Raw genomic sequence first — 230,686 nt, forward strand, 5'->3', positions numbered from 1 at the left:
GGGCTCGTCGCGTTTTTCCATTTCCTGATAAAACCAGGCAATATGGCGCCAGGCGTTCATCATGATGCCAAACTTCCGGGGTCCTTTCAGCTGCAGGCGATTGTAGGAGTAGTTCTGCCTGCCGGTCACCGGGTCTTTGCTAATCATTATTCCCGCGGTCACGTAAGGCCCGGCATCCCTCTCGTTATGCCAGGGAATCGGCAGTTGCTCTTCCAGGTTGATCTCCTCGCCCATGAAGACGTGCTGTTGCCAGGGTGGATTGTCCACCACCACCGGGTCAATGAGGTTAGCCAGGGCCTGCTCCAGTTTCCGGCTGATCCCGGCCGGTTCCGTATCCAGAGCCAGGGCTATACGTTCCACATTCCCCAGCAGGCCGCCCACAATGGGAATTCCCGAGGGGTGGGCAACGTTCTTGAACAAACCTACGGGCCGGTTTTGCTGCAGCATGGTGTCCAGGATACTGGCCAGCTCGAAGTTGAGCTGGACCTCTCTGTCAACGGCGACCAGTTGACCGGCAGCCTGTAGCTTTTGCAGGTACTCCCTGAACTCCAATATTTCTCCTCCTCCTCAAAATGCTTTTGGTGGGGATATGTCCCTGTATCCAGGGACTAAACGCCGGCCGCTACTTTACCGGCCTGCAGGAGCAGGGCCACTTCGGCCACCCGGCGCGCCAGGCCGCGGACGGTTTCCATGCCAATGGCATCCTCGCCGACCCCTTCTATCCTGTCCCGGGACCAGACCTTGCCGCCGGCATAACCGCCAATTTCCCCGCCCACCACTACCAGCCCCCGGGTCAAGAGATAATTGATAATTATATTCACCGTAACCTCCTGGCCACCGTTGCGGGTACCCCCCACGGCAATGGCACCGCCGGCCTTATTGCGCAGTGCCCCGGGGAAGACGTGATGAATGGGGCGCAGGCGACTGAAAAAGGCGGCCAGCTGGGGCGTGGGCCCCATAACGTAAACCGGTGAAGCCACCAGGAAGGCATCGGCGGCTATAAAGGTATCAAATAGCTCCTGCATATCGTCCTTGACGTGGCAGCGGGTCTTATGGCTTTTGCAGTAATTACAGCCGGTACAGGGCTGGATCCTCTTGCCCCGCAGGGTTATAAGTTCACTTTCTATTCCCGGTAAAGTCGCCGCTTCCCGCAACGCCTCCTGCAGGACATACTCCGTCGCCCCTTTGCGCGGGCTGCCGCAGAGACCCAGAAGTTTAAGGACCAAAGCTATCGCCTCCAGTTTTCCTCTCTCTTTGACCAGGCTACTTTTATTTATTTACCTTTTTTTCTTTTACCGCCATTATTTAAAGGAAAACAATCGTTATCAATAATTTCTTCGGTGATCTTTAAAGGTTGATGGACACGGGGCAGTCCTAGTTTAATCATTAGCAAGAACAGGCTGTCGATAATACAGAGCTGGGACACCCTGAACTCCATGGTCCCGGTAAACTCGGATAAATAGCTGGCTGCCCCATAAAGGCTCAAATCACTCATCCTGGCTATAGGTGAACTGGAGTTATTGGTCAGGGAAATAATCGTCGCGCCGGTTGCCCTGGCAATTTTTAAGGCCTCGACGATGCTTTTACTGGCCCCGCTAAAGGAAAAGGCCCAGGCCACATCCCCCGGCTGGCATAAAGCGACGCGGAATTTTTGTTCCCGCTGGTCCTGGGGCAGGTGGCAGTTCAGGCCCAAGCGCAGTAATTTATGATAGGCATCCAAGGCAGGCACTAGGGCCCCCCCACTGGCCAGGAGGGTAACCTGCCTGGACTGGAACAGCGTTTCGGCCACCTGGACCAGCGTGGGGATATCCATTCCCGCCAGGGTAGTCTGGATGGCGTTTATCTCCTTATCTTGTACTTTTCTAATGATACTTTGGGGATCATCTGTTTCAGTAATACCGTAGCTCTGGCCAGGTGGTATGGTAAGGGCTTCCCGGGCGAGATTCAGGCGCAGGTCGCGATAACTTTTTAAATTTAACCGCTGGCAGAGACGGATCACCGTTGTTTTACTGGTCTGGGCTTTGGAGGCCAGTTCAGCAATGGTCATACGGGCGCAGGCAGCCGGGTCGTGGAGAATAACATCCCCTACTGCCCTTTCGGAAGGCGGTAGTTGTTCCAGAATTAACTGTAAGCCGGCAATAACCGCCAAGATAAAATCACCTGCGTAACTTTGTTACTTATATTGTCGTTTTACTTCGTAACTAATTTACTATTATTCGCCATTAAATTTGTTTCTCCTTCTTCGTTTTGTTAACTTGATTAAATTTTCCGGGATTAATAGCAAAAACCTTCCCGGCTCCTTAATAAGAACCGGGAAGGTTTTGTTAGTCAAGCTTACCTTATTAGTATTTCCCCCTTGACGTGTAGTGGGTATGGAGGAGGTGATGGGATTTTTCGCTTAAAGGTTTGCCCAGGAACTCGCGGTAGAGGGCCTGGACGGACGGGTTCTCATGGGACTTGCGCAGGGGCATCTCGACGTCGGCCTGGTAGATGCCCTTGATGCGCTGCTCCCTGATAGCGGTATTGGTCGGGATGGGCTGCCCGCCGCCGCCGATGCAGCCGCCGGGGCAGCACATGATTTCAATAAAGTGGTACTGCTCCCCGGCCTTGACCCGCTCTAAAAGCTGCCGGGCATGGCCCAGGCTGTGGGCCACCGCCACCCGGACTTTGGTGCCCTCGATATCCACGGTGGCTTCCTTGATGCCGGTCAGGCCCCGGACATCGTGGAAGTCCAGGGCGGGCAGCGCTTTGCCGGTAATCAGCTCATAAGCGGTGCGCAGGGCCGCCTCCATGACGCCGCCGGTGGCGCCGAAGATGACCGCCGCGCCTGTGGATTCGCCTAAAGGATCGTCGTACTGCTCTTCCGGGAGGCTATTGAAGTCAATGCCGGCCTCCCTGATCATGCGGGCCAGTTCGCGGGTAGTGAGGACATAGTCTACATCCCGGTAACCGCTATCAGTCATCTCCGGCCGCTGGCACTCGAACTTCTTGGCCGTGCAGGGCATGATGGAGACGACCACCATCCTGGCTGGATCTATACCCGCCTTCTGGGCATAGTAGGTCTTGGCCACGGCGCCGAACATCTGCTGGGGCGATTTACAGGTCGATACGTTAGGAATAAATTCGGGGTAGAAGTGTTCCATGAACTTGATCCAGCCCGGGCTGCAGGAGGTGATCAACGGCAGGGGGCCACCCTTGGTAAAGCGCTCAATAAACTCGGAGCCCTCTTCCATAATGGTCAGGTCGGCGGTAAAGTCGGTATCGAAGACCCGGTCAAAGCCCAGGCGCCTTAAAGCCGCCACCATCTGGCCGGTGTTGATGCTCCCCGGTGGCAGGCCGAATTCCTGGCCGATGGACACTCGCGTGGCCGGCGCCGTCTGGACGACGACGAATTTTTCCGGGTCGGCCAGGGCCGCCCAGACCTCACTGGTATAATCTTTTTCGTATAATGCCCCAACAGGGCAGACCAGGGTACACTGGCCGCACTCGACGCAGGCGATGTTCAGGAGTTTATCCTGGAAGGCCGGGGCAATGATGGTATCAAAGCCGCGGCCCATGGGGGCAATGGCCCTGACACCCTGGACCTTTTCGCACACGGCCACGCAACGGCGGCAGAGGATGCACTTGTCAGGTTCGCGAATCAGGGCCGGTGTGGAATCGTCTATGGGGTACTCGCTTTTTCTGCCCTCAAAGCGGACCTGCCGGATCCCCAATTCCTGGGCCAGGGACTGCAGTTCGCAGTTCAGGTTGCGAATGCAGGTGGGGCATTCCATCTTATGGTTGGAAAGGAGTAGTTCTACATTAAGGCGCCGGGCCATCCTTACCCGCGGGCTGCTGGTCTTTACCACCATGCCGTCGGCTACCGGGGCTACACAGGAGGCCATCAGGTTCCTGGCCCCTTCCACTTCCACCACGCAGACCCGGCAGGCGCCGATCTCGTTGATGCCCTCCAGGTAACAGAGGGTGGGAATGTGGATGCCGGCCTTCTCGGCGGCTTTCAAAATCGTCGTACCGGCCTCGACTTCCACCGGGATATTGTCAATGGTTAGTTTCACAGTACTCACTTTCTTCGCCTCCTATCTTCCGCTTATTCCCGCACGTCGCAGCGCAGGCAGCGGGACGCCTCGGCCACAGCCGCATCCAGGTCATAGCCCAGCTCTACCTCGGCAAAGCCCGCCAGGCGTTCTGCCAGGTCGAGGCTTGCCGCCACTTCCCGGGCCGTCTTTTCTTCGATAACCGGCGCCGTCCGCTGGCGTTTAATTTCCATCTCAGGCACAATCACGCCGTCGCCGCCGAGATACCGGTCAATGGCGGCCGCCGCCCGCTTACCGGCAGCAATGGCGCCGATGACGGTATCCGGGCCAGCCACACAGTCACCGCCGGCAAAGACACCGGGCAACCGGGTGGCACCGGTCTTCTCGTCAGCCACCACCGTACCGGTACGGCTTACTTCTACCCCGGCCGGGATACTCGCAGGATCCACCGTCTGGCCGATGGCCGCAATGACAACGTCCACCGGCAGGGTGAAGTCGGCTCCTTCGATGGGTACCGGCCGCCGCCGGCCGCTGCGGTCGAATTCACCCATGCGCATGCGGGCGCAACGTATGGCCGTAACCCTGCCGTTTTCGCCCAGGATGGCCACCGGGCTGGCCTGGCAGTTGATCTTGACGCCTTCTTTTTCCGCCTCGTGGATCTCCTCGCGCAGGGCCGGCATATCGTCCTTCTGGCGCCGGTAGATGATGTGCACCTCTTTGGCCCCCAGGCGCAGGGCCGAGCGGGCGGCGTCCATGGCCACGTTACCGCCGCCGATGACGGCAATCACTTTATCCTTTAACTCCGGCGCCTGGCCTAAGTTAAGCTGCCGTAAGAAGGTAGCCCCGGCATAAACACCCTCCAGCTCTTCGCCCGGTACCCCCAGCTTCTGGTCCTTATGGGCACCGACGGCCACAAAGACGGCTGCATACCCCCGGGCTTTAAGGTCGTCCAGGCTGAAGTCACGGCCCAGGGCCTTACCGGTCTGCAGGTCCACACCCAGTTCCAGAATAGTATCAATCTCCGCCTGGAGGGTTTTCTTCGGCAGGCGGTATTCGGGAATGCCCACGGCCATCATGCCGCCGGCCACCGGCAGGGCTTCAAAGACGGTCACGCTGTAGCCCTTCAGGGCCAGGTAGTAGGCTGCCGTCAGGCCCGCCGGGCCGGAGCCGATCACGGCGACCTTTTTGCCGTTGGGCGGCTTAATTTCCGGCCGTGGCCGCTGGCCGTTGAGCTTCATAGCATAATCGGCAGCAAAGCGCTTCAACTCGCGAATGGCCAGGGGCTGGTCGATCTTGGCCCGGTTGCACTTGCCCTCGCAGGGATGGTTGCAGACCCGCCCACACACTACGGGGAAGGGATTCTCCCGCCGGATAACTTCGTAGGCCTCGGCAAAGCGCCGCTGGCGGATGAGGTCGATGTAAATGGGCACATCCACGTTGGCCGGGCAGGTATTCTGGCACGGCGAGTTAAAGAGGGCCGCGCAGACGCTGGCCGGGCAGCGGTGCTCGCGGATGTGGGCCAGGTATTCATCCCGGAAGTATTTAATGGTACTCAGGACCGGGTTGGGCGCTGTCTGGCCCAGGCCACAGAGGGCCGTGTCCTTAATCTGCTGGCCCAGCTCCACCAGCAGGTCGATATCTTCTTCTTTACCCTGGCCTTTGGAAATACGGTCCAGGATTTCCAGCATGCGGGTGGTACCGATGCGGCAGGGGGTACACTTGCCGCAGGACTCGTCTTTGACAAAGTCCAGGAAGAACTTCGCCAGGTCCACCATGCAGGTGTCTTCGTCCATGATAATCAACCCGCCGGAACCCATAATGGTCCCCAGGGCTGTCAGGGATTCATAGTCAATAGGGGTGTTCAAGTATTCCGCCGGGATGCAGCCGCCGGAAGGCCCGCCCGTCTGGGCCGCCTTGAACTTCTTGCCGTCGGGAATGCCGCCGCCGATGTCGTAGATGACCTCGCCCAGGGAGGTGCCCATAGGAATCTCCACCAGGCCGTTGTTGTTAATCTTCCCGGCCAGGGCGAAGACCTTGGTCCCCTTGCTCTTTTCGGTACCGATGCTGGCAAACCATTCCCAGCCCTCGCGGATAATGGTCGGTATATTGGCCAGGGTCTCCACGTTGTTGATGACGGTGGGCTTGCCCCAGAGGCCGGATACGGCCGGGAAAGGCGGCCGCGGCCGCGGTTCACCCCGGCGCCCCTCGATGGAGGCCAGTAATGCCGTTTCTTCGCCGCAGACAAAGGCGCCGGCGCCCAGGCGGATATCGATGTCAAAGTCAAAGCCCGAGTTAAAGAGGTTCTTGCCCAGGAGGCCCTTCTCCCGCGCCTGCTCGATGGCTATCTTCAACCGGTTCACGGCAATCGGGTATTCTGCGCGTACGTAGATATAACCCTGGCTGGCACCGATGGCGTAACCGCCGATGGCCAGTCCCTCCAGGACGGCATGGGGATCACCCTCCAGGATACTGCGGTCCATAAAGGCCCCCGGGTCGCCCTCGTCGGCATTGCAGACGATATATTTAACCGGTCCCGGTGAGCGGTGAGCAAACTCCCATTTGAGGCCGGTGGGGAAACCGCCGCCGCCCCGGCCGCGCAGGCCGGACTTTTTGATGACCTCGATAACCTCACCGGGGGTCATGGTAGTCAGGACTTTACCCAGGGCCTGGTAACCGTCCCGCGCGATATATTCATCAATGGATTCCGGATTTATAAGGCCGCAGTTGCGCAGGGCAATGCGCACCTGGTGTTTGAAGAAAGGAATTTCTTCAAAGGCCTGGACGGCTGCTTCCGTCTCCGGCTGCTTGTAGAGCTTGCGCTCCAGCACCCGGCCCTTGATAAAGTGCTCTTCCACCAGTTCCGGGACATCCTCCGGGTGCACCTGGGTGTAGAAAACCCCTTCCGGGTAAACCATCATATTGGGCCCAAAGCGGCAGAAACCGAAACAACCGGTGTCGACGACCTGGATTTCCTTATCCAGGCCGCGGGCCTTGAGCTCCCGGATAAGGGCCTCTTTAGTTGCCGGGCTTTCCGAAGCCGTACATCCGGTGCCGGCGCAGACCAGGACGTGGGCACGATAAAATTCCATTTACTCTTCCCCCCTGTTAACAACCCATTCGCTGATCACAATCCCGTTAACTACATGCTGGGCGACAATCTGCCGCGCCTTATTGGCATCCACTTTGCCGTAGGTCACCCGCGGCTTCCCCGGCAGGATGACGTCCACCAGGGGTTCCTGGGCGCAGAGGCCGATGCATCCCGTCTGGGTTACGTCCACATTGGTGAGGCGGCGCTTGCCCAGCTCATCAAGGATAGCGCTCATAACCTCCCGCGCGCCCGCGGCAATGCCGCAGGTGCCCATACCGACGACAATTTTAGCCTTTTGACCCGCCTCCCGCAGGCGGATGGCTTCCAGCTGGGTTTCTTTAATCTTTTGCAGTTCTTCCAGGGACTTGATCACTTGCCTTCACCTCCGTACAATTCTGCCACTCCTTTATTGATATAGCGCTGGATCCAGTCCAGGACCGGCCCGCAGTTTAAAGGTACCTCGCCCAGGTGCAGCTGCAACCAGGCGGAAGAAAACTTGAATTCCTTTTGCCCCCGGCGGTGGTGGTAAACAAGTTCTACCGGTTCTTCCCGGCTCAAAGCAGCGGCGATGGTCGCTCCCATATCACCCAAGGGCGGCAGGTCCGGGTGGCTCAGTTTCATGGTAGCCACCACCCGGGTCCCCTGGCCCGGCCGGGATTCCAGCGTAACGTTTCCCCCACACTGGGCCGCCGTAGCCTGGAAGAGGGGCAACCCCAGGCCTACCTTCCGGGTAGTCCGTGTGGTGTAAAAGGGGTCCAGGGCCTTTTGCAAGGTTTCGGCCCCCATACCGCGGCCGTCATCCCGGACCTCAATGGTCAACAGGTCCCGGTCCTCATCCTCTTCAATGGTAATGAGGATCTGTCGCGCCCCGGCGGCCAGGGCATTTTCCAGGAGATCCAGAATATGCAGGGCCAGTTCTTCCATGGCTTTACTGGTACTGCTTTAATACGGCTACCGCCGTATCCGGCTTCAACAGCCCGTGGGCGCGCTTGTTGACGGTCATCACCGGACCCAGGCCGCAGGCCCCGAGACACCGGACAACTTCCAGGGAAAACTTGCCGTCGTCGGTGCTGTCCCCGGCTTTGATGCCCAGTTCCTTCTCTAGGCGCTCCAGGATCTCCGGGGAGCCCTTGACGTAGCAGGCCGTACCCTTGCAGACGGAAACCTGGTATTTGCCCTTGGGCTTGACGGTAAAATGGTGGTAGAAGGAAATGACGCTGTAGACTTCCGTCAGGGACACTCCCAGACCTTCGGCTATAGCCACCTGGACCTGGCGGGGCAGGTAGCCGATGAGATCCTGGGCCTGGTGGAGAACCTCGATCAAATCGGATGGCCGGCCGCGGTGGGCGGCGATAATCTTATCGAGCTCCTCCCATTTGGCTTCGCATTGACAGGCTTCCATAACACAATACCTCCTTGAAAGAATGGTTTTTACAGAATACCGAACTCAAAATGTTATTTATCTGAAATTATCCCTTTGGCCTACCACCACCTTAAATTGCTGTCGTCTTAAGGATTGATGAAGTGACTTCAGATTGATTTCCTCCACGAAATCAAATATGGTAACCCGGCGGCCGATATCTTTTAAGTAATGGGCATCAGAAGCGACCGTCAGGGGCCAACCGGCCAGGGTCGGAAATTGCTTTAAGGCCTCATCGGGATATAGCAGGCCCAGCTCCATGGCCGCAAACGGCAGTCCTTCTGGTATCAACCCGAGGTGGCCCAACAGGCCGTATGATGGCCGGTCCACATGGGCCGGTATACAAACGCCGCCACGCCCGCTTACCTCCCTGACCACCTCTTCCAACCCCATGTCGACACTTGTCAGGAGAAGCCTTTTTTCCCGTCCTATCTCCCTCCCGGCAGCATCCAAAAGCAACTGGCAACCGAAATACTCTTCCCGGTTTTCTTCGGCAGGTAGACGTTGGTATACTATTGATTGCCATTCCAGGGCCTCTGCCGCACTATTGAAGAGGCAAACCAGATGCACGTCTTCCCTTGTCTGAACTTCCAAACCCGCGAGAACTATAAGCCCCGTCCCCCGGGCGGCTTCCTGGACGGCCGCTATATTCCCGGCGCTGTTGTGATCGGTAACGGCTATAAGCTGCAGTCCCGCCATAATGGCGGCGGCCACAATCCGGGGCGGCGTCATCTCTTCCCCGGCGCAGGGCGACAGGGCGGTATGGATGTGGAGATCGGCACGGTAGAAGGTCATATGCTCACTTCTCATTAAGGAGCTGATAAAGCCGGCCGGCCATTTCAAAAGTAGAATGGGGGGTTTGCAGAAGGGGAAGGCCTTCTGCCTCGGCCTTGCGGCAAACCTCCGGCGGAATGCCCCTGCCGCCGGTGAATACCACCCCCGCTGCTCCGGTCAGAAGGGCAACGGCCACTACGTTCATATGGGTCTGCAGGGTTAGCCAGAGACATCCGGGCGTACCGTTGGCCATAAAATCGCTGATCAGGTCGGAACAGTAACCGCCGATAACTTCCCTGTCCAGGGCCTTTTCCCCTGCTAATACTTGTAAATGCAGGCGTTCAACGATTTCCCGAAGGCGCATCTTCATCTCCCCTTTCCGGCCGGGCCATGGACGGCGGCAATTTCCGCGCCAGCTCCACCACCTCTTCCGCCAGGACCCGTACCCGCTCGCGCAGTACGAAAACGCAGTCCGTATCCTGGGCCTCACCCTGGACGATATCTTCGGCAAGGGCGCGACAGCTGGGCGAGCCGCAGGAACCGCAGTCCAGTCCCGGAAGCATGGCCTGTGTGGCTTCCAGGCGCCGCATCTTTTCAATAGCGGTGGCCAAATCGTCGTCCAATTGCAGGGCTGGCCGGGGATAAACCGGCTCCGCCCTCAGGTCTTTTTCCGTCACCGGGAGATCCATAGATCTTGACGGTAGGTCGCGGACCAGCTGCCGCAACTCCAGCTTTGCCAGGTAGGGATTTTGTACCATCAGGGCTCCACCGACACATCCACCCGGACAGGCCTGGGCCTCGATGTATTCAATATCCTGGAAGTCGCCCGCTTCTATACGGGTCAAGACTTCAATAACGTGATGAATGCCATCGACCTCCAGGAGGCGCCGACCGCCAATGCTGGCGTTTTCGCCGCCGCTGTGCCCCCAGCCGTAACCGGTTGCCCCGGCGCGGGAGGGATATGGAAGGGCGGAAGAAAGGCCCTTGAGTATGTCGCCATAAACGGTCGCCAGGGGAATAACTCCATCGGGACCTACCCTTTTTCCCTGGGGCTGGCGCGCCGCCGTAATCTTAGCCGGACAGGGGGAAATAAAGAAGGTGCCGACGGCTTCTAACGGTAGGCCGGTGGCTTTCATCCCCTCCAGCCGGGCCAAGCGGGCTGCCAAATCAACGGGGGTGACCAGGGGCAAAATCTGCTCCACCAGGGAAGGAAAACGGACTTGTATTAGGCCTACTACTGCCGGGCAGGCCGGGGAAATAAGCGGCCTTTTCCCGCCGTAATTATCCAGGTAGCGTCTGGTTGCCCTGGCCACCATTTCCGCCGCCAGGGCCACTTCGTAAATGGCATCAAATCCTAAAGCCTTTAGGGCTCCCAAAATATGCTCAAGTTTAGCCTGACCGGCAAACTGGGAAACCACGGCCGGGGCGGGCAGGGCAATGCGATACCTGTAAGCGGCCAGGGCCGTCAAGTCATCGCCTACGGCGATCTTGGCATGGTTGGGACAAATGCGGATACACTCGCCGCAGTCGATGCAGCGTTCCTGAATAATCCGCGCCTTGCCTTCCCGCACCCTTATGGCTTCTGTCGGGCAGTGCTTTATGCAGTTGGTACAACCCTTACATTTATCCTCTTCCAGGCGAACGGAATGGAAATAACCCACCGCGCCACCGCCTTCAGCGATTATAAATAATTATGTTAACAGTTGTCCCCTGCCCCGCTCCCGACTTTATCTCCAGTTCGTCGGCACAGCGGCGTATATTGGGAAGGCCCATACCGGCACCGAAGCCCATCTCCTGGATCTCCCGCGGTGCGGTAGAATAGCCCTCCTGCATGGCCAGTTCGATGTCAGGTATTCCCGGACCGTCATCAACGGCGGTAATGGTAATTGCCCCAGGAGTAATATGGGCCTTTAATTCACCACCGTAGGAGTGGATGATGATATTCATTTCAGCTTCATAGGCTGCAATGGCGGCCCTGCGTATAATCTCCGGAGGAAAACCGACCTGCTGCAGTACCTGCCGGATATGTGCCGCCCCGTTGCCACCGGCGAGAAAGTCACGCGCCCGCACGGGAAATGACAGCTTGAGGGACGGCATCTTATCCTCCAAGGAAATCTCCTCCGGTCGTTCCAGGCATTCTATCGGTCATCCCCGGAACATCCCTTTAGGCCGGCCTGGAAGAGGCGGCCACAGCTGTCATACATTAAAAACCTGGTCCCCAGAAGGGGCAAACCTACTTCCCTGGCAGCCTGAATAAGGCTTTTATCCGGCCTTTTGCCACGAACAAAAACGATGGCCGCGGCGTCGATCATGGTAGCCGTATGAATAACATGGGGATTGGTCAGTCCCGTCAACAACAGTATTCGGCAGCTGGCAAAGGCCAGAACGTCACTCATTAGATCCGAGGCAAAACCGGCCTCCACTTCTAACTCCAGCTTATCCATACCGGTAAAGACCTCGGCATTCAGGATGGCCTGTACTTCTTTAAGTTTCAGCGGCCCGACCTCCCCCAATGGTGAATTACTTCACAATAGCTGGCAAAAGAAACAGGCCTCGCCAGACCTTTGGTAATCGCTTACTTTTCACTTTCACTTTATCTTATGCTTGTGATAGTTCTTATGTGGATTTTATTCGCCATGAATTTTGATTTTCCTGCTAGGTCTTATAAAATTCTTATTTGCCGTTCAACATTTTGAACATTATTATCCGTCATTTTGACATCTTGTTTTTTGAATAATAACCACCTATTTGTCCCCCAAGCGCTCTGTAATAGCCTTAAACAAATCCATGGGTACGGGGAAGACAAGGATGTTGCTTTTATCGGAGGCGATCTCCGTTAGGGTCTGCAAATATCGCAGCTGTAAAGAAGCCGGCTGGGTAGAAATGATCCGTGCCGCCTCGGCCAGCTTTTCAGCGGCCTGGAACTCCCCGTCGGCGTGGATAATCTTAGCCCTACGTTCCCTTTCCGCCTCAGCCTGGGCGGCCATAGCCCGCTGCATACTCTGGGGTAACTCTACATCGCGTATTTCTACAAGGCTCACCTTAACTCCCCATGGCTCCGTGCCCTCATCAATGATCTGCTGCAGGCGCTGGTTTATCTGCTCCCGGTGGGCCAGGAGCTCGTCCAGGTCTGACTGTCCCAGAACGCTCCGCAGGGTGGTCTGGGCCAGCTGGGAAGTAGCGCGGACATGGTCCAGGACTTTGATAACGGCGTTAGCCGGCTCAATAACCCGGAAATACACCACTGCATTTACCTTTACGGTAACGTTATCCTTGGTTATAGCCTCCTGGGCCGGTACGTCCATGGTCACCGTCCGTAAATCCACCTTCTGCATGCGTTCAATGAGGGGTATTAAAAAGAAGAGTCCCGGACCCCGCACGCCGACATAGCGGCCCAGGCGAAAAATTACTCCCCTTTCGTATTCTTGAACGATGCGGACAGAAGAAGAAACTATGCTGGCTACAATAACAAAAAGGGCAATGAGGGAAATAAAATTTTCCACGGCTACTCCTTCCTTTCCTTAGCCTTCATCGGCTTTTTTTACTTTAACCTTCAAACCTTCTACCTCTAATATAACCACCCTTTGGCCTGCTGTAACGGGTTCCAAGCTTTCTGCGTGCCACCTCTCGCCTTCTGCCAAAATTATTCCTTCCGGACGGAGATCGGTTAGGGCTTTACCAATAGTCCCCACAAGGCTTTCCCGACCTGTTACCACAGGTCGCCCTCGTGCTTTTATTACGGCTCCCAGGAGGAAGGCAATAAAGGCCGCCATGCATACGGCCGTCACTGCTATCAGGCCGATATTTAGCCGCAGGTCCGGCGACCCGCCGCCAAAAAGCATTAGCGACCCCAGAATAAAAGAAACCATACCGCCTCCCGCCAGCAGTCCATGGCTTACGACAAAAGCTTCCGCAGCCAGCAATCCTAACCCAAGGACGATCAGCAATACACCGCCGAACTGAGCGTCAAGGCTGCCCAGGGCGTAAAGACCAAGCAACAAACCTATCCCACCGACAATTCCCGGAAAAACAGCCCCGGGATGATATAATTCCATGATTAAACCAAGGCCGCCGGCTGTAAGGAATCGAGTAGGAGGGGGCGGCTAGCCCCCGTCCTCTCACACCACCGGACATGCGGGTCCGCATCCGGCGGTTCACCAAGCTTGACGAAGATAAGAATAGCGCTCGGTTAAGCTCATCAGGCCCTGGGATTGCCAGTAGGCATTGCCCAGGGCTCTATTCATTGGCCCATGGGCCATCCGCCACAGCCCTTTGCGGGCATTGGCGAATTCATGCACTACCCATTCCGGCAATCCCAATGCGCGTAGTTCGCGGTACCTGGTCCGTACTCGCTTCCACTGCTTCCAGAGACACATGCGCAGCCTCCGCCGCGTCCAGCTTTCTAAGTTCTTAAAGATGCTGGGCGTGTCGGCCAGGGCGAAGTACCCTATCCAGCCGCCCAGGTAGGCGTTCAGGCGCTCTATGCGCTCGGCCATCTTTAAGGGTTTATTCCGGGCGGTTATCTCCCGGATTTTCGTTTTCACCCGGTCGATGGTCTGCGGCGCCAGGCGGATAAGGATTACTCCTGCCTTGTGTTTGTACATGCTGAACCCCAGAAATTTCAGCTTCCACGGCCGGTCTACCGCGCTCTTCTGCTCGTTGATCTTGAGCTTCAACCGCTCCTGCAGGAAGTTGCGGATACTGGCCATGACCCTTTCTCCTGCCCGTTTGCTTTTGACGTAGATGTTGCAGTCATCGGCGTAACGGACGAACTTGTGGCCCCTCTTTTCCAGTTCTTTGTCCAGGTCGTCCAGGAGTATGTTGGCCAATAACGGGCTTAAGGGTCCGCCCTGGGGCGTTCCTTCTGCCGTCTCCATGACCACTCCGTTTACCATGACGCCTGCCTGGAGATAGCGGCGGATAAGGGTAAGTACCCTCTTATCTGCCACTTTCCGGGCCACCCGGGCCATGAGGATGTCGTGGTTTACCCGGTCGAAGTATTTCTCGATGTCCAGGTCCACGGCCCATTCGTATCCTTCTTCTACGTATTGCCGCGCCTTCTTTACCGCATCATGGGCTTTCCTTCCGGGACGGAACCCGTAGCTGGCCTCTGAGAACTGCGGTTCGAAGATGGGCGTCAATACTTGCAGGAGGGCCTGCTGGATTAGGCGGTCCATTACGGTGGGTATCCCTAACATCCGTTTGCCTCCCCCGGGTTTCGGGATTTCGACCCGGCGCACGGGCTTCGGTCTGTAGGTTCCCGCGAGCAGTTCTTCCCGGATGCGCGGCCACTCGGCGCGTATTTGGTCCCGCAACCGTTCGGTCGGGATGCCGTCCACACCGGGCGCGCCTCCGTTCCGCTCTACCCGTTTCAGCGCGGCCAGCATGTTCTCCCTGGCCACCACCTGCTCCATCAGGCCGCTACCTTGGCCTCCGCGAGGTGACGTCCCGCTTTGTGCCGGAGAAGAACTCGGCCCTCCCGCGCTCCCCCGTGGCTTCACCACTTCTTCCCGCGGGCAGGCCCCTTGCGGGGTTTTCTGCTGTCTCTGTCCTTCTCGCGAACGCACCGGTTTCACCTCTGACTTGATGTTCGGGCCTTCCCCTGGAGTTCATGACCCCCAGGGTACTATGCCCTCTGCTGACTCCTGCCGGTTCAGCCGTACCTTCCGATACGGTTTACCAGCTCTCCCTGGCTTATCCGGCAGGCCTCCCCGGGTAAGAGCGTTAACCTTCGCCCCGTGCCCGCCCCATATACTCTACCGTCCCTTGGCAGCCTGGGATTTCGCTGTGTTCCGCCAGCTTATCCGAACGGTCTAGCCTCGTATGGGGTTCTTGTTCATCGGGCCGTGGCTTTGCCTCCGGCTTCCTTCGGATCCCACCTCGCGATGGACACCCTTGCCTTTGGCTAGCAGACTGGTGCTGCCTCGCCTGCAGTGGACTTTCACCACTAAGTTAACGCCCATGCCGGGCGCACGGATATATGCGATGTTGGGTTCGCTGATTTTAAAAAGCAGGCGTTGAACCGGGCTCATAACCAGGGAGTTAAGCGGGGCATCATCTAGCTTTAGCTCCACCTCCTTCCCGTCTATTAACGTAACCGTCCGCCCGTGAAGCTGTTTAAATAGCTCTTCCCTGCTGGCAGCCACCAGGTCAATCAGGTTAGCCTTTAATGCCTCGCCGTCACTAAAAGACTTGCTCTCCAGTACTGCCATTTCCGCCTGGGAAGGATCGCGACCCCGCATCTGGGCAATGCTCCGCACCCAGGCCGCCGCATCCTGGGTTATCTTTTCCTTCTGCACATCGGTCATTTCTCCCTCCCCACCAACGGAAACCGGATGGGCGGCCCCTATCCTGCTGCCCGGAGCCATGGCCGCCACATGAGCCGAAAGGGTAATGAAGGTCCCCGCCGAACCGGCCCACGCCCCGGCCGGTGAAACATAGACGATAACCGGCACCCGGGAATTCATAATGCATTCTACTATCTCCTGGGTAGTCCCGTACAGGCCTCCGGGAGTGTTTATTTCCAGGAGAACACAACCAGCTCCAGCCTCTTCGGCCGCCCGGATCCCTTTCCTTACATAATCCGCCACTACCGGCACGATAGCCCCTTCCACCCGCAGCAAGTATACCTCCTGGCCGGTTGCAGAAAATCCAGCCGGAATCCCGGCAAACAGCACCAAGGAAAATGTCAGGAAAAAAATAATTGTCAATCTCATTTTAACTAACTTGGTCATGTGGAATCATCCCCTGCAGTTATTGTACCATATTTCTTATCTTTAACGTCTTACTATTTCATTAGGTCGATTAAGGCGGCAGCTTTCTGATAGGCCCTGAAAAATACAAAAAACGGGTAATCAGGATTGAAGCCCTGTCTACCCGGAAAATAGATACTTTTTTAATTTACCTTTGCGCTATGCCGCTTTTCCGGTTTCTTTTTTTTCATTATTATCCAACGTTAATTCATGACTTCCACCAGTGTAGAAGCTAAATAAACCGAACAGCACGCCGACGGCAGCTATCTTTATGGCGTAATCTAGCAACTTTTTCCCCATAATGGCCATCTGGGTGGCCGTCTGGCCGCCGGCGATAAAACTCACCACAAATATGAAAGCCACTACCGCGCCGATGAGGACGGCAATGAAAACAAAGATGGCAAAAAGGTTGTCAAACAGATATATTAAGGCTTTTTTCATTTATTCAGCCACCTCCGGAGAGTTAATTAATAAATATCGGTAAGATGCCGATAAGGAGTAAGAAGGTGATTACAAATTGACCAACTACCCAGACATAAGAAAGTTTGGTTGTCTCCCAAAACTTAGATTTTGCAATCCCCATAGCCGTATACATGGCCAGGGCCAGGGGCGGGGTCATACCCTCCATTACGCCGGTTATGGCCGGCATAACTACAGCCACTAGGAAAGGATCAACGCCTACGGCTGCACCCGTAGAAATAAAGGCTGAACCCAGGATAGCTACCTGCGAAGAACCTGGTAAAACCATGCCTAGGAAGGTGGTAAAGGTAACTATCAATAAGGCCCAGCCTACTTTACTCAGGCCGAAACTCAAGAACCATGTCTGAATTGCTTCGCTCATTTCTACTTTCTGGAACACCAGGGCAATGGCGTAGGCCAGGTAAATAGTAGCCGAAACCGGCACTACTCCTTTCAAGCTATCCCGGAACATGGCTAAAACGCTATGCAGGTTAAAGCCACCGGGTATCTCCTTGCGCCCAACGATAATGGTATAAAACGTACAAAACCCTGCCGCCATCAGCAACACCGAAGCCGAAAAAGCCTTGGCGCCGTCAGGACCATATCGAGCTATAAGGGTATTCTTAAAGACGGAATCAATAATAATAGGCCCCAGGATGAAAACCGGAATTAAAAGAGCGCTCCAGCCTTCTTTGATGGCCCTAGCCAGATCTGGCCGCTCCTCTTTAGGTACAGGCTTAACCTTGTAATATTTGCAAAAAGCCAGCAGGGTGAGCCAACGATGTAGAATGAGCCAACCGAAAACAATATATAGCCCCAGCCAGAAAGTAGATAGGGAATACTTGTCTGGGTATAAAGTTGATAGTATGGCAAAGGCGACTAAATTTAGACCCGGGCCGACCTGGTTACCCAACATGCTGGCCGCCATTTCCACTGTTGCTGCCAGGTGGCGGGGAAAGCCGCTCCGGATCATGGCCGGGATGGTAAAAACACCGGTAGCCGCCACGTTGCCTGGCCCGGTACCGGTCATGGCAGCCAGGGCGCAGCTGCCAAAAAGCGCCACATAACCGGCGCCACCTGGAACACCACCAATAATTGCTAAAATAATGTTAATTAATTTTTCCACCACCCTGGTTTGACCTAAAATATGGGCAAAGACCAGAAAGCCTACGATAATATAAAAGAGGCCGCTTGTGGTAGGTCCCAAAAGGCCCGACCAGAAGAGATCGTAGCGTCCCGTCATGACAATAGTGAAGGCAAAAGCAATGGCCATGGCCTCATAAATAGGTCGTTTAAAAGCTATAAAGACCAGGGCTATAACTATAAGCAGCTCAATTAACCAGAAGACCTGGATGGGGAAAGGTCCGACCATTTGGACTGGCATATATTAAACCTCCCTATTATAAATTCCATTTCCCCTATTTACCTGTCTTTCCCGTTTACCTGTACCTTGCGCTTGCATTTACCAGCCCTTTAAACAGCTCTAACCAAAACGGCTCCTGCAAAACCTCCGGATGGAATTGCACCCCCAAAACAAAATCGTGTTTTAGGCTCGCTATCGCTTCGATTATACCATCCGGCGCCCGGGCGACGACTGTAAACCCCGGGGGTGGTTCCTTGACCGCCTGGCGATGGAAGCTATTTACCATCGCTTCTTTTTTCCCGGTAAGCCTTGCCAGGATACCATCCATTTCTATCCTGTGAATAGTTTCTCCCGGCGGCCTGCTCCCCTGCTGATGCACAACGCCGCTATTCTCCGGCCGCTGGTGAATATCATCCAGGTACATGGTACCGCCGCAAAGGACACTTAAAACCTGGTGCCCGCGGCAAATGCCCAGGATAGGTATATTCCTTTCCAGGGCACCCAGCAGGTAATCCCTTTCATTGGCAAAGCGCAGAGGGTTCTGGCTTTCTAAATCTTTAGCCCGATTGCCTTCTAAAACATTGCGTTTAACACTTAGAACCTCGCCCGCGGCAATGAGGGCGTCAATGTTTTCTAAAATCTTCTGGCGAATTTCTGGATCATTGACTACCGGTAGCAATAAAGGAATACCACCGGCCCTCTCTACCGCATCTACACAAGCTTTGACTGTGTAGACGAGGGACCAGCCCGGGACAACATTGCCCTGCTCCCAGCCGGTAGTTATACCAACACGCACGGCACCCATTACAGCACCTCATTTCCTATCTCAATAATTTGCTTATAAGAAATTGCCCCGAATGAGTTCTACTACTCCCCCGGGGCTCGTCGGCGATTCCAGGCATTTTATCTTAAATAATCATCGCCCTTTCATGTTGCCTTCATGTTTAAATCTATTAAATCCATCCGTATAACCAAGTCCAGTACGGAATGCTAACAAACATTAGCGCCAGATACGTGTATGACCAGACGGTTTCGGCTTTCCAGAATTTCTTATGATCGGGGAAATATCCGCTCAACATGTATCCTACCCCATGACCAGCACCATATGGAGTCATCGCTCCAAAGCCTTCTTTAGTATGAATTAACATTATCCCAAACAACTGTACCGGAAATCCTGGGATGCCTTTTGCCACAGCTAACCAAAGAGGCATTAAAGTAGTTACATGAGCTGTTACACTCACATATAAATAGTGTATTAAATAATCAATCGTAACTAAAATTATCAATATAAGAATCGGTGAAAGACCCAGTCCCGATACCCAGGCCGTCGAAGCTTTAGCGAGCCAATCTAAGAAACCCACATCTTTTAACCCATTGGCCAAGGTTATGAGTGTTCCTAGTACTATTAATATATTCCAGGCCGATTTTTCTTCCAGGACCTGTTCCCATTTAATAACACCTGTGACGATCATCAATACTACTGCGATTATAGCGACCATTGCCGGCGGTATTATTTCATGGGCAAAAATCCAGGCAATCAATGCACATATAAAAATTATTAATGTGCTTATTTCTTTAAAAGAAAGTTTTCCCATTTTCTCTAGTTCTCCGCTAGCCCACACAGGTGCTTCGGGAAACTTCTTTATTTCCGGCGGGAAGAATTTATAAGCAATCAGGGGAGTTATTATTATCAATATTACTGCCTGGGGAATGAAACCATAGAGGTAACTTATCCACGATATAGGGGGCAAACCTGTTGCTTTAGAAATATATTCTGTGGCTAGGACACTCATTGCAGCAGCCGTTAGGAACGTAGAACTCGAAATGAACGTCGCTAAAAATGATGTAAACAGAAGAAATGAGCCTATCTTAGACGCCGTTTCACCCGGGTGGGACCCCAGAGCTTCAGCTGTAGACCTTGCGATTGGGTACATGGTACCAAAACTACGAGCTGTGTTGGATGGCATGAATGGTCCTAAGGCTAAATCGGCCAGGGTTATAGCATAGCCAAGGCCCAGCGAGTTTTTACCTAACTTTTTTATAAGCCATAAAGCTATTCGCCGCCCTATTCCTGTGTCTTTAAGCGCCACTGCAAATATCATTGCCGCAAACACAAGCCACACTACGCTGTTCGAAAAACCCGATAGTGCCCACGCTAAAGTATCCTTGGGAGCCTTGTTAACGAGGTTCAGGCCCCCTATGATGGCTACACCGGTTAATCCTACGGCTCCCATAGGCATGACTTCCAAAGCAACACCAATAATTACAGCCACAAACAGAGCAAAATAATACCATGCATAAGGTGCCAGACCCGCAGGTCGAGGGATAAGCGCAATAACTATTCCGACAACAATAGGTATTAGTGCTTGCAGGATTTTAGATTTTTCTTCTGTTCGTGATGTCATGACCCTTCCTCCTTGTATGATATGACCAACGGTTAAATTTCCAGTTGGTCATTTATTTTGTCGTAAAAAATGTTTGACCCTTGAGGTATCCTCTGGGACAATCACGGTAGAACCGATGGCGGGGCAGTTCAGTTCCTCCTGCACTTCCTAAAGTGCTTGGTAAGACTGCTCCCCGGGCCTGGCGGCAACCGCTTACGCGCGGGTCGCACGCCCTTTAGAGGTTCTCCCTTCAGCAAGGAGCTGCGCACCAGTCTCTTAAGGGTCGGTGCTCATCAGCAAGGTTGCTGTTACGTCAGGTTCCTAGGGATACCCCAATTTTGGTTTGCTAAATCCCCGGGAAAGGAGGTGTTTTGCTATGGGAAAAACCCTTTTTGTCGGTATCGATATAGGGTCCGACACCAATGTGGTGCGCATCCTTGATGATACCGGCGAAGATGTCTGCGGTTTTAGCGTTTCTAACGACCTCCCCGGGGCTGAAAGGCTTGTGGAAAGGATTGTTGCTGAAGCTGAGTTACTTGATGCTGATAAGATTGAGATTGGCATGGAGGCCACTAACCTCTATTGGTGGCACCTTTCCCAGGCCCTGCATGAGGCTCCTGAACTCTCGGCATTTGCTGCGGAAATAGCGGTGATTAACCCCAAGGTGATTGACGGCTTTAAGCTTATCTACCCGGATATGGCTAAGACCGGCGCCTTGGATGCCCGGGTTATTGCTGATTGCTTGCGGTTTGGACGGGTACGTCCAACACCCCCTCCTGATATGACCTATGCTCCTTTGCAACGGCTTACCCGGTTTCGCTATCACCTGGTCAGTAACCTCACTCGTGAGAAGAATAGGGCCCTCAATCTGATATTCCTTAAGTTTTCTACCTACCAGAAGGAGTGTCCCTTCTCCAATTTGTTCGGGCAGGCCTCCCGGGCTGTCGTTGGCAACCTCACCCCTGATGAAATTGCTAATATGCCGGTGGAAGAACTGGTCGATATGATGCTTGAGCACGGTAATAACCGCTTGAAGGATGTCCCGGAGATGGCCAGAGTTATTAAACAGGCGGCCCGCAATTCCTACCGTTTAAACCCTAAAATGCGGGATGCTGTTGATGTTACCCTGGCCATGTCCCTGGAAACCATCCGCTTCTTTGAAACCCAGCAGAAGAAAATCGACCAGATCATTGCTAAAGAACTAAAAGCCATTCCCCAAACGTTAGATACTGTTCCTGGTATCGGGCCGGTTTACTCTGCCGGCATAATAGCCGAAATTGGTGACATCTCCAGGTTTAAGAACCACAATGCCCTTGCTAAATTCGCGGGCCTGACCTGGCGGCAGCACTAGCAAGTTCACTGCCGAGGATATCCCCTTAACCATGTCCGGTAATTATTACTTACGGTACTACCTCATTGAGGCGGCTAATTCCGTCCGGGTGCGGGAGCCGGAATATGCCGCGTTCTACCGCAAGCTTGTGCGCATGGTCTTCACGCTGCTGAGTGAGGGCCAAATCTACCGCCACAGGAGGTTGGGTTAAACATTTCTTTAAAGTTTACTTTTAGTGTTTGTGCTGGCAATTATTGTCTCGGTTTGCGGCTTGATTTCTTATTGCCTTTTTACATTTTAAGACATTAAAATTTCCAATTCAGCGTCTTGACATTTTACCGCGGGTCTTATTATGAGTAATAATCAAGCAACATACAAACCTATCTGTAAACAAATTAAATAGTAAATAAACATAGTAGCCAGTTTTTTATTATTATATACAGTTAATGGTTTTCTCACTTCCTCTCTTCCACTTCTGTCGGGAAAGTAACACCAATTGCCATAAACGTAAGGAAGCGCGTCAATTTAGCCTTATAACCCCCCCCTGTCGTTGTAATTACTTGTTATAATATGTTGCTTATTCTATTCTACATGCCCGGCGTTTTTCCTGCCGGCTATAGAATTTTTTTTATAAAAAAATTAAAGCCCCGGCCAAAATTCCAGCTTACCAGGGCTTTAATTAATTCAGGCTACATTATGCCATTTGCCAGGTATTTGTCATTACTAGTTATATTGTTTTTCCCCGGTTAACCGGCCGGGTTATATAGAAACTGTATTTATCCCCGCGGTAGGCCGCCCGTTTATATTCTACCGGCCGCCCCTCCGCTGTATAGACCAAGGAGGTTACCAGGAGCAAGGGTTCGCCTGGCTTAATATCCAGGACACGCGCCTGTTCTTTACGCGCAGCAACGGCCTCAAAAGACTGGGTCACCATAGCCGGAGCCGGCAAACCAGCTTTTTCATAGAGGTCGTACGTGGAAAAAGCTATTTTTTGCCGACATAACTCCCGAGCCAGGGCTGCCAATTGTTGTCCCAGTTCTCCTTCAAAGTAGGAAATGTAATAGACCATAGGTTCATTATTACCCAGGCCCAGGAGCTCCAACCGGATTACGCTGGTGGCAACGGGAAGAGCCAGTACAGTGGCCAGGTGATAATCCGCCGCTACCAGGCTGGCGTCCAGGTACCGAGTGGACGGTTCCAGGCCTTTACTCCGTAAGGTCTCTTCAAAAGGGGTTACCCTTACTAGTTCCTGCTGGATGCGGGGGCGAGCGACAAAGGTGCCTTTACCATGACTGCGGTAAATTAGACCTTCCCTGGCAAGTTCCCCCAGAGCCTGGCGCACCGTAATCCGGCTGACATTATACATGGCACAAAGCTCTTTTTCGGACGGCAGGCGCTCACCGGTCTTCAATATACCGTTTTTGATCTGTGCCGCCAGGGCATCTTTCAATTGTTGATAGAGAGGTATCGATTTTTCTGGTGATATCTCCCCATGCCCGATAATGGGAAGCACTTTTTCTGTCATAGCCAATCCTCCACAACCGATAACATTATTGTAATAACAAGCTTAACATAACACAAACGGTAAATCAATATTGGGAAAAACTTTAAGCCAGGGATGCCATAAATAATATCCCAATTTTTTTATTCAGCCAGCAGGAAAAATGCCAGGTATGTAGAATAGAATAACAAACACGTTATAACACGTGATTACATCATGGAGGGATGAATTATGACAAAAAAACCTTTGCGCTTTCTCTGTCCCAACGGCCACCTGGGCTTTGCTCCCATCAAGACCGGTAGCTTTTACCGGGGCGTTGAGACCAAGCCCGATTTTATCCTTGCCGACTCCGGCAGTGACGACATCGGTCCCGGACCTTTAGGTTCCGACACCTCTACCAGCCCTTTGGAATGGCAGAAACACGACCTGGAACATATGCTGCTGGCCGCCCGTAAACTGGGTGTCCCCATGATCATCGGTTCCGCCGGCGACACCGGAACCAATAGCCGTGTCGACCTCTACGTCAACATTATTAAGGAACTGGCCGAGAAACACGACTTACCTAAATTTAAAATCGGTTACTTCTATTCAGAAGTAAGCAAGGACTACCTGGCCCAAAAAATGAAAAAAGGACAGGTTATCAAAGGCCTGGACGGCCGCCCTGACCTAACCCCGGAAGAGCTGGATAAGACCGACCGCATTGTTGCCGTGGCCGGGGTCCATCCCTATATTAAACTTCTGGACATGGGCGCCGACGTTATTATCGGCGGCCGCTCCAGCGATTGTGTTATTTTTGCTGCCCCGGCCATCCGCGCCGGTTTTCCGGAGGACCTGGCCTACTACCTGGGTAAGGTTCTGGAGTGCGCATCCTTCTGCGCCGAACCTTATGGTGGAAAGGAGACGGTTATCGGCACCATTACCGAAAAGGAAGTCCTGGTTACGGCCATGCATCCAGAGCAGCGCTGCACAGTGGCTTCGGTAGCCGGCCATGCCATGTACGAAAGATCCAACCCCTACTACGAGTATGTCCTGGGCGGCATGCTGGATATGAGCAACTGCCGTTATGAGCAATATGACGAAAAGACCTGCCGTATTACCGGGCCGAAATTTATTCCCTCGGACGAATGGCGGGTGAAACTGGAGGGTTCCGGCAAGGTAGGCGAGCGCTACATCGGTATTGCCGGCATCCGTGATCCTTACACTATCCAGAACATCGACAAGGTTATCGAGTGGGCGAGGGCCCAGGCCCGGGAACGTTTCGGCGATACAGGTTATGAGCTCCACTACCATGTTTTTGGCAGGAACGGAGTAATGGGCGACCTGGAACCGGTTAAAGAGATCCGCTCCCATGAACTCTGCATCGTCGTCGAGGGTATCGCTCCCACCAAAGCCATGGCTGAAGAGGTCGCCATGATTGGTACCCGCCAGATGTTCTATGCTCGCCTGCCGGAGGTTAAAGGCACTGCCGGTGGTGCCGCTTTTGTCGTCGACGAAGTGTTGCCGGCTTCACCAGCCTATATATGGACAATGAACCATACAGTTGCCCTGGATGATCCTATGGAACTCTTCCCCACCTTTCTGACAGAAGCGGGAAAATAAGGAGGTAATATCAATGGCTACTGAAAAACTGATCAACCTTGCCAAGACCATCCGCAGTAAAAATGCCGGTACAGATAAAATTACCTTTGACATTATTTTCCGGGAAAAGGAAAACTACGAGCTGGTTAAAAAAAGCGGCGTCCTGACCCCGGAAACTATATGCAAGCTTTATGGTATTAGTCAGGAAAGAATTGTCGATTTTGTTGAATTCGATCCTGCTTATGCTATTAAATTTACCATTTACCGGCAGCGCCCCAGCGGCAGCCCGGGGGAATCCGATGTCTTTGGCTGCCAGCAGTACGCCCCCTTGCTGGATCTCGAAATACCGTTAGAATAAACACCCGTGTTCCGAACTATCCCGGACATTTAAGGTCCGGGATTTTTTTCTGGTTAAATTGTAATTCTAACTTAAAAATATAAATCCCTTTCGCCCGCAGCAATGCGCTCCAGGCGGCGTTCGGTTTCGGCCCGGATAGCCGCATTTGGTATCTGAGCCAGGTGCTCCCTGATGGCCGCTTCCCCTGCCTTCCGGGTGGCCGGCCCGGCGTAGTCCAACAGGTATTCTTTAAAGGTCAGGATGGCGTTGGGCTGGCACACATGCTGGATCTTGCTGGTTTTGGCCAGGGCCATGAAGCGGTCGCCGATTTCAAACTGGGGCACTCGCTCAAATATGGTTTGTATCTTTTACTTATTCCCCGCCTACCAGGCGGTAGCCGACTCCGGGTTCGGTGATGATATAGCGGGGCCGGGTGGGGTCGGTTTCAATTTTACGCCTGAGCTGCCCGATGTAGACGCGCAGGTAATGGGTTTCTTCCTGATACCCCGGTCCCCAGATGGTGCGTAAAAGCTGGCGGTGAGTCATTACCCGGCCGGCATTAAGGGCCAGGTTTTTCAGGAGTTCGTACTCAGTAGGCGTAAGCTTGATTTCCCGGCCGTCAACCGTAACCAGGCGGCGGGCCAAATCGACGGTCAAGCCCCCAACGGTAAGTACCGGTTCATCACCGTTCTGGGCCGCATGTCTTAGGGCCGCCCGCATCCGGGCCAGGAGCTCCCCCATACCAAAGGGCTTGGTGACATAGTCATCGGCACCGGCATCCAGGGCCTTAATTTTATCATCCTCCTGCTCCCGTACGGACAGGATGATGATGGGCACCCGGGACCATTCCCGCAGGCGTTTAACTACCTCCAGACCGTCCAGGTCGGGCAAACCCAGATCAAGAATAACCAGATCCGGGTGCAGCAAGGCGGCTTGCTGCACTCCCTGTAGTCCCGAAACCGCCTCGGCCACTTCGTAACCGTGGGCCTTCAGGGCAACCTTTAACAGGCGGCGGATAGGGGTTTCATCATCAATAATAAGGACGCGAGCACCCTTAGCGGTCACCCTGGCCACCTCCCCCTTCTGAAGGAACCGCACCCGGCGGCTGTTCGGCCAGGGGAAGAGAAAAATAAAAGACGCTCCCGCCCCCCGGGCGGGCCTCTACCCAAATTTTACCACCGTGGGCCTCAATAATCCCCTTACAGATGGAGAGGCCCAGACCCGTGCCGCTCACATGCCGGGGTGACTGCAAGCGGTAAAACTTATCGAATACCCTTTCCCGATCGCTTTCCGGAATGCCGGCACCCCGGTCGGCGACGGCCACCTGCAACTCCTTTCCCTCCCGGCGCACTGCAATGTCAATTTTACTCCCGGGAGGAGAATATTTAACGGCATTCTCCAGCAGGTTGACCAGAACCTGTTCAATAAGGGTGAAATCCACCTTGACCAGGGGCAATCCCGGAGAAATGCTAACCTCCAGGGGCCGGTCCTGCAAGGTTTCCCGGAGCTGCCCCAGGGCAACACCGATAATATCTTCCAAATCGCACCATTCCTGTTTTAACTGCAGCATACCGCTCTCCAGGCGAGCCATGTCCAGCAGGTTGCCAACCAGCCTGTTCAGGCGTCGCGCGCCCTCTTTTATAGTTTGAAGGAGAGCCTGCCGCGCCTCCGGATGATAGACCTCATCCCCTTCCAGGAGGCCGGTAACCGCGGCCGTAATAGAAGCCAGAGGTGTCCGCAGCTCATGGGAAATAGAGTTGAATAAAGCAGTACGCAGTTTCTCCGAGGCTGCCAGGCAGCGGGCCTGCTGGGCCTCTGCCGCCAACTGCAGGCGTAAGATAGCCAGGGCTGCAAGGCTGGCAAAAGCCTCTAGCAACAGGCGCTGCTCCGGCGCTAGGTGGCGCTCCGGATGGGCAAGCTTTACTCCCAGGACACCCAGGTTACTTTCTTCTGCTTTCAGGGGCAGGTACAACCCATCTGCCCCCGCCAGGGTATCGGTTCCCCTGCCGGCAAGCTGTTCATGGGTAAAAACCCACCCGGCTACAGCGTATTCATTGCTGTCCAGCCATTTTTCGGGCGATGACGGCGCAGTAGCCCGCACTTCCAGCTTGCCTTGAGCGTCGGGGATGAAAATAACGGCCTCGCCATCAATAGTTTCTGCCACAGTTTTAACTATGGTCTTTAATAGCCCATCAATATCAGTCTCCACCGCCATTTTCCTGCTCAGGGCGTAGAGGGCGGCCGTCCTTGTTTCCCGGCGCCGGGCGTTTTCAGCTTGAGCTTTTAGCCGGGCAGCCATGGTACCGGTGATAACGGCAACTACCAGAAAGACCCCGAAGCTGAGCAGGTGGCGGAGATCAGAGACGGAAAAGCTTAAGACTGGGGGCACAAAGAAAAAATCAAAGGCCAGCACACCCAGCACGGACGCCAGGATCGAAGGCCCCCGGCCCCAGCGGGCGGCACAGAACAGCACCGGTAATAAATAAAGTAAAGCAATATTAGTTAAATCAAAGACTGGCTGTAATATTTTATTGAGGACGGTAACCAGCATGACGGCCACCAGGACACCGGCATAGGGCCAGGAAGAGGCCCGTACACGGTAGCGCCATCCTGGTGCCCGGTGGCCTTCCCTAGACCCGATTTTTCCCGGTATGATATGCACGCTGATACCCTGGCTGCCGCGAATAATTCTGTCCACCAGCGAACCCCGCCACAGTTCCTGCCAGCGGGGGTGTAAAGGTTTACCGATGACAATCTGGGTGACGTTCTTGCGACGGGCCACAGCAAGCAATTCTTCGGCGGCATCGTTGCCCGTTAAAGTAATTACTTCCGCTCCCAGTTCTTCAGCCAGGTGTAAGTTCCGCGCCAACTGGTCCCGCCTGTTTTCATCGGCAGGAAGGCGTTCTGGCGTTTCCACATAGACGGCCAGCCATTCCGCCTTAAGCCCGGTAGCCATCCGTTTGGCCGTGCGGATCACCTGGGCGGAAAAGGGGCTGGGGCTTACACAGGCCATAACCCGCTCACCGGCCGGCCAGGGGCCGGTAATGCCGTGCAGGCGCATATAGTGATCCAATTGCCCTTCTACCCGCCGGGCTGTGTACCGCAACGCCAGTTCCCGCAAAGCGTTGATATTTCCCGGCCGAAAAAATTTTTGCAGAGCCCGTTCGGCCTGGTGCGGTACGTAGACCTTACCTTCTTTGAGACGCTCGATTAATTCTTCCGGCGGGATGTCGATGAGCTGGATCTGGTCGGCTTCCTCCAAGAGGCGGTCGGGAACGGTTTCCTGCACCCGGATGCCAGTAATCTGGGCGACAATATCATTGAGGCTCTCCACATGCTGGATATTTAAAGTTGTATAAACGTTGATGCCCGCAGCCAGAAGTTCCTCGACATCCTGGTAGCGGTAAGTGTGCCGGGAGCCGGGGATATTGGTGTGGGCCAGTTCGTCTACCAGGGCCAGTTGGGGACGGCGCTGCAAAAGGGCATCCAGGTCCATTTCCCGGAAAACCTTGCCCCGGTAAACCAGCTCCCGGGGCGGTATGATGGATAATCCCCTGACCAGGGCTTCGGTCTCCGGGCGCCCGTGGGTTTCCACCCAGCCGATGACTACATCAACGCCGTCGGCCTGGCGCTCGTGGGCTGTTTCCAGCATGGCATAGGTCTTGCCGACACCGGCCGCAGCCCCCAGGAAAATAGTCAGCCGTCCCCGGTTCTCGGCCTCTACCTGGGCCAGCAGGTCCTCAGGATCAGGCCGCCGGATATCTTCCTCCCTGTCCATTCACCTCACCCTTTCCCGTTCATGAAAGGTTCAGGGGATCAGCCCCCCCAAACAGCATGTGTGCACCAGAATTACATGGGGGGTCCCTTACCCTCTTAATTTATCGTGAAAGTTTATCCAGCTCCAGGTTTAATATTAGCACATTTACCCGTGGCTCACCCAGGATGCCCAATTGCCGCCCGGTAATATTTCTGTCGACCAGGGAGCGCACCTTGTCTTCCGGAAGATTCCTGGCCCGCGCCACCCGTGCTACCTGTAAATAAGCAGCCTCCGGGCTGATGTCCGGGTCCAGGCCGCTGGCCGAAGCGGTTACCAGGTCGGCCGGCACCGGTGCTCCGGCCGGCAGGCCGTTTACAGTACGAACTGCTGCCAGGCGCTTGGCTACAGTCGCCACCAATTCTTTACTGGTCGGCCCCAGGTTGGACCCGGCCGAGGCAGCAGCGTCATAGCCTTCCTTGCCCGCCGCTGAAGGCCGGCCGTGGAAATAACCCGGGCCGGTGAACTTCTGGCCGATAAGGGCCGAGCCCACCGGCTGCCCGTCACGCTCGATAAGGGAACCACCGGCCTGGCGGGGAAAAAATACCTGTGCCAGGCCGGTGACTGCCAGGGGGTAAATGACGCCGAGCAGGACCGTCATTACCACCAGCATCCGGGCGGTTGTTAGAAGTTTTCTAGTCAAGGCTCCTCTTCCTTTCATTAGCTTGCAACGGCCACAGCCCCTTTAGGCCAGCCTCAAAGCCACCAGGAGCATGTCAATGAGTTTGATGCCGATAAAGGGTGCCACCAGGCCTCCCAGGCCGTAGATGACCAGGTTGCGGCGCAGGATGGCGTTGGCCCCCAGGGGCCGGTAGGCAACCCCCTTAAGGGCCAGGGGCACCAGGGCGATGATGATCAGGGCGTTGAAGATCACGGCCGCAAGGATGGCGCTCTGGGGTGTAGCCAACCTCATGATATTTAAGGCTCCCAGTTCCGGGTAAGTGACGGTGAAGAGAGCCGGGATAATGGCAAAGTACTTGGCCACGTCGTTGGCAATGCTGAAGGTTGTCAGGGAACCGCGGGTCATGAGCAACTGCTTGCCGATCTCCACCACCTCGATGAGCTTGGTGGGGTTGTTGTCCAGGTCAACCATGTTACCTGCTTCTTTAGCCGCATGGGTACCGCTGTTCATGGCCAAGCCCACATCCGCCTGGGCCAGGGCCGGGGCGTCATTGCTGCCGTCGCCGGTCATGGCCACCAGGTGTCCTTTCGTCTGGTAGTCGCGGATCAGTTTTAACTTGGTCTCCGGGGTGGCCTCGGCGAGGAAATCGTCCACCCCGGCTTCCGCCGCTATGGCAGCCGCCGTCAAAGGGTTATCCCCGGTAATCATCACCGTTTTGATTCCCATGCGGCGCAGCTCGGCAAAACGTTCTTTGATACCGCCTTTAATCACGTCCTTCAGGTAAACGACCCCCAGGACCCGGGCCCCTTCAGCCACCACCAGGGGGGTGCCGCCCTCTTTGGCCACCCTGGCAACTGTATCTCTAACCTCCGCCGGCAGGGAACCACCCTGTTCCCGGACGAAAGCTTCAATGGCATCAGCGGCACCCTTGCGAATCTGCCGTCCCTCCAGGTCGACGCCGCTCATGCGGGTGTGGGCGCTGAAGGGGACAAAGGAGGCTTTCAGGCTGCCCAGATCCCGCTCCCGGAGTTGAAATTTATTTTTGGCCAGGACTACGATGCTGCGCCCTTCCGGCGTCTCGTCGGCCAGGGAGGCGAGCTGGGCGGCATCGGCCAGTTGCTCTTCGGTTATCCCCGGGGCCGGGATAAAGGCCGTGGCCATGCGGTTTCCCAGGGTGATAGTCCCGGTTTTATCCAGGAGGAGGACATCGACGTCGCCGGCCGCTTCCACGGCCCGGCCGGACATGGCCAGCACGTTACGCTTGAGGAGCCGGTCCATGCCGGCGATGCCGATGGCGCTCAAAAGACCGCCGATGGTGGTGGGGATCAGGCAGACCAGCAGGGCGATCAGGACAGGTACCGGGGCCGGGGCGCCGGAGTAGAGGGCAAAGGGTTCCAGAGTGGCCACTGCCAGCAGGAAGACGATGGTCAGGCCTATGAGCAGGATGGTCAAGGCGATCTCGTTGGGCGTCTTCTGCCGCCGCGCCCCTTCCACCAGGTTGATCATGCGGTCGAGGAAGGTTTCCCCGGGATTGGCCGTTATCCGTACCTTGATCCAGTCGGACAGGACGCGGGTACCGCCGGTGACGGCGCTGCGATCACCCCCCGATTCCCTGATCACCGGCGCCGATTCACCGGTCACCGCGCTCTCATCTACCGAAGCAATGCCTTCGATTACCTCGCCATCGCCGGGGATAATATCCCCCGCTTCTACCAGGACAATGTCCCCCTTGCGAAGTTGCGATGCCGGTATCTGTTGCACCCTGCCGTCGCAGAGTTTTTTGGCCGTAGTTTCGCTGCGGGTGCGGCGTAAGGTCTCGGCCTGGGCCTTGCCCCGGCCTTCGGCCAGGGCTTCGGCAAAATTGGCGAAGAGGACGGTTATCCACAGCCAAAGGGCGAGCTGGATATTTAAAGCAATAATGGCGCGCCCGCCGGCAGCTAAATCCCGCAAAGTAAAAATGGTCGTTAGCAGGGCGCCGATTTCCACGACAAACATTACCGGGTTGCGCCACTGCACCCGGGGATCGAGCTTAGCAAAAGCGTCTTTAATGGCCGGGACGAGCAGGGCCCGGTTGAAGCTACCCCTGGATCCGGCCAGCCTGTTGGAAATATTGGCTTCCCGTGGCATAAAACTTTCCCCCTTGCCTTAAAAAGCCTTACCCGCCAGCATCAGCAGCTGTTCCACCACCGGCCCCAGGGCCAGGGCCGGGAAAAAGGTCAGAGCGCCGACGATGAGTACCACCGCTGCCAGTAAACCGGTGAACAGCAGGCTGGTAGTCTGGAAAGTTCCTGGTCCCGGCGGCACGGCTTTTTTCGCCGCCATACTGCCGGCGATGGCCAGGACCGGCAGGATGACGCCGAAACGGCCGATAAGCATGGCCAGGCCAAGAGCGATGTTATAAAAGGGTGTATTGGCGTTTAAACCGGCAAAGGCGCTGCCGTTATTGCCCGCCCCCGAGGCAAAGGCGTAAAGGATTTCATTCAGGCCATGGGGGCCGGGATTTAAGATGGAAGCCGTGCCGGCCCTGGTTGCGGCCGCCAGGCCGCTGCCCAGCAATATGGTCGCCGCCGGGATGAGCACTGCCAGGGTGGCCATCTTCATCTCCCGTGTTTCGATCTTCTTACCCAGGTATTCCGGCGTCCGGCCCACCATCAGGCCGACGATAAACACCGTGAGGATGACAAAGACCAGCATCCCGTACAGGCCGGAGCCAACCCCGCCAAAGACCACTTCCCCCACCATCATCTGCAGCATGGGGATAAGCCCTCCCAGGGGTGTCAGGCTGTCGTGCATGGCGTTGACGGCGCCGCAGGAAGCGGCGGTAGTTACAGTTGCAAAAAGAGTAGAGTTGGCGATGCCAAAGCGGACCTCCTTCCCTTCCATGGCCGTGGGGCCGCTCACGCCCAGGGCGCGGAGGGTGGGATTACCATAGTGTTCGCTGCCGTAAACTACCCCCAGAGCCAGGACAAAAAGGAGTAGCATGGCGGCCAGGATGGCCAGGCCCTGGCGGCGGTTACCTACCATGTGGCCGAAGGTCACGGTCAACGCCACCGGGATGACCAGGATGGCCAGTATCTCCAGCAAATTGGTCAAAGGTGTGGGGTTCTCGAAGGGGTGGGCGGAGTTGGCGTTAAAGAAACCGCCGCCGTTGGTGCCCAATAGTTTAATGGCTTCCTGGGAAGCCACGGGACCCATGGCCAGGGTCTGGCGGCCCCCTTCCAGGGTGGTTACCGTCAGGTAGGGGCTCAGATTCTGGATAACCCCCTGGGACACCAGGACCAGGGCAAAGAGCAGGGAAAGGGGTAATAGCACCCAGAGGATGCCCCGGGTGAGATCCACCCAGAAGTTGCCGATGGTCTTAGCCGACCGCCGGGCCAGGCCGCGGGTCAGGGCAACGACAACAGCGATGCCGGTGGCGGCGGAAAGGAAGTTCTGCACCGTCAGGGCGGCCATCTGGGTAAAGTAGCTCATGGTCCTCTCGCCGCCGTAGGCCTGCCAGTTGGTATTGGTCATATAACTGGCGGCAGTATTGAAGGCCAGGTCCGGGGGTACGGCGCTGAAATGCTGGGGGTTGAAGGGCAGTACACCCTGGAGGCGCTGGATCAGGTAAACAGCAACTATGCCCAGGAAATTAAACACCAGGAGGGTGGCAGCGTACTCGCGCCAGTTCATCTCGCGGCCGGTATTCACTCCCGCCAGGCGGTAGATCAGCCCCTCCAGGGGTTTAAATACCGGGTCGAAAAGGGTCCTTTCCCCGCTAAAAACCCGGGCCATGTACCTCCCCAAGGGTACAGCCAGGAGCAACAACAGCAACAGGTACAGGATTATTTGCAGGATATCCGTATTTATTGCCGCCATCTGTCACCCCACCCTAGAGCTCCTCGGCCCGCATCAAGGCATAGACCAGATATACCAGCAATGCCATGGCAACTAAACCACCGAGAATAAAATCAAACATAAACCATCCTCCCCTGCCGCTTTATTTTACCCCGGGGTGAAATTCCCGCTTACATTTTCCCGCTTCTCCTGAACCTTTATCCTTCACTGTTGCTTTTCTCTCCCTCCCCTGCCTGCTATCTCCGGACATTCCCAAAACCTGGGTCGGGAGTGGGTAAAGCAGGCGGCCATTGCCCCAGGCGTTCCAGGTTCACTTTTTCTTAGCCCGGTTTCATGGTGCGCGGTGGTGGCGCCGACCTCCGTGCAGGCTTATTTTATCTCCGCTGGTGATCAATTAGGTGTCAAGAAACAATGGCGGGGAGTAAAAAAAATATAAAGACGAAGGCAAAAGAAAAAGCCGCTTAACGCGGCCTGAAATGATAAAAACCCCCTGCCGTCAGAGGGCAGGGGGGTAAAGCGCCGGTTGGGGGTAGCGTTACTAGAAATATAAATCCCTTTCGCCGGCGGCGATGCGCTCCAGGCGGCGTTCGGTTTCGGCCCGGATAGCCGCATTTGGTATCTGAGCCAGGTGCTCCCTGATGGCCGCTTCCCCTGCTTCCCGGGTGGCCGGCCCGGCGTAGTCCAGCAGGTATTCTTTAAAGGTCAGGATGGCGTTGGGCTGGCATACATGCTGGATCTCGCCGGTTTTGGCCAGGGCCATGAAGCGGTCGCCGGTGCGGCCGCGGCGGTAGCAGGCCGTGCAGTAGCTGGGGAGATAGCCCCGCCGGCAGAGGTCACCTATCACCTCATCCGGGTGGCGGTGGTCGCCGATTTCAAACTGGGGCACATCGTCGCCGTTCTCAGTATAGTGGCGGCCGTAGCCGCCGACGCCGGTGCAGGAACCGGCGCTGAGCTGGGAAATGCCTAAAGCCAGCAGTTCCGTCCGCAGCTCCGGCGTCTCCCGGGTGGAAATGATCATGCCGGTATAGGGCACGGCCAGGCGAATAATGGCTACTATCTTCTTAAAGTCCTCATCGTTAACCAGATAAGGGAAATTATCCAGGCTAATACCGTAAGCCGGCCGCAGGCGGGGAACGGAGATGGTATGCGGCCCGACGCCGAAGGTTTGCTCCAGGTGCCGGGCATGGTAGAGCAGGCCCATAACCTCAAATTTATAATCGTAGAGGCCGAAGAGGACCCCCAGGCCCACGTCGTCAATGCCCCCCTCCATGGCGCGGTCCATGGCCGTAGTGTGCCAGTCGTAGTCCGCTTTAGGGCCGCCTGGGTGCATGTAGGCGTAAGACGGCCGGTGGTAGGTTTCCTGGAAAAGGATGTAAGTGCCGATGCCGGCGGCCTTCAACTGGCGATAGGCGTCCACGGTGGTCGCTGCGATATTGATATTGACCCGGCGGATGTTGCCGCTGGCCTCGGTGATGTGGTAGACGCGGTCGATGACCTCCAGGACGTAATCCAGGGGGCAGTGCACCGGGTCTTCTCCCGCCTCCAGGGCCAGGCGCTTGTGCCCCAGGGACTCCAGGATGCGTACCTCCCGCTCCAGCTCCGCCGGTTCCAGGCGGCGGCGTTCAAATTTGTTGTCCCGCCGGTAGCCGCAGTAGCGGCAGTTGTTAACGCAGTAGTCGCTGAAGTAGAGGGGGGCAAAAAGAACCATGCGCCGGCCGTAGATCTTTTCCTTTATTTCCCGGGCGGCGGCAAACATCTGCCGGCGCACACCTGCATCATCACTCTGGAGCAGAACGGCCACCTCGTAGGGCTCCAGGCCTTGGGCTTCCCGGGCCTTGGCGACAATGCGGGCAGCCTCATCTATCGTTGCCCGTTTGGCTTCTTCCAGGTAACCTTCTATCTCTTCATGATCGATAAAGCCGGCATGATAACCGCTTTGCATGGAAATTGCCTCCATCCAGTTTAATAATACTTAAGCCTATATCCGGGTTCTCCCCGCTTTCTCTCCGCTTTCACTCCGTTTTATGAACTTTTGTTAAATAAAGTGATACTTAAAATTAAGACTCCCGGCTGCCGCCGGTCACCGGGCCGGCAAGGGCTTCAAGGTGTGTCCCGGTCCCCGCCCCAGCCGCCTCCCTAAGGCGCGCACCATGCCTTCCAGGCAGTGGCGGCAGTCTTCCGGGCCTTCGTTGACGCAAATCTTATTGGGGTAGATCTGGTAATCAGCCCGGTAGCGGGTCGGGGTCAGGTTAGGCATGATGACGTTCGCCCCCCGCTGCAGGGCCAGCTGGCGCCCGTTGGGAGCCAGGGTGCCCACCGCGGTGGTAGCCGGCAGGTGGGCATAGGGGATAACTAGCCTGGCAGTGGCAATCACCCGGTAGGTCAGATCTAGGCTGCCGGCCGGTTCTCCCGCCAGGGGCGTTGCCGGGTGGGGGATAAAAGGACCCAGGCCTGCCATTTCCACGTCCAGCCGCCGCAGGAGGATTAAATCATCGGCCAGGTCGGCCAGGGTCTGGCCCGGCAGGCCGATGATGTTCCCCGAGCCTACCTGGTATCCCAGTTCCCGCAGCCACAGGAGGCACTGGCGGCGTTCCTGCCAGCTCATACCGGGGTGGAGGCAGGCGTAGAGAGCGGCATTGGCCGTCTCATGCTTCAAAAGGTAGCGGTCGGCCCCGGCCTCCCGCCACAGGGCGTATTCATCCCGCCTCCTCTCCCCGACGCATAAGGTTACGGCTACCCCCAGCTTTTTTATTTCCCTGATTATCCCGGCCAGGACCGGGCCTGTATACCAGGGGTCTTCCCCCGACTGGAGGACGATGGTCCCGTAACCCAGTTCCGCCCCGCGCCTGGCGACAGCGACAATATCTTCCGGCATTAAGCGGTATCGCTGTAACTTCGCGTTATCAGCGCGGAGGCCGCAGTAACAACAGTGGCGGCGACAGTAATTTGAAAACTCGATGACGCCGCGCAGGTGGACCTCGTCCCCGGCCACCCGGGCCCGGACGCCGTCCGCCAGCCGGTAGAGGGCCTCTTCTTCGGCGCCGGGGGCCGCGGCCAGCAGGTTTATAATGTCTTCCCTGGTGAGTTCTTCCCCAGCAGCCGCTCTTTCTAAACTGGCAGTAAATTCCGTTCGCACAGCCTACCTCTCCTCCACCGTCATCGATACGGAACCCATTCTCAAAGCCGCAGGTCCATTACTTCTCTTTCCCCGTCAGGGCCGCCCGTACTTTAACCCCTGGAAGGCTGCCCAGCTTTCCCGTCAGGGCGCCGATGGTATCGGTGGTCCCGTCCACAATCAAGGCGATGACGGCCACGCCCCGCTCCCGGTAGGGAATGCCCATGCGGCCTACGATGCAGTGGCCGTAATCGCTAAGGATGGCATTAACCCTGGCGGCAGTATGTTCGCGATCTTCGATTACTATGCCCACAACTCCCAGGCGGTTTTCCATCCATACCCTCCTTACCAGCCTTACCCATCATCGCCCGGTCGTGCCCTTTGATTCTGATAGCTGCCAGGCGACATTAACCAACCAAAAAACGCCTCCCAGCCTGAATAATCTGCTGGCAAGCGTTAGAAATAACCCCTCATGATAATCCCTCCTCCCCTGAGGCTCAGGTTGCCCCTTACCGCAGGATTAGTTTTTGCCGCCCTCCCGCACCGGTCTTTTAAACCCGTACGGTCAGGTTTGTTCTAGATCTATTTTGTACGATCATCAACAAAAATGCAACAAAATCTTTTGCAGGTTTTTTTGGGTCAATGTAGAAATAGATAATCAATAGGCATGCGATTGGTATGCATAATCATATTCAGATTAATGAAAGGAAGATTATCATGGAAGAAATGCTAAAACAAATCCTCGCCGGCCAGCAAGAGATTCTTGCCACTTTACAGCAGCACAGTGAAATTTTAAACCAGCACAGTGAAATTTTAAACCAGCACAGTGAAATTTTAAACCAGCACAGTGAAATTTTAAACCAGCACAGTGAAATTTTAAACCAGCACAGTGAAATTTTGCATCAACATAGCCAGCAACTGGAGGACTTGCAAAAAAGGCAGTTAAAAATCGAAAACCGCCTTGATAACGAGATCGTACCAAAAATTAATGCCCTTTTTGATGCTTTTGAACTTAGAGGAGACCAGATCGAGAAGCTCCAAAAACATTTCGATGAACGCCTTGATGTTATTACCATGGATGTGAATTTTTTAATGGGTAAGACCGCCCGCATGGATACGGCCCTTGTGGAAATGAGGCGGGCAAAATAGGAGTGCCCCCACACCCGGCGCGCAGAAGCCCTTTTAAATCTCCTTTTTAAGCCCTTTCTAGGGCGGCGGGGTCTGGACCATTAGGTTATCATTCTCCGAAGCTGATCCCTATCGCCCGCGCCGTGGTCAGGAGCTGGTGGTCCAGAGGGATGGTCCGGGGCTTGCCGACGGCTTCCTCTAGGGATACGTGGGTGATGGCGTTGCCCTGCAGGCAGACCATAACGCCGTGGAAGCCCTGGACGGCCAGCTCTGCTGCCGCCACGCCGAAGCGGGTGGCCAAGACCCGGTCGTAGGACGATGGCGAGCCGCCCCGCTGGATATGGCCCAGGACGGTCACCCGGGTTTCAATGCCGCTCTTTTCTTCGATTAGCTTCCCTACCAGCTGGCCGATGCCGCCCAGGCGCACCCTCTCCACGCTTCCTTCCACCTGGCGCTGGACCACCAGTTCGCCTTCCGGCGATTTAGCCCCCTCGGCGACAACGACGATGCTGAAAGGTTTACCTTCCGCCCGGCGGGCTTCTATTTTTTTCAGCACCCCTTCAATCCGCCAGGGGATTTCCGGTATCAGGATCACATCGGCCCCGCCGGCCAGGCCGCTGTAGAGGGCAATCCAGCCGGTATAGCGGCCCATGAGTTCCAGGACCATGACCCGGTGATGGGATTCGGCTGTGGTATGTAGCTTATCCAGGGCCTCGGTGGCCGTCCTCACCGCCGTGTCGAAGCCGAAGGTCTGGTCGGTGGCCGCCAGGTCGTTGTCGATGGTTTTGGGGATACCGATTACCCGCGCCCCCTTAGCCTTGAAATCCCTGGCCCCGGCCAGGGTACCGTCGCCGCCCACTACCAGCAGCACTTCGATGCCCATTTGCTCCAGGCGCGCCACGGCCTTATCCGACATATCACGGTAAGTAACCTCACCGTTTTCTTTAATGGGAAAATAAAAGGGATTGCTGCGGTTGTTGGTCCCCAGGATGGTGCCGCCCCGGTGCAGGAGGCCGGAGATGGCCGGCGGGTCCAGTTTGATATAACGCCCTTCCACCACCCCGGTATAACCGTCGAGAAAACCGATCATTTCGTAACCATGGCTATTGGCCGTTTTTGTTGCCGCCCGGATGACGGCATTGAGGCCGGGGCAGTCACCGCCGCCGGTAAGGATACCCAAGCGTTTGGGCAAGGTTATTGCTCCTTTCGTTTTTTATCATGTTAGCAATTTGACAGCCTGGATGCAAGGGGTTAGTAAATTCATGTCATGCCTGCCGGCAAAACATTCCCCCGTTTATGATCTGAAGTTTGTTTACCTGCTCTGCCAACTGGCCAGGATGACCTCGATTTGTACCGGTGTCAACCGGGCATAACGGCTGTTGTCCACGCTCGTATCCCTATTTTCCACAATAAGCATCTTTGTTACCCGCTCGGTAAGCACCCAGTGCCAGACGCCCTGCCTGACATTATATACCTTGCCCGGCTCCATCCAGGTACAGTAAACTTTCCCCGGCGCATCATCACCATCGGCCACGATAAGTAACCCTTTCCCGCCCACGAGCACAAAGACTTCATCGGTAAGCAGGTGTTTCTCGATCTTCCCCAACGCCTCCGGGCGAAACTCCGGCGCGTCGTTGAGCAAGGCCACCCGCCAGGCGCCGAAATATATTACCGGCCTATAACCTTCGCCTGCATGGCTTGCTACCTGGAGCATTTCTTCCAGTACAGTCACGTTATGTTCCCCCCTATGCGCTTTACCTTTCTGCTGTCTATCTTTCCGGTTAGCTGGCTATAATTTGCTCCCGCGTTATTTCTTTCGGTACCCGGCATAAGGCCAGCAAATTCTCAGGCGGGGTGGCCGCAGGCACTTCGCAGCCCGGGCTGAGGATAAAGGGATGGCCGGCGTCCTGGATACACTGGTAGGCGGCCCGGCGAATTTCTTCCGGCCTGCCCTGGAGCAGGACCGCCACCGGGTCCACGTTGCCGCAGATGCAGATCTTATCGCCAAAATGTTCCCGGGCCAATTTTAGATCTACCATCCAGTCCAGGTCAATAATGTCGGCACCGGTTTGTGCCATAAATGGCAATAGGTTGGTGGTATTGCCGCAAATATGAAGCTTTACTTTCGCCCCGGCGGCGTGAATGCCCTCAATTAGACGCTGTTCATAGGGTAAAACTACTTCCTCGTACATGAGGGGAGAAACCAGAGAAGCGGCCGCATCGCCGATACCGATCAGGTCGGCTCCCGCTCTGACCTGCTCGCGGGCAAAATTGAGGCCCGCCCTTAAGGTTATCTCCAGCAACTCCTTAACCATTTCCGGGGCATCCATAAGATCCAGCATTAATTCCTGGACACCCCGCAGGTCGGCCGCCTCGGCGAAGGGCCCTTCCACCCAGCCGACAATCGGCACCTCGCTGCCTATTTCCCGGCGGAAATACTCTATAGCTTGCAGGCGGTCCCGCATTCGCCGGGCCGTGCGCGGGTCGGGCTCTTTTAGATTGACCATTTCCTCCAATTTTTTTAACAGGTGCTCCCTCATTACCGGGACACCCTCTTCCGGGTATTCAAATTGAGTACCAAAGCCCTCCGTTTCCCGGAATGGATCGGAAATGACCATAACCATATCAAAGTCAAAATCTCGCCAGCTACGCAGATAACTTTCCACCAGCACCCGGTAATCAAGGTAATAATCGCGATAAGTTTTTCCATAGTAATGGGCCGCGAAGGCCATCAAGATTGGCGCTACCGGTAACCGGTCAATCTCTTTACCGTCCAGTAAACCCATGACTCTTTGATAGGCGTTCAACTAAAAGTCCCCTCCACTTTTTTATCAGCTGGTAATGCTTTTCTGTTTGGTACTTGTATCAAGCCATACTGCCAGGATAAGAATTAACCCCTTTAACATTTGCTGATAAAATACCTCTACGTTCATAAGACTCATACCGTTGTCCAGGCTGGCCATAACCAGAGCACCGACAATGGCCCGCGGGACGGAACCAATTCCACCGGAAAGGCTGGTACCGCCTATAACTGCAGCCGCGACGGCGTCTAATTCGGCCCCCAGCCCCGCCGAGGTAGTAGCTGCGTTCAACCGTGCCGTAAGGATAATGCTTGCTATAGAAGCAAAAAGTCCGGATACAACAAAAAGGATAAAGGTAATTTTTTCAGTATTAATACCTGACAACCTGGCAGCCTCCTGGTTGCCACCCATAGCGTAAACATAACGACCAAACTGGGTTTTGGTGGTGATAAATGTTAGTAGAATGGCCAAACCCAATACAACCAGCACCGGGATGGGCACACCCTCATACTGGTTCATGATTAGGACAAAGGTGAATATCAGGCCGCAATAGAGTATCAATTTTAAGAGAAATGCCGGTGGTGTCTCAACCTTAAAACCGTAGCGTATTCTCTGGCGGCGACCATTAACTAACAAAAAGATAACAGCAATTATACATATAACCGCCAGGGTGAGACTTATAGAAGGGGACAGGTACCCCTGGCCTATTACCTTAAATTCTTTACTTAAAGGAGCAATAGTGTTGCCGTGGGTTATACCTAACAAAGCACCACGAAAGATCATCATACCGCCCAAGGTAACAATAAATGCCGGTACTTTCTTGATAGCTACCCAGAAACCCTGCCAGACACCAATGATAATTCCGGTGGCCAGGGCAACTACAATTGACGCCAGCGGGTCCCAGCCAAAATTTACATGGAGAATGGCTGCTATGGCCCCTGTAAAGCCCATTACTGAACCGACTGAGAGATCTAAATGTCCACCGATGATCAACATCAGGACACCCATAGTTAAAATTGAAACCACCGCCATCTGCCTGAATAATAATGCAAGATTTCGCGGTGTTAAGTAAGTCCCCTCCGTTAGCAAATAAAAGATAACCCAGATGGCCACCAGGGCCGCAATCATGGTATAGGCCTGAATGTCAATGAGCCGGCTCTCTCCGATGCCTGTTCGCTTTAAAATTTTCGCCATTACCAATAACCTCCAGTGGCGCAAGCCATTATCTTTTCTTGAGTCGCTTCATCCCTCATAAATTCACCCACAAGGCGCCCCTTTTGCATGACCAGGATCCTATCGCACATGCCCATTATCTCCGGAAGTTCCGAAGATACCATGACGATGCCTACACCCTTACGCACCAGTTCATTCATAATATTGTATATCTCGTACTTAGCACCAACATCGATACCGCGGGTAGGTTCGTCTAAAAATAGCACTCTGGGATTGGTTAGTAACCAGCGCGCGAGAATAATTTTTTGCTGATTGCCGCCGCTGAGATTATTCACGCGGGTTTCCAGGGAAGGCGTTTTTATTCTCAATTCACGTACTTTTTCATTGCAAGCCTTAAACTCTTCATTAGAATTTATAATCCCATATCTGGCTATCCTGTTCAATCCGGCCAAGCTTATATTTTTCTGTACGCTTTGCTGCAATATCAGACCAAAACGTTTACGATCCTCAGAGACCAGCCCCAGGCCTAGCCTAATAGCATCGGCCGGAGAATTTATTCTGACCCTGCGCCCTTCCAGGTAAATCTCACCATGTTTGGTGCCCTTGATGGCCCCGAAGATACTCATAATAAGCTCTGTCCTGCCGGCGCCCATGAGACCAGCGATCCCCAAGATTTCGCCCCGGCGCACCCGAAAACTAACATTATCGACAACCGGCTTGTTTTTTTCCCAATCAAACACCGAGAGGTTTTTAACTTCAAAAACTGTTTCCCCGGTGTTAAATTTCTCTTTAGGGAAACGCTCAGTTAACTCTCTGCCAACCATCATTTTGATAATCTTATCCTCGGTTAAATCCTTTGTATCTTGGGTGGCGATGGTCTTACCATCCCGCAAAACCGTTATTCTATCGGTTATTCTCTTTACCTCAGACAGTTTATGGGAGATATAAATACAGGATACACCTTTTTGTTTCAGATTCCGCAGGATAGTCATTAGTTGCTCTATCTCTTTCTCTGTTAGCGCGGCAGTGGGCTCATCAAGAATAAGGATCCTGGCATTTTTTAAAAGGGCTTTGGCGATTTCGACTAACTGTTGCTGGGCTATGCCCAGGTCTTTAATTTTACTGTGAACATTGAGGTCAACGTGAAATTCGGCCAATAACTTCTGGGCACGGTGGTAGAGCTCATTATAGTTAATAACCCCTTTTTTATTCGGTTCGCCGCCTAAAAAGATATTCTCGCCAACATCCATTTCTTTGATTAATGTTAGTTCCTGATAGATGATGGCTATGCCGGCCTTCTCCGAATCTTTGACGCTGTGGAATTGTTGTACCTCTCCTTCAATAAGGATTTCTCCTTCGTAGCTCCCGTAGGGATAGACACCACTCAATATTTTCATTAACGTAGATTTACCTGCTCCGTTTTCCCCACATAGGCCGTGGATCTCGCCCCGCTTTACCAGCAAGTTAACGTCCTGGAGAGCCCTCACGCCTGGGAAACTCTTACTGATATTACGCATTTCGATTATATATTCTCCCATCTTTCCCCCTCCGGCTGTAGCATAATGGGAGCAGCGGCCGGCATCCATATGCAGATACCGGCCGTCGGCCCAGGCAACGCCTTTATTCTTTCGGCCACTGATCCTTGGGAACGTTTTTATAGACCTCATCCAGTTTATGGTAACCATCTTTAATTACCGTCTGGACCATATTCTCCTTGGTAACCTTAATGGGGTCAAGTAACAGGGATGGAACATCAATCTTACCGTTGTTGACTTTACTATTGGTCTGGATTGGCTCGCCTTTGGCTAAAGCTACCGCTAGCTCGGCCGCCTTTGTCGCTATATTTTTTATAGGCTTATATACAGTAACTGTCTGCTTTCCTTCAACTATCCGCTGGCAGCCGTCCAGGTCGGCATCCTGGCCTGATACCGCTACTTTGCCATCGAGCTTTTGTTCGCTTAAGGCCTGGATAGCGGCTCCGGCCAAGCTGTCGTTAGAAGCTACTACTCCTTGAATGTTATTATTGTTCTTAGTTAAAGCATCTTCCATAATTTTAAGTGCATTCTCGGGTTTCCAGTCAATGGCCCATTGATCGGCTACTACCTTAATATCCCCCTTGTCGATAAGGGGTTTGAGAACCTTCATCTGTCCCTCTCTAAACAACTTGGCGTTGTTATCCGTAGGGGCTCCGCCGATTAAAACATAATTTCCTTTTGGTGCTTTGGCAACTACACCCTCGGCTTGCATCTCACCAACTCTAACATTATCGAAAGAAATATAAAGATCGACGTCAGCATTTTTAATAAGCCGGTCATAGGATAGAACCTTTATTCCCGCCTTATGAGCCATCTCCACGGCTGTAGCCGCGGATTCGGCGTTGTAGGGCACAATTACCAGGACATCTATGCCCTGAGTAAGCATGTTTTCTACCTGGCTGTTCTGGACAGCAGCATCGCTATTCGCAGTTTGCACAATGACATCTGCGCCTAATTCTTTAGCCTTTTGGACAAATAGATCCCGGTCTTTTTGCCAGCGCTCCACCATAAGGGTATCCATAGAGAGGCCTATTCTTATTTTTTTACCGCTCTTGGCCTGCTGGTTGGTAGTACTAGCGGCACCAGATTTATTGTCTCCGGTAGATTGCTTAGAAGAACAACCAGCCACAAGAGATACAATTATAAGCAAGATCAGTGAAATACCTAAAAATTTTAGTCGCTTCATAATGAACCTCCTTTTCACTCTTATTCCCTTCTAGCAGTTACTCCTTTTTTGCTTGCAGTCCTGCATCAATCTTCTCTTCTAACCACCTCCCTGTCTTCGCCCACGGTAACAATAATAATCACCCCCTCGCCAGCTAAAGTCATCTCAATTTGGTAATAGCCAATCCTTCTTCGAGCATCTCGGCAAGAATTACTTCCGGTCGGGTAAAGATAGAGCCAAATTCTGGCTGCAAACCATTAACCACATAATCAAAAATGAGGCGTACCGGTTCATAACCTTGTTGAAATGTATTCTGACAAATGCAAGCGGAAACAACGCCCTTTTTCAAGAGGGCAGCTATTTCTTCGGTAACGTCAAATCCTATCAACTTAACATCTCCGGCCCTACCTTCGTCAATAATGGCCGTACCTATGCCGGCTGCGCAGGCATTGGTTACAAAAATGCCCTGCAAGTCCGGAAAATCTCTAATTATTTGCCTGGTGAGCTGGTAGGCACGCCGATCATCATCCATATTTTCCCATGTACCGATAATAGTTATTTTATTTTCTCCTTTTTCGGTTACTACCTCCAGGAACCCCTGTCTCCTTACCTCTGTGTCCTGGGTAGTTAAAAAACCGGTAAGTATAGCTATTTCTCCCTGGCCGTTAAGAAACTTGCGCATCAATTCCCCCGCTACCCGGCCGGCGCGGTAGCTGTCCAGCCCGACATAACAAAGACGCTGGCTATCGGGAATATCGGTATTAAAGGTGACAACAGGAACACCTTTTTCGCAGGCCTGATTGATTATCTCCCGAATCAGAAGGGGATCGGTAGGGGTCAAGGCTATCCCGTTAACACCATCAGATAAAGCTTGCTCTAATAGTGCTCGTTCACGAAAAGGGTCGCGCATACCCACTGTATAAAACGTTACTTTTACACCAAAGTCGGCTACTTCTCTGGCCGCCGCTTCTGCCCCCTCCCGTACCTGGCGCCAGAAGCTGTCAGGGATAGTAGGTATAATAAAACCTATGGTGTAAGAGACTTGTTTGACCAGTGCCCTGGCAATCTTATTGGGTTGATAATTCATTTCCCGCACCTTGGCCCATACCAGGGCTTCCGTTTCTGGATTGACGCCTCCCCGGCCGTGTAAAACCCGATCAACTGTGCCCCGGGAAATATTAAGTGCTTCAGCAATATCCTTAATTGTTACCCGTTTCATGACTTCTCCTATTGTGCTCGTGCACGTTATTAGTAATTATATATTCGCTATGCAGTATAAAAATCCTGCCGTCGTTTAAAAAAATTTTCTTTATTACATTCATTGTTTTATGCAGTTGCCCCGGTTCCGCTTCAGCCTGGCCAGCAACCGTTCCAGTTCCCAGGTGTTGACCACATTCTCCGGTTCCAGCCAGCCGCGCCGGGCGGTAAGCACGCCGTATTCCATGTCGGCCAGGCGGTTAGGGTCATGGGCGTCGGTATTTATAGCTATGGGCACACCGTATTCTTTAGCCAGGCGGGCCGCCGTATCATTTAAATCCAGCCGGTCGGGGCTGGCATTGATCTCCAGGATGGTACCCGTCTCCGCTGCCAGCTTAATAATCCTGGTTACATCTACTGCGTAGGGCCGGCGCCGGCCCAGCATGCGGCCGGTAGGGTGCCCCAGGATATCCACATAAGGATGGCGCAGGGCCGCCTCCAGCCGGGTCATCACCTGCTCCTCTTCCTGGCGGAAGCCGGAATGGATCGAGGCGATGACCAGGTCGAATTCCTTTAAAACGTCGTCTTCATAATCCAGGCGGCCGTCGGCCAGGATGTCGACTTCAATGCCGGCCAGGATGGTAATACCTGCCAGTTCTTCCTTCAGCCGGACAATCTCCTCGCGCTGGGCCTTTAACTGCTCGACGCTCAGGCCCCTGGCCACCACCAGGGAGCGGGAGTGATCGGTAATGGCGATATACTGGTACCCCCTGGCCTGCGCCGCCGCAGCCATGGCGGCAATGGTTGCCACCCCGTCGCTGTAGCGGCTGTGCATATGGAGGTCGCCGCGGATATCCGCCAGGGTAATTAAGCGGGGTAGCTCACCCCTCAGGGCGGCTTCTATTTCCCCGCGGTCCTCGCGCAACTCCGGCACAATGTAAGGCAAACCCAGGCGCTGGTAAAAAAAGGGTTCTGCAGGCTGGTCCTCCCTGGCAGGCCGGCCCACCATGGCAGGAGGAGCTTCCTGCCCGACCGCGCCTATTTGCAGCCCCCCCGTCTCTCCCGCAGCATCTTCCCCCTCTCCGGCAGTACCCTCCTGGCCTGCGGCCAGGACAGCCTTCTCTTCGGCCAGCCAGCGCGGGGTAGCAAGGCCCAGATCAGCCACACCCAGGCCGCGGCTGGCGGCCAGGCTTATTAGCCGCCGGCGGTGGGCCTTTGAACCCGTGGCATAAAACAGGGTAGCCGCAAAGTCCTCCGGTGGAACCAGGATGATTTCAATCTTCACGCCCAGGGTTGTCCGCAAGGAAAGGCGGTCCGGCTCGCTGGCCAGCACTTCCTTCACCTGGGGGTACCGGGGCATGACGTCTGCTACCTGGTTACCGGGCTGCACGGCTACCACCAGGTCAACATCGCCCACCATCTCGCAACCGCGCCGGACGCTGCCGGCTATGGCCACCCTCTCAACCCCTGGTATAGCCAGGATCTGGTCCCGCAAGAGCAAAGCCAGGGGCCGGGCTACCCCCACGGGCACCTGCTCCCTTACTTCCTTTAACATTTCCACGCCCCGTAGGATGGCCAGTTCCGTCTTGCTGCCCATGCCGGGCAGGGTCCTGATGCGCTTCTCCTGGGCCGCCGTCTCCAGCTCTTCCAGGGTCGTAATGCCCAGGCCCTGGTAAATCTGGCGTATGGAACGACTGCCCAGGCCGGGGATGGCCAGCATTTCCCTCAAGCCCGGCGGTACTTCCCGGCGTAAATTCTCAAGGAAGGCAGACCGGCCCGTAGTTAACAGCTCGGCGATTTTTTTGGCCAGGTTCTTGCCCACCCCGGGAATCTCTTCCAGGGCATCCCGGGCATAAAGGGCGGCCGCCTCTTCTTCCAGGTTTTCCAGGGCCCGGGCGGCGCGGTGATAGGCGCGCACTTTAAAGGGTTCTTCCCCCTTTAATTCCAGCAAGTCGCCCATTTCCGTCAAGGCCCAGGCAAGCTCCAGGTTGGTCAACCCCGTTTTTCCTCCTGTATCAATTTTACCAGGGTATCGTAATCCTGCTGGACTTTATAGAGTTCATCGGCAATATTCAGGGCCGCGAGCACGGCCACCTTTACCGGGGGATAATGGGGGAACTTCTGGCTGACCTGGCGCATCTTTTTGTCTACATAGGATGCCAGCATCTGGATATATTCCGGCGCTTCCCCCTTGACAATATAATCCTGCCCATTGATGTTGACAGTGGTCCGGTCCTGTACCGGGATCTGCCGCTCGGCCTGGGGCAAGATAAATCCCTCCCTTTTAGCGTAGTAGACCCTTATGCCATGCTTATGACACCAGCAGAAGATGAAAACAGCTGCGCCTGTAACGGGACTCAGCCCGGCATAAGCAGAAGGGTGAAAATGGTATCTTTTTACCATTTTCGCTTCCGGGAGGGTAAAATCCTTCTGGCAACCACAAACAATACCGCGGAATTTTTCCGGCACCCCGGCAGTAGGGCACCACAGGGGGAGGGTACCACACCTGCAATCCCTATATGCTGGATCGCCCACGCACACGGTGGGATGTAGGGATATACATTCCAATCACTTGTGTTACCGTAGCGGAGAAGGAAAATGGTAGTCGGACAGGCTTTCATCCGGAACTGGCTTAGCCAGTTCCTACAAGTCTCCAACATCCGACTTCCTGCCTCCGACCTCTTATGCTCGCAGGGTGGCGCCCAGGCGTTCCTCCAGGGCTTTTTGTATCCTTCCCTGGGCGGCATTGACCTCAGCATCCGTCAGGGTCCGGTCCGGCAGCTGGTAAACCAGGGTATAGGCCAGGCTTTTGTAACCTTCAGGGATGGGAGCCCCCTGGTAGACATCAAAGAGGGTACAGCTTTTGAGCAGGTCGCCGCCTGCCTCCTTGATAACTTCTTCTACCGCTGCCGCCGGGAGATTATCCCCTACCACCACCGCCAGGTCCCTTTCCACGGCCGGGAAACGGGGTAAAGGCTCGTAACCTAATTGCCTCTGGTTCAGGGTACCTGCCTGGTCCCAGTCCAGCTCGAAGACACAGGCCCTTGATGGTAAATCAAAAGCCGCCAGGACGTCCGGGTGCAGTTCGCCTAAGAATCCCAGGCTTAACTCCCCGGCCTTGATAGTTGCCGCCCGGCCGGGATGGAGGAAGGGATAAGCAGTTGCAGCTTCCCAGGTGATGCCTTTGATTTTTACCCTGGCCAGGATATTTTCCACTATGCCTTTAAGATAAAAGAAATCCATCTCCACCGCCGGCCAGTTCCAGCCGTGGTCGATAGTCCCCATGACCAGCCCGCCCAGGCGTAAGGGCTCGGCCGGTAACTGCCGGCCCGCGGGAATAAATACCCGGCCCAGTTCATAAATGGCCACCGGCAGCACCCGGCGGCTGGCATTACGCCCGGCCACCTCCAGCAAACCGGGTAGGAGGGAAGGCCGCATGATACCCTGCTCATCCCTCAGGGGATTCTGGATTTTTACCGCCTGCCGCCAGGGGTGACCGGGGGGTAGCAGCAGCTGGTCCAGGACGCGGGGACCGATAAAGCTGTAGGTAACGACTTCCGCCAGGCCGGCCGTTGCCGCCGCCTCCCGGCCGGCTTCCTCCCAGCGCTGGGCCGGGGTCTGCTTTTCCCGGGCGGTGATATTCCCCGGCAGGGTCACCGGGATGTTATCATAGCCGTACAGCCGGGCAATTTCTTCCACCAGGTCGATTTCCCGGGTCAGGTCGCCCCGGTAGGCCGGGACAGTTACCTGGAAAGGCCCTTCCCCGCTGACTTCCAGGTGGAGGCGCTCCAGGAGTTCCTTCATGGCCGCCGGCGTAAGGGTAGTCCCCAGGAGGTAGTTTACCCGTTGCGGTCTTAAAAGTATTGTTACCGGCCGGCGCTTCCTTACATAGCAGTCCAGCCGGCCCCGGGCCACGCTGCCGCCGGCCAGTTCTGCCATGAGCCGGGCCGCCCGGTCGGCGGCTGCGGCTGCCCCTTCCAGGTTGACACCCCGCTCAAAACGGGTCGAGGCTTCCGAGCGCAGGCCCAGCTTGCGGGAGGTGCGGCGAATGGAAGCGCCGTCAAAATGGGCGGATTCGATCAGGATGTTGGCCGTCTCCGGGGTAACCTCCGTCTCCAGCCCGCCCATGACACCGGCCACGGCCACCGGCCGGGCAGCGTCGGCAATGACCAGCATTTCCGGGTCCAGTTCCCGCTCCACATCATCCAGGGTCTTTATTTTCTCCTCTGCTGCGGCCCGGCGGACGATAATGCGGTGCTGCTGCAGGAGGTCGTAATCAAAGGCATGTAAAGGCTGGCCCATTTCCAGCATGACAAAGTTGGTTATATCCACCACGTTATTAATCGGCCGCATGCCGGCGGCGCGCAAGCAGGCCTGGAGCCACCCGGGAGAGGGGCCGATGCGCACCCCGCTCACCAGGCGGGCCACATAACGGGCGCACAGGTCGGGAGCTTCGATTTCCACGGCCGCGAGATCCTCGATGCGCCGCTCGTCTTCCCGGACGGCAATTTCCGGCAGGCGTAAAGGTACACCGGTAAGGGCCGCCACTTCCCGCGCGACGCCCAAAATGCTCAGGCAGTCGGCCCTGTTGGGAGTAAGTTCCAGCACCAGGACGACATCATTAAGCCCCAGGACCTCAGCTGCATCAGCACCCGGGGGAGCATCCGGCGGCAGGGTAAGGATCCCTTCCCGGTCGGCCGGGGAGATGAGGCTGGCATCCAGCCCCAGTTCCTGGGCCGAGCAGAGCATGCCTTCGGAGGCCACGCCGCGGAAGGTAGCCCGGCGTATCTCCTTCCCTGCCGGTAACCGCGCTCCCTCCAGGGCTACGGCCACCGTCTGGCCGGCGTACACATTGGGCGCCCCTGTTACCAGCTGGAGTTCCCGGCCTGTATCAACCCGGCAGATGACCAGGTGTTCGGCATTGGGATGAGGGGTGATAGCTTCGATTCTCCCAGCAACCACTCCTTGAAAATCCGGGGCCAGGTTTTCTATGTTTTCCACCGCCAGGCCGGCCATGGTCAGTTTTTCCGCCAGCTCTTCCGGCGGCAAGTCGACGGCGACGTATTGTTGCAGCCATTTATAGGGAACACGCAATTGGAGTCACTCCTTTAGAACTGCCGTAAGAAGCGCAGGTCGTTTTCATAGAAAAGGCGCAGGTCGTCAACGCCGTACTTCAGCATGGCCACCCGGTCTACCCCCAGACCAAAGGCAAAGCCGCTCACCTCTTCCGGGTCGTAGCCGGACATGCTTAAAACCCGGGGGTGGACCATGCCGCAGCCCAGGATTTCCAGCCAGCCGCTGTGGCCACATACCCGGCAGCCGCTGCCGCCGCACATAACGCAGGACATATCGACCTCGGCGCTGGGCTCGGTGAAGGGAAAATAACTGGGCCGGAAACGCACCCGGACCTGATCACCAAACATCTGCTTGATAAAGGCCATCAGGGTCCCCTTCAGTTCACCAAAGGTTACCCGCTTATCCACCAGCAGGCCTTCCACCTGGAAGAACATGGGCGAGTGGGTGGCGTCATCGTCGCGCCGGTAAACCTTGCCCGGTGCGATAATGCGGATGGGCACCTGGGGACGCCGGGCCTCCATGACCCGCGCCTGGACGGGGGAGGTATGGGTGCGGAGCAGGACGTCCTCAGTGATATAAAAGGAATCCTGCATGTCGCGGGCCGGGTGTTCTTTAGGAAGATTCAAGGCTTCAAAGTTGTAATAGTCGCTTTCTACTTCCGGGCCTTCGGCCACGTCAAAGCCCAGGCCCATAAAAATGGCCTTGATTTCATTCAAAGTCTGGTACAGGGGGTGGCGGTAACCCCGGGAAACCGGCCGCCCCGGCAGGGTCACGTCGATGGCCTCCGCCCGCAGGCGTTCAGCCTGTTCCCGCCGGGAAAGGTCTTCTTTCGCCTCCTGGAGGGCCCTTTCCAGTTCCTCCCGGACCTGGTTGGCCATCTGCCCCACCCGGGGCCGCTCTTCAGGGGGGAGCTTTCCCATGCCCCTTAAAACCCCGGTCAATTCTCCCTTCTTGCCCAGGTACTGGACCCTGATGGCCTCCAGCTCTTCGCTGCTGGTGGCAGCCGCCACCCGGGCCAGGGCTACTTCCCTGATGGCAGCAATAGTTGCCAGCATCTCCATCACCTCAACCACGGCAAAATAAAAAGCCTTCGCCCCTTCGGGACGAAAGCTGAAAAATATCTTCTTACCACCCCAAGTCCACCGGCACCATCATGCCGTTCCCCTCTAACGGTGGGAGCACCGGCGCGGCCTACTTTTTCTTTTCAGCCTGCTGCTCCTGGGCGAACTTCACACGGCCTTTCCCCGGCAGCGCTTCCAGTCAGCGACGCCGCCTCCCTGTGGGTTCCGTACCGGCTACTTTGCCCATTCATAGCATTTGAACGACAATCATTTTTTTACCTACTGGGTAACCAGCCTGCGGTAAATGATGTAGGCAGCGATAGAACCAGTTTTTTCGAAAAGCCTCCAAAAGAACTCCGCCGACAGGACCAACCTATCACGACCTTTCCTGGAGCTTTTGGGGGTAACCTCAGACTTAATTATAGCATAGCCCCCCCGGCCGTGACAAGGCGTAGTTTAACCCCGCGCCCGGCGCCTGGCAAGAAGCCTGGCTTTGAGGGCGGCCAGAAGATCCAGCTGGGTCTCCAGGGAGTGGACATTTACCGCCAGGATTTCCCCGATTTTTTGTAAGCGGTAGCGGAGAGTGTTGGGATGGAGGTAAAAGTGGCGGGCAATAGCCTGGAAGTCACCGTTAAACTGAAAGTATTTCTCCAGAACTTCCAGGTAGTTCGTCCCGTTCTCCTGGTCAAAGGCCTCCAGCCGGCCCAAGGTTTGCTGGTAGTAATCTTCCAGCTGGTATGGTGTTAACTGGTAAAGGAGCTTTTCTACTCCCAGTTCGGCAAAAAAGACTAGCCCCGTCTCCCGGCGCAGTTTGCCTATCTCCAGGGCTATTTTAGCCTCCTGGAAACTTAAATACAGGTCGGTAGTGGAAGGGTAAAAAAGGCCTACCCCGCCGCCCAGGTGCATGCCGGGGGCGTAACGGGACAGTTTTTGCTGCAGGGTGCTGAAAATTTTCTTTAACCTTTGGCCGGTGGCTCCCTTATCCTCCAGGGCGGGGATAATGATTACCAGTTGCCGTTCCCGGGGCAGCAGGATGGCTTCCGGGTAATCCTCCCGGACTATGACGCCTGCCAGTTCTTGAAACTGTTCCTCCGGGCCGGCCAGGAGCTCCACGACCATTAAGGCATGGGGCCGGGTTAAATCCCAGCCCCACAACTGCCCCCTGGCTACCAGGACTTCCTTGGATTCAAAGTTATTGTACAGGAGATCATAAACGAAATCGGCGCGGTGGCACCTTTCGGCAGCAATGACCGCCTGATCCCTGGCCAGTGCCAGCAGGAGCAACCTGCTGGCCTGGTCGATATTGGCCACTACCGGTTGGGGAAGACCCTTTTCCCCCAGGGCCAGAAGGTAACCGTAATTAGTGGCACCGCTTTTTAAAGCCACGGCCAGATAGGTCCACCGGCCAAAGGCGGCTTCTTCCCGGCCAGGAGATAAACTGAAGGGCAGGTAACTGCCGGCAGGGAACTCCACCGCATCGCTGGTTGCTAAAACCTTCCCCCAGGGATTGCTGATGATAAAGACGGTCCTGAACTGCCGCCCCAGGTAGTGAACGAGGCTTTCCAGGGTACTACCTTTAATAATAAGATCTATCAAACCTGTTAAAATATCCATTTGCACTCTCTCCCGCTGTTTTTGCGCCCCATTTCCTGCCTGCCACTCCCTGGCCGCCTTTATTCTTTAAACTTTTTTGTATTATTTTCAAATTATTGGCCGCTATTTTGTAATAATTACAAACACCCTACCGCTGGACCTGCTGCCAGAAATGCCGGCCTTCTCCAGAGCGGTTTATTTGCAGGGAAGGCAGGGTTAAGGCCGGGTCAGGCAAAAAAGCTAGCCACTGGGAATAGGGGGCCGCGCCGGGGTCGCCTTCCCAGGTTATCATATTCAGGGCGCCGGTGGGGCAGGCGGCCACGCAGGCCGGCAGCAACCCCTGGTCCAGGCGGGCCAGGCAGAAATTACATTTTTCTGCCTTGCGCGTTTCCGGGTTATAGCGGGGTGCTTGGTAGGGACAGGCCTGGACGCAAGCCTGGCAACCCTGGCAGCGGCGGGGCAGGTGCAGGACCAGGCCGTCGCGGCGCTTCCAGTAGGCCTTTTCCGGGCAAACCCGGAGGCACTCCGGGTTGCGGCAATGGTTGCAGGCCAGGGAAACATAGTAACGGCGGCCGTCCTCTTCTCCTTCCCTCACCTGGCGCCAATTGATGGGGCCGGCTGTCTGGTGCTCGTTCTTGCAGGCTAGCTGGCAGTTACGGCAGCCCACACAGCGCTCCAGGCGCAGGACAAAGGCTCTTTGCTTCACAAGCGGCAGACCTCCACAAAGCAGTCGTAAAAGGCACAACCTGGAAAGCCGGTGGTAAGAATACCCATATCGGTTGCCAGGGGAGACGTTAAAAAATTGACATTATAATCCCCCGGCGCAAATAACCTTTTCCCCTGATATTTATCTTTCCCGTACCAGCCTTCATAGGCCACCACTACTGCCTCCGGTACACCCGGTTCTATCTTCGCCCTGGCAATTATTTCTCCCTGCCCGTTAAAAACCCGCACCAGGTCCCCCTCCGCCAGGGAACGTTCCCGGGCCACGACGGGGTTAAGGAGTACCGCTGGTTCAGGATTAATTGCCTGCAGCCAATCCAGGTTTTGAAACTGGGAGTTGAGCCCGTACTGCTGGTGGGGGGTCAAGAGCTGCAGGGGGTATTCCGGCGGCGGCGAGGGCGGGGGTATATAGACGGGCAGGTTGGGTAGGCCCAGTTCCCCGGCCCTGGCCGCATCCAGTTCTATCCTCTCCGGCAGATCAGGCGGCCGGGCCTTACGCGGCCCGCCCAAAAGTTCCCGCCAGGAACTAATGCCAAAGAGTTCCTGCATGCGCCGGTCAAAGAGTTCATCCAGCCAGTCGATTGCTTTTTTATGGCTGGGAAAGGTACTGCTGCCGGGGGATAATTCGTTCAGCTTGGCCGCCAGGGCGGCAACTATCTCCAGGTCACTCCGGCTTTCATACCAGGGTGCCAGGGCGGGCTCGTTAACGGCCACCCAGCGGTGCCAGTAGCTGGAAACAAGATCCCAGGTTTCAAACAAAGAAGCCGCGGGCAGGACGATATCGGCCAGCCGGGCCGTGGGTGTCAGAAAGTGATCGACGACCACGATCATTTCTAAAGTATTTAAGGCCTGATGGAGCCGCCGGGCACCGGCCTCCTGGGTGAGGGGATTGCGGCCGGCCACCCATAAAAATTTAACAGGAGGTTCCTGGCAGTGCAAAAGTTCGGCGGCAAAATTGTTCATATTCAGGTAACGGTTGCCAGCCTGTCCTCCTGCCCCTGGCCCGTTACCAACCAGCGGCCACGTATCCAGGTGGGCATAATATACTCCCCCGCCCCTGGTTCCCAGGTGACCGGTCAGGGCCGCCAGGGCATTGATGGCCCGGACGTTCTGGCCGCCGTTGGTGTGGCGCTGCAGGCCGTAACCGATCCAGATGGCCGCCGGCTGGCTGGCAGCATACATTTCAGCCAGGGCGGTAATAGCTGCAGCCTCCAGGCCGGTTTCCCGGGCGGCCCAGTCCACGGATAGCCCGGCCAGGTAGCTGCGCAAGGCCGGCCATCCTGCCGCATAGTGGCTCAGGGCATCTTCATCAAGACGCCCTTGCTGCCAGAGGTAGGCCACGACACCCAGGGCCAGGGCTCCGTCAGTACCAGGTTTAATTTGCAAATAGTAATCAGCCCACCTTGCTGTCGCTGTAAAGACGGGGTCGATGACCACCACCTTGCCCCCCTGGTCCCGGGCCTGTTGCAGGAAGGGCAGGGAATGAACCGCCGTCCAGGCAGGATTGGTCCCCCAGAGGAGAATACATTTACTCCTGGCCAGGTCCACGGGGTCTGGGCTGGCCACCCTGCCGAAGTCAAGGTAAAAAGCGTCAAGGCCGGCTGACCAGCAGGGTGAACCCCCGGCCCGGGTGGTGGGGCCCAGGCTATCAAAAAATACTTCTATCGTATTCTGCAGCCAGCCAAAATTTCCCGAGTATTTATTTAAAGCAACGGGAAGGGTACTGCCATACCTGGCTTTAAGATCCAGGATGCTGGTGGCAATAAGCTCCAGCGCTTCCTCCCAGGAAAGGCGCTGCCAGTTGCCGGAACCGCGGGGATACTGGCGCAATGGGTGGCGCAGCCGCTCCGGGCTATGCACCCGGCGGCTGTAGGCGTAACCCTTGGCGCAGAGGCGACCCCGGGTATAGCCGTGCCGGGGGTCGCCTTCCACTTTAACTACCCGGCCGTCTTCCACATAGGTCAGCATGGCGCAGGCGTCGTAGCAGTTACAGGGACAGGCAGAACGGTAAACAGGCACACCCATCACCCCCTCTCCCATCCCTCTCTCCAGCACTATTTTACTTTATTTTAATTGCTTCTGTCCACAGGTACCTGATTATTTAAAAAACCCCTCGCAGGGGAGGGGGTTACCGGCAACCGCCGGTAAGGAATAGAGGCTTCCGTTAACCGTTTACGAACTAACCAATGGCCAGGGGTACTGCCGTACCGTAGAAAAGGGCCCGGCCGATCAATTCTCCCACCAGGAGAAGGACCAGGAGGGCCAGGGAGAGGGATAGAGAGCCCCCTTCCTGCCGGCGTAACTGATAACTGACGGCCAAAGGTGCCAGCCACCCGGCCAGGACCCGCAACCACCACCAGGGGCTGGCCAGGAGAGTAGTAAGGGTCAGGCGGGCTTCCGGCCCGGCGGCGGCCAGGAAGGTAAGGTAAGATAGCGAGCTAATGATACTCAGGAGCAAAAGCAGGGCCAGGGCCCGGCCGGCGACGCGGCCTTCCTGCCACGGCGTGAGGCCGGGGAGCACCTGCTCAAAGCACATCCCCAGGGCCGGGCCCAGTAAAAAGGCGGTCAGGAAAAAGGCCAGGACGGTATGAAAGTTATACCAGGCCGGGCGGGCCGGCAGGACATAGATGAGGGCGCTGGCCAGCACCCCCAGGAGACCGCTGGCCAGGGCCAGGACGGCGGCCAGCCGCTCCTGGGCCTGATTTCCTCCCTTTGCGGCCAGGAAAGCTACCAGGAGCAGGAGAAAACACAGGCTGAAAAGCAGGACTTCCCGGCTCAGCCAGGAGGAAGCCAGGTGGGTCAAGGCCCGGTAGGCGTTTTCCGGGTGACCGAGATGGCCCAGGGAGATAACCATAGCTGTCGCCAAAAGCCCGGCCGGCAGGAGATAGGTCCATTTGGGATTAGCTTTACCGGCTGCACCTGGAACCACCATGACCAGGTAGCCGACGGCCATCTGCGCGAGGATGGTGAAAAATACCAGGGGCCATTCCCAGTTGGTCATTCAAACATCCCTCCTCATCTGGACTCCGGCTCGCGGGGGTACGAAGCGGATGGATGGCCGGGTGATGGTTATATCGGGAAATCCCGGCAGTTCTTTTACAGTGCTCGGCTCGGGGAAGGAATTGAGATCCCTGATGAGCTGCAGCGCCCCTACCGGGCAGGCGGCCACGCAGGCCGGCTCCTCATTGCGGTCTATCTTCTGGTAGCAGAGGTTGCACTTTTCCACCCGGCGTTCTTTTTCGTTGTACTGGGGGGCCCCATAGGGGCAGGCCATGGTGCACAAGCGGCAGCCGATGCAGCGGGCATGGTCATGGAGGACGATGCCGTCCTCGCGCTTGCTGTAGGCCCCCACCGGGCAGACCTTAAGGCAGGCCGGGTCGGCGCAGTGGTGGCAGGCCAGGGATATAAAGTTGCGCTCCGGATAAGGGAGACTGGCCTCCCGCAGCTGGTAGACCCGCCGCCAGCGGGGCTTGACCTCCGTCTGGTATTCGTTCTTACAGGCCATCTCACAGCTAAAGCAGCCTATGCATTTTTCCGTATCCACCAGAAAACCTAGTTGCTTGGCCACGGCCCTCACCTCACTTTCTCGATATTAACGAAGTTATCGTGGAAAGCCAGGCCGCGGTTGCCGGTCGCCTTTTTGCCCATATCGCTGGGTACCGCTTTAACGGTGTAATTGAGGTTGTAATTGAGATCTTTATACCAGGCCTCGTAGGCCACCAGGATTTCCGGTGCCGTGGTGGCGGTAATCCTGGCCTTCAGGGTGACGTAACCGATTTCGTTATACACTTTAACCCAGTCCCCGTCCTTGATCCCCTTGGCGGCCGCCGTAGCCGGGTGGATTTCCACATAGGGTTCGGGGTTGACATTCTGCATCCAGTCAATATTCTGGAACTGGGAATGGATGCCGTAGGGCGAGTGAGGAGTTAAGAAACGATATGGGTATTCCGGCGACGCCTGCTTTTCCGGGACATAGACCGGCAGGGCCGGCAGCCCGTATTTGGGGGCCTCGGATGACTTAATTTCGATTTTCCCGGAAGGCGTGCGGAATTTACCGTCCGACCAGGCCGCCGTCAGAAGCTTCGCCTTGCGCGGCCCCTTTTTCAGCTCGCTGTAATCGCTGATACCCAGGAGATCAAGTATCTTGGGGTTGAACTCCTTGCCCACCCATTCTTCCAGGTTGCCGCTGGTGGGATAAGTGCAGGAGCCGGGCTCCAGGGCGTTAAGTTTGGCCGCAAGCAACATGGCGATCTGCACGTCGTTTTTAGCTTCAAAATAGGGTTCAATGGCCTGCTCGTTAATCCCTATCCAGTAGTGCCAGTAGCTGGCGTTCACGCCGTGCTCTTCAAATTGGGTGGTGGCCGGCAGGACGATATCCGACCAGGCGGCGGTGCGGGTTAAGAAGTGGTCCACCGTCACCACCAGGTCCATGTTTTCAAAGGCTTTCTGGACCACCTGGGGCTCCGGGTCCTGGGATAAAGGATTGCGGCAGGCGATCCAGAGCATCTTAATAGGTGGGTCGGTAGTGTTGAGCAGGTCAGCGCCAAAATTGTTGATGTTGATATAGCGGTCGCTCATGGTGCCGTCGGGTTTCTTTACCCCGACCGCTCCGGGCGGTTTGGGCATGGTCATGGCCGCGTAATTAAAACCCCAGGTTTCCAGGTGGCCGTAGAGAGCGCCGCCCCCGCTCTTACCCACGTTGCCGGTAATAGCCGCCAGGGCGTCGATGGCCCGGACGTTCTGGCCGCCGTTGGTGTGGCGCTGCATACCGTAACCAATCCAGATGGCCGCCGGTTTGGTGGTGGCGTACTCCCGGGCCAGGTCAGCAATCACCCGGGCCGGGATGCCGGTGATCCGGCTCGCCCAGTCCAGGGTCACTTCCCGGCGCAGGTAGGCAAAGAATTCCTCCCAACCGACGGCATTGGCCTTGAGGTATTCCCCATCCACCCACCCGTTGTCCAGGATGTGGCGAGCCATGCCCAGCGCCAGGGCACCGTCGGTGCTCGGTTTAATCTGCAAATAGAGGTCCGCCTTGGAGGCCGTCGCGGTGACAATGGGATCGATGACGACGATCTTCGCCCCCTGCTCCCGGGCGGCGTAAATAAAGCGCATGGAATGGATAGAAGTCCAGGCCGGATTTACTCCCCAGAGGATAATGTATCGAGAATTGACCAGGTCTTCCGGATCGTTATTCCAGAGGGTGCCGAAATCGTAGGTCTGGGCGTCGATACCAGCCGGCCAGCAAGGCGTTCCCAGGGCCCTGGTAGTATAACCGATACTGCTCATCATGCCTTCAATGCCGTAATGAAGAATATCAAAGTTGCCGGAATACTTATTCAGGCAGATGGGCAGGGTACTACCGTACTCTTTTTTGATAGCCAGGATCTTCCGGGCGATTATTTCAAGGGCTTCATCCCAGGAAATGCGCTGCCACTTGCCTGAACCCCGTGGTTCCTGCTTCATGGGGTACTTGAGCCGGTCCGGGCTGTAGACCCGGCGGGTATAGGTATATCCCTTGACGCACAGGCGGCCGTTGGTAAAGGTATTGACCGGATCGCCGCTAACTTTGCGTAAGACGCCGTCCTTGACGTAACTCAGCATGCTGCAGGTATCATAACAGTTGCGGGGGCAAACATTGCGGAAGACTTTCGCCCCGGCTCCTGCTTCCGGGTAACCGGCCTCCACCGCGGCGGCGGGAGTGGCCATTTTCAGGCCGCCATAAGCGGTCAGGGCCGAAAGGGCACTCCCGGCGGCCAGGCCCTTCAAGAAAGACCGGCGGGTAAGCTGGTAGGGCATGCTTTCACCTCCGGGAAAATGTAAATTGTGCTCGGTGAGCAAAGCAGCTAAAGGTTAGCTGTGCCCGGGCTATTTTGTCGTGTTTAGATGTTTGGTTTGCCACTCTCCGGCCCCTGCAGGCCTTCCTGGTAGATTACGCCCCGGTAATTAGGGTCCGTAGGGCCGCTCTGCACCGAAATAGTTTTTTTGCTGCCGCAGCCGGCCAGGACGGCCAGGAAAAGGCTGAAGGCCAGCAGGATAAGCAAGTATTTTAATCCCTTTTTCACCTTTACCTCCCTCCCTACTTGTTCTTGCTGTTACGTGAACATATTCGGGAAAATAAAAAATCCCCCTTTAGAAGAAATCTAAACTTTCTAGAGGGGGATTTGCAATTTATCCAAAGGCTAGGGCGCTACTTGAAGGTTCAAAAAACAACCTGGCCTCGTATATTACTAATTGATTTTTTCCTCCGGCGGTTCCCCTTCCTCAGCTTTCTTTTGCGCCGTCATGCTCCCTTGAGCCAGGGCGCTGGCACAATCAACCAGCGAGGTGGGCATCAAGATTAAAGAACCTTTTTCCTTGACGCTCTCGTAAATCAGGTTCATAGCCCGCAGTTGTATGGCCAGGGGGTCACCCTTGTAAGTTTGGGCCGCCTGGAGAAACAAATCAGAAATCTCCTTTTCCGCCCCGCTTAAAATAATGCGGGCGCGCCGCTCCCTTTCCGCCTGGGCTTCCCGGGACATGGCATCCTGGAGTTCCTGGGGGATAATCACATCCCGGATTTCCACTGAAACTACCGATACCCCCCAGGGTTCGGTCTTGCGGTCGATTATTCCCCGGAGATCTTCATCCAGCTTTTCCCTCTCGGCCAGCATGGTTGCCAGGGTAGTCCTGCCAATGACGTCCCGCAGGGCCGTCTGGGCGGCCCAGGATACAGCCTCAGCATAATTCTCTACTTCCATGGCTGCTTTGCGGGGGTCCCAGACCATCCAGAAAAGGACGGCATCAACATTGACCGGCACGGCGTCCATGGTTAAAGTCTGCTCCGCCATAAAGGGCGTGGCCATCATCCGCTGGTCAATGCGGACGGCCAGGGAATCGATTATGGGTATGGTAAAGCACAAACCCGGCCCGGCAACACGATGGAACTTCCCCCACCGCAGGATTACCGCCCTCTCCCATTCTAAAACTACATGCACCGATGAGGTGACAAGCCAGGCAACGACCAAGCCTGCAGCCAGCTGGCCCAGGGAAGGGTGGGGATAAGTCAGGAGAATAGTTATAAGCATAACTGCAACAAAGAACAATGCCGGAATAATCAGCGTAGCACTGCGGGAAGGCTCGGGTTGCCATGGCTCCTGGTTCTGGATAGCAGCCACACCTATCACCCTCTTAAATTTTGGTTTTTATTTTCTTCAGACGCTTCTGCAACAGGTCGATAATGGCATCCGGGCTTACACCGGCGGCAATTATTTTTTCCAGGAAGGCATCGATAATTTCCTCGACAATATTCAACTCCGTTTGTTTGTTGACCGTACCCAGTTCGGCGACAAAAGTACCCTTGCCCTTCCGGCTGACTATGAAGCCTTCTCGTTCCAGCTCCATGTAGGCCCGGTTGACAGTATTATAGTTAATGGATAGCTCTACCGCCAGTTGCCTTACTGTAGGCAACTGGTCGCCGGGTTTGTAGACACCGGCCAGAATTTGCCGCAACAAACCCTGTTTGACCTGTAACCACAGGGGGATACCGCTATCCCAATCAATTGCGATGGCCATTATTGCAATATCTCCTGCTGATTTGCCTGGTCCAATTGTATCTTTTGTTAAACGTAAACGTCAATAGGCCCACTACCTTTTTCTGCCCGGGAGCAGGAGGTGTGGGCCTGTGTTTATGCGGGCGCCGCCGTGCGGCATGGATGTCTAAGCTGCATCAGTGACTAAAGTACTATACCCCCGGACGCTGGTACCATTTTGCGTGGTGGCTGGCAGCAAAACCGGCCGATACTTTACCGGTCAGCATACCTTTAATACTTTCCCTGGAATGAGGGTGGAGCAGGCCGAGGTAAGCGTGGCCCAAAATCACCCCGCCCAGGACCAGGGCGCCACCGGAATGGAGGGCGTGAGCCCAGGCCAGGGTAGCCAGGGTAAATCTATCCGGTAAGAGCATCATCCAGCCGGTGACGATCATTAGAAGGCTACCGGCAATGCACAGGAGGGAGTTGACTTTCTGGCCGGCGTTATACTTGCCCTGTGGCGGCAGTTTTACCGGCAGGAGGAAAAACTCCCGCGGGAAGGCCTGGATAAAGGCAAAATCCTCCCGGCTCCAGCGCAAACATTCCTTTAACCACTGGATTACCGGCCCCGGTGCGCCGGCAATCAAAATCAAGACCGTTAGAAAGGTGAAGGGGTAAGCCATGATATGATGAATGGTACGGAATAAACGCAGTCCTTCGGGTCCCAGCAAACGGGAAAAGCTGTAAAAGGCCAGGCCGGAACCGGTGAACAAAAGCAGGACAAAGGATACGGCATGACTCCAGTGACCCAGGCGCTCGGCCAGGGTAAAACGTGCAATTAAAGAGCCATTCACTGGGGCATGCTGATTATCACCTTTACCTATGCTCATTATCTTTTCCCCCTTCCTTTTTTATTGCGCCCATAGCCAGACTGGCGGCCACCGCTGCCGCTGCCGCTCCGAAGACGATTTTACCTCCCGGACGGATAATGTTCAGCCACCAGTGCATGGCCGCCGGTTCCTGGAATTCCCCCGGTAATAATTCTCCGGCTCTACCATCAGGGGGAATATAGAATAGGGATGTCCCCGGCACTGGCATCGCGCCACTCTTTTTAATACGCTGGGAAATGTTGCTGTTGGGATCGTTGATATCACCGAAATCCAGGGCATCATACATACATATACGCACACAGGCCGGCTCCAGCCCCTGTTGCAAACGTTCCAGACAGGCCCGGCATTTACCCACCCGGCCCGTCTCTTCATTAAATTGGGGAGCACCGTATGGGCAGGCCATGACACAGTACCGGCAGCCAATACATTTTTCAGCATCGTGTATAACCAGGCCGTCCGGTCGTTTGGTGTACGCTCCGGCAGGACAAACCCGCATACAGGCAGGATCCTCGCAATGGTTACAGGATATGGAGGCGTTAACCACCTTTAAATCAGGAAACTTACCTGTCTCCCTGGAACGTAACCTGCGCCAGCGCGGCCCCATAGGGAGTTTATTCTCATTCTTGCAGGCAATTTCGCAGGCCCGGCAACCGGTACAGCGTGAGGAATCCACTAAAAAGGCATATTTAACAGCCATATCTTTCACCCCCGTTTCTAAGGCTAAGCTTTATAAACCTTGCAGAGAAAACCGGCGTACATAGACTGGCCGCTTACATCAATAAATCTGGAGGGGGTTCCGTAAGGCCCAACAGTATTATAGCCAGCTCCTTCAAAGAGGGACCACCTGGGCGGCGTGATGACGTTCTGGATGTTGCCCCAGTGATAAGGGGTTACGACCAGCTCGGGCGGAATGCGTTCACTGAAGATTACCCTGGCTTTGATCTTCCCATAACGTGATTCTACCCACGCCAGGTCACCTTCTTTAAGGCCCAGTTCCCTGGCTTTGGCAGGATTGAGTTCAAGCGTTGGTTCCTTGGCGGTAGGGAAAGCCTCACGAATAAAGGGCGAAGCATAACCCCCATCAGAAATCAAGTTGTATTGCAGAAAACCCCAATGGCGGTGGACCCGACTGTGACCGATTAATGGGTACTCTTTGAAAACATCGGGGGTACTAAACGGACTTTCAAAGGGCTCCTCATGTACAGGCAGGGCCGGTAAACCCCATTTATCCTCCAGTTGCTGGGCCTTGAGTTCGATTTTACCGGAAGGAGTCGGGAATACCAGAGGCTTATTGGGATCACCGTCCTGGCGGAACCATACATAACCCTCCTGGTTATACGGCCTGGCCCCGCGGATGCCTTCGGGATGCTTGATGACGTACTGGTAATTAAGAGCCGGATAGCCGCCCATGGGTAGGTCTTTGGAGGCCAGCAGGGCATTGATGAGATCCTCGTCTTTCCTCCAGGGGAAATATGTTTCCGGCGGCTGGGATATTCTAAGTTTTTGACATAATTTATCGCTTAACTCGGCGTAGATAAGGAACGAGGGTTTAGATTCAAACATGGGCTTAATGGCCGGCGGGGTACACACCAGGTGTGAGTATTCGGCATACAATATAGCCTGTTCCACCCAGGTGGAAGTAGGTAAGAGAATGTCGGCAATATTACCGGTAGTATTGATGAACCTGTCCTCCACCACGATAAAGGGAATTTGCATCATGGCCTCTTTAAGAACGTTAGTCGCCGGGGATTTGGCCAGGATATTGGTGCCAAATACCAGAAGCACCTCGTAACCATAAGGCTTGCGGTAATACAGGCGTTCAATGGCCCGCGCAGCGCTGCCGGCAGCGTATTTGACACCTTTGGTGCGGGGGACAAGTGTAGGCGCACCTTTAGTTAAGGAAGCAAAGGGGAAATCGATGAAACCCGAATTTGATGGTGTGGTCAGGGAGGCTTCCACGCTGTAACCGGCCCCCCTTACTCCTACCTGTCCAGTAAGACCAATAAGACAAGTTATCCCCCGGGGACCCAGCCAGCCGGAATTATCGGCAGTATAATTAACCCCTCGGCCTACCTCCAGCACCGCGGGTTTAATAGTGGCATACATTCGCGCCAGTTCCCGAATTTTATCAGCCGGTGCCCAGGTAATCTTTTCTACCTCTTCTGGTGGATATTTCTGGGCCAGTTCTTTATATTCTTCAAAGCCTACCGTATACTTTTCCACAAACTCGCGGTCATACAGACCTTCATTAATAATAACGTTAGCCAAACCCAAAGCCAGGGCAGCATCCGTACCCGGGCGGATGGGAATATACATATCCGCCTTTTCTGCCGTTTCGGTAAAGCGGGGATCAATTACTACAATTTTGGCGCCAAATTCCTGTTTAGCCCGGTACATCCCGTCCCGCCATTCGGTAGGCATAGCTATAGCAGGATTATGCCCCCAGATGACAATCAATTTTGAGTAATGAAAGTCCTCCTCTTTCAAATGGTTATAATCACCCAGGGTAGCCCAGGCGCCAAAACGCAAGTTATTCCAGCAGGGATGCGGCCCCTCGAAGGAATCAAAACCATATATGGCGGCGAGCCTGGCCCGGACTGCCCCGGTGGTGCTGGTCATGTTATGCCCCTGGCATACAGCTACGGTGTGGGGGCCGGGTCCTTTAATGGCTGCCACAATCTTGTCGCTTATAATATCAAGGGCTTCTTCCCAGGATATACGCTCCCATTTGCCTGATCCCCGTTCACCTACTCGCTTCATAGGATATTTCAAGCGGTCAGGCGAATAGATTATTTGCAGGCCCGAGGCCCCGCGAGGACAGAGGCCTCCTTTGTTCCATCCTTCCTTAGCCCCTCCATACCAGACAATTTGCTGGTCTTTAACATACACATCTGCAATATGATGGACACCACACACATCCCCGCAACCGCAGCGGCACTTGACAATCCTGTCCGCCCCATAAGGGAGGGTTCCCGTGGCAACCTGCTCTTTAGTTTCCGTTACCCCGGCCAACGCGCTGGTGGGAATAGTTAGCTTTTCCAACCCCGAGGTTACGCCCAAGGTAGCACCCAGAGTGGTGCTCCATTTGAGAAACGTCCTTCTAGATAAGCGGTAATTTCCCATCTGCTCTCCCTCCTCCGGGTAATACTGATAACTATAGAAATTTTTCCATAAAGTTTTATTGCCTGCTTTTTACCTCCTTTCGTGATTTTAATCACGTTCTCTAACATAATTATCATAATGTCTTATGATTATAGTAGCACCTTGTTACTTTGCTGTCAATATCCATACCATAAAAAGACATATAGTTAAAGTGGAAGTTTGCACTATTATTATATCGAATGATAACGGGAATTCGGATAGCATAGCTATAAAATAAAAAAGGGACGAACTATCGTCCCCGTTAAAAGCCCAGATATTGTTTTAGTAAAAATTTTACTTATACAGCAAAGACGCTATCGTCCCGATAAACCCGAGGGCAATGGTAATGACGGCGCTGATGGCCCAGAATCTGAGGTTACCAAGCTTATCATCCAATTTATCAATACGATTGTTTAATTTATCGTCGATAGCATCGATGCGCTGGCTCAGCTTTTGCTCTACTGCTTCAATGCGCTGGTTCAGCTTCTGTTCCACAGCGTCGATGCGCCGGGTCAGTCTCTGCTCCACCGCATTAATGCGTTCTTCAGACTTTTGGTCCCCATCCCGGATTTCTTTCGTCAATTTTTCGTCGAGCCGGTCTATACGCTGTAAAAGAAAGAAAAACTCCGGTGAAGCCAGGGTACGTGGCGGCTCATTAGCTGCTGCTATTTCCCGCAAGCTCTCTTCCGGCATGGCGCTCACCTGCCTTCATCTCCATTCTAACCCAAAGTTTTCCTTAGATCAACGGCAAAAATTCTGCCGCTGGCGCAGGGCTTCGTAGAGGAGGAGGGCCGCCGCTACCGCGGCGTTCAAGGACTCCACCGCTCCCACCAGGGGGATGCCCACGCGGGCGGTAGCTGCCGCACGCAGTTCCGGCCCCGGCCCCTGGTTCTCGCTGCCCACAGCCAGGGCCAGGGGGCCGCGCAGATCCGCCTGCCAGAAAACTAACGGGGCGCCGACGTCGGCCACCACCAGCTTTAACCCGGCCGCCCTGAGCTCCCGGGCCAGAACGGCCGGCTCCACGCCGCTAACCACCGGCAGCTTAAAAGTAGCGCCCATGGCCGCCCGGACTACCTTGGGGTTAAAGGGGTCAACGCTGCCACGGGTTAATATCAGTCCCGTGGCCCCGGCTCCCAGGGCCGTGCGCCAGATGGTACCCAGGTTGCCCGGGTCCTGGATGGCGGCGGCAATTATAAGCAAGGGAGGGGGGGAAGGCGGTGCCGCCGCCAGGAGGGCGGCCAGGGGTTGCTCCCGGATAGGGGCGACGGCCACAATCCCCGGCGGCGTGACGGTGGTGCTGATAGCCGTCATCAAATCTTCCGCCACCGCCAGGCAGCGGTAGCCCGCCCCCTGCAGGCCGGCTACCAGGCGCTCCCCCCGGGGGGTGACAAAAATCCGGGGGCTGTATAAAACTGCTTCCAGGGGTATCCCGGCCTGCCGGGCTTCCTCCAGCAGGTGGATGCCCTCGATAAGATAAAGGCCCTTTTTCTCCCGCCAGGAACGCTCCTTTAAGGAGCGGGCCAGCTTCACATAGCGGTTGGCTGCCGAAGTGATTAATTCCACCTTAGCTTTCCTGCAACCTTTCCAGGGCCTTGTTCCGGCCTACCAGTACCATGATGTCACCTTCTTCCACCACATCGTCGGCACCAGGTGCGGCCAGGATTTTATCGTTGCGTTTGATGGCCATAACGCTGACACCGTGCTGCGCACGTAAATTCAGCTGCCCCAGGGTCTTACCCGCCACCCTGGTCGGGGCCACAATCTCCACGATGCTGTACTCCGGCGAGAGGTCGATGTGCTCCAGCACGTTGCCGGAAGCAAGGGTGTGGGCCACCCTGACCCCCATATCCCGCTCCGGGAAAACGACTTTGTCGGCACCGATTTTCGCCAGGACTTTCCCGTGCAGGTCGTTCAGGGCTTTGGCTACCACGCACTTGATGCCCATTTCCTTGACGATTAAAGTGACCAGGATGTTGGCCTCGACATTTTCCCCGATGGCGACAATGGCCACGTCTACATTGCGAATGCCCGCCGCCTTCAGTGCTTCCTCATCGCGGGCATCGGCCTGGATAGCTGTAGTGACCTCGTTCATGAGGGCTTCCACCTTGGCCTCATCACTATCAATGGCGATTACCTGGTGGCCCAGGCGGGCCAGGGTGCGGGCGACGCTGGAGCCGAAACGGCCCAGGCCAATAACGGCAAACTGTTTCACAGCCCTGCCTCCTTTAGCCAATAATGACACCTTCTTCGGGATAATGTTTTATGCCCTGGCGGCCCAGGCGCTGGGCGATGGCAAAAGCCAGGGTAAGGGGCCCTACGCGGCCGGAATACATAGTAGCGGTGATCAGCAGCTTGCCAGCTACCGTTAGCTGGGGCGTCAGGCCCGCCGACAGGCCTACCGTGCCAAAGGCGGAAACTACCTCGAAAAGTATTATTTCCATTTCCTCCTGTTCGGTGACCAGCATAATACCGGTCACGGTGACTACCAGCAGCAGGGATACCGACGCCACGGCCAGGGCCTTGAGGACCGTGCCCCGGGGCAGGCGCCGGCCAAAGATTTCAATATCGCACTTGCCCTGGATGATCGACCACACCGCCACGGCAATGGTCGTGAAAGTAGAAGTTTTGATGCCGCCGCCGGTGGACCCGGGTGAAGCGCCGATAAACATGAGAATAATGATCAAGAGCAGGGTCACCGGTCGCAGGTCGCCGATATTCAAGGTATTAAACCCGGCCGTACGGGGCGTGACGGCCTGGAAATAAGAGGCCAGGACCTTTTCTCCCAGGGGTAACGGTGCCAGGCTCTTGCTGTTGGTATACTCCAGGGCCAGAAACATTAGCGTACCGATGATAATCAGCCACATGGTGGTGCGGATGACAATTTTGCTGTGCAGGGAGAGCCGCTGCCAGGAACGTTTGGTGTAAACATCGGCGACAACGCTGAAGCCCAGGCCGCCCAGTATAATAAGGGCGGTAATGACCAGGTTGACCAGCAGGTCGCCCCGGTAATCCATCAGGTTGGCGGAAAACAGGGAGAACCCGGCGTTGCAAAAAGCGGATACGGCATGGAAGACGCCGAAATAAAAGGCCTGCCCCGGGGGCATGTCCCTGCTGAAGCGCAGGCCCAGGAGAAGCGCCCCCAGGCCTTCGGTAAGAAAAGTAAAGAACAGGACGTACCTGCTCAGGCGCACGACCCCTTCTACCGTCAACTGGTTCAGGGCTTCCTGCATGACCAGCCTTTCCTTGAGGGTGATGCGTTTCCCTAGCAGCAGGGCCACCAGGGTGGAGAGGGTCATAAATCCCAGGCCACCTGTTTGAATTAAGGCCATAATCACAATTTCACCAAACAAAGAGTAGGTAGTTGGTGTGTCCACAGTGATAAGGCCGGTAACGCAGGTAGCTGACGTGGCCGTAAACAGGGCATCCACTATCTTTACCGGTTGTCCTGTCTCGCTGGCAACGGGCAATGCCAGGAGCAAGGTGCCGGTAGCAATGACCATGGCAAAACCCAGGGCCAGGATCTGCGGCGGCCGCAGGCGAAAGGGCCATTCCCGAACGATACTCGTACTCTTTCACCTTCCAGAATTAGTTATGGAGAAATGCATCTTCCCCTATTATTAGGGTCGGCCCGGCCCCTGTCAAGCAGGATATAAGTGAAAAAGGCCGGCCAGTTTTGCCAACTGGCTGGCCTACCACCCTGTTTCTTCAGGCGCCGAGGCCTAGCTTTTCTTTCGCCATATTTACCAGGCGGCTGAAACCTGCCACGTCGTTCACCGCCATGTCGGCCAGCATCTTGCGGTTAACTTCCACACCGGCCTTTTTCAAGCCGTTAATCAAGCGGCTGTAAGTAAGGCCCTGCATCCTGGCTGCGGCATTAATGCGAGCAATCCAGAGCTTCCTGAAGTCGCCTTTGCGCTGCCGCCGGTGGGCGTAAGCATAGGCCAGGGATTTCAACACCTGTTCGTTGGCCGGGCGGAATAATTTGGACTTGGCGCCAAAGTAGCCCTTGGCCAGCTTCAAGACCTTTTTATGGCGCTGGTGCTTGGTCACACCACGTTTCACACGGGCCATTTTCCCTACCTCCCTCTAAGCCTGATAAGGCAAAAGCCGGGCAATACGCCTGCGATCGGTTTTATCAATTAAGGCAGGCTGGCGCAAACGCCTCTTGCGCTTGGGGGCTTTTCCCGCCAGCAGGTGGCTTTTATAAGCCCTGGCTCGTTTTACTTTTCCCGAGGCTGTGACGCGGAACCTCTTGGCCGCGCCGCGGTGGGTTTTCATTTTGGGCATAGTATCACCTCAAATAATTTTTCCCTTAAGCTTTGGGGGCCAGAATCATCACCATATTGCGCCCCTCAACTTTGGGCGGTTTTTCAATGGAGGCAAGGTCTGCCACCTGGTCGGCCAGGCGCTGGCACAGTTTCAAGCCGAGGTCGGTATGGGCAATCTCCCGGCCGCGGAACATAATGGTCACCTTGACCTTATCGCCATCCCCCAGAAAGCGGATGGCATTGCGCGCTTTGACCTGGAAGTCATGCTCTTCTATGTTGGGCCGCAGCTTCACCTCTTTAATGTTTATTATGCGCTGCTTTTTCCTGGCCTCGCGCTCCCGCTTGCTCTGCTCATATTTATATTTGCCGAAATCCATAATGCGGCAAACCGGCGGGCGCGCAGTTGGGGCCACTTCTACCAGGTCCAGGCCCTGTTCCTGCGCAATGCGCAGGGCATCGCGAGTCGGCATAATCCCCAGTTGCTGCCCATCAACGCCAACCAGGCGCACTTCCCGGGTCCGGATTTCTCCATTGACCCTCAAATCCTTGCTGATAATGCTTCACCTCCAAATATATTTACCGCCCAGTCAAAGACCTCCTTAAAAAATAAAGCGGGTGGAATCCACCCGCCAAAAACAGAGCTTTTCCTGGGCAAACCTTACTGGCCCCGGGCCGTAAGGTGAGAAGCGGATGGCTTCTACTTCCTGGGAAAGTATAACACAGAGGTGTGCCGGCGTCAATAAGCCCATAGAGATTCTGTCACCGGGATGTAATAATACCCTCCGTCTAGCTTCCTTTAAAAATGTACTCCAGGTGACACAGGAGCCCTGTTATAAAGATCAGGTTCCCGGTGCGTTCAGGTCAAGGCAACCACCTTGTTCTTGCCCTGGCGTTTTGCCAGGTACATAGCCCTGTCAGCCTTTGCTATTAAATCGTTTAAATCGGCAGGCCCGCTCTCTGGATACTCTACCGCACCGATACTAATAGTTACAACCACTTCATCCTGGCCTGGTACCATTTGCTGGCTGGCGATCTGGGTTCTTATGCGCTCCAGGGCTATCAGAGCTTTTTCCAGGTTTGTACCGGGAAGTATGACTAAAAACTCCTCCCCGCCGTACCGTATTACTTTATCTGCCGCGCGGAGCGCTTTCTTAATGATAAAAGCTGCGGCGCGTAAAACCTCATCCCCTGCGTGATGGCCGAACTGGTCATTTACTGCCTTAAAATCATCCAGGTCCAGCATGGCGACGACCAGCGGTATTCCTTTTTCCTGCGCTTCTTTGAGCAAGTGGTTGAGGATGGGATACATGGCGATCCTGTTGTATAATCCTGTCAGGGGGTCATGTTCAATGCGGTCTTTTAGCTGGAGAAGAAAAGTGTCGATAACTACCAGGATTTGCGCCAGGAATTCAGTAGCCCGGTCAATATATATCCACTGGACGGCATCGCTATCCCGCCTGATGCCCATCACTTCCCTCAGGGCACGGGTGTGGATATCGAGGATGTTGGCTGCCTGCACATAATAATCATCCAGGTTGGCGGTCAAATCCTGGTAGGCCTCCAGCAGAACACCCTCTGCTCCACCCTCACACACGTATCGTTCTAAATAGTTCCTGTAGGTATCGTAAAACGCTTCTGCAAGCAAGTTACGGCCACCTCCTGCCCACAAGAACGCTGGCATCGTCTTCCGCAATGCTGAACTCCTCAAGTATTGAGCATGTTAAACCAAAACCGTCATCTCGCCATAATTGCCGGGGCGAGTGACCCGGCAGGAAACTGCGCTTGATCCCATCTGAACAGACCAGCAGCATAGATTTATCATTTAATTGTATGCTCCGCATGGCAGGAAGGATTTTACGGCCCCCGACAATCCCGGCTTGCCCCGGGAGGATCTCGATCCTCGCCGGGTTAATTACCCAGCCACGTATATTGCCCACCAGGATGTAATCAAGAAAACACTCCCCCAGCATGCCCAGAAAAAGCGCGCAGCCTCGCGAGCGAAAGGCAGTTTGCTCTATGCGCCCGAATATCTCTAAGAGATTTTCTCCACCCGCTTCCAATTCCCGGCGGATTCCCTCTAAAGAACGGTGGGCCTCTTCCCCGTGTCCCAACACATCAACACAGGCCGCGAGAAGACCGCTCCTGCCCCCTTCGGCATAACAAAAATCCCCTCCGGCGATATATCCCCGGCGGGGCCGCCAGCAGGCCCAGATTTGCCAGCCGTTTCCTCCTGCCGTGCACCGGGATAACAGGGTCAAAATTTACGCCTCCTCTTGCCGGCAATGACTACCGTCCCCTTGCCCACTTCTGAATATATGGCAAAAGAATCCATGAGGCGTTTTACCCCCGAAAGGCCTATACCCAGGCTGCGTTCATATGTAGTGTAGCCTTTAGTCATGACCAGCTCAATTTCTGCAATACCCGGTCCACGGTCGGAGGCTATTACTTCTAAATACGGTCCCTCCCTTTCATTCAGCAGTTTTTTGATCATAATCCGGCCCTGCCCGGCATAGCGGTAGATATTGCGCGCCAGTTCGGAAACGGCCGTGGCTATCTTTGTAATATCGGCCAGGGAAAACCCGGCCTCCTGGGCCAGCTGTTTGGCCATTTGCCGGGCTACGGCAATATCTTCCTCCCTGGCGATACGGATAAACACGTCATACTCTTCCGCCGGGCTGTTAAAGACCCTGTCGATATCAACATTTTCATGCTCATTTTTGTAAAGCACTGCTTACCCAACTCCTGACTGGCTGCCCGCTACAAGCAGGGCGTGCTCCAGGTCCCGGGCAACGATAATATCCTGTAACATTACCCCCATCTGGGCCAGGGTTAAAGCCACTGGAGGTTGAATACCGCATAGTACCGTGCGGCATCCCATTAAACGCGCCATGGCCGCCGTCTCGGAAATTGTGTATGAAATGTAGCTATCTATCACATCAACCATGCGTACATCTATAATAACTGCCTGGGCCCTGGTGTTTTCTAATTCTTCCAATATTTGTTGCTGAAGCAGGCCCACCGTCCTGTCGTCCAGGTCAATCTGGATCGGTACCAGTAAAAACTCCCCCAGGGAGATGACCGGTACGACTCTGGAACTCCTGGCGTTAGATATCAATTTCTTCATCGCCTTCACTCTCTTTGTTACCAGTTATTACCCGGGCCAGCTGCCTGCGCCTTTTCTTTTCATCCGCTATGATGGCAATCCCTTTCCTGAGGGCGTCTTCCAGATCGCGGGCAATAGTCACCATGCGAAAGTCTACCCCCAGTTTCACCAGGGTATGGGCTACTTCCGGTTTGATGCCTGTTAAGATAACCTCGGCCCCCAAAAATCTGATGGCATTGAACATTTCTATTAAAAAGCCGCCCACGACCGTATCAATCATGGGAACTCCCGTCACATCGACCAGCACCACTTTAGTTCTGGTAACACTCACTCGATCCAATAGCCTCTCGGCAATACTTTGCGCCCACTGGCTGTCCAGGTTGCCGATCAAGGCCACCAGCAACATATCTGTCCAGATGCGGATTATAGGGGTGGCCAGTTCGGGCAGCATCTGGCGAAGATTGTTGATAGTCTGTTCGTTTTCTTTACGGATCTCCCCGCACACCTGGACAGCAGTAGAGAGCAGTTCGGCAACAGGCAGCGCGGGATTTCGGTCGGCTACAGCTCTCAGCTTTTCTGTAAAGGACTGCTCACCGATCTCCGCAAATAGTAATCCCAGGGTCTCCTTGAGCTGTTCCAGCTGCTTTTTATCTCTATTAACCGCGAGGGCTGTCGACAAAAAATTATGCCACAGCCTTTGCGTCCTGCTCCCGGCCGCCAGCTCCTGTACCAATTCTTCCAGCTTATCCCTGGTTACGTTTAACTCCATAAATATTTCCTCCCCAACTACTTAATAACAATGTCCCTACACAGAGGTTCTAACTTAAACTTAAATTTATTCAATGCCCATTACCATTTTCCTGCCGGCGCTGATAAATCCATTATATTTGGTACCGTCAATAAATTTGCACAGGCCTATCCCGGCTTGCCATTATAAAGCCAGGGTATCCCGCTTTAGACTTGTTTAGACTTGTCTAGACCTCACTTGACAAAGGGATCTGGTAAAGCTAATATGAAAGTGCAACAATTAAAAAACAAGTTTTCTCTACCGCCAAGGGCAAACCCGCTCGAAAGACGGGGACGCAAAGCCACGGGCCTGGGTCTCATCTTTGAGATATGGCAGCCGGGCTGCCGGTAGGAAGCCGCTGGGTAGTACCAGGCGCAGTCAAAAGGAAGGCGGTAGCCTGGTTTTTTATTTAAGTACGGAGAAGGCCGGCGGCAGCCGGGTACGGGTTCCCTGGCAGCCCGGGGGAGGGAGTTAAAAAGGACCAGAGCGGGAGCCGAGTTGCCGAAAGGAGTTTTCTGTTGAAGGGCTCCTGGCCAGGGCCCTGGAAAGCCACGCCAGGGAACAGGAAATGCGCCTGGTGCTTGAGGAGTTGATTAATGTAGTAATTGCGGAGGCACCGGTGGGGCTGGCCTTTTTAAACCCCAAAGGCGAGATCTAGCATCTCAATTCCCTGGCGGCCCGGCTAATGAAAGACGCATCTTTAAACTGCGGCGAGTTAATGAGCATGGCCAATAATAGTGAAACGAAAACTGTCAGGGCCAACAACCGCAGTTATAAATTGTGGGTGGTCAAATCCGGCAAGGAAAAGGCGCCCGGGTACCTGGCGATTTTTGTCGATGTAACAACAGAGCAGCAGCTCGTGGAAAAGGTCAAATATGCCCAGCAGGAGGCCGAGCTGGCGCTGGCCACGCTGCTGCCTGACCAGCGGGTGGAGGTCAGGTTGCGGGCCATTGTGGAATACATGGATGAATATGACGCCTTAAGCGGGAAGATAAAAGTCACCGGCGTGATCCGGGAAGGCGTGTACCGGCATGTAATAAATATCCTGCGCCTGATAGCCGAACTCTCCAAGCAGGGCCTCACCGAGCTGCCGGGGGTAGATAAAGATATCCTGGTGCAGGCAGCGATATTCCACGACTTGGCCAAGGTGCAGCCCTACCTGCAACCGGGGGATGTGGTGGACCCGCGGGAAGCTTTTGAGCCCGGCTACCTGCACGCCTTTCGCAGCGCTTCCCTGGCCAGGGGGATCTACAACATAGATGAGAGGACCGTCAATCTTATAAAATATCACCACCACGAAGAAAATGACCTGCCGGAAGATTATCCCCTCTACCTGTTGCCCATGTACCGCCTCTTCCGGCTGCTGGACGGTTTATCGGCAGGTATCACCAGGAGGGGATCCAGGGTAAAATTAACGACAAATGGAACACTCATTAACGTGAGGGAAGAAAGCTCCTTCCCCCTTTATAACCGGCATTTAGAGCTGGACCTATACTCCGGCAGGACGAGCATCAGACCGCTACTTTAAATTTTTATAAAACAATCCTTACCCTTCCCTTGCCGGAGCTGTCCCGGAAAAATTTCCTTTTTTATTTGCACCTCATCGCCTACCAGGGTAATTGCTAAATAATCACCCGGCCGCCAGTCCAGTAATTTCCTTATTCTTGCCGGCAATCTAACCCGGCCTTTGTCGTCCAGGCAAACAGTTGGCAGGGATGACATTAAAACTTTACCTCCTCAATCTCTTCCCGGCTAAACATGCCACAGAGCCAGCTTGCGGAGGACCCGGCGCGCAACCGGGTCCCGGGCCCAGAGGAACCACCCGGCGGTTAAAGCTGCAGCCATGGCTTCAAGCGCTTCCAGATCAAGGTGCAATTTGTCCCCTGTAAACTCAAGGGCTACCTTTTTCCCCCGGGAAGCCAGTTCCCGGGCCCTGGCTATCTTCGCCGGCCAGCCAGTACCGTCTATTTCTATCACGTGCCGGACATCGACCGTTACTATATCCGGGTAACCTTCAATACATTCGTACAATTCACGTTCCCCTGCCTCGCTATCTATAACCGCCACCATGGTATCCGGTACTATTCTTTCACTTATGAGTTCTTCCGGACTGGGAATAGCATACTTGAGCTCTCCCATCTCCTCCAATCTCTTGAGGATGACAAAACTCCTGGCTCCCCGCATCTCGGAGGTGCGGTCAAGCACTACATCGACCAGGAACCTGCCGGTGCTCCTGCCTGCCTCACCTTGTACCAGCTCCAGCTCTGCGGCCAGCTGCTCATTATGGCAAAGTGGAGTGGCGTCCCCGCCTTCAGCGACTGCGAATATGAGGGAGCGCAGGACGTCGCTCGACTGCAGCAGCAGCCGGCAGGTATTCTCGCTTATTACCGCTTTGCCCTGCCTGATCTTATCCAGCAGGTTCTCCATTTTGTGGGCAAAGTCGGCGATATCTTTTAATCCCATGCAGGCTGCTGAACCTTTGAGAGTATGGACGATCCGGAAAATGGCATCCAGGGTTATGCTTTTCCCTGCATCGAGTTCCAGGAGAAGCTGCTCCAGCTGATCGAGCTGTTCCCGGGCCTCTTCTAAAAATACCTGCCTTAAGTCCGCGGCCATCTTTACACCATTCCTCCCAGCACGCCGCCATTCAAAATCAGGGCGATTTCACCGCTGCCCAGCACCGCCGCACCGCTGAACAGGCTAATTCCTGCCAGTTGGGACGGTAAATTCTTGAGCACCACATCCTGCTCGCCGATGATTCTCCCCACTTCTATCGTCAACCCTCCCAGGAGCACCACCAGCACCATTTCGTCTGCCTCCCTGTTTCCTGCCTCCCCGCTCCCAAGCAACCGGCCGAGACGCAGGAGGGGATACAGCTTATCCCTAAGGGCCACGACTTCTTTATTTTTCAAGTGATGGATTTGATCTATCTTGACCCTGACTATCTCTTTAATTTCTCCCACAGGTATACCATAAAGGCCACCGCACTCCAGCAGCAATATTTTAGTAACACTCATTGTAACCGGTATTTCCAGCCTGGTTTCCGTCCCCTGGCCGGGCTGGCTCCAGATGCTTACCTTGCCTCCCAAACCCCGGACTGTCTCCCGCACCACATCCATTCCTACCCCGCGCCCGGATATTTCACCGGCGACTTCCCTGGTGCTGAAACCCGGGTGAAAGACCAGTTCCAGGGCTTCCTGGTAACTCATCTTCCCCGCCTGCTCTTCGCTGATCAGGCCCAGCCGCAGGGCCTTAGACTTCAACGCCCCCTCGTCAATGCCCCTGCCGTCATCCTTTACAGTAATAACCACGCGCTCCCCCCTTTTCCAGGCGGCAAGCTCTATTTCTCCTTCTTCCTCCTTACCCGCGGCCAGGCGTTCCGGGGGGAGCTCCAGGCCATGGTCCAGGGCATTGCGCACCAGGTGCAGGAGGGGTTCATATATGGCCGCGGCTACATTGCGGTCGATGGTCACCTTATCTCCCCGGGTCTTTAAACGCGCTTTCTTTCCCAGGTCATGCCCCAGTTCCCGGATCACCCGCCGGAAGCGTTCAAAAACCAGCCCTACCGGCATCAGGCGCATTTCCATTACCGTATCTTGAAGGCCCCAGCTGGTGCGGGTAAGGGACGCCTGGTAGTCTTTTAATTCCCGGATAACCTCTACGGGTATACCCAGATTTTCCAGCCTCCGGATCAGGTAAACCAAGCCGTTGCTGTTAATGATCAATTCTCCCGCCAGGGACAGGAGCCTGTTTATTTTCTCCTGCTCTACCCTGACGGTCTTAGCCCCGGACCAGCTTCTGGCAATATCGATCCCGGTTCCCGTTTCTTCCGGGCCGCCGCCCGCGCCCCTTTGAAAATCATCCAGGAACCGCCGCACCTCTTCCCGGGGGGCTTCATCCGCCAGGATAATCTCCATTTCAACAATTTGCCCCCCTTTACTTTTCAGCCCTATTCTTTCCAGCCAGCCCTTTTGTTCCAGGTTATATAACAGGGGCCAGGCATCCCGGCCGCACAGCTCATTGGGGCCGAGCTTTAATGCATTTTCCCGCCCGGAATTAAGAAGTTCCCTCATGATAAGTGCCACCCTTTAAACCGGCAAGGTGCAGGCAAGTTTTTTTAAGTTCCTCAGGGTCTACGGGCTTAACGAGGTAAAGATCCGCCCCGGCTTTATAGGCCGCCAGCCGGTCGTGAGGGCCGGCTTCGGTAGAGATCATAATAATACCCATAGATTGACCTCGCTCCGTCTTCCGGATCTCCTTGACCAGTTCGTACCCGTGCATGGATGGCATATTTACGTCGACCAGCAGCACATCATAATCTGCAGCGCAGATCTTCTCCAGGCCCTCATAACCGTTAGCGGCAACGTCTACTGCAAAGCCGCAGCCCTGCAGCACTGCCGCGTGGTACGCCCGCACGGCACTGGAATCGTCCACAATCAAGACCTTGACCAACGCCGACGCCTCCAGGGTCTTACTTTTGATAAATTATCGCGTTGTTAAACCTGACTGGTTTGAACAAGGTGGTGATGCGGCTCATGGATTCGGAATGGCCGAGAAAAATATACCCGCCCGGTTCCAGGGTCTGGTAAAAATGGAGGGCCACCCGCCGCCGGGAAATGTCATCAAAATAGATCAAGACATTGCGGCAAAATATGGCATGGTAATTGCGCATGACCTGCATGGCCGCGTCATCAACCAGGTTAACCTGATAAAATTTAATGCGGGACTTTAAAATGGACTTCACAGCATAGTTATCCCCCAGGCGGGTGAAATACCGGTCTAAATAAGCAAGGGGTACCTGCCTGATGGCATAATAGTTATATACGCCCCTTTCCGCCCTGCCCAGGACTTCCGTATTTATATCGGTGGCGTGGATTTCCCAGGCCATGCCGGCAGCCATCTCCTGCATGATGATGGCCAGGGTATAGGCTTCTTCCCCGGAAGAGCAGCCGGCACACCAGATCTTCACGCCCCGCCGCCTCCCGCCGTTGCCGGCCCAGAGAGATATCACCTCTTCCGCCAGGCATTTTAACTGGTCGTACTCGCGGAAGAAATAGGTTTCATTTACGGTAAGGGCGTTTAAAAGTTCCTGCCGCATCTTACCCGCGGCATCAAAGCGCAGGGCTGCCAGGTAAGCCGTAAAGTCCCGCATGCCGTGTTTTTCCATCTGCTGTTGGATGCGTTTTTCTACGTAATACTTCTTTTCGTCTTCAAAATAAATGCCCGTCTCCCGGTAGATGTATTCCCTTATCTTCTCGAACTCAGACCGGTTCATTCAGGTATTCTTCACCCTCTACCTGCTGGCTCTCCATGCTGGCCTGTAACTGTTGCAAAGTTTTTGTAGCTATAAATTCCATGTAGGGGTGCCGGAAACGCTGCCTGCAGCTCTCAACCAGGGGCCTGTCTCCCGGCCTCCCCAGTTCGCCGATATATTCCAGCGCCGCGCAGGCGACGTTAATATCCTCCTCCCGCTGCACGACCTGCCTGAGCAAGTCCAGGCTGCCGCTATACCTGCTCCTGCCCAGCACATGGACCGCCAGGACGCGCACGTCCCGGTCGCCGTCCTGCAGCAGCTGCTCCAGAACCCCGGCGGCCCTATCCTCAACCTTGCACGTTAAAATTTCCAGGGCCAGGCTCCTGGAGGTGGGATCATCGCTTTTAAGCAGGGGCGCGACTTCTTGCACTACCTCTCCGGCGTCGCATAAAAGCAGGGAACCCATAATCGCCTCGCGGACTACTGCCTCTTGTTCCCGCTGCAGGGCCTTAACTAGTATCGCCGCCGTTCCCCCGGCTCCCCAGCTACCCAGCCGGCAGGCGGCGTTGAGGCGTTCTGCCCTGTCCGGTGACGATTCTAAGGCTTCTACCAGGGAGAAATACTCTTTCGCGGTTACTCTCAAGGCTTATTCATCCCCCCACCTTCTGCTTGATAATGTCCGCAATTTTGTAGCTGGGCGCAACCACACTGGCTCCCCCGCGCTCTATGGCCGCCCGGGGCATTCCCCATACCACCGCCGTTTCTTCACTTTCCGCAATGGTAAACCCTCCCCGCCGCCGCAATTCCAGCATAGCGTCGGCGCCGTCGTCCCCCATACCGGTCAGGAGCACTCCTATGATACGGTCGGGAACAAAGCACTCCATGGCTGCCTGCAGGGTTACATTGACCGACGGCTTAAAAGCCGTATTTTCCGGGCTGGAGGACAGGTGACAGCATAGCTTCTCGTTCATGTTCAAGAAGAGCAGGTGATAGCCGCCCCTGGCGATAACCGCCATGCCCGGCTCAACGGGCAGGCCTTCACCGGCTTCTTCCACCCTGAAGGGGCAATGCTGGTTAAAGCGGCTAGCCAGGCTGGCAGTAAAGCGCGCCGGCATATGCTGGACCACCACCACGCCCGCCTGTAAGCCGGCCGGTAACTGCGGCAGGATATCTTCCAGGGTCCTGGGACCGCCTGTAGATACGCCGATCACTACCAGCCAGTCCATTTTATTGACACTATGAAAGCCATGCGGCTTTTTCCTGGCCGGCGCCGTCCATCTCCTGGCACCTCGCCGCACCCTGGCTCGCGCTGCGGCCCGCACTTTGCTGACGATCTCACCGGCAAGCCTGTTTATGCCCAGGGAAACGGTCCCGTCAGGCTTGGCGACAAAGTCAACAGCACCTAATTCCAGGGCCTCAAAGGTAGCCAGGGCGTCCTCCTGGGTGAGAGAAGAGATCATCACTACCCGCGCCTGCGTCCCGGTCACTATGTAATGGAGGGCGGTCAAGCCATCCATGCCTGGCATATTAATGTCTAAAGTTACCACATCCGGCTGGAGCAGCAGTGCCTTTTCGACGCCTTCCAGCCCGTCCCGCGCTACATCTAGCACCTCTATGTCCCCGGCCGTTTCAAGGATCTGCCGCAACACCCGGCGCATAAAAGCCGAATCATCGACAATCAGGACTTTTATCCGCTTCAATTTGCATTTTTCACCCCGCCTGCGCTACGCCTGCCACCCATCATCCCCCATTAGCACCCTGGCCGCATCCAGGATAATAACGTTCCTTCCCTTTTCTAATTTAGCAATGCCGCTGACGCAGGGGCGTTCCCCGCCCGGCTGGGATATGCCCGGAGGTGCTGCCTCGATCTTGCTGGCCAGTATTTTTAAAACCTCTCTCACACCGTCAACCATTAATCCTACAACTGAACCATTGCCCTCGCAGATCAGGATGCGGTCCTGCTCGTCGGGGGGTCTTTCCGGGTAGGCAAAGCGCCTTCTTAAGTCGATTACCGGTACTATGCTGCCGCGCAGGTTGAAGATACCCCTTACAAAGGAACGGGTACCAGGAACGGCAGTAATGTGGCCGGCGCGGATTATTTCCCGCACGCTCTTTATTGGCAGGGCAAATTCCTCTTTGCCCAGCTCAAAGGTGACCAGTTGATACTCCTCTTCATGGTAGCGCCTGCGGCCAACTGCCGCTGCGTCCCCTCCGGACTCTACTCCGGTTAAAAAAGAAACATCTCCCAGCAATTTTTCGGAATCTAATACAAACACCATCCGCTTTTCGCCCAGACGGCATACTGCCGCTATCTCCCCGGCACCCTGGCGTAAGATAGCAGGCACCGGCTCCATGGACCGCTCGTTCACCCGCAGCACTTCCGCCAGGCTGTCCACTACGATGCCGGCGGTAACTTTTTTCCCCTGGCCGGCATAAGCCACTATCACCCGCCCTCCGGGCGCCTGGCTATCTCCCAATCCGAAGACTCTTCTCATGCTGATGAGGGGTAAAACCTGGTCACGCAGGGAAATCAGTCCCAGGACGTAGGGGGGAGCTTCGTGAAGGGCATTCCATTCCTCCGGCAGGTGGACGATTTCCTTCACATCAGCTATATTCAAAGCATACTCTTCGCCGCCGACCCGGAAAATCAACAGTTGTTGCTCGCTTTCCTGAACCTTATTGGCCCTGCCTGCCTCTCTTTCCTCCCCGGCTTCATAATGCCCGTTGCCGTTGCCCGCAGCCAAGGTAGCCAGGGCCGGCCCGGCCATTTCCGCTATCATGCCGGCCATATCCACCAGCAGGACCAGCCTACCCTCACCTATCCGGGCTGCCCTGCTCACATAACTCCCGCCTGCCGTTCCTTCCCGGAACTCTTCGATGGCCTCTGCCGGGATATCCATTACTCCTTCAATGCGGTCGACGATAAAGCCGGCCTGGCGGCCGCCGGCAGTCACCACAATGACCCGGCTGTTTTCGTCAGCCGAGGTGCTCTCGAGCCCCATCTTCATGCGGGTATCGTATACGGTAAGGATGGTCCCGCGGAGGTTGGCAAGCCCCCGGATATAGGGAGGGGTCATGGGCACCCTGACTACCGCAGGAACCCTGATAATTTCCTGCAGGTGATCGATGACTATGCCATAACTTTCCGGGCCCAATTTAAAAACAACATATTGCCCGGTTTTACTACCAACTGCTACATCTCCGTCTTCCCGAACTCGCACCTGTCACCCTCCTCCGGGCCTGTAGATATCTCAACCCTGCTGCAATTCGTCCGCCATGGCCGCTATTTCTTCTATGGCCTGGGCCAGTTCTTTCATGCCTTCCGCCTGCTGGCGGCTGGCCGTGGCCGCTTCCTGGGCGGCGCTGCTGGCTTCCTGGGCAGCGGTAGCAATCTGCTCGATACCCCGGGCTGCTTCTTCAACTTTTAGGAGACTTTGATCGGCCTGGGATTTTACTTCTTCCATACCCTTCAATACTGCCCCCATATCATTATCTATCAAATCCAGGTTAAGTGCCGTTTTTTGCGCCTCCTCCGCCTCTTTACGGATGACGTCGCCGATGTTGGTGATATCATGCAAAACGTTCATTACCTGTTCCTGGATGCCTTTTACCATCTCTTTGATTTGCTCGGCGTTACGGGCGCTTTCCTGGGCAAGATTGCGTATGTCCGAAGCGACAACGGCGAAACCTTTGCCGTATTCCCCGGCCCGTGCCGCCTCAATGGCGCCGCTCACGGCCAGCATATTGGTCTGGATGCTCACGCTGGCTATAGTGTCCACTATCTTGTCGATCTGGCGCGCGCTCCGCTCGAGCTGGTTAACTTTATGAACGTTTTCCAGGTTTGTGGTGGCCGCCTGGGAAATGCCGGTGATTAGTTCCTTTACCCTTTCTTTGTTGGCGGCCAGGAGTTCACTCAATTCCTGTACCTGTTGCCTGGAATTCCCGGCTTCACCGGCCGTTAACTGCATGGCTTTTTCTATCTGCTTGATGGCGCTGGCGGATTCCTCCGAAGCAGCAGCCTGGGTCTCGGTGCTGCCGGCAATCTGGTTTAAAGCCGCTTCAATTTCTCCGGCCGACCTGCTGGCTTCCTCGATGGCGGCCGATAGCTCTTCAGCAGCAGCCGCCAGCCCTTCGGCCGATTTGACAATATCCGTTGAGCTTCTCAGCTCGTCCGCCAGATCGGCCAGGTTGGCAGTGCTGCTCCTGATTTCCGTTAAAGCCCGGGCCTGCTGCTCTATACCCTGCAGCGCCTGCTCTGCGGCGCTGGCCTGTTCTTCCGCTGTAGCTGCTATCTGCTCGCTGCCCTTTTGAAATTCGCTTATGGCTTTGTCCGCTTCGTTAACCATGCGGTCAATGTTCACGGCGCCTTCTATTATGCGATTTACGGCTGCCTCTATTTTTTTCAATTCTATAGTTATCTCTTTTCCTTTCTCTGTTTCGCCCCTGGCAACTTCGGCCGCCCTGTTAATGGCCCCGGCTACTATCCTCACATCCTCCTGGATGCTGTTTACAATTTGCCGGATGTCGCTGGCCGCTTTTTCAGAAGTCTCGGCCAGGGTCCTGACTTCGTCCGCCACTACGGCAAAACCTCGCCCGTGCTCTCCCGCCCGCGCGGCTTCAATAGCGGCATTGAGGGCCAGCAAATTTGTCTGCTCGGCAATCCTGACCACCGTACGGACAATCTCGCCAATCCTGGCCGCTTCTTCTTCCAGGCGAGCTACCAGACGGGCCGATTCCTCACTGCGCGCCGCCGCGTCATTGACCCCGCGCACCAGCCCTTCAATGTCCGTTGAAGTGGTGTTGATAAGCGAGCCAATTGCTTTGCAACGTTCCAAGGAGGTCCCGACCTGCTTCACCGCCTGTCGGGCACCATCGCCGATTACCTGAATAGCCGCCAGGGACTGCTGGGTAGCACTGCTGGCTTCCTGGGCGCCGCGCGCGATCTGCTCCATGGCCGCCCGCAATTCCTCCACCGCGCTGGAAGCCTCTTCCACGCCGGATGACAGCTGCTCACTGGCGCTGGCTATCCTTTCAGCCATTTGTTGCTGCTTGGCATGGGTCCTAGCCTGCCGGCGCCGCGCCTCCAGTTCCTTCCTCTCCGTCAATCTTGTTATGTTGCTCTTGGGCGCTTCATAAACCCCCTTCTTTTCCCCGGGCAGGGGTTCCAGTGTTTTTTGTTCCATAAAAAGATACCTCCTCTTTAAGATTAAACCATACTTATTGTTTTTTTTGTATTATTTATTAATATCTGCTTCACCCACACGTTTTAAAAACCGGCTATCTAGTTTCTTTCCCTATCTTTTGCGTCAAATAGGCCGCTATATCGGCATCCAGCCTGCCGTGATACGCCTCCTGGAGAATAATGTCCAGGGCCTGCCGGGGTGTAAGGGCGCCGCGGTAGGGCCTCGGACTCACCAGGGCGGAAAAAACATCTGCCACGGCCAGAATCCTGCCTGCCAGGGTAATGGCGCTGCCCCTGGCGCCAGCGGGATATCCCGAACCATCCAGGCGCTCATGATGCTCTATGCAGGCTTGAACGACCCGCCCTTCATAATGATAATGTTTTAAAATTTCTGCGGTGTAGCGAACATGGAGCTGCATGGCCTGCCTTTCCCGGGGGCCGAAAAACCGGTTTGAATGCAGGAGTTCGGGTGCTATGTGGAGCTTGCCTATATCATGCAATACGCCTGCTTCATACAGCCAGCTCCTATCCGCAATAATTCCCATCGCTGTCGCTATTTCCGCCGCCACCTCACCTACTTGGAGGCTGTGAACTGCTGATACTTCGTCCAGGGCGTATAATTGCGACAGCAGGTACCTGGTTGTCGGCGACAGCTCAGTACCAAATGATGTAGAGGGTTGCGCGCCAGGATATGCCTTTGTCATCCCCACTTTATCCCCATATCTAGACATCTGTAATTATGGATACCGTGATAGCCATCACGCCCATGTATTTTTAAAAGTCCTATCCTGGTAAAAAAAAACTCTTTATAATTAGAGAAAAGGGCCTCCCTTGCCTTTTTCTCTAATAATAAAGAGTAAACCACGAAGACAAGGATATCTTAAAAACACAACTATTTGGACCCCTAACTGACCTTAATCTTTACGATGTTATTTTTTAGTAATAATTACTATTTTTAACTTATGATAACCAACTTTTGCTTGTTTTATATTTCTATTGTATTTTGGCCCGGATAAAATTCAATGCGGAAATTGTTCTTTTTAAACCGGCTACGCTAAATTTTGTCTTTCATCGACGAGAAGACGCTCTTTCTCTTACATTATGTATTGTTTTTTTCTTTTTTTAGACACACTGTCGTATTAATAAAGAAAACTTACTACGTATCACGGAGGATTAAAAATGAAATCAAAACTGGGAGCCAGGCTCCGCTATTACCGAACGAAACGCTATCTGACATTAAGGCAGGTTGAAGACCTGACCGGCCTCCATTCCACTACTATTTCAAGTTATGAACGCGGGACACGCGAACCTTCTCAAGAAACGCTGCGCATTCTGGCTAAGGCCTATAATATCCATGTGGCTTATCTCCTACTGGATGAAGCCGAGATAAACCGTCTCCTGGAGGAAAAAGAGGACAATTTAGCGGTAGTTATCAACCAGCGCCCTGAAATCGCCGAGCTAGTAAATGAGCTAACAGAGCTCCAGCCCCCGGCCATAAAGGCCCTGGTGAATTTCATAAAACACGTGAAGCAGTCCTGGCAACCCCGGGATACCTAAAATAAAAGCCCGCCCGGCATTTTGCTGCCAGGCGGGTTCATTTTTTAACAAAGGTTTTACTCCCGCCGTCTAATCTCTCCGGTTACCCTGTCGATAAAGGCCCGGAGGGGGACGCTACCCGTATCCCCGGCGCGGCGTTCCCTGACGGCTACGGTACCCTCGGTTGCTTCCTTATCACCTACCACCAGCATGTAAGGGATTTGTTCCAATTGGGCGGTGCGGATCTTATAGCCGATTTTATCATTGCGGTCGTTGACTTCGGCCCGGATGCCGGCCCGCACCAGTTCTTCCCTGACCTTGAAGGCATAGTCGTTGTGGCGGTCGGTAATGGGCAGTACTCGCACCTGCACCGGGGCCAGCCAGACGGGGAAGGCGCCGCCGTAATGCTCGATTAAGATGCCGATGAAACGTTCAATGCTGCCAAAGACGACCCGGTGAATCATGACCGGCCGGTGCCTCTGGCCATCCTCCCCGATGTAGTGCAGGTCAAATTTCTCGGGCATAAGGAAATCCAGCTGAATGGTGCCGCACTGCCAGGTCCGGCCCAGGGAATCCTCCAGGTGGAAATCGATCTTGGGACCGTAGAAGGCGCCGTCACCTTCATTAACCACATAGGGCATCCCCTTGGCCTCCAGGGCCTGGCGCAGGGCGCCTGTGGCCGTTTCCCAGATCTCATCGGAACCCATGGCGTTATCCGGCCGGGTGGAGAGCTCGACGTGGTATTTAAAGCCAAAGAGGCGGTAAAAGCGGTCTACCAGGTCGATAACCCCCTGGATTTCGGCCGTGATCTGGGAGGGCAGCATAAAGATATGAGCGTCGTCCTGGGTAAAGGCCCGCACCCGCATCAGGCCGTGGAGGACGCCGGATTTCTCGTGGCGGTGCACCAGGCCCAGTTCGGCCAGGCGTAAAGGCAGGTCGCGGTAGCTGTGTTGCTCTGTTTTATAGACCAGGATGGCCCCGGGGCAGTTCATGGGTTTGATGGCGTAGTCGGCCTCATCAATCCTGGTAAAGTACATGTTTTCCCGGTAGTGGTCCCAGTGGCCCGACTGCTCCCACAGGGAGCGGCTCAATATCACCGGCGTGCGGATCTCCAGGTAACCGGCCTTGCGGTGCTCTTCCCGCCAGAACTGCTCCAGCTCGTTGCGGATAATCATACCCTTAGGATGGAAAAAGGGGAAACCCGGCCCTTCTTCATGAAGGCTGAAAAGGCCCAGCTGCGCCCCCAGCCGCCGGTGATCCCGTTTTTTCGCCTCTTCCAGCCGGTGGAGGTAGTCTTCCAGGTCTTTAGCCTTAGGGAAGGCGGTACCGTAAATCCGCTGCAGCATAGGGTTGGCCTCGCTGCCGCGCCAGTAGGCCCCGGCCAGGCTGGTGAGCTTTATTGCCTTGAGGTAGCCGGTGCTGGGCAGGTGGGGCCCGGCGCAGAGGTCCAGGAAGTCGCCCTGGCGGTAGGTGCTGATGGGTACCCCTTCCGGCAGGTCGTTGATGAGCTCGATCTTATAGGGTTCATTGAGCTGGCGGAAAATTTCCAGGGCCTCGTCCCGGCTTATTTCCTGCCGTTCCAGGGGCAGGTCGGCTTTAATGATTCTTTGCATTTCCGCCTCAATGGCGTTTAAGTCCTCGGGGGTAAATTTATGCTCGCTGTCGAAGTCGTAGTAAAACCCGTCGGTTATAGCCGGGCCGATACCCAGCCTGGTCCCGGGGAACAGGTGCTTGACGGCCTGGGCCAGGACGTGGGCCGCCGTATGGCGATAGGCCAGGCGCCCGCCCTCATCGGCAAAGGTCAAGAGCTCCAGCCGGCACTGCTCCGGCAAAGGACGGGTAAGGTCCCATACTTCGCCATCAACCCGCGCCGCCAGGGCCTCCCGGGCGAGTTTCGCTGAAATGTCCCTGGCCACCTCCAGGGCCGTAGTACCGGCTGCATATTCCCTCACGCTGCCGTCCGGTAAAGTTACCTGCATAATAGCCATCCTCCTCTGAATCATGCATAAATCCTTTGCTACTTATCAAAACCCTTACCTGGCCGGACTCTACCGGCAGGCCAGGAAATCCCCTTACCCCCGCAAAAAATAAAAACCCTCGTCCCTCAAAAGGGACGAGAGTTCTTCCCGTGGTTCCACCCTTCTTCAGGGGATATGCTCCCCCCTCCAAAGCTGATAACGGTAGCCAGCCGGCCGGGCTTACTCGTTATTCAGCCCGGCAGCTCCGGAGTGGTCCGGCTCCCTGCCATCGCCCGGGACGCTTCCAGCCGCGGCATCCCTCTCTGGTGAGCAGTTCAGGGGCCTCTTCTCCTTCTTCGCCGTTAGGTACATTATAGCTATATAAATTAATACGTGTCAAGATTTGGGTAATATACCCCAGCATTACCTCCATCCTGCCAGGGCAGCCTGGACCAGGCCAATAAGGAACCCCAGCAACCCGCCCAGCCATTCTATGTAGCGCAGTTCCCGGCCGGCTACTTCGACGACTACCTCCTCGACCTGGTTTAAATTTAATTTATTAAACTTTGCCGCTAGAATTTCACCTATAGAAAAGGCCTCCGGATTGCGGCCCAGTTCCTCTATCAATTCCTGCAGGGCCGGCGGCATCTCCCGGTGCAGGGTTTCTTCTACCGCCCTGCCAGCTGCTTCTTTTAAACCCTGGGGGATAAAGGAAGGCAGGCGCTCTACCAGGCGCCGCCGGGCCACTTCCGCCACTATGGCCGTAAGCCTGCCGGCAACGGCGGGAGTATTAAGGTGGGCCAGCACTTCATTGAGGGGCAGTAAATTTTTGTCAACGACGCCGGCGATATTGGCCGCTATCTCAGCCTGTCTTTTGGGAATAAGCCCCTGCAGGGTCCAGCAAAATATTTTTAACGGGCGGCGGGGGCGAAAGAGCATCCTGATGGCCACAACGTTGGTCAACCAGCCAATAAAAGCGCCGATGAGAGGGATCAAGATCCACCTGGCAAGCAAATTTATTTCACCCCACCGAGTGCAATAATAACAAAAGCCCGGCCAAAAGACAACTGGCCCGGCCAGGGTAAAAACTGCAATTAATGGGTTTAAGGGACCGGTACGACCGTTAGCGCTTTTGCAAAGGCTGCAAGCAGCGGCTGCAGCCGCTGCAATGGATGAGCCGCTCACCAAAAACGCTCTTGATGGTACTGATGGTGTTATGGTGACGTCCTTTATCCACAGCGTGCAGGACTACCTGGCGGGGAGCAATGGTTATCAGGGCGCTGATTAATAAATCCTCATAGTTGAGATCACTATCAGCCATATCGACGACAAAGCCTTCCAGGTAGTCGCCACTGAGGTTCCGGTTTTCGCCGTCATAGAGCTGGAAGCCGCCACCTGGACTTAAAACTACGTGGACTTTTTCCACCCGGGGCTCCTGAGCTTCCACAAAGTAGCGTAAAAGGCGGATGAATTCGTCATATTCCTTTTCCATCAGGTATTCATCAACGGCTTCTTCCAGGGCCTGGTCCAGTTCCATTAAATAATCCGGCAGGCGAAAGCGTACAAATCCGTCGATATTTAACCAGGTGTTTTCCTGGAAATACTCCAGTATGCGGGCAGCAATGGGCTCCCCCCGCTGCTGGAGCTGGAGGTAACTGTTTTCACCCTGATCCAGGATGGCCCGGGCCCGCCGGCAGATTTCTTCAATGGCCCCGGCATCCAGGCCTTCATACTGGCTTAAAAGCATACCTTCCAGTAAAGCCACTTCCCACCGTTCGACAATAAAGGCGGCCACAATCTCGGCCACCTGCTCTTGAAAGCGTTTCACTTCCCTTTTTGAAGGCCGGCGCGGTCCCGTTTCTAAAAAACAGCGGCAGAAATTAAAGCCCCCCGCCTGCCACAGGTGGAGGCCCACGCTAAAGCCAAATCTATGATTAAACTCGGCCTGCAAGAAGTCAATTGGCCTGGCGGTAATTAACGTGATATTCATGGGCGCTGAACCTCCTTGTGCTGCTATTATATGTGCCGCCCATGTTTTGTATACAGTTAAGCTGCCGCCAGGTTGTTTAAAAATAAAGCCATTGCAAGGCCTGGTGTACCGGCTGAAATTGGCACTGAGGTAATTTTTGTTAAAAAAATGACCCCTGCATTCTTGCAAAGGCCACTTCTTTTCTTCCTGGTGGGTCCGGCAGGGATTGAACCTGCGACCCCCTCCGCGTCAAGGAGGTGCTCTCCCACTGAGCTACGAACCCGTTTATTTTTATCTCCAGTGACGTTATATATTATGCCCGAAAAAGGCCAGTATGTCAAGAGCAGGAGGGCTTCTTCCCGGCCACTTTCTCACTAAACTCGGCAGCATGGTAAGAACTGCGAACAAAAGGGGCAGCGGCCACATAGAGGAAGCCCATTTCCCGGCCTTTTTCAGCGTACCAGGCAAAGGTTTCCGGGGTGACAAATTCCTTAATCTCCAGGTGCCCGGCGGAAGGCCGCAGGTACTGGCCGGTAGTCAGGATATCGCAGTCTACCGACCGGAGATCAGCCATTACCTGTAAAACTTCATCGGTTGTTTCTCCCAGGCCTACCATCAGGCCGGACTTGGTATAGATGGCCGGATCAAGCTCCTTCATTTTTTTAAGAACCTGAAGGCTACGCCGGTAGTCAGCTTGAGGCCGCACCATGGGATAGAGCCGCGGTACCGTCTCTACGTTATGGTTAAAAATATCCGGCTTCGCCCGGGCCACGGTGGCCAGGGCCTCCTCGTCACCGCGAAAATCTGGCGTCAGGACCTCAATATAGGCCTGCGGCAGGACGGCCCGCAGGGCGGCAATGGTGGCGGCAAAATGGCCGGCGCCGCCGTCGGGCAGGTCGTCCCGGGTTACTGAAGTTACGACGACATGTTTTAGCCCCAGCCGCCGCGCCGCTTCGGCCACCCGCCCGGGTTCATCCTGGTCCACTGTTTCCGGCCGGCCGTGCTCTACGGCACAAAAGCGGCAGTTACGGGTGCAGGTATTGCCCAGGATCATAAAGGTCGCCGTGCGCCTGGCAAAACATTCACCCTGGTTGGGGCAGAGGGCGCTCTGGCAAACGGTGTTGAGATGCAGGTCGGCCAGCAGCCGCCGGGTGGCTTCTATATCCCCGCAAGAGGGTAGACGCTTGTGCAACCATGAGGGCAGGCGCCTGTGCCTCGCTACCACTGATGATGTAGCCATTTTCCTACCCCTTTGCTTTCGCTAGTTTATATACCCTGCAATGCAGATGGACTCCTGGCCCCTTGATGAACTCCCTGGAAAAAGACTTCTCCCTAAAGTGGTGCTTCCTGGTAGAAGGATTCGACTTCAAGTACAGCATAGATTTTCATAGTTTCAGGGAGAGGGTGCAGCGCCTATAAGGAACTCCTTAGGAAACCTCGCTTTTACGAATGGATACTCATCCCATGGACGGCCTCGGCGGCTTCCATGACGGCTTCGGCCAGGGTGGGATGGGCATGGATGGTGGCTGCCAGTTCGGTAGCCGTAATCCCCTGGCTCACCGCCAGGGTGCCTTCGGCAATGAGTTCCGTGGCATGGGGTCCCATGATAAAGACGCCTACGACCCGGTCGCTTTCTGCCTCGGCAATTATCTTGACCATACCTTCTGTTTCCCCGCTGCAGAGGGCCTTGCCGCTGGCCAGGAAGGGGAATTTACCGACCTTTACCTTTAGCCCCCGTTCTTCGGCTGCTTCTCTGGTCAGGCCGACGCCGGCAATCTCCGGCAGGGTATAGATGCAGCTGGGCACGGCGTCGTAGTTGACTTTAGTGGGACGACCCATGATAGTCTCCACGGCCGCCAGGCCCTGGGCCGAGGCTACATGGGCGAGTTGAATTTTATTGGTAACATCGCCGATGGCGTAGATGCCCGGGACGCTGGTGCGCATATATTCATCGACGATTATTTCCCCTTTTGGTCCCAGGGCTATCCCGGCTTCTTCCAGGCCCAAGTCCCGGGTATTGAACTGGCGACCGATGGAGATCAACACCTTGTCAGCAGTTACTGTCTGACCGTCAGCCAATGTGGCCTTTACCCGGCCGTCTTCTTCCCGAACTGAAATAATCTGGGCCTTCGTCTTTATCTCCACCCCGGCCTTTTTCAGGATCATGCTGAAACGCCGGGAAATTTCACTGTCAATCATGGGGAGGATGGTGGGCATCATTTCCACAATGGTGACCTTGCTGCCCAGGGTGGCAAAGAGGGTGGCAAATTCGCAGCCAATGACCCCGCCGCCGATAATGAGAAGTTCTGCCGGCACTTCCGTCCAGGCCAGGGCCTCGGTGCTGGTTACGACGCTGTTGCCGTTATAGCCCAGGGCGGTAATCAGGGCCGGCTCCGACCCGGTGGCCAGGATAATGTTTTCGGCCTCGATATTTTCTACCGTGCCTTCGGCGGTGGCCACTTCCACCCGGCCGGGGCCTTTGAGCAAGCCCCGCCCTTTGATATGGTCAACTTTATTTTTCTTAAATAAGTAGGCAATACCCTGGGTCAACTGCTTGACCACGGCGTCTTTGCGCGCCGCCAGGCGGGCATAGTCCACCCGGTAATCCTTAACGTCAATACCAAAGGCCGCCGCTCCCTGGATGCCCTTCACCAGGGCTGCCCCGGCCAGCAACGCCTTGGTGGGGATGCAACCGCGATTGAGACAGGTGCCACCTAAAGCGTCCTGTTCGATTACTACCACCCTGGTCCCCAGCTGGGCCGCCCGGATGGCCGCCACATAGCCGCCGGGCCCGCCGCCGATGATGGCTACCTGGTAACGCATTCTGTACTTCCTCCCTGTTCTGATGCGTTTGTGTTTCCTAAACTAAAACTTGGTCAGGTACTGGTCTATTTCCCACTGGTGCACCCGGGTGCGGTATTCCTCACACTCGATCCGTTTGGCTTCCAGGAAGCGCTGGTAGATATGGGGACCCAGGGCTTCCTGGATTACCGCGTCCTTTTCCAGTTCGTCCAGGGCTTCATCCAGGGTGCCCGGGAGGAGTACAATGCCCCGCTGCTTCAGGGTATCCTTGTCCATATCATAGATATTTTCGTTAACCGGTGCCGGGGGCTCAATCCGGTTTTTAATGCCGTCCAGGCCGGCCTTCAGCATGACGGCGATGGCCAGGTAGGGGTTGGCCGACGGATCGGGGTGGCGTACCTCCAGCCGCGTGGACAGGCCCCGTTTGGCCGGGATGCGGATTAAGGGGCTGCGGTTTTGGGGTGACCAGGCAATATAGACCGGCGCCTCGTATCCCGATACCAGGCGTTTATAGGAGTTAACCGTGGGGTTGGTAATGGCCGTCATACCCCGGGCATGGGCCATCAAGCCACCGATAAAGTAATAGGCAATTTCACTTAACTGTAGTTTATCTTCCGGGTCATAAAAAGCATTTTTACCGTCGCGGAAGAGGGAGATGTTGCAGTGCATGCCCGAGCCTGCTATGCCATAAATGGGTTTGGGCATAAAGGTGGCATGGAGGCCGTGGCGCTGGGCAATGGTCCGCACCACGAACTTGAAGGTGGCTATATTGTCGGCCGTCCGCAGGGCGTCGGCATACTTAAAGTCAATTTCATGCTGGCCGGGGGCCACTTCATGGTGGGAAGCTTCAATTTCAAAGCCCATCTGCTGCAGGGTCAGGACCATATCCCGCCGGGCGTCTTCGCCAAGGTCAACCGGGGTCAGGTCAAAGTAACCGGCCCGGTCGTGGGTCTCCAGGGTAGGGCGACCGCTGGCGTCGGTATGGAAAAGGAAAAACTCCGCCTCCGGCCCGACGTTCATGGTAAAGCCCAGGGCTTCCGCTTCGGCAATAACCCGTTTCAGGGTTCCCCGCGGGCAGCCGATAAAGGGTGTGCCGTCAGCATTGTATACATCGCAGATGAGGCGCGCCACAGCGTCGCCGTTGGGGCGCCAGGGAAAGATGGTAAAGGTGGAAGGGTCCGGTCGCAAGTACATGTCCGACTCTTCAATGCGGACAAAACCTTCAATGGATGAACCGTCAAACATGAGTTCATTGTTGAGGGCCTTGGGTAGCTGCTCGACTGTTATGGCTACATTTTTTAAAACACCAAAGATATCAGTAAACTGCAGGCGGATAAACTTGACTCCCAAATCAGCAGCCTCATGTAAAATTAACTCCCGGCCACCGGCCATAAATTAGCTTCCCCTCTCTATAATGATGAAAGCGCCCCGGTAAAAGGACGCTCTTTACTTATACAGGTTGATTATATCATCCGCTCAGGCAAGATTCAACAATTTCTTAACTAAGGTTCCAGTTTTATATTCGCAGGTGACTACCACTTCCCAGGATCAGGCCTAAAGATAGCCGCCCCTGATGGTAACTTCTGCCCACCCGCCAAATTTTCTCTCCAGCACCGCACCCGGCGGCTACCTGATCCCGGCGCCCGGCAATCGTCCGGCCACCCCGACTATACCTGACCCAGGATTTCGGCTGCATAACCCAGGATGCGCTGGAGGATTTCTTCCCGTTTGGCATTAATGGCTGCAAAATCCATGGCCGGGATATAATAACTTTCCATATGGTCATGGGTAAGTTTCGCCTCCCGGATATGGGCAATGGCCCGGTCCAGGGCCGCCTGGTAACGGACAATGGCGCTGGCAATTTCATTGCCATAAAGGCTTAAATGCTCCCGGTCGATAAACCGGTTTAAATCTACGGCCATAGCCACCTGGAGCCCGGGGATGGCCTGGACATCAATATCATGGGGTGGCTGCCAGTTCATCGCCGCCACCTGGATTTCCGGGATAATAACCATATCAATATTGTTGGGGTCAAAGGGGCAGTGGTAAACTTCGGTATCCAGGCCCTTCTCGTGGGCCAGGCGTGCCACCGCGGCCAGGATCCCCGGAACACCGGTACCCGGGTCCCCGGCAATGGTGAAAAGCCGCCGGATGTCCTGGAGCAGGGTTTCCACGTTACCGGTAACTAACCCCTGGGGTGTCAGGGCCGTGGCAAAGAGATGGCGTTCCCGGGCCGGCCGGTTATAACGGGGCCGTACCCCGGCAAAAATAGCCTCGAGGAGTTCCGCCTTGGCCTGGTAGACCCGGGGTAAAATCATGCTCTCGGCCACATAGCTCTCCCACTCATCCCGGATCACCCTGGCCTCCTTTAGAGCACTGTAGGCAATGCGGTACAGGCGGCTGATGCGGGCGTTATCCTGGAGGACCTGCTCCTTGCTGGCCCGCATCTTATCCTCGTCCCAGTAGTCGCCCAGGTGGATGATTTCATCCACCGCCCCCGGGTTCTTAGGGTCAACGATGTGGGGGGCGGTGCCGTCGATAATGGCCACTTTGATTTTGGGGATGACCACTCCATCCAGGGAATTATTGTCCGAAGAGCAGCAGTGGAATTCTACGTCCAAGCCTCGCTCCAGCATGGCTTCGCCAATCTTACGCATGAAGGTGGACTTGCCCACCCCGGGACCACCTTTGACGACAAAGATGCGGGTGGCATCGGGTTCAATGATAAAATCGTAAAAGGAATAAAAACCCATGCAGGTATTGCCACCGGGAAATACCTTCTTTAACTTGCCTTTTGGCATGCTTTCCCTCCTTTTCCGGCTGCCATAATAGCGATCGCTCCAATACATGATATGCCCCCGGTGGCAGGAATTTCTGCTGCCCTATGAGGAAATGAATGGAACAACACTTTAGCTAATACTTAACCACCCGGCAGAGTTATAACACCTCAACCTGCCCCAATTGAATTTTCAGGAGGCCGTAAAGTTTGGACGTCGGTGAAAGCCTGGTCGGTTCTTACTTTAAATACGTCCTGGGCTGCAAGATTGTCGTTTACAACTGCCACCTGGAGGGCGGCGGCGAGATAGACGTGATCGCCCTGGCGCCGGACGGCAGCAAAGTCTACCTGTGTGAAGTGGCCACTCACCTGCGGGGCCTCCTCTACGGCGACAGCAACGCCACCACATGTACGCGCATAGCCCATAAAATCAAAAGGGCGGCTGCCTTCGCCGCCGCTAATTTTCCCGGCCGGGAGCCGGTCTTCATGCTCTGGGCCCCGGCCGTGTCCCGGGGTCTGGTGCGGGATCTGGTTGCCATAAAAGAAAACTGCCCCACCCAGGGCATCACGGTCGAGCTGGTCCTCAACCACAACTATACCGCCTGCATCCGCCGCTTACGGGAAGCGGCACGGCAAAATATTAAAACCACCGACGAACCCGCCTTCCGGCTGCTGCAGATCCTGGAACACCTGCGGTAAAATTTACCGTTCCTTATGGAAAAAATCGTGCCGGCGGCACATCCGGCCCACCAACGTAAGCCGCGCCCCGGACAAGGAGATAACCAGGCATCAGCGGCAGGAGTTCCGCCGGCACCAGTAAAAATCACGGAAAAGGAATTATGGGAATCATGGGGAAGAACATGAAAAATTAATACGGCAGCATGGTAAATCCGGCTACCACAAAATGATCATCAAATGCAAAGGCTTCATTAACTTTTACCTGTTGCATAACTGCAAAGGAAACAGCATCGGTTAGGGAAAAGGCTTGATCATCAAACTTACGTAAAAATTTGACGGCTTCCCAGGTAATATCAGCGTCGGCATATATCATCTTGACCTTTAACGACGTTGTTATCCTTTCCCACCATCCCAGGGCCACATCCAGGCCGCAATCCAGGCGTAATAAAATATAAGTTTCAGCCGCTACCAGGTTTGTGGTAATAAGTTGCCCATATTCCTGAAAAGCATTTTTATAAAACGTGCTGGCCATATTATGGTATTGATCGCGACGATTTACTACGGCTACCCAGGCAGAAGTATCTACGAATAGCTTCTTCACTTTTGCCAGTTCTCCTTCTCCTTCAACACCAGGTACTGGTCATGTTTATGCGCCAGATCAGTTCTTTTACCTGCACCCAGGCCAATGATTTCCAGAGCCGGGTCATCCGGGCCAAGGTCTTTATCCAGGCCACGATAAAGATACTTTCTAACCAGTTCGGATTGGGTCACCCCTTGTCTCTGGGCCACTAGCCGGAGACGTTCATGAAGGGTTTTATCAATATATACCTGTAAGGGAACCTGATTCATGAAAAAATCACCACCACATTATTTTTCATGTTAACATTATATGTGGCAGTCAGGGAAAAAGCAAGTATCTTCCACACCATCTAGGCCGGCACGCACATTTCCAGCTTAAAATATAAAAAGCTCCGGGATAACCCGGAGAGCGCTTCTATCATACCATCATACCCGCACCAGTTCCCGCGGGTAATCCGTCAGTATTTCGTTCTTATCCTTGCTGATATAAATTACATCCGTCACCCGGGGACCGCCGATGCCGGGACGGTAAATGGTCGGCAGGAGCAAATCCACTACCATGCCGGCCTCAATTATTTCCGCCCGGCCCTTACCGATAATGGGGTAAAACTCCGACTGGCGCAGGCCCACCCCATAGCCGGCCACGTCCAGGTAGCTGTTGCCGTAGCCGGCGGCCTCAACCACCTCCCGGGCGGCGGCATCCACTTCTCCTGCTGCGGCCCCGGGCCTTAAGGCGGCTATGGCCCGGCCCTGGGCTTCCAGCAGGACCTGATACACCCTTTCCTGTTCGGCCGGTATCTCACCCACGGCTACAGTCCGGCACATCTTGGCGCAGTAGCCTTCGCAGGTTGCTCCCAGGTGGATGACTACTACTTCGCCAGGAGCAATCTTTTTATTGCTGGCACAGGGGTGGGTAAGGAGGGTACGTTCCCCCGATACTACCTGGGGCCGGAAGGAAGAACCGCCTGAACCCGCCTTCAGCATGGCGTATTCCGCCTCGGCCAGGATATCGAGTTCCGTCACCCCCGGCCGGACGCTCTTAATGGCCGCTGCCATGCCGCGGCAGGCGGCTGCCGCCGCCCGCCGCAGGAGATCCACTTCCGCTGGTTCTTTAATGGCTCGAATATGATAGAAGATATCGCTCGCCCCGATAAAATTGCTTTCCGGAAAAGCCTGGCGCAAGCCGTCGTAAAGGGCGAAGTCGACAAAATAGCGCTCAAACCCGATACGTGGCTCCTTCAGGCCGTAGGCCCTAATCCGTTCTACAACCTTGCAGGCCAGGCTCTCCCGGGGGAAGAAATAGCCATAGGTGGTAAGCCCCGACTGTCGTTCCACGTAGCCTGCATCCAGCCAGAGGGTGACGGCGCAGGGTACACCCTCCCTGGGGATAAGCACGGCCAGGCACTCAATCTGGGTCAGGCCGGTGAAGTAGATCAGGTTTTCCCGGTTGACCACCAGGAGAAGGTCTAAATCCTTTTCCACCATTAATTGCCTGGCTCTGGCAAACCGGTTGGCAAAACGGGGCGCCAATGCTACCACTCCTTTTTTTACATCTTTAAAAGTCTTTAGGTTCCACCAGCAGGGAAACAATAACCCCCCCTACCAGGGACCAGAAGGGTGAACTGATCTTCAAGATGGTAATACCCGACATGGCGATTACCAGAGCAAAGAAGGCGCCGTAGCGGAACTTTTTGGAGGAAAAGGCCAGCTCAAATGCACTCAAAAGCACCCCGATCATGGCCAGGCCGGCCAGGAGGCTTACAAGTTGCGCTGGCAGGGCCTTGACAAAGGGCACTGCCACGCTGGCAAAGAGGCCAAAGGCGCCAAAGGTGATGCCGTTAACTATAGTCGCGGCGTAGCGGCCCGATTTGTCAGGTCCTGCCTCTTCCGAGCTGCAGATTGCTGTCATGGGGCCGGCAATATTGGCGTTGTGGCCGCCGAAGAAGGAGGTTATTATGCCGCCGATGCCACTGATGACAGTCATAGCGTTAATGGGTGCCTTGTATCCCTGGGCGGTCAGGACACCGTAGGCCTGGGCGTTTTCGGCGCCGATTACCAGTACCGCCAGGGGTATGGCAATGGCAAAGAAGGCTCCCGCGGAAAAGCCGGGCACGAAGAACTGCGGTAGTACCCAGGTTATTTTGACATCAGCAAACTTGAAGCCACCTACCAACAAAGCTACAACTACGCCAACGACCAGGGACCAGAGAATAGGTGACACCTTTTTAGTCAGCCTCTGACCCAGGAAATAGCCTGCCAGGGCGGCGCCGGCTATAACCGGTGCTTGCTGGGTAGAGGTCACAATGCCCGTGCCGAACCTGATCATAGCCCCGGCGATCATGGCCATGACTATCGGCAACGGGATCCAGCGCATGGCCTTACCGATCAGACCGGAGACCCCCAGGAGCAGGACCAGGATGCCAGCGATCAGATAGGCACCCACGGCTTCGTTAAACGGAAACAGGGGTAAGGCCGAGGCCAGCATGACGGCGCCGGGAATGGACCAGGCCCCGTTAATGGGCATTTTGTAGTACAGGCCTAGAATGATACTGATGAGACCGCCAAAGAAATAAATTGAAAATAACCAGGATATGGTTTGAACATCCGTAAGTTTTCCATTCTGGGCAGCATTCATAACAATCAGGGCAGGCCCGGAACAACCGAAAATGGTGGCCACTATTCCTGCCGTGATAGTGTTGGCGTTTAGTTTGCCCCAGAGATCACGCCAACCTTCACCAAATCCCGGGCCCTTTTCCCATATGGCTTCTTTGGGCTTTGATGACGTCTCGGTAGCTACGGACATTGTAGTTTTACCTCCTTTAGAGAATTTTAATTAATTTTGGCCCCCTCCGGCTGTCCAGCCGGAGGGGGGCTGTTTTTTTAGCTGGCGGCTTTTCCGAGAACGCTCATGTCTATGCCCCGCTGCCGCAGCCACTTGGGTAAGAGTTCATTCTCTACTCGCTCGCTGACGGCCGGTGCTTTCTTTAGCAGCAGTTCGGCCAGGGGTTCGCTGACGTTGATACCGCCCATGGCGCCGTCAAAGATGAGGACCTTGCGGGTACCGGTAGTCTTATAGGCAAACTCCATGGCCGCTTCCGTTGTTTCGGCCACCACCGCATGCTTCAAATAGGTCAGGTTCTGGGGGTCACGGTTGAAGAGGTCCGCCTGCTCCTGGCCCACTACCACCGTGGGGATGTGCTCGCTGAAGAAGGCGCTGGGATAACCCGTCCAGGCGTAGTTGTGGACACACATCTTGATGGCCGGGTTCAGCGGGGGTATATCTTTCAGGAGCGGCCTTCCTGCCTTGCCGTAGAAGGCTTCCGTGTACCAGGTATAGGCCGGCAGGGGCAGGTCCAGGTCGTAGAGGTCGGTATTGGCCCCGGCAAAGTTGGCGTAAATGACCCCGGCCGAGAAGACATACACCACCGGGCAGGGGAAATCCAGGGCGGCAATGCACTCGTCGATCTCGCCGAAGAGGGTCATCATCTTACCGTAGTAACGGCAGCCGATCTGGGTCACCCGGTCGTTCAGGGCATAAAGGTCGCTGTCGGCGTCGACGCCGATGATGCCGTTGGGCGCCACCGTCAAGAAAGAAGCAAAGGCAAACTTGCCCTGGACAAAGGGCGAGTCAAAGATAGCCCTGGCCGTAAAGTTGGCCGCCCGCGGCCCCAGGTTCTGGTGATAGGTGGACCGGGTCTCAATGCGGGCGTAGGACATGCCGAAGGGTTTCACGGCCCGGTCTACCTGGCGGTGGAAGTGGACCTCGCGCACGTCGCTGTTATGGGCATGGACAATCCAATCGGCGTCGTAAATCTTGCGGATGCCGTACAGCGTGCCTATCTCGGTTTCAATGGGTATCCCCTGGTCGATGGGCGCCACGCCGATGGCCTTGCCTTCAAAGTGTTTATCCAGGCCGTAGCGCTTGATATACTCTTCCGTCTCCCGGAAGCGCAGGCCCACCCCGGCCCGCAGGCGGATATTGTTACACCCCGTCCGGGCTTCGATGACGTCTTTCAAGGTCTTCAGCATCTCGGCGTAGGGCTCGCCGCCCAGGAGAGTGAAGCCGTGGTGGGAGGCCAGGATATTGACCGAGTGCTCCGGCTTGATCCTGCTCATGTCGATATTTTTGAGGGCTTCCTCCGTTGCCTTCCGGACGGCAGATACTCCCCCGGCGCCGGGATAAATTACTTCCGGCAGGTCGGGGAAAAGCTCTTTCAGTAAGACGGAGGTCATGCCCGGCAACTCGCTGACGCGAGTTTTAACCAGGGCGGGGTCAATACCATACTGGGATTTCCTCGGTGGTATAGGTGTAATGGGAGGACGCATCAGGATTCCCTCCTTCCCTGCAGGGGGGCTGCCACTACCCGGTCCAAAAGTTTGATGTCCTCGTCAAAGTAAAAGCCGCGGGTAGCATACTTGTGCTTGACTTCGTCCGGTATTTCCCACACCGTTACCGTCCGGCCGTACCACTGCCAGCCGTCTTTAGGCGGTTCCGGTTTGATGCCGGCCGCTTCCAGGAGGCGCAGGATGGGCTGGATGCACTCCACCTTGCAGCCGGTACGGGCTCCCGTGAGGAAAGAAACCTCTTCCGGGGACCTCGCCCCCTGCAAAATGGCGGCGGCGACTTCTTCCGCCCGCGTGGCAGTGCAGTAGCAGATGATCTGCTCCGGGTTGAGCCGGGCGCGGCGGCAGATTTCTTCCACCCGGGCATAGTCAACGGCACTGACGTCGACTTTGACCACTACCGGTTGCTCCCGCTTTACCATGGTAATGGCGTAGTCCGGGCAGCGCTGCTCGCAGGCGGCGCAGCCGCGGCAGCGTTCCGTGTCAACCACAGCCTTGTGGTTTTCTACTTTAATCGCCAGCACCGGGCAGACCTTCTCGCAGGTTTTGCAGCCCCGGCACTTTTCGGCATCGACTGCCGCCAGTAAATTGACCACCTTCAAGTTTAAACCCCTCCTTTCTTTTGTGCCAACTGGTAAGCAACATCAACAATCATGTCTTCCTGCCCGCCGACCATTCGCCTCCTTCCTAGTTCTACCAGGATATCCCGGGGGTCGAGGTTGAATTTCTCGGCCGCCCGGTAGGTATGCAAGAGGAAACTGGAGTAAACACCGGCATAGCCCAGCATCAGGGGTGCGTTGCGCACCACCTGGGGCCGGTGCATGATGGGTTCGACGATATCTTCGGCCACATCCATTATCTTGTAGAAATCGACACCCGTCTGGTAGCCCAGCTTCTCCAGCACGCCTACCAGGGCCTCGGTCTGGGCGTTGCCGGCCCCGGCCCCTAAACCCCGGCAGGCACCGTCCAGGAAAGTCGCGCCGGCCTCTACCGCCGCCAGGGCGTTGGCCGTAGCCATGGTCAGGTTGTTGTGGGCATGGAACCCCACGGGTACTTTCACAGCTTCCACCACGGCCCCCACCCGGGCTTTGACGTCTTCCGGCAGCATGGCCCCGGCGGAATCGGCTACATAGATAAAGTCCGCCCCGTATGATTCAAAGAGTCGGGCCTGCTCGACCACCTTTTCCGGCGGTGCCATGTGGCACATCATCAAGAAACCGAAGGCCTGCATCCCCAGCTTTTTGGCCATGCCGATGTGCTGCTCGCCAATATCGGCTTCGGTGACGTGGGTGGCCACCCTTACGGCCTTCGCGCCGCAATGAGCCGCCATTTCCAGGTCTTCCTGGGTGCCGATGCCCGGCAGGAGCAGGACTGTCAGGTTGCTTTTTTTAATGGCCCCGGCCGCCGCCTTGAGCATTTCTTCCTCGTTGAGCAACGCCCAGCCGTAGTTATAGGAGGAACCGGCCAGGCCATCGCCATGGGAAACTTCGATATATTCCACCCCGGCAGCGTCCAGGCCGCCGGCAATGGCGGCAATTTGTTCGGCCGTGAACTGGTGGCTGACGGCATGGCTGCCGTCGCGCAAGGTTGTATCGACCACGTGGATAAGCTTGGTGTTTTTCATGCTGCCACTTCCCCTGCTAAAATCTTTTGGGCCAGTTTTTCCGCTACGGCCACGGCGGCGGAGGTGATGATATCGAGATTGCCGGAGTACCTGGGCAGGAAATCGCCGGCACCCTCCACCTGGATGATTGTCGTTACCTTGTTCCCGTCCAGCAGGGGCGGCACCCGGAGCTGGTAGCCCGGTACGTAGCTCTGGATTTCCTTTACCATGGCCTCTACCGAGGCCCGGATGGCCCGCTCGTCCGGTTTTTCTACCTCAACGTAAATGGTATTGGTCATCATAATGGGCGGCTCGGCCGGGTTCAGGATAATAATGGCCTTGCCTTTTTGGGCTCCCCCGACAACGGTAAGAGCTTTAGCCGTCGTCTGGGTGAATTCATCGATGTTCTGGCGCGTGCCCGGGCCGGCGCTTTTGGAAGCAATACAGGCTACAATCTCGGCATACCTGGCTCCCGCCGCCCGGTTGATGGCGTGGACTATGGGCACCGTAGCCTGGCCGCCGCAGGTGACCATATTGAGATTGGGCTCAGCCTTGACCTGGTCCAGGTTAACACAGGGCACGACATAGGGGCCGACGGCGGCCGGCGTCAGGTCGATGGCGATTTTACCGGCCTCTTTTAAAAGCGGGGCGTGCTGCAGGTGGGGTTTGGCCCCGGTGGCGTCGAAGACTATTTTTATGTCTTTATCCTCCAGGACAGCCTGGACGCCTGCGGTAGAGGTCTTGATGCCTAGCCCGCGCGCTCGTTTGATGCCTTCGGATTCGATAATGCCGGTCATCAGGGCCATCTCCAGGTGCCGGCTGCGCAGGATCTTGTACATCAGGTCGGAACCGATATTCCCCGGGCCGATGACGGCCACTTTAACTTTATCCACTGTCACATCTCCTTTTACCATTTATTCACGGATGGGCTTCGCCGGCCAGCAATAGCGCTCTATGCTATACAAATTTCAGGCTCAGGCTCCCCAGGCCGTAGAAGGATACGGTGAAGACATCGCCGGCGCCGGCGTTTTCGGCGGCGGTGACGGCGCCGGAGAGGATGATCTCCCCGGCTTCCAGGGCGATATCAAAGGTGGCCAGCTTGTTGGCCAGCCAGGCCACGGCCGCCGCCGGGTGCCCCCAGACGGCGGCACCGGCGCCGGTACTCGCCACTTCCCCGTTCTTTTCCAGCACCATGCCGATGAGGCGCAGGTCCAGGTCTTTGATGGGCACCATACGGCTGCCCAGGACCAGGCGGGCGCTGGAGGCATTGTCGGCAATGGTATCCGGGAGCTTGATCTTCCAGTCGCGGATGCGGCTGTCGACAATCTCAAAGGCCGGCATAATGCCTTCCGTAGCCCGGTAAACGTCGGCAATGGTCACCCCCGGGCCCTTAAGGGTGTCCTTTAAAATAAAGGCCAGTTCCCCCTCCACCCGCGGCAAAAGAAGTTCCTCCCGCCGGCAAGGTTCTCCCTCCAGGAGCAGCATGTTGTCCAGCAGGTGGCCGTAGTCGGGTTCATTGACCCCCAGCAGCTGCTGCATGGCCTTGCTGGTCAGGCCGATCTTTTTACCAATAACCTTGCTGCCCCGCCCTTTCTTCATCTCAATGCCGGCCAGCTGGATGCGGTAGGCATCCTCTACCGTTAAATCCGGATAAGTAGTGGTCAGCGGTTCAATGGGCCGGCAGCTGGCTTCTGCGGCCAGGAGTTCAGCGGCAATGGCCTGGTAATCCATCTTCGTGGCCTCCTTCTTTCATTACGTTGCGCCAGCGTTCCCGCAGGGCGCCGGCTATATATTCTGCCAGGGCGCCTTTTTCCAGTCCCTGCTCCAGGCCGGCTAGCAGCCGGTCGCAGCCCAGCCGGGCTTCTTCATGGGGACCGGGCAGGGCCACCAGGCGGGCTATGCCCACCTGGCCCACGGCAATGCGCACCCCTTCTTTATGATGGCGGTGATAATCAGGTTTAAACTTCAAGATCCAGGGAGTACAGGCCTCCGGGTCCAGGCGCAAGATGGCTTCAATGCTGAAGTCCTTGTCCTCGGCCCCGACGCCGCCGGTGGTGATCAGCAATCCATAACCTTCTTCCAGGGCGCCTTCCAGGCGGTTGGCCACCGCCACGGCGTCATCCTCCAGGATCCCGCCGAAGCTCGTGCGGTAGCCTGCTTTTTCCAGGGCCGCTATAATATAAGGCGAATTGGTGTCTTTGATCTTCCCGGCTATAACTTCCGCTCCGGAAGCAAAGACCGCGGCCCGCCGGGCGACGGCCCGGCTGATACCCCGCGCCAGGGCGGCCGATTCCGCCAGTACCCGGGCCGCCGCCTCCGGCTCCAGGGCAATTACCCCCAGCACCCCTTCCGAGTGAACGGCGGCTCCCGGTTTTAAAGTTACCCCCGGCAAATCCGCCAGGCGCCTTAAGATTTCCTTCTCCTTGCCGGCTACTGCTTCCGCCCGCACCCTGCGCCGCAGGATATCAAAGGCCACCAGCCCCGGCCGGACGTCCACCACCATTACTTCCTGAGCTGGTAGTTCCATGGCGGCGGCTGCTGCCGCGGCCACCTGGCCCAGGTCGGCGGCGGTTAGTTCAATGTTATCGATCCAGAAGGTCGTTTTCTCCAGCAGGTCCCATTCCACGGGGTAATCCCCCCTTCTCATAGTATTTGACCCGGCCCCGCTTGCCATATGATGGCAACAGGATAGTGTATAATTTGCTTGAGTTGGAATGTACAGGAAAATGTTATCCTTCCGTTTATACAGAAATCCCTTCCACATCCAGGCTTAAATCCAGCAGCGGCGCATCGATAATGGCCCGGCCGACATCGACGATGTCCGCCCCGGCGGCAATTACCTCCTCCAGGCCTGCCGGCGTGACGCCGCCGGCAAAGGCGAGTTTTACTTTTTCCCGCCAGCCGCCTTGCTGCGCTGCTGTCACCACTGTTGCCAGGTCCTCCAGAAGGCCGGTATCTACCATGATAATTCCTGCCCCGGCCCTTACTGCGGCCTCCGCTTCACCGGCTATGGGCCGGCCCTCCCCGCGGACCTGCACGGCGATCACCCGCTCCTGGTCATAGGCGCGCGCCCGGCTCACCGCCGGCTCGACGCCTCCTAAAAGGCGGACGTAATTTTTATCCAGGTAGATAAAGGGGCGTTCGGTAATGCGGATACCGGCACCGCCGGTGGCGATGGCCCGGCGCAACTCGTCCCTTATTTCCGGGGCTACCTTTTTCCACGCGCCGCAGACGACTTTTATCCGTCCCCCGGCCTGCCGGACAAAATTAGCCGCCGCCGTGGCCACCCCGGAGGGCTTACCTATAACTCCCAGGAGCATCTCTTCGGCCCGGATAATCGCCGGGGCCTCGCCCCTGGCCCGGAAAAGGCAGCTTCCCGTTTCCAGGGGATAACCCTCGGGGGCTGCCCAGGTTACTTCCAGCCCCAGTTCACCTGCTACCCGGGTTAACCTGGCTGCCCCGGAGAATATTCCCCTTTCCCGGGCGGTGATGGCAAAGGCCAGGATATGCCCCGCCAGGGGGGCAAAGAGATATTCTCTAAGCTCCACTGGCATCACTTCCTGCCGCAGGCCGGTAACCAAGGCCGGCCGAAATCTCCGCTGCCGTCCGGGTGACCAGTTCTACGGCCAGCTGGAACCTCTCCCCTTCCAACCGTGCCACCGGGCCTGCAACGCTAATCGCGGCACATACTTTGCCGTTATGGTCCCTTATCGGAGCTGCCACGCAGCGGAGACTATCCATAATTTCCTCATTATCTACGGCATACCCTGCCGCCCGGATTTTTTCCAGTTCCGCCTCCAGCCGGCGCGGGTCGGTGATGGTATGACTGGTATAGCGGGCCAGGCCTTTGGTCGCGATGATCCGTTTCACCTCGCTGGGGTGCAGGTAGGCCAGCAGTACCTTACCCACCCCGGTACAGTGGGCCGGCAGGCGCATGCCGACCTGGGAAACAATCCGCAGGGACTGCTGGCTTTCTCGCTTGTCAATATACAGTACTTCCCCCTTATCGAGGACCACCAGGTGGACTGTCTCCTCCATTTCATTAACCAGCTGTTGAATAAAGGGTGCGGCAACTTTACGCACATCCCAGTTGGCAGCAACAACGTTGCCGATTTCAAAAAGCCGTACCCCCAGGCGGTAGCGGCCGTCGAAGGGCGACTGCTCCAGATATCCGAAATCCCGCAGGGTAGCCAGCAACCCATGAAGGGTGCTTTTCGGCAAATCCATGGCGCGAGCTATTTCCGCCAGCGACATATCGCGCTGGTTGGCGGCCAGCAGGTCCAGGATCATTAACGCCTTGGCCACCGAGCGAATCCGCGAAGCATTATTCTGGTCCTTTATTGCCATTATGCCAGCCTCCGTTCTATATAGCCGAACAAGATTTGATTTTTTTAAGTATACAATAGATCTCTGTCAGATGCTACCCTCTCCCGGCTGGTCATATTCGGCATTGTCAAATGCTGTTCTGTATCTTACGTTAAAACAAATTCGCCATTAATTTTGGTATTCCTGCTGTACCATAGCCCTTTTTGTTCGGCATTATCGTAAATTTATTGACCATAGTGAACGAAGGAAATTCCGGTACCTCAATAACGGAATTGGCATATCCTGGTGGTAATAAGGAATAATAGTAGCACAGACCTGGCCTGAGTAGTAATTCTGCCCTGGCTTAAAATTAAAACCGGGAACTGGTACAGCCAATTCGTACAGGCAATCCGACTTCCGACTTCCTGCTTCTGACTTCCATATAAGAAGGAGGTACCCCGGCCGTGGATTTCCTGAGTATCATCTGGATCATCTTCCTGATCTCGGCCTTTTTACCCATGTTGCACCAGCGGCGGATCGAAGCCGCCCGCCTGCACCTCATCCGGACCTTTGAAAGAAAGAAGAATTCGCGTCTTATTACCCTCATCCACCGCCAGGAAGCCCTGAGTTTCCTGGGCATTCCCCTTACTCGCTATATTAATATCGAAGATTCGGAGCAGCTCCTGCGGGCCATTCGTCTAACCCCCGAGGATATGCCCATTGACCTGGTCCTCCATACTCCCGGCGGCCTGGTCCTGGCAGCCGAGCAGATCGCCCACGCCATTTTGAAACACCCGGCCAGGGTAACCGTCTACGTACCCCACTATGCCATGTCCGGCGGCACCCTCATCGCCCTGGCAGCCGATGAAATCGTCATGGACGAAAACGCCGTCCTGGGCCCTATCGACCCCCAGCTGGGCGAGTACCCGGCGGCCTCGATCCTTAAGGTTATCGAAGAAAAGGATAAAAATGAGATTGACGACCGCACCCTTATCCTGGGCGATATCGCCCGCAAGGCCATGCGGCAGGTGCGGGAGAGCCTGGTAGAACTCCTGGCTGAAAAAATGGAGCGCCAGAAGGCCGAAGAACTGGCCACCATTTTAAGCGAAGGCCGCTGGACCCATGACTATCCCATCGGCGTAGAGCAGTTAATAAAAATGGGGCTGCCGGTGAAAACCGGTTTGCCCCGGGAAATATACCAGCTCATGGAACTCTATCCCCAGCCGGCCGGACGCCGGCCTTCGGTCCAGTACGTGCCCCTGCCCTACAGCCGCCGCGACGGGGGACGGCGTTAAAAATCCCGGCCTGATTAGCCGCGTGCTTAACGGGGTTACCGGCGCCTTAAAAGGGCGGTACCAGGGGCAGCCGCCTTTTGTGGGCACTGCAGGCGGCCATGGACTCTATTTTCTCTTTCGCCGCCGGCGGCGCTTCCCCCGTCAGGAGATAATGGTCCAGGACTTCATAGGTGAGGCCCATCTCACCCTCATCCGTCTGGCCGGCCCACAGGCCCGCTGAAGGGGCTTTAGTAATAATCCTTTCCGGCAGTCTTAAGTAACGGGCCAGCTCCCTTACCTGGGACTTCACCAGGTTGGCCAGGGGCAGCAGGTCCACACCGCCGTCGCCATACTTGGTAAAGTACCCCACTGCCAGCTCACTTCTATTGCCGGTGCCAATGACCAGGTAATTGCGCTCGTTGGCATGGAAATAGAGGGTCATCATCCTGAGGCGCGGCTTTAAGTTGGCCAGGGCCAGGCTCCGCCGGCCGGCTGCGTAGGGTTTTCCCGTCAGGAGCAGTACCAGCTGGTCGTAGACGCCATCCAGTACCACCTCTAACACCGGTAAATCCAGGTGCCGGGCAACCAGCCGGGCATCCCCGGCATCAGCCGGGTCGCTGTGGCAGGGCAGGATCAACCCCAGGCAATTTTCCGGGAAAGCCCGCCGGCAGAGGGCCGCCACTACGGCGGAGTCAATACCGCCACTTAAACCCACGACCGCACCCCGGGCACCGGCCTTATGCACCTCCTCCTGCAACCAGGCTACCAGTTCCGTTACCATTTTGGCCGCATCCATATTTTTTACCTCCTGGGCCGCTAAACCGGCTCCAACCACAGGCCGGTAGCAGCAGATTTTAGCCGCCGGCTAAGAGCCTTTCCCGCTGCTACGCCCCTTTGCTGCTTGTGACAGTGCCCCATTGCACTGCCAGAAACACCGGGTGACCGCACCGGACGACCGGCACGAGCTAAAAGCCCAAGCTGCTTACTTCCATTTTCGACGTAGAGACGCCAATTCCTGCCGCAGTTCATGAGCACCGGAATGACCGGCAAGGGCCGGTATAAAGATAGCCTCCGGTAACTATCCCACCCGGAGGCATTTTTGCAAGTTAATCCCTTTATTGTTTTGAGACGTCTTTAATCCTGGTAAATTTTCTTGTTCTGCCATAATTTTACCTTGACGACTCAATTTCCCAACTGTTAGTTACACCCGGTACTGGGGTATCCCGCCACCCACCTGGGGCGCCATTCCCATCTGGGCTCCCATCATGCCGCCCTGCTGGAGCTGCATTTGTTCCTGTTGCAAGCGCTGTTGCAGCTGGCTGATCTCCTGCTGGCTGGCCATGCTGAGCTGGTACCACCCTTTTGCATGCATAACATCCCACACAGCCTTCAGGCAGTTCTGCTCATCCTGGTAAACGGCCATAAAATCCCGCCGCAGCTGGTCGCTGGCACATTCCGTAATTGCCGTATTATAGCAGCTGGTTAAAAGCTTCTCGCTGGCCAGGCAATCGCTGCACATGGTCTTGTCGTCAAAAAGTTGCATGGGCTTGCCTTCCCCCTTTACATCATATGCTGCCCGCCCAGGTGGCGGATCAGGGTATTATAGTGGCGCTGGTGGGCCTGCTGCACAGAACTCAGGACTTGCTTCAACTGGGGATCGCTGCACTGGGCCGCGTAGGCCCCGAATTTCCGGATCATCAATAATTCGTTACTTAAATTTTCCCGGAGCTGCATTAATTCAGCCTGGGTTAAACCAGCCATGGTATAGCCTCCTTCCGTATATTTATGTTACCAGGGATCATCTTTCCCCACCGGCAGGGGCCTATACATAAAAATGGTAACCAATAAAAACCAGGCCGGGGCACGTACCCCGGCATCTCTAGTGAAATATTTTATTCAAGCGGTTTTCATCAAAACCTACAATTACCTGGCCGTCAACGACCAGGGTGGGCACGGCCGCCAGGCCGCCATTACGCCGGCACAATTCCTCCATGGCCCGGTCATCCACGCTGATATCCTTTTCTTCATAGTTAACGCCTTGCCGGGAAAGATACTCTTTCACCGTCTTGCAGGTGGGTCAGGTCGGAGTAGTGTAGACTATGACATTATCTGGCATCAGGCTAACCTCCCGGGAGACTTTTTTCTTAGTCTGCCAGGAAGCCGCAAGCTTTATGCCTTTGCCTGGAGCAAACCCGGCCAGCCACGTACGGCTACAGCATCGCTCCTTACCCTTCTACTTGCGTTTTAACAGGGAACCCAGGGCCGTTTTGGCGCTGCTTAAAGTTACACCGATAAAGCCGTACCCGCGCAGGATATCCTCCAGGGCCGCCAGCACCTGTTCAATCTCCCCTTCGGTGACAATCAAGGGCGGCTCCAGGCGGATAACATTGGGGTTATTTAACGTATAGGCCGTAATCACCTGGTGTTTATTCATCAATTCCCCGGCCACCAGGGACCCGAAATATTCCCCGGCCAGCTCATTCACCTTGCCCCGGGTAAGTTTGTCGAACCACCCTCCCACGGGCTGGTTAAACTCCAGGCCGATGAGGAGACCCCGGCCGCGGACTTCTTTAATGAGGCCATATTTCTCTTTAAGCTGCCGCAGCCGCTCCAGGAAGAAGCGCCCTCTGGCTGCCGCCTGACCTGCCAGGTCCTGGTCCAGGATGCCCTGCAGGGCCGCCAGGCCGGCGGCCGCCGCCAGGCTATTGCCGCCAAAGGTGGAAGTATGGAGCAAAGCCTTATCCATGCCGCCGTAGGCCTTATCCCAGACAGCCGGCCGGGCAATATAAGCGCCAATGGGCATGACACCGCCGCCCAGGGATTTGGCCAGGCACATGATATCCGGTACCACGCCCTCATGCTCGCAGGCAAAAAGATAGCCTGTCCGGCCAAAGCCCGTCTGGATCTCGTCGAGGATTAACAGGCTGCCGTAGCGGTCGCAGAGGTCCCGCGCCCCCTTCAAGTAACCGTCATGGGGGACAATAACGCCGCCCTCACCCTGGATGGGCTCGACGATAAAGGCAGCCACATCGCCACCGGCCAGTTTGGCCTCCAGGGCCTCCAGATCATCATACGGTACCGCCTCGCAGCCTGGCAGTAAAGGAGCAAAGGGACGCTGGTATTTCTCCCGCCCGGTGACGGACAGGGAACCAAAACTTTTGCCGTGGAAGGAATTCCGGCAGTAAATGATCTTCTCCCGGCCGGTGGCGGCCCGGGCCAGCTTCAGGGCGCCCTCCACAGCCTCGGTGCCGCTGTTGCAGAAAAAGACCCGCTCCAGGTCCCCGGGCGTCACCCGGGCCAGGTTGTGGGCCAGGGCGGCGGCCAGGGGATTCAAAGAGGCCTGGAGGAGATTGGGCCGCCCCATGACCCTTTTAACAGCGGCCAGTACCTCCGGCGGGTTGTGGCCCAGGTTGAGGGCACCATAGCCACCCAGGAAGTCCAGGTAACGTTTGCCCTCCCTGTCCCAGACGGCAATCCCTTCCGCCCGGACAAAGGCCTTGTCAAAATCCAGCAGGGCCAGCATACCCGCCAGGCCGGGATTAACATAGCGGCGATATAATTCCCGCGTCTCCTGGCGGGAAAACTCCATGGCCTCTTCCAGGCTAAATAACTTTTCCTCAGCCAATCTCTTCACTTACCTTTCCAGAAAATAAAAATGACCTCAAGAGCCTTCTCTCAAGGCCATTTTACCATCTTTACCCGCTTTCTGTCTAATGGGTCTGGCAACAATTTTCCCCTTCCACCGCTACGGCCACAGCTTTTCCTTCTTCCGCCCAGATGCGGTCGGCCACCTCTCCCCAGGCCCGGGCATAGGGAGCCAGTTTGGCAGCAAACTCGGCTGCCGTCTCGTCATCATGCAACTGGGTCGAGCGGGCACCCGACTCGGCCACTATATCCCGCAGCATTTCCGGGTGATCAATGAGGGGGCAGGGACGGCGCAGGTTCTGGTTAAAGGGCTGGCGCTTCTGGTAGGCCCGGAAAAGGGGGTTCTGCAGGGCTTCCACCAGGCTCACATCCTTAATGTTGCAGGTGCTGTAGTGGACAAAGGCGCAGGGCTCGACTTCACCGGCCGCGTTAATATGGAAATAACGCCGGCCACCGGCGATACAGCCGTTGCTGGCCTCGCCGTCGTTCCAGAAGTCCACCAGGAAGATGGGTTTGGTCCGGCGGAAATACTGGATACGCTCAAACATCCAGGCCCGCTGCGATGGGGTGGCCATCATTTCCAGGTCCACGTCCTTGCCAATGGGGATATAGGTAAAATACCAGCCAAAGGCAACTCCTTTGTCCACCAGCATATCAACAAAGGCGTCGCTGCCCAGTTCCTCGGTATTATTGCGGCTGTAGGTTACCGAGACGCCATAGACGGCCCCGGCGGCCCGCATGAGGTCCATGGCCTGCATAACCTTGGCGAAAACACCTTTGCCGCGGCGGCCATCAGTCCTTTCCTCAAAACCTTCCAGGCTTAAGGCTACCGTAATATTACCCAGGCGCACCATATCGTCGACAAATTTTTGATCAATTAAAGTACCATTGGTAAAGAGGTGGAAAACCTGGTCAGGATGCTTCTCGGCCAGCCGGACAATATCGTCGCGGCGCAGCATGGGTTCACCGCCGGAAAGAACAATAAAATTAATGCCCAGCTTCTCGCCTTCGGTAACAATGCGGTCCATGGTAGCAAAATCCAGTTCTTGCGCCCGCTGGTAATCCCCAGCCCAGCAGCCCAGACAGTGCAAATTACACTTTTCCGTTGGGTCCATGAGGATGGCCCACGGTACGGCGACACCGAGTTTCGCCGCCCACTCTTTCTGCCGCGGCACACCGATAAAGGTTGAATTAACAAAGAAATCCATGGCCAGGCGCTGCCTGACATTGGGGTGGGTCTGAGTCAGCAGCCGCCGGGCAAACCGGTACCAGTTGCCATTTCTATCCGCTAAAACTCTCTTAACATTGGCCACCATCTCCCGGTGATAAGGATCCCGGGCCAGCTTTTCAGCTACGGTAATCAGGCGGGGAATATTCTTTTCCGGGTTATTGAGGATTAATTTAACCCCCTGCTCCAGCAACTTTTCCCCCACATAAGTTGCCGCCAGGTTCACGCGCAATACCTCCTTCCCAGCTTTATAAACACAAAATGGTAGCCCTTATGTCCTGTCAACGCCGGCTACCACCTCCCAAAACTCCCAAAAGACCAATTTTTGTTTTTATTATACGCTTCCGGCCATATCTGGTCAAGGGTTCCCTTGTGGGTAGAAAGTGCTTCTTATATTATTCTCCTTCAGGGTCAAAACTATCAAATGGACAGGGATTAGTACTGCAAAGGAGGGTTTTTAAAAAATGACCATCGGCACCAAAATGCACCAGACCCTCACCAGCCTGGAAGGCGCCGTCGCCGACCTGAAGTCCTACGCTCTGGAAACCCAGGATAAGAATGCCAGGAAGCAGTTTACCGATTATGCCAACCAGCTCGAAAACATCGCCCAGGGCTTGAAGGGCCGGGTCAATTACCTGGAAAGCCAGGAACCCCAGTACAAGGTTTTCCAGCAGGCGCAGGGCAAGATGCAGTAACGTCCCTTTGGCATAGCCCCCGTTAACACGGGGGCTTATATTTATAGCCTATGCCGGGATGGAAAAGAATACAACGCCACTATGCAAAAAACAAAAAAGCCGGGGCAAACGCTCTACAGGCCAAAAGAAAAAGGCCCTTTCGGCCTTGATTTTCCTGGTGCGAGAGGCGGGACTTGAACCCGCACGGACCAAAAGGTCCACGAGATTTTAAGTCTCGGGCGTCTGCCGGTTCCGCCACTCTCGCAGGCAAAAGATATTATAGCATATAACGATGGGGATATTCAATACTAAGTTTTAATCTTTCTCGCCACCCGCCGGAGACACTGCGGTATTTTACCGGGCGCCGGGTAGTAAATGTCGCCAGTATCTCCCGGTAAAAAACGGATTATTTCACATAAAATATTCCCCCGGCGGTTGCCACCGGCTGGCCGCCAACAGCCATCCTTGCCTCCGTTACTACTATCCTTTCGCCGTTATGGATTACCATCCCCCGGCACTCCACCACCTGGCCGGCCTCCACCGGCCTTAAATAACCGACCTGCAGGTTCAGGGTAACAGCCTGCCTGCCAATAGAACGCACGGCAATACCCATGGCCCGGTCGGCCAGGGCAGCATAGACGCCACCATGGAGGGTCCGCCAGGAGTTGAGATGTCTAGGAAGCACTTTCAAGCGTACCAGGCTCCGCCCCGGCCCTACTCCGGCTACTTCTATACCCATCAACTCGGCAAAGGGATTGTCCGGTTGAACGATGGCCTGCCATTTTTCCGCATCAAGTTCACCTGCTGCCCAGGAAAAATCCCCTCCCATAATGCCACTCCTTCTGCTATAATGAACCATTATAATGAACCATAAACGGGCTATCCTAAAAAAATTATTGCGCCTCTTAATGCTATAAAGGATAAAGGTGGGATTAATCTGGCAACTTTACAAGAACGCATCAACCAGTTACAGGCGGAAATTGCCGATTTGAAGCGGCGTTTCCCTGCCCATTCCTTAAAGCCTGCCATGTTCCAGCAGCTGGAAGACCTGGAAGAGGAGCTGGAAAAGTTGCTCCAGCAACAAAAGGAGGAACAATTACATCCTAACAGTTAGCTGCTGATATGTCAACTTCTGGGAAGTAAGATGCTGCAGCTTCAGGCGTAAATTGCAGGCAACAACTGGATAATACAAAAAGACCACTTTGCCCGCCGGCAAAATGGCCTTCCAGCTACCAACCTGGAGGCGCGGGCCGGATTTGAACCGGCGAATAGCGGTTTTGCAGACCGCGGCGTTAGCCACTTCGCCACCGCGCCAGGGTAAAAAAATGGAGCGGAAAACGGGATTTGAACCCGCGACCCCCGCCTTGGCAAGGCGATGCTCTACCGCTGAGCTACTTCCGCTCGCTCACTGCATGTTTGATTATAGCACGGCCAAAAAGTCCTGTCAAGCATCCGCGATCACTCAAGCTGGCCCAAAGTATAATCTTACCGGAGGAAGCGGGGCCATTATACAGCCCCACTCTCGCTCCTGCCCGTCAGGATATACTCCAGTTCCGCCTGAACAGATGGGTTAGTGAGGGCAAAGACCAGGTCCCCTGCTTTCAGGACCGTATTGCCACAGGGAACAATGGCCGTATCACCCCGGACAATAGTCACCAGAATACACTCGTTGGGAAAGGGTATCTCCTTGATTTTCCGCCCCAGGACAGGGGCATCAGGACCAAGTTTAAACTGGATCATTTTTAAATCCTTAATGCCCTGCATCCACAGGGCCGTAGTCGCATCCATATCCACCCTTTCCTGGATTAATCCCAGGATAAGGGAAGCGGGGCCAATTACCTGGTTGACCCCCAGCCAGCGGAAGAGCTTCTCATTGCCCGGATTATTCACCAGGGCCAGGGTACGTCTGGCTTTAAACTGGCGCTCCGCCAGCTGGCAGATTACCAGGTTGTCCTGGTCGTCATCCGTGATAGCAATAACTATATCTGCCTCTTCAGCGCCGGCCTTTTTCAGAACTGGTGGCCTGGTACCGTCACCAATGACTACCGGCAGGCCGAGTTCCTGCTTAATTTTTTCACCCTTTTCCTGGTCATGTTCTACCACCACTACTTCACAACCCCAGGCGGCACACTGTTTGGCTACCTGGTAACCAACCTTACCGCCACCGACTACGACAATCCTCATGACCCAACCCCTTTCTGCTATAACTATTCGCCACCACCTCCTCGCTTCCTGCCGCTGGTAAATTTTATTCTTTCCGGGCTGGTTGCGGCAGCGGCCGGCTATCTCTACCAGGAGGGCCAGGTATAAATTATCAATAGGTTCGATGATTTGACGGTGGCCATTAATGACCTGGCCCGGACCCGAAGGGAAAACAAAAGCACCCCCCTTGTGACATGGGAGGAGCTGCTTTTCAGGTTTTTAAACATATTTTAACTTACCCCCACGACCCGGCGGGCCTCAGCGAGGAGCTGGACCCAGGTGGGCGGCGGCATTGGCTCAGGTCGCCCGGAGGTCCGGGCAATCCGGCTTAAAGCCTGCCATCGTTGCTGCATCCGGGCGTGGAGGCTGGCGACGTACTCCCCCAGCTCGCCATCAAGCCAGGCTTCCAGGTAATTGCGGACGTAATCGCCGGCAGAGGCATCCCCGATTTTGTAATAGGCAGCGCGGGTACCCCGGACACGGCCATTGGTGGTATAGGGCAGCCACCAGGGCCGGTAAGGCTCGTCCACATTATCGCTGTATAAATAACGGATATACCTGTTGCCGGCAAGGACCGCCAGGGCCGGTTTCATCCAGAATCGGGCGGCAGCACCCACATGCAAAACACGGCCTTCACCCAGGAGGAGAAGCTGCCACTGGACGGCCCGGGCCTGGTGCAGGTAGGCGCTGCCTGCTTTTGAAGGCAGGCCCTGGAGCTGGAGGACGGCGGCCTCATGTGGAGAGAGATCACCTTCCATAGCCCGGCGGGCAGAATTAAAGCTAATAACCTGCCGGACGGCAGTAGCAGCTATTTCCCCGCCAGCGCCCCGGCTACCATACTGGCCGGCACTGATGACTCCCGTTCCCTCCCGGGTATTGCTACTATTACTACCCTGCTCCTTCAAAGCCTGCACTGCCTGCCGCACGTCTTCTTCCAGTTCCGGCCAGATGATATCCGTCCTGTACTTCCAACCGCAGCCGAGCTTGGCGGCCACTCTTTCCAGCTGGGATTTAACTGTACCCTGCTGGATTGCCAGGGCCGTTGCTATCTCCCAGCGCTTTAAACCGGCCCGGGCCAGGAGTGCCACCTGGAGTTCCAGTTTAGCTAATTTAAGGCGAGCATCAATAACTTTCTGGCAGTTGCGGTCCATTTGGCTTTATATTTAACTCCTGCAATAGTAACATGATGTATAACTAACTCTTATACATATTCTGCAACTAAGAAAATAATCCTGCTGCCTCGTCCCCCTAGAGATTTATTATGGTATAATAAACCAGGAAAGGAGGGTTTATTATGAGCCTGGCATGGGAAGAGATAGCAGTCACCGGGGGACTTACCTATGAGGATTATCTCCTTTTTCCGGAGGATGGCCGGCGACACGAGTTGATTGGGGGGGATCACTATATGACACCAGCACCTACTGTTGTGCACCAGCGGTTTCTACGCAATCTCAGCCATATACTAAGCGAGTACGTAACTAAAAATAAGCTGGGGGAGGTTTTATTCTCCCCCATAGATGTAGTGATTTCCCCCGGGGATGTAGTCCAGCCAGATCTCATCTTTATCAGCAATAACCGCCGCCAACGCCTGACGCCTAAAAATGTCCAGGGGGCGCCGGACCTGGTGGTAGAAGTCATCTCAGATGCTTCCCGCCGCCTGGATCGTAAATTAAAGCGTAATCTTTATGGGCGCTATGATGTTCTTGAATACTGGCTCTTCGACCCGGACCTTCGCCTAGCGGAAATCTTCCGTCGCGACGAGGCCGGCCGCCTGGTGAAGGCGGCCGAATACGAAGATGAAGGCGAGCTGACCTCCCCCCTGTTGCCAGGCCTGGTCATAGATTTAAAACTCCTCTGGCCGGAGGAAGTATGACCCCAGTGTTTTCCTTAATAAGTCAGGCTTACTGCTCCATTTTCCGTAACCACATACGTATCCTCTACCCCGGCGCTGCCCTGGCCCGGGAAGACAAATTTGGGCTCCAGGGCAAAGACCATACCGGTTGCCAGGACGGTCTTATCCCCCCTGGCGATCACCGGCCACTCGTTCAATTCCAGCCCGATACCGTGGCCAATATAACTCACCTGGCGGCCATGACCCATAAAGTGTTCGCCCAGCCCGGCCCGGCTGGCCATGGTGACGGCCAGGTCATAGAGTTCGCCTGCCGTTACCCCGGGCCTGGCCTTCTCCGCCACCCTGGCTGCTATCTCCATGGCTGTTTCCTGGGCTTTCTGCAAAACAGGTGCTGCGGTTGCATCCAGGTAAATCCGCGTCTGGTCGACGGTATAGTCCCCATACACGCCGGCATAGTCAATGAGCAGGGGTTCTCCTGCTTCCCAGCGGTGCCGGCTGGGACCAAGGGGGTAAAGGGGTGTTAGGCCGCGGCCGGCCAGGGGTACGTCGAAACAGGAAGCCAGGGCCGAATTGGCCCCGGCCGCCACGATGCCCGGTATCATTCCCTGCTCCTGGCCACGGAAACGTTTCGTCCCCTGGTGGCCCAGGCGGCGGGCATAGCCTTCAAACTCGGCGGCGATTTCCAGTTCCGTCATCCCCGGCTTTATTACGCTACTTATGTACTTGAAGACCTCGGCGTGCCTGCCCGCTGCATACCGCAGGGCCTCCAGTTCCTGGCCGGACTTGACCATGCGCTGGGACCGCAATATTTGACTTATGTCCACCCACTGGCAGTCCGGGAAAAGCGCCTGGTAGCGCCGGAACAGGCTTAAAGGGATGACGTCCATTTCTAAACCCAACCGCTTAAGCCCGCTCCCGCCGGTTCCTGCCAGTAGCCCGGGTATTTCTCTAAAGCTGCCCAGGGGCAGTACCTGATTTAAAGCAGCCTCTGCCTGCGCCCGGGCGGTATCCCGGTAGGCCAGAAGCAAGGGTTCTCCCGTCGCCGGGACAAACAGGTGGCAACTCTGGGCCGTACCGCTCAGGTAATACAGGTCGGCGGCCTGGAAAATGAGGGCGCCGTCTAATTCCCGGGCCTGCAGGGCCTCCTGGAAACGCCTGAGACGCTCTTGGTATTCAGTCGTGGTCATTGTCAGCCTCCATGATTAGCCTTTCTAATTCTTATTCTAAGCCACGAAAATGCTCCTGGCAACCAGCGGTATAACAGAAAAGGCCTGGTTTCTTCCAGGCCTTCCGTGCTGGTGCCTCAGGGCGGAATCGAACCGCCGACACGAGGATTTTCAGTCCTCTGCTCTACCAACTGAGCTACCGAGGCATGTCTGGCGGAGCCGACGGGATTTGAACCCGCGATCTTCGGCGTGACAGGCCGACATGTTAAACCGCTACACTACGGCTCCTCTCCTGGTGGGCAGTGGCAGGATTGAACTGCCGACCCCCTGCTTGTAAGGCAGGTGCTCTCCCGCTGAGCTAACCGCCCTCATGTACCTGTCGCGTAAGATATTATAGCACGGTACTCCCCCGAAGTCAAATATATTTTCTCCCTCAGGGTTATTTTACCTTCCCCAGGCAAGGATGGCCTCGCGAACGATTTTGGCCGCCAGGATGGCGGTTATATTACCCTGGTCGTAGGCCGGGCAGACCTCCACCAGGTCAAAGGCCACCACGTTGGCCTCCCGCAACAGGTAAATAGCCTGCAGGATCTCCCGGGGTGTGCAGCCCCCCGGTTCAGGGGTACCGGTACCGGGGGCGAAGGCAGGGTCCACTACATCAATATCTATGCTAACATAAAGGGGGCGAGATCCCAGTTCGGGTACCAGCTTCTCCAGGGGGGTAGTAATGACATCCATAAAAAAATTGGTTTCTTCCTGGCCATAGGCGAACTCGCCCCAGGTGCCGGAACGGATGCCAAACTGGTAAAGGTTCCCGGGGCCGATTTCCTCCGCCACCAGGCGCATAACGGTGGCGTGGGAAAGCCTTTCCCCCAGGTATTCCTCCCTTAGATCGGCATGGGCGTCAAAGTGGAGGACGGCAAGCTTGGGGTAGCGGCGGTGCGCCGCCCGGATAAGGGGATAGCTCACCAGGTGCTCTCCCCCCAGGAATAAAGGAAGCTTCCCGTCCTGGAAAAGGGCGGCAGCAGCAGCCTCCATCCGCTCCAGGTTGGCCTCCACCCGGCCCGGTACCAGGTCAAGGTCGCCGGCATCGTAAACAGGCACCTGTCCCAGTTCGCGCTTAAGGTACGGGCTGTATTCTTCCAGGACTTCCGACACGGCGCGAATGGCCTGGGGGCCCCAGCGGGTGCCGGGGCGAAAGCTGGTGGTGGCGTCAAAGGGGATGCCCGCCAGGACCACCCGGGCGGCTTCATAATTATCGCCGCTGGCCAGGAAGCCCTGGTTTTTTACATAACCTGCCAGCACTTGAATTGTTTCCTCCGTATTCAACCTTTTTTACATAACTATATTACCTGGCCGGCACGGGGCGCGGGACCCAGTAGAGAGGGGCCCACCTAAAACTCCTCTTCGTCCCGCTTATCTAGAATCTCCTGGACGAAGGGTGGCAGGGCAAAAGCCCCCTGGTGGATGGCCGGGGTGTAGAAGCGGGTCACCAGCTGGGGTGCCTTTTTCCAGTCGACCTCCAGGGGATCATATTCCTTGCTCCCCAGGCTGAAGCTCCAGAGGCCGCCGGGGTAGGTAGGTACCGTTGCCAGGTACAGGCGGGCAATGGGGAATATCTCCGCCAGGTCACGCTGGATGCGGCGGATGAGCCTGCCGTTAAAGAGGGGGGACTCGGTCTGGGCTACAAAGAGCCCGTCCGGCTTCAAGGCCCGGTAAACGTTACGGTAAAACTCGGCACTGAAGAGACCTACCGCCGGGCCAATGGGATCGGTAGAGTCCACGATAATCACGTCATAGGTATTTTCCATCTGGCGGACGTGCTCAATGCCATCTTCAAAACGGATCTCCACCCGGGCATCATCCAGGCCGCAGGAAATCTCCGGCAGGTATTCGCGGGCGTTGGCCACCACCCGGGCGTCAATCTCCACCAGGGTAGCCTTTTCAATGCTGGGATGTTTGATAATCTCCCTGATAACGCCGCCGTCACCGCCGCCAATGACCAGGGCCGTACGGGGATTGGGGTGGGTATTTAATGGTACGTGGGCGATCATCTCGTGGTAAAAAAATTCATCACCTACTGTAGTCTGGATTATGTTATCCAGGAGCAACATGCGCCCGTAAGACTCCGTTTCCACCACGGCCAGGTCCTGGTAGGGCGTTTTTTCATGGTGCAGGGTTTTTTTCAGCTTGACGGATAGGGCCAGCCCGGGAGTTTGTAGTTCGGAAAACCAGATGCCTTGCAAAGTTAACAACTCCTTCCTTTTATCCAGAAAGCTATCATAGCAAAAAAATACCTTTACCTCAAGGCCTGCCAGTTAAATAATGCCCATGACCGCCTGGGCTATACTGACGTTATGGATGTTGAGACGCAGGAGCTGGTTAATCAGGTCCATGTGGACGGACGTGGTTTCCAGACTCAGGCGGTTTTCCTGCTGCAGGCGCTGGAAATGGGAGTAGCGCAGGTTCTTCTCCAGGCGTAAGATCTCGGGATGACCCTTTATGACCCTGGCGGCCATGGCTTCGTCACCGGTAGCAAAGGCCTGGATGGCCGTCGTAAAGTTCTCCTTAACTTTATTGAACATCTCCTGGAGTTCAGCCTGCCCCGCAGGGGAAAATTCCACCCCGCTGGCTTCGATTTTCCGCCACTGGTGGGCCATTTCCACCACCACGTCGCCAATATGCTCCAGGTCATTGGCTATATAAAGGAGCCTGGTCTGGGCCACTAACTGGTCGTCGGTAAGGTTACCCTGGTTCAACTGGGCAAGGTACCTGGCCACCGCCCGGTAGAGATAGTCAAGGATATTATCCAGGCCGCGCAGCTTTTCCAGCAACTCAACCTCCCGCTCGGCCAGGGGCTGCATCACCCGGGGAAACATTTCTTCCCGGATGATGCCGGCCATGCGTAAAAGCTCCTGGGTCGCCCGGGCCAGGGCCAGTTCGGGTATATCCAGGACTTTTGCCTCCAGGTATTTGGCCACCTTTTCTTCCTCGGGAGCGTCGGGGAGGATCCTTTCCATAAGGCGGCCTACCCACGGGGTAAAAGGAAGAAAGACGAGCATGTTAATAATATTGAAAAGGGTGTGGCCGTCGGCCACCTGGCGGGCAATATCCGGGGATGTTAGCCGGGATAAATGGCTGTACAGTCCCAGGAAGGGTAAAAAGAGGAGGACACCGGCCAGCTTAAAAAAGAAATGGGCCAGGGCCACCCTTTTGGCTTCCCGGGACAGGGCAATGCTGGAAATGAGGGCTGTAGCCGTGGTGCCCAGGTTGGCCCCCAGGACCATGGCTAGGGCAGGCTCCAGGGGCAGGGCTCCCTGGGCAGCCAGGGTCATGGCCAGGACCACCGTCGCCGCGCTGGCCTGGACGATGCCGGTAAAAAGGGTGGCCGCCAGCATCATTACCCAGGGGTGGTCGGCCAGGGGGCGCAAGGCAGTCGTAAAGCCGGGCAGGGTATTTAAGGGTGCTACGGCCGTACCCATGAGGGCTGCCCCGTAAAAAATAAGGCCAAAACCGAGGATAGCCTGGCCCAGGTGGTGCCAGCGCAGGCGCCGGGCAAAAAGGTAGGGGACGAGGCCGGCGACCACGGCCCAGAGGGCGTAGTCGCTGAGGCGCAGGGCAATGAGCTGGGCCGTCAGGGTAGAGCCAATGGCCGCCCCCAGGATGACCCCCAGGGCCTGGCCCAGGCTCATGAGTCCCGCGCTGACAAAGCCCACCAGCAGCACCGTGGTGACGGCGCTGGTCTGGAGGAAAATGGTCACCACCAGCCCGGCCAGCATACCAAAGAAGCGGTTTTTCGTTACTGCCCCCAGGAGTTGCTGCACCTGGCGGGCCGCCGCCTTTTGCAGGCCGGTGCTGATGAGGTGCATCCCGAAAAGGAAAAGGGCCAGCCCCCCTGCCAGCCCGGTGGCGATGGTGAAAAACAACGTGCTCAAGCTATTATCCCTCTAAATTGCCGGTGTTGGCCCTTTTATTTCCCCAACCCCGGCAGGACGGTTTTCTGTGGTCCCTGGTAGTCTTTGAAGGCGCGGCGCTGTCCTGTCTCCCGGTAGACGACCATCTCGGCCACGTTCACGGCATGGTCGGCAATACGTTCCAGGTAACGGGCCACCAGGGCGAGATAACTGGCCTGGTCGACATATTCCGGCCCCCGCTTCATAAAGCCCACCAGTTCGTCGTACAGGTCTTCAAAAAGACGGTCGACAGCGTCATCGGCCCGGACTATTTCCCTGGCCGCTTCCAGGTCGCGGTCCACCAGGGCCTGGAGGCTGTTCTTCAGCATGGCCCGGGCCAGGTCGCTCATCCGGGGAATATCCACCAGGGGCTTAAAATACGGTCCCAGGCGGGTGAGGCGTTCGGCCACCTCGGCAATATTGACGGCATAATCGCCGATGCGTTCCAGCTCTTTGCCCACCCGCATTACAGTGGCCAGGGTACGCAGGTCTTCGTTAGTGGGTTGCTGTAAAGAGATCAGGTCCAGGGCCGCCATCTCGATATCGTAATCCAGGTTATCGGTAACATCGTCCCCCTCAATCACCTGCCGCGCAAGATTGCTGTCCTGGGCCTTCAAGGCAGCCAAGGCCTTATCCACCTGGCCGGCAACATAATCACCCATCCGTAAAATTTGTTTTTGCAATTCCAGCAGCGCCCGGTCATAGGCATTAAGTGGCCGGCCCATAGGACTCCCTCCAGGACAAATTTACCTTATATATATTCCTCGTCAATGGCCCTGTTGCCTGGCCCGGCCTGCCGGCGCCAGGATCCTGGCTTCAATCAGGTCCACCAGACCGGCAGCATCATCCAGGTCATAACAAGGGACGTCAATGGCCAGGGGTTCGTCGGTGGCCACGGCCAGGAGTTCTCCCGCCGTGCAGAGGAGTTCGCCCCCTACGGCCGCCCGGTGGACTTCAATCTTGGGCTTGTCGCCGCGCTTGTAGCCCTCGGTGATGATGAGGTCGACATGATGGAGGCGTTCCGCAATGGCATCCAGGGGCAACTCCGTATCTACCTTTTCAATGAGGGCCATTTTGGTGGGTGAAGAGATGACGACCACGTCGGCCCCGGCTTCGGCGTGGCGCCAGGTGTCTTTGCCGGGGCGGTCGATGTCAAAGCCGTGGGTATCATGCTTGACGGTAGCGACCCGGTAACCTCGCCGTTTTAATTCGGGCAGGAGTTTGGTGAGTAATGTTGTTTTCCCGGCGTCGGACTTGCCGACAACGGAAATAATAGGGGTTTTGCTTGTCATGGAAAAAAACCTCCTTACTTTTCTCGTTGTTCCCTTCAGCTAAGTATAATCACCGTGACTTCCTCCCCGGGACCGGGAGCAGTACCGGGGGGCAGGTCAATGAGAGCGTTGGCCCCTATAGCAGCGCGGATGCCGCCGGGCCGGCGCGGCAGGGGTGTGACCTCCCAACCGCTGCCGCTGGCCCGGGCCTGGGCCCAGAGGAAGGCCCGTTCCACCCGCGGCCGGTCGATGGCCGCCGCCAGCCTGGCCGGGAAAGTTACCGGCGCCGGTTCCCTACCTCCCAGGGCCCGGATAACCGGCCTCGCCAGGAGGTAACAGGCCACCAGGGCTGCCGGCGGGTTGCCGGGCAGGCCCAGCATCAATTTTTCCCCGGCGCGCGCAGCTATGATCCGCCGGCCGGGACGGATGTTTAGTTCCGTAAAAAGCACTTCGCCCCCGGCCCGGGTAAAGGCGGCGGCTGTGTAGTCACCGGCGCTGCCGCCGGCACCGCCGGTGGTGAGGAGTAAATCGCCCTCTTCCAGGGCAGACCGGTAGGCCCTTACCTGTTCCTCCAGGTTATCAGCCAGGGGACCCAGGGATATTACCCGCCCGCCGGCAGCTTCTACGGCCGCTGCCAGGGCGTAAAAGTTACTATTATATATGCAGGGAGGGACATTTACGCCGGGGTAACCCGCCTGGCTGCCGGCAGGAGGGCCTGCCTTGCCGGCCGGGTCCAGCAACTCGCTCCCGCTGGTGGCCAGGACCACCCGGGGGCGCTGGTAAACTAGCACTTCCCGCAAGCCCAGGGCGGCTAAAAGGCCGATTTCCGCCGGTCCCAGGGTTGTACCGGCGGCCAGGACCTCTTCCCCTGCGGCCACTTCGGCTCCGACGGGTTCCAGGTGGCGGCCGGGAGGCAGGCCGGGTACGCTGATGAAATCACCCCGGCTCCCTACCAGTTCCCGGGGGATGATGGCTACCGTCCCCACTGGAGGCCGGGCACCGGTAAAAATGGCTGCCGCCGTCCCCGGACTTAAGGTTATCTCCGAGTTGCTGCCGGCCGGAACCGTCCCCAGGAGGCGGTAGATTACCCCCGGACCCGCAAGCCCGGTAGGGAGGGTACCAGGGGCGGCAACCGGCGGCCCCAGGGCGTAGCCGTCGACCAGAGAGCGGGGGAAGGGAGGAAAGGGACCCGGGGCTGTTACCGCTGCCGCCAGCACCCGTCCAGCTGCCTCCTCCAGTTTTACTTTAACCCGGCCGGGCGGTTTTAACCCTGCCAGCAACAGCGCCCGGGCCGCCTCCAGGGATAAGGGTGACATTCCATTGCCTCCTTTCGCCAGGAATAGACGAACCTGCCATCAGGGGGGCGCCTCACGGCAGGAGGTCCTTCTCATGCAGCATTCGCCGCGCCCGGGCCAGGTCGGCCGGGGTATTGATATTAAAGAATATCTTCTCCGGGTCGCTGCAACCTGCCAGCCGGTCAACGTCCACATAACGCACCTTCACCCGGGGATAAAAGGCAAAGGCCTGGTAGTTTCCCCCTGCCAGGCAATCTTCGATGGCCTTTAAACAACCCCGGGAATAAACGGCGTGCAGGGGCTGCAGGTACTCACCCCGGCGCGGCACCACCACATCATAACCCGGCGCCTGTTCGAGGAGGTATTTGATAAAATCCGGGGCCAGGAAGGGCATGTCGCAGGCCACGATAAAATTGTGCCAGTACGGCGAGGCCAGGAGCCCGGCATGGAAGCCGCTTAAAGGTCCCAAATTGGGGATAACGTCCGGGACCAGGCGCACCTTTAAGTCCTGGTACAGCTCCGGGGTGTTGGTGACTACGATTATCTTGGGAAATAACGGCCGTAAAGCTGTCACGACCGTGGCCAGCATGGACTCCTGCCCCAGGGGCAGCAGGGCTTTATTGGTACCCATACGGGTACTTTTGCCTCCTGCCAGGACGATCCCGGCTGCTGTGTACACTGCCAGTTGCGCCTCCGTTATCCTTCTTCATCTACCGGCAAGACCCAGAAAGAATCTTTTTTTAAAGATACAGTCACGTGGTTACCTATACTGATAGCCATGTCATGGTAAATATAACCCGGCAGCTCCAATTCAATCTCTATTCCTGTACCGGCAAGATCTAAGAACAATAAGTAACTGCCAAACTGGTCAAAAATCCGCCGGACAGTGGCGGGAAAAATATTGGACCGCACCCTCGGTGTCAAGGGACGGTCAGGGCGGATAATAACGACTTCCCGTGGGTTGATGCCAAAATGAATTTTATCGCCTGGCTGTAAATGAGGGATTGCCGGCAGTCTAAAATCAAGTCCCCGATCATTTTGAGCTACAATTTCTCCGGTTGAAAGGGTAACCACCCTGCCACTAAAGGTGTTCTGGTTTAATAATAATCTGGCTACTGCCAGGGTGGCTGGCCGGCGGTAAATCTCGTCCCGGCTGCCTATTTGCTGCAAGCGCCCGTCAATTAAAACGGCAATTTTGTCCCCCAGGAGAAAGGCTTCCTGCAGGTCATGGGTGACCTGAACAACTGTTACCTGGAATTGGGCAAAAATCTCCGGGAGTAAAAAGATTAGCTGCCTCCTGGTAAAGCTATCCAGCGCGGAAAAAGGTTCATCCATCAGGATAATATCGGGTTCCACCAGCAGGGTCCTGGCCAGGGCCACCCGCTGTTTTTCGCCACCGCTTAAAGTCAGAGGATTAGCGCGGCTTAAAAGGTGTTCAATGCCGAGTAAAGCTGCTAATTCCCTGGCCCGCTTGCCGGCCCTGGCAGGCGGGATCCGGTTGGGACGGGCGCCAAAGGTGATGTTTTCCATGATCGAAAGGTGGGGAAATAAAGCCAGGTTTTGTTGAATATAACCAATCTTCCGTTCTTCCGGCAAAGCACGGGTAACGTCCCGGCCGGAAAAGAGTATCCTGCCTTTCCGGGGTTTTTTAAGGCCTGCCAGGGTATCTAACAGTACCGTCTTCCCGGCACCGGACGGCCCCAAAATAATCAGATATTCGGCTTTATTTACCCTGAAGGAAATGTCGCCCAGGTAAAAACCGGGCCCTGCTACGGTTAGATTTTCAACCTGGATCACTGGTACAATGCTCCTTTATCCGTCAGTAAACGTAAAGCCAGGAGAATTAAAAAAGCCATCAAAACTATAATGCTTACCAGGGCCACTGCCTTTTCGATCTTTACAGCAGAGAGATTTAAATAAATGGCAATCGGTAAGGTCTCGGTTTTCATCTTGGTAGCTCCTGCCAGGGTAACGGTGGCGCCAAACTCACCCAGGGCCCGGGCCCAGGAGAGAATAAAGGTAGCCATAATACCGGGCCTGGCCATGGGCAAAGTCACCCGCCAGAAGGCCCCGGCCCTGCTTTCCCCCAGGACCCGGGCCGCCATTTCATAGGCCGGGTCGATGGCGTCAAAAATAGATTTCATCAAACGAATGGCCAGAAAAATGACAATGGTAGCCTGAGCCACAATAATGCCGGTCACGTTAAAAACTACCGAAAAAAAATGCTCCTGAAAAAACAACCCCGGAGCTGTGTTAAAAAAAATTAGCAGCATCGCCCCCAGGGCAACGGGTGAGATGACCACTGGCAGATCCATAATGGTATCGATCACCGCTTTAGCCGGCACGCTAAAGCGCGACAGGGCATAACCGGCAGGGATGCCAATTAAAAGGGCCAGCGCAGCCACTGCCAGGGCCGATTCTAAAGAGAGGGCCAGGGCAAAATGAACTTCTTTATCTTTCAAGCTGCTGAGAAGTACTTCTTTGTTCAAATAGCTAACCTGGGAGAATAAAAGTAGTAAGATATACATTAACACCATGGTAAGAAGGCCGCTAAAAGCCATGGTAAAGGCCCTGGCGGCAATTTTTTTCCGGCCCACTTTCCTTCTTCACCCTCATTCTTAAAACCCTGGCCTGGTAGCTTAGCGCCAGTCTGCAGGCAACTGGTATTCGCCCCCAACCGGCGCCTCCGGAGCAAATTTACGCGCCTCTTCAACGCTTCCCAGGTAACCGTATTTCCGAAAAACCTCTTTGCCCTGTTCTGAGGTGAGAAAAGCCAAAAATAAGGCGGCCAGCTCCTTTTGTTGGGAAAAATTAGAGATGGCTGCGGGAATATAACCAATGCGGGTTACTTGTTCCGGCGGCAAATAGATTGTTTCAATCTTGGCCGGGTCCCATTTTTGGAAGACATCCCAGCCGATAACGGCGTCAACTTGCTTTAGGGCTACCAGGTTGGCTGTTTTCTCGCAACTTTCCGCATAAGTAACAATGTTCTTTTTAACCTTATCAGCCAGGCCAGCTTTCTCCAGGATTTCTACCCCATAAAGGCCTACGCAAACCGTCTCGGGACGCGCCAGGCCCACCCGCATCCCGGGCCGGGCTAAATCGTTTAAAGACCGGATTCCTTGCGGGTTGCCCTTCGGTACATTAATAGCCGGTATAAGGTAAACCAGTATCTGTTCGGTTTTGGCATCCACAACGCCCTCTTTCTTGGCCATTTCCATGAAATCAGAAGAACCGGGGATGTAAATATCGCCCTGGCGGGACAATTTCATCTGAGAAAGGACGCTACCCGAACCGCCAAAGGTAAGGTTGACTTTAACGCCGGACTTTTGCATAAAAAGCGTAGCAATCTCCTCCAGGGGAGGTTTACTGGCGGCCCCGGCAAAGACCTGCAGTTCTTTAGTTTCTCCTTGCCTGGCCGGAGTTACACTTTCCTTTTGCGAGGTACAACCAGCTAAAAAAAGAAGTGCCAGCATAGTAATGACTACCATCTTCAAGATTCGTCTCAAAGTTAATCAACCTCCCGCAATTTTATGAGCCTGCCGGCCCTACATAAGTAAATGCCCCGGCTCGCAAAGGATGCCGGGGCGTCATTGACCCTGCCACGCCGCATCTCCTTTCCGAGCAAGGGAGGCAGGCCCGTTTCCCGGCCTACCCCGTGGGTAATGCGACCCAGGCCGGTGTCCCATAGGCTGGCAGCCCTTAGGTAACACCGGCTCGGAGATGGTATTTAATTTATTTCATCATACCCTTATCCCTTTGTCCCGTCAAGATATTGAGAAGAACCTTTACTATCGATCAAGTATTAACAGGTAACGGGAGCTGGAGATGGTGTTTTTCCAGAAAGCAGGCAAAGGCCTCGGCAGCCGGGCTTAAGGGCTGGCGGCGCCGGACCAGGTACAGGTCGCGTTTCAAATTTACCCCCTGGAGGGGAACGGTAACCAGGCGGCCGAGTTTGACGCTTTTTTCCACCGCCCAGCAGGTAACCAGGGAAATACCCAGGCCGGCCTCCACGGCGCTGACAATGGCTTCCGTACTGCCCAGCTCCATGACCACCCGGGCCGGATCGACGGTGAAACCGGCTTTTTGCAGGCGTTCTTCCACTACCCTGCGGGTACCGGAACCGGCCTCCCGCCAGACCAGGGGCTCGCCCTGTAAATCCAGTGGATTTGCAGCAGTAACCCCGGCCAGGCGGTGCCCTGGCGGGACAATGAGGACCAGTTCATCCTCTACCAGGCGGCTATAGGAAAGGTTCCGGCCCCGGCCCCCGGCGCCGACAACCCCGAGATCGATTTCTCCATCCTGCAGGCGCCGGATCACCTCCTGGGAGTCGGCAATCTCTACCACCACCTCCACCCGGGGATATTCCCGCCGGAAACCGCCAATCAGCCTGGGCAGGATATACTGGCCCGGCGTCGTGCTGGCCCCCAGCAGCAAGCGGCCCTTCACCAGCCGGGTTAGTTCGGCCAGTTCCCGCTGGGTTTGTTCCAGGTGACGGGCAATGGCTTTAGCATGCCGGTAACAAATCTTCCCGGCCGCCGTCAGCCGCACCTCGCGGCCCCGGCGTTCAAGTAAACGCAGGCCGTAGTAATCCTCCAGGGCCTGGAGCTGCTTGCTAACCCCCGGCTGGGTAAGGTGCAGCTCCTCGGCTGCCGCGGAAAGGGTACCTTTTTCTACCGTGGTAATAAAAGTTAACCAGTAATTGAGGTTCATAATTTACGGCTCCAGTTCCTGTATAACCCTCCTGGTAACAGTGGAGAATATGCCTAGAGGTGATATTATGGCCCTGCAGGGCCCGGCCAAAGTAGCCATCATCGGCGCCGGCTATGTCGGCGCCAGTACCGCCTTTGCCCTCCTCTTCAGCCCCATCGTCAAAGAAATGGTCCTTGTCGATATTAACCGCACCCGGGCTGAAGGGGAAGCCATGGACCTCGCCCACGCGGCCACTTTGATCCGTCCCGTAAAAATTTATGCCGGCGGCCCGGCCGATTGCGCCGGCGCGCGCATTATCATTTTCACCGCCGGTGCCAACCAGCAGCCCGGGGAAACCCGCCTGGACCTGGTGCACCGCAATACGGCCATTGTCCGCGAGGCCCTGCCGCCCCTTTTGCAGCACTGCCCTGATGCTTTAATCCTCATGGTGGCCAACCCGGTGGATGTCCTGACCTATGTGGCCTGGAAGATCTCGGGGCTTCCGGAAAACAGGATCCTGGGCTCGGGGACTGTCCTGGACAGTGCCCGTTTCCGCCACCTGTTAAGCCGCCGCCTCCATGTCGACCCCCGCAACATCCATGCTTATGTCATCGGCGAGCACGGCGATACCGAAGTGCCCGTCTGGAGCCTGGCCAATGTGGCCGGGGTTGACCTGGAGGAGTTTTACCTCCTGGACGGTACCACTGAAGATGAGGCCTTCCGGACTGAAATAAGCTACCAGGTCAGGGAGGCCGCTTATGCAATCATCGAACGCAAAGGGGCTACTGCCTATGGCGTAGCCTTAGCCTTGAGCCGGATTACCGAAAGCATCCTCCGGGATGAGAAGAGCGTCCTCACCGTTTCCAGCGTCATTCGCGGCCTTTACGGCCTTGAGGGTGAGGTGGCCTTAAGTCTCCCCTGCCTGGTAGGCAGCCAGGGGCGGGAAAAAATCCTGGCCATTCCCCTGGGAGCCGGGGAACTGGCTGCCCTCAGGCACTCGGCGAGCATCCTCCAGGAAATTATCGCCCGCCTCCGTCTCCCGGGTTAGTGGCAGCGTTTATAGAGCTGGATAAAATTGAGGATAAAGCGGAGTTCATCTTCGGTACAATTGCATACCAGGCGCAATACAGACTGTACCTTGGGTTCCATGAGCAACCGGCGTACTTCGGGGCTCATCTGGTTAAGTACCTCATCCAACCCGGCATCGTCAGCTATAAAATAACAGGGGGAAATATTCAGGACTCCGCCTATTTTTTCCAGGGTTTTTAAGGATGGCTGTACCTTCCCCTGTTCAATCTGGCCGATGAGGCCGGCCGAAACCCCGGCGGCCCGGGCCAGGTCAGCCTGGGTAAGACCCTGTTCTTCCCGGGCCTGGCGCAATTTATGCCCCAGGGAACCGCCCGTACCGATAATTGCACTTAAGGGGACATCCAGAGCGGCAGTAATTTTTTTCAGAGTATCGATGGCCGGGTAAACATTACCCCTCTCTATTTCACTCAAGTAGGAAATGGAGATGCCGGCTTCCTCGGCCAGGGTGCTCAAACTTTTACCTCGCTTTTCCCGCAAGAGCCGGATCCTGTCCCCCAGGGTGATGCCCCTCTCGTTACCGGCCTCTACGAGTTGTTCCCGGGGTAAATTTAAGGCCCTGGCAATTCTTTCTAGGGTTTTCAGGGAGGGCTTTTTGGCCCCCCGTTCGATTTCACTTAAGTATGAAACTGAGACCTCCGCTTTGCTGGCCAGGTCCTGAAGTGAATAGCCCCGTTCTTCCCTCAGTTCCCGGATGCGTTTACCACAGACGCGCATTCTCTTTCGCTCTCCCGGGAGATAATTTAAATTAACTTATAGTATTATCGAACAAAGTATAAATTAAAAGCTCCAGCCCTGTCAAGTTTCAAATTTTCTTCATACTTTGCCCATATTTTTATCATACCTGCCGGATAAAATATACCTCGAAAGGAGGTGGCGCGGGTGACGAAAAAAATTGCCCTCGTCCTCGCCATAATTTTAATGCTGGGAGTGCTGGCCCCTGCCGCCTTTGCGGCCATAACGGACCAGCAAAAGGCGGAGATTGATGCCCTCTACCAGCAGATTGTCCAGTTGCGCCAGCAAATTATCGACAAGTATGTTGCAAGTGGCCAGCTGACTAAAGAGCAGGGAGACTTGATGAAGCAGCACATCCAGCAGATGGAAGAGTACCGGGCGCAAAACGGTTATGGCCCGGGTTTTGGACCCTGCGGTAACGGCTATGGCATGATGGGCGGCTACGGCATGATGGGCGGCTGGGGCCGCGGTTTCCGGGGCGGTTTTGGGAATAACCCCAACCAGGATAACCAGAATTCTGCCTTCTACGGCCCCGCCATGATGCGCGGTTACCTGGGTCTATAAAGCCACCGTTTTTAGTCTTACCAAACTTAAAATCGAGTAGGAGGGGGCGGCTAGCCCCCGTCCTCTCACACCACCGGACATGCGGGTCCGCATCCGGCGGTTCACCAAGCTTGACGAAGATAAGAATAGCGCTCGGTTAAGCTCATCAGGCCCTGGGATTGCCAGTAGGCATTGCCCAGGGCTCTATTCATTGGCCCATGGGCCATCCGCCACAGCCCTTTGCGGGCATTGGCGAATTCATGCACTACCCATTCCGGCAATCCCAATGCGCGTAGTTCGCGGTACCTGGTCCGTACTCGCTTCCACTGCTTCCAGAGACACATGCGCAGCCTCCGCCGCGTCCAGCTTTCTAAGTTCTTAAAGATGCTGGGCGTGTCGGCCAGGGCGAAGTACCCTATCCAGCCGCCCAGGTAGGCGTTCAGGCGCTCTATGCGCTCGGCCATCTTTAAGGGTTTATTCCGGGCGGTTATCTCCCGGATTTTCGTTTTCACCCGGTCGATGGTCTGCGGCGCCAGGCGGATAAGGATTACTCCTGCCTTGTGTTTGTACATGCTGAACCCCAGAAATTTCAGCTTCCACGGCCGGTCTACCGCGCTCTTCTGCTCGTTGATCTTGAGCTTCAACCGCTCCTGCAGGAAGTTGCGGATACTGGCCATGACCCTTTCTCCTGCCCGTTTGCTTTTGACGTAGATGTTGCAGTCATCGGCGTAACGGACGAACTTGTGGCCCCTCTTTTCCAGTTCTTTGTCCAGGTCGTCCAGGAGTATGTTGGCCAATAACGGGCTTAAGGGTCCGCCCTGGGGCGTTCCTTCTGCCGTCTCCATGACCACTCCGTTTACCATGACGCCTGCCTGGAGATAGCGGCGGATAAGGGTAAGTACCCTCTTATCTGCCACTTTCCGGGCCACCCGGGCCATGAGGATGTCGTGGTTTACCCGGTCGAAGTATTTCTCGATGTCCAGGTCCACGGCCCATTCGTATCCTTCTTCTACGTATTGCCGCGCCTTCTTTACCGCATCATGGGCTTTCCTTCCGGGACGGAACCCGTAGCTGGCCTCTGAGAACTGCGGTTCGAAGATGGGCGTCAATACTTGCAGGAGGGCCTGCTGGATTAGGCGGTCCATTACGGTGGGTATCCCTAACATCCGTTTGCCTCCCCCGGGTTTCGGGATTTCGACCCGGCGCACGGGCTTCGGTCTGTAGGTTCCCGCGAGCAGTTCTTCCCGGATGCGCGGCCACTCGGCGCGTATTTGGTCCCGCAACCGTTCGGTCGGGATGCCGTCCACACCGGGCGCGCCTCCGTTCCGCTCTACCCGTTTCAGCGCGGCCAGCATGTTCTCCCTGGCCACCACCTGCTCCATCAGGCCGCTACCTTGGCCTCCGCGAGGTGACGTCCCGCTTTGTGCCGGAGAAGAACTCGGCCCTCCCGCGCTCCCCCGTGGCTTCACCACTTCTTCCCGCGGGCAGGCCCCTTGCGGGGTTTTCTGCTGTCTCTGTCCTTCTCGCGAACGCACCGGTTTCACCTCTGACTTGATGTTCGGGCCTTCCCCTGGAGTTCATGACCCCCAGGGTACTATGCCCTCTGCTGACTCCTGCCGGTTCAGCCGTACCTTCCGATACGGTTTACCAGCTCTCCCTGGCTTATCCGGCAGGCCTCCCCGGGTAAGAGCGTTAACCTTCGCCCCGTGCCCGCCCCATATACTCTACCGTCCCTTGGCAGCCTGGGATTTCGCTGTGTTCCGCCAGCTTATCCGAACGGTCTAGCCTCGTATGGGGTTCTTGTTCATCGGGCCGTGGCTTTGCCTCCGGCTTCCTTCGGATCCCACCTCGCGATGGACACCCTTGCCTTTGGCTAGCAGACTGGTGCTGCCTCGCCTGCAGTGGACTTTCACCACTAAGTTAACGCCCATGCCGGGCGCACGGGAAACAGCCCCATAATAAAAATGGGGCTGTTTTTCTTAGTTTCTACTCATGATGAAAACTAAGCCACTGCTGCCCATTTTGTTTCGATATTCCAGGTAACAGGCAGGTCAAAGAAGATCCTTGACAAGATTATCCAGTTCTCCTGGCCCCAGGGGCCCCTGTTTGACCCGGCGGATCAGGCCCTGGCGGTCGATGATAAAGGTAGTGGGGATGCCGCCGACTCCGTAGCTCCGCGCTACCCGGCTGTCGTGGTCCAGGAGTACAAGGTAATTATGCTCCTTATTTCCCAGGAAGGCCCGGATGCCGGCCTCTGTCTCCCGCTGCATGATATTGATGGCCAGGACCTTTACCCCCCGGTCTGCCAGTCTCCCCGCCGCCGCGTCCAGTTCCTCCATTTCGGCGACACAGTAGGGGCACCAGGTGGCCCAGAAGTTCAATACTACCACCTGGCCCTTAAGGCTTGCTAGACTGACCTGGCCGCCATCCAGGACTGGCAGGGCAAAGGAGGGGGCCTGGACCTTGTTGCCCTGGCGTCCCGGCAGGATGAAGGAAGCGGCCAGGACAGCAAACATAATGACAATGATTATGAGGGGCACCTTCCAGTTTTTCGGCATGGAAACTCCTCCTAGATAAAAGTATTTAGCCGCCCGAAAAAGACCAGCAACCCCATAATAATAAGTATAATCCCGCTTACCAGGGATATAATGGGTAAATAACGGGAAAACTGGCGTAAAAGGCGTAAAACCGGTCCCAGGGCCAGGGCGCTGACGATAAAGGGCACTGCCAGTCCCAGGGAGTAAAAGGTGAGGAGCAGCATACCCTTAAAAAGGGTGGCCTGGCTGCCGGCATAAATCAAAATAGAAGCCAGGACCGGACCGATGCAGGGCGTCCAGCCGGCGGCAAAGGCCATCCCCAGCAGAAAGGAAGGGGCGGTACCGGGAGCCCGGGGCTGCAGGTGCCACTTTTTTTCTTGACTTAAAAAGGGCAGGCGGACAATTCCGGCCACCTGCAAACCGAAGAATATAATCAGGATTCCCCCGGCACGGTTTAAAAAAGGACAGTACAGCTGGAGCAGGGAGCCCAGGCCGCCGGCCGAGGCCCCCAGGAGGATAAAGATCAGGGAAAAACCGGCGGTAAAGAGGGCCGCCCGGCCGGCTAAAAAAGAGCGGTCCAGGTCCTCTGCCTTACCGCTAGCTACAGCCGAACCGCCCAGGTAAGTAAAATAGGCCGGCAATAAAGGTAGAATACAGGGAGAAAAAAAAGATAGCATCCCGGCGGCGAAGGCCATGGCTATAGACCCGTTTCCCAAGATCATTCACCTCTTTTTGATTATATTATTTTTGCATTACGCCGTCAATATAATACTGCCAGGGAAAGGGATGAAGTCGTACGCAAAGCAAATGAGACAAAAATCCTGACAAATGACCCCTTTACTATCTGGAGAATGTCTTTTGCCTTTGTACCGTCATTAAAACCAATTGGTGGCAATGGCTTCTAATGCTATAATAGTTGGCGGTGCAATTACCCTGATTGGGGGAGATAAGGATGGATTGGGAAATAATAAGCCCTGCCCAGGTTTTATATCTAATTGCAGTTGGCTTTTACCTGCTTTTTTTCGCCCTCTTCCTGAGGTACTTCTTCTGGAAGTGGTATTCCTACCGTAATTACTGGAGCAAGCGGTTAGCCCTCGATAGGGAAAAAGTGGCGGCCCTGGCAGCTAGCAAAAACCTGGAGCTACCTTTTTTTACGATTCTGGTCCCGGCCCGCAACGAGGCCGACGTTATCGCCAATACCATTGAACACCTGGCCTCTTTAAATTATCCCAATGAGCGTTACGAGATCCTGGTAATTACCGACGAAAAAGAAGCCCTGGCCAAAGCTTCCGGTGAACACACCGGTCCCACGACCATGGAAGTAGTGGAGGCCAAGATCCGGGAATTTGCCAGTCGCCGGGATGTACCGCAGCTGAAACACTGTAGCGTTCCCTATGATTTTGACGGGCGCTTCCGGGGTTCGCGCCGGGGCTACAGTATTCCATCAACTAAAGGCCGGGCCCTGAACTACGGCCTGGAGTTTGTCGATCCCAGGACCACCATCTGTGGCTTTTACGACGCTGAAAGCCATCCCGAAGCCGATGTCCTGCTCTACATAGCCTGGTCATGGCTGAACGACCCCCGGGAGCGTATCTGGCAGGGGCCGGTTTTCCAGGTTCGTAATTTCTACCAGCTCGGCGTCATCACTAAAATAGCGGCCATTTACCAGGCCATTTCCCATGAGATCTACCTGCCGGTATTGATGAGAAAGTTGCCCTTCGTAGGGGGTACCAACCTTTTCGTAGGGCGGCGCCTGCTGGAGCGCATTGGCGGTTATGACCACCGCGCCCTGACAGAGGACCTGGAACTGGGGGTAAGGGCCTACCTGGAAACAGGCGTCTGGGCTGAGTATTTCCCCTATTTCAGCACCGAACAAACCCCGGCCACCCTGTATGCCTTTTTCCGGCAGAGGCTGCGCTGGGGTAGCGGTCACCTCCAGGTGTGCGATAAATTCCGCTATGCCTACCAGTATTCCTGGGATAAACGGGGGCCCCTCCTGCACAATCTTTTCTGGAAGGGCCAGGGAGAGTGGCTCCTGTACCAGGGAGCCGTCCTGGTACCCCTGTCCATCCTTTTCCTGGGACTGAACGGCGGGCTGGATCCCTCCATCCTGCCCCTGGGTTTTCGGACAGTGCTCCATTACCTGGTATTTATTTACTTTGCCTTTACTTTTTATGCCTATGGCCACTTCAGCCGCCATATGGCGCCGGTTACCTGGTGGCAGCAGTTAGGTGGGGGGCTGCAGCTCCTGGCCCTGCCCTTCGCCAGTTTCTTCCTGCCGCTACCCTACACAACGGCTTCTATCATGAAGGCTTTGAACCGCCAGCCCCAGACCTGGGTGAAAACACCGCGTACTAAAGAGGCAACTCGCTAGTATGAAATGGCGGGCGGCGGTGCACAATAGCAATACTTTGGGAATAGACTTGGGGGGATGACTTTGAAGGTTAGCGTTGATCAGGATCTCTGCATTGCCTGTGGCACCTGCATCGACCTGTGCCCCGGTGTTTTTGACTGGGACGATGAAGGGCTTTCTCACGTTATCGTGGAGGAAGTACCGGAAGACGCCGAGGATTGTACCAGAGAATCCATTGAGTCCTGTCCGACCGATGCTATCAAAGAAATTTAATCATGACCGGGGATGTACCCAGGCCCGGTTCCCGTACTATAGGAAAGTAAAGTATTTAAGGGGAGCTATGTTTCAGCTCCCCTCCTTTATTAATGGACCATATCCTCCTGGCGGCGTCCATCACTCACCATCCTGGTAATCAGGGCTGCCAGGACCCGCCTTTCATCTTCGCCGGCAACGTCCCATAGCTCTTTAATGACCCGTTGCTCCCGGTTCATAGGGTCAACGTGTGCCGCCAGCCAGTTGCCCAGGCGAAAAGCTATATTGTTCATGGTTTTTTCCTCAAAACCCAGTTTTCCGCCCAGACTAACCACCATAGAAAGGGAATCCTTCCACTGTTCCCATTCTTTTTCCTGATCAGGCATGCCGTCACCTCCAGGTAAAAATAATTGTTTGCGCTAGTTTATCCCCTTTAAGTCCTGGTTTATGCGGGTAGCTGGACTTTCCTTATTCTTGACACGGGCTGGTAAAACGAGGGTCAATAGACTACCTGGAGGAGCCAGTAGATGGTCCGGTCCTTCCAGCCCATGTCCCAGGGGACATGGTAACGGTCGGCCGTATGGCTGTCGACCAGGACATAGCCGGCCGAATCCCGGCCTACAACCACCGAGACATGGCTTAAATCGCCCCCTTCTTCATAACCGATGATGTCACCCGGTTGCAGGGCGTTGACCGCCCCGCAGGGGTAATTAGAAGTGGACCGGGTTACTTCCTGGAAATCACCCCGGGCCAGGCGTACCGCCAGGCCGCTGTCCAGGAGGTAATAGACCAGGGCGGCTGCCTGGGCCCAGGCCTGGCTGCCCTCGCCGTTATGGTAATTCCACACCCAGTCCCGGGGTAAAGCGCCGGCGTTTTTGTCGCTTAACACCTGGGAAACAAAATTGGCACAATCGCCGCCCAGGCCGGTGAAGTCCCGGTAAGCCTGGTTATAGCGGCCGTCCCCGGGACCCAGGCGCACGCCGCTGTAGCGGTCGGCATAGGCCACCGCCGCCTCACGGCGGTATTTACCCTTTACCGGCGGCGGTAGCGCCTTGCATACAGCCGTGCCGGGGGCGATTTCTGGTTTCAGGTCGTCGGTTTCAAAGGGGTCCCAGTACCAGTCGCGGTTAATCAGCCAGCGACCGTCCCGCTTGACCAGTTCCACCCAGTGGAGGGTACGGAACCCCATCTGGTTAACTGTTTTTTGCGACTCCCCCTGGTGCCGGTAACTGAGGATTAGATGCTGGGATACTGAGGCCCAGCCCTTTTCCCCTTCGCTACCGCTATCGACAACGGCCAGGTCCAGGTGACTGCCGCTCAGGGTTACCTGGCGTTTTTGCAGCCATTCGCGGACGTATTTGATGCGGCCGATCTCATGGTTAAGGGCAAACCGGCCGCTGGTCGTCGTGGCGTCATAAAAAGCCTCCAGCCCATCATAATTACCGTTGACCAGGGCCCTGGCCCGGGCCGTGAAGATGGTTGTCAGGTGCTCCGTCAACTCCCCGGGGGCGGAGGGCGCCATTACCGGCAAGTCTTGCTGATAAAACAGGAAAAAGGCCATGCCGGCCAAGAGGATGGCGCCTGGAACTGCCAGCTTCATCCACCGCCGGCGCAAGAATAAAAGCCGGCCCACCTTCATCCCCCTCGCTATCAACCTCGTTAATGTATATTCATTAAGGGAAAAAGATAAGACCCCTGCGGGGTGATAGAAGTTTAAATTACACTAAACCTGCATCACCCCCTACATCCTCCACATCATCGCCGCTTTCTCTCCGCTTTTGTTCCTGTTTTCACAATTAAGCATGGCTTAATTATATGGTGGGATTGACTTTGCGTTGCCTTTTCGCCATAAAGTAATAAACCTCCTCACTGCTAAAGTATTTTAGTAAGCAGGTTAAAGGAGGTTTACTACCCTTGGCCGTATGCGGTTCGTCAGCCGCGATACGTCCCATTTAATTTTAAAGTTTTGGAGCCCTTTTAAATCAAGATTTGGTGCGGCGAGCGGGAATTGAACCCGCACGGGTGTACCCATACGCCCCTCAAACGTACGCGTCTGCCAGTTCCGCCATCGCCGCACATCTGGCATGTTTAATTATAAACCCTGGACGGTCTTCCTGTCAAGGATAAGACCGGCTTGATCACCGTTCTCTACTTGAGTTTTTCCAGCCTGGGGTTGGGGATAATTCCGGGCAGGCGACCGCGCTTGGCCACCGGGCGGCCGTCGACCTCCTTTAAATCCATGGTCATATCAATGGGGGCCGCTCCGGAAATATAGCTACCCACACCAAAGGCATCGGCTCCGGCTTCAATGAGGGCGCGGATACGCTCCGGTGTCAGGCCGCCGGAGACAAAAATCCTCACATGGTTAAAGCCGGCGGTATCCAGGCGGTAGCGCACCTCCCGCACCAGCTCCGGGGTAACGCCGCCCCGCTCGCTGGGGGTATCCAGGCGTACCCCGGCCAGGGCTGGCCCCAGGGCTGCTGCTACCCGCAGGGCTTCTTCCGCTTCGTCCTTAAAGGTATCGACGAGAATGGTCCGCTTAGCATCAGGGGGCATAAGGCGATCATAGGCCAGGGCTCCCTCGACGGTATCACCAATAATGAGGAAAATGGCATGGGGTACTGTCCCCTGGGGCTCCTGGCCAGCCAGTTTGGCCGCCAGGATGCAACTCGCCCCGTCGGCGCCGCCGACAATGGCCGCCCGCTCCATGACCGGTGCCACCGCCGGGTGAACGTGGCGCGCCCCGAAGCAGACAAAGGGATGTTCGCCGGCCGCTTCCCTGATTTCCCTGGCCGCCGTAGCCCAGCCACTGGAGCTGGCCAGCATCCCCAGGAGGGTAGTCTCAAAGAGGCCAAACTCACTGTACGGCCCCTGGATCCGCATGACCACTTCCCTGGGTGAAAAGGCGCTCCCTTCCGGTAGCCCCCAGATGGTAACCTTTTTCTCCTGGAGCAACTCCAGGACCTCATTGACGCCGCAGAGGATGCCGGCGCGGCGGGGAAAAATTTCCGCCGTCACAATGGTGTCAACCTTACCCAGTGCCTTGAGAATCTCATAAGTACGGACAAAATATATGTCGGTAGTTACCCCGCCGGCTATCTCGTCATGCTGGGCGGAATAGAAGCGCCTGCCAGGTGCTATCTGGAACTGCCGTACCTTGGCCAGGGAATCCATGACCTCCGTCGCCATTAAAATCCACTCCTCGACCTGTAAGTTCATTTTGTCAAAGGTTTCCCTATATTATTCGGCTTCCACGGCCAAATACCTGCTAGCGCACATCGGGATATAAGATACGGTATATCCGGTAGTTCTGGAGCACCTGGCGGGCAAACTCCCGGGTTTCGGGGAAGGGAACCTGGCTTAAGTTGCGGCTGCTGCCGTCCCAGATGCCCCTCTCCAGCCAGTTATGGACATTACCCCGGCCGCCGTTATAGGCAGCCAGGGCCGGGGTGAGGTCACCAAATTCTCGCAGGAGCTTAGCCAGGTACCAGCTGCCCAGGCGCAGGTTATATTCCGGGGAAAAGAGCCGCTCAGGATCGTAAGGCAGCCCCAGTTGCCCGGCCGCCAGCCTGGCTGTTTCCGGCATCAGCTGCATCAACCCCCGGGCACCCTGTGCGGACTGGGCCCGGGGATAAAATTTGCTTTCTACCCGGGTGAGGGCTGCTACCAGGAGAGGATCCAGCCCTTCCTGGTGGGCATAGTTGACGATAATTTCCCGGTAAGGGAGGGGATAAAGGACCCGCGCCGCCCGGGGCAGGAGAAAAGAAAGCAGCGCCGCCACTACCAGCAGCAGCCACAGGTAACGGCGCCAGGTTTTTATCATGAAGTACCACTCACTTTTTCTATGACAACCTTCCTGCTCGCTGGAGTTCCTGCCAGGCTGCCAGGACGGCGGCGCGGGTGGCGCTCAAATCGCCACCGGTAGGAATAATCCGGGTGGCGTGGCGCAACCTTTCCCTTTCGCCCATCTGGGCCCGGAGACGGCTTTCAGCTTCCTGGGGCGAGAGGTTGTCCCGTTCCATCAATCTTTTTAACCGCACCGTTGCCGGTGCGGTTACCACCCAGATGGCATCCACCATGTCGTCCATGCCGGCTTCAATTAAGAGAGGTGCCTCAATAACCACCACCGCCTCCGGATCATCCTGGCGTAAAGCCGTTATTTGCTCCTGGACTTTCTCCCGGATGCGGGGGTGGGTAATGGCGTTTAACAGTTCCCGGGCGGCAGCGTCGCTAAAAACGATCCGGCCCAGAGCTCGCCTGTTGAGGTAGCCATCAGGCTGTAAAATCCCCCGGCCAAAGGCGGCGACAATGTCCCGGTAGGCAGGCTTGCCGGGAAGCACTACCTCCCTGGCTACCTGGTCGGTGTCGATGACTATAGCCCCCAGTTCTTTTAAAATCCCGGCCACAGTGCTTTTACCGCTGGCAATACCGCCGGTAAGGCCGATAATAAACATCAACATTGCTCCTACCATCGCCAGACTCCAATGGCGATTAAAATTAATCCCGGGAGGGCCGCCCCGCGCCAGCCGGCTTTTTCTGGCTGCCAGCGTCGCCCCAGGACCAGGCCTGCCTGGACCAGGAGCAGCTGGCAGCAGCCAATGAATACAGGGGTCAGGAAGAGGGAAAAACCGGCGGCAGCGGCGCCAAAGCCTATCCCCAGGGCATCCAGAGCCAGGGCCAGCCCCAGGGTCAGGGCCTCCTGGCTGCTAATACTTCCAGAAAAATCCTGATCAGCCCGGCAGGGTTCCTTTAAAATCTGGATTACCAGGCCCAGGCGGGGGAGGCGCAATTTTAGTAAAGTCGCACCTTTCACCCGGGGTTCGTCTTTTTTCAGGTAGGCTTCAAAAATAATGGTCAGTCCCAGGGTTAATAATATAACAGCCCCCAGGCGCCCGGCAAGGACCGGATTAAATATCCTGGCCACCAGGTGACCGCCGGCCATGGCCAGGACACTGACTGCCGTGGATACCAGGGCAATCAGCCCCAGGGAAAGCCAGGGCAGCTTAATCTTCCTCAGGCCATAGGAAAGCCCCACACCCAGGCCATCCAGGCTGGCGGCCAGGGCTAAAAGTAGCGTTGCCAGTAACATGGTAGTTTATCCCACCCTTTGCCCTGTTGTGCTCTATACAGTAATATACGGGAAGAAGGTGGGATACGTGCCTGTCATTTAAACCTGGCAACCGGGGCAAAATACGGTGCTGCGGCCGCTTATTTTTACCCGCTCCAGGGTGCGACCACAACGGCGGCAGGGCTGGCCGGCGCGGCCGTAAACCTGGAGGTAATCCTGGTTTTTCCCCTGCTGGCCGCGGCCATCGACGTAATCCCGGAAAGAGGTGCCGGCATTGGCTATACCCTGCTCTAGCGCGGCCTGCATGGCCCGGTGCAGGCGCACCAGTTCATCCCCTGTCAGGGAAGCCGCCGGTCTTAAGGGATTAAGCCCCGCCAGGAAGAGCATTTCATCGGCATAGATGTTACCAATCCCGGCCAGGAGATGCTGGTCCAGCAGAACCTGTTTTACCGGCCGGCGGCGGCCGGCACAGATGGCTGCCAGGGTAGCAACATCAAAGGCCGGGTCCAATGGTTCCGGCCCCAGTTCTTTCAGCCCGGTGGTTACCGTTACCTCGTCTTCCTGGCCCAGGTAGAGGCGGCCAAAACGGCGGGTATCCAGCCAGCGCAGGGTGGTACCACCGGCCAGGTGGAAAACCACATGGGTATGGGGCAGCAAGGGGTCGGTCGCCGCCGTCAAGATAAGGCGCCCGGTCATCCTTAAATGGGCCACCAGGCAATAGCCGGCCGCCAGGTGGAAGAGGAGATATTTCCCCCGGCGGTCGAGGCGGGTTATCCTTTTACCTGCCAGCAAAGCGCTAAAGGTGGCGGCGTCGGGAACAGCAATAACGCCGGGGTGGTAAACCTCTACCCCGGCAATGGTTTGCCCCTGGAGATGGGGGCTCAGGGTACGTTTGATGGTTTCCACTTCAGGCAGTTCCGGCATGTTTTATCGCCCCCTCATAGGGTTCCATATCATACCAGTTGGGGCCGTATTTTAAGTCCACCTGGAGGGGGACCTGGAGTTCCAGGGTATTCTCCATGTTCTCTTTAACCAGGGCGGCTACTGCCGGCAGGTCTTCCTCCGGGACATCAAAGATCAATTCATCGTGAACCTGGAGGATCATCCGCGCGGCCGGGTATTGCTCCTCCAGCAGGCGGAAAATCTTCACCATGGCGATTTTAATAATATCAGCCGCGCTGCCCTGGATGGGGGTATTCATGGCTGCCCGCTCCCCAAAGCTCCGGGCGGTATGGTTGGAACTAAAGAGATCCGGCAGGTAGCGGCGCCGCCCCAGGAGGGTGGTTACATAGCCATCCTGCCGCGCCCTGGCAACGACCTCTTCCATATAAGCCCTGACACCGGGGTAACGCTGGAAATAACGCTCGATATATGCGTGGGCTTCACTGCGGCTGATGCCCAGGTCGCGGCTGAGGCCAAAATCGCTGATGCCGTAGACAATGCCGAAATTCACAGCCTTGGCACTGCGCCGCATGAACGGCGTAACTTCATTTAAGGGGACACCAAAGACCTCGGCTGCCGTCCGGGCATGAATGTCTTCTCCCCGGCGGAAGGCAGCAATCATGCCGGCGTCGCCGGAGATATGGGCCAGGACCCGGAGCTCGATCTGGGAATAATCGGCCGCCAGGAGGAGGCGGCCGGGAGCATGGGGAACAAAGGCCCGGCGCAGGCGCCGGCCCACTTCCAGGCGCACCGGGATGTTTTGCAAATTGGGCTCGCTGCTGGACAGGCGGCCGGTAGCCGTCACCGTCTGGTTAAAGGTGGTATGGAGGCTCTTCGTCCGGGGGTTGACCAGGGGTTTCAGCCCGTCCACATAGGTGGACTTTAACTTGGTAAGCTGGCGGTATTCCACCAGTTTGGCGGCAATGGGGTGCTTCGCGGCCAGCTCTTCCAGCACGGCAGCGTCGGTGGAAAAACCGGTCTTGGTCCGCTTTACCGGCGGCAGGCCCAGTTTTTCAAAGAGGATGCTCCCCAGTTGCCGGGCCGAGTTGATATTAAAATTTTCCCCGGCCAGGCGGTGGATTTCTTCCGTCAGGGCGGCAATATTGCCTTCCAGTTCGGCTCCCATCAGGTCCAGGGTTTCCAGGTCAACAGCCACACCGTAGCTTTCCATCTCGCCTAAAATCCTGGCCAGGGGAAGTTCCACCCGCCGGTAAAGCTCCTCCATGCCGGCTACCTGCAATTTGGCAATCAGATCCCGGTGCAAGAGCCTGGTAGCCACGGCCCGCCGGGCAGTGGTCAGCAGTAAAGATTCTTCATTCACCAACGCCAGGTCCAGGTGGGCCAGGCAGAGTTCCGGTAAATCATGGCGGGAAGCGGTGGGATTGAGGAGGTAGCCGGCGACCATGGTGTCGCCGCCCGGGTCGGCAACTCGTGCCCCCGCCTCCTTCAGCCAGACCAGGGCTGCCTTGGCATCGTGAAAGATGGGCCCTGCCTGCAGCAGGGGTTCCAGGGCTCCGGCCAGGCCGGCGGCAGGCATTCCGGCCGTACCCAGGACGGCCACGCCCCCTTCCCAGGCCAGTCCCACGGCTAAAGCCGCGGCGTCTAAATAATTGGCGTTATTCAGAGCCAGCTCGATGGCAACTTCCTGCTCCCCGGCCAGGCGCCTGGCGAGTGCAGCCAGTTCTTCCAGGCTGCTCAAAGTAAGGGGTGCCGGCAGGTTCAGGGTTTTGACGGTGGCTGCCGGCGCCACCCCGGCCCCTCCCGCTTGCATGGCTTTTAAGACATCCTTGACCAGGCTGTTGAACTCCAGTTCCTTGTAAAGGGCCAGGACAGCCTCATAGTCCGGGTTCTCACGGCGGCAGGCTTCCAGATCAAGCTCCGCCGGCACGTCGCAGCGAATGGTAGCCAGCTGCCGGGCCAGGCGGGCCTGGTCGGCATAGGCCGCCAGGTTGGCCGCCACTTTCCGCCCCCTCACCTCACCGGCGTGGGCCAGGACCCCTTCCAGGTCGCCGTACTGCCGTACCAGCTGCACGGCCGTCTTTTCCCCTACTCCGGGTACGCCGGGGATGTTGTCGGAGGCATCACCCATGAGGGCCTTGACGTCAATGAGCTGGCCGGGCTCCAGGCCATAAGTTTTTTTAATGGCCTCCCGGTCCAATAATTCTACCTGCGAAAGGCCGCGCCGCATGAGGAGGACCTTAACCCTGTCATCTACCAGCTGCAGGGCATCCCGGTCACCGGTCAGGATTAAAACCTCCAGCCCGGCCTCTTTCCCTTTATGGCTTAAAGTCCCGATGAGATCGTCAGCCTCGTAGCCTTCTAATTCGCAGCTTGCCAGTTTCCAGGCTGCCAGGAGGCGTTTGGCGAGGGCAAACTGGGGCCTGAGTTCCGGGGCGGTCTCAGGACGCGTCCCTTTATATTCGTTATACAGGTCGTGGCGGAAGGTAACCTTGCTGTGGTCAAAGGCTACGATTACATAGTCCGGCGCTACCAGGTCAAAGGCCTTTTGCAGCATGGTGGCAAAGCCGTAAACGGCGTTCGTCTGGACGCCGGCACTTGTCTGGAGCGGTGGCAGGGCATGAAAGGCACGGTGAATAATGCTGTTGCCGTCCACCAGGAGTAATCTGGCTTTTCTGTCAGGCATCAGTCAACCTTCTTTATTAAAACGTTGCTTTTATTTTATCTTTTTCTTGCCCGGGAAGCAATTATTTTCCCCGCCCTGATGGCCTTAACCATCAGGCTTGCAGGGATAAACCCGGAAAAACAAGCCACCCTTAAGGGGAGGGTGGCTTGCCAGGTTTATCAACCGCGCTGGATGGTGTTCCCGGCCGGGTCCCCGGCGTTACCGCCGGGGTCAGGTTCGCCTCGGGTACTTCGGGGTTTCTGTATACTTCTTCCGGGACCGTTGCTGGCCGGCCGTTATCATCAATTCCGGTACGGTCTCCGTTAGCTCCGGGGGGCCTGGTATTATCCGTCCCGGAACCACCGCCATCCTTTCCCGGGGACTGGTCGCCATTCTGGCCTCCAGGCGGGGTAGTTCCCGGTTCAGTTTGCCCGTCGTTTACAGAGAGGGTTCCGTATACATCCGGGTCCTGTTTCTGTCCCCGGAAATTACTGTTGCCGGGCTGGGTAACTGGACTCCTTTCCCGGCCATTTAATACTGGTTGGGTCTGGGGAGATTTTACGGGCTGTTGCTCCCGTTTGGGGGCCAACGGAGCGGCCGGCAATGTCACCCTCTCCGGTTCATGAGTGATGTTTTGCTGATCTAAAATTTTTATCGCGTAATCCTTATCCGGCACCGGAACCACCGGGGCCTGAAGGGCGTTATTCTGGGACTTTTCTTCCCGGGTAACTTCAGGCGCCTGCTGGCGGGCCTGGAAGTTATGGGGGAAACCGAAATAATCGGCATAAGCAGTCAGGGCCACTGCTACCATAATAGCTGCCGCCGCGGCCAGCGAGAGCCAGCTCTTCGGTAAGCGCCAGTACCAGGGCCGACAGGTCGCCTCCAGCCGTGAGCGCAGGCGCTCTTCAAAACCCGCCGGTAAATCCAGTTCCTCTTCCGACCAGGCCTGCAGAAGGTTCACCGTCTGGCGCAGGGCCTCCAGTTCTTCCCGGCAAAATGGACACCGGCGCAGGTGGTTCTCCAGGTCGCGTTGCTGGTTGGCCGGCAAAGCGCCGTCCAGGTACGGCGATAGAAGTTCCCGGTACTGGCTGCAGTTCACCGCCCCTCACCCCCTTTGCTTATATAGACGCTTTGCTTCGCAAAATGTTCCCGTTCCCGTACCAGGTGCTGCCGTAAAAACTGCCGCGCCCGGCTCAAGCGGGATTTTACCGTCCCCACAGAGCAGCCCAGGGTGGCCGCTATCTCTTCATAGCTAAAGCCCTGCACATCCCGCATGATGATTACCATGCGGTATTCCGGCATGAGAGCCTGGATTAATTTATGTAAATGGTCCTCCCCTTCCCTGGCCAGGATAATTTCTTCCGGAAGTGACTGCTTCCCCGGCGGCCAGTTCCCAGGGTACCCCCTCTGTTTCCTGCAGGCCCTCCAGGGAAAGGGTGGGCCGCCGGTTGAGGCGGCGCAGGGCATCGCGACAGACATTGGCAATGATATGCTGCAGCCAGTTTTTAAAGGAACACTGGCCCCGGAAGCCCGGCAGGTTTTTATAGGCGCGCACCAGGGCCTCCTGGGCGGCATCACCGGCATCCTCGGGATTGCCCAGGAAACGGTACGCAATGGTGTAGAGCATCTTCTGGTAACGTTCTACCAGGAGGGTAAAGGCCTCCATATCGCCCTCCTGGCTCCGGGCCAGCAATTCCTCATCCGGCACCACGGCTGCCACCACCTTCCAGCTTCTTTCCTATTCGACATCCCTCTTCCTTTATCCTTTTAGGCCTTGCAGGAATATGAAGTCTATGTTAAAATTAAAAAGCAAATAGGCCGAAGTGGTGGAACTGGCAGACGCGCCGGACTCAAAATCCGGTGGCCGCGAGGCCGTGCGGGTTCGACCCCCGCCTTCGGCACCAGATTAATAAAGCACCTGGACTTAAAATAACCAGGTGCTTTTTTGTTAAAGCTTTGCCTCTAACTTACCGGTATGCTGCTCTAGCGAGAAGTTTATCCCGGCAGTCAGTTGTCCAGGCCGTTTTTCGGCCGTCAACCCCTCCAGGGTAACTTTGCCTGTCGCCTGTCCCCGGTGCTATGCTAATATAGGATTGTTACCTGTCGATTTGCTGGAGGTTTCATAAGCATGGCTCTATGCCAGGAAGCTGAGGAGTCTGCCGTTTCCCGGGATCACACCGGAGCCGCCCGCCGGCTGGGTTATGCGGCCGTCCTCCTGGCTGCTCTCCTTTATGGGGGCAATGTCATAGCCGGCCGGTTGGTGGCCCCCTTGGTGCCGCCCCTGGCCCTGGCGGCTGCCCGGGGTGTGCTGGGCCTCATGGTACTGCTACCCTTTGCCTGGCGGGAACCCCATAAACCGCGCCTCCAGGACCTACCCTATATGGCCATGGTGGGTTTTCTCGGTATCAGCGTGGCCTACGGTACCTTTGCCTGGTCCATGCAAAACAGCCCGGCCCTTAATGCGGCCATTATCTTCGCCACCTTTCCGGCCGTTACCCTGGTCCTGCTGGCCATAGGCTGGCACGTAAAGCCCGGTCGTTACCAGATCGCGGGAATTATAATCGCCTTTACGGGCTTAACCCTGGTATCTACCCAGGGCTCCCTGGACCGCCTGCTGGCTTTACGCTTCCAGCCCGTTGACCTGGTCCTCCTGGTCAACGTTACGGCCTGTGCCCTGTCCAATATCCTGGGGCAAAAAATGATGCAGTGCTATTCCCCAACCATTACCAGCACCTGCGCCCTCTTCTTTGGTACCCTCTTCCTGCTTCCCGGGGGTCTCTGGGAGGTAGTCCACCAGGGCTGGTACCTGCCCTGGATTGGCTGGCTGTTACTTATCTATATGGGCTGTATCATAGCTGGCCTGGCAGTGTTACTTAATTTTGAGGCCATCAACCGCCTTGGCTGCGGCCCGGTGGCTATGTTCAATAACTTAAACCCCCTCTTTGCCATTGCCCTGGCGGCCTGGATTCTCAAGGAAAATCTATCCTGGTATCACGTTGCAGGTATTATTTTAGTCCTGGGCGGGGTGCTCATCTCCCTCTGGCAACATCACCCGGCAAAGGAAACAGCCCTGTCACCGGAAAATAAAAAGCACCTCCGCCGGGTCTTCCCGCCAGCCGGGCCACCTCTCCTTTAACTGGCAACCTGGGAGTGTTCCCGGAGGAGCTCCTGGTATAGGGTTAAGGTCTGCCGGGCTACCGCGGCCCAGGTATAGTCCTGGTCGACCCTGGCCCGGGCCCGCCGGCTGAGCTCCCTGGCCCGTTCGGGGTCCTGGAAGATGGTAACCAGGCAGCGCTCCAGGCCTGCAACATCGCCGGGATTAAAGCACAGGCCCGTTACACCGTCCTCCACAACCTCGGCCAGCCCCCCGGTGCGGGAGACAATTACCGGCACCCCGGCGGCCATGGCTTCCAGGGCCACGATACCAAAGGGTTCGTACAGGCTCGGGAAAACGGCGACCTGGCTGCTAGCCAGGAGCTGGTTGCGGACGGCTTCCGAGACAAAGCCGGTAAACTCCACCTGCCCGGCCATCCCCAGGCGGGCGGCCAGGGCTTGTAATTCCCCGGCATAGGGACCGGCCCCGGCAATGATTAGCCTGGCCTCAGGGTAAAGATGGCGTAATCTGGCCATGGCTTCAAGGAGGACCTGGACTCCCTTCTCCACCACCAGGCGGCCGATGAACAGGATATTCTGCCCTGGCCGGGGGTTGGTAACAACTTTGATGGGCCTGACGGCGTTGGGAATCACCTTTATTCCGGCCCTGGGCCGGAAAAGGCGCCGGATTTCCCCTTCCATATAGCGGCTGCAGCAGATTACCCGGTCGGCCCTGGCCACCAGCCCGGCCTCGATCTGGTGGATAGTTTGCTGGATGCGGTTATGCAGTCCTCTGTTGCGGCCGTACTCAGTGGCATGGATGGTAGCTACCAGGGGGACACTGCAGGCTTCCTGGAGTTCCCGGGCCGCCGCGGCTACCAGCCAGTCATGGGCGTGAAGGATGAAAGGGGTTCCTGGCAAACTGGCTATTAACTCGCGCCCGGCATCAGCCAGGGCCAGGTTGAACTGCAGCACCCAGGACAGGAAATCAATCTCCGCCTCCGGCTGCTGGTAGGTGGACAGGTAGTGGATATATACCCCCTCTTTGCTTGTCGTCAACGCCTCCCGGCCGGGCGCCAGGGTGAGGACGTGGACCTTAACTCCCAACCGGGCCAGGGCTTCCGCCAGGTCGCGGACGTGGATGCCCAGGCCACCGACATGGTGGGGGGGGAACTCCCAGCTCAGCATGAGGATTACCGGCCCTTTCCTGCTTGCCGGGTAATTTACCGGCAGCCCCCGCCCGCCCGGCCGGTAAAGGCGGAAATCCAGCCGCGGGAAAAGGTTGTCCTTGTCTTCCAGAGCACGTAAAAAATCATCGTCAAGGTTGTTGTTTTGATATTCCCGGCAGATCTTGAAGAAATTGCCCAGGTGCTCCTCCAGGCGACGGCGGGCATAGGCTACCGTCGTCTGGCTGGTGAGGATAAAGGGCCAGTCGCTGCTCTGGGCCAGGAGCAACTCCCTGGCAGCCTGGTTTAAGGCCCGTTCCTGGAGAGGAGTAGGATGGGCGCAACCGGCAGCCAGGGTTACCATTGTTTTCTCGGCCCGGTGGAGGTGGGGGTAAAGCCAGTCATTGGCCGGATTCAGCCAGACACGGTTGTAACCGCCTTCTCCCCAGCTGGAAAGCCCTAAAGCCACCTCCTGGCGGGGCGGGTATTGCTCCAGGTAAGCCGCCAGGGTGGTCAACCTGGTCTGGTAATCCGGTCCGGCTGCCAGGCGCAGGACGTCTTCCAGCCAGGCCGGTCCCTCAAACCACCAGTGGCCGAATAGTTCGGCGTCGTAAGGTGCAACCACTACTGGTTTATCAGGTATAATGCCGGCCCAGCAGGCTAGCTGCCGGTCCCGGTTGGCCAGAAAATCCCGGGCATGCTCCCGGGCCCGCTCCCTGGCCGCCTGGAAGTCATAAGGCTCCTTGCATTCCGTCTTACCGGTGATGCGGTAGTATTTTAAGCCGGTATCACCCCGGATACCTCCGATAAGGTAAGGTTCCAGGTAGCTGAAGTCCAGGTCGTAGCCAATATCGCGGTAGAACTCCCGGTACAGGGGATCGCCGGGATAGCCCTCCGTCCGGCTCCAGACCTGGTGGGAAGTCTCCCAGTCCCGGCCAAAGACGGCCACGCCACCGGCGACTTTAACCGGAGCATAAACGGCCGTTCTTACCCGGGGAACGGCATTTAACAACCCATGACTGGCGACAATAAAGTATTTAATCCCTTCAGCCTGCAGGATATTTTCGATGCCAGGCGTATAGCCGCACTCCGGCAGCCACATCCCTGCCGGCAGGCGGCCGAAGACGTCGGCAAAAAGATCTAAAGCTGCCCGCACCTGGACCCGCCACGATTCCCTGGTCAGCATCAAGGGCAGGTAACCATGGGTGGCGCAGGTGGTTATAATTTCCAGATAACCCTGCTCCTGCAGTCTTTTTAAGGGTGACAGCAGGTCACCCCGGTAAGTTTCATTAAAGGCCCGGGCAATAGCTGTGAGCCGCTGGTGGTAAAAACTGGCCAGGGGATGGAAGACGGGGTCATGCTTTATCCGCTCCATTTCCCGGGCGGCTAATCCTTTAAGGTTATCCAGGTAGCGGCCATAACGCTCCTGGAGGCGCGGGTCAATCAACATACTAATTAAAGGAGGGGACAGGGATAAGGTGAGTTTGAAGTTTACTCCCTCTAGAGCCAACTGTTCCCAGCTCAAAAGGAGGGGCAAGTAAGATTCCGTTAGGGCTTCAAAAAGCCATTTTTCTTCCAGGCTTATATAGTCCTCCAGGTTACGCACGAAGGGCAGGTGGGCATGGAGCAGGAAGGCCAGGTAACCGGTATGCTTGTTTTCCTGGTTAGCCATTGGAGAAACCCCCTCAACCATATTCGCTAGGCGCTGCTTTTCAGGCCTGTCTTTCCCTGCAGGCCCCCAAACTTCCGGGCGCGCCGGTACAGTGAGGAAATAAAGCAAGCTTGAAATACGGGGTCGTGGGGATTATCAGGGAGGCGGACCGCTGGAACGCCTCCTTCAGGACCAGCTAAAAATGCTTACAGGAGGCTCCTTCTCCAGGGGGATTGTCAAGCCCGACTCCAGGGCAACCGCCGGGGGAATGACACTGGTGAAGGATAACTCGTTGCCGCCGGGTTGTGTCCGGGCTATAGGGGTACGGGCGAGGAGGACAAATTCACCCGCCGGGCTTATGGCGCCGAGCTCGAAGTGGTACTCCATACGGGGATCGAGATTATAAAAATAGCAGCCACCGGGTTCCAGGGCAGGTAAGGTTAACTCTTGTTCCGGCAGGGGGGCATCACGGCGGCACAGGCGCAAGCTCAACTTCATTTCCGGCTTCACTATACTGAAGAAATCGTGCAGGGTCTGGATTCTTTGCGGGGTAAAATCCCAGTAAACGTAGAGGGTATGCAAGTCCTGGGGTAAACAGACCAGGGCATTTTGATGGAAGCCGCTAGCAAATTCAAGCATTCCTACTCCCTCTTAATGCATTTTTAATCTTCTTAAATGTAGCTTAATAGTAATTATAACCATTTACTGATTTTAAAGTACCATATTTTTTGTTTCCCGTCAAACCCCTCTAGGCTTGCTTTTTACTATATTTTGGTCCATAATAAACTCTGCCGGTCCGCTGGTGGCCGTTCATCCCTGGCTACTACCTTATACCTCCTTCCCAGCCGGGAAACTCCCGGCCCCGATAAAATCCACCTGGATCTTATGCCGGTCTTCGCTGCCGCAGAACCGGCCAGGCTAGGAAAACTTTAGCCGCCAGGCAGCAAATTTTACCAGGGTTAGCCAGGGCCTGCCTGATCAAAAACGATACCGGCTATGGCTGGAGGTGAAACTACCTTTGCTCCTTCACCGTACGTCCCCGCGTTTTTGCCAGCCCCTGGCGCCCGGTAAGCTTCTCCTGCGCTTAAAAACCCGCCGCCGGGCAAAACAGCACTGCCAGGTAGTTTATGAAGACCGGGGCCTGCAAACTGCCCCCATGCATGTCTACGCCCGGACCCCCCATTACCTCTATTACCAGGCAGAAATCGAGCTTTCCCGGCCCGGGGAGTGCCGTTATTTTTTCCGGTACCAGGTAGAAGGCGAGGAACCAGTATACCTTTTTGCCGGCAGTAACGAGCAGGGTGGCCGTCCTTTTACTTACCGCTGGACAGCGGCGGATATCTTTACCATCCCGGAATGGATTTACGACGCCGTCTCCTACCAGATATTTCCCGACCGTTTTTACAACGGTAACCCGGCCAATGACCCTCCCGGGACCCGGCCCTGGGGTGAAGCCCCCACCAGGGAAAACTTCTTCGGCGGTGACCTGGAGGGTATCCAGGCCAAAATACCTTATTTAAAGTTTTTAGGCGTCAACGCCCTCTGGCTCAACCCCATCTTTGCCTCCCCTTCCAACCACCGCTATAATACCAGTGACTACCTGGCCGTTGACCCCGCCCTGGGGGATACGGCTACCTTAAGCCGCCTGGTGGAGTCCCTCCACGCTGCCGGCATGCACCTGATCCTGGACGGGGTCTTTAACCATACGGGGACGGAGTTTTTTGCCTTTAAGGATGTGGTCGCCCGTGGCGCCAGTTCCCCCTATAAAGATTGGTATTATTTCTATGATTTTCCTGTCAGGATGGAACCCAGGCCCAATTATACCTGCTGGTGGGATATTCCCAGCCTGCCCAAACTTAAAGTCAGCAACCCCGAGGTGCGCAATTACCTGCTCCAGGTAGCAACCTACTGGTTGCGGGAGGCCGGCACTGACGGGTGGCGCCTGGATGTGCCCAACGAGATCGAACCTGCCTTCTGGCGCGAATTCCGGCGGCAGGTTAAAGAAACCAACCCCCAGGCCTATATTGTGGGTGAAATCTGGCACGACGCCCGCTTCTGGCTCCAGGGCCGCCTTTTTGATGGCGTGATGAATTATCTCTTTCGCGACCTGGTTCTTGATTACTTCGCCAGGCGGCGTTTCCCCATTTCTACCCTGGACTTCCTCCTGGGCCTGGTCCGCCTGCGCTACCCGGAGGCAGCCAACTTCGCCCTGTTAAACCTGCTGGGCAGCCACGACACGGCGCGGGTGATTACCACCTTCCAGGAAGGCCTGGCTGGCCTCCCCGGACATTCCGGCAGCTATGCCGAAGCCGTTACCCACCTGCGGCCAGCTCTAATCCTCCAGCTTACCTATCCCGGCGCCCCCCTGATTTACTACGGCGATGAGTTAGGAATGACCGGCGGCCCGGACCCCGACTGCCGCCGGACCATGCCCTGGGAACCCCGGGCCTGGGACCAGGACCTGCTAAACTTTTACCGGCGCTTGATTGCCCTGCGGCAGCGGTTGCTGCCTTTAAGGCGCGGCTATTTCCAGCCCTTGTTTACCGACGACCGGGCCGATGTTTACGCCTATGCCCGGCGGCTGGCCGGGGAAAGGGTGATCGTGATCTTAAATGCCGGTGATTTACCTCAGGCCATCACCCTGGCAGCAGGAGAACTGGCAATAGCCGATGGTACGACCTGGCAGGACGGTTTGAGCGGCCGTTACTTTGAAGTGCAGGGGGGCCAGATCAGCCTCCCCCTGGAAGCCAACTCCGGTGCCATTCTTTACCAGAGTTAAAGGATAGACCTGGAAATATAGCTTACCAGCAAAAATTTTTTTGCGGAGAGCTGCCATTACCACTCGCATGTGATAAAATAGGGAAGGACTTTTTCCCATCAGCCATGCAAAAGGGCTAACTCCCCGCCGGCGAATTATGAAAAGGCTGGGTAGGGAAAAGAAAGCCAGCAAAGGTCGTATTTTGGCAGGAGGGGCCAGGGGTGAAAAAAATTGCCGCCGTGCTAACGGCTGTCGTTTTGCTATTGTCCTTAACTGTTATTTACGGCAAATCTTCTTCCCGCCGCCCGGACCAGGAAGTAAATACTGCCGGCAGCGCTCCGGCAAAAACTGCTGGCCCTGAAACAACGCCCGTATCCGTAACAAAGGAAGCTGCCACCATAACGCCTGCCCTGGTTGCTACAACCAGCAGCCCCGCCAAGATTATTTACCAGAATAAAGTCGTCGTTCTCATTTACCATCATCTTGATTACCAGGAAGTCCCGGGGTTAGTTATCTCCCCGCAACGCTTTCGCCACCACCTGGATCTGCTCCGGGAACAGGGTTACCGGGCCATCAGCCTGGACCAGTTGCGCGATTTTCTCAATAGTGGCTCCGTGCCTTCTAATGCCGTCCTTATTACCTTTGATGACGGCTATGAAAGCGTCTACCAGTATGCCCTGCCCGAACTGCGCGCCAGGCACATGCCGGCTGTGTCCTTTGCCATTGTCGGCTATACTGGACAAAAACTGGGCAACCTCCAGCATTATGGCTGGCAGGAAGCCAGGGAAATGGCAGCCGCCGGGTTTATCACCCAGTCCCATACTTACAATTTGCATAACTACGGTCTTCTGGCTAACGGCCATCAAGGCCCGCTCCTGACAGGCCCCTTAAAAGATCAAAGCCCGGAAGATTTTATGAACATGGTTTATCAGGACCTGACGCGCTCCCGGGAGGAAATTGAGGCTCACCTGCAGCAACCGGTCTATGCCCTGGCCCTGCCCTATGGCGCAGCCAGCCACCTGGCCATCCAGGCAGCCGTCCGGGCCGGGTTTAAGCTTGTTTTTACTACCCAGGCAGGCGCTATTGTCCAGAAAAGCAACCCCCTGGCCCTGCCCCGGATCAATGCCGGTTCGCCGGCCGTATCGGCCAGCGAACTTGATATAATGATCCGTAAAGCTGCCGCAGTAGAAACTCCTGCTTTAACAAAGCCACAGGCCCAAACCAGGATAACTGGTAAAAAGGCTAATAAAAGGATCTAGCGAAGGACCAGCCATCCCCATTTGTTCCTCACTACAAATAATGCCAGTGGCGGGGATTGCCCGCTACTGGCATTTTGCGTAACCCGGTTAATGGGCGTGCAGGTGGAAATAGCCCTGGTGGTGGTGCTCATGGAAGGCTGCGTCAATAAGGTTGACCCGCATCAAGAGCTCGCGGTTGACTAGGATTTCCGGGGGCGAGCCTGCTGCTGCCAGGTGGTGGTCTTCCCCCAGGACGAAAACCCGGTCGGCAATTACCGGGACAATAGCCAGGTCGTGGGTGGCGGTGATGATGGTCTTGCCGGCCTGGTTTAGTTTAACCAGCATTTCCACCAGCCAGCGCTGGCTGCGGGGGTCCAGGCCGGCCGTCGGTTCGTCGAGGATCAGCACCTCCGGGTTGCTGGCCAGGACGGCTCCCAGGGCTACCTTTTTCCTTTCCCCGCCGCTCAGTTTATGGGGGGGACGATCGGCCAGGGCTTCCAGTTCCAGCAGGGCCAGGAGGGAATCCACCCGGGCTTTAACTTCGGCCGCCGGTAATTCCAGCTGCAGGGGGCCAAAGGCCAGCTCTTCCCTGACGCTGGCGTTAAAGAGCTGGGCCTCGGAATTCTGGAAGACAAACCCCACCCGGCGACGGAAGGCCAGAAAGAAATCTTCATCCTCAAAACAGGCCTCGGTCAGTTCCTGGTCCTCAAATTTCACCGTTCCCTGCCGGGGGAAAATCAGGCCGTCCAGGAGCCGCTGGAGGGTGGACTTGCCCGAGCCGTTGGCGCCCAGGAGAACCACTTTTTCCCCGGCGTTAATGGTTAAGCTGATCCCTTCCAACGCGGGCCGGCCGTCGTCATAAGCGTAGCTGACATTATGCAGAGTATAGAGGGCTTTAGCCACCAAGGTAATAATCGCCACCTAAAAGGATTAATCCCGCCAGGATGATCCCGGCGAAGCGCCAGTAGTCCCCCGGAGCCAGGCTGAAATCTTCCAGGCAACGTCCTTCCCCGCGATAGCCCCGGGCCACCATGGCCTGGTAGACTTCTTCGCTTAAAGCATATGCCCTGGTCAGGAGGTTTCCCATGGCCCCGGCCAGGAAATGGCGGTTCATTTTTATATCTGACTTGCCCACCAGGCGACTCTGGCGGGCTGTAAACATCTCTTCTGTGGTTTTGAGCAGCAGGAAGATATAACGATAGGTCATGCTAAAAATCAGGACAAAAATCCTGGGTACCCGTAAAACCCGCAGGGCCCTGAGCAGGGCCGCCCAGCGGGTGGTCATGGTCACCAGGAAAGCCAGGGAGACAGTCACTCCCACCCGGAGGATGAGGAGCCCGGCCCCGGCCAGGCCCTGGCGGGTAATGGCCAGATCCGCCGGCAGTTGCCAGGGCCCCAGGTTTACAGGCCCTCCCAGGTGCAACAGGACCACCAGGGGCTCGCCCGGGCGCACCCAGTTAAAGAGGGAGGGAAAAACCATTATCCCCGTAAACAGGGGCACAAAGAGCCAGACGCGCTTTAGATATGGGCCTAAAGGTATCCGTGAAAGGTAAGCCAGGAGAATTACCCCCCCGTATATGCTAACCAGGGTAAAGGGGTGGCGGGCCAGGCCGGCCACCACGGCCAGCCACAGCAAGCCCACAAGCTTTAACCTGGGATCCAGGCCCTGGAGCCAGCCCCGGCGGGCGGCCAGTTCCTCGGCAAAAAGGACCTCCTGGCCAAAGTGGGCCAGGTCCTGTAGGGTCTTCTCGCCAAAACCCGGCCGCCGTTTGCTGCCCCCGATGCGGACGGGTGCATAGTTGTTTTGCCTTAACCAGGATGGTAAATTTTCAGCGGGCATGGTAGTTGGCTTCCGGTTTTTCTTTCCGGGTCGTTAATTTGTGGACTACCAGGAAAATGGCTATAATTATCCCCAGTCCCACCAGGGCCGACAGGATATAACCCAGGGCCTCGGCCCCAAAGCTGCCCGCCAGCCCAGGGACGGTATAATCCGGGAAGAGGGCATGGGACCAGCTGGCGGCCAGTTTAACCATCCCGGCCGGGACAAAGCCCAGCATCTGCTGTAACTCTTCCGGTGCCCATTCGCCCCAGGCCGTACCACTAGCCAGGATACCCAGCGGTGATAGCAGGATCAGGATACCGAGCCCTATAGCCAGTCCCTTGAGCCCCGGGCCGCCGGCCCCGGCCGCAGCTGCCGTCCTGGCCTCCGGGTAAAGCTGGAGTAAGCCGGGGTTAGCCCGTTCAAGGTAGCGGACCACCAGGCCGGTAACTATCCCCTCGGCCGGGCCGGCCACCAGGAGATGGGCCAGGGCCATGGCCGGGACGGCCAGGGCGAGGGGGTAGGGACTGTAAAGGGGTACCCCGCTGGCTGTATGGAAAAGGACCGGCTGGAGGCCGAATTCTACCGCTGCCGCCAGGGCGGCCAGGTTGATCCCTGTAAAACCGGCTATTGTAGCCGCCAGGACCCGGCGGCCGGGGGACACCGGCGACCTGCCGGTCAAGAGTTGATAGACATAAAAACTTGCGAAGGGCTGGATAAAAGCGATGTTAAAGGCGTTGGCGCCAAAGGCCAGGATACCGCCGTCGCCAAAGAAGAGGGCCTGGATGGCCAGGGCAATGGAAAGGCCAATGGCAGCTGCCCAGGGGCCGAGGAGGATGGCGAGGAGTGCACCACCGGTGGCGTGGGCCGTGGTGCCGTCGGGGATGGGTATGTTGTACATCATAATGGTAAAGGAAAAGGCGGCGCCAATGGCCAGGAGGGGCACCTGCCTGGCCTTCAAGGTGGCCCGGACCTTCCGGGCTGCCGCGCCCCAGACAGGCAGCATAGCTGCCCCAAAAACGGCACAGGTCTGGGGACTCAGGTAACCGTCGGGAATATGCATGCTATCAGACCTCCTTGCTATTCCCCATGGCCAAAGAAAAAGGCCATAAGACTACTACCCTGCCTCCAGGCAGGCCAGCAGACCTCCATGGCCCACGCTTACAAAAACAACCTTGCTGAGCTAATTATACAGGCTTGAGATCCCGAAAGCAAGCAGAAATTGGCCTCAAAAAAGCAACCATCCTACTTTTTTGCAGGGTCAATCCCCCCCCTGCCAGCCGTGGCGCCGGCAGCGGCCCCGTCCCGGGCCGGAAGCCGGGCTGGAGATTTCTGCACTGCCGCAGCGGGGGCAGGTTCCTGTTCCCTCCGTTTCTGGTTCCCATTCATGGCCACATTCCTCACAGCGGGCCTTCGGCCCGGCCAGGCGGTAAACCCCGCCCTCCACCCGGATAGCCTTACCATTAATCAGGGCATCGGCGATCTTACCCCGGGCTGCGTTGAGGATACGGAAAAAAGTCGGCCGCGAGACCCTCATCCTGGCGGCGCAGTCTTCCTGCTCCAGGCCTTCTATATCCTTCAGGCGAATGGCTTCCAGTTCTTCCACTGCCAGGACAACTTCTTCCAGCTGGCGTAAAGGTACTGCTGCCGGCTTAAAATAAGTGATCCCGGGCATAAATTCTACCCGCCGGCACTTGGGTGGCCTCGGCATGGTGGTCCCCCACTTTCTAACTTTATCTTTACCCTATCATAACCTTTATGTGGTCTTATGTCAACAAAAAGACAAAAATGCCTAATTCCTACAGGGTTTTATTTTAGCCGGCGCAGGTAGATTTCATTCTCAACTATACCGGCTATCGTAGTTATATACAACCATTCTCCTTCCTGCCACCAGGTCAGGTAACGGCCGGTCACGCGATAACGGTGACTGCCAGTGTAGACGGCCACCGTCAGGTCGGCCAGGCCGGCCTTATTTTTGAGCTTTATTACCCAGCCGGCGGGACCCCGGTTAAAGGTAGCTTGCGCCTGCTCATGGCGGTTTAAAAAGGAGGCAAAGCGGCTCATGGGCCAGACCAGCAGGCGCCCTTCCTCCTGGTCCCTGGCCGCCCGGTTAGCCAGGTAGGCCAGGGCCGCCAGGGCGTACTCCTTTTTACTGGCATGGGTATAAATCAAGCGGATGGCGTGTTCCTCCTCGATAAAATTGAGGAGGTCATCGAACCAGCCTTTAACCTCTACCAGGGGTACGCCGGCAGCCATTAATTCCTCCAGGGCGGCATACTTCTGGTAAGGGGTGATGGGGAAAGACCATAAGCTGCCGCTAACCTGGCGGCCGTAAAAAATGCTGCGGGTAGGGCTGGAGCCAGTATCCCCGGGGCTGTAGTAAGCCAGCACGCCTCGTTGTTGTAACCACTCATTGACAAAGGCAGGATGGTTGCCTACGGGAGCGCTGTATTCCAGCACCGGCTGGCCGGTAATTGCGGCCAGGGTATCGCAATTCAAGGCCAGGTAGCGCCAGACCTCCTGGCGCGGCAGTTTTTCCAGGTTGGCCGCAAAATAATTATGGATCCAGCCGCCATGGGAACCGATGGCTCCGTATCTCTGCATCAGTTCCACCCAGGGCCGCCCTTTAAAGGGCGAGGCGGCATCAAAGCCGTAGCCATCCCCTGGCCGGTATGTATCCGGGCCGGCAGTGATGTGAATGGAATACTGGAGGTCGGGCCGGAAGATACCCCGCTGGATCATGGCCCGCAAAGGGCCGATATGGGCATTGCTGTCCAGGTGAAAGTTGACTACCAGCCCGCCTTTACCCCGGGGCGTATTGACCAGGCGGGGGAGGTGGGCATATTTGATTAAAAAGGTCCGGACAATAGAACGTAAGGCGAGGTCGTCGGACATTTGCTTGTAATACCCCAGGGGTATGTTAACAAAAACCACGCTCCCCCCCGAGGGATAAGATTTTTCGGTAATAACCGGGTTTAAGCCTGCCTGGCTGTCAAAGGCTATCAGCCGGGCGTCCAGAAGCCTCGCCCGGACATGCCGGTAGCGCAGCCGCCCGTAACCATAGCTGCTGACGGCATTGTCCCGGTCCAGCTTACCGGGTGTGATCCCCCAGGATGCCGCTACCTGGGGCGTAGAAAACTGCCAGTAACCGCTATCGTAGGTTTGCTGGTCCCCACCCGGTGCCGGGCCGTAATTTACCCCGGCCAGGCCTGCCAGGACCGGCTCGGGTAGCCTCTCCCCGCCAGCCCCGCTGGTCCCGGGGTCATAGACCAGTAAAACCTTACCGCCTGAGTGGACATAGTCGGTTAATACCCGGGGTACCGGCGACGGCAAAACCTGGTTTAACCCTTCCGGCAAAATCAGGGCCGGGTAGCGTGCTACCAGTTCCCGGGGTGACAGGTTGAGGTCCCCGGGGCCAACTTCCGCCCAGGGGAAACCTTCTTCCCTTAAGACCGCTCCATAGGCCGCCAGGGTGCCCTGATCTGCCCCTGGCGTTGCAATTAAGAGCCCTGCCCGTACCTGGTTGGTTGCCTGGGTTGGTTGCAGCCAGCCGGTACTCGCCACTAGGAGCAAGATTAAAAACGCTATTAAGCCTAAAAAATAATACCGGAATTTAATTTTTACCATCCTGCCTTTACCCCTGCCAGAAAGAATAACCACAAACCATAGCCTATTATTCGCCTGAAGAGGTAGGAATCCTTCCAGACTTAAATCTCGACAGGGCTTAACACCCTTCCTGCCCGAACTGGTCCCGGCAACAAATAGCGGCAACTTTTTTCCCTGCAGCAGGAAAAATGGTATTTCAAGGCGAATCTTTCCAGGAAGATGGATTTACTGCCGAAAATTTTTCCTGCCCGGAAAGGAGTAGCCACATGGCGCAGGATTGTATCACCTTCAAAGGGACCCGTGGCGGCCTGCTGATTTTATTAGATGCCAGCCGGGATTTTAATGAACTGCGGGCTAACCTCGCCGCTAAATTTGCCGCGGCCCGGGGCTTCTTCCAGGGCGCTTCCTTTGCCCTGGTACCAACCTCCCCTTTAAGCAGCCGGGAAACAGCCGAACTGGAAGCTATTTGCCGGGAGCACGGCCTGGTCCCGGGGACCAATATACCTTTGCCGGATCGCTACCGGCCCCAGAAAAACCCGGGAAAACTCGCCCCTGCCACTATGGTAGCAGGCGCTAACTGTTACTCTACCTCTGCTGTTCCACCTGCCGGCTTGCCTGTAGCGCCTGCCCCTGCAGCAGCCGGTACTGCCGAACTAGCTACCCTGCTGGAAGAAGGCAATCTCCGTAACGGCCAGGAACTGGCTTACAGCGGCCATGTGGTGCTGGTGGGCAACGTTCACCAGGGTGCCACCATTAAAGCCACTGGCAACATCCTGGTCATGGGTACGCTGCTGGGCAGTGCCCACGCCGGCGTCTCAGGTGACAGGGCAGCAGTTATTGTTGCCTATCGCCTGGTCCCGGCGCAGCTCAGTATCGCCGGCGTAATCGCCCGCTCCCCCGAGCAAAAAACAAGGCGGGTCTACCCGGAGATAGCCCGCCTTGCCGGCGATAAAATTATCGTCGAACCATATTTAAGCCGTAAACCCCCCTGCAACTGAACTTATTTGTCTTCCAGGTCTTCCGGTTGCATGGTATAGGCCGGCACCATTGTTGGCGTGTAGTTGTTAAAGGGCGCCACCGGGTAGAGCTGGCCGTGACCCATGAGCAGGCTCTCCATATTTTCGACTATGGTTTCCAGCAAAATGTAAGGCACTGCGAAAACCAGCTCATCCTTCTGGGTCCCCCCGAAGGTACGGTCGCCGGCGCAGGGAAAGCCAATGATGGGCTTTTGTTCTTTCAGGGCAAAGCCAATGGAAGAACAGAGGGCCGCTTCGGCTACCGTATCAGCCTTGACCGGTTCCCCTGTTTCATGGAGGCAGCAGTGGACCAGGCGCATAACTTGCGCCGGGTTGGCGTAAATGACCACCACATCGGGGTCTTCTTTGGTAAAGCCTTCTACAGGGGCTACAAAAATACCGTCATAAACTTTACCGGCATCCCCCACCTTGTAGGTATTGGCCATAAAGCGCCGGCCGGCTTCGACATCGGCTACATAGCGGCCCAGGGGGGCTTTACCGCTGGTGAAGCGCTCCGGGGTCTTGATGAGGCCGGTGCAGGCGGCGCCAATGGCGCAGACCATGAGGTCCGGGGTACCGGCACTGGCCCGGCCCTGGTAGCGGGCCGCTGATACCTGCTGGCAGATGTTGATTTTCCAGTTGTACGGCCGCCGGGGTAGATCCTTCCTGTCTTTATAGAGCTTTACCCCTACGATGCCCGTATCCAGGCGCAGGACTTCAGTTAACCTTCTGGCCATGGTGGTTTTGTCTAAATCTGCCATGGTTTCTCCTCCTTTAAATTTTATGCCGGGTAATATGCTTCCCTGGCCGCATCTACCAGTTCGTAATCCACCCGGGTACGGGCGGCCAGGCGCTCGGCCAGGAATTGTTTGGCTACTGCCGGGAAAAGGGCGTAGGAGAGGACGTCTTCTTCCTTCTCCATGTAGGGCGCTACTTCCTGCCGGGCTGCCGGCAACTGGGGTTCCAGCAGGTCGGCGGGGCGGCAGGTAATTGGTTCTTCGTCACCAATGATTTTACGGCGGATCTCTTCATTGACCGGCACCGGGGGCTGGCCATAGAGGCCGCGCAGGTAATCCTTGACTTCCCTGGTGACCATCTTGTAGCGCTCCCCGGCCAGGACATTCAATACTGCCTGGGCGCCAACCATCTGGCTGGAGGGGGTGACCAGGGGCGGGTAGCCGAGGTCGGCCCTGACCCGCGGCACTTCGGCCAGCACTTCCGGCAGGCGGTCCAGGGCGTTCTGCTGGGCCAGCTGGGACATAAAGTTGGAAAGCATCCCGCCCGGGATCTGGTAACGCAGCACATTGGCGTCAACGGTACCGTCGCCCACGTCAAATTCCCGGTACTTCTTGCGAACCTGGCGGAAATATACGGCTATTTCGGCCAGTTTATCCAGGTCGAGGCCGGTATCCCAGGGAGTCCCGGCCAAGGCGGCCACCATGGTCTCGGTTGCCGGCTGGGAAGTGCCCAGGGCCAGGGGGGACATGGCCGTATCCAGGACATCGGCGCCGGCTTCAACGGCCTTCAGGTAAGTCATAGCCGCCATGCCGCTGGTATAGTGGCAGTGAAGCTGGAGGGGCAGGTTTACTTCAGCCTTAATTTTTTGCACCAGCCGGTAGGCATCTGCCGGGGTGAGGAGGCCGGCCATATCCTTGATACATAAAGAATCGGCACCCAGGTCGGCCAGGTTCCGGGCCAGGCGTAAATAATAGGCATCGTCATAAACAGGCCCCAGGGTGTAGCAGATGGTGGCCTGGACATGACCGCCCTCTTCCTTCGCCACCTTCATGGCCAGAGCCATATTGCGGATATCATTCAGGGCATCGAAGATGCGTAAGATAGCGATGCCGTTTTTTATGCTCATTTTCACAAACTCGGCAACAACGTCATCGGCATAATGGCGATAACCCAGGAGGTTTTGCCCCCGGAGAAGCATCTGCAGCCTGGTACGGGGCATGGCCTGGCGTAAAGCCTGCAGGCGTTCCCACGGGTCTTCATTTAAAAAACGCATGCAAGCATCAAAAGTGGCACCCCCCCATACCTCCAGGGAATGAAACCCGATAGCATCCATCTGGGCCGCAATGGGGAGCATGTCCTCAGTTTTGAGCCGGGTGGCCAGCAACGACTGGTGGCCGTCTCGCAGGGTTGTATCGGTTATACTTACTTTTTGCGGCATAATTCAATCCTCCGCGTAAATCTTCCATACAAAATTCTTCCTGGCAGGGGCATCCCTCCGCTAACCCGGAAAACACCTATAACACCCGCGTCTGGCCGCGGTAGACCAGGCCCCGGACAACGTCGACAGTCACAATCATACCGTCGGCCAGCTTTTGGGTTGCGCCTTCAGCTCCCACTACTACGGGGATTCCCAGGCTGAAGCCATTGACGGCCGCATGGGAACTCAAGCCCCCGGCCTCGGTAATAATGGCCGCTGCCCTTTCCATAGCCGGCAAGAAATCGGGGCCAGTTTCTGCCGTAACCAGGATATCGCCCTTTTGGACCCTGGCTATGGCCTCGGCTGCCGTCTTCACCAGGCGCACCGGGCCACTGGTCACCTCCCTGCCGATACCCCGGCCCCGCACCAGCACCTCGCCCACGATATGTACCTTGAGCAGGTTGGTCGTGCCGGGCACCCCGGCAGGTACACCGGCGGTGATGACTACCAGGTCGCCCTGTTTTACCCGCCCTGAGAGAATGGCTGCCGCTACGGCCGCGTTGACCATTTCATCGGTACCGCTGGTAGGCTCGACTAGCAGGGGTTCGACACCCCAGACCAGGCAGAGCTGGTTCAGCACCCTTTCATTGGGGCTGGTGGCCAGGATGGGGGCCTGGGGCCGGTATTTGGCCACCCGCCGGGCCGTGGACCCGGAAGCTGTCGGCGTAATGATGGCCGCCGCGCCAAGCTCATAGGCGATGGTACAGCTGGCATGGCTGATGGCATCGGTAGCCGTCCGTTCGGCGGCCAGGCCTTTTTTCAGCAACAGGTCGCCGTAGGGCAGCTCCCTTTCCGCCCGCCGGGCAATGCGGGCCATGGTGGCCACTGCCTCTACCGGGTAACGGCCCATGGCCGTTTCCCCGGAAAGCATGATGGCATCGGTACCGTCAAAAATAGCATTGGCCACATCGCTGGCCTCGGCCCTGGTCGGCCGCGGGTTATGGATCATGGACTCCAGCATCTGGGTGGCCGTGATTACCGGCTTGCCGGCCCGGTTACAGGCCTCAATAATCTTCTTCTGGACCAGGGGTACTTCTTCCACCGGGATTTCTACCCCCAGGTCACCCCGGGCCACCATGATCCCGTCGGCCACCTGGAGTATTTCCTCCAGGTTGTTGACGCCGGCCTGGTTTTCGATCTTGGCAATAATCGCCACCCTGGCGCCGCGTTTCTCCAACTCTTTACGCGCCGCCAGGACATCAGCAGCCGTGCGGACAAAGGAAAGGGCGATAAAATCTATCCCCTGCTCAAGGCCAAATTCCAGGTCTTTAATGTCCTGTTCCGTCAGGGCCGGCAGGCTAATCTCGGCTCCGGGAATGTTAACACCTTTATGGCTGGAAATAACATCGCCGTGGCGGACCCGGCAGCGAATCTCGGTGCTGGTTGTATCCAGGACTTCCAGCTCAATTAAACCATCGTCTAATAAAATCGTCTGGCCGGGCCGGACATCACCGGGCAGGCCGGCAAAGCTTACCGGCAGGCGGTGAGCATCGCCGGTAATAGGTTCCGTAGTCAGGATGACTTCGTCCCCATCCTTTAGGGTTACCTCGCCCCGGATCTCCCCCAGGCGGATTTCCGGGCCTTTATTGTCCAGCATCAGGGCCACCCTGACACCCAGTTCCGCCGCTGCCTGGCGGACGGCAGCCATCCGCGCCCCGTGTTCGGCATGGCTACCGTGGGAAAAATTGAAACGGGCTACATTCATGCCCGCCCGGATCATCTCTTTGATAATATCAACCCGGGAACTCGCCGGACCCAGGGTACAGACAATTTTGGTGTGGCGCATAGTTGCCCCCCTTGCCATTTTTACAGGGCCAGTACTTCGGCCAGGCGGTATAAATCCGGGTCGATGGTCTTTTTTTCCTGGAGGATTGTTTCCAGGTCCCGGTCTACCAGTTCATTGGCCGCGATGCCTGCCATGCGACTGCTGGCACCGGAAGCTAGAAGCTCTACCGCGTAGGCGCCCAGGCGGCTGGCCAGCAGGCAGTCAAAGGCCGTCGGCGCTCCCCCCCGCTGGATATGGCCGAGTATTGTTACCCGGCTTTCCAGCTTGGTGCGCTTGCCGATTTCCCGGCTCACTTCCAGGGCACTACCCACACCCTCAGCTACCACAATAATGCTGTGGAGCTTGCCCCGGTGGCGGCCCCGCTCAATGCGTTCCACCACCTGGTCATAATCGACGGGATATTCCGGTATCAGGATGGACTCGGCGCCGCCGGCAATACCGGCCGCCAGGGCAATCTGGCCTGAATGGCGCCCCATCACTTCAACGATGAAAATCCGTTCGTGGGAAGTTGCCGTATCCCGGATGCGGTTGATGGCTTCCACGGCTGTATTGACGGCCGTATCAAAGCCTATGGTATAATCGGTACCGGCAATGTCGTTGTCAATGGTACCGGGGATGCCAACCGCCGGTATTCCTTTTTTTGCCAGGTGAACGGCGCCGTGGAAGGAACCGTCGCCGCCGATGACCACCAGGCCTTCAATGCCTTCCCGCCTGAGGTTGTCCAGGGCTATGGCCCGGCCGGCTTCCGTGCGAAATTCCTCAGACCGGGCCGTTAATAAAATAGTACCGCCCCGGTGGATGATGTCGGCCACCGCACCGGTATTGAGGCGGCGAAAGTCGCCCTGGATTAGTCCTGCGTATCCGCGGGCAATACCAATTACCTCCATGTTCAGGGCGGCAGCCTGGCGGACAACCGCCCTGATGGCCGCATTCATTCCCGGGGCATCACCACCGCTGGTCAGCACTCCTATTGTCCGCAAGAAGTTCCCTCCTCCGAAATCACTAAGGCTTACAGTTCAGCCCATATTTCACTTTAGTGGAAATAATTAGTGTGCGTTATTGCTGTATAAACTTTACTCTGGCGGTATAGCTATACTAAAATGTGTCTTTTTACCATTGCATGCTTGCACCTAGCATTTATCTTTCCTTTGGCTTTTTTTAAAACTAGGCAACAGAAGGCTTTTCTTCTAGAGTTACTGTGTAACCTTGGGCTTCTATTTGCTTTACTAACCGCCTTATTCGGCGTTCTCGTTCTTCTTTGGTATAGTAGTTTGGTCCTGGATCCTGGTAATGGGCTTTATCTTTTAGGAGATGGTAGATAATTTTTATCAGACTATGGGCGATGGCTAGCAGGGCTTTTTTCTTGCCTAGTCGTGGCGCTAATCGACGATATTTCGCGGAGAGATAGCTGTCTTTTGTTCGTATTGCGGCCCAGGAACATTGGACTAATATTGCTCTTAAGTGTTGATTTCCTTTACGGGTTTTCCCACTCTTTCGTTTACCGGCACTTTCGTTGTTACCGGGACAGACCCCTGCCCATGAGGCTAAATGGTCAGCATCAGGAAAGGGGGTCATGTCGACGCCTATTTCGGCAATTATATCCTGGGCTGCTTCTTTTTTTATGCCGTTTACTTCAGCTAGTCTCCCCGCTTCTTCGAAAAAAGGCTCCATCCTTTTTTCGATTTCGGCATTTAGTTCTTCGATTTGTTGCTCTAAAAACTCCAGGTGCTCTAGTTGTTGTTTCAACAATAGCCGGGTATGTTCTTCTATTTTCCCCTCCAGGGCTTTTTCTAGTTCTGGTATCTTCTTGCGTAATTTCCCCCTGGCCATTTGCGCTAGTTCTTTTGGATCTTCGTTCCCGTTAAGCATCGCTTTTAGTATCTCTCGCCCTGATACGCCCATGATATCTGTGGCTACTGAACTTAATTTGATATTGCTGTTTTCTAGCTGCTTTTGGACCCTTTGCACCTCGCGGCTGTGTTCTGCTACCAAAGCCGCCCTATACCTGGTTAACTCCCTTAATTCCCTTATTTCTTTCGGCGGGATAAAGCTTCCTGCTAGCAGGCCATGCCTTAAAAGTTCGGCTAGCCACACCGCGTCTTTGCAGTCGGTTTTCTTCCCCTTTAAGGCTTTAAAGTGTTCGGGGTTGATCAATATTAATTCTGGTATTTGGCCTTCTAAAATGTTGTATATCGGTTTCCAATATACTCCGGTGCTTTCCATGGCTACGGCAGTAACTCCGTTTTCTAAAAGCCATCCCCGTAACCCTTCTAAGTCTTCGGTCATGGTGCCAAAGGTTCTTATTTCTTGTTTTAGTTGTTTTTCTCCTGGCGTGATCAGACACGCCACTACCTTTTTCTTGTGGACATCTAGCCCACAGCAGCGTTCATACACTACTTCCATTTCGTGGTTTCTTGCTTTCCCCTCTTTCTTTTTTATTTTTTATTTAACTACTGCCAAGAGACACCTCCATGGTCTAAGAATCTCCTCCACGTGCTCAGCCTTCCAAGGCGGGTACTTTACCTTGTTGAGGCCTGCTTTACAGTTCGTGGTTCCTAAAGGTGTCTGGATCAGACTCCTCCTCGGGCTCCTTGTCCGGCACCAGAGCGAAATCGATCCTTTTCATGGCAGTGTTTTAACTTATACTATCACCTATTTCATGTGTCGTGGAGGGGGCGCCAGCCCCCATGGGGGGCTCCTCTAAAAAATTGCATGGTTTTAGCGGGGTATGTCTCCCCGTCCTTTCTTTATCGTGCCAGGGCCGTATTTAATATTTCATTGGCTTCTTCAGCTTCCGATTCGGGGACCAGGAGTTCGTACCCCGCCAGGTCCTCCATCTGGCAGGAGCCAATGGGCCGCAAGTTTACCATGATACCCTCCTGGGTCAAAACCTCTTTCAGGCGCAAGGCCTGTTTACGGTTGGCCGCAATGTAGATCACCGTCCACATGCCGCTCACTCCCCCGCTTCTAAACTCCCGTATTTGGTGAGCACCAGAGCCCGGCCGCGGATTTTCATGGCAGAGGTATGCTCGGTAAACTGGGCAATCATGATTTCTCCTTTATCTAGTTTTTCGGAGTGATGGAACTTGGTATCTTTACCACGCGTCAAGCCAATGATGGTTACCCCGTTCTCCAGGGCTTTAATGGCAATAAAATCGGCAGCGGTCACATTGTCCCTGCCCTCCATTGACAACCTCCACCTCCTCGTAAATGGATGTCTAATCTTTCTCCAAAAAACCGTATCGCTGTAATAAAGCCCGTTCGACTTCCTCCGGCACCAGGCCGCGGATGCACCCTCCCAGGGAGGCTGCCTGGCGGATAATGCTTGAACTTATGAAGGAGTACTCGGTAGCCGTCATTAAAAATACAGTCTCCAGGTCGCCGGCCAGTTTTTTATTCATGATGGACATCTGGAATTCATATTCAAAATCGGAAACAGCCCTTAGGCCCCTGACGATGGCCACGGCGCCTTCCCGGTGGGCAAAATCAACCAGGAGCCCGGAGAAGGCCTTGACCGTGACCATGGGCCAATCTCTGGTTACAGCTTTTACTAACTTTACCCTTTCCTCCAGGGAAAACAGGGTTTCTTTATAATTATCAGCAGCAACTCCTACAATTACCCGGTCAAAGATGCCGATGGCCCGCCGGATGATATCCAGGTGCCCGTTGGTGATAGGATCAAAGGTACCTGGATATACAGCCACCCTCAATGGCTATCACCCCCTTGCCTCCTTAATTTAAGCTAATTCCACTCCTCTATTGATATTCCTGCTAAGGAGACTTTAAATTATCTATTTTTCCGGTACTAATTTAACTTTATCTTGCCCACCTAAAAGGCGGGCCAAACTTGCCAGCAGGGCCGGCACCGGTTCAACCCACAGCCGGCGGTGCAGCACCAGGGTCCGCCCCTCGCTGCTCAAGTGCAGGTACACCGGGCAATCACCGGGAAAAGCCGTCAAAATATCCTGCAGGGCTTCCCTCTGCTCTTTCCCCGTCAACTTCAGGTACAGGCGCCGGCCAGAGCTGCGCTCCCCCGCCTTCCCGGTGCCGGCAAGGGCAGGCGGCACCGCCCCTGTCTCCTGGCCGGAGGCCCTCTCCCGGTTCACTGCCCCGGCCAGCAACGTCTCGACCGGAAGACCACCGGCTGGTGTTCCTGCCTCGCCGGGACCTGCCTTTACTGGCTTAACCTGGTCGGCCAGGACCTGGACCCCTTCCTCCTGTTTATCGGTATGACCATAAATAATAACCACCTGGTCGGGGGCGAGCCAGGCGCGGCCCTGGCTGTAGATACGGGGGAAAAGGACGACTTCCACCTGGCCGCTGAAATCCTCCAGGGTGAGGACGGCCATGGGCTCACCCTTGCGGGTGACCAGGCGGCGCCAACCGCTTACCACGCCGCCAAGGATAACCTGGCTGCCGTCGGGTATTTCGGAGAGATCAGCCAGGGCATGGGTAACGACCTGCTTCAAGGCTTCTGTATAGGGCTCCAGGGGATGACCGCTTAAGTAGAAGCCCAGCAGTTCCTTTTCCATGGCCAGGATGTCGGCCCGGGAAAAATCGGCCAGATGCGGCAGGGGCGGCTCGTTAACTTCTTCCGGTACCATGTCCAGTAAAGATATCTGGCCGCTGCGGCGGTCCTCCTGGCGCCGGGCGGCCAGCTCAAAACATTCATCCAGGATGGCCAGGAGCTGCCGCCGGTTGGGATGCAGGGAGTTAAAGGCGCCGCAGCGGATGAGACTCTCCACCACCCTTTTGTTGGCCAGCCTCGCGTCCACCCGGCGGCAGAAGTCCAGGAGGGAAGTGAAGGACCCCCCGGCCTCCCGGGCGGCAATGATGGCTTCCACGGCGGCACGGCCGACGTTTTTAACCGCCGCCAGGCCGAAGCGGATGTGCCCGCCGGCGATGGTGAAATCCACACCAGATTCGTTGACATCAGGTGGCAGGACCCTGATCCCCAGACGTTGACATTCGGCGAGATAAGGCCCCATTTTGTCCAGGTGTTCGGCCACACTGGACAGCAGGGCTCCCATCAGTTCCGCCGGGTAATGGGCCTTGAGATAGGCCGTCTGGTAGGCTACCAGGGCATAGGCCGCCGAGTGGCTGGCATTGAAACCGTACCCGGCAAAGTATTCCATAAGTTCAAAGATTTTAAGGGCAATATCCTGCGGCAGGCCTTTTTTGACGGCCCCGGCCAGAAAACGCTCCCGCTGGGCCGCCAGGACCTCCGGCTTCTTTTTGCCCATGGCCCGGCGTAAGAGGTCAGCCTGGCCCAGGGTAAAGCCGGCCAGCTCGCTGGCAATACGCATGACCTGCTCCTGGTAAAGGATGACGCCGTAGGTATCCTTGAGGATGGGCTCCAGGGAGGGGTGGAGGTAAGTAATTGGCGTTACGCCGCGCTTGCGCTCTATAAAGTCCTCCACCATGCCGCTACCCAACGGGCCGGGCCGGTACAGGGCCACCAGGGCGATAATGTCCTCAAAGCGTTCCGGTTTTAATTCCTTTAAAATGGCCCGCATGCCGCTGCTTTCCAGCTGGAAGATGCCGCTGGTTTCTCCGCTGGCCAGGAGCCGGTAGGTAGGCCGGTCATCCAGGGGCAGGTTTTCCAGTTCCAGGTCGCGGCCGTAGTTCAAGCGGATAGCCCGGCGGGCCTGGTCGATCACCGTCAGGGTGCGGAGGCCCAGGAGGTCCATTTTTAAGAGGCCCAGTTCTTCCACCACCTGCATGGGAAACTGGGTGGTCACGGCCTCACCGGTTTTTTGCAGGGGTAGGTAGTAAGTTAAGGGTTCCTGGGTAATCACAATCCCGGCCGCATGGGTAGAGGCATGGCGGGGCATACCTTCCAGAGCCCGGGCCGTATCCAGGAGTTCCCGCACCGCCGCGCTGCTTTCATAGCTTTCCTTTAACTCCGGCGTGTTGACCAGGGCCCGGTCCAGGGTAATGCCCAGCTCCAGGGGGACCAACCTGGCAATCCGGTCGACTTCGCTCAAGGGCATTCCTAAAACCCGGCCTACATCCCTGACGGCAGCCCGGGCGGCCATGGTGCCAAAGGTAATAATCTGGGCCACGTGCTCTCTGCCGTATTTTTCCAGAACATACTGGATAACCTCGTCCCGGCGCTCAAAGCAAAAGTCAATATCGATATCAGGCATACTGACCCGCTCCGGGTTGAGAAAGCGCTCAAAGAGAAGGTTATAGCGCAAAGGGTCTATGGCGGTGATCCCCAGGCAGTAGGCCACCAGGCTGCCGGCAGCCGAACCCCTGCCCGGCCCTACCGGGATACCTTTCCGGCGGGCAAAATTGACCATATCCCAGACAATCAGGAAATATCCCGGATAGCCCATTTGTTCAATAATGCCCAGTTCATAGTCGAGGCGCTGCCGCGCCGTGCCGTCATCCCGGGGGTAACGCCTGCTGAAACCCTCATAGCAGAGGCGGCGCAGGTAACTGGCAGTATCCTCCCCCGCCGGTAGCCGGTAGGCCGGCAGGTGCAGCTGACCAAAGGTGAAGTCAAAGTTACAGCGTTCGGCAATGGTCAGGGTATTGGTTAAAGCAGCCGGCACTTCGGTAAAAAGGGTCGCCATTTCTCCCGGGCTTTTTAAATAAAACTGGGCGTTGGGAAAGCGGAGGCGGTTGGGATCGTTAAGGGTTTTACCCGTCTGGATACAGAGGAGGACATCATGGACGCGGGCCTGGTCCTGGGAGACGTAATGGACGTCGTTGGTGGCCACCAGGGGTAAACTTAACCTCTGCCCCAGTTCAATGAGGCGGCGGTTTATCTTGCGCTGTTCCGCCAGGCCCTGGTCCTGGAGTTCCAGGTAGAAATTCTCCCGGCCAAAGACCTCCCTGAGCCAGGCAGCCGCTTCATATGCCTTTTCCTCCTGGTCCTTTAAAAGCCGGTCCGGCACCTCGCCGGCCAGGCAGGCGCTTAAAGCAATGAGGCCCTGGCTGTGGCGGGCCAGGAGTTCCCGGTCCACCCGGGGTTTATAATAAAAGCCCTCCAGGTAAGCGGCCGAAACCAGGGCTGCCAGATTCCGGTAACCAGTAGCGTCGGCAGCCAGGAGGACCAGGTGGTACTGGTAATCGTCCCGGTGGGGCTCCCGGTCATGACGGGAACGGGGAGCCACGTAAACCTCGCAGCCAATAATAGGCTTGATCCCTTCTTCCCGGGCTGCTTTATAGAAGTCCACGGCCCCATACATGACACCATGGTCCGTCAGAGCCAGGGCGGGCATGCCCATCTCCCTGGCGGCCCGGACCAGGTCATTAATGCGGCCGGCCCCGTCCAGGAGGCTGTATTCACTGTGGACATGGAGGTGGACAAAGGAATTCATGGAGAGTAATTTCTACATCCGGGGCCAGATTCCTCTTGCTTTTGGCCGGCATAGGCCATCCCGGGCAGCCGTATATAAATAAATAGGGGAAACATTTATGGTGGTCCCTTGTATAGTCTAACGCCTTCTCCAGTGAATCATAAAAAATTAGGGCTGGCTTTTGTTTGGAGCGAGCGTAAACAAAGCCAGGCAAAACCGGAGGTATAATCCCGGTGGATGGTTTTTTCCCCAAGCTGCTGCTCATCTTTTTTACCGCCCTGGGGGTAGTCCTGGGAGCGGCAGTAGTCGGCTCCCTGGCGGCCGTCATTGTGGGACAGCCGCCTTTAAGGACCATGACCCGCCTGGCCCTGGAAATAAAGATCTGGGCCATTGCCGCCGCCATGGGCGGTACCTTCAGTGCCATCGAACTCCTGGGCCAGGGTTTCCTGGAAGGCCAGTTCCGCGTCCTGGCCCAACAGCTATTATTTATCATTGTAGCCTTTATCGGCGCCCAGGTGGGTTACTGGCTCATCCAAAACCTGGCTGGAGGTAAGTAATGCGCTACCTGGCCTTCTTTATCCTGGGTTTTCTCCTGGGCGCCAGCCTGACCAACCTCCTCCTGGCCCGCCAGCAGGAGCAACTCCACCTGGCCCGGGCGGAACTGGAACAGCGCCTGGCGGCAGCCAGGGAAGAACTGGCCCAAATAAAAGAAAACCTGGATCGGGAAAGCCGCCAGGTAATTGTGGCCATCGAGCCGGTGATTACTTTTAGCGGCGACAGGCCTCCGGCAGTGGAAGGCCGGGCCGTCACCCAGGCCCTTACCCGGGAAATCCAGGACATCCTGGCCCCCCTGAAGGGCCAGGAAGTGCGCCGTTTAAACCCGGCCCTCGTCCCCGCTATGATTGACGGCCGTACCGTCAAGGCAAACGGCCGCCAGTTCAAACTAAAAGTTACCCTGCTCCTGATCAGCGATAAGGTAATTGTCCACGTCCAGGCTCAGGGCCTGCCAGCTTCTTCTTCGTCCTCAGCCGTATCCCTGATGGCCGGTTGCCCCGCCACCGTAGCCATATAGCCGGAGCCAATCTTCCTCTTCGCCAGCAACCCGCCAATTTTGCCGCTTTCCGCCGAACTCAGAGACCCCCAGCCGCCCTGCTCTATTTTGGCCAGCAAGCCCAGCTCGGCAGCCACTTCCAGTTTTAAAGCCAGGACTTCCGGATCTTCGTTCTTTTTACCCACCAGGCATCACCTGCATCCGGCCGGATCACCTTCCCTTTTGCTGCTGCTCCTGCCCGCCCCTTCTCCTCTCGGCTATAGCTTTCCCCTTCACAGGCTTGCGAGCCGGGGCAGGGGCCAGGCGCTTTACAGGCCCTGGCCGTAAAGCCGGCAGGGCTTCCCTTAAAGCGTAATAGGCCAGCGCCCCCAGCAGCAAGAGGCCAGCGTAACCAACCAGGGGGAAAAGGGTGGCCACCAGGCGGGAAAAGCCGAATTGCGAGGCTACCAGGGCCACGGTGCTGGCCCCGATTGCCAGCCAACGAAAGCTATTCCTTTCTCCCGGCCGCACCATGCGGGCGGTGAAGCCATAGAGGCTGCTGACGGCGGTAGTATAAATCTCCGCCAGCAAGACGACGCTGTAAAAGGTACGTAAGAGAGGGGTGAAACTGCCGGCTATATGCAGCATGGGTACTTCCAGGGCCGTTACTGCCGGGGCGGTAGTTATCAGCGCCAGGGTAATGGCCATGGCCCCCAACCCCAGGCCCAGGCCGCCCAGGGCCGCCCCTGGCAGGAGATGCTCCGGCCGGCCCAGGGCTCCCAGGGGGGCCAGCACGGCGATGGCCAGGACCAGGTTATAGGAGGCATACAACAGGGCCGCCAGGGGCCAGGAGGGCACGGCCGCCCGGGTCATGTCACTCCAGGAAAGGTTAGCTATGAAGGCAGGCAGATTTCTAGTTACCGTTACTAAGCTTATCCCCATGACAGAGGTTATTAAGACCGGGGCTACCAGGCTAATGGAGCCAATTACCCTGTTGATGCCTGCCAGCACAGTAATCAAGGTGATAATCACCAGCAGGCTGCTGCCCCAAAAACCGGGCAGGTGGAATTCCTGGCTGAAAATGGCCCCGGCACCGGCAGCCATGACGGCCAGGGCGCCAAAAAGGAAGAAGGTCGTAATAATATCTACCGCCCGGCCTATCCAGGGGCCGCCAGCCCGGTGCATTACTGCCAGGTGGGATTCGGCTGCCAGCTGATGTCCCAGGCGCAGGACGGTGTAGCCAAAAAAGATAAACAGGGCCGTGGCCAGGATAAGGCCGAAGATACCCCACAGGCCAAAGTAGCCAAAAAACTGCAACACCTCCTGGCCGGAGGCAAAACCGGCCCCTACGACGGTGCCGATATAGGCAGCGGCGATCTGCCCGGTCGCATACTGTTTAGCCATGGTAAGTTTATTATGCCTTAACCGGGCCGCGAATAAACTGGTAAAAGGATAACTCCCACGAAATTATCGTCCTCCTTGCGCCAATACGACTATGGTTATTGTGGCTTTAAATAAGAACCCTCTGAAAGTATAGACCTGGGGCTAAAAAGCTGTTATAGTTTTTCTTGGTGATGCCTCTTGCTCGATACCCAGTTACTCGTTTTCAAGGCTGTAGCCGAACAAAAGAGTTTTTCCCGGGCCGCCCGGGTATTGCACCTGACCCAGCCCGCCATCAGCCTGCACATCCAGTCCCTGGAAGAATATTTTGGTACCCGCCTCCTGGACCGCAACAACCGCCAGGTTACCCTCACCGAGGCAGGCCGGGTCCTCTATAATTACGCCCTGGAACTGAGCAAACTATATGACGAAGCCAAAAAAGCCCTGGCCGAGGTCAGCGGGAAAGTGAAAGGACACCTGGTTGTGGGAGCTACCCTCACCATTGGTGAGTATTTTTTACCTCATATTACCGGACAATTTAAACAGCAATACCCCGAGGTAGAAATAACCTTACAAATTGCCAATACCCAGGAAATCATGCGCCGGGTTTTAGCTGGTGAACTGGATTTAAGCGTCATTGAAGGCCAGGTTGAGCACCCCAACTTAATCCAGGAAGATCTCTTCCAGGACGAACTGGTGCTCATCGTTCCCCCGGGACACCCCTGGGGTAGCCGCGGGGAAATCCAGCCAGGAGAATTGAAGGAGGAACCCCTTATCCTGCGGGAAGAGGGATCCGGCACCAGGCAGGTAGTCGAAGCAGGTTTAAGGCAAGCGGGATTAGAACCCTCTAGCCTTAAAGTAATAATGGAATTGGGCAGTACCCAGGCCATTAAAGAAGCTGTGGAAGCCGGGCTGGGGATAGCCATTATCTCCCGGCTGGCAATAAAAAAAGAGAGCAGGCATAACCTGCTCCGGGAAGTAAGATTACAGGGGGCTGATTTCCGGCGTACCTTCCATGTCGCCTATCACCGTCATAAATTTCGCAGCGCCGCAGCTGAGGCCTTCCTTGAGCTTTTGCGCTCCAGCCGTCCTTTTTAACTTATCAAGCTGGCAATAACCAGGAAAAGAGTTAAACTAAGTACAACTGAACCCACCAGGCCGGTTACCAGGCCCCTGGTGCCAACCCTTTTAATCATCTCCAGGCTGACGTTGAGACCCAGGCCGGCCATGGCCATGGTAAGGAGAAAAACGCCGCCCTGGATCAGGGTCGCTGTCAGGGAAACCGGCAGAATGGCCATGGTATTGAGTCCACTCAAGGCCAGGAAACCAAAAATAAACCATGGTACCTGTAGCTGGCGCCAGTTCCAACCGGCGCCTGTTTTATTCCGGGGAGCAAAAATTATACCCAGCAATAGAGCTACCGGCACCAGGAGGGCCACTCGTCCTAGCTTTACCAGGATAGCAATATCCGTACTGGCGCTGCCGCCGGCCTGGGCTGCCGCAATGACGTGGGCCAGTTCATGGAGACTGCTACCAGAAAATAAACCGTACTGATAAGGGGTTAAATTAATTACCGGATAGAGAAGAGTATAAATTATCGTAAACAGTGTACCAAGCAAGGCGATAATAGCCACCGCCACGGCAGTTTCATCATCCCGGGACCTGACTACCGGGGCAACGGCAGCAATGGCTGCCGCCCCACAAATACCGGTCCCGGCAGCTATGAGGGTGGCTAATTTTTTATTGAGCCCCACCTTCTGCCCCAGGAAAGTAATAACGACCATAGCCAGGAAAATGGCAAGGGCATCAAGGATAATCACCCTGGGACCGGCAGCAATAATTTTAGGTATATCCAGGCGCAGTCCCATGAGGATAATACCGTAACGGAGAATTTTTTTGCTGGCGTAATTTATACCCACCTCGGCCGTTGCCGGGACGGCCATCAAAGAACGCCAGGCAATACCTAAAAGAATGGCCAGCACCATGCTGCCCATGATGTTTAAAATGGGCAGGGTGGCCAGTTGCCTGGCTACCAGGGCCAGCATTATAGTCAGGCCCACCCCCTGGATAAGCCCCAGGCCCTGACTGCCTTCTGTGGCTGCAAGGCTTTTGGTAGACATGCTCTTCCTCCCCTTCTGGTCAATTTTAAATCCAGGATAGCATGGGGGAGGGTATGGTGTAAAATACATAAAACTTATCACGGTCATTAGCCGGCTTTAATATTAACCTTTTACCCCGGTATTTTTTTGATGAAAAGGTTGACAGGAATGGGCACAATATATATAATGAAACCGTAAACATTAACAGTAACCATTACTATTATTGGAGGAGGAAGTTGGCAATGGCAGAACTGGTCAATGACGTCAAACTGGGTGTAACCAGGGGCACGGTAGTCGAGGATGCCGTCGAGGCTAATTTCAAAGGGGAAACCATGGAGGTTGGCCTGTATCTCGCCATGGCCCGCCAGGCCCTGCGGGAAGGTTACCCCGAGGTGGCCCTGACCCTGGAGAAAATCGCCTGGGAAGAAGCCGAGCACGCCGCCCACTTTGCCGAACTGAACGGCAAAATTAGCGCCAGCACCAAGGAAAACCTGGAAAAGATGCTGGCCGGCGAGCTGGGGGCCAACAAAGGTAAACGCGAGGCTGCTGTCAAGGCCAAGGAAAACAACATCGACCATGCCCATGACTTCTTTGACGAGTCCTCCCGGGACGAAGGCCGCCACGCCCGGGCCCTGGAAGGCCTGCTTAACCGCTACTTCAAGTAAAATCCCCTTAAACTATCATGCCAGCAGGCTTATATCCTATAAACGGCGTACACACTTGCAGCCGGGGAATGCTACCCCGGCTTTTTTGCCTGGATTGGCAGTCCGGTGCTTTCAGGAAGACCCGGCGGGAGGAAAACGTATGATGGCAATAAGATAGAGAATCGCTGGTATAATTAGTAAGAAAGCAAAGCCCAGGGGTTGGAGAAAGAAAAAAAAGCTTTTCACTTCCAGGTTGCTCCCTGGATACCGGGCCAGGAAATAGACCACTGGCAACTGGTAAAAGGCCAGCAGGCGATAAGCTTTTAAATTGCACAGGCGCCCGGCCAGGTAAGCGCTGGCCCAGAGGAGGGCCGCGACCGTAGGAAACACCAGGATAATCCACAGGGAGATAAAAACCAGGCTAATGCGTTCAATAAAGGTACCGGCAAACTCGGCCAGCTGGGTAACGCTTAAACCCGGAATTAAAGAATGCTTCAGGAGCTCTATTCCCAATACTCCCTGGCAGGTAGTCAGGACAGTGATTACGACGACCATTACCACCAGATAACCCCGGCTGGCAGCCTGCCAGGCTTCCCACGGCTGCTGCAAAAAGGGAACCAGGATTAAAAACAGGCTCATTTCTTCGGCATTGCTAATACGCCAGAAGGCCAGGCGCAGGACCGGCCAGGGCCCCCTGGGTAAGATCGGTAAGAAATTATCAAAGCGCAAATGGGGCAGGACCAGTAAAAAAAGCATCATAATCAGGGGTAAAGTAACAATGATAATAATAATCGAGGCCCGGGCTAGAGGTTCCAGCCCCCGGCTGGCCAGGTAGGCCGCCACAATAAGTAAAGATAAAAGGATTACTTCGGCCGGCGTGCGCGCCAGCAGGGAATTTTTGATTACATCAGTAGTAACCCGCGTAACGTGGGCCGTCAAAGCGAGCCAGTAAAAAAGTAAACCTGAACTCAGGGGCCAGGCCAGCCAGCGGCCGACAATTTGCCGGCTGAAGCCGTAAAAATCCTGCCGGGGGAACTTCATGGCCAGGCGGGTAAGAATGTAGATTGCTCCCAGGCTGAAAAAAGTCTCCAGGGGTGAAACCAGCCACATGTCCACCCCCACCTGATCGGCTATATCCCTGGCGCCGATTAAGGTCCCAACTTCGATCATGGCGGCTACAGTTAAAAAGAAGGCTTCACTGGTACCGATTCTTTCTTGTGGTAGCATTTAGCTCACCATACCTGTACGCCTGATGTTTACCTTTACCTGTACCGTAACCGGCAGGCTGGCATATATTTGCCGCCACTGCCCTTTCATTGCTTCCCACTGGCGCGGCCTAACTTTTTCCACCTTGCGGCCAAAGCCCAGCACATCAGCCTGGTACTGTTGCTGTAACTTGCCCAGTACCTGCCTGATACGCTCTTCCATTAATCTGGCCGCCCTGTTTTCCACTTGCTGCAGGTCGGCAGCCGCCAACAACTTGGGATTGCCCATTTTTTCGGCTATTTTGCCTTCAACCTTTATTTTTATAGTAAAACTTAATTTATCTTCTTCCATTAGAGGCTTTACTTCCGCCTGGAGCTTACCAAATTCTACACTTAAAGTTTGCTGTAACTCTGGTACCGGTACTACCAGGATGTCGCAACCTTTAGTTTCCCCGGTGATCCAGAGGGCGGCCTGGGTTTCTGCGGGAGTAAGCCACCCCGCCAGCCGGCCTTCACGAATTACACCCGCCCCGCTAACTTCTAATTCTTGCCGGGGCCCCATCTTAACCCTGGCCAGTAAAATATCCCGGCCGGCGTCCAGGGCGGCCAGCACTTCAGCTAGAGAATGCTTGACGAAGCGGGAAGTCTTTATGACTTGCTGCGCCTGTTCGTGTAAAAACAGGCTGACACTCCGGGCAAATTTAGGCCGGGCTTCCATTATACCCCCGGCAGGCCCCTCGGCCAGAAGAACCTCAATAGCCAGATAGCTTTCCCGGTTGCGGGCCCACCAATCTAACACCGACTGTAAATCACCCCGGCGGGCCAGTTCTTCGCCCATGAGCAGTATTTTTTGGTGGCCAAAGAAAAGGGTCCGTTCCGAACGGGTAGCTGCCTTATTTATGGCCTCGGCAAAGGTAGTCCCCGTCAAAGTTAAACGCCAGGTTGGCATGGTATTCTCGTCTTGCCCTTCGCCACCGCCACCGCCACCACCGCCCCCACCCCTGGTTACCATGCGGCGCAGGACCGGCATTTCCAGGGTAATTTTCCATAGTTCTGTCACCGCCAAATCACCACCGGCAGCAGTCAGGTCAACTGCTGCTCCCAGCACCAGGGCCCGGCGCTCCAGGTCTTTATTATCCCAGCAACCAGCGGTAATTATTGTTAACAATAATAGAAATAGACCGGCCCGGTACAGGCTCCCCCGGTTCATGTCTTTTTCTTCCCCCTACCCATACGCCTGGCTTCCAGGGGCCTGAGATAAGCGGGGCGCAGGCGCTCCCTGAAAAGGGCGGCCCGGTAAATACTATCTTTAAGATCCGCGGCTGTCCAGGGTGCCCAGGGCTTAAGATAAGGTACACCGAAGCTTTTTAAAGAAACCATGTGGGTAAGGATTAACATTAACCCTAAAATAACGCCATAGAGGCCCAAAACAGCCGCCATGATCATTAAAAAGAAACGCAAGATCCGTAAGGAGATGGCGGCATCATAACTGGGAAGGACAAATCCGGCTATAGCTGTCAGTGCCACAACAATTACCATGGCCGAGCTGACAATACCTGCCTGGACAGCCGCTTGCCCCAAAATAAGCGCCCCCACCACCCCCAGGGTTTCCCCCAGAGGACCTGGCAGGCGGATACCCGCTTCCCGCAACAGCTCCAGGACACTTTCCATGATAAAGGCTTCGATAATAGTTGGAAAAGGGAGGCCTTCGCGCCCGGCGCCGATGGAAATGGCCAGGGAGGTAGGGATCATTTCCGGTGTAAAGGAAACCATGGCAATGTAGAAGCATGGTAACAGCAGGGCCAGGAAAGAGCCGGCAAAACGCAAGGTGCGAATCAGGACGGCAATAAACCAGCGGTGGTAGTGGTCTTCCGGGCTGTGCATTAAGGAATTGAAAGTCGCAGGTACAATTAAGGCAAAAGGCGTATTATCGGTCAGAATAACTACCCGCCCTTCCAGGAGGGCGGCGGCAGCTTCATCGGGCCTTTCGGTATTTTGCACCTGGGCAAAGGGCGAATACCATTTATCCTCGATAAACTGCTCGATATAGCCGCTTTCCAGGATACCATCGATATCGATTTTGTTGAGGCGTTGCTCCACTTCAGTGATCAACCCGGGGTTAGCTACGCCATCAATGTACATTAAGGCAACTGTCGTCTGGCTGCGCCGGCCTAAAAAATAAGTCTTTAATTTAAGCTGGGGGTCCCGCAGGCGGCGCCGCAAGAGGGCCGTATTGGTCCGCAGGCAATCAGAAAAGCCCTCCCGGGAACCCCTGATTAAGGCTTCGGTAGGCGGCTCTTCCACCCCCCGGTGTTCCCACCCACAAACCTCAATAGCCAGGGCCCGGTTGACACCATCAAGTAAAAATAAGGCAAAGCCGCTCAGGATACAGCGGGCCGCTTCCCGGAAATCAATTATTTCCCGGACATTTGCTACAGTTAAAAGGGAGTCCCTGACCTGGCGGTAGAGTTCATAAAGTGCCCCCGTCAATATCGGCATCGCCTGGGGCGCTTCCAGGAGGATTGATTTCATAATCTGGTCATTGACTATATCATTGGCTACCAGCCCGTCGACATAAACAACAGCCGCCTGATGCCCCATAGCCCCGCCAATTTTCATCTGCCTGAAGACAACATCCTGGCAATCGGTAAAAATGGCTCGTAAAGTTTCTAGATTAACCGCCAGACTAAATTGCAACGGCAATGCTGCCGCTTGCCCTTCATCGACCAGGGGAACGGCCTTTTTCCTGTGTCCCAGGTAACGCCAGGATTTATTAGCCATCAGGATTTCTTCTCCTTTAAATGCTATCTTTATCTTGCCTGGAAAAACAGTAAAATATAACCTGGAAAGTCAGCGGTACCTGGTTTAGAAAAGCTGCATTGACTTTACCCGGTTTTTGGGTTATAATGAGTCTTGCTGCCGGGATGTAGCTCAGCTTGGCTTAGAGCGCACGGTTCGGGACCGTGAGGTCGCTGGTTCGAATCCAGTCATCCCGACCATTGTTTTCGAAAGATAAAAGGCCTATCTCAGGTAGAGATGGGCCTTTTTGATTTAGGTCATCACCATTTGTGGCGGCCAACATAAGATATATTGAAACCAGTCAAGGAGGGGAAGTTACATGGGCGGCCTAACCCTAGACAGACGTTTTGCTTTCATCCTTTTCCTGATCCTCATCTTGCTGTTCTTCGGTGACAATTAAAAGAAATAGTCAAGTTTAATCCGGGGCCAGGTCAACCTGGCCCTTTTTTATACCAGCCCGGGGAAAGCAAGCTGGCGCAGGGCTTCGTAAAGGACCAGGGCGACGGTATTAGCTAGATTTAGCGAACGAAGCCCCGGGCGCATGGGGATGCGCAATACCCTCTCCCCTGCCGGCTCCAGGATGGAGGCAGGCAGGCCGCGGGTTTCAGGGCCAAAGACGAGAAAGTCTCCCGGACGATAATTGACATCCGTATAATGGTGATGGCCCTTAGTCGAAAGGTAGTAACAGGTGGCATGGGGGTAGGTTTCCAGGAAAGACTGCCAGTTGTTATGTTCATGGATCGTTACTTCCTCCCAGTAATCCAGGCCGGCCCGCTTGAGGTGCTTTTCATCCAGGCTAAAACCCAGGGGATGAATTAAATGCAAGACCGTCCCCGTAGCCGCGCAGGTACGGGCAATATTACCGGTATTCTGGGGGATCTCCGGCTGGTAGAGGACAACGTGCAGTGACAAGGCAATTTCTTGCTCCTTTGAAAATGATCTTTTATCGCAAGCCTTCCCTCTCATTTGAAAATGATCTTTTATCGCAAGCCTTCCCTCTCATTTTCATGCTTCACCGGCGGTATCTAGCCCGCGTTGAAGGGTTCTTCCAGACTAAAGTAACTCCGTATGATAATCCACCAGTTCGATCTCACCTTCAGCCTCCAAAAAGCCCATGACCGCGGCCAGGACCTGGTCGGCATGGCTGCCGGCGGTGCTGACGCAAGCAATGCCCACCTCGGCCTCCTGGTGGCTGTCGTGGCGCCCTACTTCGGCGGCGGCGACGTTAAAGCGGTTGTGCAACCGCGCCAGGACACTCTTCAGCACCCGCCGCTTATCCTTCAGGCTCCTTGCCCCGGCAATACGCAGGGTTGCTGTACTTACCCCTATTACCATTCCCCTAGTTCCTCCCCATGAATTAGCTCATTTCTGCCAGGGTTATTTTTATGTTCCCTCCTACCGGTAACGGGTTCACATTTCGGCCCACTTTTGTTATATTTATTATATCTGACCTCTCACTTCCCACTTCATATTTATGGAGAGGAGGAAACTATCTTGGGCCAGAATTTAGCCCAGAAAATAATCAGCCAGCACCTGGTAGCCGGCAAGATGGTGCCGGGGGAGGAAGTTGCCATCCGCATCGACCAGACCCTGACCCAGGACGCCACCGGCACCATGGCCTACCTGCAGCTGGAAGCCATGGGCATCCCCCGGGTGCGGACCAAACTTTCCGTCAGCTATGTCGACCATAATACCCTCCAGACCGGCTTTGAAAACGCCGATGACCACCTTTTCCTGCAGAGCATAGCCGCTAAATACGGCATCATCTTTTCCCGTCCCGGTAACGGCATCTGCCACCAGGTTCACCTGGAGCGCTTTGCCGTCCCGGGGACAACTCTCCTGGGTGCTGACAGCCATACCCCCACCGCCGGGGGGGTGGGCGCCCTGGCTATAGGCGCCGGCGGCCTGGAGGTCGCCGTGGCCATGGCCGGCGGTCCCTTCTATTTTAACATGCCGGCCGTCGTCCGTGTCAATTTACACGGCCGTTTATCCCCCTGGGTCAGTGCCAAGGATATTATCCTGGAGGTTTTACGCCGCCTGACGGTAAAAGGCGGGGTGGGTAAAATCATCGAATACGGCGGGGATGGTGTTGCCACCCTTTCCGTACCGGAACGAGCCACTATTACCAATATGGGTGCCGAACTGGGCGCCACCACCTCTATCTTTCCCAGCGATGAGGTTACCAGGGCCTTCCTGGCCGCCCAGGGACGGGCTGCCGGCTGGGTAGAATTACTGCCGGATCCCGATGCTACTTATGAGCAGGTCATTGATATTGACCTGGGAAGCCTGGAACCACTGGTGGCCAGGCCCCACATGCCGGATAACGTGGCCACCGTCCGGGAAGCAGGACCCATTAAAGTCAACCAGGTGGCCATCGGTAGCTGTACCAATTCTTCTTATACCGATCTCATGCGCGTAGCGGCCATCCTCAAGGGCCGGCGCGTCCACCCGGACGTCAGCCTGGTTATTGCCCCCGGCTCCCGTCAGGTCTTCCGTATGCTGGCGGCGAACGGTGCCCTGGCCGACCTGATCACGGCAGGTGCCCGCATCCTGGAGTGTGCCTGCGGCCCCTGCATTGGTATGGGACAGGCCCCGCCTTCAGGTGGTGTCTCGGTGCGTACCTTCAACCGCAACTTCCAGGGCCGCAGCGGTACTGCTGACGCTTTAGTTTACCTGGCCAGCCCGGAGGTTGCTGCCGCCACGGCCATCAACGGATACTTAAGCGACCCCAGGGAACTGGATGACCCCATCAATATAACTTTACCGGCAAGCTTCCCCGTAGACGACGGCATGTTCATCTTCCCGCCGGAGGACGGTTCCCGGGTGGAGATCCGGCGCGGGCCCAACATCAAACCGCTGCCGTTACCCCAGCCGCCGGACCCGGTGATTGCAGCGCCGGTAATCTTAAAGACGGGTGATAATATTACCACTGACCATATTTCACCGGCCGGGGCCAAATACCTGCCCCTGCGTTCCAACATCCCGGCCCTGGCCGAGCACGCCTTCGAGGGAGTGGACCCGACCTTTGCCCGGCGGGCCAGGGAAGCCGGCCAGGGAATAATTGTCGGCGGGCAAAACTACGGCCAGGGCTCCAGCCGCGAGCATGCCGCCCTCTGCCCCATGTACCTGGGCATCAAGGCCGTCATCGCCAAATCCTTCGCCCGTATCCACCGCAGTAATCTGGTGAACTTCGGCATCCTGCCGCTAACCTTTACCGACCCGGCCGATTACGACCGCATTGCAGCCGGTGATAACCTGAACATTGATTTGCACGCCGGCCTGGGGCAGGATGAAATCGCAGTTACCAACGTTACCAGGGGCTTTACCTTTAAAGTGCGCCACGGTCTTTCCCCCCGCCAGCAGGCCGTCATCCTGGCCGGAGGACTATTAAATTACACCAGGCAACAGGCAACGAAGTAAATACCCCGGGCAACTTATTCACTAAAAGCTTTACCCGTGGATCAGTACCGGCAGGCAGCGGGTACAAACCCAGGTGCTTTCGCCGTGGTGGCGGGCCAAGAGAAGGACGGCCCTGGTTTCATCAGCGCCGCAACGCAGGCAGCGGGGAGATGCGCCTTGAGCCCTTTTGGCCTCCAGGTTCTTTTCCGCGGCCACCGGGTCAAAGGCCGGTGCCTCCCGCTCCTCGATGGTCAGGGCGCCGGTAGGACAGACATTCAGGCAGACCCCGGCGCCGTCGCACAGCTCCTCCCGCAGGACCTTGGCCTTACCGTTGACAATCTCAATGGCCCCCTCGACGCAGGGCGATACGCACAGGCCGCAGCCGGTGCATTTCTCTTCGTCTATGCGGACAATCTTGCGTTTCATAAGATCACCTTCTTGGGAGACATAGATTTTTATCAAGCTGCTTTGCTTACCTTTATTTTATCTCCTTTGCGCAAAGCTCATTGTGATGCCTTACCCCGGCCATTGTGATCCTCATCACTACAGTAACTACTAACCACACACTCCCGGCACCCGGGGTGCCTGGCCCTGCAGACCGCCCGGCCGTGGTAGATCAGCAGGTGGTGGGCTTCACCGCGGCTGCCCGGCGGCAGGACGGCCATCAGCTGCTTTTCCGTCTCCCGGACATTACCGGCACAGGCCAGGCCCAGGCGGTTGGCCACCCGGAAGACATGGGTGTCGACAGCGATGACATCCCGGCCATAGGCGTTGCTCAGGACCACATTGGCCACTTTGCGGCCTACGCCGGGAAGATCCAGGAGTTCCTCCAGGTTGTCCGGTACCCGGCCACCATATTTTTCCACCAAGTTCCGGCAGGCAGCCACCAGGTGGGCGGCTTTCATCCGGTACAGGCCCAGGCTTTTAATACAGGCGGCAACCTCTTCCGGGTCTGCCGCCGCTAAGGCTGCCGGCGTGGGATAACGCCGGAAAAGCTCGACTGTTACCTTGTTAACCTGATCGTCGGTGGTCTGGGCCGAGAGGATGGCCGCCACCAGGAGTTCAAAGGCATTGCTGTACTTGAGGCGCGACCGCGCCCCCGGGTAAGCAACCCGCAAGGATTGCAGGATGGCTTCTATCCTGTCCCTCTGCATAACTTCCATCTCCCGGACAAAAAATAAAAACACTCCGTCTTTGCTTATATCGAAGCCCGCACGGCGGCAAACAAAGACGGCGTCTTTAAGACATAGCGACAGGAGGTATCTCTATGCTCAGCGCCGAGGTCAGCCTTTATCCCCAGAAGACGACCCGGGCCAGCGAGATTATCAACGACTCTATCCAATCCCTGGCCCGGCAGGGCGTTAGCTACAATGTAGGCCCCATCAGCACCGAAATCCACGGTACGGAAGAACAGGTCTGGACCGGTATCCGCTCCCTTTTCGACCGGGCCAGTTCAGCCGGCGAAGTCAGCATGGTCGTTACCCTTTCCAATGCGGCCCGTAAAGGTTGAAAGGTTTCCGGAATCAAAAAGCCGGTGTATATCATATACAGCCGGCTTTTTTATATTCTTAGCAGGAGCATTTCTACTTACTGACAGGTCCGGCCGCCAGAATACCCGCCGGGACGTCCCTGAATTTGGCAAAGTTCTCCCTGAAGAGGCCAGCCAGCCTGCGGGCCATGGCATCATATCTTTCCGGTTCCGCCCAGGTATTACGGGGATTGAGAATTTCCGCCGGGACCCCGGGGCAGGCTTCAGGTACCAGAAAGCCGAAAACAGGGTCGGAGGTAAATTCCACCTCATCCAGTTCACCGTTTAAAGCCGCCCGGACCATGGCCCGGGTATAGGGCAGGCTCATGCGCCGGCCGGTGCCGTAAGGTCCCCCGGTCCAGCCGGTATTGACCAGGTAAACGCTGGCGTTGTGCCTGGCTATCCTTTCCCCAAGGAGGTTGGCGTAAACCATGGGCGACCGGGGCAGGAAGGGGGCCCCGAAACAGGTGGAGAAGGTGGCCTGGGGCTCGGTAATCCCCCGCTCGGTGCCGGCCAGCTTGCTGGTATAACCGGACAGGAAATGGTACATGGCCTGTTCCCGGGTGAGTTTGGCTATGGGCGGCATAACGCCAAAGGCGTCAGCGGTGAGGAAAACTACCGTGCGGGGATGGCCGCCCACCCCCGGAATGACGGCGTTGGGGATGAAATCTACCGGGTAGGCGGCGCGGGTGTTTTCCGTCAGGGCATCGCTGTCGTAGTCAATGGCCCGGCAATCGGGGTCTACCATCACATTCTCCAGGACGCTGCCGAAACGGATGGCGTTCCAGATCTGGGGTTCGTGCTCGGCGGAAAGCTTGATACACTTGGCATAGCAACCGCCTTCAAAGTTAAAAATGCCCTTGTCCGACCAGCCGTGCTCGTCGTCGCCAATAAGGAAGCGTTCCGGATCGGCCGACAGGGTGGTCTTGCCGGTGCCGGAAAGGCCGAAGAACAGGGCCGTATCGCCTGCCGGGCCTATATTGGCGGAACAGTGCATGGGACAAACGCCTTGTTCGGGTAACAAGTAGTTCATGACGGTAAAGATGGATTTTTTCATCTCGCCGGCATAGGAGGTACCGCCGATGATTATCACACGGCGGTCAAAATTGAGGATAACAAAGGCCTCGGAGCGGGTGCCGTCATGTTCCGGGATGGCCTTAAAGCCCGGGGCACAGATAACGGTAAACTGGGGTTCATGCCCGGTGAGTTCATCCGCCGCCGGCCGGATAAAAAGCTGGCGAACGAACAAGTTCTGCCAGGCATACTGGTTGACGATCCTGATGGGCATGCGGTAGGCGGGATCGGCCCCGACAAAACCGTCAAAAACAAAGAGATCCCTTCCCTGGAGGTAGGCCGTCAGGCGGCTGTAGAGGCGTTCAAAGGTTGCCTCGCTCACAGGCTGGTTAACGGTACCCCAGCTGATGCTGTCGTGGACAGCGGGAGTGTCCACGATAAACCTGTCGTTAGGGGAACGGCCGGTATACTTGCCGGTATTAACGCTTAAAGCCCCATTGGGAGCCAGGAGGCCTTCTCCCCGGGCCAGGGCTATTTCAACCAGCCGGGCCACCGGCAGGTTACGGTAAACAGTACCGGGATTAATGAGACCCAAGCGCTCTAAACCATAAGTATTACCCATAAGCTCTCCCTTCCTTCTCCCTCTATATGAACCCTGAATCCGTGATAACAGCAAACTATCATGCTCACATTTACAGTAAATGGTGTTAGTAGTTATATTTAACACCTATCGTAACATTAAATTGGGTCAAAAGTGCATTATAGGGATAATGACTATGGTTCCCTATCTATGGCCTCCTTTATATGGGAATAGTAAAGTAGACCTCCTGTAATAAAGAGGCTTGGGCCTGCTTCAATAACTAACTGCAGCCAAAAGTTCTGTATTAAGCTAACGCCACATACAGGTGCCGGAAAGCTGGATACCAGGGGCTGTGCTGGCCAAACCGTAATTTGACCTGCCGGGCATGTTGAACTAGAGACGTCGGTGACCTTATACACCAGGCGGACAGGGGTGTCAGAGCCCTCAATTTTCACCAACTGGTGCCCTCTATAGACGGTTTTTCCCTCCCGCTCTACGGTGGCGGAACCATTTTCCTTAACAATGGCCAGCCAGGCTTCTGGCGTTTCCTTACGCAGGTTACGCTTAATGATAAAATCGGCTTTAATTTCCGGGTCCAAACAGACCTGAAGATTATCCTGGCTGTCATTGCCGCCATCCATTCGTACTAAAAGTGGTAGTGAAGTAATGGTACGAGCATAAGTAATAGCCTGGCGCAGGAACTCAGGCGTCCCTTTTTGGTAATGCTGTTTCCTGGCCCCTAGTTCGGTATTAGCACAGTAGCCTTCCCTGCCGAGGTAGGCGAAGATAGGTGCATGACCGTCATGGCCCTTATATGTCCTGGAAACACCCTCTTTCTTGGAATTCGAGTTATCAAAGGGAGAAACATCAATATCCAGGGGGGACATATTGACGCTTTTGCTCCCCGGAACCCAGGGTAATAGGAATCACCGGTGCCTGGAGTTTCTTAAGGAACCTGGTCGCTTCCTCCATGATAATTTCTTTGTAGGGGTAACTAAGACGAGGTCCTTACCACCCATACTAGAGGTGAGCCTTTAGTATTTCCTCCGACCTTATCAAGCAACTGCTAAAGACTTACCATAAGCCGACACCTTACCTCGGGCAAGGGGTATCTGCTATAGATGCGCCGACACCTACATGTTTTGTTTAATTGTTACTACCTACGTAGCGTAAAAGACCTCCGCTTAAAATAAGTTCTACTTCCCGCTGCGACAAATCGTGGACTACAGGGATTTTCAGCCCTTTACTTTTATCCTCCAACACCAGGCTTTTTTCCTCTAGCAACTTGTTCCTTAACCTTTCAAGAGTAAAAACTGCGCCCAAACTAATACAAGCATAATCCTCCGGCTCGGCCAAAATTAAAGGCAGGACGCCATAATTGATCAAGTTCTGGCGGTAAATGCGGGCAAAGGATTTGGCAACCACAACTTTTAGCCCTAAATATAAAGGCGCTAAAACGGCATGCTCCCTGCTCGAGCCCTGGCCAAAATTCTCCCCCCCTACCACCATCCAGGGCCGGTTATGTTCTTTGACGCGGCCCACAAAGCCGCTATCCAGGCGGCTGAAAGTATACTCGGCCATGGCCGGGATGTTGGAACGCAGGGAGAGCAATCTCGCCCCACCGGGGATAATATCATCCGTGCTTACATTATCGCCCGCTTTAAGCATAACTGTTAGTTCGAGCTTATCCGGCAGGGGGTCGGTCTGAGGCACGGGCTTAATGTTGGGACCACGGACAATCTCTACCTTCTCTCCTTCGGGCGGCGGCGTTACAATAAGGTTGTCGTCCACGGGATAGATCTTGCTGATTTTAAGCTCCGGCATATCTCCCAGTTCCCGGGGGTCGGTAATCCTGCCCCTCAGGGCGGTCGCTGCCGCCACCGCAGGACTGGCGATATAAACAAGAGCATCTTCCGTGCCGCTGCGCCCCCGGTAATTGCGGTTGACCGTCCGTACCGACACACTGCCAGAAGCCGGTGACTGGCCGATTCCATTGCAGGGACCACAGCCCACCTCTAAAATGCGGGCTCCGGACTCTATAAGGGTATCTAAAATACCATTGGCTATCATCATGCGCAGGATCCGCCTGGTACCTGGTGCGATGACAAGGCTAACGTGGGGCGGGATAACTTTACCCTTAAGTATCTCGGCCGCAATAGCCATATCTTCCAAGGAAGAGTTGGTACAGCTACCTATAACCACCTGCTGCACCGGCATTCCCGCAATTTCGTTCACTTTAACAACATTATCGGGACTGTGGGGTTGGGCGATTAACGGTTCCAGTTCATCCAGGTTGATAACAATTTCCTCGTCGTAATCGGCCCCCACATCTGCTTCCAGGGGCTGCCAGTCCTCTTCCCGTCCTACACTTTGGAAAAATTCCCGCGTCCTCTCGTCGCTAGGAAAGAGTGAACTAGTGGCCCCGAGCTCCGCACCCATATTGCAGATAGTGGCCCTTTCATATACCGAAAGGGTAGCTACCCCTGGTCCAGTATATTCAAAAATACACCCCACACCGCCTTTGACCGTCAGGCGACGCAAAAGTTCTAAAATAACGTCCTTGGCTGCAACCCAGGGCCGAAGCCTGCCCCTTAATTCAACTCTTACAACCCTGGGCATGCGCAAGAAATAGGGCGCACCGGCTAGGGCCACGGCCACATCCAGGCCACCGGCCCCTATGCCCAGCATGCCCGCCCCACCGGCTGTAGGCGTGTGACTATCAGACCCCAGCAAGAACCCGCCGGGGCGAACAAAACGCTCAAGGTGGATTTGGTGGCAGATGCCGTTGCCAGCCCTGGAAAGGTGGACTCCGAATTTGGCCGCCACCGAGGCTAAATAGCGGTGGTCATCGGCATTTTCATAACCAACCTGTAATAAGTTATGGTCTATATAGCTAACTCCCAGATCAACCTTAATACGATTAAGGCCTGTAGTTTCGAATTGAAGATAAACCATCGTCCCGGTGGCATCCTGGGTTAAAACCTGATCGGGCTTGATGGCAATTTCGCTCCCGGGTTCCAGGGAACCCTCCACCAGGTGGGCGGCTAAAATCTTTTGAGTCAGGTTCATCGATTGAGGCATAAAATCACTCGCTTTCCTATCTGGTAGTTTGGGTTACTTTTAGCAAGCTTATAGTTACGTGAGCATGTACAGGGGTTTCTCTCCCCTGGCGACACGGTCTACATTTTCGCGCACGACCCTGGCTGTAGCTTCCAAAACCTCTCTGGTAGTTGCCCCAATATGAGGCGTGAGAATTACATTTGGTTGTGTGAATATACAGTCATTTGGGTCAGCCGGTTCTTCCCAGGCCGCATCGGTGGCAAAACCACCCAGTCGGCCAGATTGTAGGGCATGCAACAAGGCTTCGCGGTCAATCAGGGGTCCCCGGGAAAGATTTATTAAATAGGCCCCCGGTCGCATGGCTGCCAGCTCTCTGGGCCCAATCAGCCCCACGGTTTTTTCATTTAACGGTAACGTTAAAACGACATAATCTGACTGAGCTAACAAATCAATAAGGTATTCTGGAGTTTGGACAAGCTCTATGCCCAGGGCTCTGGCCAGTCCCGGTGTTGGATTCTCCGTCACCGCCAGTACTCTCATACCCAATCCTTTGACCCTCAAGGCAAGTGCTGTCCCTATTCGCCCGAGGCCTACCACGCCTAAGGTCTTACCAGCCACCTCGGTTCCCACGGGTTCACCCAGGCGTTTTTCTTCAACCATTTGGGCTGCCAGGCGCGCCCTTCTGGCCAGGGCAAAAATTAAATAGATACCCAGTTCTGCCACCGCCACAGTGTTCAAGCCCGGTACATTGGCCACGGGAACGCCAAACTCCTGGGCAATACTCAAGTCAACCACATCCGCGGCCACCCCAAAATGCTGAATAAGCTGGAGACGACGCGCCTTTTCGAATATTTCTCGGTTCACAAAATTAAGGGGAAAACCCATACTACTAGTTACCAGGATTTCCAGCGACTCCACCTCGCCCAGCAACTGCTCCTTGTTCTGGATAACCACCAGGTGGTGTTCAGCCAATTCTTTCTCTAATACCTGAATCGTGTTGGGCGATTTAGAAAGGAGGCCTATATGCAAGCTAATCCCTCCCGTATCCAAGTAATTCTGTAAAAAGTCCCTGATGGATCAGGGTTAAAGCAGCCACCAACAGTAGACCTCTTTTCAAGAGGCTGACCCGGCCTAATAGCCAGCCTTGCCGCGCTCGGTAGAACTGGTGAGATTAACGGTGTCTGTCGCCACCCCAAACTGTTGGACCGGCAAAAGATCTCTACCAGGTAGATAATTTTTTTGTCAACAAATTTTAAAAAGAAACCCTATGCTGCTATTTACCAAAACTTGAGCCCTCGCAGCCTCCACCTCAAACCGGCCTTATCGTGAACAATAACATAGGAATAGCCCGCTAGTTCTCTCTTCAACGCAATAATCGTATCTTTCCGCCTCGTAGAAACTATAATCACACGTATCGCAAAGTCCTCCAAGTTTTGAAGCTATGATTTCGCTAACTCTCTGTCTAAAGCTTCAAGAGCTTTCCGTCTGCTGGCAACCTTTTGAATGGCAAATATGACGGCGAATATCCCGTAACCCATAAGATCTGTCAACAATCCTGGCTTAATTAAGAGCAAAGCAGCAGCTAACAGTAATACCCGTTCCACAGGAGTAAGCCTTGTGAGTAGCCAGCCCTGCACCGCTGCCGCCAGAGCTGTGGTTCCAAGTAAGGCCGATAGAACAGCCAAACCTATTGCAGCCGGACCCCCCTGAAACAGTAGTTCCCGTCCAAAAACAAACATATAAGGGACGATGAAACCAGCCAGACCGATTCTTACTGCTGTCCAGCCCACGGCCCACATAGGCGCCTCGGCAATGGCGGCAGCAGCGTAGGCAGCAATGGCAACTGGCGGCGTGATGGTAGCCAGACAGGCAAAATAGAAGATGAACATATGCGCCGCGAGTTCTGGGATTCCCATTTGCGTCAGAACAGGAGGAATTACAGCAGCTGCGGTGGCGTAAGCAGCTACAGTAGGTAGGCCCATTCCCAGAATGATAGTAATGATCATACTCAAGAATAGTGCCAACCACAAGTTACCACCTGCAAAGCCAAGAATTATCGAAGTTGCTTTCAATCCTAAACCAGTGAGAGAAAGTATGCCGATGACGATCCCCGCTCCGGCGCAGGTGGCTGCTATATCCATTGTACCCCTAGCAGCAGTAGCCATGACATCAAGGATGCCCTTCAACCCAAAAATTCGTTCCCGTTTTAACCAACTGCTACCTAGGGTTATGAGAATGGCCCATAAAGCGGCGCGAGTGGGCGAGGATTCCATCACTACTAAAACGAAGATTAAACCCAGTAGAGGCAGAAGCAGATACCCCTCACCAGCGATTAAACGGCGGAGGTTCGGCAGTTTATCCCGGGACAACCCTTGTATTCCCATCTTGGCGGCCTCAAAATCCACCATCCAATAGAGGCTAACATAATACAAAATAGCCGGGATGGCGGCCGCAATAGCTATTTGGTAGTAGGGAATACCTACTACCTCCGACATGAGGAAGGCGGCCGCGCCCATTACCGGGGGCATTAACTGTCCGCCCGTGGAAGCCACGGCTTCAATGGCTCCTGCTACAGCGGCGCGAAATCCCGCCCGTTTCATGGGGGGAATGGTCAAATAACCATCAACTATCACGTTAGCAACGGCACTGCCCGAAATCGTACCAAAAAGGGCACTAGAAATTATTGGTACCTTCGCGATACCACCCCGGCTGCGCCCCGTAACAGCCAACGCCAGTTTGATAAACAACTCTCCTGCCCCGGAGCGCTGGAGAAAGGTACCGAAAAGGATGAAGATGAAAACATACTGCGCCGAAACACCCAAGGGAATAGTATATATGCCCACCGGGCTGAATAAAAAGCTTATAATCCTGTTAAAGGAATAGCCGCGATGCCATAGCATCCCTGGAAGTTGCGGTCCGACCAGGGCATATACTATAAAAAATAGTGCTATAATGGGTAAAGCGTAACCGGAAGTGCGCCGCATCATCTCCATGACCACGATTACCGCCAGTAACCCGAACAGCATATCCGCCGGCGTTGCCAGGGCACCACCCGCCCGATACATAAGAGCTCTGAAATCCAGTATTACATATATTATTGTAGCGACAGATGCTACTATAAGCAGACCATCGACCACTGAAGGTCGATCTTTGGGCGACCGGGTGTTAGCCGGTATTAACAGGAAAACTAGTATAGAAGCAAAAACCAAGTGGCCGCCCCTAAAAAGCCAAGGATCAATAGAGGTCACATATAGTACATAAAGATGGAAGAGCGTCATCAGTACTCCTACTATATAGGCAAACGTTCCCACCTTTCCCCTTAGGGTCCGTAAGCGAACGACCCTAGCTTCTCCTTCAAGATTCAAGAGCGTATCCTGGTCCTCAGTTGTTACTCCACTACCTTTTATAGCCAGATCTTCACTTTTTTCCATAAATATCCTCCCTTAAACAGCATAATGACCGTTACTCTTAATCTCTACTTTTTTTGCCATGCCCGTGGGCCTTCCCCTCAGGCTAAATGAAAATCCTAACACCTCCGAGACCGGGTTGCCGACCCACCGCGCCAACCAAAAGGCACGCAAGCTAAACCTTGAAAGGCGGACAACCCGGCCCCCAGACTTGCTAAATACTTTGGTTACCTTCAGACCAGATATTTCTTTATTTCTTCATTTCCGGAGGAATAGCCCCATCAGGGAGTTGTATCCCCTTTTCCTTAAAATACCTCACCGCTCCGGGATGAAGGGGGAAGGTAGCATACTTAGCATTTTCCGGTAAAGCGTCAACCGCAGCTTTATAGCTGGCAACCAGGTCCTTGTTGTTTTCGGAAGCAGCTTTGACCACCGCGTAGATAAAGTCCTCAGGTAGATCTTTATGGGTACCCACAAAGGTCCACACCACCAACGTCGTAACGGGTTCTGTCTGACCTTTGTACGTATTGGCCGGGATAGTCCCTACAGCCAGCGGGTTCTTGGCAGCAAACTCCTCAGCGTCCTTCTTATTAACCCCGATGATGGCTATATTCCGGGTGATAGCCATCTCCTGTGCCGCCGGAGCAGGTACCCCGCTCCAGGCCCCGACCGCGTCAATTTGCCCATTGACTAGTAGCTCATTGGCGTCGGAAAAGTTAGCCATATTAGTAACCCTCTTAGGCTTGATATTGAAGTAATTGAATAATTTCATCCCGTAATCATTGAGAAAACTCCCAGGCCCGGACATATCTACTGCACGACCATTCAGATCACGAAAATCCTTAATCTCTTTATCGGCAAAGGCCCACCAGTGCAGATACTGGGGAAACATGGGGAAGACAGCCCTGAGGTCGCTGTATTTCTTCCCTTTAGCCTGACCAAGCCCATTATAAGCCTCATAACCCATGGCTCCCGGAACTGGACCGAAATCCGTCTGACGCTTCTCGATAAGTTCAATGCTCTGCCACGGACCCCCGGTGGCCTCCACAGCCATCGGCACGCCCAGTTTATCAGTGACTACCTTGGCGAGAGCAGCTCCGAACATATAGTGAGCTCCTCCTAAGGCTGAACCGGACCAGGTTACTCCTTTAGGCCAGTCTTTCTTGGTAGCCTTATAAGCCTCGGCTTGTTGACTACCAGCCTGATCCTTTTTCAGCGTCTCAGGTGCTTTTGATCCTGTGCAGGCGGCAAGTGCCATAGTCAAAAGCAACAATACTAGGGGAATCCCCAATAGTTTCCATCTAAACCGTAAAGGCATTTATCTACCACTCCCTCTTCTAAGATTAAATTAAATTAACTATTATTGTTACCACAAATTCTCATCCAACCACTCCAGGTATTCATTTACCCCCGTTACAAGGTCTACCTCCGGCGAAAATCCTAATTCGTTCCTAGTTCGGCTGATATCCAATGGCCCGCGCAGGCTGGTCCGGAAACTGGGGTTATCTCCCGCTAAAAACCCCTCTCCTATTCGCAGGCGGGCCCCGGGTCTCAGCCTCTTGACCACCTCCACCAATTCCCGCAGGGTATAGGAACGCCCTGAGGATATATTATAAATGTTGTAGCGCAACTTCTCGCACCTACAGGCGGCCGCTACACCTCGCGCGGTATCGCTTACATAGGTAAAGTCGCGCGGGTGATCCCCTCCGGAGGCCAGATTGACTTCCCGCCCCTCCAGAGCCGCCCGGCACCAAAACTGCACATGCATGGGGGAAGGCTTAATCTTTTCCAAGGGTCCATAAGGTGCTGATATACGTAGGGAAACAAACTCTACTTCAAAAAGGTTGGCATACTCTATGCCGTACATTTCCGCCATCTGTTTGGTGGTGGCATAGATACCGCAAGGCCTGGCTGGCTCTTCTTCCCTTAGAGGCCGTAAATCCAGTCGAGGGCCGTACTGGGTCCCCGAGCCAAGGTAAACCACCCGCCGCACCCTGGCCAGGGCGGCCTGGGTCAAAACGTTGGCCGTACCCATTACGTTGCTGGCCAGGGTCCGCTCCGGGCAACGGCGGGCGGCTGGCTCCCCGTTTATAGCCGCAGCGTGGACAATGCACTCTACCTGATAAGATTTAAGGGTCCTTCCAAATTGACCGGCGTCAAGGACATCTCCCTCTACATAATGGATCCTGGATGCAAGATCAGCCAGGTAAGCCATGGCGGGCTCAGAAAACCCGGAAGGGCTGTAGTTGATAACCTCCTCGCCAGCTTCGGCCAGAGCCTTGACTATATGCGTGCCCAAAAACCCGCTGCCACCGGTTACTAAAACCTTCACGTTCCCGCCACCCCTGGCTAAAGATGTCTCAAGCAAAGGGAAACTGAGGTCGGCCCAACTGCTCCAGATAGTTCAATACCTCCTGGAGTTCTACCACATCAGCGTACTTCATATCCATGTCAAAGAGGCTGACTTTATGGGGCAGGGCCGCACGGTCGCCCACACACTCTACCGGCACAATCACCCGGAAGTTATAGGAAAACCCATCTACTACAGTAGCCCGTACACAACCGCTGGTAGTCAAGCCGGTAACGATGATGGTGTCAACCCCCAGGTAAAAGAGCATACCTGCCAGTTGGGTACCAAAAAAGGCGCTGGCTTTAGGCTTGGTAACTATCACGTCTCCCTCTTGGGGAGCCAATTCATCCACTATTTTGTCGGCCTCCGTTGTGATTCCCTTAGACCCAGCCACCTTCTCTCCCCAAATACCCTTCTCAGCCGCAGTGGAACGCAGGCCCACTTTAGAATAAAAAATGGGAACACTTTTCAGTCGAGCTGCTGCCAGCAACCTAGCGTTGGCCTGGATAACCTCTCCGACATTATCACCGTGACCCAGAGCAAAACGCGGACTGGCATACAAGTTAATCATATCTACCACTATTATCGCCGGCTTGTAGCCAAAACCGATCCGGCGCCCGTGCCCGCCGGCCCTATAGCCAGCCAGATCAGTATCGGCTAACAACTTATCCCAAACCATTATCTCCCACTCCCTGATTAGGCTAAATACTTTCGAAGTAATAAGTCTACCAGAAGATACTGGCACTCGCTCTTGACGAGGTTTAATGACGAACCATATGGTTACCTTTCTCGGGGGGGCGCCGGCCCAGCCAGCATCCTCCGTACTGGCGGGACCGGCTTCTGGCAACCTGGCCTTGGGCTCGCTAGTCCAAAAGGTCTTCCTCGTAAGGAGCACGGCTCAAGACCCGGTAACCGGTAGCAGTGATTAAATAGATATCTTCCAGCCGTACACCTCCTACTCCCTCTTTCCACAGAGCGGGCTCCAAGTTGATGATCATCCCTTCTTCCAGCTCTGTATCCAGTTCAGGGAACCGCGCCGTGATGTAGGGCTGCTCCTGGCGAATGCCCATACCGTGGCCAGTATACGGGTAGCCACCGTAGTAATCTTCCAAACCGGCTTCGCGGACTACCCGCAGGCAGGCCATTTCGAGGTCTGAAGTCCTGGTGCCAGGTTTCATAATTTCCTTGGCTGCTTCCAATGCTTCCCAGATAGTCCGGTAGAGAAGCTTGTGTTCGCTTCCCGGTCGTCCGCCGGTCCACACAGTACGGGCAAACTCTGCTCTAAAACCGTTGAAGGAGCCTGGCCCGTCAATAACCACCAGTTCTCCGCCCCGGACGGGCTTGGCGCTGCTGAAGCGGCGTACGGGGGCGGTACGCTCCCCGGAGGTGCACCAGATGTCGGTAGCATGGCAGCCGCGGCGCAAAAGCTCGTACTGGGCCATGGCCGCAATTTCTATTTCGCTATAACGGCCCCAGCTTTCCTTGCAAGCCTTGATACCGACGTTGATGCCCGCTTCTACCAGACTAACCGTATACTCGTAAGCCTTAATTTCTTCTGGATTTTTTACCATGCGCATGCGGTTCAGGGCTGTACTGGCGTTGACAAAGTTGACCCGCGGTAAGGACTTGACTAGCCCGTTGTATAAAGAAGCATTCATCCTGGTATCCAAACCGACAGTGGCTTCGCTCAAGCCGTAGTCCTCCAGCGCCCGGCTAAAATAAGACACCCAGGTGTTTTGCCAAGGCGGCAAAACGCGAATATCGCTGTAAAAATGGTCCTGTTTCACCGCCCCGGAATCTCCCTCGGAGCAAAAGATGACGGGTTCCTTTTGCTCCCTAAGGAAGAGTACCGCATAGGAACCGGGATGCACGCTGGTCCGGTGCCGCGGCCAACCGGTGAGATAGATGACATTGTCAACCACGTTGGTTAGAATAGCGTCCAGCCCCTCGGCAGCCATGATCTCCCTGGCCCGCTTCCATCTCAATTCCTGCAAAAGTTGCCAGTCTATTATAGGTCTAGTAGGTTCTAAAAAACCTACAAAAGATGCCATCTCTATATCCCTCCGTCAAAAACTATCACGCCACAATTAGCAAGTTGGTCAGTTCCCTCAGGTTAGAAAGGGTCTCCAGTTGCCCTACGGTACGGATAACTTCTGCCATGGCTTTATCATCGAGGGCAGCAGAAGCCACTTCCTTGAATTTGGCCTCCAGTTGTTCCCGCGTGAGAGGATTCTCCGGCTCACCACTGCAGTAGTCCACCCGGCTGGTTAACTGGCGGCCGTCCTTTAGGGTAATGTCCACAAAAGTTGTCTTGGTCTTGGGAGCCAGTTTATCGGCCTCGGGTTCTGGTACTATACGGACCTTTTTGCCGAGTTCCAGGATTTCGGGATCACGGTACTTTTCTTCGGTAAACTGCTTCAAGCCGCAAGCGCGGTCAAAGATGGTTACCGCCAGGATATAACCCATACTGTTCTGGGCTTCATAAAAGTCTGTTGGTGGGAAGTGGTGCAAAGCCTTATTGGTGGCTATGCCCGTGGTGGTACGCACGAGGATGTCCTCAATCTCTTGAGGAGCCAGTGGTTCCTTACGCAAAATATCCAATACGGCGTCGATGGCCGAGTGGACTCCGCCCTTGGTAGGATAACACTTCAAACCTATTTCCATGGTCATCCAGTAACTTCCAAGATCTTTGGTTAAAAATTCCGGTTCGTAAACAGGAGAAATGATATCGCCAATGTTACCCCACTTGCCGTCAAAGATATCAAACCCACCAGTTATTCCTTCAGCCGCCATAAAAGCTGCAGCAATCCCATTTTCAGCCGCCTTACCGATCAGCACGCGCTTACTCATAGCCAAACCACCGCACCACAGACCAGTCGGCTGGCTGCCAGCCAGAGAAAGGGCATGGGCCATTTGCTCAACGGAAAGACCCAGGAGCTTACCAGTTATGGCCGCAGCCCCAAAAGTACCTATACTACTGGTCGAGATCCAGCCGCGAGCATATCCTTCTTTTCCTACGTGGGTAGCCGTGGCGATACGCAGGCAAATCTCATTAGCTACCACCAGGGCAGTTAAAACCTCCGCTCCGCTAGCGCCTGTTTTTTCAGCCACGGCCAAAGCCGCCGGTACCAAGACTGTATTAGGTTTAAACTTGGTACGGTGGTGAGCATCTTCCATCTCCGTTAAGTTGGCAAAAGAACCATTAGCAAAAGCAGCCTGGAGACAGTTAACCTTAGAAGGCGTGCCCCATACTACAGATTCGCCACTAGTGGGAAATCTCTCCAAATACTGTCGTACTAGTACTCCAAAGGAGGAAACCGCGCCATACAGGCCATTACCAAGGCCGTCAAGGAGGTGGTCTTTTTCTTTAGCAATTACCTCTTTAGGTATGTCCTGGAAATCTAGATTGACCACAAAATCCGCTAGTTGCAGGCACCTGTTACTATCACTTCCCATAGCAACCCCTCCTCACAGGACCCTCTCGGTAAACTCCTTAACTTTGCGATAGCTTAAAAGACATTTCTCCCCCTTTTCTGGTTGCCAGGGATCCACGCCACGCACATGGTAGGGCCGTAAATCTTCAATGTACTTCATAGCAGCCATAATTTCCGCCACTTCCGGGTCTACCTGGCGATCAAGTTTCGGCTTGTCTGAGTGCAGGAGATCAAAATTATCTTCTGTGATCCCCAATTTGTGGAGCACCGCGTTCAACAGGTGGGTACCGGCCAGCATGCAATTTTCAATAACAGTTTCGTAATCTTCCTTGAGATCAAGTTTCTGCATCATTGTGTCCTCAATACGTTTGGCTTTAGCAATATGATCTTCTACGCGCATAAAAATCCTCTCCTTCTAGCTTGTGTTGCTACGTTTCACGCTATTAAGTTGTGTTAACTTACTAGAACTTTAGAACTTCTTTCCTCACCCCCTTAAACAAAAAATCTCAGCCACAGGCAAATGGCCCCTCTCGGGGTTTGCACAGCAGCTGAGACTACCTACTTTACCTGCGAGGCCTTTTAAGCCCCGCTCCATAGGTAACAGCTCTTTATAAAATTATCATTAAATACTTGGAAGTTTTATTAACTTTCCCTTCCGGACTTAAGCAGTTGACCCGTCCGAAAGTCGCGGTAGCGTTCATAGGCTATCTGTAAAGCTTGGATTACTGCTCCCTGGGAAAAAGCATGAAAACGACTTTTAACCTCAGCTAACAATGAATCTAGCCCACCCTTAAGGTTGTACCCCTTAACAATGTTCCGCAAGAATTCCACCGATACCGAGGAATATAAGGAAAAATCAGCATTAATTATTTGCTCGCTATCCCAATCAATCTCCAATACTACTGTTACAACTTTAACAGTTTCGTAGGCGGTAGTTAATTTTGGTACCTGGGCCTTACCTGAAAACAATACACTCTTGCCCTTTAAACTAGTCAGAACCCACCGCCTCCTCAAAAGTTCTGTCCTCGGGATTTCTCGCGATATCAGATTGATCCAGTTGATTTTTGTCGCGGAGGCCCTTAAAAAGGGTCTAGACATCTCAGGTGCCGGGCCAGCCCCTAGCTGCTTAACTTTCACTTTTTAAGCAAAGGTTTTCCATAAAACCCCTGAAACGTGCGTGCTTTTGGGGATTAGCTTTGCTATTCTCCTTTTTAGGCCTTGCTCTACCATTATTTAGTAAATTTGGCAGCTCTTATCTATAACTGGTGTCTCGATTACTTTTTTATTATTTTATCTTAATATTTTTGGGCACCACTTCCTACATTTCGGATTGTAGTCAGTTTTTACCCGGGGGGGTGTTTACGAAAGACTACCCTATCCTACCCTATATTTTTTTCTACATATCTTGTGAAAATCCTTCTTTCATTTTATAATTTTTTACCTACATTGTTAGGGTAATCAGGTCCCAGGTCCTGGTAATGGACTTTGTCCTTCATCTGGGCCAGTGAGGGGCTCCTCTGTAAAAAGCTCATTGTGATGCCTTGCCCCGGCTATTGTGATCCTCATCACTATAGTTATAGGTTTTATTTTCGCAGTAACTACTAACCACACACTCCCGGCACCCGGGGCGCCTGGCCCTGCAGACCGCCCGGCCGTGGTAGATCAGCAGGTGGTGGGCTTCACCGCGGCTGCCCGGCGGCAGGACGGCCATCAGCTGCTTTTCCGTCTCCCGGACATTACCGGCACAGGCCAGGCCCAGGCGGTTGGCCACCCGGAAGACATGGGTGTCGACAGCGATGACATCCCGGCCATAGGCGTTGCTCAGGACCACATTGGCCACTTTGCGGCCTACGCCGGGAAGATCCAGGAGTTCCTCCAGGTTGTCCGGTACCCGGCCACCATATTTTTCCACCAAGTTCCGGCAGGCAGCCACCAGGTGGGCGGCTTTCATCCGGTACAGGCCCAGGCTTTTAATACAGGCGGCAACCTCTTCCGGGTCTGCCGCCGCTAAGGCTGCCGGCGTGGGATAACGCCGGAAAAGCTCGACTGTTACCTTGTTAACCTGATCGTCGGTGGTCTGGGCCGAGAGGATGGCCGCCACCAGGAGTTCAAAGGCATTGCTGTACTTGAGGCGCGACCGCGCCCCCGGGTAAGCAACCCGCAAGGATTGCAGGATGGCTTCTATCCTGTCCCTCTGCATAACTTCCATCTCCCGGACAAAAAATAAAAACACTCCGTCTTTGCTTATATCGAAGCCCGCACGGCGGCAAACAAAGACGGCGTCTTTAAGACATAGCGACAGGAGGTATCTCTATGCTCAGCGCCGAGGTCAGCCTTTATCCCCAGAAGACGACCCGGGCCAGCGAGATTATCAACGACTCTATCCAATCCCTGGCCCGGCAGGGCGTTAGCTACAATGTAGGCCCCATCAGCACCGAAATCCACGGTACGGAAGAACAGGTCTGGACCGGTATCCGCTCCCTTTTCGACCGGGCCAGTTCAGCCGGCGAAGTCAGCATGGTCGTTACCCTTTCCAATGCGGCCCGTAAAGGTTGAAAGGTTTCCGGAATCAAAAAGCCGGTGTATATCATATACAGCCGGCTTTTTTATATTCTTAGCAGGAGCATTTCTACTTACTGACAGGTCCGGCCGCCAGAATACCCGCCGGGACGTCCCTGAATTTGGCAAAGTTCTCCCTGAAGAGGCCAGCCAGCCTGCGGGCCATGGCATCATATCTTTCCGGTTCCGCCCAGGTATTACGGGGATTGAGAATTTCCGCCGGGACCCCGGGGCAGGCTTCAGGTACCAGAAAGCCGAAAACAGGGTCGGAGGTAAATTCCACCTCATCCAGTTCACCGTTTAAAGCCGCCCGGACCATGGCCCGGGTATAGGGCAGGCTCATGCGCCGGCCGGTGCCGTAAGGTCCCCCGGTCCAGCCGGTATTGACCAGGTAAACGCTGGCGTTGTGCCTGGCTATCCTTTCCCCAAGGAGGTTGGCGTAAACCATGGGCGACCGGGGCAGGAAGGGGGCCCCGAAACAGGTGGAGAAGGTGGCCTGGGGCTCGGTAATCCCCCGCTCGGTGCCGGCCAGCTTGCTGGTATAACCGGACAGGAAATGGTACATGGCCTGTTCCCGGGTGAGTTTGGCTATGGGCGGCATAACGCCAAAGGCGTCAGCGGTGAGGAAAACTACCGTGCGGGGATGGCCGCCCACCCCCGGAATGACGGCGTTGGGGATGAAATCTACCGGGTAGGCGGCGCGGGTGTTTTCCGTCAGGGCATCGCTGTCGTAGTCAATGGCCCGGCAATCGGGGTCTACCATCACATTCTCCAGGACGCTGCCGAAACGGATGGCGTTCCAGATCTGGGGTTCGTGCTCGGCGGAAAGCTTGATACACTTGGCATAGCAACCGCCTTCAAAGTTAAAAATGCCCTTGTCCGACCAGCCGTGCTCGTCGTCGCCAATAAGGAAGCGTTCCGGATCGGCCGACAGGGTGGTCTTGCCGGTGCCGGAAAGGCCGAAGAACAGGGCCGTATCGCCTGCCGGGCCTATATTGGCGGAACAGTGCATGGGACAAACGCCTTGTTCGGGTAACAAGTAGTTCATGACGGTAAAGATGGATTTTTTCATCTCGCCGGCATAGGAGGTACCGCCGATGATTATCACACGGCGGTCAAAATTGAGGATAACAAAGGCCTCGGAGCGGGTGCCGTCATGTTCCGGGATGGCCTTAAAGCCCGGGGCACAGATAACGGTAAACTGGGGTTCATGCCCGGTGAGTTCATCCGCCGCCGGCCGGATAAAAAGCTGGCGAACGAACAAGTTCTGCCAGGCATACTGGTTGACGATCCTGATGGGCATGCGGTAGGCGGGATCGGCCCCGACAAAACCGTCAAAAACAAAGAGATCCCTTCCCTGGAGGTAGGCCGTCAGGCGGCTGTAGAGGCGTTCAAAGGTTGCCTCGCTCACAGGCTGGTTAACGGTACCCCAGCTGATGCTGTCGTGGACAGCGGGAGTGTCCACGATAAACCTGTCGTTAGGGGAACGGCCGGTATACTTGCCGGTATTAACGCTTAAAGCCCCATTGGGAGCCAGGAGGCCTTCTCCCCGGGCCAGGGCTATTTCAACCAGCCGGGCCACCGGCAGGTTACGGTAAACAGTACCGGGATTAATGAGACCCAAGCGCTCTAAACCATAAGTATTACCCATAAGCTCTCCCTTCCTTCTCCCTCTATGATCTTTAGCAATATACCATAAGGGCTGAAGGAAGGTCAACAGAATCGCGAAATGTATACAGTACACCTGTTTTCAGGGGTTACCAGTAGGAACTGTAATGGCCAGCAGCATCCACTTAAACACCACTTTATGACACTATAGTTCAGAAAGCGGAGAGAAAGCGGAGGAAAAGTGGAGAGAAGCAAGGGCCGGCTGTTAAATTATACTTAACTTCTAAAGGCCAAACCTTCTCTCCCGACCTGGGACTCTGGGGACATGACCGACAAAAAAAGGGGCGCCGCCCCATATCTTACCGATAAGCAGCCCCGCCGGTCGCCAAGACGCCGTTACCAGCGACAAAGTAGGCCAGGCGCAGGGCTTCCCTGATTTCTTCCTCGCTGGCGCCGAGATCGCGGGCCTGCCTGGCCAGGACGGCTACCCCTTCGCTGGCGCCGTGGGCGGCATCCAGGGCCAGGGTAATCAGGGTTTTGGTTTTGGCGTCCAGGGCGCCGGGGGCCATGGCCGTTTCCGCCACGGCTTTGACGGCCCGGTAAAACTCCGGGTCCCGCCCGGCCAGGGCTTCAATAAAGGCTGGTAAGGGCATAGATATCGCCTCCTTTTATGAGATTGAGGAGTTGGAGCCTGTCAGGAACCCTCTAAAGCCAGTTCCTGAAGGCAACTTCCTGATTCCCTTCTTTTACATATTCTCCCTGTAAAAACAAAATCCTGCCGGGGTTTAATGCTCCGCGCCGATTTTTATGTCTCCCCGGTTACTGATAAGCTGCTCCGGCTGCTCCAGGGGCTCATAGGAGCCAGCTTCTTAAATCCCGCCGCTTATGGCTCGCACCGGGTAAGGGCTTGCGAATAAATGTCATTGTCATCGTTCGTCATTGTTCCCCTGAACCCCCGCCAGATAAGCTTTAAGGGCCAGGAGCAGGATGCCGGCCTCGGCGGCGTGGTAGGGCCAGGGGTGTCCCCGGGCAATAATATTCTCCTCCAGCCCGGTCACATACTGGCGCACCCGCCAGCGGTCTTCCATCAGGGTGGCGGCATAGACTACCAGGGTGGTGGTGAAATTCTCCGACGTCGTTTGCCGGTACCAGTGGGGATAGTTACGCAGGAAATTGGCGTACAGGCGCCGGGCAGCCTCTTCCCGGGGCGTGAGGACGCCGGTTATAATGGGAAAGAGCTGCGCCAGGGCGTCGGGGTACCACTTCTTCCAGTTGGGCCGCTTGCGCAGGCCGGCGCGGTAAATAGCCGGGCAGTAGCCACCATTAACCCGCATCTTGTCCTCCAGGGCCTCCCTGACTTTCCCGGCCAGGGCCTCGTATCCCTGCGCCTCCGCTACCTCCCCCCGGGCCCTGGCCAGCAGCCAGGCGTAGTCCTTTAATCCCCGGTAGACCTCACAGTTATCCATCAGGTACTTCACCCGCCAGTCCGGCCGGGCCAGGGTGAGATTGTCCTTTTGTAACGTGGCCAGCATGGCCCCGGCCACCAGGTCCAGCTCCGGCCAATGATCCTCCAGCCAGACCCTGTCGCCGCTGGTCCCATAATAAAGCCGCAACAGGGTGAAAAAGGTGGCGGCATAGGAATCGGAAGAATCATAGGTGTAGGCCGGAACCTCCGCCCCCCTCTCATCCAGGTGATAATCATAGACGGTACCCGTGACGCCGTAGCGGTCCGGCCTTTCCAGGTGGGCCAGGTACCAGTCCAGGTAGGCCCGTACCCGCGGAAGGTGCAGGCCCCAGGCCGCCGGGCCGTAGAGGGCCAGGTGGGCAAAGTAAGGGACAATTTTGGGCTGGCCGGGGTAAGCGGTTACAACTGCTCCACCGGGTAACTGCTGGCTGAGAATCCAATCGGCCTCCCGCCGGATAAGCGTTTCCATAAAAACACCCCCCACACCATCTTATGGTGAAAGGGGGGTCCTGGTCAGATTGTGGGCACCTACCCCATTAATAGACCAGGCGGCTAAAAATATGGGCATAGCTAAAATCCTCGCGCATGAGGCGATGGCGATAGGGGGAGATTTCCGCCCTTTTTTTAATAAGAGCTCCGTAAACCCCGGCCTGGTGGATGGCGCCCACCAGGATCATCCCCACCAGGATATTATCCCGGAGGACCAGTTTTTTATAGTAGTTGCGGTCCGGTTGATAATCGGCAAGAACTTCATAATTATTTCCTTCCGGTTGGGTCAGCCCCATGGCAATGGCCGGTATTTCCCGGAACTCAACTGCATTTTGCATGCCTACCATGCCGCCGTAAGGGCGCCTGCAGCCTGCCATGTTATAGGCGCTAATGCGCCCCTGGGCCGCGGCATTGGGCCAGATGGGCGTAAGCCCTACCTTGCCGGTTACCACATCTTTGGTTTCCGCCACATCCCCGGCGGCATAGATATCGGCAATGCTTGTCTCCATATAGTCGTTAACCGGTATGCCACGGTTGACCGTCATCCCGGTTCCGCGGATCAAGTCGACGTTAGGTCGGGTTCCGGTTGCTACAATAACTACTTCGGCTTTCAGTCGCTCGCCGTCTTCGAGTATTACCCCTTTGCCGGACCGGCCGAAGAGGCGTCCCCACAAACCGGACGAGGCAATTTCTTTGATCCCCCGGCCCAGGATAAAACGGATCCCTTCCGCCTGCATATCCCGCATTAAAAGGCAGGTGATCCGGAACTATCCTGGCTGTCGGCTGGGCCTCCGGCCCGGCCGCGCAGCTGGAGGAACTGATCCGGACGGCCGACCGGGCGATGTACCACGATAAAGTCAATATCCGTAACGATACTTCTTTTAGGTGATATACATCACTGCTCCTCTAGATGGAAGACTTTATAATGGAACAAAAGCAACAAAAACCACGGGAGGAGTCACTATGGAAATCATCCGCATCGCCGAGCTGCCGCAGCAGGCAACCCCCAGGGGCGTCAAAGCCCGGACCATAATAGACGTGCCTTACATCAATATCATGAACCTGACCCTGGCCCCCGGCGACGAGGTGCCTTCCCACACCACGCCGGTAGACGTGCTGTTCCACGTCATCGAGGGCGAGGGCTCCATTACCGTCGGTCCGGAAACGGCTAAAGTCAGCGCCGGGGAGATAGTAGTCAGCCCGGCCGGCATCCCCCACGCCCTGGCCGCCAATGCCGGCAGTAGTTTTAGCGTCCTGGTGATGAAAATACCCAATCCCAAAGGAATGGCCAAATAAAACTGTGCCCATGGCACTGCCGGATGCAAACAAAAAACCTGGTAAACTCGGCCCAGTAACTGCCCCGTTATAATGGGTGTCGTGCCAAATTTTCTTTCGTGATGAAGAAATATAGGGAGAAGACGCGGTAAAAACCGCAATTCTTCTCCCTATTTTTTTACGTGGAAACCCGTAAAACGCAAGAAGTTCTATTCCAGGTTTTTACGAAATTTCAGGGCGCTGATGGCGATAATTACCAGCCCGAAAAACAACAGGTAGAAGACCTGGAACAGCAGGTAGCTGAAGCCGACGCCATATCGGTGGTATTATATATGTCATTGCGATATACCTGGACAAATAAATCCTCCCTAATATATAAACGGAATTTACATACCCGAATGCCACGTTCTAGAACAACCAATCTGTCAGCAATTTTCTTTTTCAGGATAACCTCCGCTTCCTTAAATAAAAGCGAACAGTTAACCATTTTTACCCAACCTTTTTAATTCCTCACGGAGTTCCTCCAATCTCGTCTCCGCCAGTTCCCAATCGAAATAATCCTGTTCGGTTTCAAAGTCGGGCTCACAAAGGGATTGGCGAAAAGTTGAAAAATCAACGCTATACTTTTTCTGGAAATTATTACTGATTAACTCATATTTACGTATATCGCTAATTACTTTCTGGCGCAGTAATTTCCGCAAGCTTTCATTGGGTTCTTTAGCTGGTTCTAGACGAACTAAAGTATCAATTAGCTCCTTACTAACAGACAATCCTGAACACCCCCCCCTTTCCTTAAGGCTATTCTAACACCGGTTCCATTTAATGTCAAAGCCCATCTTAATCTTTATCACTTCCCCTCAATCCTGGTCAGAGCCAGACGCACCCGTTCCGGGTCAAAAACCCCTTGCTTCTTGACGTAACCGGAACGGGAGAGATCGTAAATTAAATCCCAGAAATTGCGCCGCGACCCCAGGTCGACACCCCCGGTGAGTTCGTCCAAAAAAACAGCCCAGGCTCATGAATCAGGGCACAGCCCAGGGCCAGCCTTTGTTTCCAGCCTGTAGAGCGGCGTGTGATATAGATCACATCGGCAAAACAATCATGCTCACAATCGCAGCAAGGAAAAAGGGGTAAAATTGGCATATGATCTAAAAGAGCAGCCAATCACCATGAGAAGGGAGAACCGCTCCGTGAAACTCCCCGGTAATTGTTTAACAACGGCCATGGGTATTCTTCCCCATGTCGATCCGGGTACAGCCTTGCGGCTGGCCCTGTCCCTGGATATACCCTTCTGGCCGCAGCTACCCCGGCTGAGCTTTTATGAAGATATGTATGCCCAGGTATCAGAGCACCTGCCCGGCATTAAACTGGATTTTAACGCGAAGGTTATCCACTTTAACACCAATGACTTTTATACCGAGCTCCCCGCCTATATCGAGAACTGGGAAAACCCCGACTATTTTCGTCTCTCCCCTCAGTACGCCAAGGTCTACCAGGCTTTTCTGGCGGAAGATCTCGCTCATTATCCCGCCATTCGCGGCCAGTCCATCGGCCCCGTTAGCTTTGGTCTCAAAATAATTGACGAGAAACAGGCACCAATCATCTACAATGACGAAGTCAGGGGGTTCCTCTATGATTTTATAGCTAAAAAAATCCAGGCCCAGTACCGGGACCTGGAAGCCAAAAACCCCCGAGCTTTTGTCTGGGTAGATGAACCAGGCCTGGAACTGGTCTTTATGGCCCTTACCGGCTACAGTTCGGAAAGGGCCAGGGAGGATTACCGCCATTTCCTGGCCATGCTCCCCGGACCTAAAGGGGTGCATCTCTGCGGCAATCCCGACTGGTCCTTTTTGCTGGGCCTGGAACTTGACATTATCTCCCTCGATGCCCTGCAGTGGGGGCACATTTTTACCCGCTACACCGGCGAAGTGAAAGAGTTCCTGCAAAGGGGCGGCATAATCTCCTGGGGCATCACCCCCACCCTGACCGAAGAGGTAGAAAAGGTAACGGTTGCCAGGCTGGTAGCCCAATTGGAAAATCTCTGGGATTATTTGCAAGGGCAGGGGATTAGCAAAGAAACTATTATCACCCAGGCCTGGCTGGCGCCGGCCCGCTGCTGCCTGGTAAATGCCGACGGTGCCGTTTCCGTCGAAAAGTCCTTCCGGCTGCTCAAAGAAGTTGCCGGGGTAATCAGGAAGAAATACGGGTTATTATAACTTGTAACCCTTGGTAGTCACAAAGTTGACGTTGAAACCACCTCTTTTTGTAAAAGGAGGACCAGGGCGATGGTTAATCTGATAGAAGAACTACTGCTGCAACTACTTGGCGAAATCCCCATGGGGGTAACCTGGATGGATGCTAACGGCCGTTTGTTCTATACCGACCCTTTGGCCGAAAAACTTCTAGGACCGGCACCGGGCGCTACCGCCACCTTCCTGGACTGCCACCCACCCCATTTGCATGGGCGAATTCAGGCGTGCTGGCAAGAAATTACAGAGCAATCCCCCTCTATATGGCAGCACACCATTTACCATGGCCACCGCTGGGTGCAGAACTGCTTTATCCCTTTAAGCCAGAACGGCCATTTTAAAGGGTTAGTCATTATCAGCCGTGAAATTACCGGGGAACATAGGCGCCCCTATTTTGTCCAGCCTAGCAAACTTTTTCTCTAGAAAACAGATCCTCAATCGAACCCGCTGGTATTGCTTATTTTGAGACCCTTAATTTAATTCGCCGGAGGCAATAGCAAAAGTATTTCTAGCAAATACGCGGTAGTTGTTCGCCTGCTAACATATCTATCAATTTTGTTGCACCTAGAGAAGTTTTTAAAAAAACATTACCCTGGCCTTTCTTAACCTCTCCAATGATACTGGCCTGTTGGCCCTGGGGCAGCCTGCGCAGGGCCGCTACGATGTCTGGCGCTTCCTGAGGTGAAACAACTGCTATAAATTTTCCTTCATTAGCTAAATAAAGGGGATCCAATCCGAGCATTTCCGCCGCCCACCGAACCTCATCGCTTATGGGAATACGATCTTCAAAGAGAAATATATCTTTATTAGTAGCCAGGGCAATTTCCTTCACTGTGGTCGCCACCCCACCCCGGGTGGGATCACGCATAAGCTTAATACCCTTATATTGAAATAGTAAATCCTGAGTGATCGAGTTTAGACAAGTACAGTCGCTTATTATATCGCTTTCAAACTCCAGGCCTTCCCGTCGGGACACCACTGCCAAACCGTGCTCACCAATATTACCATTGAGGATTACCACGTCCCCTTCTTCAACTCTATGGTAGCCAAGCTCAACGCCTTCCGGTACCAACCCGACCCCTGTCGTATTAACAAAGATTTTATCGGCATTACCCCGTTCCACTACTTTAGTATCTCCGGCAATAATAGTAACCCCGGCCATCCGGGCTGCCTCAGCCATGGAAGTAAGGATTTTTTCCAGGTCAGCTAAGGGTAAACCTTCTTCCAAAATAAAAGAAGCCGTAAGATAACGGGGTACAGCCCCGCTAACTGCCAGGTCGTTGACTGTACCACAGACTGCTAGTTTACCGATATCACCACCGGGGAAAAAGATCGGTTTGATGACAAAGGAATCAGTAGTCACTACCAGCCGACCTTTTTCAATTTCCAAAGGCAAGGTGGCCGCATCACTCATGGTTTTCAAAATTGAATTTTCGAAATGCCGTAAGAATAAGTTGCTAATTAACTCGTGAGTTAAAAGGCCACCGTCACCATGGGCTAAAAGGATTTTATCTCCTATCAATTCTTACTTCTCCTCCGTTCGTACTTATAATAAGCGGCACAGGCTCCTTCACTTGAGACCATACAAGGTCCAACCGGCTTTAAAGGCGTACAAATGTATGCAAAAAGAGGACACTCAGGGGGTTCCATTTTTCCCTTCAAGATCTCACCACATGAACAACCTGGCACCGCTTCAACAGTAGATTCTTCAAGGAGGTACTGTTCTTCGGCATCATACCGGGCATATTCTGCTTTGAGCTTCAGCCCGCTACGGGGTATGATACCTATACCTCGCCACTTAACATCTACCAGGTCAAAATACTTCTGCATAATCGCCTGGGCCAAAGGGTTGCCCTCCTCCCGGACCGCCCGGGAATACCTGTTAAGGACCTGGGCCTTTCCTGCCGCGACCATGTCTACCAGGGCATCAAGGGCCGCCAGAATATCAACTGGCTCAAACCCGCCAATCACGGCAGGTACATTATATTTTTGACTTAAAAACTCAAAGGTTTTTCTACCAAGAATAGTACAGACATGACCGGGTAAGAGAAAACCATCGATTTTAACCTCCGGGTCCTGTAAAAGAGTTTCCAGGGCCGGGGGGACCACCTTATGAGCAGAGTAAAGCAAGAAATTTTTCAGGTTTTTTCTCACCACTTCTTCCAGGCATAAAGCGACAGCCGGAACAGTGGTTTCAAAACCTACCCCTAAGAAAATGACTGTCTTATCCGGGTTGGCCTCGGCAATAGCCACGGCATCCAAAGCTGAATAGACTACACGCACATCACCATTGGCCCGTTCCTGCACCAGGCTGGACCGGCTGCCTGGTACCCGCATCATATCGCCAAAGGTAGTAACAATAACTCCGGGTAGCCTGGCCAGGCCAATCATTTTATCGATATCCCCGGTGTCGGTAACGCAGACGGGGCAGCCAGGACCGCTTTTAAGACGAAGTTTCCCCTTGAGAAGCTCCCTTATGCCACTACGGGAAATGGCTACGGTATGAGTACCGCATACCTCCATAAAGTTAAGCGGCCTGGAGATCTTTTGCTGGAGCCTCTCTAAAATGCGTTGCCCGAGTTTTGGGTCTTTAAACCTCTGTAGTAACTCCATTGATTTCCTCCCATAATTTTAGAGTTTCCAGGGCTTCCTCCATATCAAGCTTACTTATGGCATACCCGGCGTGGAGGAGAACAAAATCTCCCACCTTGACTTCCGGCGTTACCCCAATGCTGATGCGACGCCGATTACCCATTATATCTACCCAGGCATACAGACCTTCAATTTTATATATCTTAGCCGGTACAGCTAGACACATGCTGCACTCCTCCAGTAGGCAATTGTCGCCTGACCTAGAGCCAGGCCTCCGTCATTGGTGGGTACCTGATGGTGGTAGTAAACATCAAAACCTAATTCCGTTAATTTCCGGCGGGCCATTACCAGCAGGTAAGGATTTTGCCACGTTCCACCGCTTAAGACTACTTTGTTAAGGCCATTTTTGGCTCTTACCTCAGTTGCTCCTTGGCAAACCATCGCCACTAAAGTATTATGAAATTTAGTTGCAATCAAGGTTTTATCCGTACCCCTTTTTAAATCCTCGAGGATGCCCGCCAGGACTTCGGCCGGATAAAGTACTCCTTGCCGTATTTCAAAGGGATAGGATTCGCTGTACCCCCCACGCACAAGTTCGGCCAACTCCACTGCCGCCTGACCCTCGTAGAAATTTTCCCGGCAGACCTGCAACAGAGCTGCTACCGCATCAAAAAAACGACCGCAGCTGGAAGTCAAAGGAGAATTAAATTTGCTTTGGAGCAACTTGCCTACCAGGGCAACTTCCTTGTCCGAACAAGGAATAAAATTCCGGTAGCGCTCTATGCCTTCGTGACCGAAATATTGGTAGAGGTAAGCTAAGGCCATACGAAAGGGCTGGCGAACGGCTGCTTCTCCTCCTGGTAAGGGGACATAGGCTAATTGGACCTCACGCTGAAAGGAGCAAAAATCACCGCGTAGTATCTCAAAACCCCAGATGCAACCGTCCGTCCCGTACCCGGTACCATCACAAATTATACCGATGACCTCTTCCTGCAGTCCGTTCTCAGCCAGGCAAGAGGCCAGGTGGGCGTGGTGGTGTTGGACGGGTATTAACTGTTCAGCCGGCAGCTCTCGCGCCAGGCGCGAAATGCGGTAATTGGGGTGCAGATCATAGGCAATAACCTGGGGCACAATATTTACCAGCCGGGTTAGGGAAGCCAGAGAGGAGTGGTAAAAGGCAACACATTCCTCAGAACTCATTTCACCGATGTACTGGCTAAAGAAGGCGCGGTTACCTTTTACCAGGCAGAAAGTATTTTTCATCTCGCCACCAGTACCCAATACACTTAACTCCCTGGGCGGGGCCGGTATTTCTAAGGGGCTGGGGACATAACCCCGGGAGCGCCGCCAAAATTGCAACTCGCCATCCATTACCTTTACTACCGAATCGTCACAACGATTTTCGATTTCCCGGTTATGCCAGAGAAAATAGTCCGCCACCTCTCCTAACTGGACCAGGGCTTCATCATTGTTCTTAACAAGGGGTTGGCCACTGAGGTTGCCGCTGGTCATCACCAGGGCTTCGACTTCCCCATCAAAGAGTAGCAAGTGTAACGGCGTATAAGGTAACATGACGCCAAGGCTTTTGAGGTTGGGGGCCAGATTATCAGGTAAAGGGCTCCCGGGCCGGCGTTCCAGGACAACAATGGGGGCTGCCGGACTAAGTAAAACCCGGGCCTCTTCGGGACTCACCCGGCAGTATTTCTGGACTGTATCTAAATCACGGCACATGATTGCTAAAGGTTTGGCCGGACGCTTTTTGCGCCGCCTTAACTCTCCAATAGCCACAGGATTACGAGCATCACAGGCCAGGTGAAAACCGCCCAACCCTTTAACAGCAACAATTTTCCCAGCCAGGATAAGCTGGCGAAAACGTTCCGCCCAATTTCCGGCAACCTCTCTTCCATTTCTATCTACTAGGAAAATTTGGGGGCCACATCGGGGACAAGCGTTAGGTTGCGCATGAAACCTGCGGTTACGGGGGTCATGATATTCCTGCTCGCATTCCCGGCACATAGGGAAAGCGCTCATAGAGGTTCGTTCCCGGTCATAAGGAAGATCACGAATAATGGTAAAGCGTGGGCCACAGTTCGTACAATTGGTAAAGGGATAATGAAAACGACGTTCTGCCGGGTTCAAAATATCCCGCCGGCAATCCTCGCAAATCGCGACATCCGGCGTGATAAGAACTTCTCTTTCCCCCTGACACTCGCTTTTAATTATCTCGAAGGAGGCATATCCCTGGGGATCCTGGGGAGTTAATCGTATGGCGGTAATCCTGGCCAGGCGGGGTGGATGATACTTTAGTTCCTTTAAAAAAGAGGCAACGGCAGCCGTTTCTCCTTCAATTTCCAGAGTTACCCCTGACACGGAGTTGAGTACCCACCCCTTGAGGCCGTATTTACACGCCAGGTTAAAAACATAGGGGCGAAATCCTACTCCTTGGACAATACCTTGAATTTTAACCTGGTAACTAATTATTTTTCCCGCTTCCTCCTGACGAGCTGAGTAAGCCATTGACACCAGGCCTCCACCCCCTCATCTTTCAGGGCAGATACCGGAAAGATTTGAATAGCGGAGTTGATGCCCCGCACATCTTGCTCCAAGGCATCCATGTCAAAATTCGTATAGGGCAACAGGTCGATCTTATTAACTAACAAAGCCCTTGACTCCCGAAACATAAGTGGATATTTGCAAGGCTTATCGTTACCTTCAGTAACACTCAGAACCATTACCTTCATATCTTCACCTATGTCAAATTCGGCGGGGCAGACTAAATTGCCAACGTTTTCTACCACCAATAGATCTAATTCATCAAGGTTCAAATCCTCGAGGCAAGAAGCAATCATATTGGCATCCAGATGGCAAGCGCCACTGGTATTGATTTGCACCACCGGTACACCTTTTTGGGCAATTCTCTCAGCATCCCTGGCCGTACAAATATCACCCTCGATGACACCAATATTAAGTTGATGTTGCAAATGTTCAATGGTTCTTTCCAAAATGGTGGTCTTGCCCGAACCGGGAGAACTCATTAGATTAAGGACAAAGACTCCTTTTTCCCGGAACAGCTCCCGGTTGGCAGCAGCCAGGGTATCGTTAACCCCCAAAATACTGGAAACAAGCTTAATCTGCAACAACTTCAACCCCTTATCTTCCTAATAGTTAGTACCGCCTTACCGCAGTATCCTTAATCGCCCTCAATATAGTCAACATAGAGTTCACTCCCGCTAACAATGTCGACATCGGTACATTCGCATTGGGGACAGCGGAAGCGATAACCCTCCACTAAAAACTGGTGAGAACATCGCCGGCAGCTTCCCTCTATTTCCTTTATTTCAACCTCCAGTTCCCCCTGCGCTATGAGGGGGATATCTTCTTTTAGTGTAGTAAAGCAGAATTCCAGGGAGTCAGGTACAACTGCCCTTAGCTTTCCTATAACCAACTTTATTTTCGTGATCCGGCGTAAACCGTAACTATGAGCGTTTTTGGTCACAACATCTAAGATTCCTTGCATTAATGCCAGCTCATGCATGCAGTTCATCCCCAGGCTCCACAAAATCTAGACCAACCGAAGTTGTTAGTTAGCTGATTTAACTTCTGGTCAAGAGCGCGGTTTGAATCTCAGGATTGCAGCTTTGTCACTAAAGAGAGGAGAGAGGGTATTACTATTGCTGGATAAACTGATGGTAAAATGATAGTTTTTAGTCAGGTCATCAAACTGAATATCGTCCCAATGACCTGTTTTTAATGCCCTTTTGCACTCCAAATACCACCATCCGTTGCTCCACTTGGCTCCAACCCTCACATTGGCGGCACTACCGCTAGGCTCCTTTAGAATCAGTTCGGGTACCACGGCGTTAAGTTGCTCATAACGGCTCCAGATTTCTTTTAACTCTTTCAGAGTGAGGTTGCTTACCATCACGGCCTGGCCATTATCTATTTCTTCCTGGGTAATGGTCATGGCATCAATAAAAGAGACGGGATTCTTCTTGACGTACAACGGCGCGGTATGTTCCTTATTCCAGTTGCGGTAAAAAGGTATCTTTCCTTCATCTAAAAAGGTTCTGGCTGGTATTTTATCCATAGGCATGGCGCCGCGCCATTCTATATTGTGACATTGGGAGCAATACTGATTACCTTCGGTAACTGCCGCATAACTGAACTTTGCATCATTATACGAAGCTATAATCCCATCTACCGCATAACCTCTGAAGTAAAACGTTCCTGCGATGGGTTGCCTTGGATCCATCTTATCCGCATGGTCAAAAACAACCGGGCCTTGTTGGGACACTCCGCCCAACAACCATCCCATATCCTCAATGTAATCCTCTTTTCCCCCAGACTTAAAACCATGTCGACCCATCAACATCCAAAAGTCTGCATATTCGCCGCGACGGGCCGTGGCGTGATGCATTTTACCGTCTACCGGGCTTTTATGACAAAACCCCCCACAGCCGGTGGCTGCAAATTCCTGCCCTATGGATATATCCCAGCCCATAGCCAGCCACTCGGGTTGTCTTTGTCGGGTAGGCGGCCTGAAAAACGTCCAATTCACCAGCTCATCATTATGGTACCACTTATTCTCCTCGGCGAAATAGTTCCAGTTGCCAGGTGTATTGATACTCATAGTCCGATCGGGCCAAAACATCAATAGCGCCAGTTCTTTTTCGGTATAAACGGCTTTCATGGTCAGGGCACCTGCCTGTAAAGCTGGTGCTTGTCCCCAAATAGGATCAATATCGCCATCAATAGCGGGCAAAGAATCTACTTTCACTGCTTCTAATACCAAGGGCGCAATAAACTCTACCGGCACTGTTTGATTACTAGCTTGCCATCCATCCGAGCTAGTCTTTGCCCCTTCTGTCTTCCCGCTTGGCATACCTGGAGTTCCACACCCAACTACCGTAATAGTCAAGCAGGCCAGTAAGGAAAGCACTACAATATACCGCCACCCTGGCTTTGCCATTTCCGTCCCTCCTTTTTCTCTCCCGGTCAGGTTCCTGAACCAGACTGCCAAAAAAGGATTTTTGCCAAAAGCTCCCGCATTGCCATAACTGTGGCCGCCACCTCAGTTGTTAAGGAAGCTCCAAAGGCCAGGTTGCCCGGCTGGATGCCGATTATAAATAGATCAGCGTTTGTTTCCCTTTGGAGATAGGCAGCTAAGAAAGAAAGGGGCAGGCCATGGGTAGAAGTGCAATAAGCACCTACCTCATCCATTTCGATGATGCTCACGGCACCTGGTGGTGCCCCCAGGTCTGCGGCATCGATAAAAACAACATGACTTGGCTGCAACTTAACCAGACGGCCTAAAAAGTTCTCGGGCATGTCACCGCAATTTATTATGACTACATCCCCTCTATCCAAACCTGTTTCTTCTAAGGCGTTGATTACCGCTACCCCTGCCCCATCATCACCACGAATCTCGTTACCCACGCCGCATAAAGCTACTACCCTGCGCTTGGCAAGGCGGCAACGCAAGGCAGCTTCCAGGCTGCCCTGCGCTTCCTTTGTTGTTTCCAGCACTATTCCCTCTGACCTCCTCCTTCCAACTGTTGCAGAAACTGTACAACCTCGTACATCTTGTTGTTCGAGCGGAAGTAGCGCACGCATTCCTGGTGGTTGCCTCTCACTACCCGTACCCCCAACTTTTCCAGTCCCGCAATGATCCGATCCATATGGGGGCAACGGGAATAAAAATCCTCCCAAATCAGGCAGGCAGCGACATGCACTACGTTAACACCAGTCTCCCGCATCAGCTTGCGAACAATAGGAACTACCCCTTTACCCGGGCAACCGGGACATTGAAAGTTGGCTATGACCTGAAGGCTATCACCATAGCGCTTTGCCCGGGCTTCTCCCCTTAGGAATGACTTCTTACAGATAACGCTGGGGCAGGTGGTCTCTACCTTGGCGCAACCCATTAGAGCAACCTTAGCGATGTCTCCCGTCAACATAGTTCACCCCTTTATTACTCGCTCCTGGCCTGCACCCTTATTTGTTCCGGATCCACCGCACCCGTAAAGCATAATTCATATTCGGAAGTTAAATGGTACATGCCACAACGGCAGACCTCCTCGCACATCTGACACATGACACACTGGAGAAGCCTGATCACAGGGGGGCCCGTAGCCTTCCAGGCGGTATCATTCCAATAGACGTCTTCCTTTTGCGGGTCAAGCTTGAGCTCGATGGCATTAGCCGGGCAATACTTTAGACACAATTCGCAGCCCACACATTTGTAGCAGCTTAAGCAACGCCTGGCCTCGTTACGGGCCATCTCTTCGGTATAACCCAGATAGACTTCTTTAAAATTGGTCTTACGCTCTTCGGGAGACAGCATGGGCATGGGCACTCGTTTTTTCTGCCAGGCCTCTTCCCGCAGGAACATATAACGTCGCTCGGCAGTAATGTCCAGGGCCTTTAAATCTCTACCGTAGTCATATTCATCAACAAAGGGATTGCCCTCATTACTGCCGCTTAAGTAGCGGTCGATGGCCAGGGAGGCACGGCGGCCGCCGGCCAGGGATTCTATAATAGTTGATGGCCCGCGAATTACCTCTCCCTCAGCAAAAACTCCAGCAACACTGGTGGCCCCGCTGTCCGGATCTACAGCTATCAAAGTGTCGCCGCGCGTGAGCTGGAACTGAGAGCGCTCTTCTCCCAGGACGCTTAAGTCGGCCATCTGGCCAATGGCAATGAGCACGCTATCGCAGGGGATGACCTCGTGGGTAGACTCATCCAAGACAGGGTTGAAACGCCCTTCACTATCAAACACCGATTTGACTCCTATCAATTCGACCCCCGTTACCCGGCCATTCTTGCCCAAAACTTTTCTCGGCGCCCGGCGATGGAGAATTGTCATGCCTTCTTCGCAAGCCTCAGTTATTTCCCAGGCGTGAGCAGGCATTTCTTCCCGGCTTTCCAGGCATACCAGTTGAACTTCCGCCCCCAACCGGATGGCACAACGGGCCACATCAATGGCAACATTGCCGCCTCCAACAACTATGGCTTTTTTGCCAAGGTCGATCTTTTCGCCCAGGTTAAGGGCCCGCAAAAAATCGATGCCCCCCCATACTCCTTTTAGTTCTTCGCCCTGAACCCGCAACTTACGGCTGATATGGGAGCCAATACCTATAAAGATAGCCTTATAACCCATACCCCTGAGGTCGGCGAGGGATATATCCCGGCCAATGCGTACACCTGTGCGAAACTCTACGCCCAGGGCTGCAATAGCCTCTATTTCTGACCGGAGGACGTCTAGAGGCAACTTGTAGCGGGGCACTCCATAGCGTAACATCCCGCCCGGTTCCGGCAAGGCCTCAAAAACTGTCACCGGATAGCCTAGATAGGCCAGATCATAGGCAACCTGTAGACCGGACGGGCCGGCACCCACAACGGCAACTTTTTTTTGCGGATCCTGGTTCTTAGTGCGTACCGGCTTTTTCAGCAGTGGCTCGCCGCGTTCTCTCTTTTTTTGGTAGACCCAGTCGGCAACAAAACGCTTCAACCAGGCATCGGCTACGGGCTCCTCTTCTCCATAATTGCGTTTACACATTTCCTCGCAGGGGTGATTGCAGGTACGACCAAGGGAGGCGGGCAGGCATACCTTCTGCCGGATGAGTTCAAGTGAACCTTCATAATCTCCCTCTACTATCTTACGTACGTATCCCCGTATATCTAAATGGGCCGGGCAGGCGAGACGAGCCGGGTCTGGCTTCTCATTAACGACGATTTCCGGCTTACCCCTGAGCCCTGCCGGTACAGGCGGTTTAACGAAAGGGTAAGGAGTGGTGAAAGGTTTTTCTACCAGGCGCTTTAACGTTTCCAGTTTTACACTCATGCTCTTCACCTCGCCTTAGTGCATGATAATTATCCGCATCAGATCCAGGGCTGCGATGGGAGCTACGCCAAACCAGAAAAAACGCAAGGTTTGATCGATACGCAGGCGGGCGCAAACGGCCCGGATATAGCTCACCAGGCCCAATAATGCCAGGGTTTTAAGCAAAAAGCTGACTATGGGAGGCAATACAAAAGCGCCAAAATGGATGGATTCGGGTCCGCCAAAGAACAGGGATACCGCCAGTCCGGTAACGATTACCAGTTCAAGATGCTTGGCCAGGTAAAACAATGCCAATTTAGGACCCGAATACTCAATGAAAGGTCCATCATGAATCTCATAGAGAGCCAGAGGTGCGTCAAAAGGTACCTTGTAGAGAATGGCAGGTAAAACCGTCAGGAGAGCAACAGCTGCCAGGGGAGCCTTCAAAAATAACCACCCGTGCTGGGCCTGGAAACTGACTATCTCGGTTAGGCCAAGGGAGCCAACGATTATTACCGGAGATAGTACGCTCAGGATCAAAGGGAATTCGTAAGCCAGCAAAAGGGTTAGACTGCGGGAACCGCCTACAGCTCCGTAAGGATTGCTCGAAGATAACCCTCCTATCCCAATGGCCAGCTCGGGAATGAGCAATAAAGCCAGAATTACCAGCAAATCGCCAGTGGAGGCAAGCACGGCCTGTGACGAACTCATAGGTATGAGCAGGAGCAGTACAGTAGTGCTAGCTACTGCCAGGACAGGAGCCAGGTTAAAGACGCTGCTTACAGCGGCGGCAGGTGTCAAATCCTCTTTGACAAAAAATAGTTTCCCGAAATCATAAAACGCCTGCCAGATAGGGGGCCCCATGCGATGCTGCATCCGGGCATAAAGCCTGCGGTCTATACCTTCATAGAGAAAACCTAAGAATGAGCAAAAGAGAAGACCAGGAAACCCCACAACCTGCAAGATAGTCTCGGCCATACCTACAACCTCACCCTTTCCTGATAAAGTTCATCCAGGGTATAAATATGACGGCGACCAGTTTTGGCGCTGACCAGCGTCACCCGCTCCACACATCCGTAACAGTGATCAAAGGTGCGAATGGTAATGGGGATGTCGGCCACACTGTCTCCCACCAGGGCCGTTTTAAAAGCATTGATGTTGGCACCAGTGGGGCCGCGAAGACGGTTACGCTCCAGAACCTCGGTGCCGTTACCCCGCATATAGTGGCAGCACTCGCCCCGCGGCGCTTCCCAGCGCATAAGGGATTCCCCCTCGGGGATAGTATCCGGGGGCAAAACCCTAACGGGCCCGGCCGGCAGGTTAGCTAAAATCTGGCGGATAATCTTAGTAGATTCGTAGCACTCGTAAATCCGCACCAGGGTACGGGCCAAATTGTCGCAAGTGTCAAAAACAGCCATATCCCAGTCCAGGAGAGGGTAGACCGAGGCAGGGTCAGATTTACGGGTATCAAATCGAATGCCAGACCCCCGAGCCATCATGCCTACGATGCAGAGTTTACGAGCATCTTCTTTGGGGATAATGCCTACGCCCTTCAATCTCGCGATGGCAGTGGGCTCCCTGGTGAATATACTTTCGTAGTACTTGGTCTGCTCATCAAGGTAGTCCATTGCCTCCAAAATCTTATGGGCTATGTCGGTATTTATATCCCGGCGCACGCCGCCTTCTGTATTGTAATCTTTGCGCATGCGGTTACCGCACATGGCTTCAATGATATCATTAATTCGCTCGCGGTCGCGCCAGGTATAATGGAAAACGGTATCGAAGCCCATGTCCTGGGCAATGATGCCGAACCAGAGATAATGGGACTGTAGCCTCTCCAGCTCCATCATCAGCGCCCGCAGGTAATGGGCCCGGGGCGGAATTTCTAAGCCCATTCTTTCTTCCAGGCAGTAGGCAAAAGTACTGGCTTCGGAATGATCACAGATGGCGCATATTCGCTCGATTAAATAGTGGGCTTTGGGATAGGGACGGCTTTCAATAGCCTTTTCCATGCCGCGAAAATTGTAACCCAGAATGAAGTCGACATCCACCACTTCTTCCCCGTCAATAACGAACTGGAAGTGCACCGGCTCTTTTAGAATGATATGTTGGGGCCCCAGGGGCAGGATAAAGCGACCCTTCTGCCCTCCCTCCTGGCGGCCCGGGGGGTTATAGACCTTCTTGCCTATAACTTCTTCTGATGACCTTTTCTCCTGGTAAAGCCTGGTGAGGTCTTCGTTAGTGTATTCCTTTCGTAACGGGTAAACCTCTCCCGGCCAGTCTTCCGGCAGATAAATCGGCCGGTCATCGGGTATACCTTCTACCTTGACCCCGAAGAAAGACTGCAGCTCGCGTTCATACCACAAAGCCCCGGGGATCAGGTGGGTGATGGTAGGCACCCGGGCTTCACTGTACGGCACCCTCAAACGGAAATTAACGGTACAGTAAAGTTTGGGGAAATCGCCCTCCGAGATGTGGTAGAGAACTTCCAGTTCCTTATGATTATCTACCCCGGTAATGAAGGTAAGGAACCCCATGTCATACTTTGTCATCAGGTACTTGATGCCTTCCAGCAGGCCGGTTTGATCCACGTCTATCCAGGCGCGGCCGGCGGCGGCCTCATAGGGTAGGCATACTTTCCGATCATGATCGAGGCGATACCCCAAAAAATGGGGTCCCAGAACATTTTTCAGCTCCAGGGCCAGCATTTCGGCATTCTTTTCGTTGGGACTCGCCATCTCATCTTCCCCCCAATTGTCTCTAGTCAGGGCTTTACTACTTTACCAGGTCATACGCAGGCTACCTTTTTACCGTAACGGCGGGACTTTTCTGCCAGGATGCCCAACGCCTGCACCGCGGCATGAATTACTCCGTCCGGCCGGTGAGGGCATCCCGGGACATAAACATCAACAGGAATAACTTTATCTACCCCTCCAATGATATTAAAGCAATCCCGGAACGCGCCCCCGGAGCAAGCACATGACCCCGAGGCCACTACTACCTTGGGCTCCGGCATTTGTTCGTACACCCGCCGGAGAATGGGGGCTGTATTATAATTCACTGGTCCGGTGACAAAGAGGATATCGCCATGGCGGGGCGAGCCTTTTAATAAAATACCAAAGCGTTCTACATCCAAATAAGGCGTAAAGAGAGGTAACAGCTCCGTATCGCATCCGTCGCACGAACACGCGTTAACCCAAACGGCCCAGGGCGACTTGGTCTGGAAGAAAGCCCGGACATCTCCCCAATTCACTTCAAATCCCTCCTATCGTCTGTACCAGTAAGAAGATAAGCACGCCTACCGTTAAAATCACCCAGCCTAGCCCACCTTTAAGAAAACTTAAATCCAGGGCACCAAGCACCGGACCGAAGATGCGGCGAACAGCCCAGTACAGGTGCTGGCCAGCCATGTATAGTTCCCGGTCGGCGTAGCTGCAGCCCCACCCATCGCCTACTGTGGATACACCGTTGAGGTAAAGGGCGCTCTTTCCCGGGCAGGGTTGGGACCGTGTCAGCGACCTGCTGACTGCTACGACCAGGGAGGCTAAAACTGCTATTCCTAGCAAAAGCACGCCGGTTACGACAGGATCCCAGTAGCCCCAGACTTGAACCGCAGGTACAGCATCCGCCAACACTGCTAAAGCTGGCCTTAAATAAGTCAACGCCTGTGCTGGCCAGAGCCCCAGCAGGATACAAAGTATAGCGAGTACCCATGTTGGGAGCATGGTCAGAAATGAAGGCTTAAAAATCTTTCCTTCTGATTTCACCGGACCCAGGAATAAGCCGGAGAAGACCTTGCCGTAGGCTATAAGGGTCAGAGCGCTCACTACCACCGCTATTACAGTGAGAAACGGATGCCCTGCCTCTAAGCCGGCTCGATAAATCAGCCACTTGCTGGCAAAACCGTTTAAAGGCGGTACTCCAGCCGAGGCCAGGGCCGCCAACCCGAAGAGCATAGTATTGGTAGGAAGCCGCCGGCCCCAGCCGCCCAGGTAGCGCAGCTCACTGGTGCCAGCCTGACGGATGATGACTCCCGCTGCCAGGAACAGCAGGGTCTCCATAATAGCGAAGTTCATCAGGTGAAGTAAGGCGCCGCTGGAGCCAATTGGTGTCCATAAGCCCAAGCCCAGCAGGATATAGCCTACCTGGCTAATGGAAGAGTAAGCCAGAACGCGCCGCAAATCATTTTGCTGGAGAATTAGAAAGCCGCCAACTAGCATCGTCAGCACGGCTAAGGCCAGCAGTATGGGCCGGACTATATTTAGCCAGGGAATATAAATGACAACCAGGAGACGTACCAGGGCATAAAGAGAGGCAGTCGTCGAAGCAGCTGCAAGAACAGCTCCCACAGGCATGCTTGCGCCAGCGTAGGCATCGGGCTTCCAGGAATGCAGCGGTACCACCGCCGCCTTTAGCCCCAGACCGGTAATTAGCGCGGCCATAGCCAGAGACAAGGCCAGGGGAGGCTGCCCCTGGATCCCTAAGGCCTGGACTTTAAGGGCAAGGTCCCTCATATTCAAGGTGCCAACTAAGCCGTAAAGAACAGCAATCCCCAGCAGGACAGCTCCAGTCCCCACCGATCCAAGCACCAGGTATTTATAAGCACCAGCTATCGCCTCAGGCCGCTCCTCTTCAAAGGCTACTAAGCCGTAAGCAGCAACGCTCATGATCTCCAGGAATACGTAAAGGTTAAAAATATCACCTGTGAAGGTAAGGCCCATTATTCCGACAGTGAGTAAAAGATAGAGGGTATAAAATCGTGTTAGTCCACTGTTCTGGCTCATATCTGCTACGGTATAAATGCCCACCAGCAAGCTGACCCCGGCCACCAGCAGAGCTACCATCAAGTTAAAACCGTCGATATTAAGGGTGATGCCCCACGGAGCCGGCCAACTTCCTAACCGGTACTCAACTTCTCCCCGGGTCCAGATGATCTGGGCCAGGCCAAGGCAAGCTGCACCACTGATACCGAGGCTGACCACGGCAAACCAATCGCGAAGGCGCGGCAACCTCCATCGCTCCACTACCATCCCGACCAGCGGTGTAAGGAAAGCCGCCGCAAAAAGAATCACTATGGGTAAGATCGGCAATTGTTCCCGCATTTTATTTCCCCCTCAGCCCGACAGTGTCCGTAACTCCCAAACGTTGGTATGCTTTTACGGCCAGGGATAGGGCTACGGCCGATACGCAAACGCCGATAACAATGGCGGTAAGAACCAGGGCCTGGGGGAGGGGGTCTACGAATGAAGTGGCCAAGCTTGTTACTATTTCCTTCGCCCCTTCGCCCTCTGGTAAAATGGGAGCCCTCCCGCCAGCGCGATAACCCAGACACAGCAGGAGTAGATGTAAACCGTCGCTCATAATCTTTAGGCCAATGGCGATCTTAATCAGGTTTCTCTTGAACAGCAGGCAATAGATGCCCAGCATAAAAGTTAAAATGGCCACTCCATACGGTAAGTTCTGCCACATTAACATTCCGACCCCCTTCCCGCCTCTGGTGCTACCGGTTTCTGCCTTGTAGAACGATAAGCCTGGTCACCTCCGGCCAGAATGAAGGCCAGGACGACGGTGAGAAGACCAGCTGCTACATGCAATCCTGTTCCCAGGTTATATAGAGGAACGGCACCACCGCTAAAAAGAGTACCGAAGCCACCTTTGGGGAAAATATTGGTCATAAAACCTACACCAGCCAGCAAACTAGCTATACCTACAACAACAAGCAGGAAGCTGCCGAAAGCATCCATTGCCTCCAGGCGGTGGGACGTAATTCTACTCCTTAATCCATCGATACCATAAGCTAGGATAAGCATGATCACCGCTGAGGCTACGATCACCCCGCCGGCAAAGCCGCCACCCGGCGTCAGGTGCCCATGGGCAACGACGTAGACACCGAAAAGCAGGGCGATGGGACACAGTATCCTCGCCACAACTTTTACAATTACAGTCATCCCATGGCCCATTTTTGAATCCCCCACTAAGTTACCCGCTTGCTTCCTGCTGCTTTTAACGCCTTCCCGGTTACGAAAGAGAGCGGCTGCTGCGCAAACGGCAGTAAACAAAACAGTGGCTTCTCCCAAGGTATCAAAGCCGCGGTAATCCCACATAACAGCTGCCACTATATTGCGATTACCGCTTTCGCTGGCGGCCCGGACATTAAAATCTGTACCGATGCTTTCAGTGTGGAATCCCAGCCACTGGCGCTGGGGAAAATCTCCGAAAGGCGGAAAGGCTTGGAGAGCGGCTGCAACCAGAAAAATGGTTAAAGCAACCACTAACGCCAACATCAGCCACCTTCCTAAGAAGTCACCAGCGCGCTCCTGCCTATTCATTTTTCGTCACCACCTTAGAAAGGCCCTCAGCTTCCTCTTCCCTTTTGGTGAGGCTAATGGCTAGGACATATAGAACCGTGCTCAGACCCGCCCCCACTGCCGCTTCGGTAATAGCCACATCAGGAGCCTGGAGCATATAAAAGACCAGGGCCAGGATAGCACTAGCGCCCCCGCTAGCCAGGACGGCATAGAGCAGGTCATGCTGATGTACTGCCAGAACGCAGGCCAACAAGAAAAAAAGGAGAAGCCCGTAGAAGATATAAGCCTCGATTCCGTTCATCAATTACCCACCTCCCGGAGTAAATCTCGATTTGGTTCCTTCAACCATGGTTTCGTCCCAGCATAGTGAGCCGCCCGGCTGATGGCATGGGCTCCCACCGGCGAGGTACAAAACAAAAATAATACTACCAGGACTGCCTTGAGGCTATAAGGGCTACCAAAACAATAAAGGGCAATCCCTATCAGACAGAGCCCGGCCCCACCCGCCACCGCTACCGTGCTGGCATGGAGGCGGCAGTAAACATCAGGAAGGCGTATGAGGCCAAGAGCACCTACCAAAGCGCAAAAGGCGCCGATGGCAAGGAGGGATTTTCCGGCCAGGTCCAGGAGGTTCATGACCCAATCCCCCTTCCTTCAAGGTATTTGGCTATGGCCAGGGTGCCAACGAATGCCAGCAACGCGTAGACAAAAGCTATGTCCAGGTAGAAATCTTTTTGATAATAAATACCGAGAATAATTAAAATTGCCGCCAGTAAAGCTGTAAAGGCATCCAACCCTACTACCCGGTCGGCCAGGGTAGGCCCCACTGCCACCCGGAACAAGCAAAGGATAGAGGCCACTCCCAGTGCTAAAGTTATGATTAATAAAAAGTTCATTCTACCACCTTCTGCCACAATTTTGCCCAGGGCCCAAGGATCGCACTGGCAGCCATTTCAGGGACGAGGGTGGACGCATCCAGCCAGTGCACATAAAGGTGTCCCTGATCGCGGTCAACGTCCATTGTCAAGGTGCCCGGCGTCATGGTGATCCCGTTGGCTACCCCGGTTAGACTGACCTCATGTTTGGCTTCAAGGGGTATACAAACAATAGCCGGATTTATGGGAAGACGCGGGTGCAGGATTAAATAAATAACCTGCAAGTGGGACTGTACTTCCGCCCAGAGGTAAAACAGGAGAAAAAGCAGTGCCGTGCCCCACCGTAACGGGTTTAACAGCGAGGCAACACGACCTGTAAAGAAAAAATCTGTAGCCAGCAAGGCAATCACTAAGGCCACCGCCGCGCCGGTGTAAACCTCGGGCAGCAGCACAGCTATACTTGCGCCCGGTAAAACCGCTCCAGCAAAGATGAGCCACATCAGCCACAGGAAAACAGCGGTAGCAGTAAATCTTATAAATTTGGGAGACGAGGTTGGCAAAAAAGATTACCTCCTTTCCTTGGAACATAAAGGTTTCGCAACACACCTTAGAAGTAAGCGTTCACCTCTTCGTGGATAATTTATCCCTCCTCCCTTTACCTCAGGCCAAGGTTAAACAAGTATTCCAGCGGCACATATCAAAAGTCCTTAATGTGTGATGGTGGCTACAAGCAACAACGGTTCCGTAAACTACTTATAAGCAAAATCCATGCCAGATTTATCGCAATGACAATAACCCCATGCGAAATATAGAGAATGTCCTCGGCTATCTCAATTATGTAGATACTAAAAACCGGCGGATGTGACATCGATGCCACATCCGCCGGGCCATCAATCTCTATTCGTATCTCAGCTTAGGAATTACAAACCTGTGGCTTATTTGCCACAGGTTTGTGGCTTCAAACCCACATGTTTCGTTTTTTTGGTCGAGCTGCCTCCGAAATATTACCATGGTGTTATTCCAGGACCCAGGGGCAGAAGAATCGGACGAAACTTAACCACATTTTAACGGCAGCAGTTGCTCTAAAAGCCACCCTATGTAGGGCGGCTTATTGTCGAAAAAATAATCCATCTGTTACAGCGGAATGGTTTATAAAATCACAAACAGGATTATATAGTAGGCAATCATTATTGCCAGACCCAAAGGTACCCCCAGTTGAGCCCATTCGCTGCTAGAAATCTCCAGTTTTCCGGCCGAAATGATATTGGGAATATTCCCTGGTATCAACATACCGCCACTTATGAATAGCCCCATCAGAACGGCTCTTACCTGGGTACTGGTCATTACCGGGCTAATTTCAGCAGCTGCCAGGGTTGCGTTATCTAAAATAGCGGAAATCATATTAATCCAATATAAAATCCGGCTATCTAGGTAGATAACGTAAGTATCAATAACAGGCTTAAAGCCAGCCCCGAGGAGTTCCAAGGCCAGGACAAAGACAAATACTTTTGCTGCCCGAACAAGCACCCCCGTATAAGATTCTACATTTCCCTCCAGTCCAGCAATCTCGGTCGCCTTAACCACCCCACCCCGGCCCACTAAAATCGTACTTAAGAGTCCTATTACCAATACACTGGGGATGATAAATTCACCCACTTCCCGCATTAGGTACCAGAAGTCGCCACCCATTTTGGAGACAACAATGGTTGCTAATGGTTCTCCGACCGGAGTCAAGACTGCCCCCAAGCCTATGGCGAAGCAAGCCAGAATGTCCAAGCGTATTTTATCGCGTCGGTCCAGAGGAAGGTTACTAACTACCTCTACCAGGACCAGGGAAGCGATAATGGCCGTAATTACACTAGAAAGTAAACCGAGGAGGACAACTACCAGAAATATAAAAACCTTGAGGGTCATAAACCGTAA

At 55.2% G+C, this 230,686-nt stretch carries 224 protein-coding genes, 10 tRNA genes, 4 pseudogenes, 2 riboswitches and 1 other annotated feature (2 of these 241 only partly in view); of the genes and pseudogenes, 31 read left to right on the forward strand and 207 right to left on the reverse strand.

The window, feature by feature from the left end; genetic code table 11:
• The 22 genes and pseudogenes from MGLY_RS00590 to MGLY_RS00690 form a co-directional block, all read right to left on the reverse strand.
• Positions 1 to 552, reverse strand: the beginning of a protein-coding gene (locus MGLY_RS00590; RefSeq protein WP_170290858.1) for a UbiD family decarboxylase. The gene continues 795 nt to the left of window position 1, outside the view; only the first 552 of its 1,347 coding nucleotides appear in the window; its start codon is at positions 550 to 552; the stop codon falls past the left edge of the window.
• A 56-nt stretch (positions 553 to 608) separates the two neighbouring features.
• Positions 609 to 1,226 carry a flavodoxin family protein gene (locus MGLY_RS00595; protein ID WP_156271270.1) on the reverse strand — a complete coding sequence of 206 codons (618 nt, stop codon included), beginning with the start codon at positions 1,224 to 1,226 and terminating at the stop codon, positions 609 to 611.
• A 47-nt stretch (positions 1,227 to 1,273) separates the two neighbouring features.
• Positions 1,274 to 2,149 carry a MurR/RpiR family transcriptional regulator gene (locus MGLY_RS00600; RefSeq protein WP_156271271.1) on the reverse strand — a complete coding sequence of 292 codons (876 nt, stop codon included), beginning with the start codon at positions 2,147 to 2,149 and terminating at the stop codon, positions 1,274 to 1,276.
• A gap of 193 nt (positions 2,150 to 2,342) precedes the next feature.
• The gene (locus MGLY_RS00605; protein ID WP_156271272.1) at positions 2,343 to 4,064 is read right to left on the reverse strand and encodes an NADH-dependent [FeFe] hydrogenase, group A6; all 1,722 of its coding nucleotides are present in this window, start codon (positions 4,062 to 4,064) and stop codon (positions 2,343 to 2,345) included.
• Between the two features lie 23 nt (positions 4,065 to 4,087).
• On the reverse strand, positions 4,088 to 7,123 hold the full coding sequence (nuoF, locus tag MGLY_RS00610) for an NADH-quinone oxidoreductase subunit NuoF (protein WP_156271273.1): 3,036 nt from the start codon (positions 7,121 to 7,123) through the stop codon (positions 4,088 to 4,090).
• Positions 7,124 to 7,492, reverse strand: a complete 369-nt coding sequence (locus MGLY_RS00615; RefSeq protein WP_170291174.1) for a (2Fe-2S) ferredoxin domain-containing protein — start codon at positions 7,490 to 7,492, stop codon at positions 7,124 to 7,126. It abuts the gene before it with no gap.
• The gene (locus MGLY_RS00620) at positions 7,492 to 8,046 is read right to left on the reverse strand and encodes an ATP-binding protein (RefSeq protein ID WP_156271275.1); all 555 of its coding nucleotides are present in this window, start codon (positions 8,044 to 8,046) and stop codon (positions 7,492 to 7,494) included. Before MGLY_RS00620 ends, MGLY_RS00615 begins: the two co-directional genes overlap by 1 nt.
• A gap of 4 nt (positions 8,047 to 8,050) precedes the next feature.
• Positions 8,051 to 8,524, reverse strand: a complete 474-nt coding sequence (locus MGLY_RS00625; RefSeq protein ID WP_062283545.1) for an NADH-quinone oxidoreductase subunit NuoE family protein — start codon at positions 8,522 to 8,524, stop codon at positions 8,051 to 8,053.
• 57 nt (positions 8,525 to 8,581) lie between these two features.
• A complete protein-coding gene (locus MGLY_RS00630) occupies positions 8,582 to 9,337 on the reverse strand; it encodes a PHP domain-containing protein (RefSeq protein ID WP_170290859.1) in 756 nt (251 codons plus the stop codon).
• Between the two features lie 4 nt (positions 9,338 to 9,341).
• Entirely contained in the window at positions 9,342 to 9,680 is a 339-nt protein-coding gene (locus tag MGLY_RS00635) for a DRTGG domain-containing protein (RefSeq protein ID WP_170290860.1), read from the reverse strand.
• A complete protein-coding gene (locus MGLY_RS00640) occupies positions 9,658 to 10,977 on the reverse strand; it encodes a [Fe-Fe] hydrogenase large subunit C-terminal domain-containing protein (RefSeq protein WP_106004204.1) in 1,320 nt (439 codons plus the stop codon). The genes MGLY_RS00635 and MGLY_RS00640 overlap by 23 nt, the downstream gene beginning before the upstream one ends.
• Before the next feature lie 13 nt (positions 10,978 to 10,990).
• On the reverse strand, positions 10,991 to 11,413 hold the full coding sequence (locus tag MGLY_RS00645) for an ATP-binding protein (protein WP_156276066.1): 423 nt from the start codon (positions 11,411 to 11,413) through the stop codon (positions 10,991 to 10,993).
• Positions 11,414 to 11,454: 41 nt separating this feature from the next.
• Positions 11,455 to 11,829, reverse strand: a complete 375-nt coding sequence (locus MGLY_RS00650) for a hypothetical protein (RefSeq protein ID WP_211661979.1) — start codon at positions 11,827 to 11,829, stop codon at positions 11,455 to 11,457.
• Between the two features lie 231 nt (positions 11,830 to 12,060).
• Positions 12,061 to 12,819: a slipin family protein gene (locus tag MGLY_RS00655; protein WP_156271278.1), complete on the reverse strand. Its 759-nt coding sequence runs from the start codon at positions 12,817 to 12,819 to the stop codon at positions 12,061 to 12,063.
• An 18-nt stretch (positions 12,820 to 12,837) separates the two neighbouring features.
• A complete protein-coding gene (locus tag MGLY_RS18955; RefSeq protein WP_489676588.1) occupies positions 12,838 to 13,089 on the reverse strand; it encodes an NfeD family protein in 252 nt (83 codons plus the stop codon).
• Positions 13,075 to 13,389, reverse strand: a pseudogene (locus MGLY_RS18960) (NfeD family protein); the annotation flags it as partial. The pseudogene MGLY_RS18960 and the gene MGLY_RS18955, both read right to left, overlap by 15 nt.
• Before the next feature lie 81 nt (positions 13,390 to 13,470).
• Positions 13,471 to 14,730: a group II intron reverse transcriptase/maturase gene (gene ltrA, locus MGLY_RS00665; protein WP_277997837.1), complete on the reverse strand. Its 1,260-nt coding sequence runs from the start codon at positions 14,728 to 14,730 to the stop codon at positions 13,471 to 13,473.
• A gap of 399 nt (positions 14,731 to 15,129) precedes the next feature.
• A complete protein-coding gene (locus tag MGLY_RS00670; RefSeq protein ID WP_489676587.1) occupies positions 15,130 to 15,939 on the reverse strand; it encodes an ATP-dependent Clp protease proteolytic subunit in 810 nt (269 codons plus the stop codon).
• Between the two features lie 288 nt (positions 15,940 to 16,227).
• The gene (locus MGLY_RS00675; protein WP_156271281.1) at positions 16,228 to 16,509 is read right to left on the reverse strand and encodes a hypothetical protein; all 282 of its coding nucleotides are present in this window, start codon (positions 16,507 to 16,509) and stop codon (positions 16,228 to 16,230) included.
• Positions 16,510 to 16,531: 22 nt separating this feature from the next.
• Positions 16,532 to 17,911: a TRAP transporter large permease subunit gene (locus tag MGLY_RS00680; RefSeq protein WP_156271282.1), complete on the reverse strand. Its 1,380-nt coding sequence runs from the start codon at positions 17,909 to 17,911 to the stop codon at positions 16,532 to 16,534.
• 55 nt (positions 17,912 to 17,966) lie between these two features.
• Entirely contained in the window at positions 17,967 to 18,695 is a 729-nt protein-coding gene (locus tag MGLY_RS00685; protein WP_156271283.1) for a gamma-glutamyl-gamma-aminobutyrate hydrolase family protein, read from the reverse strand.
• Between the two features lie 148 nt (positions 18,696 to 18,843).
• On the reverse strand, positions 18,844 to 20,295 hold the full coding sequence (locus tag MGLY_RS00690) for a DASS family sodium-coupled anion symporter (protein WP_156271284.1): 1,452 nt from the start codon (positions 20,293 to 20,295) through the stop codon (positions 18,844 to 18,846).
• 355 nt (positions 20,296 to 20,650) lie between these two features.
• Here MGLY_RS00690 and MGLY_RS00695 point away from each other — a divergent pair, with 355 nt between their 5' ends.
• Positions 20,651 to 21,625 carry an IS110 family RNA-guided transposase gene (locus tag MGLY_RS00695; protein WP_246187388.1) on the forward strand — a complete coding sequence of 325 codons (975 nt, stop codon included), beginning with the start codon at positions 20,651 to 20,653 and terminating at the stop codon, positions 21,623 to 21,625.
• Between the two features lie 706 nt (positions 21,626 to 22,331).
• Here the strand turns inward: MGLY_RS00695 and MGLY_RS00700 are convergent.
• On the reverse strand, positions 22,332 to 23,129 hold the full coding sequence (locus MGLY_RS00700; protein ID WP_156271285.1) for a GntR family transcriptional regulator: 798 nt from the start codon (positions 23,127 to 23,129) through the stop codon (positions 22,332 to 22,334).
• 207 nt (positions 23,130 to 23,336) lie between these two features.
• On the opposite strand from MGLY_RS00700, the gene MGLY_RS00705 reads away from it, so the two are divergent.
• Positions 23,337 to 24,704 (forward strand): acyclic terpene utilization AtuA family protein, encoded by a 1,368-nt coding sequence (locus MGLY_RS00705; RefSeq protein ID WP_156271286.1) that lies wholly within the window; start codon positions 23,337 to 23,339, stop codon positions 24,702 to 24,704.
• A gap of 13 nt (positions 24,705 to 24,717) precedes the next feature.
• Positions 24,718 to 25,041: a DUF4387 domain-containing protein gene (locus tag MGLY_RS00710; RefSeq protein WP_156271287.1), complete on the forward strand. Its 324-nt coding sequence runs from the start codon at positions 24,718 to 24,720 to the stop codon at positions 25,039 to 25,041.
• Between the two features lie 71 nt (positions 25,042 to 25,112).
• Here the strand turns inward: MGLY_RS00710 and MGLY_RS00715 are convergent.
• The 10 genes and pseudogenes from MGLY_RS00715 to MGLY_RS00760 form a co-directional block, all read right to left on the reverse strand.
• Positions 25,113 to 25,346: pseudogene (locus tag MGLY_RS00715) on the reverse strand ([FeFe] hydrogenase H-cluster radical SAM maturase HydG); the annotation flags it as partial.
• Positions 25,347 to 25,392: 46 nt separating this feature from the next.
• Positions 25,393 to 26,085, reverse strand: coding sequence for a response regulator (locus tag MGLY_RS00720; RefSeq protein ID WP_156271288.1), 693 nt, complete (start codon positions 26,083 to 26,085; stop codon positions 25,393 to 25,395).
• Positions 26,075 to 28,798: a sensor histidine kinase gene (locus MGLY_RS00725; protein WP_156271289.1), complete on the reverse strand. Its 2,724-nt coding sequence runs from the start codon at positions 28,796 to 28,798 to the stop codon at positions 26,075 to 26,077. The genes MGLY_RS00720 and MGLY_RS00725 overlap by 11 nt, the downstream gene beginning before the upstream one ends.
• A gap of 100 nt (positions 28,799 to 28,898) precedes the next feature.
• Positions 28,899 to 29,477, reverse strand: coding sequence for a potassium-transporting ATPase subunit KdpC (kdpC, locus tag MGLY_RS00730; protein WP_277997873.1), 579 nt, complete (start codon positions 29,475 to 29,477; stop codon positions 28,899 to 28,901).
• Positions 29,478 to 29,519: 42 nt separating this feature from the next.
• Positions 29,520 to 31,583: a potassium-transporting ATPase subunit KdpB gene (kdpB, locus tag MGLY_RS00735; RefSeq protein WP_156271291.1), complete on the reverse strand. Its 2,064-nt coding sequence runs from the start codon at positions 31,581 to 31,583 to the stop codon at positions 29,520 to 29,522.
• 18 nt (positions 31,584 to 31,601) lie between these two features.
• The gene (gene kdpA, locus MGLY_RS00740; protein ID WP_156271292.1) at positions 31,602 to 33,314 is read right to left on the reverse strand and encodes a potassium-transporting ATPase subunit KdpA; all 1,713 of its coding nucleotides are present in this window, start codon (positions 33,312 to 33,314) and stop codon (positions 31,602 to 31,604) included.
• A gap of 13 nt (positions 33,315 to 33,327) precedes the next feature.
• The gene (gene kdpF, locus MGLY_RS18680) at positions 33,328 to 33,414 is read right to left on the reverse strand and encodes a K(+)-transporting ATPase subunit F (protein ID WP_156276072.1); all 87 of its coding nucleotides are present in this window, start codon (positions 33,412 to 33,414) and stop codon (positions 33,328 to 33,330) included.
• A 417-nt stretch (positions 33,415 to 33,831) separates the two neighbouring features.
• Positions 33,832 to 35,235, reverse strand: coding sequence for a [FeFe] hydrogenase H-cluster radical SAM maturase HydG (hydG, locus tag MGLY_RS00750; protein WP_156271293.1), 1,404 nt, complete (start codon positions 35,233 to 35,235; stop codon positions 33,832 to 33,834).
• Between the two features lie 138 nt (positions 35,236 to 35,373).
• A complete protein-coding gene (gene hydE, locus MGLY_RS00755; protein ID WP_156271294.1) occupies positions 35,374 to 36,429 on the reverse strand; it encodes a [FeFe] hydrogenase H-cluster radical SAM maturase HydE in 1,056 nt (351 codons plus the stop codon).
• A 58-nt stretch (positions 36,430 to 36,487) separates the two neighbouring features.
• A complete protein-coding gene (locus MGLY_RS00760) occupies positions 36,488 to 36,742 on the reverse strand; it encodes a TM1266 family iron-only hydrogenase system putative regulator (RefSeq protein WP_156271295.1) in 255 nt (84 codons plus the stop codon).
• A 344-nt stretch (positions 36,743 to 37,086) separates the two neighbouring features.
• Between MGLY_RS00760 and MGLY_RS00765 the strand changes: the two genes are divergently transcribed.
• On the forward strand, positions 37,087 to 37,557 hold the full coding sequence (locus MGLY_RS00765) for a hypothetical protein (protein ID WP_156271296.1): 471 nt from the start codon (positions 37,087 to 37,089) through the stop codon (positions 37,555 to 37,557).
• Between the two features lie 88 nt (positions 37,558 to 37,645).
• On the opposite strand, the gene MGLY_RS00770 is transcribed toward MGLY_RS00765, so the two are convergent.
• The 35 genes from MGLY_RS00770 to MGLY_RS00940 form a co-directional block, all read right to left on the reverse strand.
• Positions 37,646 to 38,728 (reverse strand): 6-phosphofructokinase, encoded by a 1,083-nt coding sequence (locus tag MGLY_RS00770; RefSeq protein ID WP_156271297.1) that lies wholly within the window; start codon positions 38,726 to 38,728, stop codon positions 37,646 to 37,648.
• Between the two features lie 120 nt (positions 38,729 to 38,848).
• The gene (locus MGLY_RS00775; RefSeq protein WP_156271298.1) at positions 38,849 to 39,268 is read right to left on the reverse strand and encodes a hypothetical protein; all 420 of its coding nucleotides are present in this window, start codon (positions 39,266 to 39,268) and stop codon (positions 38,849 to 38,851) included.
• A 49-nt stretch (positions 39,269 to 39,317) separates the two neighbouring features.
• Entirely contained in the window at positions 39,318 to 40,343 is a 1,026-nt protein-coding gene (locus MGLY_RS00780) for a uroporphyrinogen decarboxylase family protein (protein ID WP_156271299.1), read from the reverse strand.
• 24 nt (positions 40,344 to 40,367) lie between these two features.
• Entirely contained in the window at positions 40,368 to 41,531 is a 1,164-nt protein-coding gene (locus MGLY_RS00785; protein ID WP_156271300.1) for a sugar ABC transporter permease, read from the reverse strand.
• A complete protein-coding gene (locus MGLY_RS00790; protein WP_156271301.1) occupies positions 41,531 to 43,048 on the reverse strand; it encodes a xylose ABC transporter ATP-binding protein in 1,518 nt (505 codons plus the stop codon). Before MGLY_RS00790 ends, MGLY_RS00785 begins: the two co-directional genes overlap by 1 nt.
• Before the next feature lie 82 nt (positions 43,049 to 43,130).
• Complete coding sequence (gene xylF / locus MGLY_RS00795; protein WP_156271302.1) at positions 43,131 to 44,231, reverse strand: D-xylose ABC transporter substrate-binding protein; 1,101 nt, start codon at positions 44,229 to 44,231, stop codon at positions 43,131 to 43,133.
• A gap of 139 nt (positions 44,232 to 44,370) precedes the next feature.
• Entirely contained in the window at positions 44,371 to 45,429 is a 1,059-nt protein-coding gene (locus MGLY_RS00800; RefSeq protein WP_156271303.1) for a LacI family DNA-binding transcriptional regulator, read from the reverse strand.
• Positions 45,430 to 45,528: 99 nt separating this feature from the next.
• Positions 45,529 to 47,403 (reverse strand): DNA polymerase/3'-5' exonuclease PolX, encoded by a 1,875-nt coding sequence (locus MGLY_RS00805; protein ID WP_156271304.1) that lies wholly within the window; start codon positions 47,401 to 47,403, stop codon positions 45,529 to 45,531.
• Entirely contained in the window at positions 47,400 to 47,675 is a 276-nt protein-coding gene (locus MGLY_RS00810) for a cell division protein ZapA (protein ID WP_156271305.1), read from the reverse strand. The genes MGLY_RS00805 and MGLY_RS00810 overlap by 4 nt, the downstream gene beginning before the upstream one ends.
• 414 nt (positions 47,676 to 48,089) lie before the next feature.
• On the reverse strand, positions 48,090 to 50,501 hold the full coding sequence (gene pheT / locus MGLY_RS00815; RefSeq protein WP_156271306.1) for a phenylalanine--tRNA ligase subunit beta: 2,412 nt from the start codon (positions 50,499 to 50,501) through the stop codon (positions 48,090 to 48,092).
• Positions 50,502 to 50,515: 14 nt separating this feature from the next.
• Positions 50,516 to 51,538 carry a phenylalanine--tRNA ligase subunit alpha gene (gene pheS / locus MGLY_RS00820; protein ID WP_156276074.1) on the reverse strand — a complete coding sequence of 341 codons (1,023 nt, stop codon included), beginning with the start codon at positions 51,536 to 51,538 and terminating at the stop codon, positions 50,516 to 50,518.
• Positions 51,539 to 52,000: 462 nt separating this feature from the next.
• Positions 52,001 to 53,158, reverse strand: coding sequence for a PucR family transcriptional regulator (locus MGLY_RS00825; RefSeq protein WP_156271307.1), 1,158 nt, complete (start codon positions 53,156 to 53,158; stop codon positions 52,001 to 52,003).
• 127 nt (positions 53,159 to 53,285) lie between these two features.
• Positions 53,286 to 53,843, reverse strand: a complete 558-nt coding sequence (locus MGLY_RS00830) for a 4Fe-4S dicluster domain-containing protein (RefSeq protein WP_156271308.1) — start codon at positions 53,841 to 53,843, stop codon at positions 53,286 to 53,288.
• Complete coding sequence (locus tag MGLY_RS00835) at positions 53,840 to 55,879, reverse strand: molybdopterin-dependent oxidoreductase (protein WP_170290862.1); 2,040 nt, start codon at positions 55,877 to 55,879, stop codon at positions 53,840 to 53,842. Before MGLY_RS00835 ends, MGLY_RS00830 begins: the two co-directional genes overlap by 4 nt.
• Before the next feature lie 160 nt (positions 55,880 to 56,039).
• The gene (locus MGLY_RS00840; RefSeq protein ID WP_156271310.1) at positions 56,040 to 56,861 is read right to left on the reverse strand and encodes a dimethyl sulfoxide reductase anchor subunit family protein; all 822 of its coding nucleotides are present in this window, start codon (positions 56,859 to 56,861) and stop codon (positions 56,040 to 56,042) included.
• Entirely contained in the window at positions 56,862 to 57,428 is a 567-nt protein-coding gene (locus MGLY_RS00845; protein ID WP_156271311.1) for a 4Fe-4S dicluster domain-containing protein, read from the reverse strand.
• A 5-nt stretch (positions 57,429 to 57,433) separates the two neighbouring features.
• Complete coding sequence (locus MGLY_RS00850) at positions 57,434 to 59,656, reverse strand: molybdopterin-dependent oxidoreductase (RefSeq protein ID WP_156271312.1); 2,223 nt, start codon at positions 59,654 to 59,656, stop codon at positions 57,434 to 57,436.
• Positions 59,657 to 59,739: 83 nt separating this feature from the next.
• A complete protein-coding gene (locus tag MGLY_RS00855; protein ID WP_156271313.1) occupies positions 59,740 to 59,922 on the reverse strand; it encodes a hypothetical protein in 183 nt (60 codons plus the stop codon).
• Positions 59,923 to 60,087: 165 nt separating this feature from the next.
• Positions 60,088 to 61,014, reverse strand: coding sequence for a slipin family protein (locus MGLY_RS00860; RefSeq protein ID WP_211661983.1), 927 nt, complete (start codon positions 61,012 to 61,014; stop codon positions 60,088 to 60,090).
• A gap of 13 nt (positions 61,015 to 61,027) precedes the next feature.
• Positions 61,028 to 61,411, reverse strand: a complete 384-nt coding sequence (locus MGLY_RS00865; RefSeq protein WP_156271314.1) for a GntR family transcriptional regulator — start codon at positions 61,409 to 61,411, stop codon at positions 61,028 to 61,030.
• 169 nt (positions 61,412 to 61,580) lie between these two features.
• Positions 61,581 to 62,258 (reverse strand): formate dehydrogenase subunit gamma, encoded by a 678-nt coding sequence (locus MGLY_RS00870; RefSeq protein WP_156271315.1) that lies wholly within the window; start codon positions 62,256 to 62,258, stop codon positions 61,581 to 61,583.
• Entirely contained in the window at positions 62,245 to 62,955 is a 711-nt protein-coding gene (locus tag MGLY_RS00875; protein ID WP_156271316.1) for a 4Fe-4S dicluster domain-containing protein, read from the reverse strand. Before MGLY_RS00875 ends, MGLY_RS00870 begins: the two co-directional genes overlap by 14 nt.
• A 23-nt stretch (positions 62,956 to 62,978) precedes the next feature.
• Positions 62,979 to 65,381, reverse strand: coding sequence for a molybdopterin-containing oxidoreductase family protein (locus MGLY_RS00880; RefSeq protein ID WP_156271317.1), 2,403 nt, complete (start codon positions 65,379 to 65,381; stop codon positions 62,979 to 62,981).
• A 312-nt stretch (positions 65,382 to 65,693) separates the two neighbouring features.
• Positions 65,694 to 66,092 carry a hypothetical protein gene (locus MGLY_RS00885; protein WP_156271318.1) on the reverse strand — a complete coding sequence of 133 codons (399 nt, stop codon included), beginning with the start codon at positions 66,090 to 66,092 and terminating at the stop codon, positions 65,694 to 65,696.
• A gap of 48 nt (positions 66,093 to 66,140) precedes the next feature.
• The gene (locus tag MGLY_RS00890; protein ID WP_156271319.1) at positions 66,141 to 66,962 is read right to left on the reverse strand and encodes a TrmH family RNA methyltransferase; all 822 of its coding nucleotides are present in this window, start codon (positions 66,960 to 66,962) and stop codon (positions 66,141 to 66,143) included.
• A gap of 1 nt (position 66,963) precedes the next feature.
• Positions 66,964 to 67,611: a potassium channel family protein gene (locus tag MGLY_RS00895; RefSeq protein WP_170290863.1), complete on the reverse strand. Its 648-nt coding sequence runs from the start codon at positions 67,609 to 67,611 to the stop codon at positions 66,964 to 66,966.
• Between the two features lie 13 nt (positions 67,612 to 67,624).
• A complete protein-coding gene (locus MGLY_RS00900) occupies positions 67,625 to 68,899 on the reverse strand; it encodes a TrkH family potassium uptake protein (protein WP_156271321.1) in 1,275 nt (424 codons plus the stop codon).
• Between the two features lie 205 nt (positions 68,900 to 69,104).
• Positions 69,105 to 69,470, reverse strand: a complete 366-nt coding sequence (gene rplT, locus MGLY_RS00905; RefSeq protein ID WP_156271322.1) for a 50S ribosomal protein L20 — start codon at positions 69,468 to 69,470, stop codon at positions 69,105 to 69,107.
• A gap of 15 nt (positions 69,471 to 69,485) precedes the next feature.
• Positions 69,486 to 69,686 carry a 50S ribosomal protein L35 gene (rpmI, locus tag MGLY_RS00910; RefSeq protein WP_156271323.1) on the reverse strand — a complete coding sequence of 67 codons (201 nt, stop codon included), beginning with the start codon at positions 69,684 to 69,686 and terminating at the stop codon, positions 69,486 to 69,488.
• A gap of 25 nt (positions 69,687 to 69,711) precedes the next feature.
• Complete coding sequence (infC, locus tag MGLY_RS00915) at positions 69,712 to 70,209, reverse strand: translation initiation factor IF-3 (protein WP_211661985.1); 498 nt, start codon at positions 70,207 to 70,209, stop codon at positions 69,712 to 69,714.
• A gap of 314 nt (positions 70,210 to 70,523) precedes the next feature.
• Entirely contained in the window at positions 70,524 to 71,312 is a 789-nt protein-coding gene (locus MGLY_RS00920; RefSeq protein WP_156271325.1) for a GGDEF domain-containing protein, read from the reverse strand.
• 1 nt (position 71,313) lies between these two features.
• Positions 71,314 to 71,925 carry a PP2C family serine/threonine-protein phosphatase gene (locus MGLY_RS00925; RefSeq protein ID WP_156271326.1) on the reverse strand — a complete coding sequence of 204 codons (612 nt, stop codon included), beginning with the start codon at positions 71,923 to 71,925 and terminating at the stop codon, positions 71,314 to 71,316.
• Positions 71,922 to 72,395 (reverse strand): anti-sigma regulatory factor, encoded by a 474-nt coding sequence (locus MGLY_RS00930; RefSeq protein WP_246187389.1) that lies wholly within the window; start codon positions 72,393 to 72,395, stop codon positions 71,922 to 71,924. The genes MGLY_RS00925 and MGLY_RS00930 overlap by 4 nt, the downstream gene beginning before the upstream one ends.
• A 3-nt stretch (positions 72,396 to 72,398) precedes the next feature.
• Complete coding sequence (locus MGLY_RS00935) at positions 72,399 to 72,791, reverse strand: STAS domain-containing protein (protein WP_156271327.1); 393 nt, start codon at positions 72,789 to 72,791, stop codon at positions 72,399 to 72,401.
• Complete coding sequence (locus MGLY_RS00940) at positions 72,772 to 73,539, reverse strand: STAS domain-containing protein (RefSeq protein ID WP_156271328.1); 768 nt, start codon at positions 73,537 to 73,539, stop codon at positions 72,772 to 72,774. Before MGLY_RS00940 ends, MGLY_RS00935 begins: the two co-directional genes overlap by 20 nt.
• Positions 73,540 to 73,816: 277 nt before the next feature.
• Positions 73,817 to 73,906: riboswitch (cyclic di-GMP riboswitch) on the forward strand.
• Positions 73,907 to 74,242: 336 nt separating this feature from the next.
• Between MGLY_RS00940 and MGLY_RS00945 the strand changes: the two genes are divergently transcribed.
• Complete coding sequence (locus MGLY_RS00945) at positions 74,243 to 75,085, forward strand: HD domain-containing protein (RefSeq protein WP_156271329.1); 843 nt, start codon at positions 74,243 to 74,245, stop codon at positions 75,083 to 75,085.
• On the opposite strand, the gene MGLY_RS00950 is transcribed toward MGLY_RS00945, so the two are convergent.
• From MGLY_RS00950 to MGLY_RS00995, 10 genes are all read right to left on the reverse strand, one after another.
• Entirely contained in the window at positions 75,082 to 75,279 is a 198-nt protein-coding gene (locus tag MGLY_RS00950) for an AbrB/MazE/SpoVT family DNA-binding domain-containing protein (protein ID WP_156271330.1), read from the reverse strand. The genes MGLY_RS00945 and MGLY_RS00950 overlap by 4 nt on opposite strands.
• Positions 75,280 to 75,309: 30 nt before the next feature.
• On the reverse strand, positions 75,310 to 76,173 hold the full coding sequence (locus MGLY_RS00955) for an Hpt domain-containing protein (RefSeq protein ID WP_156271331.1): 864 nt from the start codon (positions 76,171 to 76,173) through the stop codon (positions 75,310 to 75,312).
• Between the two features lie 2 nt (positions 76,174 to 76,175).
• Complete coding sequence (locus MGLY_RS00960) at positions 76,176 to 77,630, reverse strand: chemotaxis protein CheA (protein WP_156271332.1); 1,455 nt, start codon at positions 77,628 to 77,630, stop codon at positions 76,176 to 76,178.
• A complete protein-coding gene (locus MGLY_RS00965) occupies positions 77,614 to 78,009 on the reverse strand; it encodes a response regulator (RefSeq protein WP_156271333.1) in 396 nt (131 codons plus the stop codon). Before MGLY_RS00965 ends, MGLY_RS00960 begins: the two co-directional genes overlap by 17 nt.
• Positions 78,010 to 78,028: 19 nt before the next feature.
• On the reverse strand, positions 78,029 to 78,832 hold the full coding sequence (locus MGLY_RS00970; protein WP_156271334.1) for a CheR family methyltransferase: 804 nt from the start codon (positions 78,830 to 78,832) through the stop codon (positions 78,029 to 78,031).
• A complete protein-coding gene (locus MGLY_RS00975) occupies positions 78,819 to 79,454 on the reverse strand; it encodes a HEAT repeat domain-containing protein (RefSeq protein ID WP_156271335.1) in 636 nt (211 codons plus the stop codon). The genes MGLY_RS00970 and MGLY_RS00975 overlap by 14 nt, the downstream gene beginning before the upstream one ends.
• A 7-nt stretch (positions 79,455 to 79,461) precedes the next feature.
• Complete coding sequence (gene cheB, locus MGLY_RS00980) at positions 79,462 to 80,511, reverse strand: chemotaxis-specific protein-glutamate methyltransferase CheB (RefSeq protein ID WP_156271336.1); 1,050 nt, start codon at positions 80,509 to 80,511, stop codon at positions 79,462 to 79,464.
• 24 nt (positions 80,512 to 80,535) lie between these two features.
• Complete coding sequence (locus MGLY_RS00985; RefSeq protein ID WP_156271337.1) at positions 80,536 to 82,032, reverse strand: chemotaxis protein CheW; 1,497 nt, start codon at positions 82,030 to 82,032, stop codon at positions 80,536 to 80,538.
• Positions 82,033 to 82,062: 30 nt separating this feature from the next.
• Positions 82,063 to 83,994 carry a methyl-accepting chemotaxis protein gene (locus MGLY_RS00990; RefSeq protein WP_156271338.1) on the reverse strand — a complete coding sequence of 644 codons (1,932 nt, stop codon included), beginning with the start codon at positions 83,992 to 83,994 and terminating at the stop codon, positions 82,063 to 82,065.
• A gap of 94 nt (positions 83,995 to 84,088) precedes the next feature.
• On the reverse strand, positions 84,089 to 84,697 hold the full coding sequence (locus tag MGLY_RS00995) for an HD-GYP domain-containing protein (RefSeq protein ID WP_170290864.1): 609 nt from the start codon (positions 84,695 to 84,697) through the stop codon (positions 84,089 to 84,091).
• A gap of 475 nt (positions 84,698 to 85,172) precedes the next feature.
• On the opposite strand from MGLY_RS00995, the gene MGLY_RS01000 reads away from it, so the two are divergent.
• On the forward strand, positions 85,173 to 85,550 hold the full coding sequence (locus MGLY_RS01000) for a helix-turn-helix domain-containing protein (RefSeq protein ID WP_156271340.1): 378 nt from the start codon (positions 85,173 to 85,175) through the stop codon (positions 85,548 to 85,550).
• Positions 85,551 to 85,606: 56 nt separating this feature from the next.
• On the opposite strand, the gene thrS is transcribed toward MGLY_RS01000, so the two are convergent.
• The 8 genes from thrS to MGLY_RS01040 form a co-directional block, all read right to left on the reverse strand.
• Positions 85,607 to 87,508 (reverse strand): threonine--tRNA ligase, encoded by a 1,902-nt coding sequence (gene thrS / locus MGLY_RS01005; RefSeq protein ID WP_156271341.1) that lies wholly within the window; start codon positions 87,506 to 87,508, stop codon positions 85,607 to 85,609.
• Between the two features lie 127 nt (positions 87,509 to 87,635).
• Positions 87,636 to 87,853: a binding site (T-box leader), on the reverse strand.
• 57 nt (positions 87,854 to 87,910) lie between these two features.
• Positions 87,911 to 88,501: a DUF445 domain-containing protein gene (locus MGLY_RS01010; protein ID WP_170290865.1), complete on the reverse strand. Its 591-nt coding sequence runs from the start codon at positions 88,499 to 88,501 to the stop codon at positions 87,911 to 87,913.
• A gap of 109 nt (positions 88,502 to 88,610) precedes the next feature.
• The gene (ytxC, locus tag MGLY_RS01015; protein WP_156271342.1) at positions 88,611 to 89,477 is read right to left on the reverse strand and encodes a putative sporulation protein YtxC; all 867 of its coding nucleotides are present in this window, start codon (positions 89,475 to 89,477) and stop codon (positions 88,611 to 88,613) included.
• Between the two features lie 187 nt (positions 89,478 to 89,664).
• Positions 89,665 to 89,739 (reverse strand) — tRNA-Val (locus tag MGLY_RS01020).
• A gap of 54 nt (positions 89,740 to 89,793) precedes the next feature.
• A complete protein-coding gene (lipA, locus tag MGLY_RS01025) occupies positions 89,794 to 90,696 on the reverse strand; it encodes a lipoyl synthase (protein WP_156271343.1) in 903 nt (300 codons plus the stop codon).
• 203 nt (positions 90,697 to 90,899) lie between these two features.
• A complete protein-coding gene (lpdA, locus tag MGLY_RS01030; RefSeq protein ID WP_156271344.1) occupies positions 90,900 to 92,279 on the reverse strand; it encodes a dihydrolipoyl dehydrogenase in 1,380 nt (459 codons plus the stop codon).
• A gap of 42 nt (positions 92,280 to 92,321) precedes the next feature.
• Positions 92,322 to 93,650: a type I glutamate--ammonia ligase gene (gene glnA, locus MGLY_RS01035; RefSeq protein ID WP_156271345.1), complete on the reverse strand. Its 1,329-nt coding sequence runs from the start codon at positions 93,648 to 93,650 to the stop codon at positions 92,322 to 92,324.
• 275 nt (positions 93,651 to 93,925) lie between these two features.
• Complete coding sequence (locus tag MGLY_RS01040) at positions 93,926 to 95,059, reverse strand: PRK06851 family protein (protein WP_156271346.1); 1,134 nt, start codon at positions 95,057 to 95,059, stop codon at positions 93,926 to 93,928.
• A gap of 185 nt (positions 95,060 to 95,244) precedes the next feature.
• On the opposite strand from MGLY_RS01040, the gene MGLY_RS01045 reads away from it, so the two are divergent.
• Positions 95,245 to 95,733 (forward strand): hypothetical protein, encoded by a 489-nt coding sequence (locus MGLY_RS01045; RefSeq protein WP_156271347.1) that lies wholly within the window; start codon positions 95,245 to 95,247, stop codon positions 95,731 to 95,733.
• A 169-nt stretch (positions 95,734 to 95,902) separates the two neighbouring features.
• Here MGLY_RS01045 and MGLY_RS01050 read toward each other — a convergent pair whose 3' ends face one another.
• The 12 genes from MGLY_RS01050 to MGLY_RS01105 form a co-directional block, all read right to left on the reverse strand.
• Positions 95,903 to 96,313, reverse strand: coding sequence for a type II toxin-antitoxin system VapC family toxin (locus MGLY_RS01050; RefSeq protein WP_156271348.1), 411 nt, complete (start codon positions 96,311 to 96,313; stop codon positions 95,903 to 95,905).
• Positions 96,310 to 96,561 carry a CopG family transcriptional regulator gene (locus tag MGLY_RS01055; protein WP_156271349.1) on the reverse strand — a complete coding sequence of 84 codons (252 nt, stop codon included), beginning with the start codon at positions 96,559 to 96,561 and terminating at the stop codon, positions 96,310 to 96,312. Before MGLY_RS01055 ends, MGLY_RS01050 begins: the two co-directional genes overlap by 4 nt.
• 156 nt (positions 96,562 to 96,717) lie before the next feature.
• A complete protein-coding gene (locus MGLY_RS01060; RefSeq protein ID WP_156271350.1) occupies positions 96,718 to 97,821 on the reverse strand; it encodes a M24 family metallopeptidase in 1,104 nt (367 codons plus the stop codon).
• Between the two features lie 25 nt (positions 97,822 to 97,846).
• Positions 97,847 to 99,094, reverse strand: a complete 1,248-nt coding sequence (locus MGLY_RS01065) for a benzoate/H(+) symporter BenE family transporter (RefSeq protein ID WP_156271351.1) — start codon at positions 99,092 to 99,094, stop codon at positions 97,847 to 97,849.
• A 77-nt stretch (positions 99,095 to 99,171) separates the two neighbouring features.
• Positions 99,172 to 100,617, reverse strand: coding sequence for a hypothetical protein (locus MGLY_RS01070; protein ID WP_156271352.1), 1,446 nt, complete (start codon positions 100,615 to 100,617; stop codon positions 99,172 to 99,174).
• Positions 100,617 to 101,237 (reverse strand): 4Fe-4S binding protein, encoded by a 621-nt coding sequence (locus tag MGLY_RS01075; protein WP_156271353.1) that lies wholly within the window; start codon positions 101,235 to 101,237, stop codon positions 100,617 to 100,619. Before MGLY_RS01075 ends, MGLY_RS01070 begins: the two co-directional genes overlap by 1 nt.
• Before the next feature lie 2 nt (positions 101,238 to 101,239).
• Positions 101,240 to 102,259, reverse strand: a complete 1,020-nt coding sequence (gene dmpG, locus MGLY_RS01080; protein ID WP_156271354.1) for a 4-hydroxy-2-oxovalerate aldolase — start codon at positions 102,257 to 102,259, stop codon at positions 101,240 to 101,242.
• Complete coding sequence (locus MGLY_RS01085) at positions 102,256 to 103,131, reverse strand: acetaldehyde dehydrogenase (acetylating) (protein WP_156276082.1); 876 nt, start codon at positions 103,129 to 103,131, stop codon at positions 102,256 to 102,258. The genes dmpG and MGLY_RS01085 overlap by 4 nt, the downstream gene beginning before the upstream one ends.
• Positions 103,132 to 103,195: 64 nt before the next feature.
• Positions 103,196 to 103,969 (reverse strand): 2-keto-4-pentenoate hydratase, encoded by a 774-nt coding sequence (locus tag MGLY_RS01090; RefSeq protein ID WP_156271355.1) that lies wholly within the window; start codon positions 103,967 to 103,969, stop codon positions 103,196 to 103,198.
• On the reverse strand, positions 103,944 to 104,864 hold the full coding sequence (locus tag MGLY_RS01095; RefSeq protein WP_156271356.1) for a molybdopterin-binding protein: 921 nt from the start codon (positions 104,862 to 104,864) through the stop codon (positions 103,944 to 103,946). Before MGLY_RS01095 ends, MGLY_RS01090 begins: the two co-directional genes overlap by 26 nt.
• A gap of 115 nt (positions 104,865 to 104,979) precedes the next feature.
• Positions 104,980 to 105,792, reverse strand: coding sequence for a nicotinate-nucleotide diphosphorylase (locus tag MGLY_RS01100; RefSeq protein WP_156271357.1), 813 nt, complete (start codon positions 105,790 to 105,792; stop codon positions 104,980 to 104,982).
• Entirely contained in the window at positions 105,776 to 106,585 is an 810-nt protein-coding gene (locus MGLY_RS01105) for an IclR family transcriptional regulator (RefSeq protein ID WP_156271358.1), read from the reverse strand. The genes MGLY_RS01100 and MGLY_RS01105 overlap by 17 nt, the downstream gene beginning before the upstream one ends.
• Before the next feature lie 422 nt (positions 106,586 to 107,007).
• Between MGLY_RS01105 and MGLY_RS01110 the strand changes: the two genes are divergently transcribed.
• Complete coding sequence (locus tag MGLY_RS01110; protein ID WP_156271359.1) at positions 107,008 to 107,838, forward strand: SDH family Clp fold serine proteinase; 831 nt, start codon at positions 107,008 to 107,010, stop codon at positions 107,836 to 107,838.
• Between the two features lie 46 nt (positions 107,839 to 107,884).
• Here MGLY_RS01110 and nadE read toward each other — a convergent pair whose 3' ends face one another.
• The 6 genes and pseudogenes from nadE to MGLY_RS01140 all read right to left on the reverse strand — a co-directional run bounded on the left by nadE (position 107,885) and on the right by MGLY_RS01140 (position 112,916).
• Positions 107,885 to 108,613, reverse strand: a complete 729-nt coding sequence (gene nadE, locus MGLY_RS01115) for an NAD(+) synthase (RefSeq protein WP_156271360.1) — start codon at positions 108,611 to 108,613, stop codon at positions 107,885 to 107,887.
• 405 nt (positions 108,614 to 109,018) lie between these two features.
• Positions 109,019 to 109,360 carry a spore coat protein gene (locus tag MGLY_RS01120; protein WP_156271361.1) on the reverse strand — a complete coding sequence of 114 codons (342 nt, stop codon included), beginning with the start codon at positions 109,358 to 109,360 and terminating at the stop codon, positions 109,019 to 109,021.
• A 17-nt stretch (positions 109,361 to 109,377) separates the two neighbouring features.
• The gene (locus MGLY_RS01125; RefSeq protein ID WP_054935738.1) at positions 109,378 to 109,578 is read right to left on the reverse strand and encodes a hypothetical protein; all 201 of its coding nucleotides are present in this window, start codon (positions 109,576 to 109,578) and stop codon (positions 109,378 to 109,380) included.
• Between the two features lie 118 nt (positions 109,579 to 109,696).
• A pseudogene (locus MGLY_RS01130) lies at positions 109,697 to 109,882 on the reverse strand (glutaredoxin family protein); the annotation flags it as partial.
• A gap of 168 nt (positions 109,883 to 110,050) precedes the next feature.
• Entirely contained in the window at positions 110,051 to 111,406 is a 1,356-nt protein-coding gene (locus MGLY_RS01135; protein WP_170291177.1) for an aspartate aminotransferase family protein, read from the reverse strand.
• 121 nt (positions 111,407 to 111,527) lie between these two features.
• Positions 111,528 to 112,916: a radical SAM/SPASM domain-containing protein gene (locus tag MGLY_RS01140; RefSeq protein WP_156271363.1), complete on the reverse strand. Its 1,389-nt coding sequence runs from the start codon at positions 112,914 to 112,916 to the stop codon at positions 111,528 to 111,530.
• Between the two features lie 238 nt (positions 112,917 to 113,154).
• Here MGLY_RS01140 and MGLY_RS01145 point away from each other — a divergent pair, with 238 nt between their 5' ends.
• A complete protein-coding gene (locus MGLY_RS01145) occupies positions 113,155 to 113,385 on the forward strand; it encodes a DUF1657 domain-containing protein (RefSeq protein ID WP_156271364.1) in 231 nt (76 codons plus the stop codon).
• 155 nt (positions 113,386 to 113,540) lie between these two features.
• Here the strand turns inward: MGLY_RS01145 and MGLY_RS01150 are convergent.
• Together MGLY_RS01150 and MGLY_RS01155 are read right to left on the reverse strand one after the other, a co-directional pair.
• Positions 113,541 to 113,629, reverse strand: a tRNA-Leu gene (locus tag MGLY_RS01150).
• 141 nt (positions 113,630 to 113,770) lie between these two features.
• Positions 113,771 to 114,193: a PaaI family thioesterase gene (locus tag MGLY_RS01155; RefSeq protein ID WP_156271365.1), complete on the reverse strand. Its 423-nt coding sequence runs from the start codon at positions 114,191 to 114,193 to the stop codon at positions 113,771 to 113,773.
• 159 nt (positions 114,194 to 114,352) lie between these two features.
• Between MGLY_RS01155 and MGLY_RS18390 the strand changes: the two genes are divergently transcribed.
• Positions 114,353 to 114,478 (forward strand): hypothetical protein, encoded by a 126-nt coding sequence (locus MGLY_RS18390; RefSeq protein ID WP_277997877.1) that lies wholly within the window; start codon positions 114,353 to 114,355, stop codon positions 114,476 to 114,478.
• A 124-nt stretch (positions 114,479 to 114,602) separates the two neighbouring features.
• On the opposite strand, the gene MGLY_RS01165 is transcribed toward MGLY_RS18390, so the two are convergent.
• From MGLY_RS01165 to MGLY_RS01180, 4 genes are all read right to left on the reverse strand, one after another.
• Positions 114,603 to 114,678: transfer RNA gene (locus tag MGLY_RS01165), tRNA-Cys, on the reverse strand.
• A 12-nt stretch (positions 114,679 to 114,690) separates the two neighbouring features.
• Positions 114,691 to 114,765, reverse strand: a tRNA-Gly gene (locus MGLY_RS01170).
• Positions 114,766 to 114,870: 105 nt separating this feature from the next.
• The gene (locus MGLY_RS01175; protein WP_156271367.1) at positions 114,871 to 115,548 is read right to left on the reverse strand and encodes a potassium channel family protein; all 678 of its coding nucleotides are present in this window, start codon (positions 115,546 to 115,548) and stop codon (positions 114,871 to 114,873) included.
• Between the two features lie 248 nt (positions 115,549 to 115,796).
• Entirely contained in the window at positions 115,797 to 116,717 is a 921-nt protein-coding gene (locus tag MGLY_RS01180; RefSeq protein ID WP_156271368.1) for a LuxR C-terminal-related transcriptional regulator, read from the reverse strand.
• 143 nt (positions 116,718 to 116,860) lie between these two features.
• Between MGLY_RS01180 and MGLY_RS01185 the strand changes: the two genes are divergently transcribed.
• A complete protein-coding gene (locus MGLY_RS01185) occupies positions 116,861 to 117,439 on the forward strand; it encodes a Uma2 family endonuclease (RefSeq protein ID WP_156271369.1) in 579 nt (192 codons plus the stop codon).
• A gap of 14 nt (positions 117,440 to 117,453) precedes the next feature.
• Here MGLY_RS01185 and MGLY_RS01190 read toward each other — a convergent pair whose 3' ends face one another.
• The 15 genes from MGLY_RS01190 to MGLY_RS01260 form a co-directional block, all read right to left on the reverse strand.
• Positions 117,454 to 118,605, reverse strand: a complete 1,152-nt coding sequence (locus MGLY_RS01190; RefSeq protein WP_156271370.1) for a M24 family metallopeptidase — start codon at positions 118,603 to 118,605, stop codon at positions 117,454 to 117,456.
• A gap of 109 nt (positions 118,606 to 118,714) precedes the next feature.
• Positions 118,715 to 118,790 (reverse strand) — tRNA-Phe (locus tag MGLY_RS01195).
• Between the two features lie 5 nt (positions 118,791 to 118,795).
• Positions 118,796 to 118,872 (reverse strand) — tRNA-Asp (locus tag MGLY_RS01200).
• A 5-nt stretch (positions 118,873 to 118,877) separates the two neighbouring features.
• Positions 118,878 to 118,952: transfer RNA gene (locus tag MGLY_RS01205), tRNA-Val, on the reverse strand.
• A gap of 76 nt (positions 118,953 to 119,028) precedes the next feature.
• Positions 119,029 to 119,886, reverse strand: a complete 858-nt coding sequence (speB, locus tag MGLY_RS01210) for an agmatinase (protein ID WP_170291178.1) — start codon at positions 119,884 to 119,886, stop codon at positions 119,029 to 119,031.
• A gap of 92 nt (positions 119,887 to 119,978) precedes the next feature.
• On the reverse strand, positions 119,979 to 120,830 hold the full coding sequence (gene speE, locus MGLY_RS01215; RefSeq protein WP_156271371.1) for a polyamine aminopropyltransferase: 852 nt from the start codon (positions 120,828 to 120,830) through the stop codon (positions 119,979 to 119,981).
• A 72-nt stretch (positions 120,831 to 120,902) separates the two neighbouring features.
• Positions 120,903 to 122,519, reverse strand: coding sequence for a Na/Pi cotransporter family protein (locus MGLY_RS01220; RefSeq protein WP_170290867.1), 1,617 nt, complete (start codon positions 122,517 to 122,519; stop codon positions 120,903 to 120,905).
• Positions 122,520 to 122,554: 35 nt separating this feature from the next.
• Positions 122,555 to 123,262: a phosphate signaling complex protein PhoU gene (gene phoU / locus MGLY_RS01225; protein ID WP_156271372.1), complete on the reverse strand. Its 708-nt coding sequence runs from the start codon at positions 123,260 to 123,262 to the stop codon at positions 122,555 to 122,557.
• Positions 123,263 to 123,304: 42 nt separating this feature from the next.
• Positions 123,305 to 123,829, reverse strand: coding sequence for a molybdopterin-guanine dinucleotide biosynthesis protein B (mobB, locus tag MGLY_RS01230; RefSeq protein ID WP_156271373.1), 525 nt, complete (start codon positions 123,827 to 123,829; stop codon positions 123,305 to 123,307).
• Positions 123,830 to 123,864: 35 nt separating this feature from the next.
• Entirely contained in the window at positions 123,865 to 125,124 is a 1,260-nt protein-coding gene (locus tag MGLY_RS01235) for a molybdopterin molybdotransferase MoeA (protein WP_156271374.1), read from the reverse strand.
• A 52-nt stretch (positions 125,125 to 125,176) separates the two neighbouring features.
• Entirely contained in the window at positions 125,177 to 125,782 is a 606-nt protein-coding gene (gene mobA / locus MGLY_RS01240; protein WP_246187390.1) for a molybdenum cofactor guanylyltransferase, read from the reverse strand.
• A 17-nt stretch (positions 125,783 to 125,799) separates the two neighbouring features.
• Positions 125,800 to 126,900 (reverse strand): ABC transporter ATP-binding protein, encoded by a 1,101-nt coding sequence (locus MGLY_RS01245; RefSeq protein WP_170290868.1) that lies wholly within the window; start codon positions 126,898 to 126,900, stop codon positions 125,800 to 125,802.
• Positions 126,897 to 127,700, reverse strand: a complete 804-nt coding sequence (locus MGLY_RS01250) for an ABC transporter permease (RefSeq protein WP_156271376.1) — start codon at positions 127,698 to 127,700, stop codon at positions 126,897 to 126,899. The genes MGLY_RS01245 and MGLY_RS01250 overlap by 4 nt, the downstream gene beginning before the upstream one ends.
• Positions 127,701 to 127,742: 42 nt before the next feature.
• Positions 127,743 to 128,612 (reverse strand): molybdate ABC transporter substrate-binding protein, encoded by an 870-nt coding sequence (modA, locus tag MGLY_RS01255; protein WP_211661991.1) that lies wholly within the window; start codon positions 128,610 to 128,612, stop codon positions 127,743 to 127,745.
• A gap of 88 nt (positions 128,613 to 128,700) precedes the next feature.
• Positions 128,701 to 128,838, reverse strand: a riboswitch (molybdenum cofactor riboswitch).
• Positions 128,839 to 128,901: 63 nt separating this feature from the next.
• Complete coding sequence (locus MGLY_RS01260) at positions 128,902 to 129,816, reverse strand: selenium metabolism-associated LysR family transcriptional regulator (RefSeq protein WP_156271377.1); 915 nt, start codon at positions 129,814 to 129,816, stop codon at positions 128,902 to 128,904.
• Between the two features lie 67 nt (positions 129,817 to 129,883).
• On the opposite strand from MGLY_RS01260, the gene MGLY_RS01265 reads away from it, so the two are divergent.
• Positions 129,884 to 130,843 (forward strand): L-lactate dehydrogenase, encoded by a 960-nt coding sequence (locus MGLY_RS01265; RefSeq protein ID WP_156271378.1) that lies wholly within the window; start codon positions 129,884 to 129,886, stop codon positions 130,841 to 130,843.
• Here the strand turns inward: MGLY_RS01265 and MGLY_RS01270 are convergent.
• The gene (locus tag MGLY_RS01270) at positions 130,840 to 131,598 is read right to left on the reverse strand and encodes a helix-turn-helix domain-containing protein (protein WP_156271379.1); all 759 of its coding nucleotides are present in this window, start codon (positions 131,596 to 131,598) and stop codon (positions 130,840 to 130,842) included. The two genes, MGLY_RS01265 and MGLY_RS01270, sit on opposite strands and share 4 nt — an antisense overlap.
• Positions 131,599 to 131,763: 165 nt before the next feature.
• Here MGLY_RS01270 and MGLY_RS01275 point away from each other — a divergent pair, with 165 nt between their 5' ends.
• On the forward strand, positions 131,764 to 132,180 hold the full coding sequence (locus MGLY_RS01275; protein WP_156271380.1) for a YckD family protein: 417 nt from the start codon (positions 131,764 to 131,766) through the stop codon (positions 132,178 to 132,180).
• 101 nt (positions 132,181 to 132,281) lie between these two features.
• On the opposite strand, the gene ltrA (MGLY_RS01280) is transcribed toward MGLY_RS01275, so the two are convergent.
• From ltrA (MGLY_RS01280) to MGLY_RS01290, 3 genes are all read right to left on the reverse strand, one after another.
• The gene (gene ltrA, locus MGLY_RS01280) at positions 132,282 to 133,541 is read right to left on the reverse strand and encodes a group II intron reverse transcriptase/maturase (RefSeq protein WP_277997837.1); all 1,260 of its coding nucleotides are present in this window, start codon (positions 133,539 to 133,541) and stop codon (positions 132,282 to 132,284) included.
• Between the two features lie 669 nt (positions 133,542 to 134,210).
• A complete protein-coding gene (locus tag MGLY_RS01285) occupies positions 134,211 to 134,717 on the reverse strand; it encodes a peroxiredoxin family protein (RefSeq protein WP_156271381.1) in 507 nt (168 codons plus the stop codon).
• Between the two features lie 11 nt (positions 134,718 to 134,728).
• On the reverse strand, positions 134,729 to 135,412 hold the full coding sequence (locus MGLY_RS01290) for a cytochrome c biogenesis CcdA family protein (protein WP_156271382.1): 684 nt from the start codon (positions 135,410 to 135,412) through the stop codon (positions 134,729 to 134,731).
• A 236-nt stretch (positions 135,413 to 135,648) separates the two neighbouring features.
• Here MGLY_RS01290 and MGLY_RS01295 point away from each other — a divergent pair, with 236 nt between their 5' ends.
• Positions 135,649 to 137,070, forward strand: a complete 1,422-nt coding sequence (locus tag MGLY_RS01295; RefSeq protein ID WP_156271383.1) for a glycosyltransferase family 2 protein — start codon at positions 135,649 to 135,651, stop codon at positions 137,068 to 137,070.
• A 63-nt stretch (positions 137,071 to 137,133) separates the two neighbouring features.
• Positions 137,134 to 137,322: a ferredoxin gene (locus tag MGLY_RS01300; RefSeq protein ID WP_054935771.1), complete on the forward strand. Its 189-nt coding sequence runs from the start codon at positions 137,134 to 137,136 to the stop codon at positions 137,320 to 137,322.
• A gap of 89 nt (positions 137,323 to 137,411) precedes the next feature.
• Here MGLY_RS01300 and MGLY_RS01305 read toward each other — a convergent pair whose 3' ends face one another.
• The 12 genes from MGLY_RS01305 to MGLY_RS18400 all read right to left on the reverse strand — a co-directional run bounded on the left by MGLY_RS01305 (position 137,412) and on the right by MGLY_RS18400 (position 147,645).
• On the reverse strand, positions 137,412 to 137,687 hold the full coding sequence (locus tag MGLY_RS01305) for a DUF3243 domain-containing protein (protein ID WP_156271384.1): 276 nt from the start codon (positions 137,685 to 137,687) through the stop codon (positions 137,412 to 137,414).
• 113 nt (positions 137,688 to 137,800) lie between these two features.
• On the reverse strand, positions 137,801 to 138,934 hold the full coding sequence (locus tag MGLY_RS01310) for an amidase domain-containing protein (protein WP_156271385.1): 1,134 nt from the start codon (positions 138,932 to 138,934) through the stop codon (positions 137,801 to 137,803).
• Positions 138,935 to 139,291: 357 nt separating this feature from the next.
• Positions 139,292 to 139,376 (reverse strand) — tRNA-Leu (locus MGLY_RS01315).
• A gap of 73 nt (positions 139,377 to 139,449) precedes the next feature.
• Positions 139,450 to 140,520: a nicotinate phosphoribosyltransferase gene (locus MGLY_RS01320; protein WP_277997879.1), complete on the reverse strand. Its 1,071-nt coding sequence runs from the start codon at positions 140,518 to 140,520 to the stop codon at positions 139,450 to 139,452.
• Between the two features lie 49 nt (positions 140,521 to 140,569).
• On the reverse strand, positions 140,570 to 141,124 hold the full coding sequence (locus MGLY_RS01325) for a lytic transglycosylase domain-containing protein (protein ID WP_170290869.1): 555 nt from the start codon (positions 141,122 to 141,124) through the stop codon (positions 140,570 to 140,572).
• Positions 141,125 to 141,143: 19 nt separating this feature from the next.
• Positions 141,144 to 141,755, reverse strand: coding sequence for a dephospho-CoA kinase (coaE, locus tag MGLY_RS01330; protein ID WP_156271386.1), 612 nt, complete (start codon positions 141,753 to 141,755; stop codon positions 141,144 to 141,146).
• An 11-nt stretch (positions 141,756 to 141,766) separates the two neighbouring features.
• Complete coding sequence (gene ytaF, locus MGLY_RS01335; protein ID WP_156271387.1) at positions 141,767 to 142,390, reverse strand: sporulation membrane protein YtaF; 624 nt, start codon at positions 142,388 to 142,390, stop codon at positions 141,767 to 141,769.
• 78 nt (positions 142,391 to 142,468) lie between these two features.
• Positions 142,469 to 143,293 (reverse strand): bifunctional DNA-formamidopyrimidine glycosylase/DNA-(apurinic or apyrimidinic site) lyase, encoded by an 825-nt coding sequence (gene mutM, locus MGLY_RS01340; protein ID WP_156271388.1) that lies wholly within the window; start codon positions 143,291 to 143,293, stop codon positions 142,469 to 142,471.
• Complete coding sequence (polA, locus tag MGLY_RS01345) at positions 143,277 to 145,955, reverse strand: DNA polymerase I (protein WP_156271389.1); 2,679 nt, start codon at positions 145,953 to 145,955, stop codon at positions 143,277 to 143,279. Before polA ends, mutM begins: the two co-directional genes overlap by 17 nt.
• A 130-nt stretch (positions 145,956 to 146,085) precedes the next feature.
• The gene (locus tag MGLY_RS01350; protein ID WP_156271390.1) at positions 146,086 to 147,033 is read right to left on the reverse strand and encodes an anti-sigma factor family protein; all 948 of its coding nucleotides are present in this window, start codon (positions 147,031 to 147,033) and stop codon (positions 146,086 to 146,088) included.
• The gene (locus MGLY_RS18395; RefSeq protein ID WP_277997913.1) at positions 147,030 to 147,290 is read right to left on the reverse strand and encodes a sigma-70 family RNA polymerase sigma factor; all 261 of its coding nucleotides are present in this window, start codon (positions 147,288 to 147,290) and stop codon (positions 147,030 to 147,032) included. Before MGLY_RS18395 ends, MGLY_RS01350 begins: the two co-directional genes overlap by 4 nt.
• Positions 147,253 to 147,645 carry an RNA polymerase sigma factor gene (locus tag MGLY_RS18400; protein ID WP_277997880.1) on the reverse strand — a complete coding sequence of 131 codons (393 nt, stop codon included), beginning with the start codon at positions 147,643 to 147,645 and terminating at the stop codon, positions 147,253 to 147,255. The genes MGLY_RS18395 and MGLY_RS18400 overlap by 38 nt, the downstream gene beginning before the upstream one ends.
• Positions 147,646 to 147,751: 106 nt before the next feature.
• Here MGLY_RS18400 and MGLY_RS01360 point away from each other — a divergent pair.
• Together MGLY_RS01360 and MGLY_RS01365 are read left to right on the forward strand one after the other, a co-directional pair.
• Positions 147,752 to 147,838, forward strand: a tRNA-Leu gene (locus tag MGLY_RS01360).
• Positions 147,839 to 148,062: 224 nt separating this feature from the next.
• Positions 148,063 to 149,070, forward strand: a complete 1,008-nt coding sequence (locus tag MGLY_RS01365; RefSeq protein ID WP_156271391.1) for a DMT family transporter — start codon at positions 148,063 to 148,065, stop codon at positions 149,068 to 149,070.
• Here MGLY_RS01365 and MGLY_RS01370 read toward each other — a convergent pair.
• Together MGLY_RS01370 and MGLY_RS01375 are read right to left on the reverse strand one after the other, a co-directional pair.
• On the reverse strand, positions 149,067 to 151,865 hold the full coding sequence (locus tag MGLY_RS01370) for a 1,4-alpha-glucan branching protein domain-containing protein (RefSeq protein WP_156271392.1): 2,799 nt from the start codon (positions 151,863 to 151,865) through the stop codon (positions 149,067 to 149,069). The genes MGLY_RS01365 and MGLY_RS01370 overlap by 4 nt on opposite strands.
• A gap of 165 nt (positions 151,866 to 152,030) precedes the next feature.
• A complete protein-coding gene (locus tag MGLY_RS01375) occupies positions 152,031 to 152,483 on the reverse strand; it encodes a DUF4912 domain-containing protein (protein ID WP_156271393.1) in 453 nt (150 codons plus the stop codon).
• A 379-nt stretch (positions 152,484 to 152,862) separates the two neighbouring features.
• Between MGLY_RS01375 and MGLY_RS01380 the strand changes: the two genes are divergently transcribed.
• Together MGLY_RS01380 and MGLY_RS01385 are read left to right on the forward strand one after the other, a co-directional pair.
• Entirely contained in the window at positions 152,863 to 154,623 is a 1,761-nt protein-coding gene (locus tag MGLY_RS01380) for an alpha amylase N-terminal ig-like domain-containing protein (protein WP_156271394.1), read from the forward strand.
• Between the two features lie 200 nt (positions 154,624 to 154,823).
• Positions 154,824 to 155,861 (forward strand): polysaccharide deacetylase family protein, encoded by a 1,038-nt coding sequence (locus MGLY_RS01385; RefSeq protein ID WP_156271395.1) that lies wholly within the window; start codon positions 154,824 to 154,826, stop codon positions 155,859 to 155,861.
• Positions 155,862 to 155,948: 87 nt separating this feature from the next.
• On the opposite strand, the gene MGLY_RS01390 is transcribed toward MGLY_RS01385, so the two are convergent.
• The 5 genes from MGLY_RS01390 to MGLY_RS01410 all read right to left on the reverse strand — a co-directional run bounded on the left by MGLY_RS01390 (position 155,949) and on the right by MGLY_RS01410 (position 161,286).
• The gene (locus MGLY_RS01390) at positions 155,949 to 156,743 is read right to left on the reverse strand and encodes an energy-coupling factor ABC transporter ATP-binding protein (protein WP_277997914.1); all 795 of its coding nucleotides are present in this window, start codon (positions 156,741 to 156,743) and stop codon (positions 155,949 to 155,951) included.
• Positions 156,736 to 157,680 carry a cobalt ECF transporter T component CbiQ gene (cbiQ, locus tag MGLY_RS01395; protein WP_156271396.1) on the reverse strand — a complete coding sequence of 315 codons (945 nt, stop codon included), beginning with the start codon at positions 157,678 to 157,680 and terminating at the stop codon, positions 156,736 to 156,738. The genes MGLY_RS01390 and cbiQ overlap by 8 nt, the downstream gene beginning before the upstream one ends.
• Positions 157,670 to 158,722 (reverse strand): cobalt transporter CbiM, encoded by a 1,053-nt coding sequence (gene cbiM / locus MGLY_RS01400; RefSeq protein WP_156271397.1) that lies wholly within the window; start codon positions 158,720 to 158,722, stop codon positions 157,670 to 157,672. The genes cbiQ and cbiM overlap by 11 nt, the downstream gene beginning before the upstream one ends.
• 198 nt (positions 158,723 to 158,920) lie before the next feature.
• Positions 158,921 to 159,370 carry a DUF134 domain-containing protein gene (locus MGLY_RS01405; protein WP_156271398.1) on the reverse strand — a complete coding sequence of 150 codons (450 nt, stop codon included), beginning with the start codon at positions 159,368 to 159,370 and terminating at the stop codon, positions 158,921 to 158,923.
• Positions 159,371 to 159,468: 98 nt separating this feature from the next.
• On the reverse strand, positions 159,469 to 161,286 hold the full coding sequence (locus tag MGLY_RS01410; RefSeq protein WP_156271399.1) for a polysaccharide deacetylase family protein: 1,818 nt from the start codon (positions 161,284 to 161,286) through the stop codon (positions 159,469 to 159,471).
• Positions 161,287 to 161,453: 167 nt separating this feature from the next.
• Here MGLY_RS01410 and minC point away from each other — a divergent pair, with 167 nt between their 5' ends.
• On the forward strand, positions 161,454 to 162,263 hold the full coding sequence (gene minC, locus MGLY_RS01415; protein ID WP_170290871.1) for a septum site-determining protein MinC: 810 nt from the start codon (positions 161,454 to 161,456) through the stop codon (positions 162,261 to 162,263).
• Positions 162,264 to 162,265: 2 nt separating this feature from the next.
• On the opposite strand, the gene MGLY_RS01420 is transcribed toward minC, so the two are convergent.
• From MGLY_RS01420 to MGLY_RS01460, 9 genes are all read right to left on the reverse strand, one after another.
• The gene (locus MGLY_RS01420) at positions 162,266 to 163,042 is read right to left on the reverse strand and encodes a DUF169 domain-containing protein (protein WP_156271400.1); all 777 of its coding nucleotides are present in this window, start codon (positions 163,040 to 163,042) and stop codon (positions 162,266 to 162,268) included.
• 20 nt (positions 163,043 to 163,062) lie between these two features.
• The gene (locus MGLY_RS01425; protein WP_156271401.1) at positions 163,063 to 164,457 is read right to left on the reverse strand and encodes an oxaloacetate decarboxylase subunit alpha; all 1,395 of its coding nucleotides are present in this window, start codon (positions 164,455 to 164,457) and stop codon (positions 163,063 to 163,065) included.
• 76 nt (positions 164,458 to 164,533) lie between these two features.
• Positions 164,534 to 166,282, reverse strand: coding sequence for a pyruvate kinase (gene pyk / locus MGLY_RS01430; protein WP_156271402.1), 1,749 nt, complete (start codon positions 166,280 to 166,282; stop codon positions 164,534 to 164,536).
• Between the two features lie 20 nt (positions 166,283 to 166,302).
• Positions 166,303 to 167,262, reverse strand: coding sequence for a 6-phosphofructokinase (gene pfkA, locus MGLY_RS01435; RefSeq protein WP_156271403.1), 960 nt, complete (start codon positions 167,260 to 167,262; stop codon positions 166,303 to 166,305).
• Positions 167,263 to 167,446: 184 nt separating this feature from the next.
• On the reverse strand, positions 167,447 to 168,685 hold the full coding sequence (locus tag MGLY_RS01440) for an IS110 family RNA-guided transposase (RefSeq protein WP_156271235.1): 1,239 nt from the start codon (positions 168,683 to 168,685) through the stop codon (positions 167,447 to 167,449).
• A 344-nt stretch (positions 168,686 to 169,029) separates the two neighbouring features.
• Positions 169,030 to 169,230: a putative signal transducing protein gene (locus MGLY_RS01445; protein WP_156271404.1), complete on the reverse strand. Its 201-nt coding sequence runs from the start codon at positions 169,228 to 169,230 to the stop codon at positions 169,030 to 169,032.
• A 5-nt stretch (positions 169,231 to 169,235) separates the two neighbouring features.
• Positions 169,236 to 169,469, reverse strand: a complete 234-nt coding sequence (gene mtrB, locus MGLY_RS01450) for a trp RNA-binding attenuation protein MtrB (RefSeq protein WP_156271405.1) — start codon at positions 169,467 to 169,469, stop codon at positions 169,236 to 169,238.
• Between the two features lie 31 nt (positions 169,470 to 169,500).
• Positions 169,501 to 169,992 carry a pantetheine-phosphate adenylyltransferase gene (gene coaD, locus MGLY_RS01455; RefSeq protein ID WP_156271406.1) on the reverse strand — a complete coding sequence of 164 codons (492 nt, stop codon included), beginning with the start codon at positions 169,990 to 169,992 and terminating at the stop codon, positions 169,501 to 169,503.
• A gap of 81 nt (positions 169,993 to 170,073) precedes the next feature.
• The gene (locus tag MGLY_RS01460) at positions 170,074 to 173,613 is read right to left on the reverse strand and encodes a DNA polymerase III subunit alpha (protein ID WP_156271407.1); all 3,540 of its coding nucleotides are present in this window, start codon (positions 173,611 to 173,613) and stop codon (positions 170,074 to 170,076) included.
• A 212-nt stretch (positions 173,614 to 173,825) separates the two neighbouring features.
• On the opposite strand from MGLY_RS01460, the gene MGLY_RS01465 reads away from it, so the two are divergent.
• A complete protein-coding gene (locus MGLY_RS01465) occupies positions 173,826 to 174,149 on the forward strand; it encodes a YtrH family sporulation protein (protein ID WP_156271408.1) in 324 nt (107 codons plus the stop codon).
• Positions 174,149 to 174,664 carry a sporulation membrane protein YtrI gene (locus MGLY_RS01470; protein WP_156271409.1) on the forward strand — a complete coding sequence of 172 codons (516 nt, stop codon included), beginning with the start codon at positions 174,149 to 174,151 and terminating at the stop codon, positions 174,662 to 174,664. Before MGLY_RS01465 ends, MGLY_RS01470 begins: the two co-directional genes overlap by 1 nt.
• Here the strand turns inward: MGLY_RS01470 and MGLY_RS01475 are convergent.
• Together MGLY_RS01475 and MGLY_RS01480 are read right to left on the reverse strand one after the other, a co-directional pair.
• A complete protein-coding gene (locus MGLY_RS01475; protein ID WP_156271410.1) occupies positions 174,589 to 174,828 on the reverse strand; it encodes an alpha/beta-type small acid-soluble spore protein in 240 nt (79 codons plus the stop codon). The two genes, MGLY_RS01470 and MGLY_RS01475, sit on opposite strands and share 76 nt — an antisense overlap.
• Before the next feature lie 25 nt (positions 174,829 to 174,853).
• Positions 174,854 to 176,026, reverse strand: a complete 1,173-nt coding sequence (locus MGLY_RS01480; protein WP_156271411.1) for a YkvI family membrane protein — start codon at positions 176,024 to 176,026, stop codon at positions 174,854 to 174,856.
• A gap of 177 nt (positions 176,027 to 176,203) precedes the next feature.
• On the opposite strand from MGLY_RS01480, the gene MGLY_RS01485 reads away from it, so the two are divergent.
• Entirely contained in the window at positions 176,204 to 177,100 is an 897-nt protein-coding gene (locus MGLY_RS01485; RefSeq protein ID WP_156271412.1) for a selenium metabolism-associated LysR family transcriptional regulator, read from the forward strand.
• Here MGLY_RS01485 and MGLY_RS01490 read toward each other — a convergent pair.
• The gene (locus MGLY_RS01490; RefSeq protein ID WP_156271413.1) at positions 177,097 to 178,122 is read right to left on the reverse strand and encodes a YeiH family protein; all 1,026 of its coding nucleotides are present in this window, start codon (positions 178,120 to 178,122) and stop codon (positions 177,097 to 177,099) included. The genes MGLY_RS01485 and MGLY_RS01490 overlap by 4 nt on opposite strands.
• 221 nt (positions 178,123 to 178,343) lie before the next feature.
• Between MGLY_RS01490 and MGLY_RS01495 the strand changes: the two genes are divergently transcribed.
• Positions 178,344 to 178,766, forward strand: coding sequence for a ferritin-like domain-containing protein (locus MGLY_RS01495; RefSeq protein ID WP_156271414.1), 423 nt, complete (start codon positions 178,344 to 178,346; stop codon positions 178,764 to 178,766).
• A 111-nt stretch (positions 178,767 to 178,877) separates the two neighbouring features.
• Here the strand turns inward: MGLY_RS01495 and MGLY_RS01500 are convergent, their stop codons facing one another.
• The 3 genes from MGLY_RS01500 to MGLY_RS01510 are packed head-to-tail and all read right to left on the reverse strand — an operon-like array spanning position 178,878 to position 182,731.
• Entirely contained in the window at positions 178,878 to 179,972 is a 1,095-nt protein-coding gene (locus MGLY_RS01500; RefSeq protein WP_156271415.1) for a GerAB/ArcD/ProY family transporter, read from the reverse strand.
• Positions 179,973 to 181,160 (reverse strand): Ger(x)C family spore germination protein, encoded by a 1,188-nt coding sequence (locus MGLY_RS01505; protein WP_156271416.1) that lies wholly within the window; start codon positions 181,158 to 181,160, stop codon positions 179,973 to 179,975.
• On the reverse strand, positions 181,157 to 182,731 hold the full coding sequence (locus MGLY_RS01510) for a spore germination protein (RefSeq protein ID WP_156271417.1): 1,575 nt from the start codon (positions 182,729 to 182,731) through the stop codon (positions 181,157 to 181,159). The genes MGLY_RS01505 and MGLY_RS01510 overlap by 4 nt, the downstream gene beginning before the upstream one ends.
• 139 nt (positions 182,732 to 182,870) lie before the next feature.
• On the opposite strand from MGLY_RS01510, the gene MGLY_RS01515 reads away from it, so the two are divergent.
• Positions 182,871 to 182,949: transfer RNA gene (locus tag MGLY_RS01515), tRNA-Pro, on the forward strand.
• Between the two features lie 247 nt (positions 182,950 to 183,196).
• Here MGLY_RS01515 and trmL read toward each other — a convergent pair.
• Together trmL and MGLY_RS01525 are read right to left on the reverse strand one after the other, a co-directional pair.
• Complete coding sequence (trmL, locus tag MGLY_RS01520) at positions 183,197 to 183,661, reverse strand: tRNA (uridine(34)/cytosine(34)/5-carboxymethylaminomethyluridine(34)-2'-O)-methyltransferase TrmL (protein WP_156271418.1); 465 nt, start codon at positions 183,659 to 183,661, stop codon at positions 183,197 to 183,199.
• 141 nt (positions 183,662 to 183,802) lie between these two features.
• On the reverse strand, positions 183,803 to 184,084 hold the full coding sequence (locus MGLY_RS01525) for a DUF503 domain-containing protein (RefSeq protein WP_156271419.1): 282 nt from the start codon (positions 184,082 to 184,084) through the stop codon (positions 183,803 to 183,805).
• A gap of 159 nt (positions 184,085 to 184,243) precedes the next feature.
• Here MGLY_RS01525 and MGLY_RS01530 point away from each other — a divergent pair, with 159 nt between their 5' ends.
• On the forward strand, positions 184,244 to 186,169 hold the full coding sequence (locus MGLY_RS01530; protein WP_156271420.1) for an aconitate hydratase: 1,926 nt from the start codon (positions 184,244 to 184,246) through the stop codon (positions 186,167 to 186,169).
• 30 nt (positions 186,170 to 186,199) lie between these two features.
• Here the strand turns inward: MGLY_RS01530 and MGLY_RS01535 are convergent, their stop codons facing one another.
• Entirely contained in the window at positions 186,200 to 186,574 is a 375-nt protein-coding gene (locus tag MGLY_RS01535) for an ATP-binding protein (RefSeq protein WP_156271421.1), read from the reverse strand.
• Positions 186,575 to 186,651: 77 nt separating this feature from the next.
• Entirely contained in the window at positions 186,652 to 187,302 is a 651-nt protein-coding gene (gene nth, locus MGLY_RS01540) for an endonuclease III (RefSeq protein ID WP_277997881.1), read from the reverse strand.
• 113 nt (positions 187,303 to 187,415) lie between these two features.
• Between nth (MGLY_RS01540) and MGLY_RS01545 the strand changes: the two genes are divergently transcribed.
• Complete coding sequence (locus MGLY_RS01545; RefSeq protein WP_156271422.1) at positions 187,416 to 187,658, forward strand: YkoF family thiamine/hydroxymethylpyrimidine-binding protein; 243 nt, start codon at positions 187,416 to 187,418, stop codon at positions 187,656 to 187,658.
• A gap of 73 nt (positions 187,659 to 187,731) precedes the next feature.
• On the opposite strand, the gene pckA (MGLY_RS01550) is transcribed toward MGLY_RS01545, so the two are convergent.
• The 13 genes from pckA (MGLY_RS01550) to nth (MGLY_RS01610) all read right to left on the reverse strand — a co-directional run bounded on the left by pckA (MGLY_RS01550) (position 187,732) and on the right by nth (MGLY_RS01610) (position 203,721).
• The gene (gene pckA, locus MGLY_RS01550; protein ID WP_156271423.1) at positions 187,732 to 189,312 is read right to left on the reverse strand and encodes a phosphoenolpyruvate carboxykinase (ATP); all 1,581 of its coding nucleotides are present in this window, start codon (positions 189,310 to 189,312) and stop codon (positions 187,732 to 187,734) included.
• 152 nt (positions 189,313 to 189,464) lie between these two features.
• Positions 189,465 to 190,157 carry a hypothetical protein gene (locus MGLY_RS18685; protein WP_156271424.1) on the reverse strand — a complete coding sequence of 231 codons (693 nt, stop codon included), beginning with the start codon at positions 190,155 to 190,157 and terminating at the stop codon, positions 189,465 to 189,467.
• A 259-nt stretch (positions 190,158 to 190,416) separates the two neighbouring features.
• Positions 190,417 to 192,339: an aconitate hydratase gene (locus MGLY_RS01560; RefSeq protein WP_156271425.1), complete on the reverse strand. Its 1,923-nt coding sequence runs from the start codon at positions 192,337 to 192,339 to the stop codon at positions 190,417 to 190,419.
• 66 nt (positions 192,340 to 192,405) lie between these two features.
• A complete protein-coding gene (locus MGLY_RS01565; protein ID WP_170290872.1) occupies positions 192,406 to 193,359 on the reverse strand; it encodes an NAD(P)-dependent oxidoreductase in 954 nt (317 codons plus the stop codon).
• Between the two features lie 410 nt (positions 193,360 to 193,769).
• Positions 193,770 to 195,761, reverse strand: a complete 1,992-nt coding sequence (locus MGLY_RS01570; RefSeq protein WP_156271427.1) for a TRAP transporter permease — start codon at positions 195,759 to 195,761, stop codon at positions 193,770 to 193,772.
• 226 nt (positions 195,762 to 195,987) lie between these two features.
• A complete protein-coding gene (locus MGLY_RS01575) occupies positions 195,988 to 197,055 on the reverse strand; it encodes a TAXI family TRAP transporter solute-binding subunit (RefSeq protein ID WP_156271428.1) in 1,068 nt (355 codons plus the stop codon).
• A 48-nt stretch (positions 197,056 to 197,103) separates the two neighbouring features.
• On the reverse strand, positions 197,104 to 198,069 hold the full coding sequence (locus MGLY_RS01580; RefSeq protein ID WP_170290874.1) for an NAD-dependent epimerase/dehydratase family protein: 966 nt from the start codon (positions 198,067 to 198,069) through the stop codon (positions 197,104 to 197,106).
• A gap of 28 nt (positions 198,070 to 198,097) precedes the next feature.
• Positions 198,098 to 198,766, reverse strand: a complete 669-nt coding sequence (locus MGLY_RS01585) for an isochorismatase family protein (RefSeq protein ID WP_156271430.1) — start codon at positions 198,764 to 198,766, stop codon at positions 198,098 to 198,100.
• A gap of 184 nt (positions 198,767 to 198,950) precedes the next feature.
• Positions 198,951 to 200,138, reverse strand: a complete 1,188-nt coding sequence (locus MGLY_RS01590) for a M24 family metallopeptidase (protein ID WP_156271431.1) — start codon at positions 200,136 to 200,138, stop codon at positions 198,951 to 198,953.
• A gap of 25 nt (positions 200,139 to 200,163) precedes the next feature.
• Positions 200,164 to 201,543: an MmgE/PrpD family protein gene (locus MGLY_RS01595; protein WP_156271432.1), complete on the reverse strand. Its 1,380-nt coding sequence runs from the start codon at positions 201,541 to 201,543 to the stop codon at positions 200,164 to 200,166.
• A gap of 12 nt (positions 201,544 to 201,555) precedes the next feature.
• Positions 201,556 to 201,921, reverse strand: coding sequence for a hypothetical protein (locus tag MGLY_RS01600; protein ID WP_156271433.1), 366 nt, complete (start codon positions 201,919 to 201,921; stop codon positions 201,556 to 201,558).
• 242 nt (positions 201,922 to 202,163) lie between these two features.
• Positions 202,164 to 202,658 carry a DUF3870 domain-containing protein gene (locus MGLY_RS01605; protein WP_156271434.1) on the reverse strand — a complete coding sequence of 165 codons (495 nt, stop codon included), beginning with the start codon at positions 202,656 to 202,658 and terminating at the stop codon, positions 202,164 to 202,166.
• Between the two features lie 391 nt (positions 202,659 to 203,049).
• Positions 203,050 to 203,721: an endonuclease III gene (nth, locus tag MGLY_RS01610; RefSeq protein ID WP_277997882.1), complete on the reverse strand. Its 672-nt coding sequence runs from the start codon at positions 203,719 to 203,721 to the stop codon at positions 203,050 to 203,052.
• Between the two features lie 113 nt (positions 203,722 to 203,834).
• Between nth (MGLY_RS01610) and MGLY_RS01615 the strand changes: the two genes are divergently transcribed.
• Positions 203,835 to 204,077: a YkoF family thiamine/hydroxymethylpyrimidine-binding protein gene (locus MGLY_RS01615; RefSeq protein WP_156271422.1), complete on the forward strand. Its 243-nt coding sequence runs from the start codon at positions 203,835 to 203,837 to the stop codon at positions 204,075 to 204,077.
• Positions 204,078 to 204,150: 73 nt separating this feature from the next.
• Here the strand turns inward: MGLY_RS01615 and pckA (MGLY_RS01620) are convergent, their stop codons facing one another.
• The 4 genes from pckA (MGLY_RS01620) to MGLY_RS01635 all read right to left on the reverse strand — a co-directional run bounded on the left by pckA (MGLY_RS01620) (position 204,151) and on the right by MGLY_RS01635 (position 208,388).
• On the reverse strand, positions 204,151 to 205,731 hold the full coding sequence (gene pckA, locus MGLY_RS01620; RefSeq protein ID WP_156271423.1) for a phosphoenolpyruvate carboxykinase (ATP): 1,581 nt from the start codon (positions 205,729 to 205,731) through the stop codon (positions 204,151 to 204,153).
• Between the two features lie 316 nt (positions 205,732 to 206,047).
• Positions 206,048 to 206,341, reverse strand: a complete 294-nt coding sequence (locus MGLY_RS01625) for a carboxymuconolactone decarboxylase family protein (RefSeq protein ID WP_156271435.1) — start codon at positions 206,339 to 206,341, stop codon at positions 206,048 to 206,050.
• Positions 206,342 to 206,614: 273 nt separating this feature from the next.
• A complete protein-coding gene (locus MGLY_RS01630) occupies positions 206,615 to 207,622 on the reverse strand; it encodes a glucosidase family protein (RefSeq protein ID WP_156271436.1) in 1,008 nt (335 codons plus the stop codon).
• A gap of 67 nt (positions 207,623 to 207,689) precedes the next feature.
• The gene (locus MGLY_RS01635) at positions 207,690 to 208,388 is read right to left on the reverse strand and encodes an NAD(P)/FAD-dependent oxidoreductase (protein ID WP_156271437.1); all 699 of its coding nucleotides are present in this window, start codon (positions 208,386 to 208,388) and stop codon (positions 207,690 to 207,692) included.
• 217 nt (positions 208,389 to 208,605) lie between these two features.
• Between MGLY_RS01635 and MGLY_RS01640 the strand changes: the two genes are divergently transcribed.
• Positions 208,606 to 208,938, forward strand: coding sequence for a cupin domain-containing protein (locus MGLY_RS01640; protein WP_156271438.1), 333 nt, complete (start codon positions 208,606 to 208,608; stop codon positions 208,936 to 208,938).
• Between the two features lie 458 nt (positions 208,939 to 209,396).
• Here the strand turns inward: MGLY_RS01640 and MGLY_RS01645 are convergent, their stop codons facing one another.
• Both MGLY_RS01645 and MGLY_RS18690 read right to left on the reverse strand, forming a co-directional pair.
• On the reverse strand, positions 209,397 to 209,687 hold the full coding sequence (locus MGLY_RS01645; RefSeq protein WP_156271439.1) for a hypothetical protein: 291 nt from the start codon (positions 209,685 to 209,687) through the stop codon (positions 209,397 to 209,399).
• Between the two features lie 149 nt (positions 209,688 to 209,836).
• Positions 209,837 to 209,982 (reverse strand): annotated as a pseudogene (locus MGLY_RS18690) (ABC transporter ATP-binding protein); the annotation flags it as partial.
• A 125-nt stretch (positions 209,983 to 210,107) separates the two neighbouring features.
• Between MGLY_RS18690 and MGLY_RS01655 the strand changes: the two are divergent.
• Positions 210,108 to 211,133, forward strand: a complete 1,026-nt coding sequence (locus MGLY_RS01655) for a uroporphyrinogen decarboxylase/cobalamine-independent methonine synthase family protein (protein ID WP_156271440.1) — start codon at positions 210,108 to 210,110, stop codon at positions 211,131 to 211,133.
• Between the two features lie 69 nt (positions 211,134 to 211,202).
• Complete coding sequence (locus MGLY_RS01660; protein WP_156271441.1) at positions 211,203 to 211,589, forward strand: PAS domain-containing protein; 387 nt, start codon at positions 211,203 to 211,205, stop codon at positions 211,587 to 211,589.
• Positions 211,590 to 211,674: 85 nt separating this feature from the next.
• Here MGLY_RS01660 and hypE read toward each other — a convergent pair whose 3' ends face one another.
• The 21 genes from hypE to MGLY_RS01765 form a co-directional block, all read right to left on the reverse strand.
• On the reverse strand, positions 211,675 to 212,688 hold the full coding sequence (hypE, locus tag MGLY_RS01665; protein ID WP_156271442.1) for a hydrogenase expression/formation protein HypE: 1,014 nt from the start codon (positions 212,686 to 212,688) through the stop codon (positions 211,675 to 211,677).
• Positions 212,685 to 213,779: a hydrogenase formation protein HypD gene (gene hypD / locus MGLY_RS01670; RefSeq protein ID WP_156271443.1), complete on the reverse strand. Its 1,095-nt coding sequence runs from the start codon at positions 213,777 to 213,779 to the stop codon at positions 212,685 to 212,687. Before hypD ends, hypE begins: the two co-directional genes overlap by 4 nt.
• A complete protein-coding gene (locus tag MGLY_RS01675; protein ID WP_156271444.1) occupies positions 213,757 to 213,984 on the reverse strand; it encodes a HypC/HybG/HupF family hydrogenase formation chaperone in 228 nt (75 codons plus the stop codon). The genes hypD and MGLY_RS01675 overlap by 23 nt, the downstream gene beginning before the upstream one ends.
• Positions 213,975 to 216,275 (reverse strand): carbamoyltransferase HypF, encoded by a 2,301-nt coding sequence (gene hypF, locus MGLY_RS01680; protein WP_156271445.1) that lies wholly within the window; start codon positions 216,273 to 216,275, stop codon positions 213,975 to 213,977. The genes MGLY_RS01675 and hypF overlap by 10 nt, the downstream gene beginning before the upstream one ends.
• The gene (gene hypB, locus MGLY_RS01685) at positions 216,236 to 216,895 is read right to left on the reverse strand and encodes a hydrogenase nickel incorporation protein HypB (protein ID WP_156276106.1); all 660 of its coding nucleotides are present in this window, start codon (positions 216,893 to 216,895) and stop codon (positions 216,236 to 216,238) included. The genes hypF and hypB overlap by 40 nt, the downstream gene beginning before the upstream one ends.
• A 53-nt stretch (positions 216,896 to 216,948) precedes the next feature.
• The gene (locus MGLY_RS01690; protein WP_156271446.1) at positions 216,949 to 217,302 is read right to left on the reverse strand and encodes a hydrogenase maturation nickel metallochaperone HypA/HybF; all 354 of its coding nucleotides are present in this window, start codon (positions 217,300 to 217,302) and stop codon (positions 216,949 to 216,951) included.
• Between the two features lie 60 nt (positions 217,303 to 217,362).
• Positions 217,363 to 218,727 (reverse strand): ethylbenzene dehydrogenase-related protein, encoded by a 1,365-nt coding sequence (locus MGLY_RS01695; protein WP_156271447.1) that lies wholly within the window; start codon positions 218,725 to 218,727, stop codon positions 217,363 to 217,365.
• Positions 218,728 to 218,753: 26 nt separating this feature from the next.
• Positions 218,754 to 219,284 carry a hydrogenase maturation peptidase HycI gene (gene hycI, locus MGLY_RS01700; protein ID WP_170290876.1) on the reverse strand — a complete coding sequence of 177 codons (531 nt, stop codon included), beginning with the start codon at positions 219,282 to 219,284 and terminating at the stop codon, positions 218,754 to 218,756.
• On the reverse strand, positions 219,284 to 219,715 hold the full coding sequence (locus MGLY_RS01705) for a CGGC domain-containing protein (RefSeq protein WP_156271449.1): 432 nt from the start codon (positions 219,713 to 219,715) through the stop codon (positions 219,284 to 219,286). The genes hycI and MGLY_RS01705 overlap by 1 nt, the downstream gene beginning before the upstream one ends.
• 14 nt (positions 219,716 to 219,729) lie before the next feature.
• The gene (locus tag MGLY_RS01710; RefSeq protein ID WP_156271450.1) at positions 219,730 to 221,601 is read right to left on the reverse strand and encodes an FAD-dependent oxidoreductase; all 1,872 of its coding nucleotides are present in this window, start codon (positions 221,599 to 221,601) and stop codon (positions 219,730 to 219,732) included.
• A 15-nt stretch (positions 221,602 to 221,616) separates the two neighbouring features.
• The gene (locus MGLY_RS01715; RefSeq protein ID WP_156271451.1) at positions 221,617 to 222,558 is read right to left on the reverse strand and encodes a complex I subunit 1 family protein; all 942 of its coding nucleotides are present in this window, start codon (positions 222,556 to 222,558) and stop codon (positions 221,617 to 221,619) included.
• Between the two features lie 2 nt (positions 222,559 to 222,560).
• Entirely contained in the window at positions 222,561 to 224,318 is a 1,758-nt protein-coding gene (locus MGLY_RS01720) for a hydrogenase large subunit (RefSeq protein WP_156271452.1), read from the reverse strand.
• A gap of 50 nt (positions 224,319 to 224,368) precedes the next feature.
• The gene (locus MGLY_RS01725; protein WP_156271453.1) at positions 224,369 to 224,833 is read right to left on the reverse strand and encodes an NADH-quinone oxidoreductase subunit B family protein; all 465 of its coding nucleotides are present in this window, start codon (positions 224,831 to 224,833) and stop codon (positions 224,369 to 224,371) included.
• A 1-nt stretch (position 224,834) separates the two neighbouring features.
• Complete coding sequence (locus MGLY_RS01730) at positions 224,835 to 226,682, reverse strand: complex I subunit 5 family protein (protein ID WP_156271454.1); 1,848 nt, start codon at positions 226,680 to 226,682, stop codon at positions 224,835 to 224,837.
• A gap of 1 nt (position 226,683) precedes the next feature.
• On the reverse strand, positions 226,684 to 227,049 hold the full coding sequence (locus MGLY_RS01735) for a sodium:proton antiporter (RefSeq protein WP_211662000.1): 366 nt from the start codon (positions 227,047 to 227,049) through the stop codon (positions 226,684 to 226,686).
• Positions 227,049 to 227,864, reverse strand: coding sequence for a hydrogen gas-evolving membrane-bound hydrogenase subunit E (gene mbhE, locus MGLY_RS01740; protein WP_170290878.1), 816 nt, complete (start codon positions 227,862 to 227,864; stop codon positions 227,049 to 227,051). Before mbhE ends, MGLY_RS01735 begins: the two co-directional genes overlap by 1 nt.
• A 37-nt stretch (positions 227,865 to 227,901) precedes the next feature.
• Positions 227,902 to 228,189, reverse strand: coding sequence for a Na(+)/H(+) antiporter subunit B (locus tag MGLY_RS01745; protein ID WP_156271457.1), 288 nt, complete (start codon positions 228,187 to 228,189; stop codon positions 227,902 to 227,904).
• A complete protein-coding gene (gene mnhG / locus MGLY_RS01750) occupies positions 228,189 to 228,524 on the reverse strand; it encodes a monovalent cation/H(+) antiporter subunit G (RefSeq protein ID WP_156271458.1) in 336 nt (111 codons plus the stop codon). The genes MGLY_RS01745 and mnhG overlap by 1 nt, the downstream gene beginning before the upstream one ends.
• Complete coding sequence (locus MGLY_RS01755; protein WP_156271459.1) at positions 228,521 to 228,784, reverse strand: monovalent cation/H+ antiporter complex subunit F; 264 nt, start codon at positions 228,782 to 228,784, stop codon at positions 228,521 to 228,523. Before MGLY_RS01755 ends, mnhG begins: the two co-directional genes overlap by 4 nt.
• Positions 228,781 to 229,323, reverse strand: coding sequence for a Na+/H+ antiporter subunit E (locus MGLY_RS01760; RefSeq protein WP_156271460.1), 543 nt, complete (start codon positions 229,321 to 229,323; stop codon positions 228,781 to 228,783). The genes MGLY_RS01755 and MGLY_RS01760 overlap by 4 nt, the downstream gene beginning before the upstream one ends.
• Before the next feature lie 589 nt (positions 229,324 to 229,912).
• Positions 229,913 to 230,686 carry the 3' portion of a DUF1646 family protein gene (locus MGLY_RS01765; protein ID WP_156271461.1) on the reverse strand. Its footprint extends 258 nt past the window's final position, so only the last 774 of its 1,032 coding nucleotides appear in the window; the start codon falls outside the window, past its right edge; its stop codon occupies positions 229,913 to 229,915.

It is taken from the genome of Moorella glycerini (assembly GCF_009735625.1).
GTDB lineage: Bacteria > Bacillota > DSM-521 > Neomoorellales > Neomoorellaceae > Neomoorella > Neomoorella glycerini.

Coding starts and splice junctions, on each gene's coding strand:
- nuoF (WP_156271273.1), bottom strand. CDS start 7,123: ATGGAATTTTATCGTGCCCACGTCCTGGTCTGCGCCGGCACCGGATGT.
- MGLY_RS00620 (WP_156271275.1), bottom strand. CDS start 8,046: ATGGAAGAACTGGCCCTGCATATTCTGGATCTCCTGGAAAATGCCCTG.
- MGLY_RS00625 (WP_062283545.1), bottom strand. CDS start 8,524: ATGGAAGCCTGTCAATGCGAAGCCAAATGGGAGGAGCTCGATAAGATT.
- MGLY_RS00630 (WP_170290859.1), bottom strand. CDS start 9,337: ATGACCTTCTACCGTGCCGATCTCCACATCCATACCGCCCTGTCGCCC.
- MGLY_RS00635 (WP_170290860.1), bottom strand. CDS start 9,680: ATGCGCCTTCGGGAAATCGTTGAACGCCTGCATTTACAAGTATTAGCA.
- MGLY_RS00645 (WP_156276066.1), bottom strand. CDS start 11,413: ATGCCGTCCCTCAAGCTGTCATTTCCCGTGCGGGCGCGTGACTTTCTC.
- MGLY_RS18955 (WP_489676588.1), bottom strand. CDS start 13,089: ATGGCGGCCTTTATTGCCTTCCTCCTGGGAGCCGTAATAAAAGCACGA.
- ltrA (WP_277997837.1), bottom strand. CDS start 14,730: ATGGAGCAGGTGGTGGCCAGGGAGAACATGCTGGCCGCGCTGAAACGG.
- MGLY_RS00675 (WP_156271281.1), bottom strand. CDS start 16,509: ATGAAAAAAGCCTTAATATATCTGTTTGACAACCTTTTTGCCATCTTT.
- MGLY_RS00680 (WP_156271282.1), bottom strand. CDS start 17,911: ATGCCAGTCCAAATGGTCGGACCTTTCCCCATCCAGGTCTTCTGGTTA.
- MGLY_RS00685 (WP_156271283.1), bottom strand. CDS start 18,695: ATGGGTGCCGTGCGTGTTGGTATAACTACCGGCTGGGAGCAGGGCAAT.
- MGLY_RS00690 (WP_156271284.1), bottom strand. CDS start 20,295: ATGACATCACGAACAGAAGAAAAATCTAAAATCCTGCAAGCACTAATA.
- MGLY_RS00695 (WP_246187388.1), top strand. CDS start 20,651: ATGGGAAAAACCCTTTTTGTCGGTATCGATATAGGGTCCGACACCAAT.
- MGLY_RS00700 (WP_156271285.1), bottom strand. CDS start 23,129: ATGACAGAAAAAGTGCTTCCCATTATCGGGCATGGGGAGATATCACCA.
- MGLY_RS00705 (WP_156271286.1), top strand. CDS start 23,337: ATGACAAAAAAACCTTTGCGCTTTCTCTGTCCCAACGGCCACCTGGGC.
- MGLY_RS00710 (WP_156271287.1), top strand. CDS start 24,718: ATGGCTACTGAAAAACTGATCAACCTTGCCAAGACCATCCGCAGTAAA.
- MGLY_RS00725 (WP_156271289.1), bottom strand. CDS start 28,798: ATGGACAGGGAGGAAGATATCCGGCGGCCTGATCCTGAGGACCTGCTG.
- kdpB (WP_156271291.1), bottom strand. CDS start 31,583: ATGCCACGGGAAGCCAATATTTCCAACAGGCTGGCCGGATCCAGGGGT.
- kdpA (WP_156271292.1), bottom strand. CDS start 33,314: ATGGCGGCAATAAATACGGATATCCTGCAAATAATCCTGTACCTGTTG.
- kdpF (WP_156276072.1), bottom strand. CDS start 33,414: ATGTTTGATTTTATTCTCGGTGGTTTAGTTGCCATGGCATTGCTGGTA.
- hydG (WP_156271293.1), bottom strand. CDS start 35,235: ATGCAAAGCGGTTATCATGCCGGCTTTATCGATCATGAAGAGATAGAA.
- MGLY_RS00760 (WP_156271295.1), bottom strand. CDS start 36,742: ATGGAAAACCGCCTGGGAGTTGTGGGCATAGTAATCGAAGATCGCGAA.
- MGLY_RS00765 (WP_156271296.1), top strand. CDS start 37,087: ATGCATAATCATATTCAGATTAATGAAAGGAAGATTATCATGGAAGAA.
- MGLY_RS00785 (WP_156271300.1), bottom strand. CDS start 41,531: ATGGCGAAAATTTTAAAGCGAACAGGCATCGGAGAGAGCCGGCTCATT.
- MGLY_RS00790 (WP_156271301.1), bottom strand. CDS start 43,048: ATGGGAGAATATATAATCGAAATGCGTAATATCAGTAAGAGTTTCCCA.
- xylF (WP_156271302.1), bottom strand. CDS start 44,231: ATGAAGCGACTAAAATTTTTAGGTATTTCACTGATCTTGCTTATAATT.
- MGLY_RS00800 (WP_156271303.1), bottom strand. CDS start 45,429: ATGAAACGGGTAACAATTAAGGATATTGCTGAAGCACTTAATATTTCC.
- pheS (WP_156276074.1), bottom strand. CDS start 51,538: ATGCTGGCAACTATTGCTGCCATCAGGGAAGTAGCCCTGGCCCGGGTG.
- MGLY_RS00825 (WP_156271307.1), bottom strand. CDS start 53,158: ATGGATATTTTAACAGGTTTGATAGATCTTATTATTAAAGGTAGTACC.
- MGLY_RS00840 (WP_156271310.1), bottom strand. CDS start 56,861: ATGACCAACTGGGAATGGCCCCTGGTATTTTTCACCATCCTCGCGCAG.
- MGLY_RS00850 (WP_156271312.1), bottom strand. CDS start 59,656: ATGCCCTACCAGCTTACCCGCCGGTCTTTCTTGAAGGGCCTGGCCGCC.
- MGLY_RS00865 (WP_156271314.1), bottom strand. CDS start 61,411: ATGGCCATCGCAATTGATTGGGATAGCGGTATCCCCCTGTGGTTACAG.
- MGLY_RS00870 (WP_156271315.1), bottom strand. CDS start 62,258: ATGAGCATAGGTAAAGGTGATAATCAGCATGCCCCAGTGAATGGCTCT.
- MGLY_RS00875 (WP_156271316.1), bottom strand. CDS start 62,955: ATGGCTGTTAAATATGCCTTTTTAGTGGATTCCTCACGCTGTACCGGT.
- MGLY_RS00880 (WP_156271317.1), bottom strand. CDS start 65,381: ATGGGAAATTACCGCTTATCTAGAAGGACGTTTCTCAAATGGAGCACC.
- MGLY_RS00885 (WP_156271318.1), bottom strand. CDS start 66,092: ATGCCGGAAGAGAGCTTGCGGGAAATAGCAGCAGCTAATGAGCCGCCA.
- MGLY_RS00900 (WP_156271321.1), bottom strand. CDS start 68,899: ATGGTCATTGCTACCGGCACCTTGCTCCTGGCATTGCCCGTTGCCAGC.
- rplT (WP_156271322.1), bottom strand. CDS start 69,470: ATGGCCCGTGTGAAACGTGGTGTGACCAAGCACCAGCGCCATAAAAAG.
- rpmI (WP_156271323.1), bottom strand. CDS start 69,686: ATGCCCAAAATGAAAACCCACCGCGGCGCGGCCAAGAGGTTCCGCGTC.
- MGLY_RS00935 (WP_156271327.1), bottom strand. CDS start 72,791: ATGAAGAAATTGATATCTAACGCCAGGAGTTCCAGAGTCGTACCGGTC.
- MGLY_RS00940 (WP_156271328.1), bottom strand. CDS start 73,539: ATGGAGTTAAACGTAACCAGGGATAAGCTGGAAGAATTGGTACAGGAG.
- MGLY_RS00945 (WP_156271329.1), top strand. CDS start 74,243: ATGAAAGACGCATCTTTAAACTGCGGCGAGTTAATGAGCATGGCCAAT.
- MGLY_RS00950 (WP_156271330.1), bottom strand. CDS start 75,279: ATGTCATCCCTGCCAACTGTTTGCCTGGACGACAAAGGCCGGGTTAGA.
- MGLY_RS00955 (WP_156271331.1), bottom strand. CDS start 76,173: ATGGCCGCGGACTTAAGGCAGGTATTTTTAGAAGAGGCCCGGGAACAG.
- MGLY_RS00960 (WP_156271332.1), bottom strand. CDS start 77,630: ATGAGGGAACTTCTTAATTCCGGGCGGGAAAATGCATTAAAGCTCGGC.
- MGLY_RS00970 (WP_156271334.1), bottom strand. CDS start 78,832: ATGAACCGGTCTGAGTTCGAGAAGATAAGGGAATACATCTACCGGGAG.
- MGLY_RS00990 (WP_156271338.1), bottom strand. CDS start 83,994: ATGGAACAAAAAACACTGGAACCCCTGCCCGGGGAAAAGAAGGGGGTT.
- MGLY_RS00995 (WP_170290864.1), bottom strand. CDS start 84,697: ATGACAAAGGCATATCCTGGCGCGCAACCCTCTACATCATTTGGTACT.
- MGLY_RS01000 (WP_156271340.1), top strand. CDS start 85,173: ATGAAATCAAAACTGGGAGCCAGGCTCCGCTATTACCGAACGAAACGC.
- thrS (WP_156271341.1), bottom strand. CDS start 87,508: ATGCAGGTAACTTTACCGGACGGCAGCGTGAGGGAATATGCAGCCGGT.
- ytxC (WP_156271342.1), bottom strand. CDS start 89,477: ATGAATATCACGTTAATTACCGCCAGGCCAATTGACTTCTTGCAGGCC.
- lipA (WP_156271343.1), bottom strand. CDS start 90,696: ATGGCTACATCATCAGTGGTAGCGAGGCACAGGCGCCTGCCCTCATGG.
- lpdA (WP_156271344.1), bottom strand. CDS start 92,279: ATGCGTTACCAGGTAGCCATCATCGGCGGCGGGCCCGGCGGCTATGTG.
- glnA (WP_156271345.1), bottom strand. CDS start 93,650: ATGGCCGGTGGCCGGGAGTTAATTTTACATGAGGCTGCTGATTTGGGA.
- MGLY_RS01040 (WP_156271346.1), bottom strand. CDS start 95,059: ATGCCAAAAGGCAAGTTAAAGAAGGTATTTCCCGGTGGCAATACCTGC.
- MGLY_RS01055 (WP_156271349.1), bottom strand. CDS start 96,561: ATGAATCAGGTTCCCTTACAGGTATATATTGATAAAACCCTTCATGAA.
- MGLY_RS01065 (WP_156271351.1), bottom strand. CDS start 99,094: ATGTCCGTAGCTACCGAGACGTCATCAAAGCCCAAAGAAGCCATATGG.
- MGLY_RS01070 (WP_156271352.1), bottom strand. CDS start 100,617: ATGCGTCCTCCCATTACACCTATACCACCGAGGAAATCCCAGTATGGT.
- dmpG (WP_156271354.1), bottom strand. CDS start 102,259: ATGAAAAACACCAAGCTTATCCACGTGGTCGATACAACCTTGCGCGAC.
- MGLY_RS01090 (WP_156271355.1), bottom strand. CDS start 103,969: ATGGATTACCAGGCCATTGCCGCTGAACTCCTGGCCGCAGAAGCCAGC.
- MGLY_RS01100 (WP_156271357.1), bottom strand. CDS start 105,792: ATGCCAGTGGAGCTTAGAGAATATCTCTTTGCCCCCCTGGCGGGGCAT.
- MGLY_RS01105 (WP_156271358.1), bottom strand. CDS start 106,585: ATGGCAATAAAGGACCAGAATAATGCTTCGCGGATTCGCTCGGTGGCC.
- nadE (WP_156271360.1), bottom strand. CDS start 108,613: ATGGATGCGGCCAAAATGGTAACGGAACTGGTAGCCTGGTTGCAGGAG.
- MGLY_RS01120 (WP_156271361.1), bottom strand. CDS start 109,360: ATGCAACTTTTTGACGACAAGACCATGTGCAGCGATTGCCTGGCCAGC.
- MGLY_RS01125 (WP_054935738.1), bottom strand. CDS start 109,578: ATGGCTGGTTTAACCCAGGCTGAATTAATGCAGCTCCGGGAAAATTTA.
- MGLY_RS01135 (WP_170291177.1), bottom strand. CDS start 111,406: ATGGAGTTTTCCCGCCAGGAGACGCGGGAATTATATCGCCGCTATGTT.
- MGLY_RS01145 (WP_156271364.1), top strand. CDS start 113,155: ATGACCATCGGCACCAAAATGCACCAGACCCTCACCAGCCTGGAAGGC.
- MGLY_RS01155 (WP_156271365.1), bottom strand. CDS start 114,193: ATGGGAGGGGATTTTTCCTGGGCAGCAGGTGAACTTGATGCGGAAAAA.
- MGLY_RS01175 (WP_156271367.1), bottom strand. CDS start 115,548: ATGAGGATTGTCGTAGTCGGTGGCGGTAAGGTTGGTTACCAGGTAGCC.
- MGLY_RS01180 (WP_156271368.1), bottom strand. CDS start 116,717: ATGGACCGCAACTGCCAGAAAGTTATTGATGCTCGCCTTAAATTAGCT.
- MGLY_RS01185 (WP_156271369.1), top strand. CDS start 116,861: ATGAGCCTGGCATGGGAAGAGATAGCAGTCACCGGGGGACTTACCTAT.
- MGLY_RS01190 (WP_156271370.1), bottom strand. CDS start 118,605: ATGACCACGACTGAATACCAAGAGCGTCTCAGGCGTTTCCAGGAGGCC.
- phoU (WP_156271372.1), bottom strand. CDS start 123,262: ATGGGCCGGCCACTTAATGCCTATGACCGGGCGCTGCTGGAATTGCAA.
- mobB (WP_156271373.1), bottom strand. CDS start 123,829: ATGACAAGCAAAACCCCTATTATTTCCGTTGTCGGCAAGTCCGACGCC.
- MGLY_RS01235 (WP_156271374.1), bottom strand. CDS start 125,124: ATGTCACCCTTATCCCTGGAGGCGGCCCGGGCGCTGTTGCTGGCAGGG.
- MGLY_RS01260 (WP_156271377.1), bottom strand. CDS start 129,816: ATGAACCTCAATTACTGGTTAACTTTTATTACCACGGTAGAAAAAGGT.
- MGLY_RS01265 (WP_156271378.1), top strand. CDS start 129,884: ATGGCCCTGCAGGGCCCGGCCAAAGTAGCCATCATCGGCGCCGGCTAT.
- MGLY_RS01270 (WP_156271379.1), bottom strand. CDS start 131,598: ATGCGCGTCTGTGGTAAACGCATCCGGGAACTGAGGGAAGAACGGGGC.
- ltrA (WP_277997837.1), bottom strand. CDS start 133,541: ATGGAGCAGGTGGTGGCCAGGGAGAACATGCTGGCCGCGCTGAAACGG.
- MGLY_RS01285 (WP_156271381.1), bottom strand. CDS start 134,717: ATGCCGAAAAACTGGAAGGTGCCCCTCATAATCATTGTCATTATGTTT.
- MGLY_RS01295 (WP_156271383.1), top strand. CDS start 135,649: ATGGATTGGGAAATAATAAGCCCTGCCCAGGTTTTATATCTAATTGCA.
- MGLY_RS01305 (WP_156271384.1), bottom strand. CDS start 137,687: ATGCCTGATCAGGAAAAAGAATGGGAACAGTGGAAGGATTCCCTTTCT.
- MGLY_RS01320 (WP_277997879.1), bottom strand. CDS start 140,520: ATGAACTTACAGGTCGAGGAGTGGATTTTAATGGCGACGGAGGTCATG.
- MGLY_RS01325 (WP_170290869.1), bottom strand. CDS start 141,124: ATGATAAAAACCTGGCGCCGTTACCTGTGGCTGCTGCTGGTAGTGGCG.
- coaE (WP_156271386.1), bottom strand. CDS start 141,755: ATGTTTATTATCGGCCTTACCGGCGGTATTGCCAGCGGTAAAAGCACT.
- ytaF (WP_156271387.1), bottom strand. CDS start 142,390: ATGTTACTGGCAACGCTACTTTTAGCCCTGGCCGCCAGCCTGGATGGC.
- mutM (WP_156271388.1), bottom strand. CDS start 143,293: ATGCCGGAACTGCCTGAAGTGGAAACCATCAAACGTACCCTGAGCCCC.
- polA (WP_156271389.1), bottom strand. CDS start 145,955: ATGCCTGACAGAAAAGCCAGATTACTCCTGGTGGACGGCAACAGCATT.
- MGLY_RS01365 (WP_156271391.1), top strand. CDS start 148,063: ATGGCTCTATGCCAGGAAGCTGAGGAGTCTGCCGTTTCCCGGGATCAC.
- MGLY_RS01370 (WP_156271392.1), bottom strand. CDS start 151,865: ATGGCTAACCAGGAAAACAAGCATACCGGTTACCTGGCCTTCCTGCTC.
- MGLY_RS01375 (WP_156271393.1), bottom strand. CDS start 152,483: ATGCTTGAATTTGCTAGCGGCTTCCATCAAAATGCCCTGGTCTGTTTA.
- cbiQ (WP_156271396.1), bottom strand. CDS start 157,680: ATGCCCGCTGAAAATTTACCATCCTGGTTAAGGCAAAACAACTATGCA.
- cbiM (WP_156271397.1), bottom strand. CDS start 158,722: ATGCATATTCCCGACGGTTACCTGAGTCCCCAGACCTGTGCCGTTTTT.
- MGLY_RS01405 (WP_156271398.1), bottom strand. CDS start 159,370: ATGCCGAGGCCACCCAAGTGCCGGCGGGTAGAATTTATGCCCGGGATC.
- MGLY_RS01410 (WP_156271399.1), bottom strand. CDS start 161,286: ATGGTAAAAATTAAATTCCGGTATTATTTTTTAGGCTTAATAGCGTTT.
- minC (WP_170290871.1), top strand. CDS start 161,454: ATGGTATTTCAAGGCGAATCTTTCCAGGAAGATGGATTTACTGCCGAA.
- MGLY_RS01420 (WP_156271400.1), bottom strand. CDS start 163,042: ATGGCAGATTTAGACAAAACCACCATGGCCAGAAGGTTAACTGAAGTC.
- MGLY_RS01425 (WP_156271401.1), bottom strand. CDS start 164,457: ATGCCGCAAAAAGTAAGTATAACCGATACAACCCTGCGAGACGGCCAC.
- pyk (WP_156271402.1), bottom strand. CDS start 166,282: ATGCGCCACACCAAAATTGTCTGTACCCTGGGTCCGGCGAGTTCCCGG.
- MGLY_RS01440 (WP_156271235.1), bottom strand. CDS start 168,685: ATGGAAGTAGTGTATGAACGCTGCTGTGGGCTAGATGTCCACAAGAAA.
- MGLY_RS01445 (WP_156271404.1), bottom strand. CDS start 169,230: ATGTGGACGGTGATCTACATTGCGGCCAACCGTAAACAGGCCTTGCGC.
- mtrB (WP_156271405.1), bottom strand. CDS start 169,469: ATGGAGGGCAGGGACAATGTGACCGCTGCCGATTTTATTGCCATTAAA.
- MGLY_RS01460 (WP_156271407.1), bottom strand. CDS start 173,613: ATGAATTCCTTTGTCCACCTCCATGTCCACAGTGAATACAGCCTCCTG.
- MGLY_RS01470 (WP_156271409.1), top strand. CDS start 174,149: ATGCGCTACCTGGCCTTCTTTATCCTGGGTTTTCTCCTGGGCGCCAGC.
- MGLY_RS01480 (WP_156271411.1), bottom strand. CDS start 176,026: ATGGCTAAACAGTATGCGACCGGGCAGATCGCCGCTGCCTATATCGGC.
- MGLY_RS01490 (WP_156271413.1), bottom strand. CDS start 178,122: ATGTCTACCAAAAGCCTTGCAGCCACAGAAGGCAGTCAGGGCCTGGGG.
- MGLY_RS01495 (WP_156271414.1), top strand. CDS start 178,344: ATGGCAGAACTGGTCAATGACGTCAAACTGGGTGTAACCAGGGGCACG.
- MGLY_RS01500 (WP_156271415.1), bottom strand. CDS start 179,972: ATGCTACCACAAGAAAGAATCGGTACCAGTGAAGCCTTCTTTTTAACT.
- MGLY_RS01505 (WP_156271416.1), bottom strand. CDS start 181,160: ATGAACCGGGGGAGCCTGTACCGGGCCGGTCTATTTCTATTATTGTTA.
- MGLY_RS01510 (WP_156271417.1), bottom strand. CDS start 182,731: ATGGCTAATAAATCCTGGCGTTACCTGGGACACAGGAAAAAGGCCGTT.
- MGLY_RS01525 (WP_156271419.1), bottom strand. CDS start 184,084: ATGGTAATAGGGGTAAGTACAGCAACCCTGCGTATTGCCGGGGCAAGG.
- MGLY_RS01535 (WP_156271421.1), bottom strand. CDS start 186,574: ATGAAACGCAAGATTGTCCGCATAGACGAAGAGAAATGCACCGGCTGC.
- nth (WP_277997881.1), bottom strand. CDS start 187,302: ATGCAGAGGGACAGGATAGAAGCCATCCTGCAATCCTTGCGGGTTGCT.
- MGLY_RS01545 (WP_156271422.1), top strand. CDS start 187,416: ATGCTCAGCGCCGAGGTCAGCCTTTATCCCCAGAAGACGACCCGGGCC.
- pckA (WP_156271423.1), bottom strand. CDS start 189,312: ATGGGTAATACTTATGGTTTAGAGCGCTTGGGTCTCATTAATCCCGGT.
- MGLY_RS18685 (WP_156271424.1), bottom strand. CDS start 190,157: ATGTCCCCCCTGGATATTGATGTTTCTCCCTTTGATAACTCGAATTCC.
- MGLY_RS01560 (WP_156271425.1), bottom strand. CDS start 192,339: ATGAACCTGACTCAAAAGATTTTAGCCGCCCACCTGGTGGAGGGTTCC.
- MGLY_RS01570 (WP_156271427.1), bottom strand. CDS start 195,761: ATGGAAAAAAGTGAAGATCTGGCTATAAAAGGTAGTGGAGTAACAACT.
- MGLY_RS01575 (WP_156271428.1), bottom strand. CDS start 197,055: ATGCCTTTACGGTTTAGATGGAAACTATTGGGGATTCCCCTAGTATTG.
- MGLY_RS01585 (WP_156271430.1), bottom strand. CDS start 198,766: ATGGTTTGGGATAAGTTGTTAGCCGATACTGATCTGGCTGGCTATAGG.
- MGLY_RS01590 (WP_156271431.1), bottom strand. CDS start 200,138: ATGGCATCTTTTGTAGGTTTTTTAGAACCTACTAGACCTATAATAGAC.
- MGLY_RS01595 (WP_156271432.1), bottom strand. CDS start 201,543: ATGGGAAGTGATAGTAACAGGTGCCTGCAACTAGCGGATTTTGTGGTC.
- MGLY_RS01600 (WP_156271433.1), bottom strand. CDS start 201,921: ATGCGCGTAGAAGATCATATTGCTAAAGCCAAACGTATTGAGGACACA.
- nth (WP_277997882.1), bottom strand. CDS start 203,721: ATGCAGAGGGACAGGATAGAAGCCATCCTGCAATCCTTGCGGGTTGCT.
- MGLY_RS01615 (WP_156271422.1), top strand. CDS start 203,835: ATGCTCAGCGCCGAGGTCAGCCTTTATCCCCAGAAGACGACCCGGGCC.
- pckA (WP_156271423.1), bottom strand. CDS start 205,731: ATGGGTAATACTTATGGTTTAGAGCGCTTGGGTCTCATTAATCCCGGT.
- MGLY_RS01625 (WP_156271435.1), bottom strand. CDS start 206,341: ATGCCCTTACCAGCCTTTATTGAAGCCCTGGCCGGGCGGGACCCGGAG.
- MGLY_RS01630 (WP_156271436.1), bottom strand. CDS start 207,622: ATGGAAACGCTTATCCGGCGGGAGGCCGATTGGATTCTCAGCCAGCAG.
- MGLY_RS01635 (WP_156271437.1), bottom strand. CDS start 208,388: ATGCGGGATATGCAGGCGGAAGGGATCCGTTTTATCCTGGGCCGGGGG.
- MGLY_RS01640 (WP_156271438.1), top strand. CDS start 208,606: ATGGAAATCATCCGCATCGCCGAGCTGCCGCAGCAGGCAACCCCCAGG.
- MGLY_RS01660 (WP_156271441.1), top strand. CDS start 211,203: ATGGTTAATCTGATAGAAGAACTACTGCTGCAACTACTTGGCGAAATC.
- hypD (WP_156271443.1), bottom strand. CDS start 213,779: ATGGAGTTACTACAGAGGTTTAAAGACCCAAAACTCGGGCAACGCATT.
- MGLY_RS01675 (WP_156271444.1), bottom strand. CDS start 213,984: ATGTGTCTAGCTGTACCGGCTAAGATATATAAAATTGAAGGTCTGTAT.
- hypF (WP_156271445.1), bottom strand. CDS start 216,275: ATGGCTTACTCAGCTCGTCAGGAGGAAGCGGGAAAAATAATTAGTTAC.
- MGLY_RS01690 (WP_156271446.1), bottom strand. CDS start 217,302: ATGAACTGCATGCATGAGCTGGCATTAATGCAAGGAATCTTAGATGTT.
- MGLY_RS01695 (WP_156271447.1), bottom strand. CDS start 218,727: ATGGCAAAGCCAGGGTGGCGGTATATTGTAGTGCTTTCCTTACTGGCC.
- MGLY_RS01705 (WP_156271449.1), bottom strand. CDS start 219,715: ATGTTGACGGGAGACATCGCTAAGGTTGCTCTAATGGGTTGCGCCAAG.
- MGLY_RS01710 (WP_156271450.1), bottom strand. CDS start 221,601: ATGAGTGTAAAACTGGAAACGTTAAAGCGCCTGGTAGAAAAACCTTTC.
- MGLY_RS01715 (WP_156271451.1), bottom strand. CDS start 222,558: ATGGCCGAGACTATCTTGCAGGTTGTGGGGTTTCCTGGTCTTCTCTTT.
- MGLY_RS01720 (WP_156271452.1), bottom strand. CDS start 224,318: ATGGCGAGTCCCAACGAAAAGAATGCCGAAATGCTGGCCCTGGAGCTG.
- MGLY_RS01730 (WP_156271454.1), bottom strand. CDS start 226,682: ATGCGGGAACAATTGCCGATCTTACCCATAGTGATTCTTTTTGCGGCG.
- MGLY_RS01735 (WP_211662000.1), bottom strand. CDS start 227,049: ATGTGGCAGAACTTACCGTATGGAGTGGCCATTTTAACTTTTATGCTG.
- mbhE (WP_170290878.1), bottom strand. CDS start 227,864: ATGTTGGCGTTAGTGGTTGCTTTAACCATTTTTCTGGTTGCAGCCGCT.
- MGLY_RS01745 (WP_156271457.1), bottom strand. CDS start 228,189: ATGAACGGAATCGAGGCTTATATCTTCTACGGGCTTCTCCTTTTTTTC.
- mnhG (WP_156271458.1), bottom strand. CDS start 228,524: ATGAACCTCCTGGACCTGGCCGGAAAATCCCTCCTTGCCATCGGCGCC.
- MGLY_RS01755 (WP_156271459.1), bottom strand. CDS start 228,784: ATGAACTTTTTATTAATCATAACTTTAGCACTGGGAGTGGCCTCTATC.